Source organism: Roseobacter sp. HKCCA0434 (assembly GCF_032464675.1).
Taxonomy (GTDB): Bacteria; Pseudomonadota; Alphaproteobacteria; order Rhodobacterales; family Rhodobacteraceae; genus Pontivivens.
Genome location: NZ_JAWDKL010000002.1, coordinates 1 through 228688, shown reverse-complemented (window position 1 = coordinate 228688; position 228688 = coordinate 1). Strand labels below are relative to the sequence as shown.

Genomic DNA, 228688 nt, shown 5'->3' with positions numbered 1-228688 from the left:
ACCCGAGGCCGCCCGACGCGCCCCAGACCAGCACGTTCTGGCCGGGCTTCAGCTCATGCGGGTGGTGGCCGAACAGCATCCGGTAGGCGGTGGCCAGCGTCAGCGTGTAGCAGGCGGCCTCCTCCCAGGTCAGGTGCTGCGGACGCTCCATCAGCTGTTGCGCCTGGACGTTCGTGAATTGCGCGAAGGAGCCGTCGGGCGTCTCGTAGCCCCAGATGCGCTGGCTGGGCGACATCATCGGGTCGCCGCCATTGCACTCTTCGTCGTCGCCATCGTCCTGGTTGCAATGGATAACGACCTCGTCGCCGACCTTCCAGCGCTTCACCTTGTCACCGACGGCCCAGATGATGCCGGACGCGTCGGAGCCCGCGATGTGGTAGTCGGCACCATGCCCGTCGAAGGGCGAGATCGGCTCGCCCTTTCCGGCCCAGACGCCGTTGTAGTTCACGCCCGCCGCCATGACGAAGACCAGCACCTCGTGGCTGTCGAGCTTGGGCACGTCCACGACCTCGACCTCGAAGGCCTTGTCCGGTTCGCCATGCCGCTCACGGCGGATGGTCCAGGCGTACATCTGCTCGGGCACGTGGCCCAAGGGCGGGATCTCGCCCACTTCGTAGAGGGCTTTCTTCTCACCGGCCTGCGGGCCGGTCTCGAGCGGGGCGTCCAGCGGTGCCATTGTCATTTCCTCATACTGATGTCGCAACAATCTTGCGCAATAAAAGTTCAATGCGTGATGCATTGATGCAATCGAATTGCGCAGGAAGCAAGCCGTTTCTGTGTGCAGTGCAGCAGGAATGTCGTGAGGTCAGGCAGGTAGAAGGTGCGCTATCGACCGGGCGTAGTAGCGCAAAAGCGCGTCTTCTCCCGAATCGGCCGTGTAGAGTTCGCCCTCGCAGCGCAAGATGCGGCGACGCACCAGCCCACGCAGCCCGACTTCGACAGCATAGTCGAAATCGCCGCGCGGAATGTGCATATGTGCTCCGCTTTCCAGCAGCTTGTCGCGCAGGGCGGCCGCACGCCGCTGGATCGTCGCCCGCGCCATCGGCGCGCCATCCTCCAGCATCACCTGCGCCACCAGTGGCACCGGCAGGATAGGCACAACCGCGCCCACGGCTCCGATCAGCTCCCTCCCCAGCGCTTCGGGATCCGAGGCGCCCTCGGCCAACGCGTGCTTCAGTGAGATCGGCGCCCCGAAGCTGACACTCGCATAGCCGAACTTCGTCCACTTGCCGCGCAGCCGCAGCCACAAATGCCGCAGGAAGAACCACAGCGCCGTGGAAATCTTTGCGCGGAACCGTGGTCGGCCCTTCTCGTCCACCTCGGCGCCCACGAGGATCCGGTCCTCCAGCACGCGATCATAGTTCAAACCCACGGGGACGAAGATCACGTCGCGCGCGCCATCCGGATCGAAGCTGTGCAGGATGTAGCTCAGCAACCCCAGCTTGGGCGGTCGCAGCCCCCCGTCCCGGCTCAACCCGCCTTCCGGGAACACGGCCTGCGTGACCCCCCCTTCGGTCGCCATCTGCACGTATCGCGCCAAGACCCGACGGTAGAGGGGGTTCTCGGACTTGCGGCGGATGAAGAACGCGCCCATTGCCTTGGCCAGTTGTTCCAACGGCCAGACCCGCGCCCATTCGCCCGCTGCGTAGCTCAGCGACGTTCGCTCGCTCGCCAGATAGGTGACCAGCAGGTAATCCATATTGGACCGATGGTTCATCACGAAAATCACCGTCGCGTCCGCGTCGATTCGCGAAAGCTCGGCCTCCTCGCTCTCGCCCAGGCGGACGCGGTAAAGGGCCTGCGCGATCCAGCGGCTCAGCTTGACGCCGAACAGGAAATAGGTGGCGGCGGAAAAGCTCGGCACGATTTCCCGCGCATAGCGCGCTGCCTCCTCCGCCGCGACCTCGCGCGGGATGCCCCGCTCCTGCGCCGCGCTCTCGACCGCCTCCATGACTTCCGGGTCATAGGTCAGACGGTCCACCAGAACCTGGCGCTTTGTCAGGCTGAACGGCTTGATCGGGCGTTGCAGGCGTTCGCTCGCGCGCTTCAGCGCCGTGTTGAACCATTTGCGAAAGAACCAGCGGACCGACGGCACCAGCACCCGGTTCAACACCGCGACGGCGAGGGCGAGTCCCCCCAGCACCACGAGCCATACCGGAAGTTCGATCGTCTGCAACATCCGCTCAACTTGACCCGCCCGGCGCACGGGGTAAAGCGCCGTAGCTTTCCGCTGCGGAAATTTCAGCCTGCACGAAAATTCCCCTGCGCATTTGGATTGCGCAACAATGTATCACGTCGTATCTACGGGTGCAGTGCAGCAAACGAGGCCAACCATGACCGACGCCCCGCGTAAAGACCGCCCCTGGCTGTTCCGCACCTATGCGGGGCACTCCACGGCGACCGCATCGAATGCTCTTTACCGCTCGAACCTGGAAAAGGGGCAGACGGGTCTATCGGTCGCCTTCGACTTGCCGACACAGACGGGGTATGACAGCGATCACGTGCTTGCGCGCGGCGAGGTCGGCAAGGTCGGCGTGCCGATCAGCCATCTGGGCGACATGCGCACGTTGTTCGACCAGATCCCGCTCGACCAGATGAACACCTCGATGACGATCAACGCGACGGCGGCCTGGCTGCTGGCGCTCTACATCACCGTGGCCGAGGAGCAGGGCGTCGAGGTCTCGACCCTGAAGGGCACGGTGCAGAACGATATCATCAAGGAATACCTGTCGCGCGGTACCTACGTTTTCCCGCCCGAACCAAGCCTGCGGTTGATCGGCGACATCGCGGAATACTGCTATTCCAACGTGCCCAAGTGGAACCCGATGAACGTGTGTTCCTACCACCTGCAGGAAGCCGGCGCGACGCCCGAGCAGGAGCTGGCCTTCGCGCTCGCCACCGCCACCGCGGTGCTGGACGAGGTGCGCCCGCGCGTGGCCGAGGCGGATTTCCCCGGACTGGTCGCGCGCATCTCCTTCTTCGTCAACGCGGGCATTCGCTTCGTGACCGAGATGTGCAAGATGCGCGCCTTCGTCGACCTGTGGGACGAGATCTGCCGCGAACGCTACGGCGTCGACGATCCCAAGCTGCGGCGCTTCCGTTATGGCGTGCAGGTCAACTCCCTCGGCCTGACCGAGCAGCAGCCGGAGAACAACGTCTACCGCATCCTGATCGAGATGCTGGCCGTGACGCTCTCCAAGAACGCTCGCGCCCGCGCCGTGCAGCTGCCCGCCTGGAACGAGGCGCTCGGCCTGCCACGTCCGTGGGACCAGCAATGGTCGCTGAGGATGCAGCAGATCCTCGCCTTCGAGACGGACCTTCTGGAATATGACGACCTCTTCGACGGCAACCCCGTGGTGGATGCCAAGGTCGAGGAGCTGAAGTCCGGCGCGCGGCAGGAACTGGCACGCATCGACAAGATGGGCGGGGCGGTCGCCTCCATCGACTACATGAAATCGCGGCTGGTCGAATCGAACTCCGTCCGGCTGGGCCGCATCGAGGGGGGCGAGACAAAGGTGATCGGCGTCAATGCCTTCACCGGCGGCGAGCCCTCGCCGCTGGTGGATGAGCAGGGCGGCATCATGACCGTCGATCCCGCAGTCGAGGCCGATCAGATCGCGCGGCTGGAACAGTGGCGCGCGGCTCGCGACGACCTCGCCGTGCGGCGCGCGCTCACCGACCTGCGCGAGGCCGCGCGCGAAGGCCGCAACATCATGCCCGCGTCGATCGCCTGCGCGAAGGCCGGGGTGACGACCGGCGAGTGGGGCACGGCCATCCGTGCCGAGTTCGGCGAGTATCGCGCGCCGACGGGTGTCTCGAAATCGGTCAGCAATGCCGCGACCGGACTGGACCCGCTGCGCGAAGCCGTGGGTCGGGCCGCCGCCCGTTTGGGTCGCCCGCTGACCTTCCTCGTCGGCAAGCCCGGTCTCGACGGCCACTCCAACGGCGCGGAACAGATCGCCTGCCGTGCCCGCGACGGCGGCATGGACGTGATCTACGAGGGCATCCGCCTGACGCCCGAGCAGATCGTGGACTCTGCCCGCGACGGGCGCGCGCATGTGATCGGGCTGTCGATCCTTTCCGGCTCCCATCTGCCGCTGGTCGAGGACGTGATGACCCGGCTCAGGGACGCCGATCTCGACGTTCCGGTCATCGTCGGCGGCATCATCCCGGAGGAGGATGCAACCCGCCTGCGCGCCCAGGGCGTCGCCCGCGTCTACACGCCCAAGGATTTCGAACTGAACCGCATCATGTTCGATATCGTCGAACTGGTCGATCCCGGCGAGGGCATCGCCGCAGAGTAACGCTGGACGGCGCGTCCGCGCCGCCTAGCTGTCCCTCCCGAAACAGGAGGACTTCACATGGCGACCATCGACCCCAAGGACATCAAGCGCGAGGATCTGGACGGCCGCGGCCGGTACACCTGGGATCTCGACGGGGTGGAGGCGGAACTCGCCTACACCATCACCTCGCCCAAGCTGCGCATCGCGGATCATACGGTCGTGCCCGATCCGCTTCGTGGTTCCGGCGTTGGCCACGCGATGGTGGAGCGCTTCGTCGCGGATGCGAAGGAAGAAGGCTTCAAGATCCTGCCGCTCTGCCCCTTCGTGAACGCCGAGCGCGCCAAGCATCCCGATTGGGCGGATTATTTCGAGACCAACTGACCTCGAGCCGGGCGCGCGTCACGACGCGCGTCCACCCCGCGCGGCCCATTGCGCCGCCGCCGCACCGGCCCACCGTCCCGTCGCCATGCTCGCCGTCAGGAGGTAGCCGCCGGTCGGAGCTTCCCAATCGAGCATTTCCCCGGCCGCGAACAGTCCCGGACAGGCGCGCAGCATCAGCTGTTCGTCCAGGGCCTCGGCACGGATGCCACCGGCGACCGAGATCGCCTCATCGAGCGGCCGCGGCCCCTGCAGAGCGAGCGGACAGCTCTTTATCCGCGCAGCGAGCGCGGACGCGCCGTCAGGTAGCGGTCCCGCCTCGCGCAGCAGGGCGGCCTTCACGCCCGTGATGCCCGCCGCCTTGCGCAGATGGTTCGAGATCGATGCCTTGCCGCGCGGTCGTGCGAGGGCATCGGCAAGGGCCTCCACGCTCCGTTTCGGTGCAAGGTCGAGATGCACCCGCTCCTCGCCCCGATCGCGGAGGCAGGCGGATGCGGCATAGATCAGGCTGCCCTCGACCCCGTGGCGCGATATGACGAACTCTCCGTGCCAAAGACGTTCACCGACAATCAGCCCGACGTCCTTAACCGGTGCGCCGAACCATCTGGCCATCGGATCCGACCAGTCGCAGTCGAAGCCCATATTCGCGGGCGCGAAGGGCGCGATCTCGGCCCCCAGGGAACCGACCGGCTCGGTCCATCGCCCATCCGACCCCAGCCGCGCCCAGGATGCACCGCCGCAGGCGAGGACCACCGCGCGCGCCGCGAGGCGCACCGTGTCCTCCGGCGTTTCGAAAACCTGCTCGCCCGCCTCCGAACCCAACCAGCGCCAGCGCGTGCGGATCTCGACGTCCTGCGCCTCGAGCCGGGCGAGCCAAGCCCGCAGCAGCGGGGAGCCCTTCATCGACGTCGGAAACACCCGGCCGCTCGAACCGGTGAAGACGGGTTGGCCCAGCCCCCCCGCCCAGTTCTGCGCCGCCTCGGCATCGAAGGCGCGCAGCATCGGCGCCAGCCAGTCCGCCCCGCAAGCGTCGATCAGCCGCCCGACCGCTTCGGCCTTGGTCAGGTTCAGGCCCGACTTGCCCGCCATCAGGAACTTGCGCCCCACGCTCGGCTTCTGCTCGGCAACGAGAACCGACGCCCCGGCGGCGGAAGCGACCTCGGCCGCGGCCAGCCCGGCCGGACCGCCGCCGATGACCAGAACGTCGACCATTCAGAATCGGCGGGTCAGCGTCAGTTCCGCCCCCAGCGCGTCGAAGGACGTGATCGGCAGGTTCGAGTCGAAATTCGTGTAGGTCAGACCGACTCGCGGTGTGACCCCGCGGAAGGTGATGCGGTTCGACAAGCCGCTGATGCGCGCGCGGAAGATCTCGTCCTGCCGCTCGGTCCCGATCACCCCGTTGACCCCGCGATAATGCCGCTCGCTGTACTCCAGATCCGCATTGAGCAAAACGCCGTTCGAGAAGGACCGATACGCACCGAGCCGCACCCCCAATGCATCGTAGCTGGTGGCGGAGGTCTCGGAGTCGAGCAGCTCTCCGAACAGCCCCACGCTGATCCCCTGTCGAGAGTCCAATGCCCGCCGATACGTCACTTCCGCCTGTTGGCTGACCTGGTCGAAGGCGTTCTCGAATTCGCGGTCGATATAGCTGTACTCGGTTTCGATCCTTTGCCCGTCACCGAAGGAGCGGTTGGCCGCGAGGCGCAGCCCCAGACCGTTGTCGTTCTCGTCCTCCGCGACCCAGCGCCTGTCCCGGACCAGTTCGACGGTCGCGCGGCGCGTGACAGGCCCGAAATGGATCCCGGCGCGCACGGTGGCGATCTGGTTATCGAAATCACCGCCGGAGAACTCGTTGACCTGCGCGGCACCCGCGAAATAGAGCTGTCGCTGCTCGGCCAGCGGCACCGTGTAGACCGCCGTTCCACCGAAGGAGAGGCCGACGCCCGACTCCTCCTTGTTCGTGACCCGGAAGGGCAGGCCGTTCAGGATGATCGTGTCCGTGCTTGATCCGTTGGTGACGTTGGTCGACGGCGCGATGGTCAGAAAGCTGGAAAAGCTCAGCCTATCATCCGGTGACACCGCGTCGATCACGCGCTCGAACTGCTCCCGCTCGCCCGCCGTCTCGGAATTGTCGGCGAGGATGGTCAGGTGAAATTCCGCTCCCTCCCGCTGACCCGTCGCTATCAGGAGCTGCGCCAGTTCCAGCCGCACCAGCCGGAACTCGGGCCGCTCGTCGAGGATCTGCCGCAGCAGCGCCGCAGCGTCCTCGGTCCGGCCTTCGATCCGCCACAGGATCGCCTGAAGATAGGCCGCCTGATAGCCGTAGTCGCCCTCGTCGAAGACCGAGTTCGCCAGCAGGAACTGCGCCTCCTCGAACTGTCCGCTTTCGATCAGACCACGGATCACCCCGATCTGCTGGCGCTGGCTGAGGTCGAGATAGGGCACCGTCTCCGCTTCCTGAGCGAAGGCGGGCAGAGGTGCGAGAATCAGAAGGAGCCGCAACGCGGCTCCTCCGATCAGTCGTGTCAGACGCGTCGATATCACTGACGTTCGCCACCGTAGGTGACGGAATAAATGTAGTCCCGCGACGCGGTGCCGGTCCCGTCGTCGATATTCATGGCACCCTCGATGATTACGACCGATGCCAGTTCGTCCGCGGCGTCCCCGAAGAAACCACCGATCATCTGCGATCCGATCCGCGTGCCGACCTCGGCATCGGCTGCATTGACGAAGCGCGCATCGGTGCCGGTGAAGGTGTTGCCAGTGATCGCGCCGGTCGCGATCAGTCCGTCCACATCGGGATTGAGGACGATCTCGGCAGTGCCTGCAGCGTTCTGGCCGAGAAGCTGCAATCCGTTCAGGTCGATATTGACGGTCGATGCCGCGAAATCCGCGTCGATTTCGATAGCCGCGCCGCGGTTTGCGGGATCCGTGAGACCCATGATGCGCAGGCCCGAGCTGCTGTTGTAGCGGGTGACCCCGTTCTCGACGAACGCACGATAGGTGGCGGTGCCGGTCGTCGGCATGTTCTGGGTGTAGTTGCCGGCGAAACCGACGCCGAACACGCCTTCGTTGGTCCCGGAGTCGAAGCTTTCGACCCGCAGCGTCGTCACATCGGACAGGACGATCTGGTCCGAACCGATGGGCGCGGGGTTGAACACGCCGACGGCCTGAAGCTGGGTCTGCGCGCTGGTCGAGCTTTCGGGGTCGCCGAAGTTGCCGTTCTCGAAGTAGACGCTGCCAGCCTGGTCCGTAAGGTCGGTAAACTCGGCAGGCGTCCCACCGACGCCGGCCAGCTGGCCGGTGAAATCGACGTCGATGAAACCGTAGGCACGCGACGCCGAGCCGAAGGAGTCGGGCGTCCGGGCGGGATCCTCATCCACGCTCGCGGTGAATTCGATTGGGGAAGCGACGGAAGTACGCTGGCTCGCCTGAACCTCGGTGGCAGAGGTGTTGTAGAGGGTCTCCCCTCCCGCGCCCGACTGGGTGGTCTGCTGCGCGCCCAGCTGAACGGCTATCAATTGGCCATCCACGGGCGCAATCGGCAGCGTGCCGTTGGCGACGGTCGGCCCACCGCCCCCGCCTCCGCAGGCCGTGAGGACGAAGGGAAGGCAGGCAAGTGGGTAGAGAACAATCTTCATCGTGGTGCTCCATCATGTTGACGAGAGTCGTGATGCCCCGCCAAACAGCCCCCGCAATACACCCTACAGGGTTAGTCGCTCAAAAAAAGGCCTGAAGTCCAGTCTGTGCGCGTCCCAGGATCAGCGCATGCACGTCATGCGCGCCCTCGTAGGTGTTCACCGTCTCCAGGTTCTGCGCGTGGCGCATGACGTGGTACTCCGCCTGGATCCCGTTGCCGCCGTGCATGTCCCGGGCCAGTCGCGCGATGTCGAGTGCCTTGCCGCAGTTGTTGCGCTTGACGAGCGAGATCATCTCCGGCGCCGCGCGCCCCTCGTCCATCAGCCGCCCGACGCGCAAGGATGCCTGCAGGCCCAGCGCGATCTCGGTCTGCATGTCGGCGAGCTTCTTCTGGAACAGCTGCGTCTGCGCCAGCGGCCGCCCGAACTGGAGCCGGTCGAGGCCGTATTGCCGGGACCGATGCCAGCAATCCTCCGCCGCGCCCATCGTGCCCCAGGAAATGCCGTAGCGTGCCCGGTTGAGGCAGCCGAACGGGCCCTTGAGCCCCTCCACATTGGGCAGCAGAGCGTCTTCGCCGACCTCGACCCCGTCCATGACGATCTCGCCGGTGATCGAGGCGCGCAGGGAAAGCTTGCCGCCTATCTTCGGCGCGGAGAGCCCCTTCATGCCCTTCTCCAGCACAAATCCGCGGATCTTGCCGCCATGCGCCTCGGACTTGGCCCAGACGACGAAGACGTCGGCGATGGGCGAGTTCGAGATCCACATCTTCGCGCCGTTCAGGATATAGCCGCCATCGACCGGCTTGGCGACGGTCTTCATCCCCGCGGGGTCCGATCCCGCATCCGGCTCGGTCAGGCCGAAACAACCGATCCATTCCCCGCTCGCCAGCTTCGGCAGGTACTTGCGCCGCTGCTCCTCCGATCCGTAGGCGTGGATCGGGTACATCACCAGGCTCGACTGCACCGACATCATCGAGCGGTAGCCCGAGTCGATCCGCTCCACTTCCCGTGCGATCAGGCCGTAGCTGACATATCCCGCGCCCAGCCCACCATATTCCTCAGGCACCGTGGCGCCGAGCAGGCCCATCTCGCCCATCTCGGCGAAGATCGCGGGGTCCGTGCTCTCGGTGAGGTAGGCGTCCGTCACCCGTGGCAGCAGCTTGCCCTGCGCGAAGGCGCGGGCGCTGTCCGACAGCATCCGCTCCTCTTCCGTCAGCTGATCGTCCAGCAGGAACGGATCGTCCCACTTGAACGCGGCGAGCGAGGGGCCGTGGCCGGTCATCTGTCCGTCGGGCATGTCATGTCTCCTTTGCCGTCAGTATCGCCTGCCCCTGCGGCAGGGGCAATGCGGTCACGACTACCCCGCAGGTTTGGCAAGCCACGGCAGCACAGCCGAGAAATCCAGCCCCTCACCGTCCTGATCCACGAACCGCTCGTAGATCTCGGTCGCGCGTGCGCCCATGGGCGTGATCGCCTCCGCCGTCTCCGCCGCCTGCTGGCTCAGCCGCAGGTCCTTGAGCATCAGCGATGCGGCGAAGCCGGGCTTGTAGGCATTGTCCGCCGGGCTCTGCGGCCCCACGCCGGGGGCGGGGCAATAGGTATTCATGCTCCACGACTGCCCCGACGAGGTGCTGACCACATCGAACATCGCCTGCCGGTCCAGTCCCAGCTTGTCGGCCAGGGCGAAGGCCTCGCATGTGCCGATCATGGTGATGCCCAGAATCATGTTGTTGCAGATCTTCGCCGCCTGCCCGTTGCCCGAGCCGCCGCAATGCACCGCCTTCTGCCCCATGATGACGAAGAGCGGCTTCGCTGCGGCGAAGGCCTCGTCCGAGCCGCCGGCCATGAAGGTCAGCGTGCCCGCCGCCGCCCCGCCGATGCCGCCCGAGACCGGCGCGTCGACGGCGAGCAGGCCAGCCCTCTGCGCCATCTCCGCGACCTCCCGCGCGCTTTCCACATCGACGGTCGAGCAGTCGACGAATACCGCGCCGGTCTGTCCCGCCTCCACGATCTCGCCGTAGACGGCACGCAGGATCTCGCCATTGGGCAGCATGGTGATGACCGCGTCGCGCCCCCGCGCGGCGTCGGCCGCAGAGTTGACCGTTTCGACGCCCTCCACGGTGACGCCCGCCACGTCGAAGCCTGCGACCTCGTGGCCTGCCGCCACCAGGTTGGCCGCCATCGGCGCGCCCATGTTGCCCAGTCCGATGAATCCGATCTTCATGTCTCTCTCCCCGTTGCGCCAACCATTGCCGGTGCGGGGAACGTCAGTTCGTCCGCCCCCAACGGCATCAGCATCTGCGTGACCCTGACCTGCGGCAGGTCCTCCAGCCGCGCGACCGCCCATTGCGGATCGCGGTCCTTGTCGATAACCGCCGCTCGGACACCTTCGAGGAACTCGCCCCGCTCCATGCATCGTGCGGTGAAGCGGTATTCGAGCGCCAGCGCATCCTCCATCCGGCCTAGACTGCGCGACCGGTGGATCGTCTCGACCGCCGCCGCGACGGCCAAAGGCGCGCCCTTGCGCATCTTCGCCAGCGCCGCCTCCTCCCACGCGCCACCCTCATGGGTCAGGGAGCGGACGATATCCATCGCCGTCTCGCCGCCGAAATGCCGGTCGATCTTCTCCATATCCGCCTGCAGCGGGCCCTTCTCAGCAGGCTCCGCAAACTCCTCGATCGCATCGATCCCGTCGGTGCAAAGCGCCGTCTTCAGCGCCTCGATCCGCTCGGCGGGCACGTAGGTGTCGGCAAAGGTGGCGAAGATCGCGTCCCCCGGCCCCATGCGTGCGCCCGTGGTGCCGAGATATTCGCCCAACCGCCCCGGCGCGCAGCCCAGCATCATCGAGCCGCCCACATCCGGGATCAGCCCGATCCCGCATTCGGGCATCGCCACCTGCGTCCCGTCCGTCACGATCCGGTGCGAACCCAGAGCCGAGACCCCGACCCCGCCCCCCATGACGAAGCCGTGCATGATGGCGACATAGGGTTTCGGGTAATTCCAGATCAGCGCGTTCAGCCGGTACTCGTCCGCCCAGAATTGGCGGCCATAGGTGAAGTCACCCGCCCGCCCGGTCTCGTAGAGCTTCTGGATATCGCCCCCCGCGCAGAAGGCACGCTCGCCCGCGCCGTCGATCAGCACCAGCTCGACCGCATCGTCCTCGCGCCAGTCGAGAAGCTGCGCTTCGATCGCCAGAACCTGCTCATGCGTCAAAGCGTTCAACGCCTCTGGCCGGTTCAGGGTGATGTGGCCCGCGCGGCCCTCGATGCGGAAAAGGGTGTCGGTCATCAGATCTCCTGCAATCTGCGTTTCAGCCAGGCAATTCGGGACGGCCGGCAGTTTCTAGATGATCCGAACAATAACCCGCCCTGTGTCGAAATCATTTCCATGAAGATGGCCACACTAGTCGGCGCAAAAACAAAAAATCCCAAGATGAAGCCTATAAATTTTAAACTACCGTGAATTAGTGAAAACGCGAGCGCCACAACAAATGGTGCAACGACGGTTGGAATTATCAGTCTCAACTCTCTTAGAGGGCCCCGCTTCTCTGACGATATATGCAACTGGTGCAGCCTGAGCTCCTGCTCGTATGCGCGCCGCCAGAACGCATCGGAGCATCGACGCCACAGAAACCACGCGTGCAACATCACCCGTTCCCCCGATCGGCCAGCAGTTTGCGCGCCACGATCAGGCGCATGATCTCGTTCGTGCCTTCCAGGATCTGGTGTACGCGCAGGTCACGCACGATCTTCTCGATCCCGTAATCCTCCAGGTAGCCATAACCGCCATGCAGTTGCAGGCACTCGTTCGCCACGTCGAAGGCCGCGTCGGTCACGAACCGCTTGGCCATCGCGCAGAACTGGGTCGCGTCCGGCTCCGCCCGGTCGAGCTTCCACGCCGCCTGCCGCAGGAACACACGCGCGGCCTGCAAGGCGATCTCTGCATCGGCCACCCGGAATTGCAGCGCCTGGAACCGGTCGAGCGTCTCGCCGAAGGCCCGCCGCTCGCCCATATAGCCCAGCGTCCGCGTCAGCGCCCCCTGCGCGCCACCCAAGCTACAGGCGGAGATGTTGAGCCGCCCGCCGTCGAGCCCCTTCATCGCGATGGCGAAGCCCTGCCCCTCAGCCCCGATCAGGTAGCGCGCGGGCACCCGGCACTCGTCGAACTGGACCTGCGCGGTGGGCTGCGCCTTCCAGCCCATCTTCCGCTCCTGCCCGCCGAAGCTGAGGCCGGGCGCGTCCTTGGGCACCAGCAGGGTGGAAATGCCCTTCGGCCCGGCCGTACCCGTGCGGCACATCACGACATACCAGTCCGAGAAGTCGCCGCCCGAGATGAACGCCTTGGTCCCGTTCAGGACATAGTCGTCACCGTCCCGCCGCGCCGATGTCTTGAGCGCGGCCGCATCCGACCCCGACCCCGGCTCGGTCAGGCAATAGCTCGCCACCGTGTCGAAGGCGGCAAGGCCGGGAAGCACCTCGGCCCGCAGGTCGTCGCCCGCGAAACTGTCGATCATCCAGGCACACATGTTGTGGATCGACACGAAGGCCGCGACCGAGGGGTCGCCCAGCGACAGCCCCTCGAAGATCAGCGCGGCGTCGAGCCGCGACAGCGCCGAGCCGCCATGATCCTCGCCGCAATAGATCGCGCCCATGCCCAGGGACCCGACCTCGGCCAACAGGGAACGGTCGAGCCCCGCCTCCTCCGCCGCTGCTGCCATCGGCGCCAGCCGGTCCCGCCCGAAATCGGCGGCCATCTCCGCGATGGCGGCCTGTTCCTCGGTCAGAGAAAAGTCCATCAGCCAACCTTTCCTGCGCCGTTCCCGCGAAGGCAGGAACCTCGACCGATCAGATGTACCACGTCGAGGTTCCGGGTCTTCGCCCGGAACGGCACCGTCCTCACTTCATCGTCGGGATGACGAACTCCGCGCCGTCCTTGATCCCGCTCGGCCAGCGGGCCGTCACGGTCTTGGTCTTGGTGTAGAAGCGGAAGGCGTCCGGCCCGTGCTGGTTGAGATCGCCGAAGACCGATTTCTTCCAGCCGCCGAAGGTGTGATAGGCCAGCGGCACCGGGATCGGCACGTTGATACCCACCATGCCGACATTAATCCGCGCAGCGAAGTCGCGCGCCGCGTCGCCGTCGCGGGTAAAGATCGCGGTGCCGTTGCCGTATTCGTGGTCCATCGCCAGCGCCAGCGCTTCCTCATAGCTCTGCGCCCGCACGGTCGAAAGCACGGGGCCGAAGATCTCCTGGCGATAGATGTCCATGTCGGGTGTGACATGGTCGAACAGGCAAGCCCCGTGGAAGAAGCCATTCTCGTAGCCCTGCATCGTGAAGCCGCGCCCGTCGACGACCAGCTTCGCCCCGGCATCGACGCCGGATTGCACCAGCCCCTCGACCCGCGCCTTCGCCTCCGCCGTGACCAGCGGGCCGAAATCGGCATCCTCGGATGTATAGGGCCCGATCTTCAGCGCCTCGACCTTGGGTGCCAGCTTCTCGATCAGGCGGTCCGCCGTCTCGTCGCCCACCGGCACCGCGACCGAGATCGCCATGCACCGCTCGCCCGCCGCGCCAAAGCCCGCGCCGACCAGCGCGTCCGCCGCCTGGTCCATGTCCGCGTCGGGCATGATGATCATGTGGTTCTTCGCCCCGCCGAAGCACTGGACACGCTTCCCGTTCGCGCAGCCACGTTCGTAGATGTAGGCGGCGATGGGGGTCGACCCGACGAAGCCGATGGCGGCGATCCCTTCGTGGTCGAGGATGGCGTCCACCGCCTCCTTGTCGCCATTGACCACCTGCAGGATGCCGTCGGGCAGCCCTGCCTCCTGCATCAGCTCGGCGAGCATCAGCGGGACGGAGGGGTCGCGCTCGGAGGGCTTGAGGACGAAGGCGTTGCCCGCCGCGATGGCCGGGCAGAACTTCCACATCGGAATCATCGCCGGGAAGTTGAAGGGCGTGATCCCAGCCGCCACGCCGACCGGCTGGCGCATGGAATACATGTCGATGCCCGGCCCGGCCCCGTCGGTATACTCGCCCTTCAGCAGATGCGGCGCGCCGAGGCAGAACTCCGCTACTTCCAAGCCCCGGATCACGTCGCCCTTGGCGTCCGGGATGGTCTTGCCATGCTCTCGGCTCAGCGCCTCGGCCAGCTTGTCCATGTCCCGGTGCAGCAGGCGGATGAATTCCATGATGACGCGCGCGCGACGCTGCGGATTGGTCGCCGCCCAGGCGGGCTGTGCCGCGGTGGCGCCCGCGACCGCGCGGTCCATCTCCTCGCCATTCGCGAGCGGAACCTTCGCCTGCACCTCGCCCGTCGCGGGGTTGAAGACGTCCGCGAACCGGCCCGAGCTCCCTTCGACCCGCTTGCCGTCGATGAAATGATACAGCGTTTCCATGCGCCCTCCCCGAAGCGTCCTTTCTGAACTTGCGTTCAGTTCTAGCGCGGCGGAAACGTGGCGTCACCCCATTGCAGGAGGGGGATGATCTTGGCACCCCGCCCTGGCCGAGCCGCACAGGATGATGGCGGGTCGAGGAGGGCGAGGCGCCGGGATGCGGCGAGGCCGCGCCCGCTATCTAGAGGGCGTTCGTGAAAGATCCATGAAGGAAAGCCGGGTTTTCTAGAGGTCGTAGAGCGCCCCGAACTTCCGCTCCAGATAGGCGATCAGCGGCGCGCTCGTCACCGGGCCGCCGGTCGCCTGCTCCATCAGCTCGGGCGCATCCATAACCGAGCCATGCCGGTGCACCTTCTCGCGCAGCCAGCCGATCGCGGCCCCCGTCTCCCCCCGCGCCAGGTCGTCGTCGAGACCCGGTAGATCGCCTCGCATCCGCTCGGTCAGCGCGGCGGCGTAGATGTTGCCGAGCGCATAGGTCGGGAAATAGCCGAATAGGCCCACCGACCAGTGCACGTCCTGCAGCATCCCGTTGGCCGGGTCCGTCACCTCGCGCCCGAAATCGGTGACGAAGCGCGTGTTCCACGCCTCTTCCAGATCGACGACCTCCAGCTCGCCCTCGATCAGCTGCCGCTCGAGGTCGAAGCGCATGAGGACATGCAGGTTGTAATGCACCTCGTCGGCCTCGGTGCGGATGAAGCCGGGCTCGACCCGGTTCACGGCGGCGTAGAACGCGTCCTGGTCCAGCCCGATGCCGAAGGTCTCGACCATCCGCCCGTGCAGCCAGCCGCAGAAGGCGCGTGACCGGCCCAGCTGGTTTTCCAGCAGGCGGCTCTGGCTCTCATGCACGCCCATCGAGACATGCCCGCCCGCAGGGGTCAGCGCCAGCGCCTCGGGCAGCCCCTGCTCGTAGACGGCGTGGCCGACCTCGTGGACGGTGGAATAGAGGCAGTCGAAGGGCCGTGCCTGATCGACCCGCGTGGTGATGCGCACGTCGCCCAGCGTGCCCATGCAGAACGGGTGGGTAACGAGGTCCATCCGACCCGCTTCCCAGTCGTAGCCGAAGGTGCCGGCAAGCTCCCGTGCCAAGGCCATCTGTCCTTCGGCGGCGAAATCGCCCTCCAGCGCCTGCACCTGTCGCCCGCTGCCCGCGATGCGCTCGCGCAAATCTGACAGCGGCGCGCGCAGTGTGCCGAGGATGTCGATCAGCGCGTCCGTCTTCATCCCCGGCTCGAATCCGTCGAGCAGGGCATCGTAGCGGCTCTCGCCCTCCAGCCGCTGCGCGTCGGCCTGTTGCCGCTTCAGATTCACGATCTCGCTCAGCACAGGCAGGAAGGCGCCGACATCGCTTGCGGCGCGGGCCCTGGCCCACTGCCCCTGCCCCCGACTGGTCGCGACGGCCAGCGCCTCGGCCAGATCGGCGGGCATCTTCTGGTTGCGGAGCCAGTCGCGCCCAATGCGCGCCACGTTGGCTCGTTCGACCTCGTCCAGCGCGCTCTCGTCGATGTCAGACAGCCACTCGCCCACGCGGGGGTCGGTGGCGCGGGAATGAAGCACCGCGGCGAGTGCGCCGACCTGCTGCGCGCGCTGCTCGGCCCCTTTCGGAGGCATCATCGCCTCTTGGTCCCACTCGATCATGCCGCGCACCTGCGACAGTGCCTCGGTCTGCTTCACATGGGCGATCAAATCATCATAGGCCATGTCTCTCACTCCACCCAGCTTACGCCGGTCAGGTCGATCGCCTGGGTCGGCGCATTCTCCCACAGGCCCCGCAGCCGCGCATCGGCCACGCCGGTCTTGGGCAACTGGAACAGGAATGCGTTGACATAGGCCTCCGCGATGTGGCGCTGCGCGTCCTGCAACCTCTCCCGCCGCTCGGTCGGATCGGTGACGAGCGCCAGGTCCTGCACGATGGCGTCGAAGGCCGGGTCGGCATAGCCGAAATAGAAATCGTCTCGGGCGTAGATATCGATATCCATCGGCTCGGTATGGCTGACGATGGTCATGTCGTACTCCCGTTTGGTGTAGACCGTCTCGAGCCATTCGGGCCAGTCGAGCGTGCGGGTCTCCACCTCGATCCCCACCTCGGCCAGCTGCTGCACGACGATCTCCCCGCTTCGCTGGGCGTAGGCAGGCGGCGGCAGCGTCAGCTCCACCGAAAAGCCATCGGGGTAGCCGGCACCTGCCAGCAGCTCCCGCGCCGTATCCGGGTCGTGTGCGGACAGGTCGGTCAGGTCGACATAGGCGGGGTGATGCGGCGGGAAGTGGCTGCCGATGGGCGTGGCGTAGCCTTCCATCGCGCCTGCGATGATCGCATCGCGGTCGAGCGCCACCGCCACCGCCTTGCGCACTTGCATGTCGTTGAAGGGCTCGGCCGCGTTGTTCATGGCGAGGATCGTCTCACCCTCGGTCGTGCCGGTGATGACCTGATAGTCCGGATCGTCGTCGAAGCGGGCCAGCGCCTGCAGTGCCGGGAAGTTCGGGAAGGCATCGACCTCCCCGGCCTCCAAGGCGGCCAGCGCCGCCTCCGGGTCGGGCAGGAAGCGGAAGGTCGCGGATTCCAGCGCGGGCAAATCGCCCCAGTAGTCGGCGTAGCGTTCCAGCTCGATCCGCTCACCCGGCACCCACTCGGTCAGCCGGAAGGGACCGGTCCCGACCGGCATCCGCGCGTTGTCGCCCGCGCTTTCCTCCGCCACGATGACGGCATCGCCCCAGGCCAGTTGAAACGGCAGGTCGCCCGAGGGCGCGGCGAGCGTCAGGCGCACTTGCCTGGGGCTGAGCACCTCGACCCCGGCGATGTTCGCGAAGAGACCCGCCTGCGCGTTGGTGCTGCCCTCCGCCCGCGCGCGGTCGAGGCTGAAGGCGACATCCTTTGCGTCGAAGGGCGTGCCGTCGTGGAAGGTCGCGTCCTCGACCAGCGTGAAGGTCCATTCCAGCCCGTCCTCGCTGGTGCTCCACGCCCGTGCCAAGGCCGGCTGAATCGCGCCGTCGGGGCCGAAGCGGGTCAGCCCCTCGAAGACGTTGGCATAGACGACCTCGTCCGTCGCGCCCGCCGGACCAGTCGTTGGGTCGAGGCTCGGCGGCTCGACCTGCATCCCGACGCGGATGCTGGTGCTCTGCGCCTCGGCAGCCCCCGCCAGCAGCAGGGCGGCGAGCGTCAGGGTCATGCGGATCATCTGGACCTCCTCGAGGGGACGTGCCCCGTTCGAGGGGATAGATGGTGCACCCCGCGCGGGAGGAAAGCGACGGTCAGAGCGAGGCCGCGGCCCGGCTCGCCTGATCGTAATGGCCCGAGAGGGTGCGCAGGTTGGTCGCCATCTCCCGCAGGTTCTCGCCCGAGATGTCGAGGCGGCCCAGCCCTTCGAGAAGGCATTGCGCGCGGACCTTGCGATAGCGGTCGCACAGCGCCGCGCCTGCATCGGAGGTGGTGTAGAACACCTCCTTGCCCCGTTTCTCGGAGGAGAGCAGTTCCATCTTCATCAGCTTGCGCAGGGCGTAGTTGACGGTGTGGGTGTCCTCGATGTTCAGGAGGAAGCAGATGTCGGTCAGGCGCTTCTCGCGCGCGCGGTGGTTGACGTTGTGCAACACGAGGATCTCTAGCGGGCTGAGCTCCTTGTTGCCTGCCGCGGCCATGCAGCGGGTCATCCAGCGGCTGAAGGCGTTCTGCGCGATGATCAGGCCGTATTCGAACTCCGACGCCTCCCATCCCTGTCCGTCCGCGAGGTGGCGGGAGGAGACGATGCGGCGGCGATCGGGGGTATTTTCTTCGGTCATGTGGCGGTCTTTCGCTGACGATTTGTCAGCGAGACTAGACTGCGGCGGGCGGGCTGTCACGGCGGATCAGGACAGAAGCCCTGACCATTTCCCCGCGGGGAAACCCCCCTCGATCTCCCCACGGGGTCGGATCGCCTAGCCGGTATAAGCCGCAAGTGTCGCGGCGGTGCCGGTTTCGGTAATGTCGGTCAGTTTCTTTTCGAAACTATTGGCAAAGGTCGCATTGTCCACCAGCCCTCCGAACACCGCGCGGTAGCCGAGGAAGGCCGCGGGATCCGTCGCCGCCGCGCGCGCCCGTTCCGCCAGTTCGGCCGCGTTCGGGTCGTCGAGCGCGATCGGCGTGCCGTCATCGGCGACACCCTGCGCGTAACGGCACCAGAGCGCGACTTCGAGCGCGAGGCCCTCGATCCCCTCACCCTTCGCCAAGCGGTCCTTGATCGTGGGCAGGATGAACTTCGGCTGGCGGTTCGAGCCGTCGAGGCAGAGCCGCGCGATCGTGTCGCCGATGCGCGGGTTGGAGAAGCGGGCGACGATGGCGTCAAGATAGTCGGCATAGTCCACGCCGGGAATCGGGCCGAGGGTCGGGATCACCTCCCGCTCCACCAGTGCGCGGAGCCAGGTGGAGATGCGCGGATCGGCCATCGCCTCGTGCACGAAATGATGGCCGAGCAGCGCCGAAGGATAGGCGATGGCTGCGTGGCCGCCGTTGAGGATGCGCAGCTTCATCAACTCGTAGGAGGCGACATCTTCGGTGAAGGTCACGCCCGCCTCCTCGAAGGGCGGCCGCCCGGCGGCGAAGCTGTCCTCCATCACCCACTGGCGAAACGGCTCGCAGGTGACGGGGGCCGCGTCGGCGATGCCGAATTCGTCGCGCACGAGAGCGATCTCCCGCTCCGACGTGGCGGGGGTGATGCAGTCGACCATCGAGTTGGGGAAGGTGCATCCCGCCTCGATCCACGCGGCAAGGTCCGCGTCGATCCGGCTGGCAAGGCCCAGCACCGCCTGTTTTGCGACATGGCCGTTTTCCGGCAGGTTGTCGCAGGACAGGATCGTAACCGGGCCGTGCCCGCCATCGCGCCGGTCGCGCATCGCGGCGACGATCAGGCCGAAAACGCTGCGCGGCGCGGCGGGCGCGGCGATGTCGGCCTGCATGTCGGGGTGATCGGCGTCGAAGCCGCCGGTCAGCGCGTCGACATAGTAGCCGCCCTCTGTGATGGTCAGCGACAGGATGCGGATGGCGGGATCGGCCATCGCGGCGCGGGTCGCCTCCGGCTCCACCGCGACGAAGTCGATCATCGGGCCGATGACGCGGGCGGACAGGCCGTCGGGGTCCAGTTCGACCACCGTGCTCATCCAGTCCTGCGCGGAGAGGAGCGTGCGCATTCGCGCGTCGCCCGGCCGGACCCCTGCCCCGACCAGTGCCCAGTCCTGTGCGTGGCCCGCCTCCATCAGCCGGTCGAGATAGACGGCCATATGCGCGCGGTGGAAATTGCCGACACCGACATGCAGGATGCCGGGCGTCAGCGCAGACCGATCATAGGTGGGGCGCGCCACATCGGCGGGCAGGTCGGTCAGGGTCTCGTCGGTCAGGGTCTTTGCCATCAGCTCATCCAGTTTCCGCCATCGACGTTGAAGCATTGGGCGACGACGTAATCGGCCTCGGACGTGGCGAGGAAGATCGCCATGCCCGTCAGGTCCGCCGCCGTGCCCATGCGGCCATAGGGGACCGCCTCGCCGACTTCGCGTTTCTTCTGTCCCGGCGCCTTGCCCTCGTATTTCGCGAAGAAGGCATCCACGCCGTCCCAGTGCTCGCCATCCACCACGCCGGGCGCGATGGCGTTCACGTTGATTCCGTGTTCGATCAGGTTCAGCCCGGCGGACTGGGTGAGGGAGATCACCGCCGCCTTGGTCGCGCAGTAGGTGGCGACCAGCGCCTCGCCCCGCCGGCCGGCCTGGCTGGCCATGTTGATGATCTTGCCGCCCTGCCCCCGGTCGATCATGTGGCGCGCGACCGCCTGCATCGTGAAGAGCGTACCGCCCACGTTGACGGCGAAGAGGCGGTCATAATCGGCGCGCTCGATCTCGACGATCGGTGCTGCGGAGAAGAGCGCGGCGTTGTTGACGAGGATGTCGATGTGACCGAGCGCCTCGGCCGCCTGCGCGACACCGGCGTCGATGCTGGCCTGATCGGTGACGTCGAGCGTGACGGCGACCGCGCCCTCCCCCAGTTCGGAGGCGGCGCGGCCGGCGCCTTGTTCGTTCACGTCGGCGATGGCGACGCGCGCACCCTCCGCCAGGTAGGCTCGGGCGAATTCGTAGCCGATGCCGCGCGCGGCCCCGGTGATCAGCGCCGTCTTGCCCGCGAGCCGCATCAGGCGATCCGAAGACCGTCGGCGCCGAAGCGGTGGATGTGCTGCGGCTCGGGCGTCAGGTGGATCGCGTCACCATGCTTGAGGCTGACCTCCCCGACCGAGCGGACGGTGATCGGATCCTCCACCCCGTCGACATGGACGTGGAAGAAGGTGTCGGAGCCCAGATGCTCCGATACGCCGACGGTGCCGTTCCAGACGCCCTCGGTCGGGGAGACGGTGATGTGCTCGGGCCGGATGCCGATGGTGTGCGCGTCGTGGCTGGCGGCGAAATCGCCGGTCAGGAAGTTCATGCGCGGCGAGCCGATGAAGCCCGCGACGAAGAGGTTGCGCGGGGTGCGGTAGAGCTCCAGCGGGGAGCCGACCTGCTCGATATTGCCTGCGCGCAGAACCACGATCTTGTCGGCCATCGTCATGGCCTCGACCTGATCGTGCGTCACGTAGATCATCGTGGTCTCGAGCCGCTTGTGCAGTTCGGAGATTTCCAGCCGCATGCCCACGCGCAGCGCGGCATCGAGGTTCGACAGCGGCTCGTCGAACAGGAAGGCCGCGGGCTCACGCACGATGGAGCGGCCGATGGCGACGCGCTGGCGCTGGCCCCCCGACAGCTGCCCGGGCCGCCGGTCGAGATAGTCGGTGAGGTTCAGAACCTCCGCTGCCGCGGCGACGCGCCGGTCCTGCTCGGCCTTGTCCATCCCGGCCATGCGCAGCGGGAAGGCGATGTTCTTGCGCACGGTCATATGCGGGTAGAGCGCGTAGGACTGGAACACCATCGCGAGGCCGCGCTTGGCCGGGGGCGTGCGCGTCGCATCCTGCCCATCGATCGAAATGACGCCGGAGGTCACGTCCTCCAGCCCCGCGATCAGGCGCAGCAGCGTGGACTTGCCGCAGCCCGAGGGGCCGACGAAGACCACGAACTCGCCGTCGTTGATCTCCAGATCCAGCGGCGGGATGACTTCGACCTCGCCGAATGCCTTGGTCACTTTTTCGAGCGTGATGCGTCCCATAACCCGTTTTCCTTATTTGACCGCGCCGAAGGTGAGACCGCGCACCAGCTGCTTCTGGCTGAACCAGCCTAGGATGAGGATCGGCGCGATCGCCATCGTGGAGGCCGCGCTGAGCTTGGCGAAGAACAGGCCCTCGGGGCTGGAATAGCTGGCGATGAAGGCCGTGAGCGGGGCGGCGTTGACCGCGGTGAGGTTGAGTGTCCAGAACGCCTCGTTCCACGCGAGGATGAAGTTCAGCAGCAGCGTGGAGGCGATGCCGGGAATGGCCATCGGCGTCAGGATGTATAGAAGTTCTTCCTTCAGCGTGGCGCCGTCCATGCGCGCGGCCTCCAGGATCTCGCCCGGAATCTCGCGGAAGTAGGTGTAGAGCATCCAGACGATGATCGGCAGGTTGATGAGCATCAGCACGATGATCAGGCCGATGCGGCTGTCCAAGAGCCCCAGCTTGATGAAGATCAGGTAGATCGGGTAGAGCACGCCGACCGCCGGAAGCATCTTGGTGGAGAGCATCCACAGAAGGATGTCCTTGGTCCGCTTGGACGGCACGAAGGCCATCGACCAGGCGGCCGGGATCGCGATGACGATGCCGAGGATCGTGGACAGCCCCGCCAAGAGGACCGAGTTCCACAGGAAGCGCATGTAGTTCGAGCGTTCCTGCACCACCCCGTAATTCTCCAGCGTCCAGTCGAAGAACAGGAAGACCGGCGGATTGGCGACGGCCTGCGCCTCAGTCTTGAAGCTGGTCAGGATCGTCCAGAGGATCGGGAAGAAGATCAGGAAACCGATCGTCCAGGCGACGAGCGTGTTGATCGACTTGCGACGGGTCGTGACTGCGCGGGCCATGTCAGGTCCTTCCTTCCGTGTTCCGGGCCTGACCCGGAACCTCGACGAGGCGATGAGCGGGGGCGGGGGTCCGGCGCGGGGCCGGAACGGCGATGGGGGTCATGTCACGCATCGAGGTTCTTTCCGACGATGCGCATCAGGAAGATGGCGACGATGTTGGCGAGGATGATGGCGTAGACACCGCCTGCGGAACCAAGGCCGACGTTCTGGCTTTCCAGCACCCGCTGGAAGATCAGGTAGGTCAGCGTCCGGCTGCCGAAGGCACCGCCCGTGGTCACGAATATCTCGGCGAAGATCGACAGAAGGAAGATCGTCTGGATCAGGATGACGATGGTGATCGCGCGGCTGAGATGGGGCAACGTGATGTGCCGGAACCGGCTGAGGGGGGCTGCGCCGTCCATCTCCGCCGCTTCCAGCTGTTCGCTGTCGAGCGACTGGATCGCGGTCAGCAGGATCAGCGTGGCGAAGGGCAGCCACTGCCAGGACACGATCATGATGATCGAGGTCACGGACGCATCGGACAGCCACGAGACAGGTTCGGCCCCGAAGAAGCGCCAGAGATGCGCGAAGAGGCCATTCACCGGGTCCATGAACATGTTCTTCCACACCAGCGCGGAGACGGTCGGCATGACGAAGAAGGGCGCGATCACCATGATGCGCACGATACCCGTGCCCCACATCGGCTGATCGAGCAGAATGGCGAGCAGGATGCCCAAGAGCACCGTGATGACTAGCACGCCACCGACGATGATCAGCGTGGTCTGCACGCTGGGCCAGAAGGCGCTGGAGGACACGAAGCGGACGTAGTTGTCGAAACCGGCCCAGCTCGGCGCGCGGTCGGGGCGCAGCGGGAAGTAGTTTCGGAACGAGAAGTAGAGCGTCATCACCAGCGGCACCAGCATCCAGCCGAGCAGCAGGACCACGGCGGGCGCCATCATCAGGCGGGCTGCGGATCTGGAATGTTGGGTCGCCATGGCGCAAGACCTCTCCGTTCGGGTCCCGAGGACCCGTGGAATTCTGTTCAGTCTAACATCTGTAGATCGTCAGGGGGGATCCGGGGGCGGTCGCCCGCCCCCGAACCTCCGGGAGGATGCCTCAGTAGCCTGCGGCTTCCATTTCCTCGGTGGCGATGGCCTGCGCGTTCTCGAGCGCTTCCTCGACGGTCTGCTGACCGGCATAGGCGGCGGAGAACTCCTGGCTCACCTGGCTCCACATGCCCGCCCACTCGGGGATCGCCGCGAACTGAACGCCGACGTAAGGCACGGGGTCCACGGTCGGGTTGTTCGGGTCGGCCGACAGGATGGAGTCGAGCGTCATCTGCGCGAAGGGCACCTCGGCGTAGTTCTCGTTCTCGTAGAGCGAGGTCCGCGCACCCGGCGGCACGTTGGCCCAGCCTTCGTTCTCGGCCACCATCTCGATGTAGTCGGTGCCGGTCGCCCATTCGATGAACTGCTTGGCCGCATCTTCCTGCTGGGTGCCCGCCGGGATGGCGAGGGCCCAGGCCCACAGCCAGTTGGAGCGCTTGCCCATGCCGGTATCGGGCGCGAGGGCGAAGCCGACGCTGTCCGCGACTTCCGATTCGTCGGGGTTGGTCACGAAGGACGCCGCGACGGTCGCGTCGATCCACATGCCGCACAGGCCCTGCTGGAACAGCGAGAGGTTCTCGTTGAAGCCGTTGGTGGCGTAGCCCGCGGGGCCGCTCTCGTTCATCATCTCGGTGAAGAAGGTGAGCGTTTCGTTCCACTCCGCGCTGTCGAGCTGCGGGGTCCAGTCCTCGTCGAACACGCGCGCGCCGAAGGAGTTGGCCATCGCGGTGATGAAGGCACCGCCCTCACCCCAGCCGGCCTTGCCGCGCAGGCAGATGCCGTTCACGTCGTTCTCGCGGTCGGTCATTGCCGCCGCCGCCTCGCGGATGAACTCCCAGGTCGGGGCGTCGGGCATTTCCAGACCGGCCTCTTCCATCAGGTCGGTGCGGTACATGATCATCGACGATTCGCCGTAGAACGGTGCCGCGTAGAGCGTTCCGTCATGGCTGAGACCGCCTGCCATCGCGGGCAGGATGTCGTCCACGTTGTACTCGTCGGACAGGTCGTCGAGCGGCACCAGCCAGCCGTTCGCACCCCAGATCGGCGTCTCGTACATGCCGATGGTCATGATGTCGAACTGGCCGCCATTCGTGGTGATGTCGGTGGTCACGCGCTGACGCAGCACGTTTTCCTCGAGCGTCACCCACTCGACGGCGATGCCGGTCTCCTCGGTGAAGTCGTCGGTATAGCCCTGCATGCGGATCATGTCGCCGTTGTTCACGGTCGCGATCGTCAGGGTGGTGTCCTGTGCCTGTGCGAGGCTCGCGGCGGCGCACAGCGCGGTGGCGCCCAGAAGGGCGCGGCTCAGAGTGGTCATCTTTCCTCCCATGCCCTGTTTGGGCATTTGTTTGTTGCATGGGCAAATGACCACCAATGCGCGCACGAGTCAAGTGTCGTAACGTCGCGCAGTTACTCAGGTCAGGTGGAAAGCAGCGCTTCGGCCGTCTGTTCGCTGGTGATGAGGCCGGTGATGAGCCGGCCGTCGAGCGCCGCGCGGATCGCGGGCACCTTGCCCAGCCCCACGGCGACCGCGATGACGTGACGCTCGGCCAGGTCGGTCAGCGGGGCACTGGCCACGCGGGCAGTGATGGTGCTGTCGATCGGGCGGCCCCCGGCGTCGTAGGCCCAGCTGATGATCTCGCCGGTCGCACCCTTGTCCTGCAGCTCGTCCATCTCGGCCCGGCTGACGAACCCGTCGACGAAGATCGGGGCGCTCGCATCCATCTGGCCGATACCCACCAGGGTGAGGTCGGCGCGGGCGCACAGCTCCAGCGTGTTGCGCACGGCGTGGATCTGCATCTGCAGCGCCAGCTCCTCTGGGTTGGCGGCGAGGACGGGCAGGGGGAAGGGGTAGTGCTTCGCCCCCGTGCGATCGGCGAGCCGCACCGCGGCGTTGTAGGGCGTGGCCGAGCCATCGGCGTTCATGTTGCCCAGCAGCGAGACGATGGAATGGTGCGGCGCGTCCATGCGGCTGGTCTGCTCGACGCAGGCCTTGAGCGCGCGACCCGTGCCCAGCGCGATGATCTTCGGCTCGGCCTCGGCCAGCACCCGCTCGACCTCGGCCGCCGCCAGCGCCGCGACGCCGGTCAGCAGGTCGGGCGCGTCGGGATCGGTGGGCGCGACCTCGCAGCGTTCCAGCCCGAACCGCTCCCGCATCTGTCGGGCGAGGCTCATGCACCGGCCGATCGGATGATCGATCCGCACGCGCACCAACCCCTCGCTGTCGGCGAGCGAGATCAGGCGCTGAACCGACTGGCGCGAGATGCCGAGCTTGCGCGCGATCTCGTCCTGCCGGTTGCCCGCCACATAGTAGAGCCAGGCCGCGCGAGCGGCCTCGTCGATGCGGGACGGGGTTCCGGTGGTGTCGATCTTCATAGTCCTGCCATCTGCGCGTGAAACTGCCGCCAATCCGCAAAGCAGGGCACGCCGGGCGTGTCGAGCCCGTCCTGTCCCCGCAGATGCGATGCGCCCGTATAGCGCAGGACGGGCATGTTTGCAGCCCTCGCCGCCGCGAGGCCCGGAAGGCTGTCCTCGATCACCAAAGTCCGGGCGGGATCCGCGCCCATCTGCTCCGCCGCGAACAGGAAGAGATCGGGTGCCGGTTTGCCGTTCGCGACCTGCGAGGCGGTGAACACGTGCTCGAAATACCGGTCGAGGCCGGTGACGGACAGCGCGCGGGCCACGCGCGGCGGGCTGGAGCTGGTCGCGACGCAGCGCGGCAGGTCTAGACCCTCCAGCATTTCGGCCAGTCCGTCGGTGGGGTGCAGCCGCGTCTCGAACTCCGCCAGCAGGCGCGCGCGATACTCCTGCTCGAAATCGTGGGGCAGGGTGGTGGCGAAACTCTCCCGCATCACCTTGGCCACGGTGGGGAAGCTGCGACCGAGGAAGTCGCGATACACGTCCGCGATGGTGATCTCGATCCCGAGCCGCGCGAGCTGGGCGATCAGCACCTCGGCGGAGAGGATCTCGCTATCCACCAGCACGCCGTCGCAGTCGAAGATGATGAGGGAAGGTGTCATGCGCGATCTTCTGGCACAGGGGGGCGGGTTTGGACAGGGTGGAGCTTTCGCAGCCCAGGTCGGACGTCTATTCTCGGATGGGCAGGGCAGCCAGGCCCGCGACATGGATGGCAAGCACGCGATGGACGATACCGGACACAAGACGATCGGCGATACGGTCGCCCCCCGCGTCGGGCTGGACCGGCCCGCCGAGATCGGCATGGCGGCGGAAGAGTTCGCGACCCCGGCGCTGGTCATCGACCTCGATGCGTTCGAGCGGAACCTGGAGGTGATGCGCGGGATCGTCGCGGCCTCGGGCCTCAAGCTGCGGGCCCATGCCAAGACGCACAAGTCGGTGGATGTCGCACGTGCGCAGGTGGAGCGGGGCGGTGCCGTCGGCATCTGCTGTCAGAAGGTGGCGGAGGCGGCGGTCTTCGTCGATGGGGGCATCGCGGACGTCATGGTCTCCAACCAGGTGCGCCAGCCCCGGCAGATCGCGCTGCTGGCCGAGCTCGCCACACGGGCGAAGCTGTCGGTCTGCGTGGACGATCCGTCCGCGGTTGGGGAGCTGTCGCGCGCCTGTGCCGCGACGGGCGCGACGCTCGACGTGCTGGTGGAAATCGATGTCGGGCAGGAACGCTGCGGGGTGCGCCCCCGACGGGCGGCGGGGCTGGCCGCGACGATCGAGGCGGCGCGCGGCCTGCGCTTCGCCGGATTGCAGGCCTATAACGGCTCGGCCCAGCATCAGGAGGACGAGGGCGCGCGGCACCGGATGCTCGGCAATGTGATGGCCGCCGTTGCCGAGGCACGCGCGGGGCTCAAGCAGGCGGGCATCGCATGCCCGAAGGTGACGGGCGCGGGGTCCGGCAGCTACCCGGCGGAGATGTCGTCGGGCCTCTACAACGAGCTGCAATGCGGCTCCTACATCTTCATGGATGCGGATTACCGGCGGCGGGGCGGCCCGGCGGTGGAACCGTTCGAGCACGCGCTCTTCGTGCTGAGCCGGGTGATGAGCACCGCCGTGCCGGGACGGGCGACCTGCGATGCGGGCCTCAAGGCGATGTCGATGGAAAGCGGGCCACCGCGCGTACACGGGCGGAGCGATGTCGAATACGACCGACCGTCGGACGAGCACGGCGGCCTCGCCGATCCGGGCAACCTGCTGCGCGTCGGCGACCTGCTGGCGCTGGTACCGGGGCATTGCGACCCGACCTGCAACCTGCACGACTGGTATGTCGGCGTGCGCGGCGGCGTGGTGGAAACGCTGTGGCCCGTCTCGGCGCGCGGGCGGCTTTGGTAGCGTCTATGGGGTCAGCCCGCGCGCGGCGTGGCTGATGCCGGGCGCCAGCGGGAACAGGCAGGCCTGCAGGGCATGGTAGAGGTCGGGCTTGCCCGCGAAGATCGTGCTGGTGGGTTGGCCGTGCCTGTCGATCTCGGGGAACCAGCCGCCGCGATCGTGGTCGATGAAATGGTCGCTCGCGAAGGTCCAGAGGCGGCGATACCAGATCTCGTCCGCCGGGTCGCGATCGAGCTCGATCAGCGTGGCGAGCGCGCCGATGGCCTCCGTCACCGGCCACCAGAACCGGTTGTGCCGCGCGACGGTACCGTCGAAATCGTGCGTGTAGGCAAGGCCGCCCTCGGGCAGCCACGCATCCTCCAGCGCCTGCGCGATCAGGCGACGGGCGGCGGAAGGCCGGTCGGTGGCAGGACGGCCCGACAGATCCCAATGCTGCAAGGCGAGGCGACCCAGCTCGAAGGAGTGACCCGGCGTGGTGCCCGCCGGTCGGAACATCGGATCTCCCGCGTAGCCCCGGTCGATCTGCCAGTCGGCGGTGTAGTGCTCGGGCAGGCGCCAGTCGTTTTCCGGCGCGATGCGGTCCACGAAGAAAGCGAGGATGCTGTCGGCGCGATCGAGGAACACTCCTTCGCCCGTCGCCTCGTGGGCGGCGAGCAGCGCCTCGACGGCGTGCATGTTGGCGTTCATGCCGCGATAGGTGGAGAAGGCCCGCCAATCCAGCGTGAACTCGTCGGCGAAGAGGCCCGGCCCCTTCTCCCAGTAGCGGCCGGCCAGAACTTGCCAGATGTCGTCGAGCAGGGGCCGCGCGCGCTCATGACCGGCGATCAGCGCGGAGGCGGCGGCGAGCAGGACGAAGGCATGGCCATAGGCGAGTTTCAGCCCGTCCCCGCCAACCGTCCAGACATAGCCGCCGTGGGTCGGGTCCCGGTGATGGCTGGCGATGTAGTCGAGCCCGTGTTCGACCATCGCGGCGCTGCCCGGAAAGCCGATCCTCTCGCCCAACGCGTAGGAATGCACCAGCCGGGTGACGGTGTGCAGCTCTCGCGGCTGGTCGGGCAGGGGGTGGCCGCGGGGGTCGAGCGTGTCGAAGCCCGGACCCGCGCCCCGGCTAGCAATGAAGAAGGCCAGCTGCGCCTCGGCCTGTGCGCGCAGCCAGCGACGATGGTCGGCCTGGTCGAGCCAGAAGCCCTCGGCATCCAGCGGTCCGGGCGTGCGGTCGGTCATGGCGCGGCCCTCCGACCGCAGGTCAGAAGTCGAGGTTCTCCACGCTCAGCGCGTTCTCCTGGATGAACTGGCGGCGCGGCTCGACCACGTCGCCCATCAGCTTGGTGAAGATCTCGTCCGCACTGTCGAGATGGTCGACCTTGACCTGGAGAAGCGTGCGCGCCTCGGGGTCGAGCGTGGTTTCCCACAGCTGGTCGGGGTTCATCTCGCCCAGCCCCTTGTAGCGTTGCAGGCTAAGGCCCCGCTCGCCTTCCGCGATCACGAGGTCGAGCAGTTCGGTCGGTGCGTTCACCGTGACGTGCTTGTCGCGGCGGTGCAGTTTCGCGGGCGCGCCGTAGACCTCCTGCAAGGGCTCGGTGAGCCCCGCCAGCCGCCGCCCCTCGCCCGAGCGGAAGACGCCGCCGTCGAGGGTTCGAATCTCCTCGACCCCGCGCACGGTGCGCGAGAAGCGCAGGCCGCCATCCTGGGTCGGGCGGCCCTGCCAGCCGCGCTCGGTCTCGGGCGCGATCAGGTTCAGGCGGTCGGCGACGCGGTTCGCGGCGTCCTGCGGCGCGCCCTGGATGCTTTCGGGCAGCAAGGCGCCGGCGATCGCGGCCTGTTCCAGCACGACACGCGGCACATGAGTCGGAAAGGCGCCGAGCGTGCCACGGACCTGTCGCGCGATCCGCACGACCTCGGCCAGATCCGCGCCGGTCCGCTGCTCCCCGCTCGCCAGTTCCAGCACGGCGTCGTTCAGGCCCTGCTCGATCAGGTAGTCGTCGAGGGCGGCCTGGTCCTTCAGATACACCTCGGACTTGCCGCGCGCGACCTTGTAGAGCGGCGGCTGCGCGATGTAGAGGTGCCCGTTCTCGATCAGCTGCGGCATCTGGCGGTAGAAGAAGGTCAGCAGCAGCGTGCGGATATGCGCGCCGTCCACGTCCGCGTCCGTCATGATGATGATCTTGTGATAGCGCAGCTTGTCGATGTTGAACTCGTCGCGCCCGATCCCGGTGCCGAGCGCCATGACGAGGTTGCCGATCTCCTGACTGCCCAGCATCCGGTCGAAGCGGGCCCGCTCCACGTTCAGGATCTTGCCGCGCAGGGGGAGGACAGCCTGCGTGCCCCGGTCACGGCCCTGAGTGGCGGAGCCGCCGGCGCTGTCACCCTCGACCAGCAGCAGCTCGGTCTTGGACGGATCCTTTTCCGAGCAATCCTTGAGCTTGCCCGCCAGGTAGGTCACGTCCATCGGGTTCTTGCGGCGGGTCAGCTCGCGCGCCTTGCGTGCGGCCTCGCGGGCCTGAGCGGCCTCGACGATCTTGCCCACGACCATGCGGGCCTCGTTCGGATTCTCCTCGAACCACTCGGCCAGCTTCTCGTTCATCAGGCTTTCCACCGCCGGGCGGACCTCGGAGGAGACGAGCTTGTCCTTGGTCTGGCTGGAGAATTTCGGATCGGGCACCTTGACGCTGAGCACGCAGGTCAGCCCCTCGCGCGCGTCGTCGCCGGTCAGCGTTACCTTCTCCTTCTTCGCGATGCCGGAGGAGGCCACGTAGTTGTTGATCGTCCGCGTCAGCGCCCCGCGAAAGCCCGCCATATGCGTGCCGCCGTCGCGCTGCGGGATGTTGTTGGTGAAGGGCAGGACGTTCTCGTGATAGCTGTCGTTCCACCACATCGCGACCTCGACGCCGATATCGTCCCGCTCCCCGGTCACGAAGATCGGGTCCTCGATCATCGGCGTCTTGGACCGATCGAGATAGCGAACGAATTCGCGCACGCCACCTTCGTATTCCATCGTGATCTCGAGCGGCTCCTCCGGGCGCTCGTCGCGCAGGGTGATGCGCACGCCGGAATTGAGGAATGCGAGTTCGCGCAACCGGTGTTCCAGCGTCGCGTATTTGTAGTTCACGTCCGAGAAGGTGTCGGTGGAGGCAAGGAAGCGGACCTCGGTGCCGGTGCGGTCGGTTTGGCCCAAGACTTCCAGATGCTTGACCGTGTCGCCATGCTCGAACCGGGCGACGTGTTCGCGGCCCTCGCGCCAGATGCGCAGCTCCAGCCAGTCGGAGAGCGCGTTGACCACCGAGACGCCGACGCCGTGCAGGCCGCCCGAGACCTTGTAGGAATTGCTGTCGAATTTGCCGCCCGCGTGCAGCTGGGTCATGATGACCTCGGCCGCCGAAACCCCCTCTTCCTCATGGATTCCCACGGGAATTCCGCGACCGTTGTCGCTGACGGAAACGGAGCCGTCGTCGTGTAGGGTGACTTTGACCTCGTCGGCGTGGCCGGCGAGCGCTTCGTCGATGCCGTTGTCGACGACCTCATACACCATGTGGTGCAGGCCCGAGCCGTCATCCGTGTCGCCGATATACATGCCGGGGCGTTTGCGGACCGCTTCCAAGCCCTTGAGAACCTTGATGGAATCCGCACCGTATTCGCTGCGGTTCTCGGGAGTGTCGGCCATGCGGAAAATCCTTCATCTTGTGGCCTTCGTTCTACCCTCCGGGCGGGGGATTGTCACGCGATCGGGCGGAAAAACGCGGTCTGCGATGCGTATGCACCCCGTATGGATTGCGTATGGCGACTGAATGGCTCGGGTATACGCTTCGTTAAGGCTGACGCGACGGGGAGAATGATGCGGCAGAGGCGGTGGGGCGTCCCTTGAAAGGTGGTTCATCGGTGTCACGATCCGCGAATACCGCGGCGATTGCCCCTTGAGCTCCCGTCGCCTTCAGAAAGCTGTCGAGACGATGCCGGTCCAAAGTCCGCTTCGAGCCCGAAGTGTCAGATGCTCCATAGCGCGCTAAGGGCAGCTTCTGCCGAATATGTCCGACCGCAGCATGGTATTCCGCAAGACCAGAGACTTGCCTGCTGGTAGGTTCTGAAGAGCGGAAAAGATGCTGCCGTTATGTCGAGGAATTCCAGCCAAGCGCATCGCTGGCCTGCACCTAAGGGAAGCGCACCACTTATTGCTATTCGATCGGCGGCCGCGTGGCCGCGTGCTTGATCCAGATCGTCTGCGTCTCGTTGTCGGACGGCCTCCCGCCGCCATTGAGTAGCTCGAACGATAACGATCCAATGTTCTGCGTCGTCAAAACGTATTCCCCGTCTACGCCGGCGTTCAGGCGGACGACTCCATTGCCTACAGTGACGCGCTCCACTTTCCACCGCTGAGGCAGGAACAGTTTTTTGTTCGTCCATCCGACTTCCCCCTCCGCGAGCGTTTGGTCGAGATTTAAAAACTGTCCCAACCCACCTACCCGATCGTCGCGTAGGACCTCCGCATTGATACTCATGGTGCGCCAGAGAAAGGCTGGCAACGCGTCGGCGGCTCGCGCAAACCGCTCGATGTCCACCAGTCCTGCGACGAACTCCGCGAAGTTGTCGGCGAGATCGGTAATCCGGTAATCAGCTTCTTGATCCACATGTATCACGCGCGGCTCGCCCTCAGGGCCACAGGCGCGATAGTCGAAGCCGATCATTTCGTGGCCAGCCGAAGGACAGAGCCCGAAATAGACGCCAATCGCTGGATAGCCCCATTCCTTCATCCAGAACGCGCTGCCCAATTCTCCACAGAGAGATAGCTTCAAGGCGTCGCCAATTCCCAGAATGGCGTCGACCTCTACGTGATCGGGAGCCGACGAAGTCGACGCGCGCGTCGGGAATGCTGTTCGCTTCGGCATGCCGCCGTTCCGCTGCCGCATCAGGTCAACATAAGCGATCGGCAGAACATAGCCCAGCTCGCCTTGCACCCGCCCGATCATGTCATCCGTCGGATACGGCAGCTCGTATGTTCTGCGTGCATGGTCGGAGACCTTCCAGAACGCGTTTCGGTCGAGCGTATCGTTCATTAACCACCTTGAGCGAAGTCCATCGATCCCTCTCTTCTCGCCAAGCTAGCTCGGCGGAATTAGGCCGCACCCTTATCTCGTTCCGAATTAACTATGAAACCGTCAACGAAAGAACCCGCTTGTCGGCCCCAGTCCTCCTGATCCAGTGTTCCACCACGCCAAAGTAGATGAAAGCGGACCTCCGCGCTTCTACACCAGTTGTGGCTTTGCCCCGCAAAGCTGAATTTCGCCTTCGTCAGATCGTGCGTCGACTCTTCGATAGGTGAGATAAGCGAACCGAAAAGGCCCCCCTTACAGGAGGCCCTTCCAATCGCGACCCTGCGCCCCGCCTCAGTGCGGCACGGTCAGGGAATGCTGCGGGCCCTTCGCGTCGGCCACGAAGGCGTGGACGCTGGCCGGGCGGCGGGCCCAGGCGGCGGTCTGGGCGACCTTGGCCTTGAGGTGCAGCACGTCGAAGCCGGAGATGATGCGGTAGCCCGCGGCGAAGCGTTCGGCGGCGTCCTCCTCGGTCATGGCGATCCCGCCGAGCGGCACGCCCGCGCCGCGGGCCGCCTGCTCGACCTTGGCGCAGGCCTTCACGAATTGCGGATGGTCGAACTGGCCGGGGATGCCCATCGTGGCGCTGAGGTCGAAGGCGGCGAGGATCATGTAGTCGATGCCTTCCTCCGCCACGATGGCGTCGATATTGGCGACCGCCTCCACCGTCTCGATCAGGATGCCGCAGGTCAGCCGATCCTCGATCGTGCGGGCATAGCTCATCATGTCGGCGGGCCAGCGGGAATGGGCGATGAACGGGCCGAAGCCGCGCGTGCCCATCGAGCCGGGATAGCGCATCGAGGCGACGGCGCGGCGCACGTCCTCGGCATTGCGGACCAGCGGGAAGATGATGCCCTCGGCCCCGAGGTCGAGCACGCGTTTCACCTCCGGGTCCGCGATTTCCGACACCCGCACCACGGGGGCGCAGTCGGTGCCTTGCGTCGCGGCGATCATCGCGTGGCAGGTGCCGTAGTCCACCGCGCCGTGTTCGCGGTCGATCACCACCACGTCCGCGCCCGAGGCCGCGATGGCCTGCGTCGTCACGGCAGAGGGGATGACGTTGACATGCATGGACATGCGGATGGACGGATCGGCGAGTTTCGACTTGAAGCTGGGCATGTGATGCTCTCCCTTGAGTTGATGCAAAACGGGTAGCAACGTCGGAACGAAATGCCCAAGCGGATAGTTGTTTGTATTTTTACTAAAATCTTAACTTCCGTTTAACCGTTGACTTAGATGGTAAATCTGCCGAAGTTTAACGGAAATGAATGGCGCGTTTACGATTGCACGTTGCAAATCAATGGGTTGCGATGTGGCTTTCACCGTTGCTCTCGGTGACTTCCAGATTCAACGTGTGGTTGCCGACCTCGGAAAAAAGGTCCGGTCCGGTGCCGGTCATCCAGGCCTGCGCGCCCAGCGCCGCGATCTCGGCATAGAGGGCCGTGCGGCGATCGGCATCGAGATGGGCGGCGACCTCGTCCAGCAGCAGCACGGGGGCGGCATCGCGCGCGGCCTTGAGTGCACGGGCATTGGCGAGCACCAGGGAGATCAGCAGCGCCTTCTGCTCTCCGGTCGAGGCGGCGCGGGCGGGCACGCCCTTGGCCGCGAAGACGGCGTCGAGATCGGCGCGGTGGGGGCCGGTGAGCGATCGCCCTGCAGCGAGGTCGCGCCCGCGCCCGTCGGCGAAACGTGTGGCAAGGTCGTCCGCCGTCTCGGGCGCGCCGTCGGGATCGGTCAGGGTGAGGGTGGCTGTGGGGAAGCTGGTCGCGGCGTCGGCCTGCGCGGCGGCGAGGCGCGTGACTGTATCGAGCCGCGCGGCAATGATCTCCGCCCCCGCGCGGGCCATCTGCTCTTCCAGCGCGGCGTACCAGCCGGGGTCGCGGACCTGGTCGCGCAGCAGGCGGTTGCGTTCGCGCATCGCCTTCTCGTAGCGCAGGACGTGCTCGGCATGGTCGGGCGCGAAGCTCAGCGTCATGCGGTCGAGGAAGCGGCGGCGTTCGGACGCGCCCTCGGTCCAGAGGCGGTCCATCGCGGGGACCAGCCAGACCACGCCCATCAGGCGGGCGAGCGCGGTCTGGGGGGCGGCCTTGTCGTCGATGCGCACGGTGCGCGACGCCTCGCCCTCGGCCCCGGTGACGATGTCATGCGCGCGGGCGCCCTCGATCCGGGCCTGCACGCGCCAGCCCAGCGCCTGCGGCTGGCGGGCAAGCTCCGCCGGGGTGGCGCGGCGCAGGCCCCGGCCGGGGGAGAGGAGGGAGACCGCTTCGAGGATATTGGTCTTGCCCGCACCGTTCGGGCCCCAGATGGCGACGGAGCGGCCCTCCGTCTCGATCAGCGAGCGGGCGTGGGAGCGGAACTGGTTGAGCCGGAGCGTGGCGACATGGGGCATGGGCAGGGCGCTACCACGAAAAAGGCCCCGCGCGAAGGCGGGGCCGATGGGGCAGGGTGGCGCGGCGGGATCACACCCGCATCGGCATCACAACGTAGACCGCGCTGTCGTCATTGCCTTCGCGCATCAGGGTCGGGTCGCCGGAGGAGTTGAAGAGGAACACGGCGTTTTCGCGGTCCACCTGGCTCGCGATCTCCAGCAGGTATTTGGCGTTGAAGCCGATCTCCAGCCGTTCGTCGGCATAGGCGACGGCCAGTTCCTCGTCCGCGGCACCGCTGTCGGGGGCGTTGACGGAGAGGATCAGGCGGTCCTCGTCGAGGCTCATCTTCACGGCGCGGGAGCGCTCGGAGGAGACGGTGGAGACGCGGTCCACGGCCTTGGCGAAGTCGGCGGCGTCGACCTCCATCCGCTTCTCGTTCGCCTGCGGGATGACGCGCGTGTAGTCGGGGAAGGAGCCGTCGATGACCTTGGAGGTCAGGGTGATGTCGGCGGTGGCGAAGCGGATCTTGGTCTCGCTGACGCTGACCGCGATGTCGGCGTCGTCGTCGGCCAGAAGCTTCAGCACCTCGGTCACGGTCTTGCGGGGCACGATGACGCCGGGGATGGTGTCGGCACCGTCCGGCAGCTCGGCGTCGATGCAGGCGAGGCGGTGGCCGTCGGTGGCCACGGCGCGCAGCATCTGGCCGCCCGCCGCACTGGCCGAATGGAGGTAGATGCCGTTGAGGTAGTAACGCGTCTCCTCGGTGGAGATCGCAAATTTCGCCTTGTCGAAGAGGCGGCGCAGCAGGCCCGCCTTGGCCGAGAAGTTGGTGTCGTACTCGCTGGAGGCCATCACCGGGAAATCCTCCCGCGGGAGGGTCGCGAGCGAGAAGTGAGAGCGGCCGGCGCGGATCTCCATCCGGCCCGCGGCGCTGTCCTCGTTCAGCTCGACCATCGCGCCGTCGGGCAGCTTGCGCACGATGTCGTGCAGCAGCGCGGCGGCGACGGTGGTGGACCCGGCCTGGGAGACCATCGCGCCGGTACGGTCCACCACCTCGATATCGAGATCGGTGGCGCGGAAGGAGATGCTGTCGCCCTCCGCCTCGATCAGCACGTTGGCGAGGATCGGGATGGTGTTGCGACGCTCGACGACCGACTGGGCGCGGCTCATGGCCTTCATGAGGGCGGCGCGTTCGATGCTGACTTTCATCGGTCGTCTACTCCGTATTTCGGGATGATCGGGCGCAAACGCTACGTCGTCGCCGCGCGCTATGCAAACCCCTTTGCGCGGTTTCCCGCCGGGTGTAGCGTCGTTGCATGAGCGAGCGATATATCGACCCGACGCGCGATCAATTCGGGGCCTTCGCGGCGCTGCCGCAGGACACGCCGATCGCGATGCTGAACCTCGTGCGGCTGCGCGAACGGACGGAGATGGACGGGCAGGAGATGAGCGGGCGCGCCGCCTATGCCCGCTATTCCGAGCTGACCGCGCCGATCCTGAAGCACGTCGGTGGGTCGGTGGCATGGTCAGGTGGGTTCGAGGCGACGCTGATCGGGCCGGAGGAGGAGCGGTGGGACCTGGTGTTCTTCGTGTCCTATCCGAATGCAGCCGCCTTCATCGAGATGATCCGGGATTCAGCCTATCAGAAGGCGGTGCGTTGGCGTCAGGCGGCGGTCGAGACCTCGCGCCTGATCCGGCTGCGGCCGGGGCAGGGCGGGGGCGGCTTCGGCTGAGGGGCGCGACAGGCACCACCTGTTCCAAACAGTTGCGCTATCGCGTCGTTTCGCGTGCGGCCCTGTCCAGCAACGCATCGACCGTGAAGCGAACGGCCTCGCGCGCCTGATCGGGCGAGGCGGCGGCGACGTCGATCATCGCGATCATCGCCTCCATCCCGGTCGCGGCGCAGAGGGCGCGGACCAAGCGGTCCTGCTGTTCGTCGGCCAGATCGGACTCGTGCTCGGCAAGAGCCTGCCGAAACATGGTGATGCGCCGCGCGCCGCGAGGCGGGGCCGTGCTGTCGGGCCGCCAGCTGCGCATCGTCGCGGCGATGAACTGGCGGAAGCCCGCCTCGTTGGACAGGGCGAGATCGAGGAAATAGAGGCAAATGGCCTGCAGCTTGCCGCGCAGGTCGGGGCAGTCGCGGACGATCTGGTCATAGGGCGCGACGGCGATGTGCAGGGCCGCCTCCGTCACCAGCAGGTCGGAATCGGGGAAGTATCGGTAGCTGGTCGCCTTGGACACGCCGTTGCGGGCGGCGGCGGCGGCGACCGTGACCGGCTGCCCCTCGTCCAGAAGCTGACGCGCACCGTCCAGAATGGCCTGCCGCGTGCGCGCGCGCTGCGCGGTGCGACCGGGGGAATCCGTCATTTCGTGGTCCTGCTCATGAGACTGTTGTCTTATATTGAGACTCATGTATCAATTCGAGTCGCAAACGTCAAACCAGGAGCATCGCCATGACGCAGGATCCCCGCACCTACAATGTCCTCAACATCCTGATGAAGTTTCACGCCTTTCCCGAGGATGTCGACGGCAAGTACTGCCTGGTCGAATGCGTCGTGCCGGTCGGGGCAGGGGCGCCGCCGAACCGCCATGCGGGGGAGACGGAGGGCTTCTTCGTGCTGGAGGGGCAGGTCGCGTTTCATGTGGATGGGGAGGATCGGATAACGGGGCCGGGGGAGTTCGTCTCGATCCCCGACGGGGCAATCCATGCCTTCCAGGCGATCGGGGAGGGGCCCGCGCGGCTGCTGATCCTCAATGCGCCGGGGCACATGCACAAGGCGTTCTTCACCCGCATCGGCACGCCGCTGCCCGAGGGGCAGACCACCTTGCCCGAGCCATCGGAGCCGGATCTGCCGACCGTGATGCAGGTTGCGCAGGAGGTCGGCATGTCGATCCCGGCGCCGCGATAGCACCACCGGGCGGGGTGGAACGGCAGGGCACGGCGTACGTTGAAAGAGTGAGACGACACCTTTCAGCAGGAGCCGCCGATGTACCGTCCCTTCTTCCTCGCCCTTCTTTGTTCCACGCCGCTGGCCGCGCAGACGGTCCCGGACGGCATCACCGGCACCTTCGATCGCTCGATCGAGGCGTGCGGTCAGGCACCGAGCATGGCGCGGGTGACAGTGTCGTCGGGCCATCTCGACCTCGCCTATGGTCGGGCCGAGGTGGAGGAGGTCGAACGGCAGGGCGACGCCGTCTTCCTGCGCACCACGCTGCGCGAGGAAGGTCAGGTCGAGCCGCGCGCCATCACCGAATATTACCGGATCGATGCCGCGGATGGGGATCGCATCCTGTTCAAGCGGGCGGAGGGCGAGCCGGTTGAGCTGATCCGGTGCAACACAGGTGCGTCGGCGGGCAGCGATCCGGCGCTCCGGCTGCTCTACGGCACGCGGGCCGGGGAGACGGTGACGGTGGTGGACCGCGAAGGGCTGGGCGGAGCGGAGGCGCGCATCGCGATCCGGCACATGCGCGGCGATGCGGCAGCCTATTGCCGGGACTATGCGCGTGACGAGTCCGAGGCGTGCATCGACGAAGTGATGGCGACGGTGGACGTGCCCGACGCGATCACCGCCGACTGCACGCAAGGTCAGTGGACCGATCCGCAGGGGCGACGGCTGCGGCTGGGCGAGGGGTCCGATCCGAACGGGACGCTCAACATCGTGGACAGGGCGACGGGGCGGCCGATAGGGGACAGCTTCGCCGCAGCGTATCCGGTGGCGGAGCGGGCGTGGCGCGCCCTGTGCCAGGCAGAGAGCGCGGGGGGCGGGCGGTCGTCCTATGCGCAGCTCGACCTGGCCGATTGCACGGTGATCGAAACGCTGAGCGAAAGCGATGGTGCGACCTGGCAATGCGACGGCTGGAACGGGCCGGACGGCACGGCAGATATCTTCGTCACGCGCGGAGACGGGCGGTACGATGTCGACCTGGGAGCGCGGGATGAAGCTTTCGTACCGGGCCTGCCGTTCAATCGCCTTGGCGAGACGGTGGAGTTCCGGGCCGATGCCGATGGCGAGCTGCAGGCGCTGATCGTGCGCTATCGCTATGACGACGCATCGCGGGCGAGCGAGCTGGCCGTCATCCGACCGGCACGGGATGGGGCGGCGTCCTGCTATGTCGCGCTGGTCGAACCGGGCGGCGTGACCGGGCAGAACGAGCGCGCGCGAGAGATCGCCGACACGATCGACGGGCGGAGCTGCCTGCCCAATACGTGATGAGCGGCACCGCGGCGTCGCGGTCGTGATCCAGCGTTTCAGTAGGCGAGCTTCGACGGGATAGCGGTACCGGCTTGGCGGCCGGAGGTAGACCGGCCTTCTGCACCCGAAAAGTTTTCGTTGCCGTAATGATGACAAATTGTCATCGTTACGTCGGGGAAACGAAAGAATCGGGTCACGTCATGTTCAAACCTCTGCTCTACACGCTCAGCCTCCTCGCCCTGCCAGCCGCCGCGGAAACCTGGATCATGGCCACGCCCTATGGCGACGGACTGTTCCAGACGCAGAACGTCCGCGACTTCGCCGAAATGGTCGAGGAACGCTCTGACGGGGCGTTGGTGATCGAGGTTCATTCCAACGCCTCGCTCTACGAACACGGGGCCATCGACGACGCGGTGGCGGGCGGCGAGATCGAAGCGGGGGAGGTGCTGCTGTCGGTGCTGTCGAGCGATGCGGCGGCCTATGGCCTGGACACGCTGCCCTTCTCTGCCACGGATTACGACGGTGCCGCCGAGCTGTGGGATGCCCAGCGCCCGCTGGTCGAGGCGCTGTTGGAGGCGCGCGGGCTTATGCCGCTCTACTCTGTGCCGTGGCCGCCGCAGGGGCTCTATACCCGCGAGGAGATCACCGACCCGGCTGAACTGCGCGGGCGGGCGCTGAGGACCTACAACGCCACGATGGACGTGCTGGCCGAGGAGTTGGACATGAGCGCGGTGCGGGTCGAGGTGAAGGACATTCCCGTCGCCATCGCGGCGGGCGAGCTCGACATGATGCTGACCTCGGCCACGACGGGCGTCGGGTCGGCAAGCTGGGACTACTTCCCCTATTTCTACGACATTCAGGCGTGGCTGCCCAAGAACATGGTCTTCGTGAACCGGGCTGCCTTCGACGCGCTGTCGCCGGAGGTGCAGCGGATCGTGCTCGACGCCGCGGCGGAGGCCGAGGCGGAAGGGACGATCTCGTCCATGATCGACGCGGTGGAGGCGGTGAAGACGCTGTTCGACAACGGCACGACCATCGTGACCTCGGACGGGGAGACGATCGAGACGCGCGACGGGCGGAGCGTGCGCAGCGTCGATCCGATGCTGTTGCAGGCGCTGGAGGCGGCCTCCGCCCGCGTTGCGCAACGCTGGCTGGAGGATGCGGGGTCCGAGGCGGACCTTGCCCGCGTGCTCCAGACGATGGGGGCTGGTGGCTGAGGCGCGGGGGGCGCCGGCCATCACTTGGGGGCTCCGCGGCACTTCCCGACGCGGAGCCCCTCTTTTTTTCGTTTCTTCGGGTGCTCATCCGGGATTAGCGTGCGACGCATGACCCGCCAGATCGTCACAGCGCCCGATCCCGTTCTCCATGCCGTCGCGGCCCCCGTCACCGGGTTCGGCACGTCCTGGCTGGAGGATCTCGTCGCCGACATGGCCCGCATCCGTCGGGAGATGGGCGGCGCGGGCATCGCGGCCCCGCAGGTGGGCGAAAGCGTGCGGATCTTCCTTCTCGACGCGCGGCGAACGGACGGGACGGTCGCGCCGCGACATGCCGGTATCGTGCCGATGGTCGTGGCCAATCCGGTGATCGAGGCACGGCACGGCGATCCGGAACCGGGCGAGGAGGGGTGCCTGTCCATTCCCGCCACGTTGAACGAGGCGGGACGCATCTCGGTCCGGCGGGTGCCGGTGATCGACTGGTCGGGGCAAGACATGCAGGGCGCGCCGATCGGCGGGCGGCTCGACGGGTTCGCGGCGCGCGCCTTCCAGCACGAACTCGACCATCTCGACGGTATCCTCATCACCGATCCTGCCCGCGACGCGATGTAGCGGGAACGCGAGGCCTCCCGTTAACGTTTGTAACCCGAGGGGCAGTATTGCGCCCCGCGTAGCGTAGACAGGAGATTGAGATGAAGAATTTGAACGGACACCGCATCGCCATCCTCGCCACCGACGGTTTCGAGCAATCGGAGCTTCAGGTTCCGCTGAAACAGCTCAAGGACGCCGGTGCCGAGGTGCATGTGGTCAGCCTGGAAGCAGGAGAGATCAAGGGCTGGGACGAGGATGACTGGGGCGACAGCGTCGCCGTGGACAAGACGCTCGATCAGGCCAATTCCGGCGAGTACGACGCGCTGGTCCTGCCGGGCGGGCAGATCAACCCCGACCTCCTGCGGGTCGAGGAGAAGGCGATCAAGTTCATCCAGGCCTTCGACCAGGAGGCCAAGCCGATCGCAGCGATCTGCCATGCACCGTGGCTGCTGATCGAGGCCGGTCTTGCCGATGGGCGGATGCTGACCTCCTACCCGTCGATCCGCACGGATCTGACCAATGCCGGGGCCGAGGTCGTGGACACCGCGGTGGTGACGGATCGCAATCTGATCACCTCGCGCAATCCCGGCGACCTCGACGCGTTCTGCGATGCGATCGCCGAGGCCGTGACCAAGACGCCCGCACAAGCCGCCTGAATCAGGCCGCACCGCCGGGGCGGGGTTGATTTGCCCTGCCCCGGCGTTACCTGCCCTGCGACTTCCAAGCAGGACATTCCATGACTCCCAACCCACTTGTCGGCCCCATCCTTTTCGCCCGGAACGCGACGGCGGATGCGGTGGAGATGGCCGTCTTCCTGGTCTGCCGGGAAGGCGACGTTCCGGCCGCCCTGGAAGCGGTCGAGGGCGAGGCGGGGTCGTGGCGTCACCTGACCACGCTGTTCGAGCATGACTTCTTCGCCGCGGACCTGCGGCTGATCAATCGGCCCGGCAACGGCTACGTGCTGGGGGGCGAGCGGATCGAGGTACAGACGGACCTGACCGGCGATGTCGCAGTGGCCTATGTCTCCTGCAATGGCGAGGAGGACGAGGACAAGGACTGGCCGGTCGAGAAGCGCGACGCGCTGTGGACCCGGCTGAAGCACGACCACGAGGAGCGGCCCTTTGCCCTGTTCCTGCATGGCGGCGACCAGATCTATGCCGACGACATCATGTTCTCCCACCCGCGCATCACCGAATGGGACGAGGCGGAGCCGGAGGACAAGGACGGGTTCGAGTGGACCGAGGAGATGGCGACGACAGCGGAGCGGCACCTGATCGCGCGCTATGTCGACCTCTACACCCATCCCGACATCTCGCACATGCTGGCGCGGGTGCCCTCGGTGATGATGTGGGACGATCACGACATCTTCGACGGCTATGGCAGCCATCCCGCGCCCAAGCAGGAGAGCGCGGTGGGCGCGGGCCTGTTCGGCATCGCCCAGCGCATGTTCAACCTGTTCCAGCGGGGCGAGGCCGAGAACATGGCGCCCTTCGGAGCGGGCATCGCCTTCGACGCGCCCGATTTCAGCGTGATCGCGCCGGACCTGCGCAGCGCGCGCACGCTCAAGCGGGTGATGAACGAGGCGGGCTGGGAGTGGTTCGAGCGAGAGATGTCGAAACGGCGCGACGGCAACCATTGCATCGTCATGTCCTCGGTCCCCGCGCTCGGGCCCCGGCTGAGCTGGGTGGAGTTCGCCATCGACACGTTCTGGCCGGGCACCAACCAGTATGAGGATGACCTGCGCGACCAGTGGCAGAGCCGCGCGCATCGCGATGCGTGGCGGCGCTTCCTGTCGATCCTGGTGCGCGAGGTCGAGCAGAACCACCAGCCGGTGACGCTCGTCTCAGGTGAGATCCATGTGGCGACGCGGGCGGAGATGAAGCTGAAGGACGGGAGCGTGATCCATCAGCTCGTCTCCTCGGGGATCAGCCACACGCCGCCGGGGACGGGCTATGCCCGGACATTGGGGGCGCTGGCGATGTTCGGGGAGGACCCGCTGTCGGGCTACCCTATCACGATCCGTCCGCCGGCCGGGCAGCGCACGCGCTACGTCTCGCAGCGCAACTACATGCGGCTGATGCGCGACGACGGAAAGTGGTCGGCGACGTGGGAGTTCGAGGAGGACGGGCGCTCGCCGCCGCTGGCCTTGTAGGGGTCAGCCTCGCATCGGCGGGCCGCGGTGCGGCGATCCGACATTCGATCATGGCACTTTATGCCGGCCAAGTCCGTACGACCGACCCATGTTGCGCCTTCATCAGCCAAATCGCCGTGCCGGGGGGCGGGTCACGCCGTAGGCGTGCCTGCGGCACGACCGATGCGCGGCGGTGCTGCGCAGCTCGACTCCGCGCGCGACATGTGCGCCGGAACGATTGATAAACAGACGCTCAACTCGGGCCCGCGCTGGCTCTACCGCCGCTTCGCCAGCTGCACCGCGAGAATTCCGCCCATGATGACGGCCACGCCCGCCATGTCGCGCCAGCCGAGCGCCTCGCCCAGCAGCAGGCTGGCGATCGCGACGCCGAGGAAGGGGTTGAGGAAGTGGAAGGTCGCCGCGCGCGTCGCCCCGATGCGGCGGACCAGCGTGAACCACGTCACCGTGGCCAGCAGGCCCGGCACCAGCGTGGTATAGGTGAAGGCGGCGACCAGCCGCCAGTCCCAGTCGATCACCCAATCCTCGATCACGAGGCTGAGCGGCAGCAGCGCGGCGGAGCCGACCAGCATCTGCAGCCCCACCACCATGATGACGTTGTCCCCGCCCGACGCGCCGCGCACCAGCAGCGTGGCGGCGGTCAGCGCCAGGACGCCCAGCACCACGATAGCGACGCCCACCGGATCGGCCCCGCCGCCGAGGCGCGACCCCATGATCAGAAGCACGCCCGCAAGGCCCGCGATCAGGCCGAGCGTCGCCACGCGGCCCAGACGCTCGCCCCGCACGGCATTGGCGGCGGCGACCAGCAGGGGCAGCAGGCTCGCGATGATGACGGCGAGGGAGGCTTCGATGAACTGCGCGGCCCAGAAATTGCCGCCGAGATAGATGACGTTCTGCAGCAGGCCGAAGCCGATCACGGCCTGCCATTGCGACCGCGTCAGCCGCGCCGACTGTCCCAGCGCACGGGCGATGCCGACCGCCAGCAGGCCGGAAATGGCGAAGCGTACGCCGAGGATGGCAAAGGGCGGCGCGTATTGCACCGCGATCTTGGCGGAGGTGAAGGCCGACGACCACATGGCCGCGAAGGCCACGCCCATTCCGATGGCCTTGATATCCATGCCGCCTCCTGCTCTCGTGCCGTGATCAAGCAGGGACGACGGGGTGGGGTCAACCGCATGAATGTATCGGATACGGTCCGGGCGCGCCGCTCGGTCCGGGCGTTTCTAGACCGGGATGTCGATGCGGAGCGTTTGACCGAGCTGATCGCGCTCGCCGCACGCGCGCCCTCGGGCGGCAACCTGCAGCCTTGGCACGTGCACTTGCTGACGGGCGATGCGATGAACCGGTTCCGGGCGATGATGGAACCGCGGCTGGCGGCGGGGGAGGCCGATGCGCCGGAATACCCCGTCTATCCGCCGAAGCTGGAGGAGCCCTATCGCACCCGCCGGTTCGCCGTGGGGGAGGGGATGTATGCGCGCCTCGGCATTCCGCGGGAGGACAAGGCCGCGCGGCTCGACTGGTTCCGGCGCAACTGGCGCTTCTTCGACGCGCCCGCGGGCCTGTTCCTGTTCGCGGACCGGCGCATGGGGGCGGCGCAGTGGTCGGACATGGGCGGGTTCCTGCAGACGCTAATGCTGCTCTTGGTGGAGGAGGGGCTTGCCTCCTGTCCGCAGGAGGCCTGGGCGGTGCAGCACACGGTGGTGTCGAAGTTCTGCGGTGCACCGGACGGGCAGATGTTGTTCTGCGGGCTCGCCATCGGCTATGCCGACCCGGACCACGCGCTGGCCGGGTTCGAGACGGAGCGCGCCCCTCTGGATGACTGGTTCACGCATCATGACTGACGCGCCCAAGGCCGTGATCTTCGACATCGGCAACGTGTTGATCGAATGGCAGCCCGAGCGGCTCTATCTCCAACTGATGCCGGAGGCGGAGGTGCAGCGCTTCTTTGCCGAGATCGATCCGCACGCGATGAACGACCGGATCGACCGGGGCGCGCCGTTCCGGCAGACGATCATGGATTGGGCCGAGGCGCATCCGGACTGGGGCGACATGATCCGGCTGTGGTACGATCGCTGGATCGAGATGGCGCGGCCCGCCATCGATGACAGCATCGCGATATTGCGACAGTTGCGGGCGGACGGGGTGCCGTGCTTCGCGCTCAGCAATTTCGGGGTGGACAGCTTCGCCTATGCCGAGACGCAGTATCCGTTTCTGACGGAGTTCGACCGCCGCTACATATCGGGCCACATGCGGATGGCGAAACCGGACGCGGAGATCTATGCCGCGGTGGAGGCGGATTGCGGCCTGTCCGGCGCGGAGCTGCTCTTCATCGACGACCGGGCGGACAACATCGCGGCGGCGGATGCGCGCGGTTGGCGCACGCATCTGTTCACCACGCCCGACCGGCTGGCCCCCGCGCTGCGGGCCGAGGGGCTGCTTCAGTAGGACCAGCCATAGGTGAGGTAGGCCGCGTTACGCCCCGGATTGCGGTCGTAGATCCCGGCATTGGACAGGTGCGACACCGACAGGCCGATGCGGGACGTCTCGCTCAAGCCGACGCTGAGGCCGATGCGGCTGCGGAAGTTCACCACGCCCCCGAGGTCATAGACGTCGTCACCTTCCTCGTAGAGGCCGGGCATCAGGCTCAGCTCCATGCGCACCGCGCCGAAATCGCGCAGGATGCGGCCGCCGCCGCCGACCCAGACGCCGCCGGTGCCGTCGACCTCCGCCGCGGCGCCGAGGCCGTAGGAGAAGCCCAGCACGTTGCCCTCCGTTTTCTGCTGCCACAGCGCCTCCAACGCGATTTCCGTCTCGTCGCCATCGTCGAGCACGCCGACCGAGCCGAGGCCGAAGGTCCATTCCTGCGCGGTGGCGGGCAGGGCGAGGCAGGCGGTCAGGATGAGGGCGAGGGTCGTGCGCATGGTCGGTCTCCGTCGGGGGCGTGTGGACCGAGCTTAACCCGTCCGCGTAAGCGATCAATCGCCATCGGCGGTTTTCCGCCTGACGTGACCCTTGCGCCGCAGGGGGAATCCGCCTATGCCGCGCCGGTCCGCGCGTGGCGCGCGGCAGAGGTCATCCGCGACCCTCTATAAAAAACGGAAAGGATCACTCATGTCCCGTGGATTTCTCATCGGTGTGGCCTCTATGGCCGCCGTCGTCGTCGCTTCCAACATCCTCGTCCAGTACCTCTTGGGCGACTGGCTGACCTGGGGAGCGTTCACCTACCCGGTCGCGTTTCTCGTCACCGACCTGACCAACCGCCTGATGGGGCGGGAGGCCGCGCGCCGCGTGGTGCTGACCGGCTTTGCCGTCGGCGTCGCCTGCTCGCTGATCGGCAGCCAGATCGAGGGCGAGTTCGGGCCGCTGGTCAGCCTGCGCGTGGCGCTCGGCTCCGGCATCGCGTTCCTGACGGCGCAACTGGTCGATGTCGTGATCTTCGACCGGCTGCGCGACCGCGACTGGTGGCGTGCACCGCTCGCCTCGACGCTAGTGGGCTCGACGCTCGATACGGCGCTGTTCTTCTTCATCGCGTTCTCGGGCGCGCTGGTCTTCCTCGACCCCGCGCAGCCGAACGGATGGGCGCGCGAGGCGGTGCCGCTGCTGGGTACCGGGCCGATGCTGCCGCTGTGGGTCAGCCTCGCCATTGCCGACTGGGGCGTGAAGCTGGGGCTCGCTGCCCTCGCCCTGATCCCGTTCCGGGCGATTTCGCGACACGCGAGGGCTTGATTTACCTCTCCGATCTGCCAACCTGACAGGTGAACGAAGCAGCAGAAAGGAGGTGATCCGATGTCGAGTGAGATGTTGGAGCAGGTGGTCGGGTTCAAGCGCGAGGTTCGTCTCTGACGGGGCAGTCCCCGTGGAACGGTTCACGCTCAGGTCGATGACCTCCGGTCATTCGCCCCAGCTCACGTTACAGGAATAGGCAGGGGCCCCCATCCGGGGCCCCTGTTTTTTGGACGGGATACGATCATGCCCCTGCGCATCAACGACCGCATCACGCTGGAGGACTGGGAACTGACCGAGCAGTTCACCCGCGCCTCCGGCCCCGGCGGGCAGAACGTCAACAAGGTCTCGACCGCCGTGGAGCTGCGCTTCGAGGCGGAGCGCTCGCCGCACCTGCCGGGCGACGTGAAGGCGCGGCTGCGACGGATCGCGGGGCGCAAGTGGACCAAGGACGGCGCGCTGATCGTGACAGCGGAAAAGCACCGGTCGCAGGCGATGAATCGCGAGGAGGCGGAGCGCAAGCTGGTGGACATGATCCGCGCGGCGCTGGTGAAGCCCAAGCGGCGCATCCCGACCAAGCCCACCCGCGCCAGCCAGCGCCGCCGGATCGAGGCGAAGAAGGCGACGGGGCAGAAGAAGGCGCTGCGCGGGAAGGTCGATCCGTCCTAGCGGCCCAGCCGAAGCGCCAGCGGGACCAGCCCGGTCAGCACGAACAGCCGCAGCACGTGGTGGGCGGCGACATAGGCGGGGTCCGCGTCGAGCAGGACCGCCATGGCGGCCATCGTCTCCACACCGCCGGGCGCGAAGGCGATCAACACCTGCATGACCGGCAGGCCGGTGACGGCGGTGACGGCGAAGGCTCCGATCATGGCGAGCGCCACCGACAGCGTCGTGAGCACCAGCGCCGCCCCGGCGGCGGCCCGCAAAGTGGCGAGTTTCGCCCCATCGAAGCGGGTGCCGATCAGCGTGCCCATGACGAGGAAGGCCGGGACCGACAGCCAGAGCGGGACGCCCCCGTGGACGATCCCCGCACCATGCGCGATCGCCGACACGCCCATGCCGCCCAGCAGCAGCGCGGCGGGCACCCCGGCGCGTTGCAGCCCCCAACCGGCGAGGGCTGCGCAGAGGATGGTCGCGACGAGGGCGGGCAGCGGCAGCGGGGCCGCGACTTCACCGGCCGTGCCGGGAACGCCGCCCAGCATCACCACCACGGGCACCAGCAGCGTCAGGGCCAGCAGGCGCAGGCTCTGCACCACCGTCACGGTGCCGACATCGGCCCGGACGTCGAGCCCGAGGCCGAGCACGTAGCTCAGATGACCCGGGGAGGCGGCGAGCACGGATGTGCGCCAGTCGAAGCGGAAGATGCGCGCCACGGCGAAGGCCCCGCCGAACAGGATCGCCGTCACGACGACAGGCATGGCGAGCACGCTGAACGGCCAAGTGCGCGCGGCCTGCAAGGTCTCGGGCGTGACACCGGACCCCATGCCGATCCCGATGACGATGAAGGCGGTGTTGCGCAGGGCGACGGGCATGTGCAGTCGCACGCCCATGACGGCGGCGAGCGTCACGAGGATCGCGGGGCCCATCAGCACCGGGGCGGGAAAGCGCAGTGTCGTGGCGATCGCGGCGCCCACCGCGCCGATGGCGAGGGCCGTCAGGGTTCGGACCGTGGTGTCGCGCATGATGTCCTTTCGAGGCTGCCCGCCAGAATGTAGTACGCAACGGTATACCGCAAAGCTGACCCGAACCTGTCTCGGTAGGTTGGTCGCTCATCTCCCTGACATGTCGCATGCGTCATTGTCTGAGCGGCCGGTTTCGGTCAGCCTGCGCGCAGACATCTGACAGGGAGGCTCCCATGAAAACCCGTGCCGCACTCGCCATCGAGGCGGGCAAACCGCTCGAAGTCACCGAAGTCAATCTCGACGGTCCGCGCGAGGGCGAGGTCCTGGTCGAGATCATGGCCACCGGAATCTGCCATACGGACGAGTTCACCCGCTCGGGCGCGGATCCCGAAGGAATCTTCCCCGCGATCCTGGGCCACGAGGGTGCCGGCATCGTGCGCGAGATCGGGCCGGGCGTGACCTCGTTGAAGCCGGGGGATCACGTGATCCCTCTCTACACCCCCGAATGTCGGGAGTGTGAATACTGCCTGCATCCCAAGACCAACCTGTGCCAGTCGATCCGCAGCACGCAGGGGCAGGGGCTGATGCCGGACGGCACCTCGCGGTTCACCACGCTCGATGGCGATCCGGTGTTTCACTACATGGGCACCTCGACCTTCTCGAACTTCACCATCATGCCCGAGATCGCGGCGGCGAAGATCCGGGAGGACGCGCCCTTCGACAAGGTCTGCTATATCGGCTGCGGCGTGACCACGGGCATCGGCGCGGTCATCAACACCGCGAAGGTCGAGATCGGTAGCCGTGCCATCGTCTTCGGCCTCGGCGGGATCGGGCTGAACGTCATCCAGGGCCTGCGGCTGGCGGGTGCGGACCAGATCGTCGGCGTGGACCTCAACGACGACAAGAAGGCGATGGCCGAGCGGTTCGGCATGACCGATTTCGTCAATCCGTCCGAGGTGGAGGAGGACCTGGTGCCCTACCTCGTCAACCTGACCAAGGGCGGGGCCGACTACACGTTCGACGCGACCGGCAACGTGAAGGTGATGCGTGACGCGCTGGAGAGCGCGCACAAGGGTTGGGGCGAAAGCATCATCATCGGCGTGGCGCCGGCGGGGGCCGAGATCTCGACCCGTCCGTTCCAGCTGGTCACCGGGCGATCCTGGCGCGGTACGGCCTTCGGCGGCGCGCGGGGCCGGACGGACGTGCCCAAGATCGTGGATTGGTACATGGACGGGAAGATCGAGATCGACCCGATGATCACCCACAAGCTGAGCCTCGACGAGATCAACAAGGGATTCGATCTGATGCACGCGGGCGAGTCGATCCGCGCTGTCGTCGAGTACTGAGACGAAAATGCCCTTCCCGCCGGATCGTCTGGCGGGAAGGGCAGATACGAGACGCGACACTGGCCCTGCCGCCCCTCGGGGAGAGATTCGAGCATATGCCCAGACGTAGGGCAAATGCTACAAGATTCTTACGAGGCCGTAGTCTCGGCGGGAGGTGGTTCTGCCGCGGCGGGCTGTTCGCGCTGCCAATAGCGGGGCGCGCGCTCAATCTCTCGGTTCAAGAGTGCGCCGAACAGGATTACGAAGGAACTGACGAAGAACCACATCATCAGCGCCGCGACCGCGCCGATGGAGCCGTAGACCTCGTTGTAGTTGCCGAAATTGGACAGGTAGAACGAGAAGGCGACCGAGGCGGCCATCCACAACAGCGCCGCGACGATGCTTCCGAAGGACAGCAGCGGCAGCCGCTCCCCCCGCCGGTTCGGGCCGTAGCGGTAGAGGATCCCGATCGCGAGCGCCATCGCCCCGAGGCCCAGCGTGTAGGTCAGCAACGTCACCGTGGTCTCGATCCCCTGCCGGATCGGCAAGGCGGCGAACAGCACCGGCAGCGCGACGAGCATCAGAAGGGCGAAGATCACGATCCCCACCAGCGTCAGCGTCAGCGCGATCGCCGTGACCGTGTGGCGGAGGAAGGTGCGCCGCTCGCGTTCCATGAAGACGAGATTAAGGCCCTGGAGCATGGCGTTCGATCCCGCCCGCGCGGCCCAGAGGGTGAAGGCGATGGACATCAGGCCCCGCCAGCCGTTCTGCGTCTGCCCCTCGGACATGATACCGATGAGCTGCGTCTCGATCAGCTCGTAGGCGCTGTCGGGCAGGAACCCCTCCAGCCGGCTCATGTGGATCAGGATGACGGTGGGGTCGGAGACGTAGCCGTACATCGCGATCAGGAAGACGAGGAACGGAAAGATGGATAGCGTGGCGAAGAAGGCCATGCCGCCGGAGGCGAGGAACAGCGAGCGTTCCCCGACCCCTTCGGCGATGCGCATGAACGTAGCCCACCAGTCGCGCCAGCGCAGCCGGTAGACGGGCCGGAGCCCGAATGTCAGCCGTGGGTTCATCCCCTCGTCATGAGCTGAGGCCGTAGTAGTTCAGCAAGGTGCCCGATCCCTTGGTCGTCAGGATATCCTCGTCGAACACGTCGGGGGCGGAGCTCACCTGCTCCTGCGTGCAGTCGAGATGGCCCTTGGGTGTTTCCCAGTTGACCGAGGCGAGCTTGTCGATCGGCATCAGGACCTGGCGTTCGGGCAGGAAGGAGCCGGTCTCCACCACCAGGAAGGCGACGCGCATCGTCGTGGTGTCGATCACGATGTCGAGCACGCGCCCCGCCGGGCCGTCGTTGAGGTCGAGTTCCAGGTTCTTGAAAGTGGAGCCCGCGCGCAGGTCGCCCAGACGCTCGGGGATCGTGGTCGCGACCAGTTCCTTGACCGCTTCGACGGCCGAACCGGGCTTGTGCTCGATCCGCTCCGCCGCGCCGAGGGCCGCGCGATCCATCTCCACCGGCCAGGTGCCCGCGTCGAAATCGGGCTGGCCGAAGGCGGAGACGGGCAGCGCCACGAGACCGAGGTTCAGCAGACCGTCGAGATTGGCGGCCACTTTCTGCACGGCATACGACCCGTCGAGATAGACGCCGGCAACCTTCGCCTTGTCGCCGTCGGGCGTGGTGGTGCTGAGCGTGGTGAGATCGTGAAGTTTGACGAACATACGGTTGGGTCTCCTGTCGGTGATCCGGGTCCGGCCCTACAGCCGGTCGGTGGAAAAGGTGTCGCACGCCCCGACCGATCCGGTGCGGTAGCCCTGGTCGAACCAGCGCATGCGCTGTTCGGACGTGCCGTGGGTGAAGCTGTCGGGCACGACGTAGCCCTGCTGGCGGCGTTGCAGCGCGTCGTCGCCGATGGCGGAGGCGGCGTTCATGGCCTCCTCGATATCGCCGGGCTCGAGGCTGTCGAAGCGGGCGTCGGCATGGTGCGCCCAGACGCCGGAATAGCAGTCGGCCTGCAACTCAAGCCGCACGGTCAGCCGGTTCGCCTCGACCTGCGAGACCTGCTGGCGGCGCTGGTTCACCTGAGGCAGCGTGCCGGTGAGATTCTGCACGTGGTGCGCGACCTCGTGCGCTATCACGTAGGCCTTGGCGAAATCGCCGGTGGCGCCGAGCTGACGCTCCATCACGTCGAAGAAGTCGAGGTCGATATAGATCTGCTCGTCGCCGGGGCAGTAGAATGGCCCGACCGCAGCCGAGGCCGTGCCGCAGGCCGAGCGCACGGCGCCGGTGAACAGCACCAGCGTCGGTTCGGCATAGCTGGAACCCGACTGCGAGAAGAGCGATCCCCACACCTCCTCGGTATCGGCGAGGGTGACGGCGACGAATTCCTCGGCAGCGTCGTCGATCTCGTTCGGGCCCGAGGATTGTTGCTGCGGGGCCGGGCCGCCACCGACCAGCCCGCTATCGAGCAGGGGACGCGGGTCGAACCCGAAGATCAGACCCGCGAGCACGACGACCACGACCCCGATCCCGCCGCCCGCGACAGCCACGCCGCGACCACCGCCCCGACGATCGGAAATATTCGTGCTGGTTCTGCGGCCACGCCATTTCATCGTCGGGACATCCTTCTGCCGTCTTCTGCCGTTTCCCGCGAACACTTATCGCGCTGCCAGGTTTTGACCACGTTTCCGACATGCTTTCGTACGCCTGCGCACTATGATTGATGGATCGCTTTTGCGATAAGGACGCGAAGGCATCCATTGGGAGTGAATGACGCAGATGACGAAACAACTGATGATTTACGAGCGGGCCGTTCCGGTCTCTTCCGAAACGCATCGCGACTGGTCGATCCAGGCCGGGCGCAGCTACGGCTTCGCGAAGGAGATCAACTCCGTCCCGCTGCTGGCTGCCGAGTTCGCCGCCGCGGCCGCCGATCACACCATCGTCTTCGCCGGTGAGGGCGACGCCGTGTTCCCCTCCGTGATCCTGGGCCAGCGCGACGGGCACAATGCCTTCGTCGGCGGTGACGACGCGTGGAAGGGTGGCTACATCCCCGCCTTCCTGCGCCGCTATCCCTTCGTCTTCGCCTCCACCGAAAACAATTCGCAGTTCACGCTGTGCATCGACGAGGAATTCGACGGCTTCAACACCGACGGCAAGGGCGAGCGCCTGTTCGATGCGGAAGGCAACCGGACCGAGTATCTGGAGAAGATGCTGAAGTTCACCTCCGACTACCAGGCGCAGTTCAACCGGACGCAGCTCTTCGCCAAGCGTCTGGCCGACCTGGACCTGCTGGAGCCGGCGCAGGCGCAGTTCCGCGATGCGGACGGCAAGCAGAGCAGCCTGACCGGGTTCAAGACCATCAAGCGCGACGCGCTGCGCCAGGTCGCGGGCGACACGCTGGCCGAGATGGCGCGGACGGACGAGCTGGAGCTGTGCTACCTGCACCTGCACTCGCTGACCAACCTGCAGAAGCTGGGTCGCAGCGACGCCTGATCCCGTTTCGGTGCGCGCCGCTTGGCATTCGCGGCGCGCACCATACCTGCCTTCGTGAAGCATATTCGCGAAGGAGACCGACATGCCCACCCCCGCACAGAAAGCCCCCGCCCTCGACGTCGCGCTGACCGCCGGCGGCCGCTGGGACGCGCACGCGCAGGCGCCCGACACGTTCACCGTCATCATCTTCTACCGCGGCAAGCACTGCCCGATCTGCCGCGATTACCTGAAGGCGGCGAGCGGAATCATCGGGGACTATGCCGATTTCGGCGCGCACATGATCGCGGTCTCGATGGACAGCGAGGAGCGCGCGAAGGCGTCCTACGAAGAATGGGACCTCGGCGGCTTGCCCATCGGCTACGAGATGACCGAGGCGCAGGCCCGCGACTGGGGCCTGTTCCTGTCGTCCAAGCGCGAAGGGTCGGAGGAGCCGGACCTGTTCTCGGAGCCCGGGCTGGCGGTCCTCGATCCCGAGGGCAAGGTCGTGTTCACCCATGTGCAGAACGCGCCGTTCACCCGGCCGGACCTGGAGAAGCTGCTGAGCGGGCTGAAGTTCATCCACAAGAACGATTACCCGATCCGCGGGACGGCGGGGTAATCGGCTGGTTGGCAATAGCCGCGCATCGACAGGCCGCGGCGCGGCGATCTACCCTACGAGCATGGCACTTAATGCCAGCCACGACCGCACGACCTCCCAGCAACGCGCCTCCATCGACCAAATCGCCGTGCCGGTGGGCGGGTCACGCTGGAAGCGTGCCTGCGGCACGACCGATGCGCGGCGGCCTTCGGCCTTGATTCCGCGCTGTGGCGGTACCGACGCTGTTACCGCATCCGCCTGAGATAGACGTAATAGGCTCCCTCGCCCCCGTGCCTTCGGTGGGCGGGGGCGACCTGCAGGACCAGCGGACCGAGCGGTGGCAGGCGCAGCCAGTGCGGCACCTGGTGACGCAGCACCCCGTGGCGTTCGGGGATGATCGCGTCCTCCGCTCCGCGTTTCCCCTTGCCGGTGATCACCAGCAGCAGCCGCGCGCCGTTGGAATGGGCGCGCAGCACGAAGCCGCGCAGCCGGTCGTGGGCGGCGGCGACGGTCATGCCGTGGAGGTCGAGCCGGGCATCCGGGCGCAGGTTGCCGCGCACCATCTTCTCGAAGGCGCGACGGTCCATCGCCAAGGCCTCGCGGCCCGGTGGTGGGGCGGGATCGAAGCCCGTGCGCGGCCCCGGCCGACCCTCGGGGCGCAGGGTGATGCCCTTCGGCCGCACCTTCGGTTCGGGGATCGGAGACATTTCCTCCCGCGCATCGTCAGGCGGCGTCGGCGCGGTTTCGTTCAGGGGGGAGGTGCTGTCGGCCACGCGGGACCACAGCTCCCGCTCCTCTGCGCTGAGCTTGCGGCGACGGCGGGGCATCAGTCGCCCTCGACCAGCGCGCGCGGCATCAGCACGACCATGCGCCCGCCTGCGCGCTGTCGTCCGGCGAGCGCGTAGGCCGCCTCTCCCGAGCCGAAGAAGATGTCGGCGCGCTGAGCGCCCTTGACCGCCGCGCCGACATCCTGCGCGACCATCAGGCGCGTAAGCGGGCCTTCCGCCGTCTCCGTCTCCAGCCAGACCGGCAGGCCGAGCGGCACCGCGTCCGGGTCGACTGCGATGCTGCGCCCGGCACTGACAGGAACGCCCATCGCGCCTACAGGCCCGTGATGTGTCCCCAGCCCCTCGACCGCGCGGAAGAAGATGAAGCTGGGATTGCGGTGCAGAACCTCACGCCCGATGGCGCCGTTTTCCTGCACCCAGGCCCGGATCCCCCCGGCGGAGACGCGGTGCGCGGGCAGCAGCCCCGCCTCCGCCATGTAGCGCCCGACCGAGCGATAGGGGTGGTTGTTGCGCCCGCCGAAGCCGACGCGCAAGATCGAGCCGTCCTGCAGGAGCAGCCGCCCCGACCCCTGGACGTGCAGGAAGAACGCGTCGACCGGATCGTCGAGCCAGGCGATCTCCAGCCCCCGGCCCGCGAGCGCGCCGCGCTCGATCTCGGCCCGTGTCAGCCAAGGCTCCGACCGGCCCGCGATCTCGGGCGGTCGGCGGTAGAGCGGGTAGCGGAAACGCTCGGTCCGGCGGCGGCTGGCCTGCAATTCCGGCTCGTAATAGCCGGTGAAGAGCGGCTCCGCCCCGTCCTCGATCAGCACGGGGCGAAAGCCCGTCTCGAAGAAGATGCGCGGATCGAGGGCCGCGCGACCGGCCGCGCAGAGGCCCTGCCAGTCCTCCGCCGGGATCAGGTCGCCGGTGGCGGAGCGGTCGCAGCTTTCCAGGAAGGTATCGAGGGCGGCACGGTGATCGTCCTGCCGCCAGCCGGAAAGGTCGGAGAAATCGAGCAGGCTGCGCATCACCTCTGCCCGTGCGGGGACGAGGGCGACGAGCAAAGCCAGCGCCGCGGCGGCCGGGAGGCGGCAGCGGCGCACGGGTTCACCCTTCGGTCGCGACGAGCAGCCAGTTGGGGTTCTCGGACCCCATGACGCGGCTGAAGGTCCAGACATCCGTCTGCCGCTTGACGGCCTGCGGATCGCCCTCGACCACCTCGTTCGCGGCGTTGCGCACCACGCTCGTCAGCTCACCCACGAAACGCAGGGTGATGTCGCCGACATTGTCGATCTCGTCGAATTTCGCGTCCTTCAGCGTGACCTCGCGGACGCCGATGAACTCCGCCTCGACGCTGAGGCCCGCCTCCTCGCGCTGCTCGACAGCCTGCTCGAAGCCGCGATAGGTGTCGGGCGCGAGGAATTGCTGCAGCGTGTCGAGATCGCCTTTCTCGTAGGCCATCAGGATCATTTCGTAGGCCTGGCGCGCGCCGGCCATGAACTCGGTCAGGCTGAAATCGGGCTCGACCCGCTTCATCTGCGTGAGGGCCTGTCCGCTATCGCTGTCAGGATCGACGTGGTCGGAGATGTCGCGATCCGGCCCGCCTTCGATCACCTCGAACGGATGGTCGTCGCGGCGCGAGGGCGCGGGCGCGTTCACCTGCTGAGGGTCGGGCTCGTAGCCCTCGCGCGTGCCGAGCACGCTGCGCAGCTTGAGCACCAGGAAAGCGGCCACACCTGCCAGAACCAGTAGATACACCATCGGTCGCCGCGTCCCCCCGCTTGTCCATCTGCCCGCCATCGGTGGCAGGATCCGAATTAACGCATATCTAGGGGTCCAAAGGGGTCGAGTCCATGCGGCAGCACGGTCGCGCGCGCCCAAGGAGGCGAAATGTACATATTTCTCGCGTTGTTGATCGTCCCGATCATCGAGATCGCGCTGTTCATCCAGGTCGGCGGGCTGATCGGCCTGTGGCCGACGCTGCTCACCGTCATCCTGACCGCGATCGCGGGCACCTGGCTGTTGCGCTCGCAGGGGGGCGACGCGCTGCGGCGCCTTCAGAACATCCTGCGCGAGGGGGGTGATCCGCGTGGTCCGCTGGCGCATGGCGCGCTGATCCTGGTGGCCGGGATCGTGCTGCTGACGCCGGGATTCTTCACCGATGCGATCGGCTTCGCGCTGCTGATCCCGGCGGTGCGCGGTGTGGTGATCCGCGAACTGGCCAAGCGGGTGCGGGTCGTCGGCACCTCGCAACCGCGCGACGCGGGACGGGGCGCGCGCCCTGCGAACGAGGCGGTGATCGACGGCGAATACGAGGTCGAGCTGCCGCCCGAGGGCGCGCCGCGCGGCAATTCGGGCTGGACCCGGCCGCGCGAATAGCGTGTCGCGGCCTTGCCGTTGTGATGCGCCGCCCGCTCTGCTAGAGCCGGGGACGACAGATTTTTCTCAACAAAAGGTGCGTCATGGCAGACGAGACTCCGCAGGAAAACGGCGCGGCGGAACCGCAGGTCCAGCCCTCCGTCAAGATCCGCAACCAGTACGTGAAGGATGTCTCGTTCGAGAACATCTCGGCTCAGAAGGGCACGCCCGTCACCAGCGCGCCGCAGGTGCGGGTCGGGGTGAACCTCGACGCGAAGAAGGCCGCGGGCGAGGGCGACAACTACGAGGTCGTGCTGACGCTGAAGGTGAACGCCGAGGCCGACGGCCAGCCGGTGTTCCTGATGGAGCTCGACTATGCCGGGATCTTCGAGATCGCGAACGTGCCGCAGCAGCAGCTGCACCCGTTCCTGCTGATCCAGTGCCCGACCATGCTGTTCCCCTTCGCGCGCCGTATCGTCAGCGACATGACCCGCGATGGCGGCTTCCCGCCGGTGAACGTCGATCCGATCGATTTCATGCAGCTCTACCGGGCCGAGCTTCAGCGTCGTCAGCAGGCGCAGGACGCCTCGCCGGACACGACGGGCACCGCCTGATTTGAGATTCCGCATCGCCGGGCGGGGCTCGGCGATGCGTTTCGCACTTCAGGGTGCGAAATCGGCCCAGAACGCGGCCTCTCCCAGCTTTTCGACGAAGGCGTCATGCGCCGCCTTCTCCGCATCGCTCAGCCGCGAGGGCAGGGCGCGCGGACGCGGCGGCGGCGTCCAGTCGGCGGGGCCGCCGCTTTCCTCCCCCCCGGTTCGGACGACCGACAGGCTGAAATCGGGCTGACGTCCGCCCACGAGCTCCAGATAGACCTCGGCCAGGATCTCGGAATCGAGCAAGGCCCCGTGCTTCGTCCGCGCCGAGTTGTCGATGCCGAACCGGCGGCACAACGCATCGAGCGAATTCTGCGCGCCAGGATAGCGGCTGCGCGCGATGGCCAGCGTGTCGATGGCCTGCGCCATCGGCAGTTGCGCAGCCTTCATCCATTTCAGCTCGGCATTCAGGAACTTCATGTCGAAGGCGGCATTGTGGATGACGAGACGGCTGTCGCCGACGAAATCGAGGAACTCCTGCCCGATCTGGCGGAAGGTCGGCTTGTCGGAGAGGAACTCTTCGCTCAACCCATGCACGGCGAAGGCCTCCGCCGGCATGTCGCGTTCGGGGTTGATGTACTGGTGATAGGTGCGGCCCGTCGGCATGTGGTTGAGCAGCTCGACCCCGCCGATCTCGACGATCCGGTCGCCCTGCAGCGGGTCGAGGCCCGTGGTCTCTGTGTCGAGGACGATCTCACGCATGATGGCTGCTCCTGATCTCGGCAAGGATGGCGCGGACCTGCGCGCGCGCCGGGTCCAGCCCTCGGCTCGTGTCGATGACGTGATCCGCCTGCGCCCGTTTCTGCGCGTCCGGCACCTGCTTGGCAAGGATCGCCTCGAACGCGGCCTCGGTCATGCCGGGCCTGGCGAGGACGCGGGCGCGCTGGACCTCAGCCGGGGAGGAGACGACGACCAGCGTGTCGAAGGCGTCGGCCTGCCCGGTCTCGAATAGCAGCGGGATGTCGTAGAGCACGATATCCGCTTGCGTATCATGGGCGAAGGCGGCGCGGTTGGCGGCAACGAGGGGGTGAACGATCCTCTCGATCCGCTGCAGCAGGGTGGTGTCGGCGAGGATAGCCGTACGCAGCACAGTCCGGTCGATGCCGGTGGGCGATGCGGCCTCCGGTAGCAAAGCGCTCAACGGTTCTACCGCTGCGCCGCCTGCGGAATAGAGTTCGTGGACGGCGGCATCCGCATCCCAGACCGGTACGCCTTCCTCGGCGAACATCGCCGCAGTGGTGGACTTGCCCATGCCGATGGAGCCGGTCAGCCCGATCCGATGCGGGATCATGCCGCCTGCACGGCGCGGCGCAGCTCGGCATCGACCTCGGGATCTCGACCGAACCATTGGCGGAAACCGGGGGCGGCCTGATGCAGCAGCATTCCCAGCCCGTCCACGGTGCGCAGGTTGTTGGCCGCCGCCTCCGCCAGGAAGGGCGTGATGAGCGGACTGTAGACGATATCGGTCACGACCGCGTCGCCATGCGCGGCGGTGAAGCTAAGATTGAGCGGCGGTTGCCCGGTCATGCCGAGCGAGGTCGTGTTCACGATGGTCATCGCCCCGGCCATCGCGTCGGAGGCGCGGTTCCAGTCCACGACCGTCACACGTGCGCCGTACTGATCCTTCAGCCCATCGGCCCGCTGCCGCGTGCGGTTGGCGATGCGGATCTCGGGTGCGCCGGCATTCATCAGCGCGCAGATCACGGCCCGCGCGGCACCGCCCGCGCCGATGACCAGGCAGGGGCCCGAGCGCGCGGACCAGCCCGGTGCGTTCTGGCGCAGGTTCTCGATGAAGCCATGCCCGTCGGTATTGTCGGCGTAGATGCCGCCGCCCTCGCGGAAGCTCAGCGTGTTGGCCGCCCCGATCAGGGCCGCCCGATCGCTGATCTGGTCGGCGAGCGACATCACGGTCTGCTTGTAGGGAGTCGTGATGTTGACACCTCGAAAGCCGAGCTTGGGCAGCGCGCGGATCGCCGTCTCGAAATTGGCGGGGGCGATGCCGAGCGGGACGTAGTGGCCATCGATTCCGTAGCGTGACAGCCAGTGGCCATGCAGCGCGGGCGAGCGGGAGTGGCCGATGGGCCAGCCCACGACCCCGGCAAGTGGCGGCGATGCGTCGGTCATTCGGTCAGGTATCCCCGTGCGCGCAGAAATCCGAGCACTTCGAGCAGCGGCAGACCCAGGACGGTGAAGTAATCCCCCTGGACCCGGCTGAACAGCTGAGCGCCCTTTTCCTCCAGCTTGTAACCGCCGACGCTGTCGAGCAATCCTTCCGCGTTCTCAGACAGATATTCCTCGATGAATGTGTCCGAAAAGGAACGCATGACCAGTTGAGCGCGCCCGACATGGCGCCAGACCGGGCGGCCCGCCTCGCAGATGACCGCCGCCGACAGCAATTCGTGCGCCCGGCCGCGCAGGGTTTCGAGCTGCGCGCGAAGTTCGGTGGCGTCGCGCGGTTTGTCGTAGAGGCGACCGTCGCAGACCAGAACTTGATCGGCGGAGAGGACGAGCCGCTCACTCTGACGAGCGGAAACGCGCAGGCCTTTCAACTCCGCCAGCTTGTCGGCGATGTCGCGGGGCGGGGCGCCCTCGGCGAGCATGGCGGCCTTTACCGATACCTCGTCGATGCGGCTGACATCGATTTCATGGGAGACGCCCGCGTTGCGCAGCATGGTGGAGCGGGCGGCGGAACCCGAGGCGAGGATCAATGTCATGCGATGCCTTTGCGCAGTTCGGCCATGATCGCGGCGGCCGTCTCCTCGATGGAGCGGCGGCTGACGTCGATCACGGGGATGTCGTGGCGTTCGAAGAAAAGGCGCGCCTCGGCGACCTCAGCCCGGATCGCGTCGATGTCGCCATAGGTGCTGTCGCGCCCGCGGGTCAGCGCGGTCAGCCGATGCGCCCGGATCTGCGCCAGCCGATTGGGACTGACGACGAGGCCGATGACCGGAACGCCGCCCTCCATCGCCGCGATCAGGCTGGGGGGCGCGGCGACATCGGGTACGAGCGGGACGTTCGCCGCCTTGATCCCCTGATAGCCGAGATAGATGCAGGTCGGTGTCTTGGAACTGCGACTGACACCGACGAGGATCACGTCCGCAGAAAGCAGTCTGTCGGGGTCGAGCCCGTCATCATGCGCCATGGCGAAGTCGATGGCGGCGATCCGGTTGAGATAGTCCCGGTCCACGCGGTGCTGCTGGCCCGGCAGATCCTCCCGCGGGGGGCCCAGATGGCGCGATACCGCGCGCATGGTGCTGTCGAGCAGGCCGATCGCCTCGATGCCGCGCAGGTTGCAGGCCCGGTCGAGATGGGCGCGCAACACGGGGTCCGCGAGCGTGTGCAGGAGAAGTGCCGGCTCCTCGACCTCGGCCATGATCGCGTCGAGCTGTTCGGGCGTCCGCACGAAGACATGCTCGCGCGTCTGGAGGGCGGTCGATTCGAACCGGATCGCCGTGGCGCGCGCGGCCGCCGCCAAAGTGTTGCCCGTGGAATCGGATACGAGATGCAGGAGCAGTCGTCTTTCGTCGGTCAAGCCCAACAATCCTGTGGATGAAATCGTGGAAATCCCTGTCGAGAATAGGGGGTGAGAGCTGTGGAGGAAAGGGAGCCGGGAGACTGCCCCCCGGAGATCCCCGATCCGCCCACAAGGACAGCCAATCCACGACACGAGATTCGCCTGCCTGTGGATAAGTTCGTGGATTCTCTGCCGTCGATGCTCCGCCAAGACAGGTCAAGATGAGTCGACGAGGAAATCGCAACGTTCTGCTCGATAGAGTATGCTGTTTTTAAAGGATAAATTTTTCGGATCACTCCTTTGGTCATCCTGGCTTGGTCGATCCTAGGGAATCGTTTCGATGTGGACAAGAATGTGCGCTGAACCCGTGATCGGACTTATCCCCATAGTTCGCAGCCTCACTACAACCTCATCCTTTCTCTTTTCGTATGACTGAAAGAGGGGCCGGACCGGGCCCTTGCCTTGCTTTCCGGGACGGGCAAAGAAGAGAAAGCTCATCGGAGGATCCGTCATGTTCGAAACCGCTCTGTCGCTGGCCTATCCGTGGCTGAAAGCGGGACATGTGATCTCCGTCATCTCCTGGATGGCAGGGCTGTTCTACCTACCGCGGCTGTTCGTGCATCACGCGGAGCGGGCGGAGATCGGCAGCGAGATGTCCGAGACCTTCAAGATGATGGAGATGAAGCTCTATCGTGTCATCATGACGCCCGCGATGATGGCGACCTGGCTGTTCGGTCTGAGTCTGGTGGCGATACCGGGGGTCGTCGGCTGGTGGTTCGCGCCCAAATTCATCGCCGTCGTCGCGATGACCTGGTTCCATGTCTGGTTGAATGCAAGACGTAAGGAGTTCCTGGCCGATGCCAATTCACGCACCGGGCGTACCTATCGCTACATGAACGAGGTGCCGACGGTGCTGATGATCGTCATCGTCGTGGTGGTGTTCGTGAAGCCGTTTTGAGCCTCGGGGGTTGACTCGATCACCCCTCCCACCGATATGGTCGCTGCGTCGCGTCCGCGACCTCGTTTTTCCCAATCCGTTATAGACGCCCGCGCCCGACGGGGCCGCGTCATCATAGACTGGACCTCCTCATGGAACTGGAACGTCTCTCCCTCGCGGAACTGAAGGCGAAGAGCCCCGCCGACCTGCTGAAGATGGCGGAGGAGCTGGAGATCGAGAACGCCTCGACCATGCGCAAGGGCGAGATGATGTTCTCGATCCTCAAGGAGATGGCCGAAGAAGGTGTCGAGATCTCGGGCGATGGCGTACTGGAGGTGCTGCAGGATGGTTTCGGCTTCCTGCGCTCGCCCGAGGCGAACTACCTGCCCGGCCCCGACGATATCTACGTCTCCCCCAACCAGATCCGCAAGTTCTCGCTGCGCACCGGTGATACGGTGGACGGGGTGATCCAGGCGCCCTCCGATGGCGAGCGCTATTTCGGGATGATCAAGGTCACGAAGATCAATTTCGAGGAGCCGGAGAAGGCGAGCCGGAAGGTTCATTTCGACAACCTCACGCCGCTCTATCCCGATGAGCGTCTGTCGATGGAGATCGACGATCCGACGCTGAAGGACCGGACCCCGCGGGTCATCGATCTCGTGGCACCGATCGGGAAGGGCCAACGCTCCCTGATCGTGGCGCCGCCGCGCACCGGTAAGACCGTGATCCTGCAAAACATCGCGCATTCGATCGAGAAGAACCATCCGGAGTGCTACCTGATCGTGCTGCTGATCGACGAGCGGCCGGAAGAAGTCACGGACATGCAGCGCTCGGTGAAGGGGGAGGTCGTGTCCTCCACCTTCGACGAGCCGGCGACGCGTCATGTCGCCGTCGCCGAGATGGTCATCGAGAAGGCTAAGCGCCTGGTGGAACACAAGCGCGACGTGGTGATCCTGCTCGACTCGATCACGCGTCTCGGCCGCGCGTTCAACACCGTGGTGCCGTCTTCGGGCAAGGTTCTGACTGGCGGTGTCGATGCCAATGCGCTGCAGCGGCCCAAGCGTTTCTTCGGCGCCGCACGCAATATCGAGGAGGGCGGCTCGCTCACCATCATCGCGACCGCGCTGATCGATACGGGCAGCCGGATGGACGAGGTCATCTTCGAGGAGTTCAAGGGAACCGGTAACTCCGAACTCGTGCTGGACCGCAAGATTGCGGACAAGCGCGTGTTCCCGGCCATCGACATCATGAAGTCGGGGACGCGGAAAGAGGATCTGCTGGTGGATAAGGTCGACCTCACCAAGATGTTCGTCCTGCGCCGGATTCTCAACCCGATGGGGACGACGGATGCGATCGAGTTCCTTCTGGGCAAGTTGAAGCAGACCAAGAGTAATTCGGATTTCTTCGATTCCATGAATACCTGAGTCGATCGGCTACGGTTCGGATGTCGAAGCGCGTACCGGCGGGGTGCGCGTCGACGGCTATGGAGGCAGGGTGTTGGACACGATCTATGCACCGGCGACGGCTCCGGGACGGGCGGGGGTAGGAATCTTGCGGGTATCTGGTCCGCAAGTTACTGAAATTATTGATTACTTCTGCTCGTTTCCAGTTTCCGAAAGGGTTGCGACCCTGCGCAAGCTGACGGATGGGCCCGGTGGCGACTTCATCGATGAGGCGTTGATCCTGAGGTTTTCGGCGGGCGCGAGTTTCACTGGCGAGGATGTCGTCGAATTTCAACATCACGGATCGCTCGCTGTCTCGCAGCGTCTGCAGCAGATTCTGGCGATGCGTCCAGGTGTGCGGCTTGCCGAGCGAGGGGAATTTACGCGCCGAGCAGTCGAAAACGGGCGGCTCGATCTGATCCAGGCGGAAGGACTGCTCGACCTGATCGAGGCCGATACCGAGATGCAACGTCGCCAGGCGCTCGAGGTGTTCGGAGGCGGGCTGTCGTCGCTCGCAAAGGAATGGCGTGAGCAGCTGCTTCGCGCGATCGCATTGGTCGAAGCCACGATCGACTTTTCCGAGGAAGAGATCCCGAGCGGTCTGGAAGATCAGGTTAGCGCAATCCTGACATCTCTGATCGCTGCGATCGATAAACAGCTCGCGGGGGCGTCTGCGGCGCAGCGCGTGCGGGAGGGGTTCGAGGTGGCCATCGTCGGGCGTCCGAATGTCGGGAAATCGACTCTGCTGAACGCGCTCGGGCGGCGTGAAATTGCACTGACATCCGATATTGCCGGAACGACGCGGGATGTGATCGAGGTTCCGCTACAGATTGAGGGTCAGTTGGTCAACATACTCGACACGGCAGGTCTACGATCGGCTGAGGATCGTGTCGAGCAGATGGGTGTCGACCTGGCACGGCGGCGTGCGAATGCCGCGGATCTTCGGATCTTTTTGCTTGCGCCCGGGCAGGACCACATCGACGAGAACGCGGGAGTTATGGTCCATCAAGACGACATCGTTTTGCAGGGTCAAGATGATGACGGCAGTAGGGGAGGTGTCTCTGGACGAACCGGAGCAGGTCTCGACAGTCTGCTGAATGAGATAGGTTTGCGGGCTGCCCAGTGTCAGCGAGAAGCGAGTTTCGTTATCCGAGACAGACAGCGGATCAAATTGGAAACTGGCTTGAAGGCTTTGCACGCGGCGCAGTCGGGCCTGGGCGAGATCGATATCGAATTGGTGGCCGAAGATCTTCGGCACTGTTCGGTGGCTCTTGATGGCTTGATCGGCTATATCGGGCCCGAGTCGATCCTTGGTGAAATCTTCTCGAGTTTCTGTATCGGTAAGTGAGTGTTTCACGTGAAACAAAGCTACGATGTTGTCGTTGTCGGTGGCGGTCACGCTGGCTGTGAAGCCGCCCAAGCCGCATGGCGTATTGGTGCGCGCACTGCACTGGTCACGCTTGATCGTTCTAAAATCGGCGAGATGTCTTGCAATCCTGCGATCGGTGGGCTCGGTAAAGGCCATCTCGTGCGAGAAATAGACGCTCTGGACGGCGTCATGGGGCGCGTGGCGGATCGGTCCGGCATCCAGTTTCGCCTATTGAACCGCCGTAAGGGGCCGGCGGTGCAGGGTCCGCGGACGCAGGCCGACCGGAATCTCTACCGACAACATATGCAAGCGGAATTCGATGGCACGCCAGGACTCGACATCATTGAAGCCGAGGTCGCGGATCTGATCGTCGAGAATGGCGAAGTCCGAGGGATTGTTTTGCGTGATGAGGTCAGCATACGGGCCGGCTCCGTGATCCTTACGACAGGAACTTTCCTGAACGGCGTGATCCACATCGGCGATCGCCAGTTCAGCGGCGGCCGGATGGGAGACAAGGCATCGAAGCGGCTCTCGGAACGGCTTTACGCACTGGACTTACCACTTGGTCGATTGAAAACAGGGACTCCGCCTCGCATCTTGTCGTCGAGCATCGACTGGGCGAAGGTCGAGTTGCAACATGCAGATGAAAATCCCTACCGTTTCTCTTTCGATACGAGCCTCCCCGTTCCGCGTCAGATCGCTTGTGGAATTACCCATACCAATGAACGCACTCACGAGCTAATCCGGGAAAACCTTCATAGGTCAGCAATGTACGGCGGCCACATCTCCGGGGTTGGGCCACGCTACTGCCCTTCGATCGAAGATAAGGTCGTGAGATTCGCCGAGAAGACGTCGCATCAGGTGTTCTTGGAGCCGGAAGGGCTCGACAGTGACCTCGTCTATCCAAATGGCATCTCGACCTCTCTTCCGGAAGACGTTCAGCTGGACTACGTCCGAACGATAGTTGGCCTCGAGGAGGCCGAGATCGCGCAGCCTGGCTACGCGATCGAGTATGATTACATTGACCCGCGGGCCCTCTCGCAGACCTTGGAATTAAAGGTTCTTCCGGGATTGTACCTGGCCGGCCAGATCAACGGTACCACAGGCTATGAAGAGGCGGACGCGCAAGGTCTGGTCGCGGGGGCCAACGCGGCCGCGGCTGTGATCGGTAATCCGCCATTCATAGTTGATCGAACGAGCTCGTATATTGGTGTGATGATCGACGATCTGACCACTCACGGGGTTATGGAGCCGTATCGAATGTTTACGTCCCGTGCCGAGTTCCGCCTGTCGCTGCGGTGCGACAATGCCGATCAGCGTTTGACGCCAGTCGGGTATGAGCTCGGTCTGGTATCTGATGAACGCATGAGTCGATATACGAGAAAGATGGACCGTCTCGCCGAAGTGGAGAAGGAGTCGAAGGCGATGACGGTTTCGCCTGCCAAGGCGGCGGCTCAGGGTGTCGCGCTCAATCAGGATGGGCGGAGCCGATCCGCATACACACTATTGGGACAATCGGATCTAGATCGTGAGCAGTTGTTCGCGTTGTGGCCTGAACTCGCAAAGGTGGCCTCTGCAGATCTCGAGCAAATCGCAACGGAATCGATGTATTCGGGTTATATCGAGCGGCAGAGCAGGGATGTGGAACGGATCAGATCGGAACAAGGAATGCGATTGGGGGGCAACGTGGTTTATTCCGAGATCCCTGGTCTCTCCAACGAGTTGGTTGAAAAACTGAATTCAATCATGCCCGAAACTATCTCGAAAGCATCCCGCATTCCCGGAATGACCCCTGCTGCCCTGTCGCTGTTGATCGGCTACTGCAAGCGTGATCAGGCTACTTGATGAAATCGGACACTCGGATAGCGGATGTTTCACGTGAAACACGAGACAAGTTGGCAGTTTATGAACGTCTGCTGAAAACTTGGTCCGCAAAAATAAACTTGGTCGCGCCGAACACGCTGGCAAATCTTCAATCCCGGCATTTCGAAGATTCGGCACAACTCTTGGATCTTGCGAATGATGGCGGGCACTGGGTTGATCTTGGTTCGGGAGGTGGGTTTCCTGGGCTGATCTTGGCACTCATAGATCCGACGCGTCGATATACTCTTGTGGAAAGCGATTTGCGAAAATCCCTTTTTCTTAAAGAAGTTGCACGAGAAACCGATACGGTTGTGGAGGTCATCAACAACCGCATCGAACGGATTAAACCTCTGAATGCAGATATCCTGTCGGCGAGAGCCTTGGCGCCGCTCGATCGCCTGTTGACCTTCGCCGAGCGGCATGGAAACTCGAAGACCCAGCTGATCTTTCCCAAGGGTCGGAGTTATCGTGAGGAGCTGGCGAATGCTCAACGAAGTTGGGACTTAAGTTACGAAATCCACCCCAGCCGGACCAGCGACGATAGCGTCATAATCACCATCGACAGGGCAATCCATGTCTGAACAATCCTGCCGGATTATCGCCTTGGCCAATCAGAAGGGCGGTGTGGGCAAGACGACGACGGCCATCAATCTCGGTACCGCATTGGCTGCGATCGGGCAGCGTGTCTTGCTGATCGATCTCGATCCGCAGGGCAACGCATCGACCGGATTGGGGATCCCCTCTACACAGCGGGAGCTGTCGACCTTCGATCTCATCGCGGGCGAAGCGGATCTCTCGGCCTGCGTTCAGGACACGATCGTCCCCGGCCTGGCAATCGCCCCGGCCTCGGGTGATCTCAGTTCCTTGGACACCGAGCTGGTAGACGAAGCTGATCGATTCCGACGTCTGGACAGCGCGCTGTTTGCGGGCGGATCCATCTATGACGTTGTGCTGATAGACTGCCCACCAGCCTTGAACATCCTCACCCTGAATGCGTTGACCGCTGCGCACAGCGTCCTCGTTCCATTGCAGTGTGAGTTCTTCGCGCTCGAGGGTCTGACACAGCTTATGTCGACGATCAAGGAAGTGAAGGCTGCACTGAACAACACTTTGGCCATACAAGGTATTGTGTTGACGATGTATGATAGGCGCAACAACTTGTGCCATCAGGTCGCGGCAGATGCGAGACAAACCCTGGGGAGCCAGGTGTTCGAGACAGTGATCCCGCGCAATGTCCGCCTCTCCGAAGCCCCATCGCATGCCATGCCCGCGCTTCTTTACGATGAAACGAGCGCGGGCAGTCTGGCCTATCAGCGACTCGCGGCAGAGTTGCTGCACAGAATGAGGGATGGTTCATCATGACCCGAAAACCGGAACGCAAGGGCCTTGGCCGCGGTCTCTCGGCGCTTCTCGTCGACGTGGACCCGGCCCAGCCCCAGAACGCCTCCGCAGGTGCGACCTACGTTCCGATAGAGCGTATCGCACCGAACCCCGACCAGCCGCGGCGGCGTTTCGCGGAGGAGGATCTGGCCGATCTCGCCCGTTCGATCGCCGACAAGGGCGTGCTGCAACCGCTGATCGTCAGGGTCGATCCGGCTCGCGCGGACGGTTACCAGATCGTCGCGGGTGAGCGCCGCTGGCGGGCCGCGCAGCGCGCCAAGCTGCACGAGCTTCCCGTCCTCGTTCGGCAGCTCGACGATGTCGAGGTGCTCGAGGTCGCGATCATCGAGAACATCCAGCGCGCGGATCTCAATGCCGTCGAGGAGGCTCGCGGCTACCGTCAATTGATGGACCGCTTCGGCCACACGCAGGAGAAACTGGGCGAAGCGCTCGGCAAGTCCCGCTCGCATATCGCCAATCTCCTGCGCTTGCTGAATCTGCCGGACCCGGTCCTCGATATGGTGGAGAGCGGCGACCTGTCGGCAGGCCATGCCCGGACGCTCGTCCCGCTCGCGGACCCCTTGCCGCTGGCCCGGGAAATCGTCGACAAGGGTCTCTCCGTGCGCGAAGCGGAGCGTCGTGCGAAGCAGCCCGTCGACGTGACCGCACAGCCGCGCCGTGCCTCGGCCTCTGCCAAGGACGCGGATACCCGCGCGCTGGAAGGCGACCTTTCCGCCAGTCTCGGTCGCAAGGTCAGCATCTCCCATACCCGCAACGGGGACGGTGAAATATCTATAAAATACAAGGATTTGGAGGATCTGGATCGGCTCTGCCAGCTCCTGTCCGGCGGCTGATCAGATCAGCAGCTCGCGCAGGATCGCGTTGGTGAGGGGCCGGCCGGTCTTCGTGATGGTCAGCCGGTCCCGATCTTGCGAGACCAGCCCGTCGTCTTCCAGCCGTGCGATGGCGTCTGGGTCGAAAATTTCTGCATCGAGCGCCTCGACCCGCGACCGCGATACGCCCTCGGCGAGCCGCAGCCCCATCAACAGGCATTCGAGCGCCTGGTCGCGACGCGACAGAGCCGTTCTCTCGACCGCCCGCTCGTCGAGCCACCTTTCGGGCTGCCGCTCCGCCTCCGTCGCGAGCCGCGTGCCGTCGCCGAGCGTCAAGCGGCCATGCGCGCCAGGACCGATCCCGGCGTAATCGCCATAACGCCAATAGACAAGGTTGTGCCGGGATTGCGCGTCGGCCCGCGCATGGTTGGAGATCTCGTAGGCCGGCAGGCCTGCCCGCTCCATGCGGTCCTGCGTATCGAAATACATGTCGCTCGCCCGCGCATCGCTTGGCAGCCCCCTCAGGGCGCCGCGCGCATGCAACTCCCCGAACCGGGTCGCGGCCTCGATGGTTAACTGGTAGAGCGACAGGTGATCGAGATCGAGCGCCAGTGCCCGATCCAGTTCCGCCATCCAGTCCGCGCGCGTCTGGTCCTGGCGCGCGTAGATCAGATCGAAGCTCACCCGTTCGAACAGACCACGCGCCACATCGAAGGCCGCAAGACCCTCGGCCGCGCTGTGCAGCCGTCCCAGCCGACGCAGGTCCGCATCGTTCAGCGCCTGGATCCCCATCGAGATCCGGTTGACCCCTGCATCTCGGTAACCCGCGAAGCGCCCGGCTTCGACCGAGGTCGGGTTCGCTTCCAGGCTGATTTCGGCATCCTCGGCCAATGACCAATATCGGCCGATCGCCTGCAGCACCGTGGCGACGGTCTCGGGCTCCATCAGGCTCGGTGTGCCGCCGCCGAAGAACACCGTGTCCACCCGGCGTGGTCCGGTCAGCGCCGCCTGGGCCTCGATCTCCGAGACCAGCGCCTGTCGCCACGCGTGCTGGTCGACCTCGCGCCTAACGTGAGAATTGAAGTCGCAATAGGGGCATTTGGCCTGGCAGAACGGCCAGTGCACATAGACGCCGAACCCGCCATTCTGCCAGTCCGCCTCAGCCAAGCGCACCTGCCTTGAGCTTCGCGAACGCGTCCGCGCGGTGGCTCAGCGGCTCCTTCTGCGCGTACGCCATCTCGCCGAAGGTCAGTGTTTCGCCATCGCGCAGGAACATCGGATCGTAACCGAAGCCCTCAGTCCCCCTAGGCGGCCAGACCAATGTGCCCGCGGCCTCCCCACGGAACAGCCGATCCGTGCCGTCCGGCCAGGCGAGGCACAGCGTGCAGACGAAGCGCGCGGTATACGGGGCAGGGGCGCCACTCGCCTGCACTTCGCGCCAGGTCCGCTCCATCGCCATTGCGAAATCGCGGCCCGCGGGTGTCTCCGCCCAGTCGGCGGTGTAGACACCGGGCGCGCCGTCCAGCGCATCGACTTCGATACCGCTATCGTCGCTGAGAGCGACCAGGCCCGTCTCCTTCGCCGCGAAATGCGCCTTGATCCGCGCATTGCCCGCGAAGCTGTCCTCGGTCTCCTCCGGCTCGGCCAACCCCAGCTCACCAGCCGAAGTGACGTCGATGCCATAGGGGGCCAGCAAGGACCCGATCTCGCGCAGCTTGCCCGCATTGTGCGAGGCGAGCACCAGCCGATCGCCCGAGGACAGCCGCCGCGTCATGCCACGGCGGCCTTCTGCGCCGCGACCAATGCCGTCACGCCGGTCTGCGCGAGGTCCAGAAGCTGGTCGAGCTCCGCTCGGCTGAAGGGCGCGCCCTCCGCCGATCCTTGCACCTCGATCATGCCGCCGTCGCCGGTCATCACGAAGTTGGCATCGGTGCCTGCCGCGCTGTCCTCGGCATAGTCGAGATCCAGCACCGGCTGCCCGCCATAGATGCCGCAGCTCACTGCCGCCACATGCGCGGTCAGCGGATCGGATTTCAGGTCGCCCGCCGCCATCAGCTTGTTCACCGCCAGCCGCAGCGCGACCCAGCCCCCGGTGATCGACGCGCAGCGAGTCCCGCCATCGGCCTGGATCACGTCGCAATCGACGGTGATCTGCCGCTCTCCCAGCGCCACCCGGTCGATCCCGGCCCGCAAGGACCGCCCGATCAGCCGCTGGATTTCCTGCGTGCGGCCCGACTGCTTGCCCGCCTGCGCCTCGCGCCGATTGCGCGAGGTCGTGGCCCGCGGCAGCATCCCGTATTCCGCCGTAACCCAGCCCAGCCCGGTATTGCGCAGCCAGGGGGGCACCCGCTCCTCCAGCGAGGCGGTGCACAGCACATGCGTGTCGCCACAGCGGATCAGGCAGGAGCCTTCCGCATGCTTAGTCACGTTCGTCTCGATCGAGACGGGGCGAAGCTCGTCGGTCTTACGGCCGGAAGGGCGCATGGAATCCTCCTGATTGTCGGCCCCGTCTATAGCAGTCCGCGCGTCCACGTCCAGCGAGGCCCCGTTGACCCGCCATCCCCCGCCCCTTACCTCGGAAGGGGAAGGAGCACGCCCATGTCCCCCGCAGACCCCACCGGACCGATCAGCGAGATGACCGAACGGTCCCGCGCCGTGTTCCGTGCGCTGGTCGAGACCTATCTGGAAACCGGGGAGCCGGTCGGTTCCCGCACGCTGTCGCGCAGCCTGACGGAGCGTGTGTCGCCCGCCACCATCCGCAACACCATGCAGGATCTGGAGATCCTGGGGCTGCTCGACAGCCCGCATGTCAGCGCGGGGCGCATCCCGACGCAGCGCGGCCTGCGTCTCTTCGTCGACGGGTTCATCGAAGGCGGCAGCGTCGACTCGATGGACCGGCAGGAGATCGAGCGCGCCGTCGGTACCGATCAGGGCGACATCGCGGGCGCGCTCGACCGGGCGAGCACGGTCCTGTCGGGCTTGACCCGCGGTGCTTCTCTCGTGTTGACCCCGCAGGTCGAGGCGCCGATCCGCCATATCGAGTTCGTGTCGCTGTCCGAGGATCGCGCCCTCGTCGTCCTCGTCATGGCCGATGGCCGGGTCGAGAACCGCCTTTTTACCCCGCCGCCGGGTCTGCCGCCCTCCACGATGCGGGAGGCCGCGAATTTCCTCAACGCCGTGCTGGAAGGCCGAACCTTGGGCGAGGCGCGCCGCACCATCGAGCGGGAGATCGAGGCGCGGCGGATGGAGCTCGACGGCCTCGCCCGCTCGCTCGTAGAGTCGGGTGTCGCCCTTTGGGCCGAAGGGGCAGGGGAGGAGCGTGACCGCCTGATCGTGCGCGGCACCTCCCACCTGATCGACGGGGCGGGGGCGGAGGAGGATCTCGACCGGATCCGCCAGCTCTTCGACGATATCGAGCGTAAGCGGGACCTGACGCAGCTTCTGAGCCTGTCCGAGGACGCCGACGGTGTGCGCGTCTTCATTGGGTCGGAAAACAAGCTCTTCTCACTTTCCGGTTCCTCTCTGGTGGTATCTCCCTATATGAACGCGGATCGAAAGATCATCGGTGCGATCGGGGTCATCGGACCCACGCGACTCAACTACGGGCGCATCGTGCCGATCGTGGATTATACCGCCCAACTGGTGGGCCGCCTCCTGGAGGGCGGTCGCTAGGCGGGCGACGCAGGAAGGCTGGAGAGACCGAGATGGCCGACGAGAAAGACATGGGCGAAGAGTTCGACATCGCGACCGAGACGCCGGAGGCCGTCGAGGCCGACGCCGAAGGCTACGCCGACCCGGATGCCGAGATCGACGCCCTGCGCACCGAGAACGAGGAATTGCGCGACAAGCTGCTGCGCACCTATGCCGACATGGAAAACCTGCGCAAGCGGGCCGAGCGCGACCGCAAGGATGCCGAGACCTATGGCGGCACCCGGCTCGCGCGCGAATTGCTGCCGGTCTACGACAATCTCAAGCGCGCGGTCGAGGCCGTGACCGAGGAGCAGCGCGAAGCCGCCGCCGCCCTGATCGAGGGCGTGGAGCTGACCCAGCGCGAGCTGACCAACGCGTTCGAGAAGCACAAGATCACCCGCATCGACCCCGAGATGGGCGAGAAGTTCGATCCCAAGCTGCACCAGGCGATGTTCGAGGCCCCGCTGCCCGGCGTCGATGCCGGCAACATCATCCAAGTGATGACCGTCGGCTTCATGATCGGCGATCGCCTCCTCCGCCCCGCCCAGGTCGGCGTCGCAGCTAAAGGCTGATTCCAGATTGGAAACACATAGATTCCCGATACGACATTTAGCCTTGGCTCAATAAAGAGTATATTTGGTTGACCTAGCGAGTGACACGGTGAAATTCTGTCGGCCGTAGCATGTCCAAAGGGCAGAGCGCTATGTAGGGTTCATTGGCAGGCCCTACCTCGCTAGGTTCCATAACTTCCAAGATACTGCTGTCTTCTGATCCTACGCTCTTGCCTCGGTTTCAGTCGATGAAACGTTGAAACAAATCCTTCGCTACCATGAGCGGATGTTTTGACTACGAGTTTGTATACTTTGGAATCAAATATGTAGATACCAACTGCACAGTTGGGTTTCTCGTCTTCGAACCACTCGGAGTTCAAGATAGCATCCGGAAGCATATTTAGCTCATGCCGCTGCATGTCGGGATGTTTTTGAAGAATATGGATTGCGGTGTGTGCAGATAGATGAATGCGACCACTCGACATGCTTAAATGAGAGCAGACTTGGTCCGGCAAGTGTCCAACTTCGGCCATATCGTCTATACGAGAAATCAATCTATCAATTTTGTCTACGCCGAGCATTCCTGCATTGACCATGAAATTTCCAATTTACTCAATATGAGATCAACTCCTTCAACTCATATATAAGATCAAGCGCTTCCTTGGCGGTTAGCCCGTCCGGCATGACCTCGGCCAGGCGCGCCTCGACCTCGGACGCCTTCGTCTCGACCTTCGGAGTCGGAGCCGGAACCGCAAACAGGGGCAAGTCATCTATAAGAGTCTGAGCCTTCCCCCCTGCCTCACGCTCCCCTTCCTCCAGGATCTCCAGAACCGCCCGCGCCCGCTCGACCACCGCGGGCGGCAGCCCGGCCAGACGCCCGACCTGAACCCCGTAGGAGCGATCCGCCGCGCCAGCGCGAACCTCGTGCAGGAAGATAACGTCGCCCTCCCATTCCCGCACAGCCACGGTCGCGTTGGACACCCCGTCGAGCTTGCCCGCCAGCGCCGTCATCTCGTGATAATGCGTGGCGAAGAGCGCGCGGCAGCGGTTGACGTCGTGCAGATGCTCCATCACCGCCCACGCGATCGACAGCCCGTCATAGGTCGCCGTGCCCCGCCCGATTTCGTCGAGGATCACCATGGCGCGCGGCCCGGCGCGGTTGAGGATCGCCGCCGTCTCCACCATCTCGACCATGAAGGTCGAGCGTCCCCGTGCCAGATCGTCCGATGCCCCCACCCGGCTGAACAGCTGATCGACCAGCCCGATCTCCGCCCGCTCGGCGGGGACATAGGCGCCGATCTGTGCCAGCAGCGCGATCAGCGCGTTCTGTCGCAGCCAGGTCGATTTACCGGCCATGTTTGGCCCGGTCAGCAGCACGATCCGGGCGGCCTCGTCCTCCGCCGACAGGTCGCAATCGTTCGGGATGAACTGTGCGCTGTCCGTTCGCCGCAGCGCCTGCTCCACCACCGGGTGCCGCCCGCCCGCGATATCGAACCGGCGCGAGCCGTCGAGCCGGGGCCGCGTCCAGTCCGCCTCCACCGCCAGATGCGCCAGCCCCGCCGCGACGTCCAGTTCCGCCAGCGCGCGGGCTGCCGCGTTGATTGCGGCGCCATCCGCGACCACCGCCTCGCGCAACCGCTCGAACTGCGCCAGCTCCAGTTCCAGCGCGCGGGCGCCCGCGTTGAGGATCCGCGTCTCCATCTCCGATAGCTCGACGGTGGTGAAGCGCACGGCATTCGCCGTCGTCTGCCGGTGGATGAAGCGATCGGACAGCGGCGCGCTCATCATCCGGTCGGCATGGGTCGCGGTCGTCTCGATGAAATAGCCCAGCACGTTGTTGTGCTTGATCTTCAGCGCGGCGATCCCCGTCTCCTCGGCATAGTCCGACTGCATCCCGGCGATGACCCCGCGCCCCTCGTCGCGCAGCGTGCGCGCCTCGTCGAGGCCCACGTCCACCCCTTCGGCCACGAAGCCGCCGTCGCGTTTCAGGAGCGGCGGCTCCGCGATCAGCCCCTGTTCCAGCAACGCCAGGCACTCGGGCATCCGCGCCAGCACCTCATGTGCCGCCGCCAGGTCCTCGGGCAACTCCCCGTCCATCAGCTCCGCCACCTGTGCACCCGCAGCCAGACCGTCGCGGATCGCGGCGAGGTCGCGCGGCCCACCGCGGTCGAGCGCCAGCCGCGTCAGCGCCCGGTCCATGTCCGGCACCTGCCGCAGTGCGCTTCGCAGATCGGCGGCCAGCGTGCGGTCCTCGACGAAGCTCGTCACCGCATCCAGCCGCCCGTTGATCCGCGCCAGATCGGTCGAGGGCGCGCAGAGCCGCACCTCCAGCAGTCGCGCACCCGCGCCGGTCACCGTCCGGTCGATGGTGGACAGCAGAGCGCCCTCACGCCCGCCCGACAGCGCGTGCGTCAGCTCCAGGTTCCGCCGGGTCGCGGCGTCGATCTGCATGGCCCCGCCCTGACGTTCCTGCACCGGGGGGCGGATCAATGGCAGGCGGCCCTTCTGCGTGATCTCGACATAGTCGATCAGCGCGCCGAGCGCCGACAGCTCCGCCCGCCCGAACTGTCCGAACGCGTCGAGCGCCTTGACGCCGTAGAGCCGATGCAACCGCCCCCGCGCCGCCTCGCTATCGAAACTGGCCGCGCCCAGCGGCGTGACAGTCGTGTCGGCCTCCTCCAGCGCCTGGGCCGTGCTGCCTTCCGCCACCAGCACCTCGCGCGGACCGGTGCGCGCCAGCATCGGACCGAGCATGACGGCGGGGCAGGGAGTGACGTGCAACTCGCCCGTGGACAAGTCCAGCCACGCGAACCCGCCCTCGTCGCGCACCTCGGCATAGGCGGCGAGGTAGTTGTGCCGACGCGCGTCGAGCAGCGTGTCCTCGGTCAGCGTCCCGGGGGTGACCAGCCGCACGACCTCGCGCTTGACCACAGCCTTGTAACCCCGCTTCTTCGCCTCCGCCGGGCTCTCCATCTGCTCGCAGACCGCGACGCGGAAGCCCTTGCGGATCAGCGTCAGCAGGTAGCCCTCCGCCGCATGATGTGGCACGCCACACATCGGGATCTCCCCGCCATCGTGCTTGCCCCGCTTGGTCAGCGCGATGTCGAGCGCGGCGGCCGCCGCCACCGCGTCGTCGAAGAACATCTCGTAGAAGTCGCCCATCCGGTAGAACAGCAGCGCATCGGGATACTGCGCCTTGATCTCCAGATACTGCGCCATCATCGGCGTGGCGGCGGTGGACATGGGGCGGCTCCTGGGCGGGACGTGACCCGCCCGGAATACCGCCCCGCGCAGCCGAGGGGAACCACCCCCGCGCGGCTAGGCTCAATGATCGTGGTCGCGATCCATGCCGGCCTCGTGCTCGTCGTGATCGCCGTGGCGGTCATGCCCGCCGCCCCGTGCCTCGACGTTGAAGATGACGGGGATCTCGCCCGCCTGCTCGAAGACCAGCACGGCCTCGATCCTATCCCCGTCGCCGAACCCACCCTCGGGCAGGCCGAAGAACATGACGTGCCAGCTGCCATGTTCGAAGGTCACCGTTTCGCCCGCCGGGATGACGACTCCGCCCTCCTGCTCGACCATGCGATTGACACCATTCGCGTCCTGCTCGGTCCGGTGCAGTTCGACCCGCTCGACCGGGGCCTCGACGGCGATCAGACGGTCGGGCGTGTCGCCCGCATTGGTGATGGACAGAAAGCCCCCCGCCGTCCGCGCGGTCGAGATGGTCTCGTAACTGAACGGATGACCAATGGTAATGTTGCCGGACGTGTAGTCGTGGGCGAGCATCGCGCTCGCGAGAAGAGAGGCCGCCAGAGCGGCGGAAAGAAGGCGCATGATGCACTCCTGCTTGGAACTGATGGAAGGGATCGCGCAGCGCGCGCGTTCACATCACACCAGCGGAGGTGCGCGGCCCGGCGGCCGCATCCGCGCATCGAGAGCGGACAGGATAAAGGCAGCATCCGGTGTGACGCTGACCGCGTAGACCGCGGCCCGCACGGCATCGCCCGGTGCAGCCACCACCGGCTCGGCGAGCATCTGGCACAACGGACAATGCGCGAGCGCCGTGTCGTCCCCGCCGCAGATGTCGTCATGCGTCAGCCCGAGTGCCGCAAGCTCGGCCACGACTGCATCCTGATCGGCGCGATCCTGCAAGCCGAAGGCGCTGACCGTCGTGGTGAACACGGTCAGCAGCAGGGCAAGCATCGCGATGAGGGTGCGCGGGTTCATTCTCCCGCTTTACCTCAGTCTCTCACTAGATTGAAGCAGTTGCGAAAGCCGCGCATCGTCGGGCCGTGGGGCGGCCCGGCGATGCGCGGCGGCCTGCGGCTTTGATCCCGCGCTATGACGGAATCCGCAAAACACAACCTCACCCCTCCGCCGCGCCCTTCACGATCCGCGCGACCTCGCCCAGTTGCCGCGCCAGCGGGCTCGACCGTCGCCAGATCATGCCCACGCGGCGGGAGGGGGCAGGCTCCGGGAACCGCGCCACGTCCACCGGCACGGCCCGCGTCTCCACCCCGATCGCCATTTCGGGCACCAGCGTCACGCCCAGTCCGGCGCCCACCATCTGCACCAGCGTCGTCAGGGACGAGCCGTCCAGCCCCTCGCGCGGGATCGCGGCGGGCGGCGTGCAGAAGGCGAGTGCCTGGTCGCGAAAGCAGTGCCCCTCCTCCAGCAGCAGCAGCCGCATCTTGCGCAGCCCTTCTGCATCCGGCACCGGGCGCGCGGCGTCGGCCAGCGGGCGGACCAGAACGAAGGACTCCTCGAACAGCTCGACCTCCTCGAACGCGGCCTCGCCCAGCGGCAGCGCGACGATCGCGGCGTCGAGCCTGCCATTCTCCAGTTCTGCCAGCAGTTTCGGCGTCAGCGTCTCTCGCAGATGCAGGTCGAGCGTCGGGGCCGCCTGCGCCAGCCGCGCGCAGATCGCGGGCAGCAGATAGGGCGCGATCGTCGGGATGATCCCCAGCCTCAGCCGGGTGGGCAGATCCTCACCACCCGCGCGGGCCAGATCGGACAGCTCGTCGACCGAGGTCAGGATGCCCTGGACACGGCTCAGCACCTGCTCCCCCACCGGGGTCAGCCGCACCCGCCGCGCCGTCCGCTCGACCAGCTCGGCCCCGAGGCTCTGCTCCAACTCGCGGATTTGCACCGACAGCGCCGGTTGCGACACACCGCAGGCCTCCGCCGCATGACCGAAATGCCCATGCCGGGCGAGCGAATGGAAGTAGCGAAGCTGACGGAGAGTGAGCGCGTTCATAGGCTCAGATTATGAATTCAATCGGAAAATGCAACTTATCCTGATGGGTTGAGACTGATAGGCTCCCCCCATACGTCACATCCAACCGCATTATTCGGAGAGACCCATGGACGGCAACCAATCCAGCATGTCGGGCAAGTGCCCGGTGATCCACGCGACCAACCGCCTGCGCTCGAACCGCGACTGGTGGCCCAACCAGCTCAATATCGGCATCCTGCACCAGAACGCGCCGAAATCCTCGCCGCTCGAGGCCGATTTCGACTACGGCAAGGCGTTCGAGGAGCTCGACCTCGACGCGGTGATCGCTGACCTGCACGCGCTGATGACCGATTCGCAGGACTGGTGGCCGGCCGATTACGGCCATTACGGCCCGTTCTTCATCCGCATGGCCTGGCACTCCGCCGGGACCTACCGCACCGCCGACGGGCGCGGCGGCTCCCGCTCGGGCACGCAGCGGTTCGCGCCGCTGAATTCCTGGCCCGACAACGGCAACCTCGACAAGGCCCGTCGTCTGCTGTGGCCGATCAAGCAGAAATACGGCAATGCGCTCAGCTGGGCGGATCTGCTGGTCCTGACCGGCAACGTCGCGCTTGAATCGATGGGCTTCAAGACCTTCGGTTTCGCCGGCGGGCGCGAGGACATCTTCGAGCCGGAGGCCGACATCTACTGGGGCTCCGAGGATGTGTGGCTGGAGGAAAGCGGCGGCGAGAACAGCCGCTATTCCGGCGACCGCGAATTGGAAAACCCGCTCGCCGCCGTGCAGATGGGTCTGATCTACGTGAACCCCGAAGGTCCGGACGGCAACCCCGACCCGGCAGCCTCGGCTCGCGACATCCGCGACACCTTCGCGCGCATGGCGATGAACGACGAGGAAACCGTGGCGCTCACCGCCGGGGGGCATACCTTCGGCAAGGCGCACGGAGCGGGCGATGCCGCCCATGTCGGGGCGGAGCCCGAGGGCGGCCGCATCCAGGATCAGGGCTTCGGCTGGCTGTCGACCTTCGAAAGCGGCCACGGCGTCCATGCCATCACCTCGGGCATCGAGGGTCCGTGGACCGTCACCCCGACCAAGTGGGACATGAGCTATTTCGACGCCCTGCTCGGCAATGAGTGGGAGCTGACGAAGAGCCCTGCCGGTGCCCACCAGTGGCAGGTCGTGGGCCAGCCCGACGACATGACCGCGCCTCAGGTGGACGGAAACGGTCGCGTGCCAATCATGATGACCACCGCCGACATGGCGATGAAGGTCGATCCGATCTATCGCGAGATTTCGGAGCGGTTCCACAAGAACCCCGACCAGTTTGCCGACGCCTTCGCCCGCGCATGGTTCAAGCTGACCCACCGCGACATGGGCCCGGTCGCCTGCTATCGCGGCAAGCTCGCGCCCTCCGAGGAGCTGATCTGGCAGGATCCCATCCCCACGCCCGATCACGAGCTGATCGACGGCGCGGACCTGGCCGAGCTGAAGAAGGCGGTCCTGTCTTCGGGTCTGACCGTGGCCGAGCTGGTCTCGACCGCCTGGGCCTCCGCCTCCACCTTCCGTGGCTCGGACAATCGCGGCGGTGCCAACGGCGCGCGCATCCGTCTCGCGCCGATGAAGGACTGGGAGGTCAACGAGCCCGCGCAGCTGGCGAAGGTTCTCGAAACCCTCGAAGGCATCAAGGCCGAGTTCGATGCCAAGGGGTCCAGGAAGATCTCGATGGCCGATCTTATCGTCCTCGCGGGTGGTGCTGCGGTCGAGAAGGCCGCGGCGGATGCCGGTCACGACGTGACCGTGCCCTTCACCCCTGGTCGCGGCGACGCCACGCAGGAGCAGACGGATATCGACTCCGTCAACGTGCTGGAGCCGGTGGCCGACGGCTTCCGCAATTACCTCAAGAAGACCTACAAGGTCTCCGCCGAGGAACTGCTGGTCGACCGCGCGCAGCTTCTGGGCCTCTCTGCCCCGCAGATGACGGTGCTGGTCGGCGGTCTGCGCGTGCTGGGCGCGAACTTCCAGGGGTCGCAGCACGGCGTCTTCACCGACCGGCCCGGTCAGCTGACCAACGACTTCTTCGTCAACCTGATGTCGATGGACACCACCTGGGTCGAGATCGACGAGGACGAGCAGGAGTTCGAGGGCCGCGACCGCAAGACCGGCGCGCCCAAGTGGAACGCCAGCCGCGTCGATCTGGTCTTCGGCTCCAACTCGCAGCTGCGCGCACTGGCCGAGGTCTACGGCGCCCACGACGCGCAGGAGCGGTTCGTCGACCACTTCGTCAGCGCCTGGGTCCAGGTGATGGAGGCCGACCGCTTCGATCTGCGCTGATCCGCGCTCCAAGCTGAAACCGACGCCGTCCGGACCGATCCGGGCGGCGTTTTTCGTGGCGTATCCGTGCGCATCGACACGCAAAACGATGTTTCCACCCCGGCCAACCGTGGGATTTCGCACATACACAGGTTGTGTGGTAATCTACCCAAGGTTGCATGAAGCCGGTCCGGCAAGCTCCGTATCGGCAAAATGTCAGATGCCGGAGTATCGCGATGCGCGCCCCACTCGACGGCCACGGCCGATTGGTCCAACGCCTTTGCCTGATCCTTCTCCTTGTGGTCCTGCCTGTGGGCGTTGCCGCGCAGGACCTGACCGATCTCGCCCCGACCCGCGACCTGCCCGACGCCATCCTGCTGGACGCGGAACTTCAGCCGCTGGATGCGCCGAATACCTATCTGACCGTCGCCTACGGCGGCGAGACGCCCCACGGCATCTTCCTCTATATCAAGGCAGGCGGGCTGCGCGGCCACATCGTCACCGTGGAATTCACCGATGCGGACGGCGCGGCCATCCCCGGCCTGCCGAGTGAGCGTATCGTCCTGCGCGACACCGACCAGCTTTTGCAACTGACGCTTGAGGCACCGCCCGCCCCGCCCGCGATCGCGGCTGAGACCGCCTATATCCGCCTCATTGCCTCGTTCCGTGGGGGCGGGCGCGACATGATGCGCCTCTACTTTCCGCACCAACGCAACTGGGTCAGCGCCCCGCCTGTCATCCGGGCCGAGCCGGTGGGCGAGGCCGTCGCCCTGCTGCGCCGCCTGGCCCGGCAGCAACGCCTGCCCGCGCGCACCGTTACCGTTCCGCCCGACAGCGCGGTCACGCTCGACCCCGCCATCAATCTCTCCCCCGAGGTCGTGGAGCGTCTGCGCGTCGCCAACCCGCAGATCCGCCCGCAATTCGGCCCCTTCCTCGTCGATAGCCAAGTGGACGCCATGCGCCGAATCGAACTGCCCCAGCGCTTCGAGCGGATCGAGGCGGTCGAGCCGGTCGTGGAAATGCGATCCATCGACCTCGGCACCGCCGCCACCCGGATCGAGGCGATGCGCCGCCAGAACGAGATCGTGCTGGCCGACGTGCCCGTCGCCGACCTGAAGTTCATCGACCCGCAGGCCTTCACCTACGTGGCACCCGAGCCGGAGGAGACGCGCCCGACCTCGACAGACCCCAGCCATCAGGTCGCCCCTTCCGGCCCCGCCATCTTCTCCTTCGTCGCCACCGAGCCCGAGGCGCAGGTGGATCTGGCCGAGGTGCTGGGCATCGAGCCCGCGATCCTGCCCGACACCAACGCGGCCAGCGGCGTGTTCTACTACGTCCCCTCCCGCTACCGCCTCGCCTATGATCGCGATCTGGGTGGCAGCCGGGGCCTCGCGCTGCGCATCGACTACGACGCGGTCGAGGGCGGGGCGGATGCGCAATCCGTGCGCGTCGCGATGACGCTGCAGGCTCCGCTCGACGGCAATTCCATCGCGGTGACGCAGGCACTGCTGCAAGCCTATGCCGAGGCGCACCCGCCACTGCACTTCGCCGAACTGCGTCCCCTGCCGCTCGCCAGCGTGCCCGAATTCGCGTTCGGCGCGTCCCTTGCAGGCACCGTGGCGGAGGAGGACATCGCCGTCACCGCCTTCACCGATCTGCTCGAAGGCTTGCAGGTCACGTGGCGAACCGATCCCGTGCGGGCCGAGCGGATCCGCCGCGACCTCGCCTCCGAGGTCACGGGCATCACCGGCGCGGCCCGCTTCGCGCTGCCCTCCACCGGGCCCGCGCAACGGCTCGACGTCCCCGCCGAGGTGCGCCTGTCGAACCCCGAGCTTTTCGACGCCGTGCGCTTCACCCGCGACGGCGCGGTAGAGAACGTCTCGCCCCTGCCGGTCAAACTCACCTGGCTCAACGCGCTGGTGCTGGCCGACGAGGGCGGCCCGCGGGTCTATTCCTGGCGGCTCGACGGCACCGGCGTCGCTCCGGGCGGCGAAGCCATCCTCGACCTCGCCGAATTCCCCGAGCAGATCGACACGATCGCCGACCGGATCTGGCTCGACTACACGCTCGACCCCGCCTGTACCAACTGCCTCGCCGGGATCGTGGAGGAGGTTCTGGCCGGCGGAGTCTGGCCCGATACCGAAACCATCGAGATCGCGCCGCTCGACAGCCTCTTCGATGCCGAGACGGTGGAGGTGGAACTGGAGGTCCGCTCCCGCTTTCTCGACCCCACCGATCGGACGCTCCGAACCCTGCCGCCGCTCTACCTCGTGGCGGGCGAGGGATCGCAATTCGTCGGCCCCGTCTTCCCGCCCGCCCCCGGCACGGCGGAGGCGGAGGGCGACCCGCTGATCGAATACCGTCTGAGCGCGCTGATGCAGACCGGCGAGATGCGCGAGGGCACCGTCTGGCTGCCCTTCGACCGGACGCGTCTGCGGCCCGGTGCCTTCCAGCTCGAACAATCTCTGGCGGAGGTGGAGGAATGATCCGCGCGCTCCTCCTGTCCCTGATCGCGCTTCCCGCGCTTGCCGAACCCGACCCTGCACGCCGCACGGTCGCCGCCGGGCTGGTGGTCATGGGCGACGATGCCGATCCCGACCTGTGGCACGCCGTGCCCGCCGTCGCCCTGCGCGAGGCCGCCGATGGCGGGCCGGAGGTCACATTCACCATTGCCCGCTACACGGGAACTGCCGTCACCGGCGATCAGGGCCGCGCCGAGATCTTCTCGACTCTGCGAGCGGGCCTCGTCCTGATGCCGCCCGACCCCGCCGCGCTCGCCGCCGCCGCCGCCGCGCTTTCGACCCGCGATCCGCGCCGCACGGTGCGAGTGGTGCCCCTGCGACCCACGGCGGTGGAGGCGGCGCTGCTGCACGGTCTTGACCCGATCCCTGCCATGTCGGTCCATGACGAAGCCCCCGCCCTCTGGTCCGAACGGGACGTGGTCCTCTCCTTCGCACCCGATCAGGCCGAATTGCTGGAGGCGCTGCTGACCGGAACCGGCCCCGCCCTGTCGCTGGTCTGGTCGCTGACCGGCCCTGCGGCCCCGCTTCCCGATGCCGAGATCACCCTGACCACCACCGGCACCGGCCCGCTCGATCCGGCGCAATTGGCCGAGGCCGTCACCGCCGCCGCCGGCAACTGGCCCGAGACCGCGGGCTACGAAACCCTCGCTGCCGGGGCGCAGGCGATATCCCTGACCCCCGACCAGCAGGCCCTGCGCGTCACCCGCCACGACCTCGATGCAGGCGCGCCGCCCGACTACCCGGTGCTGACCGCGTACAACTTCGCCTTCGCCGACGGCGGGGCCGACGGCATCGTCGAGCGGCTGGTGGAGGTCGAGGCGACCGGTCTGACCGGCCTGCCCACGCGGGCGGAGGTGCTGTTCGCCGCCGACCGTCCCGACGCCTCCGCCCTGCCGATCCAGTTCACCTACGCCGTCGACCTGACGCAGCCCTATCGCTGGCGCGTCGTGGACCTCGCCGAGACGGGCGAGCTGATCGAGGGCCCCTGGACCACGCCCGATTACTGGCGCGCGGTCGTCGACGTCACCAACGCCCCCGCCCGGAGGACCGAGCCATGAAACGCCTGCTGACCGCCCTTCTGCTGACGACCGCGCCGATGCAGGCGCAGGTCGTCGACTACGACGCGGGCACCCTGACGCTGGCCGGGGTGCAGTTGATGCGCGACGCAAGCGATCCCTTCGCTTGGTACTACCTCCCGCAATTCCCGCGCCTCGCCACCAACGAGGCGGGCGAATTCGAGCTGCTTCTGATGCAGGTCGTCCGGGCCGACGAGGAATCGGATCAGGGCCTCGGCGGCATCTTGCACGCGATGGTCGAATTCTCCCTGCCCGAAGAGCTGGAGGCCGAGGTCGCGGCCCTGCTGGAGGACGCCGCCCCCGGCGGTCGTCTCGCCGGGGCGCTGCCGCTGCTCGAACCCTCCCCGACCGAGGCGGAGGCGCTGGGGTCGTTCCGCGTGATCTCCGCCACGCTCGATGCGGGCGCGGACGAGGTCAACGGCCGCGTCCTCACTTCCGGCCCCGCGCCCCTGCGCCCCGGCGCGCGCGCCGCCATCGCCGCCCGCCTCACGCCCGAGGAGGCGGTTCTGCTGATGGACAGCCTCACCGGCACCACCTCCGACCTCTCGGTCGCGGTGCGCGGCTATTACGAGGCGCGGGTGCAGGGCTACAACGCCGTGGTCGAGGCGCAGATGGACACGATCTACGCCCACAACTCGGTCGTCGACAGTTTTCAGGAAGGCTACACCCGCCGCCAGGTCCGCGACATCACCGACGAGTTGATCCAGGACGGCGCGATTTCCGTGGAGGTCTTCGATCGGTCCGAAGGGCTCGGCATCGACGCGGGCGACTTCGAGAAGATCGTGGACCTCGTCACCGACCGCCTGATCGAGACCATGTTCGATGCCACGACGGGCTGGTCGCGCACCCCCGAGGCCGAGGTCGCCGTGACCGAGGGCCAGATCGCCGACCGGCTGGAGCGGGGCTGGCTCGCCAAGGTCTTCCTCGATGACAACGACCGGCCCTACTACACCGACGACCAGTACGTGATGAAGGATCGGGAGGATATCCGCTCCAACACCTTCCGGCTCGACCTGTCGCGCAGCACCACGCTGCGCCTTCCCTTCGACAGCACCGGCAATTTCGGCGGCTTCTACGATACGCTCAGCGACGAGGACCGCGCCCGCCACTTCCGCGTCGTTGTGCCTTCGGAGGTCGCCTCGCGCGAGGTGCGCGACGTGGTGTTCCAGGTCGACGGCGCCATCGCCGAGGGGTTCGAGGGCAGCTTCAACTCCGTCGCCGTCAACATCCGCCTGCCCGAAGGCACCCCCGGCGCGGGTCGGACCGAGGTGCTGCACTTCACCCCCGAAAGTCTCGAGTCCGAGAACGGGCTGGAGGTGCTGGAGCTGTTCCGCCAAGGCGTCGAGGGCACCGACTGGACCCGCTTCGAATACCAGACGGTCTGGAGCCTGCGCGGCGGCGACACCCCGATCCGCGTGCCCGAGCGGGAGGACGACTGGCTGTCGAGCACCGACGCCCTGATCCCGCTCAACCCGCCGCTGGACCGGGTGGAGGTCACGCTCGACGTCGACACCTTCGGGTGGGAGGAGGCAGGCATCGTCGCGGCGGAGGTGCAGATCGCCACCACACTGCAAGGCGACGTGCAGTTCGTCGAGGATCGCCTCGTGCGCGCCACCGCCCCCGGCATCCCGGAACCGGCCGTGTTCTGGCGCGATCCGGGCGAGGACATCGCCTGGCGCGCCATCTGGTACACCCGCCAGGGGCGCGTGACCTCCGATTTCGAGTTGCTCGACGGCCGCTATCTCTTCGTCCTTCCGCCCGAGGCGGACTGGCTCGCGGAGCGGCTGCAATGATCCGCCTCATACTCGTCCTGATCGCCATGACCCTTCCCGCACGCGCCGACGACCTGCTCCTCGACCAAGGCCGACAGGTCGCCGGACTGTGGCTGTTCCCCTCGCTCTCCGAACCGTCCCGCTGGCGCTACGTGCCCGCCACCGCGCGGGTGGCGACGGACGGGGACGGTGCACCGCTCTTCGGTCTGACCTTCTATGTCGGCGAAGAGGAGGCCGAGGGCCCGGACTCCGCCGACCCCTCCTCGATCACCCAGGCGACGGGCGGCGGGCTGCTGCACATGGTCGTCGAATACGCCACCGATCCAGAGCAGGTGGAGGAGGCCGAGGACAGCCTGCGCGCGCTCCTGGAGGACGAGACCGCCTTCATTGCGGGACCGGTGCTCTTCGACGCGGGCAACTACTCCGTCGTGACCTCCGTGGCCGAGGATGCGCGCCTGCTCGCCAACCGGCCCGCCCCGCTGATGGAGGGCGACCGCACCGCGATCACCGCGCGCCTCAGCGCCGAGGAGGCGACGCTGCTGATCGGCACGCTCCGGACTCCGACCCCCGATTTCTCGGTCGTGTTCGACATGGCCTTTTCCGGCCTCAGCCAGGCCTATGACGCCACGATGGTCGTGGACTGGGAGAAGACGAAGGAAGCGATGACCGCGGGCGCCGGTGGCTCGGTCTACTTCATCGGCGCGGATGTCGAGCTGGCCATCGAGGAGGCGATGCAGACCGGCGGCATCACGCTGGAGGTCAACGGCGACGACGCGGACATGGAGGCGCTGGTCGCGCAGGTCCACGACCGCGCGCTCGACATGATGTTCGCCCCGATCGAGGTCGAGCAGGTGCCCGAGGATGAGCGCGGCGGCCTGCTGGACGCCATCGGCGCGCTGATCGGCGGCGACGGGCTGGCAGGCTCGTCCAACACCACCGGCTTCGGCCTCAACGCGAGCTACCGCCTGAAGGACCTGCGCTCCGAAGGCATCACGCGGCTCAGCTTCAACAAGCGCGCGACACTGCCGCGCCGCGCACTGATGACCGTCAATCTCGGACAGGTCGCGGCGCTGGATGGCGGCGCGGTGCGCACCGTGGCTGCCGTCGATCCCGCCACCCAACTGCGCCGGATCTTCGTCGCGCTCGATGGCGGGCTGGAAGCCGAGCTTGGCGGCTTCGTCAACTCCGTCGCCGTGACGATGCGCAAGGATCACCCCGGCGGGCGCGAGACGATCGAGCAGATCGTGATCCGGCCCGAGGATGCCGAGGACCCGCTCGCCGTTCACGGCCCGCTCCTCTACTCCAACGCCGAGCGCGAGGGCGCCGCCAGCTGGCTGACCTACGAGGTCGCGACGGACTGGAGCTTCCAGGGTGGCGGGCGCTACCGGACCGACGGGCGCGCGACGGATGCGGCGATGATCTCGCTCACCGCGCCTTTCCACCGGCACGAGGTCGCCATCGAGGGCGACGCCGCGACGCTGGCCGAGGCGGGCGTGCGCGCCGTGATCGTCGAGGTCGGCGCCGATTTCTTCGGCGACCGGCAGGAGGCGCGCCGCATCCTGCGCCCCGATCCCGATCACCCCGTGCTCGACGTCACACCCATTAGCCTGACCCTGCCCGAGGGCGTCTGGTCCTATGACTGGCGCATCACCTGGATGATGCGCGGCGCGCCGCCGATTACCGCATCCGGCACCGACGACCTCGGCTTCCTCTTCGTCGACGAACTCCCGCCGCCTCCCTGAGCGGAGCCGGAACTCAAGCGATCCCCCCGCTCCGGCCCCCGAGCCGGAGCCTCGACCAGACCCGAAAGGAGCCGACCCATGTTCCGCACGACCGTAACCGCCCTGGCCCTCGCCCTCGCCGCCCCGGTGAGTGCCGAGACCCTGATGGCCGACCGCCGCCTTTCCACCGTGCTCGATGACGGCACCGACGTCGTGCTCTACGGCGCGCGCGGCCGCGGGACGGTGCAGTACTACTACCTCCCGCCAGAGATCGGCGTCTCGACCGCCGAGAGCGGCAGCCCCGAATTCTTGTTCATGAAATTCGCCTCCGACGACGTATCGGGCCTGTCGGGCGCGCTTCTGCACTTCCTCGTCGAATGGGGCCTGACGCCCGAGCAGGAGGAGGAGCTGGCCACCTGGGTCGAGACCGAACATGGCGGAGAGCTTGCCGGCGCCGCCACCATGCATCCCGTCAACGCCGACGGCCCCAGCTTCTACATCGTCTCCGCCACGCTGGACGACGAAGCGACGGGCGGGGAGCTCGTCACCTCCGGCCAGGCCTCGCTGATGCCGGGCGGCAAGGCGGCGGCGGCCACGCGGCTCAACGCCGACGGCGCGCAGGTCCTCGCCGCCACCTTCGAGGAGGACGCGACCATCGCCGACGTCACGGCGGTGATGAACATGGAATACGCCGTGCAGGTCCCCGGCGTGGACGGCACCGTCACCATCGACTGGTCCCGTATCGAGAACGAGCGCGAGACCATCTTCGCCGAATACGAGCGCACGATCGCCGAGGACGCGACCACCACCCGCCGCTGTTCCTTCCTGTGGTGGGGCTGCGACGACGAGCGCGGCGACACCTACGCCTATTCCTACGAGGAGATCCACGACCAGTTCAGCTTCCTCGCCGAAAGCGAATATATCGACTTCGACTTCGTGCAGGGCGACATACCCGAGGAAGTCGCGGGCCCGATCCGCGACGCCTTCCTCCAGTACTTCATCGCCTCCGTCACCCAGGCCAGCGCCCCCGTCCCCGAGGCGCGCAGCGGCGACGACACCGACGAGGAGGCCCCCGCCGTCCCCGATATCCGTCAGGGCGCGGGCTACACCTACGACGTGACCAAGACCCGCAACGCCATCGCGCGCGGACGCCAGACGCTCAGCCTCGATATGGACCTCGTCGTCCGCTACCCGTGGCAGCTCGTGGGCAACATGAAGGACTGGTACGACGTCGCGGTGGACGACCCCTTCGCCGTGCAGGAGGTGCTGCTCGCCGATCCGTTCTTCCAGCACCGCGACATCGTCTTCATGCTCGACGGCGATATCGAGGACATGTTCGACCAGCACGTCAACGCCGTGACGGTCGAGGTGCGCCGGGTGCGCGAGGGCGCCGATTTCCACGACTCGATCCTGTTCAACGCGGCGACGCTAGCCGAGGGCGGCAATCTCGGTCACGTCACCTATGCGCGCGGCGAGGATAGCGGCAGCGACGGCTACGAATACCGCACGATGTGGAATTTCCGGGGCGGCGCCGAACTGGTGGAGCCCGCCGCCGGCTGGGCGCGCGGCTCGTGGGAGGGCGTGACCCTCTCCGCTCCGATCGAGTCGCGCCGCATCGAGATGGAGGCCGATCTCGACGAGATGGACGAGGTCGGCATCACCCGCGTCACCGCGCAGGTCCGCCATCCCGTGCTGGGCGAGGAAGTCGAGCGCAACATCCAGATGTCCGTGCGCGGCGGCGAGCCGCTGATCGAGGAGGAGATCTTCCTCGACCGCGACGCGGGCGGCTACGCCTACCGTCTGATCTTCAACCATCGCCGCTTGGGACGTCTCGCGACGGAGTGGAGCGCGCGCTCCTCCGACAACTACATCTGGGCCGCGATCCCCGAGGAACTCCTCCCCGCGCTGGAGGAGGACGACGCCGACGCGCCCGAGGTGGCCGACGCCCAGGCCGCCGTCGAGGAGGAGGACGGCGACCAGCTGTCCCGGTTCAACATCCTGGCAACGGAGTGATCCCCATGAGCATCCGATCCACAACGCTCGCAGCCCTGCTCGCAGGCACCGCCCTTCCCGCGCTCGCTCAGGAGGTCATCCTCGACCGGCAGGTCCGCGCGGGCCCGCTGACCCTGTTCCCGTCGGTCCGCGACGCGACGCAATTCTACTATGCGCCCACCGATGCCCGCCTCGCACTGCACGAGGATGGCACGCCGCAATTCTCCTTTACCCGCTACATCGCGCCGTCGCAGGGCGAGGAGGCGAGCGATCTCGCCAACGCCACCGGCGTCGTGCACGCGGTCGTTGAGCTCGGCGTCAGCGAGGAGGACGTGGAGGCCGCCCGCGACGCCATCGGCGACGTGGTGCCCGGTGCCACCATCCTCGGCCCCGTCACCTTCACCCAAGGCACCTTCGCGCTCGTCTCCTCCTATGCCGAGGAAGGGTCCGACGTGACAGAGCGCGTGGTCGGCGTCGGCAACATGCCTCTGCTCGAAGGCGACCGCGCCGCCATTTCGCTGCGGCTCACCCGGCAGGGCACGCTGGAACTGTGGGAAGGGTTCGCCCGCGCGACGCCCGACATCTCGTTTTCCTTCTCGACCGAGATCGACGGTTTCCGCGCGCCCCAGCAGGCGATCCTGACCGCCGATTTCGAACGGATCTACGCGCATGAGAGCTTCGAGGCCGGGGTGGCGACCCCCTACCTCCAGGCCGAGATCGAGGGCGCCTTCGACGATCTGCGCCGCTCGGGGGCGATCCAACTGACGCAGATCGGCGGTGACGCGCAGATGCAGGCACTGATCGACACTGCCTATGCGCGGCTGATCGACATCATCTTCGAGAATACCGAAAGTACGGGCCTCGACAGCATCAACCAGTTGCAGGCAACGGCGGGCGGGCAGAACGACACATCCATGCTCGACAAGGCTTCGGCGCTGCTGAATGCCAACCGCACCGCTACCGCGGCGGAGAACGAGGCGATCCGCGACCGCAACGCCGAACGCGCCGCCCCGCGAGCCGAGGCCGCCGCGGCGCAATCGACCCTGTCCGATACCCGCCGCCGTGCCTCCGACGCGACCGCCGCGGCCGAGGAGTTGCGTGCGCGCGCCGAGACCTCCCGCCGCGAACGCGATGCCGCCAGCACAGCCGCCGACGCGGCGGAGGCCGCGGGCGAGGACGAGACCGCCACCGCCGCCCGCGAGGTGGCCGAGCGGTTCGACGCCCAGATCACCCGCTACGAGGCGATGGCCCAGGACAAGGAGGCCGAAGCCGAGGCGCTGCAGGCCGACCTGGCCGAGCAGGAGACCACCGCCGCCGAGGCCGGCGCGCGAGCGGAGGCGGCCGGAGAGCTGGAGACCCCGCAAAGCACGCCCTCCATCGCCGTCGTCGCCTCCTACCGCATGAAGGAAGTGCGCGAGAGCGGCAGCTACGAGATCAATCTCAACAAGTATATGGCCGACAGCCTCGCCCTGCGCTTCGACGAGAATATCGGCGACATGACCGACTGGCGCGACGACGTGGACGTGTTCGCCACCGTGGACCTCGCCGATACCGCCGCGCGCCAGCGCGAGGTGCCGGTCTTCATCGACGGTCTCAACGCCACCGATTTCGGCGATTTCGTCAACTTCGCCTCGGTCGTGCTGGAAAAGGAGCGGGACGGCGCCGCCGACGCGCTCGACGAAATCCGGGTGGATCGCGAAAACTTCCAGCAGTCGGCAAACGATTTTCGCCTCGTCTACACCAAGCTGACGGATGGCGAGGACGCCGATTTCCTGGACTACCGCTACCGTGTGCACTGGAACCTGTTCGGTGGGGTCGAGGTGGAAGGCGACTGGATCGACAGCGACGCGTCGGGCATCGGCATCGCCCCGCCCTACCAGCGTCGCACGATCTACCTCGAGGCCGATCCCGACATCGTCGCGGACGAGGGCATCCGCTCCATCGAGTTCCGCCTCTACTACGACCTCGCCGGCGAGGAGCGGATGGAGCGCGTCTCCCTGCGCCCCGATGCCGAGGACGGGGAGGATCTCTCCGCCCAGCTCGACTTCATCCAGCCGCGCGGCGTCTACGACTACGCCTACGAGATCGACTGGCGCCTGCGTGGCGGCGGTCGCCGCTCGTCCGGCCGGATCGAGAGCCGGGACGGCACGATCTTCGTCGACGAAATGCCCCTCGAATGACGTATCCGGGAAAGGAGACCGACATGCCCCGCCCTTTCACCAAGCTGACAGCCAGCACCCTCGCCCTCGCCACCGTGCTTGCCCCCCTTCCCGCCCTCGCGCAGGACGACGCCGTGCCAGTTGAGGAGATCACCTTCGAGGAGCCCGAGCGCGTCGCTGCCTCCGACTGCTGGTTCGTCGAGGGCAACCTGCGCGAAGTCATCACCGAGGATGCCGACTACCGCGAGATCGCCGTCGCCCTGCGCGAGGCGGAGCCGGACGTCCGCGCCTATGTCGAGGATTCCCTCGCCATGCAGCAGGACGCAATCGGCCACGCCTTCCGTGACTTCGCCGCCTGGTACACCCACCGCGTCGAGGAGCAGAACGCCGAGCGGCTGGAACAGCAGCAGATCGCCGAGCTTGTCGGCAAGGGACTGGAGAAGGCGCTCTCCGTCGCGCTTCCCGGCTCCGGCGTCGTGGTCAGCACCCTGCGCACGGCAGGCAGCGCGGCCTATGACCAGGTCGTGCAGAACACGACCGGCGGCAGCACGGACCCACAGACCTATCTCGACCGGCTCGCGGGCGAGATCGAGGATGACGAGGCCGCGCGCAACACCATGGTCCGCGCCATGTTCAACGACCGCGCCGACCAAGCCCTGCGCGACCGGGTCGAGACCATCAAGTTCGAATACGTGATGGAACAGCGTGCCGCGATGCGCAACGCCGCCCAGGCTGCCGGAGAGCGCACCGCCGACAGCTGCTCGGGCCGGATGCTCGACGATATCGGCATCCCGCGCCCTAGCGTGGCGAACACGACACGCATCCGCCGCGAGATGCTGCAGGAAATGATGTTCGAGGCGATGTGCATGGCCGACGCCGCGAATGAAGGCACTTTGAGTGGCAACATCCACAACTACCTGGGCAACTGTCAGTCGGACGAGGCCAACACCCAACGCATTGCACGTGCCGGGGCAACCCGCCTGATCCTGGTGGGACGTGCCAATGTCGCGACCATGTGGCAGCTGACGGATGCCGCGCAGCTCTCGTCGGTATGCTGGGACGAGTACTTCTCCTCCGGCTACAATCCCGACTGCGCCCGATGGCGGGCCGACAACCTTTGACGGCCCACCGCCGCCGGGTCCCGACCCTCCCTGCGGGGCCCGGCATTCTCTCGCGCCAATGCCCCGGCTCCGATCCGGAGCCGCGTACCAAAAGCCTTCCATGCGCGGAATCAAGCCGAAGGCGCCGCGCATCGGTCGTCCTGAAAGCACGCCTCCGGCGTGACCCGCCCCCCGGCACGGCGATTTGGCCGATGGAGGCCCGACGTGAGAGCTTGGCTAGAATAAAGTGCCACTCACCGCCGTCGCATCGCCGTACCGCGGCCCAGCGATGCACGGGTGTATGTCCCGACCCTCGGCCGAAACCACCCCCTCACAACCCCTTCCGCTCCACCAGCGTTTCCGCAAGCTGCCGCATCAGGTCGCGGCCCGCGCGCTCAAGGCTCGCCGCGTCGTAGCGGCAGAAATCGTGGTTGAGCTTCAGCTCGAACTTACGCCCCGTCGCCGTGATGCGCGCGCGGCCATCGGGGTGCTGGAAGTCCACCACGATGCGCCCGCCCTCGCCGCGCTCGGGCTGGCTCATCCGGTCCTGCTCGGGCGCGAACAGCGGCACCTCCTCGCCCGCGTCCTGCGCGTAGTGGCGCAGCACGTCCAGCTCCTCCCGGACCGAGCGGTGCGGCATCCCCTTGAGCGTCTGCGCGATCGCGCCGCTCGTCCCCTCCACCTGCGCCATGCGGTTGCGCAGCTTCAGGCCCAGGCTGCGCGGGATCTCCTCGGGCCAGTTCAGCCACTTGTCGAGCCGGTCGAGCAGCTCGCAGAACGCCCGGATATAGCTGCGTTTCTGCGCGGAGGAGGAGGCATAGAGCACGCGGATCGCCTCCTCGACACCCGGCGCGCCGGTCGCGGGGTCGATGGCATAGTCACGCGCCAAGGACGCCATCTCGGCAAACGAGATGTTCTTGCGCACGAGGTTCTCGTCGACCATCCGGCGATAGAGCGTCGGGATCCCGTCGCGCACGGGCGCGATGCTGGCGGGAATGCGGGCAAAGGCCGGATCGGTCCGCGCCAGCTCGCGGTGCGCGGACAGACGCCGGAAACCTTGTATGAGTTCATAAAACCCGTCGCCCGCATCCTCCAGCTGGATCGGGTTCGACAGTCCGATCTCCCGGATCGAGCGGACGAGGTGGCGCAAGTCCATGTCCTCCGTATCCGCCCGGTCGCGCACCAGCTTGGAGCTGCGGATCGCGTCGAGCGGCACCAGTGCAATGCGGCCCGCCTCCTCGACGACTCCGGCGGATGTTGGCTGCCTGTCCTCGTCGGGACGGGCGGGCGCGTCTGCGGCATCCGCGGAAGGGCGATCCGGGTCGCCCCGCAGGTCCCGCAAGCGGCGGCGGATGTCTGCACCCCCGCGCGACGGGGCGGGGCGGCTGTCTTCGGTTCGGTGGCGAGGCGTTTCGGTCATCTGACGGGCTCCTGTCGCGCAGGGTTCCCGTCGATCGAGAACTCATGCGCTCTCGATGAAAGGGTCATGCGCGGCGGGCGCGGCACGGGGGCAATCCTGCGGTAGAATTGTTAAATTCCCGTTAACCTTTCCCCGCGGGGAAACCGCCGCGCGCGCCAAACCGGCCCGACCGGCCGATCCGCGCGAACCGCTGCCCGTTTCCCCGCGGGGAAATGGTCAGCGCTTCTGTCCTGTCGCGCCACGCGCCGATCCGCAGCCCCGACTGCCGGGATCCGCAGGACGAAAGGGCTTTGCCCCCCGCCTCCGCCTCGGTAGAAACCCTGACAAAAGAACGAGGGAGGCCCGCGCCATGAGCCGCAAGACACGCATCACCGACGAAGAGGCGCTGGCCTATCACCTCAGCCCCGCGCCGGGCAAGCTGGAGGTCCGCGCCTCCACCGCCATGACCACGCAGCGCGACCTCAGCCTCGCCTACTCCCCCGGCGTCGCCGTGCCGGTGGAGGCGATCGCCAAGGACCCCCAGCTCGCCTACGACTACACGACCAAGGGCAACATGGTCGCGGTGATCTCCAACGGCACGGCCATCCTGGGTCTCGGCAATCTCGGCGCGCTGGCCTCCAAGCCTGTGATGGAAGGGAAGGCGGTGCTGTTCAAGCGCTTCGCCGACGTGAACTCCATCGACCTGGAACTCGACACCGAGGACCCCGAGGCCTTCATCAACGCGGTCAAGCTGATGGGCCCGTCCTTCGGCGGCATCAACCTGGAGGACATCAAGGCCCCCGAATGCTTCATCATCGAGCAGCGGTTGAAGGAGGAGATGGACATCCCCGTCTTCCACGACGACCAGCACGGCACCGCAGTGATCTGCGCCGCGGGCCTCATCAACGCGCTCCACATCTCGGGCAAGCGGATCGAGGACTGCAAGATCGTCCTCAACGGCGCGGGTGCCGCCGGGATTGCCTGCATCGAACTGATCAAGGCGATGGGCGCGCGCCACGACAACTGCATCGTCTGCGACACCAAGGGCGTTATCTGGCAGGGCCGCACCGAGGGCATGAACCAGTGGAAGAGCGCGCATGCGGCCGTCACCGACGACCGCACGCTGGAGGACGCGATGAAGGGCGCCGATGTCTTCCTCGGCGTGTCAGTCAAGGGTGCGGTGACCGAAGACATGGTCGCCAGCATGGCCGACAACCCGGTGATCTTCGCGATGGCCAATCCCGATCCCGAGATCACGCCTGAGGAGGCCCATGCCGTGCGCGACGACGCCATCGTCGCGACGGGCCGGTCGGACTATCCCAACCAGGTCAACAACGTGCTGGGCTTCCCGTACCTGTTTCGGGGCGCGCTCGATATCCATGCCCGAGCGATCAACGACGAGATGAAGATCGCCTGCGCCGAGGCGCTCGCCGACCTTGCGAGGCAGGACGTGCCAGACGAGGTCGGCATGGCTTATGGACGCAAGCTGCAATTCGGGCGGGACTACATCATTCCCACCCCCTTCGACCCGCGGCTGATCCACGTGATCCCGCCCGCCGTGGCGCGGGCCGGGATGGATACCGGCGTCGCCCGGCGGCCCATCGTGGACATGGACGCCTACGAGCTGACGCTGAAGGCCCGGCTCGATCCCACGGCCTCGATCCTCGATGGGCTGTTCAACCGGGCGCGCAGCCATCAGGCGCGCATGATCTTCGCCGAAGGGGACGATCCGCGCGTGGTGCGCGCCGCGCTGACCTATCGCCGTTCGGGCCTCGGGCAGGCCATCGTGGTCGGACGGCAGGACGAGGTCGCCAAGATCCTCGCCGATGCGGGGCAGAAAGGCGCGGAGAAGGAGCTGGAGATCGTCAATGCGGGCACCGTCGACAACCTGCAGCAGATGACCGACTACCTTTACGCCCGCCTGCAGCGGAAGGGTTACGACCAGCGCGATTGCTACCGCTTTGCCAGCCGCGACCGGCATGTGTTCGCGGCGCTGATGCTGGCGCATGATATGGGTGATGGCGTGGTGACGGGGGCGACGCGCAAAGGGGCGCAGGTGCTCAGCCAGATCGGGCTGGTCTTCGACGCGACCGCCGCCGACGGGGCCGTGGGTATCTCCGCCGTGCTGCATAACGGGCGGCTGATCCTGGTGGCCGACACGTTGGTCCACGAATGGCCCGACCGCGAGGATCTCGCCAACATCGCCACCCGTGCGGCGGAGGTTGCCCGCAGCCTTGGGATGGAGCCTCGCGTCGCCTTCGCCAGCTTCTCGAACTTCGGCTACCCGGTGTCTGAGCGGGCGGAGAAGATGCACCACGCGGTCGAGGTGCTCGACGCGCGCAAGGTCGATTTCGAGTACGATGGCGAGATGACCGTGGACGTGGCGCTGAACGCCGAGGTGCTGAAGAACTATCCCTTCGTGCGCCTGTCGGGTCCGGCCAACATCCTGGTGGTACCCGCACGGCATTCCGCGTCGATCTCGGTCAAGATGATGCAGGAACTGGCGGGCGCGACGGTGATCGGCCCGATCCTGACCGGCATCGACCGACAAGTGAAGCTGACCTCCACCACCGCGACGGTGAACGACATCCTGCACATGGCGCTGATGGCGGCCTGCCGCGTGGGCTGATCCCGGTCCGGGGCGCGACCTGTTGTCGCAAGACAGGCCCGGCCCGAGCTTACAGCGATGATTTTATGATCAAATGCCCACTGACGCTGCGAAACTTCGCGGCGCCTTAAGAGACTCTTCGGAATTTCACCTTATTTGAATGGGAGGTAGTTGGAGCGTCGAATCCACAAACCCGAATCGTTTGACCGTGAGAGGAGAGGACCGTGCCGAACCTGACGCTTCGCAACGTCTACATCTTCCGCATCGATAACGGGACGACGCAGACCTACAACCTGGTCAGCCGCACGGCGACGCTGAACATCTCCGACCTGCCCAACAACGGCGTGGCGGACGATACGTTCAACAGCTCCTCCACGCAGGGCGCGGACGCGAACCAGCAGATCACCGTCACGAACTCTGCCGCCGGATCGAACACGACCGACACGGTCGAGCGGCAGGCGGGCTCCATGACGCTGTCCCAGAACGGAGAGACGCTGGGCGGCAATTTCGGCGTCTTCGCCGGGACCGATGGGAACGCCTATTTCTACTTCATCCCAGAAGAAGGCGACGCCGACTTCACCGTCGGTCAGAACGCCACGATCACCAGCCTCGATTTCGACGGCTTCGCCTATTCTGGCACCGAGAATCGTGGCAACGACACGCTGGTGCTCGACACGACAACCTCCGGAACCCTGCGCGGTGGACGTGGCGACGATACGCTGACCGGATCGACGCAGGCCGACACGCTGGCCGGCGACGAGGGTAACGACAGTGTCAGCGGCGGCGGCGGGGCCGATCTGCTCTATGGTGACGAGCTTATTCCGACACGGCTCGCCTATCGGTGGAGCGAGCTACCCGATCCGGATGACGGTGGGCAGATCGACGATGCGGATGTCATCGCGGAAGATTCGACGCCGAATGCCGGTATCCAGGATACCGGCGGCATCGTCGTGCGCTTCGACTATGTCGAGGAAAGCAGCGGCGAGCGGTTTACCTTCGAGACCGACCAGCAGTACACGACCGGCATCAACAACGGCAATCTCGCCATCAACGCCAATTCCGCCGGCCGCCTGCGCGGCAACCGCGATGGGACGGAAACGGCGGATACGTCGACGGCCACCCTGAACTTCTCGGCTTCCGACGCCGCGTTTTCAGACGAGGTGCGCGACGTCTCGTTCCGGATCAACGATATCGACACCGGGACGTTCATCGACCGCGTGGTCATCCGTGCGTTCGATGCGGATGGAAACCCGGTACCGGTCACCCTCACCGCCGGGACGACGGGTCGTCCGATCCTGAGTGATACGCCGAATAGCGGTTTCGACGGCCAACCCGATACCGCCACCGGCACGGGCGGCAACGTCGCGCCCGCGAATGCCGAGGGGTCCGTCCTCGTCGATATCGGCGGACCGGTGCAGCGCATCGAGATCGACTTCAACAACGACGGCTCCGGCGGTCAGGCGATCTTCATCACCGATGTCTTCTTCAGCCCGATCGCTGCCGACACGAACGGCGGCAACGACACGATCAGCGGCGGTGACGGGGCCGACACGATCTTCGGCCAAGGCGGTGATGACAGCATCACGGGTGGCAGCGGGGCCGACTCGATCCGCGGCGGTTCGGGCAACGATACGATCCTGGGTGGTGCTGATAGCGACACGATCTCCGGCGATGCCGGAGACGACTCCATCGACGGTGGGGCCGGTGTCGACACGCTGACGGGCGGAACCGGCTTCGACACCTTCGTCGCGGACGGCACAGCCGACCTGATCACGGACTTCAACAACGCGCCCGATCAGGTGCTGGACGACGACGACCAGACCAACAATGATTTCATCGACCTGTCCGCCTACTACAACCGCGCGACGCTCGATGCGTTCAATGCGGCCAATCCCGGCGACGGGGAGCCGAACCCGCTCGAACTGCTTCGCCGCGACGCGGCGGATGGTGTGCTCGACCTCGCGGGCGGGCTGCGGCTGCAGAACGTCGATCCGGACCAATTGTTCTTCGACAACACCAATGTGGTCTGCTTCACCCCCGGCACCGCTATCGTGACGCCCACCGGCCCACGCGCGATCGAGGATCTGATGCCGGGCGATCTGGTGGTGACGCGCGACAACGGCCTGCGCCCGATCATCTGGGCCGGACGCCGGGATCTGACGGTGGAGGAGCTTGCGTCCCATCCCCAGCTCGCCCCGATCCGCATCCGGGCCGGTGCCCTGGGTCCGGGATTGCCCGCACGTGACCTCGTGGTGTCACCGCAGCACCGTGTCCTGATCCGCAGCGCCCGCGTCGTGACCATCGGGGGTGAGGCGGAGATGCTGGCCCCTGCCATCGCCCTTCTCGGGCGCGAAGGGGTCGAGCGGGTCGTGCCGACGGCCCCGGTCTCCTATCTCCACATCATGTGCGAGGGTCATGAGGTCTTGCGCGCCGGTGGCATGTGGGCCGAGAGCCTGTTCACCGGCGACGTCGCGATGAGTGCGCTTGACCCGCAGGCGCGGGCGGAGGTCGAGGCGCTGTTCCCGGATCTTCGTGGGATGAGCCCGGCGCGCGACTTCGCCACGCGCCGGATGACGCAGATGCTGCTCGCCGGCTGAGGACCGATCCCAACCGCGATCAGTTGAACCGAGTCGGGGAGTTGCGATGAGTGGTTCGCGGCAGCCGGGGGGACGGCGTATGCATGCGTGCCAGATCGAGGCCCACCTGCTCGGCCCGGATCGCAAGCGGCAGCCAGGCATCGGGTCGCACCAGCAGCGAGGCAAGCAGAATCGCATCCTCGCGCTCTCCCATCGCGGCACAGGCGATCATGTGGCCGAAGGCGCTTTCGTCGCCCGAAATGCACGCACAGCCCAGATGACGTCGCTGCAATGGTCGCCGTGCAGTGTCGAGCATCAGGCGAACCATGTCCGCGAAACGCGCTTCCCGCTCCGGCGCGGCATCGGGGGCTAGATCGTGAAAGGCCAGCGACAGGTCTGCACGCCCGTCCGGTCCGCTGCACCACAGCCGCAGATAGCAGATCGCAGCAGCCTCGAGCCGGGGCAGTTCGGCCAGATGGCCGACCGCCGCACCCCCTCGGGGTGGGGTCATGTCGGGGGCGTGGATGCTCATCGGGTCAGGATCAGCTTGCCCTGCCGCGTGATCCGCAGGGTGTAGATCTTTCCGTCGAGCACGATATGCGCGATCCCGTCCGGCCCGGTCAGGCTGCGCGCGTCATGGGTGAGAATAGTATCGGCCAGGATGGTCATGGGCACACTCCGGTTGGAACTGACCCGGGCTGATCGAAGACTGGCTGGGGCGTGCGTGTAATCTGAGCGATTTTGTCAGACACGTCAATCCCGATAAAAACAATCGGAAATCTAGCAAGAGAAAAGGCGCTGTCGCCAGCGCCTTTCAAATGCTCAGCCCGTACCGCGCATGCCGTCCCAAAATCCTTTGACCTTGGACAGGAAATCCTCGCTGTCGGGATGGTTGCGCGCGCTCTCCTTGGCGAATTCGGCCAATAGCTCCTTCTGCCGCGCGGTCAGGTTGACGGGGGTCTCGACCGCCAGTTCGATATAGAGGTCCCCCGATCCGGCGCCGCGCAGTTGCGGCATGCCCTTGCCGCGCAGGCGCAGCTGCTTGCCTGACTGCACGCCGACCGGCACCTTCACCCGGCTGCGGCCGCCATCGAGATTGGGCGCCTCGATCTCTCCCCCGAGCGCGGCTGTCGCCATCGGTACGGGAATTCGGCAGAAGAGGTTGACGCCGTCCCGCTCGAAGATCGGGTGGCTCGCCACCTCGATGAAGATGTAGAGATCGCCCGGTGGGCCGCCGCGCAGGCCCGCTTCGCCCTCGCCGCTCAACCGGATGCGGGTGCCGGTCTCGACTCCCTTCGGGATGGTGACGTTGAGCGTCCGCTCACGCTCCACCCGGCCGGCACCACCGCAATTGCGACAGGGATTCTTGATGATCTGACCTCGTCCGTCGCAGGTCGGGCAGGTCCGTTCGATGGTGAAGAAGCCCTGTTGCGCGCGGACCTTTCCCATGCCCGAGCAGGTCGGACAGGTCGCAGGCTCCGCCCCGCCCTCCGCGCCGGTGCCGTCGCACACGTCGCAGGTGGTGGAGCCGGGAACGGTGATCTGACTCTGCTTGCCCTCGAAGGCTTCTTCGAGCGTGATGCGCATGTTGTAACGCAGGTCGGAGCCGCGCGTCGCGCGCTGGCCGCCGCGCCCGCGCGCACCGCCACCACGCTGGCCACCCATGAAATCGCCGAAGAGATCGTCGAACACGTCCGAGAAGGCGGAAGAGAAGTCCGCGCCGCCCTGCGCCCGGCGTCCACCGCCGCCGCCCATGCCACCCTCGAAGGCCGCGTGGCCGAAGCGATCATAGGCCGCGCGCTTCTCGGCGTCCTTCAGGACGTCATGCGCCTCGTTGGCTTCCTTGAACTTGGTCTCGGCCTCCGGATTGTCGGGATTCCGGTCGGGATGGTATTCCATAACCTTCTTCTTGAAGGCCTTCTTGATCTCCGCCTCCGACGCGCCTTTGGCCACGCCGAGAACATCGTAATAATCGCGTTTGCTCATTCCGGCTCTGTTCCGTGGCTTTCGCATCGGAAAGCTCTGTCTGTTGCATAGATTTGGCCGTTATGTAGGCATAAAAGGATCACTTTCCTAGACGCGACAACCCAGGGAGCACGCTGGTGCCGGAATATCTCAACGTCATTTCCACAAAACGATCCGGACACCACGCTTTTATCGCTTGGTACAGGCACCATGCGCCCGACCAGTGGATGCACCTCAACAATCGTTCGTTGGATCGATTGATCCGCAGGGATCTCGTCAAAGTGGATGCGCCGCGGATCCTGATCAATTTCGAAGGCGTGACCCCAGAAGGAATAGAGCGCGTCCGTGCACGTGAAGATGGCACCGCGAAATCACGTACGGACGTGATATTCCTGCGTCATCCGCTCAACATGCTGGCCAGTTTCGTCCATCGGGTAGAAAAGAAGTTTGCGAAGGGTCTCACGGGGCTCGCTGTCCACACGATTCTTCGACAGGTCCACGCACAGAACTACTGGAGCAGCCTCCGGACCGATCTGCCGCGCTACAGCTACGATCCTTGGGTCAGTGATGAGAGCTACCGCGCCAAGATGGCCGACGCGCTGGGGCTGACCGGTAACTCGCCACTGAAAGATATCAGCGAATACGGAGGGGGAAGTTCGTTCACCGGTGTCGATGATACGGTCGATCCATTGGATAGGTTGAATCGATGGAGCATCAAAAGCGACAGTGCCATCTTTAAAAGCATTGCGACCCATCCGGCAATCATGAGCGGCCTGCTCGATGCATTGGAAGGGCGACATCCGGCGGACAGCTTGGGCTACCGCTTCGATGACCTTCGCGCAGCAGAGTGGTTGAAAAATGCCGCTAAGGAGAGGGTCGCGGATCCGGCAGTCGACGACATAATCTCAAATACGCCGCCGGGTGGCCGTGCCATGTCCGTGATGGAGAGGCGGTCTGGCTGGCCACGCAAGCTGGGACAGATGCACGCGATATTGGAAGATCGCCTGCGGGCGTCCCGCTAAATGCAAAAGGGCCGATCTGACGATCGGCCCTAATTGTTTCTAGTACACGATCAGGACGCCTTCTTGTCGTCGTCCTCGACGTCGGTGTAGTCGGCATCGACCACATCCTCGTCCATCGCCTCGTCGGCGGCGCGGGGTTCGTCCTCGCCACCGTCTTCCTCGGCCTGCTGGGCCTGGTAGATCGCCTCGCCCAGTTTCATGGCGGATTCGGTGAGGTTCTGCATGGACGACTTGATCTTGCCCACGTCGTCACCCTCGGCCGCTTCCTTGAGTTGAGCGGTGGCCAGTTCGATCGCCTCGACGGTGGTAGAGCTGACCTTGTCCTTGTGCTCCTCCAGCGACTTCTCGGTCGAGTGGATCAGGCTTTCGGCCTGGTTCTTGGCCTCGACCAGTTCCCGACGCTCCTTGTCGGCCTCGGCATTCTCCTCGGCTTCGCGGACCATCTTCTCGATGTCGTCGTCGCTGAGGCCGCCCGACGCCTGGATGGTGATCTTCTGCTCCTTGTTCGTGCCCTTGTCCTTTGCGGACACGGAAACGATGCCGTTGGCGTCAATGTCGAAGGTCACCTCGATCTGCGGCAGGCCGCGCGGGGCGGGGGGGATGTCCTCCAGGTTGAACTGGCCGAGCATCTTGTTGTCTGCCGCCATCTCCCGCTCGCCCTGGAACACGCGGATGGTCACCGCGTTCTGGTTGTCCTCGGCGGTCGAGAAGATCTGGCTCTTCTTCGTCGGGATCGTGGTGTTGCGGTCGATCAGGCGGGTGAACACGCCGCCCAGCGTCTCGATGCCGAGCGACAGGGGCGTCACGTCGAGCAGGACCACGTCCTTCACGTCACCCTGCAGCACGCCGGCCTGGATGGCGGCGCCCATCGCGACGACCTCGTCGGGGTTCACGCCCTTGTGCGGCTCCTTGCCGAAAAGCTTGGACACTTCCTCATAGACCTTGGGCATGCGGGTCATGCCGCCGACCATCACGACCTCGTCGATATCGTCGATCGACAGGCCAGCATCCTTGATCGCGGCCTTCACCGGCTTCATCGAACGCGCGATGAGGTCCGAGACGAGGCTTTCGAGCTTGGCGCGCGTCAGCTTCATCACCAGGTGCACCGGCTGGCGCGTGTCGGGATTCATCGAAATGAACGGCTGGTTGATCTCGGTCTGAGAGGAGCTGGACAGCTCGATCTTCGCCTTCTCGGCAGCTTCCTTCAGACGCTGGAGGGCGAGCTTGTCGTTGCGCAGGTCGATGCCGTGCTCTTTCTTGAACTCGTTGGCGAGGTACTCGACGATCCGCATGTCGAAATCTTCACCGCCGAGGAAGGTGTCGCCATTGGTCGACTTCACCTCGAACAGGCCCTCGTCGATCTCGAGGATCGAGATATCGAACGTACCGCCGCCGAGGTCGTAGACCGCGATGGTCTTCGAGCCTTCCTTGTCGAGACCGTAGGCCAGCGCGGCCGCCGTCGGCTCGTTGATGATGCGCAGCACTTCGAGGCCCGCGATCTTGCCCGCGTCCTTCGTCGCCTGGCGCTGGGCGTCGTTGAAATAGGCGGGGACCGTGATGACGGCTTTTTCCACCTTCTCGCCCAGATATTGCTCGGCGGTCTCCTTCATCTTTTGCAGGATGAAGGCCGAAACCTGGCTGGGGGAGTACTTCTCGCCGCGCGCCTCGACCCAGGCGTCGCCGTTCGGGCCCTCGACGATATCGTAGGGCACCATGCCCTTGTCCTTCTCGACCATCGGGTCGTTCATGTTGCGCCCGATCAGGCGCTTCACGGCGAACAGGGTATTGGTGGGGTTGGTCACGGCCTGACGCTTGGCAGGCTGGCCGACGAGGCGCTCGTCCTCGGTGAAGCCGACCATAGAGGGCGTCGTGCGGGCCCCCTCGGAGTTCTCGATCACCTTGGCCTGGCTGCCATCCATGATGGCGACGCAGGAGTTCGTGGTGCCGAGATCGATACCGATAACTTTAGACATTAAAATCCGTCCTTCTACTGGCGATATTGGGGTCCGGGTCCTGCTCGGAGGCCCCCGCGCCCCATCCCTGCCGACCCCGCTGGCGGGGCCGACCCTTCACTGGAGCGTGATATAGGAAGCGCGCGCGGGGGTCGCAAGCGGGTCGGCAAGTTGGCCGCTGCCCCGAAGTCACGTGATGCACGCACCTACCAGAATTGGTGGTTTGGCAATCCTCCTGAGCAACATTTTGCCAAATTCTTAAGATTCGGACTCCAAATGTTCCCGATTCGGAGTCATAAAAGAAAAAGGACGCGCGGTTGCAGCCACGCGTCCTTAAATCGAAGCAGGTCTAAGACACCCGCTCAGTAACAGCCTACCGTTTATCGGTATGTGGGATGGTGTCAACGACCTGCTGCATGAGGAAGTAAGTAAGAGGTTGACATGCCTAAAGATTTTTCTCGCGCAAGCTCGCATGAGGTCACGTTTGAAGAAGCGGTGACGATCGTGTGGCCGAAATTGCATGATGGCGAACTCCAGAGCAGGATTGCCGCCGGTCTGGATTGCAACGGCGGAAGGATCAGCGAGATCAAGACCGGCAAACGGCATCCGGGATCTTATCAGGAAGCGAAACGCGGCGGGCTTATCTAAGAGATTGGGGAGCGGTGCTCATACCGCTCCCTGATACTCCTGCTCCTCGTTCAGCGCCGCGATGTGCTGGTGGACGGCCGAGACGACGACCGAGCCTTCGCCCACCGCGCTCGCCACGCGCTTGACCGAGCCTGCGCGCACGTCGCCGATGGCGAAGATGCCGGGGCAGGAGCTTTCGAACGGGGTGCGGCCGCCGACCTCGGGCCCGGTGCGGATGAAGCCTTTTTCGTCGAGCGCGCATTGATCGGCCAGCCACTCGGTATGCGGGGCCGCGCCGATCATGATGAAGAGCCCGCGGCTCTCGACCGGCCGCGTTTCGCCGGAGCGGTTATCGCGCAGGGTCAGGCTCTCCAGCGAGGTGTCGCCGTCCAGCCGGTCCACTTCGGTGAAGGGGTGGATGGTGATGCGCGGATCACTCTCCAGCCGCTGCAGCAGGTAGTTCGACATGGTGTCGCGCAGGCTGGCGCCGCGGATCACGACATGGACGTGTTTCGCGTGGCGCGACAGGAACATCGCGGCCTGCCCGGCGGAGTTGCCGCCGCCCACGACGACCACCTCGGTATTCTTGCAAAAACGCGCCTCCAGTTCGGTCGCGGCATAGTAGACGCCTGCGCCCTCGAACTCCTCCAGCCGGTCGAGCGGCAGGCGGCGGTACTGCACGCCGGTCGCGACGACGATCGCCTTGGCGCAGATGTCGTTGCCGTTGCACAGCTTGATCCGCCAGCCTGCCGCCGTCTTCTCCAGCCCGCGGACGGAGCGGGGCGCCGCGAAGCGGGCGCCGAACTTGATCGACTGGATCTGGCCGCGATAGGCAAGGTCGGAGCCGGATATGCCCGTCGGGAAGCCCATGTAGTTCTCGATCCGGCTCGACGTGCCGGCCTGTCCGCCGATGGCGGTGTTCTCGACCGTGATGGTGTCGAGCCCCTCGCTCGCCCCGTAGACCGACGCGGCGAGGCCCCCTGGCCCCGCGCCGATGACGGCGAGGTCGGCGGTGATACCGTCGTCCACCTCCAGGTTCATGCCGAGCGCCCAGGCGATGCCGGGATTGTCCGGCGTCTGCACCACCTGATCGCCGCGCAGCACGACCGAGATGTCGTCGGGGTCGAGCGACAACCGTTCGACCATGCGCGCGCCCGTCCCCGACCGGCTGTCCAGCCAGCGGTGCGGGATGCGATTGCGGGTCGCGAACTCCATCGCGCGCATGACGTTGCCGTTCCCCTCCGGCCCCAGGATCGTGAGGTTCGCCGTCGCGGCCTTCATCAGGATCTCGCGCCGGGCGGAGAAGGCGGAGACGATGACATCGCCCACCTCCGGCACCTCGTTGATGGCACGGCGCAGCTCCTGCGCATCTAGGCGCAGGACGCAGGCATCCTCGACCACGCGGCAGGTCAGGAACGGTGTCTGACCGCTGAGAAGGCCAAGCTCGCCCAGAAAGGCGTTCTCGGTGGCGATTCCGATGAGTCCGTCGCCATCCTCGCTGCCGTCGAGGATCTCGATCTTGCCCGACAGGACGACGAAGAAATCGTAGCGGTCACCTCCGGCGACGTAGAGCTCGGTTCCTGCCGCCAGCTCCTCGACCTTCGCCAGCGTGCGGAAATAGTCGATCATCTTCGTCGGCATCGGCCCGAACGCGGCCTCGCGCACGGAGGTGGCGAATTCGTCTTTGACCTGCGCGTTCCTCGTCTCAGTCATCGGGCGGTCCTCGGCGTGCTGGAGCGGTTCGCGACACTATATAGGCAACATGGACGAGAATCCTCCACCGCTCGAAATCGCCGGGTTCAAGCTCTGGAAAGGGCTGCTGGAGCGACCCGCGCAGGAACGGTTGCGCGACAGCCTGCGGGCCATCGTGGGCGACGCGCCGCTCGTGCGGCACGTGACGCCGGGCGGGCGGCCAATGCGCGTGCGGATGAGTGCCGCGGGCAGGCTCGGCTGGGTCAGCGACGCGCGTGGCTATCGCTATGCCGACCGGCACCCGAACGGATCGACATGGCCGCCGATCCCTGATCAGGTCCTGAGCCTGTGGCATGATCTGACCGGGCTGGACCGCGCGCCCGATTGCTGTCTGATCAACCACTATGATGCCGAGGCGCGGATGGGGCTTCACCAAGATAGGGACGAGGGCGATTTCTCCTATCCGGTCCTGTCGATCTCGCTCGGCGATACGGCAACCTTTCGCATGGGCGGGGTCGAGCGGCGCGCGCCCACCCGTTCGGTGCGGTTGGAGAGTGGTGACGTCGTGCTGATGGGCGGCGCGGCGCGGCTCGCCCATCACGGGGTCGACCGGATCTTTCCCGGAACCTCGACCCTCCTGTCCGGGGGCGGCCGGATCAACCTGACGCTGCGGGTCGTGGAATGAGCATCAGGGCTGCATCGAGCAGCACCCTCCCTGCACGATATGCTCGGACGGTCCGGTCAGTATGAGCGTTCCGTGAAGCGAGTGCATCCGGTCCGACATGCCGTCGGAGCATTCGCCCGGTGTAATGGCCAACGCGAAGGCGTACTCGCCTTGCTCGCCAGTGATCGCACGCGGCAGGCGGGCGCCCTCGAACAGGTCGTGCAGTTGCGGGCTTTCGAGTGCATCGCGGCGATTGGGGGTTCGGTAGATGACCGAGTTGCGCTCGATATTCACGCTCCAGAACGGCTCGGTCCCGGCGCAATTCATCGCGAAGGGCGCATCTTCCTGCGGTTCGGCGAAGCGTGCGGCGATCCATCCGGTACCCTCGTCGATATTCACGCGCAACCAGGCGCCATCGTCCGATGCTGCGGTGACCTCGATCCGGTCCGCATCGGGTTCATAGGCCGCAAGGATTTCGGACCCGGCGTCGGGTTCGGCCCGGATGTTGAGCACGTCATCGTCCTCGACACCCACCACGCGGTATATTTCCGGGAACTCCTGTGCCATCGCAGTGCCCGACATCAGCGCGAACAGCAGCGCCATCGTGATCCGGTTCATCTCAATCCTCCACGGGAAGAGGGCGCTTGGCCCCGTTGTCGTCGACGGCGACGAAGGTGAAGACCCCTTCGGTCATCCTGAGTTGTTCGCCCGAAGGCTGGCGCGTCACCCAGACCTCGGTACGGATGCGCATGGAGGTGGTTCCGGCCCGCTCCAGCTCGGCATGGATGCTGACCACGTCGCCGACATGGACGGGTTTGTGGAACGTCATCGCCTCCACCGCCACGGTCGCCACCCGGCCGCGTGCGCGGGTGCGGGCCACGACCGAAGAGCCGAGGTCCATCTGCGCCATCAGCCAGCCGCCGAAGATATCGCCATTGGCGTTCGTGTCGGCCGGCATCGCGATGGTCTGGAGGGCGAGGTCGCCGCAGGGTTTTTCGATGTGATCGGTCATGTCGAAGATCATGCGTCGAGTTGACCTTTGGTCAATGGTCAGGCCGCGTCTTCGCGCGCATCGCGGCGCGCCGCCTCCCAAGCGAGGATCGTCCGCTTGACCGGCACGCCCCAGTGATATCCCCCCAGCGCACCCGACCGGGCGATCACGCGGTGGCACGGCACGAGAAACGAAACCGGGTTGCGCCCGACCGCCGTACCGACCGCGCGCGCCGCCTTGGGCGAGCCGATCTTGGCCGCGATATCCGAATAGGTGGTGACATGGCCCGATGGGATGCGCAGCAGGGCCTCCCACACCTTGATCTGGAAGGGCGCGCCGATCAGATGCACCGGAACCTGGCCGCCGATACCGAACGCCGCGTCGACCAGCGGCCCGACGGTTTCCGGCCCCTCGACGAGCTGCGCTCGCGGCCATCGACCAGCCAGGTCGCTCCACGCGGCCTCCCGCCCGATCTCGGCCGCGAAGGCGAGACCGCACAGACCGCGATCCGTCGCCATCGCCAGCACCTCGCCGAACGGGCTATCGGCCCAAGTCCAGCGGATCGTCAGGCCCTCGCCGCCTCGCGCGTAGTCGCCGGGGCTCATCGCCTCCCACCGGACGAAGAGATCGTGCAGTCGCCCCGGTCCGGACAGGCCGGTGCCGTAGGCGGTGTCGAGCACGGTCGAACGCTCCCGCAACAGGTCGCGTGCGAGGTTCAGCTTCAGATATTGCTGGTAGCGCTTCGGGCTGACGCCGACCCATTGGCTGAAGGTTCGCTGAAAATGCGCGGGGCTCATGTCGGCGAGATCCGCCAGCTCGGCCAGCGAGCGTGGCTCCTCCGGCTGCCTTGCGATGCGTTCGAGCAGGTCGGCCATAAGCCGGTAGTGATGCGCGCCCTTGTTCATCGCGGTCTCCGATTCTCGCCTCTACGTGCAATATCGTCGGGGCGGCTGGCTGCAACCACCCGAATGATGCGCAAAGCGTCGGTTTTCGACCTTCGCGAACCGAGCCATTTCCCTTAAACTTGAGGTTGTGAAACGCATGCGACCGGAGATTAACCCGACGTAAGGGGCAAAGCCGGGAAGATAAGTCTCCGAATCGCGATTATCGGGAAATCGGGTCACTGTGATTCGCTCATACTGATCCCGTGAAAGACGGAGTTTTGGAATGCGCAGAACGATTACGACGGTGCTTGTGGGGGTAATCGCATCGTTCGCGCCGGGGCTGGTGCACGCACAGGACGTGATCCGGGTCGGTCAACCAAACTGGTTCGCCGGGGAGCTGATCGGCCAGATGCTCTCCACCATCATGGAGGAGCGGCTGGGCGTCGAGACCGAGCTGGTTTCGGGCACGAACCCCGAACTGTTCGCCGGAATCGCCGCAGGCGACGGGTCGGTGGATATCCATTCGGACATCTGGATGCCCAACCACGCCGGATGGGTCGAGCCGATGCTGGAAAGCGGCGATATCGTGCTGTCGGAGGCTCGCTATGACGGTGTCGATGCGCTGTGCGTGCCGCGCTACGTCTCCGACGAGTACGACATCAACACCGTGCAGGACCTGATCTCCGAGCGCGGGCGGGAAATCTTCGATCTCGACGATGACGGGCGTGGCGAGATCTGGATCGGGGCCGAGGGCTGGGGCTCGACCGAGGTCATGCAGGTCAAGATGCGCGATTACGGGCTGGACCAGCATCTCGACGGGATGCTGATGGGCGAGGGGGAATTCCAGGACATCCTGTTCGATCGTCAGGCCAGCCGGGAGCCCGTCGCCTTCTACTGCTACCAGCCGCATGTCTGGTTCGCGCTCGACTACATCACCGTGCTGGAGGAGCCGCCGCACGATCCGGCCAACTACATCAAGGTCTCCTCCGCCGACAGTGACACCTGGCTGGAAGACAGCCGGATCGAGACGGCGGACCTCATCAAGGATGTGCAGGTCGGGTTCTCCTCCCGCTTGCGGGACAGCCACCCTCAGGTCGCGACACTGTTGTCGAATTTCGGCCTGTCGGGGGAGGAACTGACCGAGCTGATCTTCCTCGTGCAGGTGAAGGAGATCGGGATGGATTTCGTCGTCGACGACTGGGTCGCGCTGAACGGCGACCGCATCGACGCATGGCTTTCGGGTAGCTGAGCGGGGGGCTTGGCGGCAGAGGCGCGGCGTGGCAAGAGGACTGCCATGCCGCGCCCGCTGTCATATCGGGAGATCTTCGAGGTCTTCACCCGCTTCCGCGACGATTGCGCGGAGCCCCAGGGTGAGCTCGACCATGTGAATGCCTACACGCTGGTCGTGGCCGTGGCCCTCAGCGCGCAGGCCACCGACAAGGGCGTGAACCGGGCGACGCGCGACCTGTTCGCCATCGCCGACACGCCGCAGAAGATGCTGGATCTGGGCGAGGACGGCCTGATCGAGCACATCCGCACCATCGGCCTCTACCGCAACAAGGCGAAGAACGTCATCAAGCTCAGCCGGATTCTCGTCGATGAATACGGGGGCGAGGTGCCGTCGAGCCGCGCCGCATTGGAGAGCCTGCCGGGAGTGGGCCGCAAGACGGCGAACGTCGTGCTCAACATGTGGTTCCGCCATCCCGCGCAGGCGGTGGACACGCATATCTTCCGCGTCGGCAACCGCACGGGTCTCGCCATGGGCAAGGATGTGGTCGCCGTCGAGCGCGCCATCGAGGACCGCACCCCGGTCCAGTTCCAGCAGCACGCGCATCACTGGCTGATCCTGCATGGCCGCTATACCTGCAAGGCGCGCAAGCCGGACTGCGCGCAATGCCTCATCAACGACATCTGCACATTCGAGGACAAGACCATATGACCAAGCGATATCAGGTCGTCGGCATCGGCAACGCCATCGTGGATGTGCTCGCGCAATGCGACGACAGCTTCCTCGAACACATGAATATCCAGAAGGGCATCATGCAGCTGGTCGAGCGGGAGCGGGGCGAGACGCTCTACGCCGCGATGGAGAACCGCGTGCAGGCACCGGGCGGATCGGTCGCGAACACGCTGGCGGGGTTGGGCAACATGGGCCGCTCCACCGCCTTCGTCGGACGCGTGCGCGACGATGCGCTGGGCCGTTTCTATGCCGACGCGATGATGAAGGACGGGACGGAGTTTCCCAACACCCCCATCGATGGCGGCGAGTTGCCGACCTCCCGCTCGATGATCTTCGTCAGCCCCGACGGGGAGCGATCGATGAACACCTATCTCGGCATCTCCTCCGAGGTGGGGCCCGACGACGTGGACGAAGCCGTGTTCGCCGATGCGCAGATGCTGTTCCTCGAAGGCTATCTCTACGACAAGGATCAGGGGAAGGAGGCCTTCGGCAAGGCCGCGCGCGCCATCCACGCAGGCGGCGGCAAGGCGGGCGTCGCGCTGTCCGATCCGTTCTGCGTGGACCGGCACCGCGACGATTTCCAACGGCTGATCTCGGGCGAGATGGACTACGTCATCGGCAACGAAGCCGAGTTCACGACGCTCTACCAGGCCGACCGGCTGGAGGATGCGCTGGACGCGGCCGCCGCCGCCTGCCCTCTGGTCGTGTGCACCCGCTCGGGCGACGACGTGATCGCCATCCAGGGCGACGAACGGGTGACCGTGCCCGTGCACCGCGTGACGCCGGTGGATGCGACCGGTGCGGGCGACCAGTTCGCCGCCGGGTTGCTCAACGGGCTCGTCACCGGGCGCACCCTGATGGATGCGGGCCGCATGGGGTGCATCGCGGCGGCCGAGGTGATCGGCCACATGGGCGCCCGGCCCGAGCGCGACCTCAAGGCCCTGTTCGCCGACGCGGGCCTTTGATCGCGACCCTGCCCCGGCCTGCGGGCCGGGGCTGCGCCTTCATTCCGCAGGCACAGCACCGCCTGCCGCCCGGTCCGCCTTCCGCGCGCGGCGGCGGGCCCGCCACTCGGAGACCTTGAGCCCGAGCGCCAGCATCGCGGGCGTCACAATCAGCGTCAGCACCGTGGCGAAGACCAGTCCCCCGGCGATAGCGGCGCTCAACTCGGTCCACCATTGGGTCGAGGGGGCCCCGAACTCGATCGTCCGGGTGAGGAAGTCGATATTCATCCCCAGCACCATCGGCATCAGCCCAAGCGCCGTGGTCAGCGAGGTCAGCACCACGGGGCGCAGACGCTGCGCGCCCGTCCGCAGCAACGCCTCGCGCGGGGACTGACCTTCGCGGCGCAGGTCGTTGTAGGTGTCGATCAGGACGATGTTGTTGTTCACGACGATCCCGGCCAGCGCGATCACCCCGATACCGCCCATGACGATCCCGAACGGACGTCCGGTGATCAACAGGCCCAGCAGCACCCCGGCGATGGAGAAGACGATGGCGCTCATCACCACCAGCGCCTGGTAGAGGCTGTTGAACTGCGTCACTAGGATCAGGAACATCAGCGCGATGGCCGCCCCGAACGCGCCGACGAGGAAGATCATCGCATCGGCCTGCTCCTCCGCCTCGCCACCGAACTGGGTCTCGACCGATGCGGGCAGATCCATACCGGCGATGGCCTGCTGCAAGGCTACGATCTGATCGTTGACCAAGAGGCCCGGCGCCACGTCCGCCTCGATGGTCATCACGCGGCGCTGGTCGACGCGGTGGATGGTACCCGAGCGCGGGGCAGGGACGAAGGTCACGAAATTGCGGACCGGGATCAGCCCGGCGCTGGTCGGGATGCGCAGGCCCTCTAGCTCCTCCAGCGTGCGCTCGTCAGCCGGGAAGCGCACGCGGATATCCACTTCGCCCTCGGCATCGTCTGGGCGGTACTCGGCCACCTCGATCCCGTTGGTGAGAAGCTGTACCGCCTGGCCCAGCAAGGTCACGTCCGCGCCGAAGCGCGCGGCCTCGGCCCGGTCGACGTCGAGCTGCCATTCCACACCCGGCATCGGGCGGTCGTCGGTGACATCGGTGAAGCCGCCTATCCGCTCCATCTCCGCCCGGATCGCATCGACCGCGGCCATCTGGTCAGCCCCGTTGCGCGAAAGCACGTCGAGCGCGATGGGCTTGCCGGCGCCGGGGCCGCCTTCCTGCACCGCGTATTGCACGTCGACGCCGGCGATGTCGGCCATGTTTCGACGGATATCCTCGCCGATCTGCACGGCCGGGCGTCGGGTATCCCACTCGGTGAACTCCAGCTGGATGGTCCCGATGATGTCCTCGCTCGACTGCGCGCCCTGACCGCCGATCGTGGTGCGGGCGTAGACGCTCTGGATCTCGTCATAGTCGAGCAGTCGCTCCTCGACCTGCCGGACCAGCGCGTCACGCTCGTATATCGAGAAGTTGTCGCGCGACCGGATCTGCACCTGCGCGAAATCAGGCTCTACCGACGGGAAAAAGTTCACACCGACACCGAACTGCCCATAGGCGAAGAAGGCGGAGACGAGTGCGATGATCGCGAAGATCAGCGTGCGCCCCGGTCGCAGGATCGCCCATTGCAGCGCGCGTACGTAGCGGCCCGCCCAGCCGGTCATGTCGCGCGGGTCGCCATCCTCGGCCAGGGCGAGCTGCCTGCGGGCCTTTGCGCTTTGCGGTTGGCGCTTGCCGATCAGGCCACCGAGGACGGGAATGAAGACCAGTGCCATCAGGAGCGATGCACCCAGCGTCGCGATCACTGTGATCGGCAGGAATTTCATGAATTCGCCCACCGTCCCTTCCCAGAACAGCAGCGGGAAGAACACGCTGAGCGTCGTCGCGGTCGAGGCGATGATCGGCCAGGCCATCCGCTTGGCGCTGTAGGAATAGGCCGCGCGCGCACTGTCGCCCGCTTGCAGCCGCCGGTCGGCGAGCTCGGTCGTCACGATCGCGCCGTCGACCAGCATCCCGACCACGAGGATCAGCGAAAACAGGACCACGATGTTCATGGTGAAGCCCATGAACCACAGGATTGTCACCCCGGCGAGGAAGGCGCCCGGAATAGAGAGGCCTACGAGGATCGACGTGCGGATGCCGAGCGCGAAGAGGATGACGATCATCACCAGCACCACGGCGGCGATGACGTTGTTCTCCAGATCGCTGAGCATGGTCTCCACCTGCTCGCTCTCGTCCTGCATGTATTCGATGGTCACGGTCCCCGGCCAGTCGGCGGAGGACTGCTCGATCAGCGCCTTCACCTGGGCCACCGTCTCGATGATGTTGGACCCGACGCGTTTCTTGACCTCCAGCGCGAGCGCGGGCTGCCCGTCGATGCGGGCAAAGCTCTCGGGGTCGCGATAGGTCCGGCGAACGGTGGCGATGTCGGCGAAGGTGACGACGGTCTGGCCGCGCACCTTGACCGGCATGTCCATCACGTCCTCTATATCCTCGATCAGTCCAGGCACCTTCAGCACCAGCCGTCCGGCGCCCGTGTCGATGGCCCCCGCCGCGATCAGGCGGTTGTTGCGGCTGATCTGGCTGATCAGCTCATCGAAGGTCAGGTCGTAGGTTTCGAAGACTGTTGGGTCGATCAGGACCTCCAGCAGTTCCTCGCGCGCGCCGCCGATATCGACCTCCAGCACGCCTTCAAGCGATTCCATGTCCTCCTGCAGATCCTCGGCGATGCCGATCAGGGTCCGTTCGGGCACCGGGCCAGAGAGGATCGCGGTCAGGATCGGGAAGAGCGCGGTGTTGACCTCGTTCACGCTGGGTTCGGTCGCGTTTTCAGGCAGTTCGCCCTGTGCGCGGTCCACCGCCTCGCGCACCTTGTCGAGCGCCTCCTCGCTGTCGAAGCCGGGGTCGAATTCCAGCGTGACCGAGGCATAGCCCTCCGCCGCGCTCGCCGTCATCTCCTTCAGCCCCTCGATGGAGCCGAGTTCGCTTTCGAGCGGTTCCACCAGCAGGCGCTCGCTGTCCTCGGGGCTGATCCCCTCGAGCGTCGTGACGACATAGATCGTCGGGATCGGGATCTCGGGCGAGCTTTCCTTGGGGATGGTGACATAGCCGATGGCGCCGACCGTCAGGATGAACATCAGCAGCATCAGTACGACGCGGCTGCGGGAGAAAGCGGCGTCGATCAGCCCCCTCATCGCGTGGCCTCGCCGGTGGGCAGATCGGGCAATTCGCTCGCCACCGCCTCCGCCTCGCGCTGTTCTTCCTCGCTCGCCTCGGCCTCGTCGCGCGGGTCCACCCGCTCGCCCGCGCTGACGAAGCCCTGGCCGATGGTGATGATGCGGGCCTCGGGCGCGAGGCCCGACACCCAGATGCCGTCGGTCTGCGCGCGCACGATGTCCACCGGGGTGAAGACGACCGTCGCCTCCGCATCGACCGTCTTGACCCCGAGCGTGCCGTCCGTGCCGAGCGACAGGACGGCGGGGCTGATGAAATGCGCCTCCGTCTCGGCCACGGGCACGCGGATCTGGGCGCTGACACCCGCGGGAATATCGCCATCGGGATTGTCCACGACGATTTCGGCCTGGAAGGTCCGGGTCTCGGCATCGGCGCTGCCCGACACGTAGGTGACCTCGCCCTGCCGCTCCTCGCCCGTGATGAAGGCGACGCTGGCCATCTGGCCCGCGCGGATGCCGCGCACGGCCTGCTGGGGCACCTGCACCTCGATGGTCAGCGGGTCGGTGTCGATGATGCGCGCAACCTCGCCACCGGCCTGCACGAACTCTCCCGCATCGACCATGATGTCGTCGAGCACACCGTCGAAGGGCGCGCGGATGACGGTGTCGTCCAGCCCCTGCTCGACACTGGCCAGCCCGGCCTGCGCCGCGGCCTGCGCGGACTCCGCCGCCGTCACCCGGTCCTGCGTGGCGACGCCACGCTCGAGCAACTCCCGCGCGTTGGTCAGTTCGCGTGTTGTCCGGTCCAGCTCCGCCTGCGCCTGTTCGAGCTGTGCCGTCCGGTCGGCGACGTCGATGGATGCGATCAGGTCGCCGTCGACCACGCTCGCGCCCTTGCGCAGATTGACCTCGGCGATCTCGCCCGACGTCTCCGCCCGGATGATGGTCTCGCGGTCGGGCAGGGCCTGGCCTTCGGCCACGAAGAATTGCGTGACGATCTCGGCCCGACTGTCGCGGGTGGCCACGGTGGCAAGGCGACGCTCCTGCGTCTGCTCGACGGCTTTCTCCTCGGTGGGCATGTAGTAACCGCTGCCCATCCACGCACCGAGCGCCAAGACGAAGGCGAAGGCCACCCAGCCCGACAGCCCCGCGCGTTTCTCGTCCTCGAATTCCAGGGCCTGATGTCTGTTGTCGTCGGTCACGCGAAGATCTTCCTGTCCGGTTCCGGCAGCGTCGCCGCCACGGTTTCGAGTGCGTCTGCCACCTGGCGGTGGATCTCGATGAAATGGTCCAGTCTCGCGGCGATGTCGGACGCGCCCACGGCCTGCGCGATCTCCCGCGTCTCGGTAACGATACCGCGCATTCGGCCCATCATTCCCGTCATGGACGCGCGGAACGCGTCGGGCGCGGCGCGGTAATAGTCGCGCCGGTCGCCATCCCTCTCCACCCGCTCGAGCATTCCCATCCGATCGAGCAGGCGCGCATTGGTCGAGACGCTGGCCCGGCTGACGTCGAGCTGTTCCGCAATCTCGCCGAGCGCGAGTTCGGACCCGTCGAAATAGAGCAGCGCGAAGATCCGCCCCGCGATGGGCGACAAGCCCTCGGCCGCCGTGAAGGCGGCGATCATTTCGATGAAGCGGGCGCGACAATCCTGAACCATGATCGTTCAGTTTGGATTGAACGATCGGAATTCAAGGTGCTGCAGTGCAAAAAGCTACGGATCGGGCCGGAAATCAGCCCTCGCCGATGATCCGAGCGTAACCCGCGCGCGACAGGTTCGAGCCGCAGGCAATGATCCCGACCTTCTTACCTGCCATCTCGGCCGCGAGCGGACCTGTCAGCGCGGCGAAGCTGGCGGCACAGGCCGGCTCCACCATCAGGCCCAGGGAATCGCTGAGCGCGCGCATGGCGTCGATCATCGTGCCGTCGGCAAGCGTCACCATGCGGTCTACATGCTCGGCCGCCGCGGCGAATGTCAGCGGCTCGGCCCGCGAGGCGGCGAGGCTGACGGCACAGGTGTCGACGGTGTCGAGCTGTAGAGGCTGACCCGCCTCCAGCGACCGGGTCATGGATGCGGCACCCTCCGGCTCCACCCCGATAATCTGGGTCATCGGGCAGAATTGCTTGAACGTGCGGGAGATGCCCGCGATCAGCCCGCCGCCTCCGACCGGCACGATCATCGCGTCGAGCTCGGGCAGGTTGTTCGTGATCTCGTAGCCGCAGGTCGCGGCCCCCAGGATCATGTGCGGCGTGTCGAACGGGTGCAGTTTGGTGCGCCCGGTCTCCTGCGCCAATTGGTCGAGCAGGGCGAGGTCGGTGCGCGCGCCCGGTGTCCGTCGGATCGTCGCGCCCAGATCGTCACAGCGGGCGACCGTGCGCGCGTCCGCGGCCTCGGGCATCACGATTAGTGCGTCGATCCCCTCGCGCGCACAGGCGGTGGCGACGGCGAAGGCATGGTTCCCGCCCGAGGCCGCGATCACACCGGCCCGACGTTCGGCACTGCTCATCGCATCGATGGCCAGCAGCACGCCGCGGGTCTTGAAGCTGCCCGCCTGCTGAAACAGTTCGAGCTTCATCCAGACCTGCGCGCCCTTTGGCAGCAGGTTGGCGGCGGGCCCGTGGGTCAATTCGAGCAGTGGCGTCTTCACGATCCGCCCGCGCAGGCGGCGGGATGCGCCGTCGATCTCCCTCAAGCTCGGCAAGGCCGGGTTACTTTGCGAGCCGCGCATGAACCTCATCGAGATCGATCTCCTTCACCGGAGGGTTGCGGTTCGGCTCCTTGGCGTACTTGAACAGGTTGAAGTCGCGCCGGTAGATGTCCTGCATGATGTAGTTCGACAGGTCGTCGAAATAGTCTTCGATCGGAAAGGCCTGCTTCGGCCCGTGGTCCGCGCTCTCGTTGAACCGGGGGATGCTGTCGAGGTCGACTGGATGGGCCACGTCGATATTGTCCAGCACCACCCGCATCCCATCGTTGAAGCGCTCGATCGGGAAGATATGGCTGTAGCGCCCGCCATTGCGCACCATCGTCGAGGCATGGCCCGCGCAGGCCGACCAGTGGATGTCGGGGTCCATCGGCTTGCGGAACCGAATGGTGTCGCGCACGAACAGCAAGAACCGGCGAAAGCTCTTCACCTGGTCGAAATCGCCCTCGACATCGACGCCGTAGCGCTTCGTCAGCATCGGCACGAGGTTGCCGCGATAGCGCTTGCCGTTGCGCTGGATGCCCGCGATCTTGTCGAAGAAGGAGCTCAGCACCCGCGTATAGGGGTTGCGCACGGCGGTGAAGGCGTAGATCTCGCGATCCGTGACGGCCTTTTCCAGCAAGGGCTGGCTCGCCTCCAGCGCCCATTTGTGAATGCCGTCCTTCGCGTCGTGGATGTCCCCGTCGAAGAACTCGCCGTGATCGGAATAGTACATGATCTGCCCGATGGTCGAGCAGGCGCATTTGGGCACGACCCGGTACACGACCGAGCCGCTCTGCGTCATCCAGGTGCCGGGATAGGGCATGGGTGCCTCACACGCTGTTCCCCTTGGTAAGACCCCGCGGGACGGGCGGAGTCAAGGCGGCGCCCCTTCGCCCTTGCCCCGACCCGCGCCAGTCGGCATCAAAGGGCGATGGTCCAGATCGCCTACATCCTGCTCTGCCACAAGAACGCCCCTGGCGTGATCCAGCAGGCCCAGATGCTGACGGCGCATGGCGACCGGATCGCGATCCACGTGGACCGCAATGCCGATGACGCCGTGTGGGCCGCGATCCATGCGTCCCTGAAAGACGATCAGAACGTCGTCTTCGCGAAGCGGGTACGCTGCGGCTGGGGGGAGTGGAGTCTGGTGCGCGCCACGCTCAATGCGCTGCACGCGGCGCGCGACGCCTTCCCCGATGCCACGCATTTCTACTTCATATCGGGCGACTGCATGCCCGCGAAACCGCGCGCTTGGATCGCCGACTTCCTCGAACGCAACGACCGCGATTTCGTCGAGCATCACGACTTCTACGAAAGCGACTGGATCAAGACCGGCATCAAGGAGGAGCGGCTGCACTACCGCCACTTCTTCAACGAGCGCAAGCGCAAGCCTCTGTTCTACGCGGCACTTGGCGCTCAGCAGGCGCTGGGCCTCAGCCGCCCGGTGCCGCAGGGGCTGCGGATCATGATCGGCTCGCAATGGTGCCTGATGCGGCGTCGGACGGTGGACCGCGTGCTGGACCTGATCGCCAAGCGGCGCGACATCCCGCGCTTTTTCTCCACGACCTGGATTCCTGACGAGACCTTCTTCCAGACTCTCGTCATGCACGTCACCCCGCGCGAGGAAGTCGTCAACCGGCCCATGACCTTCCTCGCCTTCTCCGATTACGGGATGCCGCTGGTTTTCCACGACGACCATTACGACCTGATCCGCGGGCAGAGCCATCTCTTCGTGCGCAAGGTGTCGGAAAACGCGAAGACCCTGCGCGAGCGTCTGCGCGTCCTCTACGCACAGCCGATGGAAGCGATCCGGACCTCCGACACGGCGTCGAGCCTCTATCGCTACGTGACTGGACGCGGGCGGGTCGGGCGCCGCTACGCGCCGCGCTTCTGGGAACGCGGCGGCCAGATCGGGCGCGGTAACGAGGTGCTGGCCGCGGTGTGCAAGAAGTACCACGTTGGCAAGCGCTTCACCTCCGCCGCCGCGCGCTCGGGCGGCCCGCCGGGACATGGCTACGTGTTCGACGAGGATTCGGGCGTCCTGCCGCCTCTGGGTGGCATCGAGGGCTCGTTGGCCAAGCGGGGGCGCCACCGGCGCGCGATGCTGCGGCTGTTGTTCGAGTATCACGGGACGAACCGCCTGATGATCTGCGTCGACCCCAACAACAGCGACGCGCTGCGCGACCTTCAGGGCGACCAATGCATCCTGCGCGTGCTGGAGATCGCGACCGAGATCGACGACGAATACCTGCTAGGCCACGCCCACCGCGTCGGCCTGCTGCCGCCCGAGGCCGGGCTTGCGGAGGCGGGGCCGCTCCTGCGCACGCTCGACCGGCAATGGCGCGACGACAGCGACGCGCTGCGCGACCTGGGCTTGGCGCATTTCTACGCGATCGGCCCGCGGGACGACGAGGACGTCGTGGCCGAACGGATCGCCCGCTTTCTCGACATTCCCACCGATCGCGCACGGAAACTGGTCCGCGACGACCTGATATTCGACTGACAGGAGTGACCGATGCCCTACGCCTATGACGATCAGAACATCTTCGCGAAAATCCTGCGGGGTGAGATTCCCAACAAGACGGTGATGGAGACCGAGCATTCGCTGGCTTTCCACGACATCGCACCTCAGGCACCCCAGCACGTCCTCGTGATCCCGAAAGGGGCCTACGTGACCTTCGACCATTTCGCCGCCGAGGCGACGGAGGCGGAGATCACCGATTACATCCGCACGATCGGCGAGGTCGCCCGCCGGATGGGCGTGACCCCGGATGCGGGGGACGGCTACCGGATGCTCAGCAACGCGGGCCAAGACGGCCATCAGGAAGTGCCGCACCTGCACGTCCACATCTTCGCCGGCAGCTTCCTGGGTCGGATGATCGACGTGCCCGGCCACGGCGACGGCTGAGGCCGGTTTTGCGGAGTGGTCCACGGCCCGGCCCCAGTGCCGGGGCCGCGCTCCTCAGCGCATCCACAACCACGCATCGCGCAGGCGGCGGCGCAGGACCGCCTCGTCGGCGACATCGCTGTCTCCGACCAGCGCCCGCACCTCCGCCCCGCCGCCGCGATAGAGCATTCGGTGAAAGGCGGGGTGCCGCTTCAGCAGCTTCTTGAGCCGGGGCCGCGCCGCCGCCGCCTCGATCCTGTCGATCACCGCCTGCGGCTCCCGCGCATAGGCCAGCGGCAGCGTCCGCCAATGGCAGGTCACGTCGCCATCGAGCCCGTCGATCCGTCGCACATCGCCTCCTGTCGCGCGGATCGCCAGCGGCAGCGCCACCTGATCGAGCCACGGGTCCAGCGATTGCCCTTCCAGCACTTCTTCCGGCGCATCGCGGATCGCGGTCGCATATCGTGCCCAGGCTTCCCCGAACCGGCGCGGACATGGACCAAATACCCAGCCGGCGTTGAAATAGGCCCAATGATCCCATCGGTCTGGCGGCACGGTTGGATCGGTCAACGGTTTCAGCCCGAACCGCGCATAAAGGTCGCGCCAGATCTCCGCCCGTGTCGGGCCTTCCGGCAAGACCTTCGGCCAACTCGGACCGCGCCGAAGACTGGCCGTCGGACGGTCGAAATCGAAGGCGACGCCATCCATCCCGCGCAGGAACACCGTATCGCTGTCGAAGAACACGAACGGCTCGGCCTCCGGCAAGGCACCCAGCGCCTCGATCTTGTTGCCATGCGGGTAGGTCGCGCCGAAATGGCGGCTCTCGAACGTGACCATCCGGTCTGATCGGTCCACCAACCAGTCACGCAATTCGCCCGCGACCTGTGGGTCCTCGGGCCAGAGCGGCCCCGGCGCCGGTTCCGCGATCCACAAGCGGAAGCCGGGTGCGGGCACCCAGGTGGCGACGGCGAGCGCGGCCTCGAACGCCACACGCCCGGCCTGTGCCACCATCACCACGTTCACCGCCATCTCGCGCCCCAAGAACCGTTTGCGTCACCCCGACGCTTACAGTAAGAGACCTGACGACGCACCCATAGCTCAGCTGGATAGAGCGCTGCCCTCCGAAGGCAGAGGTCTGAGGTTCGAATCCTCATGGGTGCGCCAGTTTCCCCTCACGCTGGACGAATCGTTCCTGTGCATATGCCGAACCCGATGCGGTAGCCTTTGCCCTGCGCGTGTCCGTGCAGCGCCAGCGTGTCGCCGTCCTCGATGAAGCGCCGCTCGGACCCGTCGGCGAGCGTCAGGGGCCGCTCTCCACCCCATGTCATCTCCAGCAGCGAGCCGCACTGGTCCCGCTCCGCCCCCGAGATGGTGCCGGAGCCGAGCAGGTCGCCCACCCGCATCGGACAGCCTGACGACGCGTGATGAGCCAGTTGCTGCGCCGGGGAATAGTAGAGCCCGCGCGCGTTGGTCCGCGCGATGATCTGCTCCTCGCCACCTTCGGGCGTCAGGCTCACGGCCAGCGCGATGTCGTGGTTCATCGGCCCCGGTTCGACCAGATGGTCGAGCAGCGGCACTTCCCGCTGCGGGCCCGTCACGCGAAACGGCTCCAACGCTGCCGCGGGCACGATCCAGGGCGAGATGCTGGTGGCGAACGCCTTGGCCTGAAAGGGGCCGAGCGGCACGTATTCCCATGCCTGGATGTCCCGCGCCGACCAGTCGTTCAGCAGCACGTAGCCGAAGATCGCGGCATCCGCCTCGCCCACGCTCAGCGGCCCGTCCGAAGGCTGGCCGACCACCGCGCCCAGTTCCAGCTCGATATCGAGCCTCGCGCTGGGCGCGAAGACCGGCATCCCCTCGCCACCGGGCCGGATCTGACCGTGCGGTCTGCGGACCGGCGTGCCCGAGACCACAACGGAGGATGCGCGGCCATTGTAGCCGATGGGCATATGCAGCCAGTTCGGCGGCAACGCGTTCTCCGGCCCCCGGAACATCGTGCCGACATTGGATGCATGCTCCCGGCTGGCGTAGAAATCTGTGTATTCGGACACCGTGAAGGGCATCAGCAGCCGAACGGCGTCCAGCGGCACCAGATTCTGCGTCAGTTCCCCCTCCCGCGCGCTGCCCTCGGCCAAAGCGGCCTGCAACTCCGTCCGGAATCGCGCCCAGACCTCCGGGCCGGCCGCCATGAAGGCGTTCCAGGACGGCGCCTCGAACAGCCCGTCCGGCAGGTCGAGCGCAATCGCCCCTACATCCAGCACGAACGCCCCGATCGCCACGCCACAGCGGGCGCCGCGCCCATCCTCGAACACACCGCAGGGCAGGTTGTTGAGCGGGAACGCACCATTGGGGTCGTTCGCGCCACCGATCCAGGAGCGCATCAGCATCAGCGCCCCTCCTTGGTGCCGTCGAACTTCTTCTCCAGCGAGGTCCAGCAGTCGATGTAGTCGTCCTGAAGCGGGGCTTCTTTCGCGGCGAAGGGGGTCAGGTGCTGCGGGAAGCGGGTCTCGAACATGAAGGACATCGTCTCCTCGAGCTTCACCGGTTTTAGCTCCGCTTCGGTCGCCTTCTCGAACGCCTCGCGATCTGGGCCGTGGGGCAGCATCATGTTGTGCAGGCTCATTCCGCCGGGGACGAAGCCCTGAGGTTTCGCGTCGTACTGGCCGTGAATGTTGCCCATCAGCTCGGACATGACGTTCTTGTGGTACCAGGGTGGGCGGAACGTGTCCTCGGCCACCATCCAGCGGTCGCGGAACAGCACGAAGTCGATATTGGCCGTCCCTTCCACCGCCGAGGGCGCGGTCAGCACGGTGAAGATCGACGGGTCGGGGTGGTCGAACAGGATCGCGCCGACCGGGCAATAGGTGTTGAGGTCGTATTTCACCGGCGCGTAGTTGCCGTGCCAGGCCACGACATCGAGCGGGCTGTGCCCAATCTCGGTCTCGTGGAACTGGCCCGCCCATTTGATCGTGACGGTCGAGGGGACCTCGCGATCCTCGAACGCGGCCACCGGCGTCTTGAAGTCGCGCCGGTTCGCCATGCAGTTCGCCCCGATCGGCCCGCGACCGGGCAGCGCGAATTTCTGGCCGTAATTCTCGCAGACGAAGCCGCGGCAGGGTCCTTCGACCACCTCCACCCGGTAGACGAGGCCCCTCGGCAGGATCGCGATCTCCTGCGGGGCGATCTCCATGACGCCGAGTTCGGTGCAGAACCGCAGGGTGCCCTCCTGCGGCACGACCAGCAGCTCGCTGTCGGCGGAGTAGAAATAGGCGTCCTCCATGCTTTGTGTGACGAGGTAGATGTGGCTCGCCATGCCGACCTGCGTGTGGACGTCGCCCGCCGTGGTCATCGTGCGCATGCCCGTCAGCCAAGTCAGCGCCTCGTCCGAGTGGGGCACTGGGTCCCAGCGATATTGGCCGAGGCTGGTGACGTCCGGATCAACCAGCGGCGCGCTCTTCCAATAGGGCAGCTCTATCCGCCGGAAGCGCCCGGTATGACGGACCGAGGGGCGGATGCGGTAGCACCATGTCCGCTCGTTCTGATGCCCCGGCGCGGTGAAGGCGGTGCCCGACAGCTGCTCACCATAGAGCCCGTAGGCCACCTTCTGCGGCGAGTTCATCCCCTGCGGCAGCGCACCGGGCAGGGCTTCCGTCTCGAAATCATTGCCGAAGCCGGGCATGTAGGAAAGGTCGCTCATCTTGTCCTCCGTCGCTGCATCCGGGATATTGGTTGGAAATGTAACCAACAAGCGGAGCGTCGAGTGGACGGGGACGATTTCGAGATCGCGGATTTCCTGCCCTACATGCTGAACCGCGCGGCGGAGGCGACGGGGCAGGGCTTTTCGCGGCACTACAAGGATCGCTACGGCATGCTGCGCACCGAATGGCGAGTGCTGTTTCATCTGGGCCGCTACGGTCCCATGACGGCCAGCGCCATATGCGCGCGTGCCGATCTGCACAAGACTAAGGTCAGCCGCGCCGTCGCCGCGCTGGAAAGCCGTCGCCACGTCGCGCGCGAGGTGCAGGAGGAAGACCGCCGCAACGCGACGCTGTGCCTTACGCGGAGCGGCGCTGCGATCTATGCCGACCTGACGGAGGAGGCCCGCCGCTACGACGACCGCCTCGCCGCCCGTTTGACGCGGGAGGAAGCGCGCATCCTGCGATCCTGCCTCGCGCGGCTGGCGGAACGGGGGACGTGACGCGAGATCCGCGCTTGGCTATCGCTGGGAGGGCAAATCGATAGCAAAAGGCGATCACTCGTGACCTTCGACCAGATCAAGACCTTCCTCTGGGTCGCCCGGCTCGGCGGCTTTCGCAAGGCGTCCGAGCGGATGCACCTGTCCCAACCCGCGATCTCCAACCGGATCGCGACGCTGGAGGACGAGTTGCGCGTCCAGCTCTTTGAGCGTGGGCCGGGCGCGCTCGTCCTGACACGGCACGGGCAACTCCTGATGTCCTATGCCGAACAGATGCTGTTCGTGGAGGAGGAGATCCGCCAGCGCGTCGCGAATCCCTCCGATACGGAAGGCCTGTTCCGCGTCGGCGCGTCGGAGACGGTGGCCCAATCCTGGCTACCCGACTTCCTGACCGCGTTCTCCGCCCGCTACCCGCGCGTCGATCTGGACCTGACGGTCGACATCTCGCTGAACCTGCGCGATGCCTTGGTTGAGCGTCGGCTCGACATCGCCTTCCTTATGGGACCGGTCTCCGAATTCTCCGTGGAGAACGCGAGCCTGCCGCCCTTTGACCTCGGCTGGTATCGCGCTGCCGGGGCAGAGCCTAAGGAACTCGGCGCCGAGCCCGTCATCTCCTACTCCTCCCGCACGCGCCCCTACCGCGAACTGATGGCTGAGCTGTCGCGCCGGGTCGGGCCGAAGGTTCGGGTCTACACCTCCGCCTCCCTGTCGGCGAGCCTGCGGATGATCGCCGCCGGCATCGGCGTCGGGCCCTATCCCAGGACGCTCGCCGCCGATGCGGTTGCGGCGGGACGGATCGTCGAATTCGACGCGGGGCTTGCCCCGATGACGCTCGATTTCACGGCGTCTTGGCTGACCGAGCCGCGCAGTTTCCTCGCGGAGACCGGGGCAGAGATCGCGCAGGATGTGGCGGCGTCTTGGATGCGAGAAACCTCCGACTGATAGAGTCATTCTATCGCATCTAATCAGAATTGATAATTTGCACGGATAGTCTCCGTCATGGAACCTTCATGTCAGACCCATGAAGGTGCCGCATATGACCACCCATTCCGAGCTCAAGGACCTGTCCGCCGCGGACGTTCGGCGCGTGATCCGCGCCGGGGACTATCGTGGTCACACGGCGGGTCTGGCGGCGGGCAAGCTCCAGTGCAATATTGCCATACTCCCTGAACGGCATGCACTGGACTTCCTGCGGTTCTGCCAGCGCAACCCCAAGCCATGCCCCGTCGTGGGCGTCGGCGACAGCGGGGATCCGCTGTTGCGTACGCTTGGGCGCGACATCGACATCCGCTCCGACGTGCCACGCTATCACGTCCACCGCGACGGCGCCCTGACCGACGAGGTCACGGATATCGGCGAGCTTTGGACCGACGACATGGTCGCGGTGGCGCTGGGTTGCTCGTTCACCTTCGAGATGGCGCTGATCCGGCACGGCATTCCCGTCCGCCACCTAGAGGCGGGGCGCAACGTGCCGATGTACCGCACATCCATCGCGCTGAGCCCGGCAGGACCGTTTCGTGGCGACATGGTCGTGACGATGCGGCCAATTCCGGCCCGCGACGTCGCGCGCGCCGCGACGATCTCCGCACGGTTCCCGCAGGCGCATGGCGCACCGATCGCGGTGGGCGATCCCGCGGCGCTGGGCATCCCGGACCTCGCCACCCCCGACTGGGGCGAGCCGGTGGAACTGCGATCCGGCGAGGTGCCCGTCTACTGGGCCTGCGGGGTGACGCCGCAGAACGTGCTGCTGAACGCGCGCCTGCCGCTCTGTATCACCCATGCCCCCGGCCACATGCTGATCTCGGATGTGGATGAAGAAGCCGAGACGACGATCCTGAAAACCGACTAGAAACGACCCGACAAGGAGACTGAGATGATGCGCAAGACCCTGACGATCCTCGCGGCCACGACCGTGCTCGCGGCCCCTGCCACCGCCGAAACCCTCGCCGTGGTGGGCAGCTGGTCGAGCCTGCCGCTCCATAACGAGTACGAAGCCCCCTTCTGGACCGAGACGCTGCCCGCCGCCTCCGACGGTGGGATCGAGGTCGAACTGACCACACACAACCAGATGGGGCTCGGCCTTGGCGACGTCTATCCGCTGCTGGGGCAGGGGGTCTACGACGTCGCGATGACGGTGGCCGATTACGCGGTCTCCGATGCGCCGGAACTGGAGGGCCTCGACGTGCCGCTGGTGGCGCTCAGTGCCGACGAGGCGCGTGCGATGGTCGACGCCGCCCGACCGATGGTCGCGGATATCTACCGTGAGCGCTTCAATTCCCACGTTCTCGCCATCGCGCCCTACCCGCCCCAGGTCGTGTTCTGCAATGCCGAGATCGATGGCCTAGACGACATGCGGGGGCTGAAGGTCCGCGCCTCGGGCCGGATGACCGCCAAGCTGCTGGAGGCGCTGGGCGCCGAGGGCGTCAACGTCTCCTTCGCCGAGGTGCCGGGGGCGCTTCAGAACGGCGTCGTGGACTGTGCCGTCACCGGCGCCGGCTCGGGCTATTCCGCCGGGTGGTGGGAGGTCTCCACGCACCTCATGCCTCTGCCCCTCGGCGGCTGGGATCCGGTCGTCACCGCGATCAACCTCGACCGTTGGAACGCGCTGTCGGCGGAGATGCAGAGCCTGATCGAGAGCGAGATCGCCACAGGCTTCGAGGATCCCGCCTGGGCCACCGCGCAGGACGCGCTGGTCAACGATATTGCCTGCCTGACCGGCAATGGCGACTGCCCGGCGGGCGACGCCCGCGACATGGTTCTGGTCGAGGCGAGCGACGCCGATTTCGAGCGCGCGCGGGAGATCCTGACCACCGAGGTGCTGCCCGACTGGGCCGAGCGCGCGGGCGCGGACTGGACCGCCCGCTGGAACGACAGCGTCGGCGCAACTGTCGGCGTGACCATCGAGTGACCGCCGCGCCGAGGGAGGAGACGAGCCAATGGAACTGAGGGTGATCGAGGCGCTGAGACGTCTCAACCGCCTCATCGCCCTCATCGTGGGGCTGGGCCTTCTGGGATGCGCGGGCTTCGTCGTGCTCGACATCGTGGCGCGCCAGCTCGGCTCCTCCTTCGGAGGCACGGACGAGATCGCGGGCTACGCCATGGCGCTCGCGACCTCCTGGGGCATGGCCTACACGTTGCTGGAACTGGGCCATGTCCGCATCGACCTGCTGCGCGGGCGCTGTGGCGATACGTTGCGCGCACTGTTCGATGTCTTTGCGATGGTTGTGATGAGCGCCGTGATCGTCGCCATCGCGGTCAAGGCGTGGCCGGTGCTCGCCCGCTCCCTCGCCAACGGGTCCACTGCCAATACACCGCTCGAAACCCCGCTCGCCTGGGTACAGCTCCCCTGGTTCGCGGGCTGGGTCTGGTTCGCGCTCATGTCCTGCGCTGTCACCCTCGCCGCGTTGTCGCTGGTGCTGCGCGGACGCGGGGTCGAGACCGAAAATTTCGTCGGCGCCTTCGCCGAGGAGGATTTGCTGTGATCGCCTACATCTCCGCCGGGCTGCTGGGCCTGCTCGCGCTGTCTATTCCCGTCGGGATCGTTCTGTTCTTGCTGGGCTTCGGCATCGATGCCTTCTTCTCGTCCTTCCCCCTCAGCCGGGGGCTGGGCAACATGGTGTGGAGCTCGTCGAACTCCGCCACGCTGATCGCCATCCCTTTCTTCGTCCTGCTGGGGGAGGTGCTGGTCCGCTCCGGCGTCGCCACCCGGACATATGCCGCGCTCGATCGCTGGGTCAGCTGGCTGCCGGGCGGGCTGGTCCATGCCAATGTGGCGACGGCGACCATGTTCTCGGCCACCTCGGGCTCTTCCGTCGCGACCGCGGCCACGGTGGCGACCGTCGCCATGCCGCAGGCGGAGAAGCTGGGCTATGACCCCAAGCTGTTCTCCGGCGCCATCGCGGCGGGCGGTACGCTCGGCATCATGATCCCGCCCTCGATCAACCTGATCGTCTACGGCTTCCTGACGCAAAGCTCGATCCCGCAGCTCTTCCTCGCCGGTCTGGTGCCGGGCATCACTCTGGCGCTCGCCTTCATGGCGGTTACGGCGGCGCTGTGCCTGTGGCGACCCGCGCTGGGCGGGCAGCGGCGGACCTTCCCTCTGTCGCAGATGCTGCGCGCGCTGATCGACCTGGTGCCAATCCTGATCCTCTTCGCCCTCATCGTCGGCTCGATATATCTGGGCTGGGCCACCCCGACCGAGGCGGCGGCGGTCGGCGTCGCGGGGGCGCTCGCCGTCGCCGCGCTGTTCGGTGGCGTATCCTTGTCCATGCTACGCGAGGCCCTGCTGGGCACCGTGCGCATCACCTCGATGATCATGCTGATCGTGATCGGCGCATCCTTCCTGAACTTCACGCTCGGCTCCGCCGGGCTGGGGCGGGAACTGACGGCCTTCATGAACGGCCTCGGCCTCGGCCCGCTCGGCCTGATTTTCGTGGTGGTCGTGCTCTACATCGTGCTCGGCTTCTTCATCGAGACGCTGAGCCTGATGGTCGTGACCATCCCGATCATCGTGCCGCTGGTTGTGGCGCAGGGGTACGACCCGATCTGGTTCGGCATCCTGATGATCGTGTTGATCGAGATGGCCCTGATCACCCCGCCGGTGGGACTGAACCTCTACGTCGTGCAGGGCGCGCGCAAGTCCGGCACGCTGGGAGAGGTCATGCTGGGCGCCGCCCCATACTGCCTGACCATGCTGGGCATGGCGTTCCTGCTGATCGCCTTCCCCGCCATCGCGATGTGGCTGCCCGAGGCGCTGCGCTAAGGCGGCCCGCTGCGCAAGTCGGCCGGTCGCCCGCTAGGCGGCGCGGCCGGATCGGCGCTCAGCATGTCCGCCGAATCCCGTCGGCACGTGTTGCGCGGCCTCTGCCGACCCCGATCAGACCGATCTGGCGTGCCGACCGCCCCAATCCGCTGGGGGCTCGCGAAAGCCGAGCCATCCGCACGGCAGGCGCGGCTCCGATCACAAGCGTCGCGCCACGATTTCTTTCGCTCCGTTCCGTAGCCAACCGCACGGACCCGGCATCGCAGCCGATTATGCTGCGCCGCGAAGCATCCCCACCAACGCAAAGGACCCCACATGCCCGTCACACTGACCCGAGGTCCCAAATCCGCCGACCAGGCACTCGAGGACGAAATGTTCGGTGGCAACCTTCTGTTCCACCGCGATGTCTTCGGAACCGCCGACGAACACACGCTGGATGAGGTCGTGGACCGGCTCGGCATCACCCACCTGCGCTATCCCGGCGGGGCGGTCACCGAACACACCTTCGATGTGAACAATCCAGACGCGACGTCCGGCATCGACAACAAGGGCAAAGAGGTGACCCTCATGCCCGTATCGGACTTCGTCGCCGAGGCGAACGCACGCGGTTTGCCGATGACGTTCGTCCTGCCCAGCAATCCCGCCTTCGTTCAGTCCGTCTCTGTCTATTATGTCGATGGCAAGGAAAAGGTGCATGTGACCGGAGAGGCCGTCGACTATGCGGGGCTCGAACAGGTGTTCGCCTATGCCAAGGACCTGATCGACGGCAAATACGGCGCGATCGGCGATGCGGTGTTCGAGCTGGGCAACGAATTCTACGACCAACACGTCAATGCGCACGACCATGTCTACGGCGAATATGCCAACGCACTGGCCATCATGATCGACGACTACGCGAGCCAGAAGGGCGTGCGCGACCAGATCACCATCGCGGTACAGGGCGGTCGAAGGTCCGGGGATACCGCGATTCAGGAGCATAACCAGGCGATCATCGACCAGTTCGAGCCCGAGGGTTTCGCCGCGATCGATGCGGTGATCCAGCACTACTATCCGAACAAACCTCATGCGCTCTCGGCTTCGAGCAACAACCAGACGCGCGCGGATTTCATGGACGATTGGGAAGCGGCCGCCGGCAAGCCGCTGCAATTCCATGTCTCCGAATGGAATGTCGGATCGCCGGGAGGTCTCGACGGCCTGCTGCAGGTCTCGATGCTCGCCGACTTCCTCGAATTCTTCCAGCGAAACGGGGTGGACCGTGCGAATGTCTGGCCACTGCAGCAGAACAACGAAAACGATCTGGCAGGCGAGCCGGGCTCGTCCGAATTGACGCTCGCGGGCGAGTTCTTCCAACTCGCCAGCCATACGCTGACCGGCAAGACCTTCTACGATAGTGCTGTTTCGGGGACGACCGCGCTGAAGGTCAAGCATTTCGAGGACGATGACGGCAACATCACGCTGATCCTGACCAACACGACAGCCGAGACATTCCAAGAGCAGATCTCGCTGACCGACATGATCGGGCCTTACGGAACGGCGGTGCTCGCCACGCTGAACGCACATAACGGCGGAACCAATGCCTTCGAGGATCACGAAGCCGAGGCGCACCTGAACCTCGCGAATATCGATCTGACGGATGGCAACGGCACCATCACCCTCGACCCCTACGCGACCACCTTCCTCACCATCGCCAAGACGGCCGGGCTCGACCTGCAATCCGATCTCGATATCGGCGAGCACAGCGGTGAGAGCGGCGACGAGATACTGACCGGCAGCGCCTTTGGCGACCGCATCGACCTCGGCGCGGGCGACGACACGGTTCATGGCGCGGGCGGCAATGACACGCTGATCGGCGGGCAGGGCAACGACGAATTGCACGGCGGCGCGGGTGACGACATTCTTCTGATGCGCGCGGGGGGCGATCCGACTGACCACACCGTGCTCTATGGCGGCGAGGGTGCCGACATCTTCCGCATCGAGGCGGGGGCCACGAATTTTCACATCGCCGATCTGAATCCGGACGAGGATCGGGTGGAGATCGTCGGCCAGCTACTCTCCGAAGGTCAGCAGGGGCAGGACTGGGTCGCATTCCCGGTTTCGACCCCGTATCCCGGACATCCCTACGAACACCTGAAGATCCACGCGCGGTCGGTCTGGTTCACCTACGAGACCCCCGTCATCGAAATCGAAGGGGTCGACTATCACGCGGGCTTCGAAATCCATCTGCTGGATGACGACGCGACCTTCTTCGTGCAGCGCGGACATCGCGGCATTCACCCTGACAGTCTATCGCCGCTTCTCGACCCGAGAATCCCCCCTGCCATGGATTACTGGCGAGAAGTCGCAGAACCGGGCCAGCTGCTGGAAGGCAGCGATCAGGACGACTACCTGCGTGGGGATACGACTTCCGACATCCTGAACGGCGGTCTGGGCTCTGACCGGCTTTATGGCGGGGACGGGAATGACCTGATCCTGGGCGGCGTCGGCGATGACATCCTGAGAGGCGAGGACGGCGACGACCTGCTGATGGGCGAGGCGGGTCACGACTGGATCTCTGGCGGGCAAGGCGACGATACGGTCTATGGCGGCGCCGAGGATGATCGGCTCTACGGTGGCGCGGGGGCTGATCTGCTGTCCGGCGATGCTGGCATCGACCGGATCTACGGCGAAGACGGCAATGACAACATCTATGGAGGAGACGGCGACGACTGGCTTTACGGTGACGGTGGCGACGACATCCTGGGCAGCGGCGCAGGCAATGACCGGCTCAAGGGCGGTCGCGGCCACGACCTGTTGCAGGGCGGACTGGGCGATGACCGGCTCTATGGCGAGGACGATGACGACCTGCTTGACGGCGGTGCCGGGACCGACTGGCTCTATGGCGGCAACGGGCGCGATACGCTGGTTGGCGGCGAGGGGAACGACCGGCTCGACGGCGAACGCGATGACGATTACCTGGCGGGCGGTTCGGGCGACGATCAACTCGATGGCGACTACGGGAACGATACGCTCCACGGCGGCGACGGGGCCGACCGCATCGAAGGCGACTACGGCAGTGATACGCTCGATGGCGGCGATGGCGACGATACGCTCGATGGCGGCTATCAAGACGACCAGCTTGCCGGCGGACGCGGCGACGACCGCCTCGAAGGCGGATACGGATGCGACACGCTCGAAGGCGGCGACGGCGCGGACCTCGTCGATGGCGGGTACGATGACGACGTTCTGTCGGGAGGCGCCGGTGCCGATACGCTGCAAGGCGATTACGGAAATGACACGCTGATCGGTGGGAGCGGAGCCGACATCCTCGACGGCGGCTACGGTACCGATACCTTCGTCTTCGCATCGGGTGACGGTAGGGACACCATCACCGGTTTCGAAGCGGGCGACGATCTCATCGATCTCGGGGCGCATGGCCTGACGGATCCCGATCGTCAGTCCGCGGCGATCGCGGAGCAGGGGATAAACATCCTCATCGACCTCGGCCCCGACACCATCCTGATCGAGGACGCGACACGCGCCGAGGTCGAGGCCGCGATCCTGTGGTAGCCATCCGGTCCGCCGGGGCATTTGCCCCCGCCAGATTGGCGGAGTAGACAGGAGGCAGATCGCGCAGACGGCAGGAGGGGGGCCGGACATGACGTTCTGGGACACTCTCGACAGGCTCTATTGCGGTCCTGCGCCGCTGCCCGATGCACTGGCCGGGGCGTGGAATCTCGACCCCGCGTTGCTTGCGGGGCTGGCGCTGCTCGCCTTCGCCCTGCGCGGATCGCGAGCAGGGCTGGTGGGCGTGGCGGTGCTCGTACTCGCCTTCGTCTCGCCGCTCTGCGCTTTGTCCTCGGCGCTCTTCTCCGCCCGCGTGGTGCATCACGTCCTGCTCGTGGCGGTGGCCGCCCCGCTTCTGGCGCAGGCCTGGCCGGGTCGGGCGGCACGCGGACCGACCGTTCCTCTCCTGGTCGCGACGGCGACGCTCTGGGCGTGGCACCTGCCCGCGGCCTATGACGCGGCGCTGTCGAACGTGGCGGTCTACTGGGGGATGCAGCTCTCCCTGCTCGTCACGTCCGTCTGGTTCTGGCGCGCGGCGCTGCACTTCGACACCCCGCCAGTGCATGCCACGCTTGCCATCCTCGGGGCGTGGATGCAGATGGGCCTGCTCGGCGCGCTCTTGACCTTCGCGCCCGACGCGCTCTACGCCGCGCACCAGTCCGCGCCGCTGGCCTGGGGGCTGAGCCCGCTGGCCGACCAGCAGCTCGGCGGCCTGCTGATGTGGGTGCCTGCGGGCCTGCCCTATGCCCTGTTCGGGGCGCGCGCAGGACTGGCCGCGTGGCGCCGGACGGCCCCCGCATGATCGAGGTCCTCGTCCCCGCCGTCCCGCATCTCAAGGCGCTGCATATCTCGATGCTGGTGATCTGGTGCGCGGGCCTTTTCGCGCTGCCAAACCTGCTGGCGCGGCACGAAGGGGTCGTGGCGCAGGACGATTACACCCGCATCCGACGGCTCACTCATTACGGCTATATCGGCATCACGACGCCTGCGGCCGTGCTCGCCATCGGGTCCGGCGGGCTGTTGATCTTCGTGCGGGAGGTGTTCGAGCTGTGGCTCTTCGCCAAGCTGGTGGGGGTTGCCGCCCTCGTCACCTTCCACGTCTGGGTCGGGCGGACCATCGTGGCGATAACGCAGGTTCCGGGCGTCCACCGCGCACCCGCCGCGCGCCTGCCGCAATGGATCCTCACGGGCATCGTGCTGATCATCCTGACGCTGGTGCTGGCCAAGCCCGAGCTCATCGAGATCCCCGTTCCCGGCTGGCTGAGCGAACCGAGGGGCGTTCAGCTGCCCTTCGATGTTCCCAGACGATAGGCGAAGACGAGAGCCCCGCCATGCCAGCCCGTCGCGATCACCAGCAGCACGTTGAACCCGGACAGAAGGATGCCGTAGGGCAGCACCGCGCTTTCCCACCCGTCGAGGCGGTAGCCCCAGTTCGCGCCCAGCATGGACAGCAGGAACACCGCGATCACGAAATGCGTCCAGACCGGCGCACGCATGCGGATGCCGCGCACGAGTGCCATCTCCGCCATGCCGGTCACGCCCGCGGCGAGGCCGAACAGGAACGCGGTGCCTGCCGCCCAGATCGCGGCCCGCGCCCAGAACGCCTCCCCCGACAACCAGTAGAGCGCATCGGCCCCGAAACAGCAGAAGGTCAGCGCGACCGGAAACGACACGCTCATCGCGTGCAGCGGATGGCCCCAGATGCCCATGCGCGACTCGGTCTCGTCATAGCCGGGAAGCTGGGTGATCGGGTTCACCAGCTCCTCCTCGGGGCGCTGCTCCATCTTTTCGGTCATCGGGGCCTCCGCACGGGGTTCGGCGTCATTCTGGCGCTTTCGCTCGCGGGATGCGAGGGCACATTCTCCACCGTCGATCCCGCCGGTCCCGCCGCGCGCACCATCGCGACGCTGTGGTGGGTGATGCTGGCGGGCGCCACGCTGATCTTCGCCTTCGTCATGGTCTTGCTGACGCTCGCGTTCCGTCGGCAGGGGGCGGCGACCCCCCGCACCTGGATCGTTGGCCTCGGCCTCGCCTTCCCGATGAGCGTGCTGGCCGCGCTGCTCGCCTACGGCCTGATCGTGGGAGAGGTGCTGCTGCCTCGTCAGGGACCGGAAGTCGTCACTGTCCGGGCCGAGGCGCGCCAATGGTCGTGGGAATTCGGCTATGCGGATCGCCCTGGAGAAACGACGCGAGAGATCCTACACATCCCCGCCGGGCGTCCCGTGGATGTGGAGATCACGACCCGCGACGTCATCCACAGCTTCTGGGTGCCGCGCCTCGCGGGCAAGCTCGATGCCATTCCCGGCCATGTGAACGTGCTGAGGATCGAAGCCGACGCCCCCGGCGAATATGGCGGCATCAGCTCGGAATACAGTGGCCCCGGCTACCGCGCCCACGGCTTCCTCGTCATCGCCCATGATGCCGAAGGCTGGGCCGCCTTCCTCGCAGGAGACCTCGAATGAAGAGCGCGATCCGCCGCCACCACGCGCTCGACCGAATCTGGGCGTCCGATCCTGGCTGGCGCGGCTGGTTCACCACCGTCAGCCATACCGACCTCGGCCGCATGTTCTTCTGCGCCGCGTTCTTCTTCTTCGCAGTGGCGGGCGTGCTCGCCATGCTGATCCGCGCGCAGCTCGCCAGTCCGCGGTCCGAGTTCCTCGGCCCCGAAGGCTACGCGCAGGTCTTCACCATGCACGGGACCATCATGATGTTCCTGTTCGCGATCCCGCTCTTCGAGGGGATGGCCGTCTACCTGCTGCCCAAGCTGCTCGGCTCGCGCGACCTCGCCTATCCGCGCCTGACCGCCTACGGCTTCTGGTGCTACATCCTCGGCGGCTCGATGCTGATCTTCGCATTGGTCGCGGGCATCGCGCCCGACAGTGGCTGGTTCATGTACCCGCCGCTCAGCGCCTCCGCCGCTTCGCCCGGCATCAACACCGATTTCTGGCTGCTCGGCATCACATTCGTCGAGATCTCGGCCATCTGCGCCGCGGTCGAGATCACGGTGACGATCCTGCGCTACCGCGCGCCGGGGATGCGGCTGTCGGACATGCCGATCTTCGCCTGGTACGCGCTGGTGACGGCGGTGATGATCCTGACGGGCTTCCCCCCGATGATCCTCGGCTCCGTCCTGCTGGAGCTGGAGCGCGCCTTCGGCCTGCCCTTCTTCCAGGTCGATGCGGGCGGCGACAGTTTGCTGTGGCAGCACCTGTTCTGGCTGTTCGGCCACCCGGAGGTCTACATCATCTTCCTGCCAGCGGCGGGCGTGGTCTCGACCATCCTGCCGGTCATGGCGCGCACGACAGTGCTCGGCTACGGGTGGATCGTGGCGGCGGCGATTGCGCTCGGGGTGCTCAGCTTCGGGCTGTGGGTCCACCACATGTTCACCACCGGCATCCCGCATATGGGGCTCGCCTTCTTCTCCGCCGCCTCGACACTCGTGGCGGTGCCGACGGCGGTGCAGATCTTCGCGTGGATCGGCACCCTGTGGAACGGCGAGCCGCGGCTGAACCTGCCGATGGGCTACATCCTCGCCTTCTTCGCCACCTTTGTCATCGGCGGGCTGACCGGTGTGATGGTTGCGGTGGTTCCCTTCGACTGGCAGGTGCACGACACGCATTTCATCGTGGCGCACCTGCATTACGTGCTGGTCGGCGGCTTCGTCTTTCCGATGCTGGCGGCGGTCTATTACTGGCTGCCGCACGTGACCGGGCGGCGTCGTTTCTTCAAGCTGGGCGAGACGGCGTTCTGGCTGGTGGTGCTCGGCTTCCACGTCACCTTCCTTGCCGTGCATTGGGTCGGACTGCTGGGAATGCGGCGGCGCACCTGGACCTATGACGAGGGGCAGGGGTGGGAGGCGATCAACCTCGTTTCCTCCATCGGCAGCTTCGTCATGGCCATCGGTTTCGTGCTGATCCTGATCGACGTGGTGGCGAACGCCATCGTCTCGGCCCGCGGCTCGCGCGACCCGTGGGGGGCGGGCACGCTCGACTGGGCCATGCCCACGCCGCCGCCGTCCTACAACTTTCTCAGCCTGCCGCGCGTCTTGGGGCGCGATCCGCTCCATGCCGACCCGGATCTGCCGAACCGCATCATGCGGGGTGAGGGCTATCTTGGCGACTGTCCGCGCGAGCGGCGCGAGACGTTGACCCTCGACCCGGCGAGCGGGGAGCCCGCCTATCTCGTCGTCTATCCCGGCAACACCGCCCTGCCGCTCAAGATGGCGGCGGTGACGGGCCTGATGTTCCTCGGCATGCTGCTCAAGCTCTACTGGCTCGTCCCGCTCGCCGCGCTGGGCGTGCTCACGATGGTGCTGCACTGGGTCTGGGGCTTGGGCCGTCGAGGGGAGGAAGGGCCGCTCGATGTCGGCCACGGCCTCGCCCTGCGCCCGGCGAGCGAGGTGCCCGATCCCCCCGGCTGGTGGGGAACGCTGTTCCTGCTGCTGGCCGACGCGACGCTGTTCGGCTCCCTGCTCTTCGGCTTCGCCTTCCTGTGGACCGTCGCGCCGAACTGGCCGCCGCCCGAATGGCTGGCGCCGGGGCTGCTCTGGCCGCTCCTGAGTGCCCTTGCCGCCACCGTCGGTCCCCTGTCGCTGCGACTGGCACTCGCCCGCCCCGGTGGCATGGTGCCGCTGGCACTGGCGGCGCTCGGCGGAATGGCGCTCGCCGCCGCCGCACTCGCCCTGTTCGTCGCGATGCCCGACCCCACGCGCCACGCCTATGACGCGACGCTCTGGGTGATCGGCGGATATGTCGCGCTGCACGCCACGATCGCCGCGATCATGGCGGGTTTCCTCGCCGTCCGGGCCATGCGCGGCTATCACGGCCCGCGAAAGGACGGGGAGGTCCGCACGGCCCTCCTCTGGACCGACTACACCTCCGGCATCGCGGTCGTCGGCCTCGGCGTCGCGTTCCTCAGCGGATGGCTGACATGAGGCAGATCCTTGCCCTCTCCCTGCCGTTGACGGTCTGGCTGGCGAGTTTCAGCGCGATCTACGGGTTGCAGGGCCTGACCTGCTCGCCCCGCTGGCCATTCGGCGAGGGTCTCGCCCGACCCGCCCTGATCCTCGCCGCGCTGGCGGCGGTTGGCCTGCAGGCGGCGCTGGTCGTCCGCGCCCCGAGGGGGGAGGGGCTGATGCCACGCACGACCCTGATGCTGAGTATTGTTTCCTTGGTTGCGATCATGTGGACGTCGCTACCGGCGGTCTTCCTTACTCGCTGTGGTTAGCGCAGCGGCGGGCCGTGGTGCGGCGATCCATCCGATGTGCATGGCACTTTATGCCAACCAAATCCGTCAAACCTACGAGCGTCGCGCCTCCACCGACAAAATCGCCGTGCCGGGGGGCGGCCCGGCGATGCGCGGCGGGCTTGCGCCCTTGATTCCGCGCAAGCCCCTCATCGCACCCACGTGTCCATCGTATCATACCGGCCGCTCACCGGCCCCCGCGGCACCGCCAGGACGATCAGCGCCAGCCCACCGACGAAGCAGGTAAGATACGCCAGCACGCTGCCCCCCGTCACCAGCGGGGCGAAGATCAGCACCGCCCCCACGATTACGTTCAGGAACCGCGCGATGCGGATCACCGTCGCCAGCGCCGACACCGCCACCGTCACCGCCAGCGCCCCGCAGATATGCAGCGCGCCCGCGACCGGGCTCTCCCAGCTCAGCCACAGCGGCGACAGCATCAGCAGCGCTCCGACCCCGATGGAGGCCGCCAGCGACCAGGGCAACGTCATGCCCCCTGTCAGCATGTCGCGCAGGATCACGCCGGGCGGACGCTCGAAATCGTCGTCCTCGCGCGCGTCCGGCCCCGCATCCGTGTCGCCGGTGAACAGGATCTTCAGCCAGGGCTGCCCCGCTTTCGCCCGCCGCCGCAGGAACTGGATCGTCGCCACCAGCTCATCGACGGCGTAGGGAATCTGCACCACCATCGCCGCCGCCGCTATCAGGGCGAGCGTCGAATAGGTGCCGATCACGATCGGCTGAATCGCGATGAAGAAGATCGAGATCGCCCCGAGCGGCACGATCATCAGCCCGAACAGAAGCGTCAGCCACGGCATCGTCCGCCAGCGCCGGGAGGAGCCGATCACCCCCACCAGGATTTCCAGCGCATAGGTCAGCCCGCCGATCCCCGCATCGGGCACCGGCCACGCCTCGGACACCTCCGACGTTATGATATCCTCCGTTCCGTTCAGCCCATCGCGCGTGCCGGGAAAGAACGGCTCCCACACTCCGTCGAGGCTTTCGAGCTGATAGCCCGTCAGGTAGCGTGACACGATCAGCCCCACTACCGCCAGCGCGATCACCGGGATCCGCTGCGCCCAGTCGGACGGGGAATAGTCCCAGCCCTTGGGCACCGTCGGCCCGGTCTGCGAGGCGACCGGCGCCACCCCCGGCACCGGCTTCAAGGCCAAGGCAAAGCCGATGGCGAGCATCCCCACCAGCGTCGCGTTCACGTAGGCCGCACCGTTCGGCGTCCAGAACAACAGTGGTGCGAACAGCACCCAGGTTCCGATCCCCGCGGCGGCGAAGCGCGCCATCGGCAGCCGCCAGCTCAGGCTCAGGAACCCCGCCACGATCAGCGCGAGGCCCGCGACCACGTCGCTCAATGCCAGCCAGCTGTCGCCGTAGCCCAGTAGCGGCGGCGAAGTCAGCAGCCACGCACCCAGCCCCATATTCGCGAAATGCGCCCACAGGTTCGCCCGGTGGTCGCGGCGGTACTCCGCTTCGTGCGCCGCGCGCAGCGCCTCGGGGTCGTCCACCCGCGCCTCCGCCGCGACCAGCCAGGCGGGCGGATGGATGCCGTTCTTCTCGTACCACCCCGCCGGGTCCGCCTTCAGCGCGGCCACGATGCTCTTTAGCCCGTCGAGGATCGAATGCTGCGCTTCCCAGCCCAGCACCTCTCGCGCCTTGGCGGTATCGAGCGCGTAGTGGTCCGAGGCAAGCTCGATCATGAAGGGCCGGATGAACGGCTTTTCGCCCTCGTCGAACGCATCCGGGATCGGCTTTTCCGCCATCACCTCCGCCTTTGCGCCCACCTTGGCGAGCGGGGCGGGCACGTTCAGCGTCTGCCAGTGGTCCTCGCCGTGCACCAACTCGCCGATCGCGTCCTGAAGGTGGTCATAGCCGACCGCCTCCTCCTCACCCGCGAGGATCACCTCGATCCCGCCCAGCCGGTCGCGCCGGTCCACCACGCGCTCGAACAGGTCCAGCATGTCGTCGAGATGGATGAAGGACTGCCCAGCGGTCGGATCGCCCGCATAGACATGCGATTTCAGGTTCCGCTCGTAGATCCGGGCGATCTGGTGGCTCAGCGTCGGCACCGCCGTCTCGTCGTCATAGAGCCCGGCGAGATGCAGCAGCACGACGCCCATCTCCGGGTTCGTGCGCGGCGCGACTTCGCGGATGACCTCCTCGGCGCGCGCCTTCGACTTCGGGTACGCCCAGCCGGGGGCGAGCGGCGTGTCCTCGTCCACCCGTTCGCCGGGCCGCACCGCCTCGTGCACCAGCATGGTGCCGGAATAGACGAACTGGCTTACGTCGAGCCGCGCCAGACCCTCCAGCAGGTTGCGCGTTCCCTCGACGTTGATCGCCTCGTATTGCGGCCGCTCCTCGCCCGAGAAGTCGAAATAGGCGGCTAGGTGGATGACAGAGGCGATCCGCCCGCCCGTCCGCTCGATCAGCTCGTCCATCGCTCCGGCGACCGAGGCGGGATCGGCGAGATCGCAGCCCACGTTGTCGTCCGGGTCGTCCTCGTCCGGCCGGTCCAGCCCGATGATGCGATAGCGCTCACCCAACCGGGCAGACAGCGCCTGCCCGATATTGCCGCCCGCGCCGGTGATGAGGATGGTCTCGCGCGTGTCGTTCATGTGGCCCCCGGTCGAACGTCCATTCGGACGTCAACGCGGGGACCGCACGGGCCGTTGCGTCGGCCCGCACGAATTGTCGGAGCGCGCGTCCCTCAAACGGCCAGCGGCGCGCCCCGGCGCTCCCACGCCAGCGGCTGTACCGGCGCGTCGAGCGGTGTTTCCGCGACGTGGTTGGTGTAGTTCGACATCACCTTCTGCGCGAGACCCAGGATCACGTCGAGCACCGCGCGGTGGTCGTAACCGGCATCGAAGAATGCCTGCATCTCCGCCTCGTTGACATGGCCGCGTCCCCGCAGCATCCGCAAGGTGAAGGTGCGCAGCGCTTCCAGCTTCGCGGTCGGCAGCGGCGTCTCGTCGCGCAGCGCCTGGGTGATCGCGTCATCGACCTTCATCATCTTCGCGATGCCAGTATGGGCGGGCACGCAGTAATGGCACTCGTGCTCCACGTTGATCGTCTGCCACACCACGGTCTTCTCCTCCGCATCGAAGGCGGTCTCGGTGAAGAGCCGGTGCAGCACCTGATAGCCTTCAAGCAATTGCGGACTTTCCGCCATCACCTTGTGCAGGCCAGGCAGGCGACCGAAGGCCTTTTGGCCGTTCTCCAGCAAAGGCTTCGAGCCTTCGGGTGCGCTGTCGAGGTCGTGGGACGGGAAATCGGTCATGGCAGGTCTCCTCTGGTTTGCCTGACCCCCGAAATGGTGTTGTTGAATGATCGTTCAAGATTATATCTGAACAAATGCTCAAGAAAGGTTTGCCATGCCCCGCCAGCCCAATCACGACCGCGACGCGTTGATCGACCGGGCGCGCGACCTGTTCTGGCGGCAAGGCTGGGCGGGCACCTCGATGAAAGATCTCGAACGCACGCTCGACATGCGCCCCGGCAGCTTCTACGCCGCCTTCGGCTCGAAGGAAGCGCTCTACGCCCTTGCCCTCGACCGCTACGCCGAGGACGGGGCCGCGCGCCTTGCGACACTGGCCGAGGAAAAAGGCCCCTTCGCCGCCCTGCGTGCCTATCCCGCCCTGGTGGTCGCCTGCGACACCGCGCCTGCCAGCGCCTGCATGCTGGCCAAGACCGTGCTGGAAACCGGCGCCGCCTCTCATGCGCTGGGCGAGAAGGCGTCGGACTACCTCGCGCGCATGGAGTCCCGGTTCCGCGACCTCTTCGCCGCCGCGCAGGACGCTGGGGACGTCGATCCGACGCTCGACCCCGCCCGCCTCGCCCGGCGCTACCAGTCCGACCTTCTGGGCCTCCGCGTCTCTGCCGAGCGTCGCGACGTGGACGCCGCCGCTCTGGCCGAGGACATCGCGCTAGGCCTCGATCTCCTGCGCCCACGCTAGAATTCTGTTACAATTCATACGGACCGACACGAAAGGGTGTAACGAATCCGCTAGGCCGAACCCGCCGCCGTCCTACCTGTCGGGCTGACGAATCAGGAGGTTCCGCCATGAGCACCGCCAAGGCCACCCGCCCCGCCGACACCGATCCCGCTCGCATCCGCAGCCTCTTCGACGCGACCCGTTCGCGGACCGATGCGCTTGCCGCACCCCTGACGCCCGAGGACATGATGCTCCAGTCGATGGAGGATGCGAGCCCCGCCAAATGGCATCTCGCCCATACGACCTGGTTCTTCGAGGAATTCATTCTCAAACCGCACCAGCCCGGCTACACCTCCCCCGACGATCGCTTCGCCTTCCTGTTCAACAGCTACTACGTGCAGGCCGGTCCCCGCCACGCGCGCGACAAGCGCGGGCTGGTCTCCCGCCCCGGCGGACAGGCCGTGCGCGACTACCGTGCCCATGTCGAGGACGCCCTGCGCGACCTGATGGACGAGGAGCGCCCGGACGTGGCCGAGCTCGTCGAGCTGGGCTGCCACCACGAGATGCAGCACCAGGAATTGCTCGTCACCGACCTGCTGCACGGTCTCAGCTTCAACCCACTGTTGCCCACCTATCGCGAGCCCGAGCCGCGCCCCACCTCCGCCGAGGTGCCGCAATCCTTCACCCGCCACGACGGCGGGCTGGTCGAGATCGGCCACGCGGGCCCCGGCTTCGCCTACGATTGCGAAGGCCCGCGCCACAAGACCTGGCTGGAGCCCTACGAGATCGCCGATCGTCCAGTGAGCAACCGCGACTGGATCGCCTTCATGGACGATGGCGGCTACGACCACGCGCCCCATTGGCTGATGGAAGGCTGGGCCGTCCGTCAGCGCGAGGGCTGGGACGCGCCCCTCTACTGGTGGCGGCAGGATGACGAATGGTGGACCTATACGCTGCGCGGCCCGCAGCCGGTGAACCTCGATGCGCCGGTCTGCCATATCAGCTATTATGAGGCCGACGCCTTCGCCCGCTGGGCCGGTGCCCGCCTGCCGACAGAGGCCGAGCACGAGATCGCCTTCGCCGCGCGGTCCATCGCGGGCAACTTCCTTGACGACCTCGCCCTGCGCCCGCTTCCCGGCGACGGGGTCTGGGGCGACGTCTGGGAATGGACCGCCTCGCCCTTCACCCCCTATCCCGGCTTCCGCCCGCCCGAAGGCGCGTTGGGGGAGTACAACGGCAAGTTCATGGTCAACCAGATGGTGCTGCGCGGCGGCTCCTGTGCCACGCCCCGCGACCAGATGCGCGCCAGCTACCGCACCTTCTTCTATCCCCACCAGCGCTGGCAGATGATGGGCCTGCGCCTCGCACGGGACGTCTGAGCATGGACAAGCTGCTGATCGACGACCCCGCGCTGCACGCCTCCGCCCTCGCCGGGCTGACCGCCAGCCCCAAGACGCTGGAGGCCAAGTGGTTCTACGACGCGGCGGGCAGCGCGCTGTTCGAGCGGATCACCGAACTGCCCGAATACTACCCAACCCGCACCGAGGCCGCGATCCTGCGCGCGGGCACTGACCGCCTCGCCGCCGCCGTGCCCGACGACGCCGCGCTGGTGGAGCTGGGCAGCGGGGCCAGCGTCAAGACGCGCATCCTGCTCGACCGGCTCGATCACCTCGCGGCGTATGTCCCGATCGACATTTCCGCCACCTTCCTGGCGCAGGTGGCCGAGGGGCTGCGCGCCGCCTATCCCGCCCTGCCGATCCTGCCCGTCACCGGCGACTTCATGTCTCCCGTGACCCTGCCGCCGCGGATCGCCGACCGGCCCAAGGTCGCTTTCTTCCCCGGCTCCACCATCGGCAATCTTGAACCGGCAGACGCGACAGCGCTCCTCGCACGCATCCGCGACTGGCCCGGCATCGCGCGCTTCATTCTCGGCGTGGACTTGGTGAAGGATCCCGCGACCCTCACTGCCGCCTATGACGATGCGGCGGGCGTCACCGCTGCCTTCAACCTCAACCTTCTGCACCGTCTCAACCGCGAGGCCGGGGCCGATTTCGACCCGGACGGCTTCGCACACGAGGCGCGCTGGAACGCCGATGCCGCGCGGATCGAGATGCACCTCGTCTCCCGCCACGCCCAGACCGTGCGCCTCGGCGACACCGAGATCGCCTTCGCGGCGGGCGAGAGCATCCACACCGAGAACAGCCACAAATACACCCGCGACAGCCTCGCCGGGCTCGCAGGCGTTGCGGGTTGGCGCATCGCCGATTGGATGACGGACCCGGACGACCTCTTCGCCGTCTCGATCCTCGAACCCGCCCCCTGATCCGGTCTTGCGTCCGCGCGCCCCCGTCATATGTGCAGGGCGCAACGAAAGGGACCGACAATGACCGACCTGACCCCGCGCGAGATCGTCTCCGAGCTCGACCGCTTCATCATCGGCCAGGCCGACGCCAAGCGGGCGGTGGCCGTGGCCCTGCGCAACCGCTGGCGCCGCCAGCATCTCGACGACGCGCTGGCCGAGGAGGTCTACCCCAAGAACATCCTGATGATCGGCCCGACCGGCGTGGGCAAGACCGAGATCTCGCGCCGCCTCGCCAAGCTCGCCCGCGCGCCGTTCATCAAGGTCGAGGCCACCAAGTTCACAGAGGTCGGCTATGTCGGCCGCGACGTCGAACAGATCGTGCGCGACCTCGTGGACGCGGCCATCGTCATGACCCGCGATTACCGGCGCGAGGAAGTGAAGGCCCGTGCCCATGACGCGGCCGAGGCCCGCGTGATCGCCGCTCTGGCGGGCGAGGGCGCGCGCGAACAGACCCGCGAGATGTTCCGCAAGAAGCTGCGCGACGGCCTGCTCGACGATACCGAGATCGAGATCGAGGTCGCCGACACTTCCAACCCGCTGGGCGGCATGGACATTCCCGGCATGCCGCCGGGTGGTGCGCAGATGATGGACCTTGGCGCGCTCTTCGGAAAGATGGGCGGGCGCAAGACGAAGAAACGCCTCCGCGTCGCCGACAGCTACGAGCTGCTGATCGCCGAGGAGGCCGACAAGCTGCTAGACGACGAGGCCCTGACGCGCGAGGCCGTGGGCGTGGTCGAACAGTCCGGCATCGTCTTCATCGACGAGATCGACAAGGTCGCCACCCGTCAGGACAATCGCGGCGGCGAGGTCAGCCGCGAGGGCGTGCAGCGCGACCTGCTGCCGCTGATCGAGGGCACGACCGTCTCGACTAAGCACGGCCCGGTGCGCACCGATCACATCCTCTTCATCGCGTCCGGCGCCTTCCACGTCGCCAAACCGTCGGACCTCCTGCCCGAGCTTCAGGGCCGCCTGCCGATCCGGGTGGAACTGCGCGCACTGACCGAGGCCGATTTCGTCCGCATCCTGACCGAGACCGACAACGCCCTGACCCGGCAATACACCGCCCTTCTGGGAACCGAGGGCGTGACCGTCACCTTCGCGGAGGACGGCATCGCCGCCCTCGCCCGCATCGCGGCGGAGGTGAACAGCAATGTCGAGAATATCGGTGCCCGCCGTCTCTACACCGTTCTGGAACGCGTGTTCGAGGAACTCAGCTTCACCGCCCCCGACCGCTCCGGCGACACGGTGACGGTGGATGCCGACTTCGTGGAGAAGCACCTCGGCGAACTCAGCCGCTCCACCGACCTCAGCCGCTACGTGCTGTGACATGGAACGCGGCGGTCCGACCTGGCCGCCGCGCGTCCTTCGGATTCGCGCAAATATCCATCCCCGTTCACGAATTTCGTGATTGCCGGTGCCATCTCGCGACTGGAACCGCGGGCCACATCCGCTATCCTCCGTCTCCATGAGCCTGCTTGCCTGCCCCACCTGCGATGCGCTGCATGACGTGCCGGATCTCGAACCGGGGCGGAAGGCGTCCTGCGTGCGCTGCGGGCATGTGCTGGTATCGGGGCAGACTGTGTCGCTCGACCGGACGCTGGCAACCTCGCTGGCCGTCGCGATCCTGATCGTGGCGGCGCTGTTCTTCCCGTTCCTGTCGATCAGCGAGATGGGCTTCGGCAACCAGATCAACCTGATCGAGGTCGCCGCCGCCTTCCTCGACGGCTGGCTGATCCCGCTGACCCTCGCCGTGACCGCCAGCATCATCGCGATCCCGCTGATCCGGGTGGCGCTGCTGCTCTACGCGCTGGTGCCGCTGCGGCTCGGCCGTCCGCGGCCTCGCCACGCCGCCCGCGCCTTTCGCTGGTCGGATGCCTTGCGCCCCTGGTCGATGGCCGAGATCTTTATCCTCGGAACCGCCGTGGCACTCGTGAAGGTGGCCGAGCTTGCCACGATCGGTTTTGGCCCCGCTTTCTGGGCCTTCTGCATCGCCGTCGGCATCATCGCGTTCGAGCGTCAGATCACCGACTCCGCCGCCATCTGGTCGATGCTGGACGACGAGGGATGAGCGTCGCCGGCCACGCCACCCCCGTGCTCACCGCCCGCGCAGCAGGGCTGATCGCTTGCCACCGCTGCGCACTGGTGCACGAGGCGGGGCGCGAGCGCTGCACCCGCTGCCATGCGCATCTCCACTCGCGAAAGCCGCTCAGCCTGCAACGCGTCTGGGCCTGGTGGATCGCCGGAATCATCGCCTTCATCCCAGCCAATCTCTACCCGATGCTCGCCACGCGACAGCTCGCCACCGTGCACGAGGATACGATCCTCGGCGGCGTGGTCACGCTGATCGACAGTGGTGCCGTGGGCATCGCGCTCATCATCTTCGTGGCCTCCATCGTCGTGCCGCTCAGCAAGTTCGCGGTGATCGGCCTGCTGGCCATCTCCGTCGCGCGGCCCTCGCGGCTCGACCGGCACGCGCGCATCCGCCTGCACGAGATCATCGAGTTCATCGGCCGCTGGTCGATGGTCGATGTCTTCGTCGTGGCCCTCCTGACGGCGCTGGTGCAGCTTGGCGCGGCGGCCAGCGTCACGCCCGGTCCCGCCGCGGCTTGCTTCGCCCTCTCGGTCGCCTTTACGATGCTGTCCGCGCAGTCCTTCGACCCCCGGATGATCTGGGATGCCGAGCTGAAACAGGAGCCGCAGACGTGAGCGACCCTTCCAGCCCCGCCTCCCCCCGGATCGAGGAGACCGACGGCCGCCCGATCTGGCAGCGCCTCTCGATCGTCTGGATCGTGCCGCTCGCTGCCCTGATCGTGGCCCTCATCGTTGCCTTCCGCACCTATTCCGAGCGCGGGCCGCTGCTGCTCGTGCGGTTCGAGAACGCTTCGGGCGTCGTCGCGGGCGAGACGCCTGTGCGCTACCGCGACGTGACCATCGGCATGGTCGAGGATGTCGGCTTCTCGGGCAATCTAAGCGAGGTGCAGGTCAGCATTCGGCTGGATCAGGACATCGCCGAGCATGTGACCGCCGACAGCCAGTTCTGGATCGTCCGCCCCGAGATCACGGCCCAGGGCATCACGGGCCTGTCCACCGTCATCGGCGGCTCCTACATCGCGGCGCAGCTTCCTGCACAGCCCGGCGAGACGGCGCGCCTGATCGACGGCCTGCCGCGCGCGCCGCTGACCCCGCTCGACGCACCCGGCCTGCGCCTGACCCTGCGGACCGAGCGCAACAGCTCCGTCGCGCTGGGCTCGCCCGTCCTCTACAAGGGGATCGAGGTCGGGCAGGTCGAAGATCTCCAACTGTCCAGCAACGGACGCACGATCATCTATACCGCCTTCGTGAGGGAGCCCTATTCCAACCTCATCACCGAAGGCACCCGGTTCTGGGATTCCTCGGGGTTCAGCTTCAACCTGGACGCGGGCGGGGCGTCGCTCGACGTGGACAGCATCACCACGCTGCTGCGCGGCGGCGTGACCTTCGACACCGTGTTCGAGGGTGGCGCGCTGGTGCAGGACGAACGCGGCTTCCGCCTCTATCCGGACGTGGCCGCGGCGCGCTCCTCGCTCTTCGACGCGCTCGAGCGCTCTCCCGTCACGGTGTCGGCGGTGTTCCCCGGCTCGGTCAGTGGCCTTCAGGTCGGCGCGCCGGTGCTCTATCGCGGCGTGCCGGTGGGCGCCGTCACCAGCCTGTCCGCGCGGTTGCAGGGCGACGTGGGCGAACGGACGGTGGAACTCGTCGCCGCGTTCGAGGTCATCCCCGGCCGCCTCGGCCTGCCGCCCGACGCGGCGCAGGACGTGACGCTGCAACTGCTCGATGAGCTGATCGCCGAGGGTGGCCTGCGCGCCCGCCTCTCCTCGCCCTCGCTACTGACCGGCGCACAGCGGATCGAGCTGGCCGAGATCGGCGAGGAGGACACTGCCCGCCTCGACCGCAACATTCAGCCCTTCCCGGGCATCCCGACGGTCGAGACCGAGCAGGGCGGCCTTGCCGAAACCGCCGAAGGCCTGATCACCCGGCTGGACGAATTGCCGATCGAGGGCGTGCTGACCGCCGCCACCTCCGCCCTGACCGCCGTCGCCTCGCTGCTGAACGACCCTGAGCTGCGGGACATCCCGACCCAGGCCAACGGCACGCTTTCGGACCTGCGCGGGCTGTTGCAATCCGACGGCGTGCAGCAGGCACCGGGCGAAGTTCTGGCGAGCCTCACCGCCCTGCGGGGCCTGCTCGAAGACGCGCGCGAGGCCGCATTGGTCGAGGCGCTGGCGACTACCCTCGCCGACATCTCCACACTCGCGGGCGAGGTTGAGGGCGCCACGGCCGAGCTGACCCCCGATCTCGACGCGCTGCTCGTCTCCGCCCGCGATCTCGCCACCGCCGGCCAGACCCTGCTGACCGATCCCGCCACGCTCGAGGTGCCCGACCGCCTCGCAGGGCTCCTGGCCGACGCCCGTGCCATCACCTCCGACCCCGCGCTGCGCGAGGTTCCGCCCGCGCTGGCGAATACGCTGCAACGGGTCGAGAGCCTGCTGGCCGACGTGCAGCAGGCGGGCCTGCCCGACCGCATCGGCACCGCCGTCGATCAGGGCGGCGCCGCCGCCGAGGGCATCGCCTCCCTCGCCCGCGACGCCGACGCCCTGCCCGAAACGCTGCAGGCCCTCGTGGCCGAGATCGATGTGCTGGTCGCCGCCGCGCAGGACATCGTCGCCGCCCCCGCCACCCAGGCCCTGCCGGAGGAGTTGAGCCGCCTCGTCACCGCCACCCGAACCCTGATGGAGGGCGAGGCGCTCCAGGCCATCCCGGCGGAGCTTCTGACGGGGCTGACCAGCCTGCGCCGCACGCTTCTCAGCATCGAGCAGGCCGACATCCCCGGCCAACTCGCCTCCGCTCTCGAAAACGCCGACCGCGCCGCCGCGTCCCTCGCCGAGTTGACCGAGGACGCCGCTCCGCTGCCCGGCCAGATCGGCACGCTCGTGGACAATGCCGACGCACTCGTCGCCGACCCCGCCCTGCAAGGCGCCGCGTCCGAGGCGCAGGCCACCCTCGCCGCACTGCGAGAGCTGCTGCAGGATCCCGAGACCACGGCCCTGCCCGGCACGATCAACCGCAGCCTGACCAGCGCGCGCGTGCTGCTGGACGATCTCGCCCAGGCCGAGCTCGGCACCGCCCTGCGCGCGGCCCTGCAGGACGCCGCCGCCGCCGCCCGCTCCGTCAGCGAGGCGAGCGAGGGCCTGCCGCCGCTCATCGACCGGCTCAACGCCGTCGCCGCACAGGCCGAGGCGGTGAACCTCGACCAGCTCGCCAAGCAGGCCGAAGCGCTGCTCGCCAGCGCCGATGTGCTCGTCTCCAGCCCCGACACGCAGGCGATCCCGGCCAATCTCAACGCCGCGCTCGATGGCGTCGCCCGCACCCTGACCGACCTGCAGGACGCCCAGGTCGCGCAAGGTCTCGGCACCAGCCTCGGCGCCGCCGAACGCGCCGCCAACGCCATCACGCTCGCCGCCACCGACGTGCCCGCGCTGATCGCCCGGCTCGACGCGCTCGTCACCCAGTCCGACCTGACCCTGCAGGCCTACGGCACCGGCTCCGAGATCAACGAGGAGGGCCTGCGCATGATCCGCGAGTTCCGCGACACCGCCCGCGCCGTCACCGCCCTCGTCCGCCAGATCGAGCGCAATCCCAACTCCCTGATCCTTGGCCGCTGAGCCCCGAAAGGACCAAGCCCATGAAGCGCCTCGCCGCCGCACTGATCCTCGCCACGCTCGCCGCCTGCACTGGCGGGCCGGAGCCGCGCATCCTGCTCGGCGCGCCCGATCTGCCCGAGCCCGCACAGCGCGAAACCGTCGTCCGCTCAATCGAACTTCGGGAGATCTCGCTGCCCTATTACGCGCAGGGCGAGGAGATCGGCGAAATCCAGGAGGACGGCTCCGTCCTCCTGCGCAACGATATCCTCTGGGCCGACCTGCCGCCGCGCGCGCTGACGCTGCAACTTGCACAGGGCCTCGCGACGCGCCTGCCCAGCACCGCCGTCGCCGCCGAGCCCTGGCCGCTTCTCAGCCAGGCCGACCTGCGCATGGAGGTGCAGGTGGCCGAGGCGCTGGGCGGCGCCCGCGGCCTCTACCGCCTCTCGGGCCAGTATTTCATCGTCGCCGCCCGCGACGGCGATTACGAGCGCGCCGCGCCGTTCGACATCCAGACCCCGATGGACGGCACCAGCCTCGCCGCCCTGTCGCGCGCGCAAGATGCCGCCTTCGCCGAACTGGCTGACCTGATGGCCGAGGATGTGGCCGCCGTCACCGCCGCCGACCTCGCCCGCTGAAAGGAGCGCCCATGACTCTCGACGGACAGACCGCAATCGTCACCGGCGCCAGCCGCGGCATCGGGGAGGCGACCGCCCGCCACCTCGCGGCACAAGGCATGAGCGTGATCCTCGCCGCCCGCAGCACCAGCGATATCGAGCGTATCGCGGCCGAGATCACGGGGCAGGGCGGCACCGCCCATGCCATCGCCTGCGACGTGGCCGACCACGCCGCCGTCGCCGCCCTGATTGTCGAGGCGAAGGACCGGACCGGCCGCATCGACCTGCTCGTGAACAATGCGGGCCTGATCGACCCGATCGCCCGCATCGCCGACAGCGACCCCGCCGCCTGGGGCCATATCGTCGACGTGAACCTCAAGGGCGTCTACTCCGCCATCCGCGAGGCGCTGCCGGTCATGCTTGCCCAAGGTGGCGGCACTATCGTCAACATCTCATCGGGTGCCGCCACCGGCGCGCTGGAGGGGTGGAGCCACTATTGCGCCACCAAGGCTGCCGTCCTCTCGCTGACCAAGTGCGTGGACAAGGAATATCGAGATCAGGGCATCCGCATGGTCGGCCTGTCGCCGGGCACCGTCGCCACAGACATGCAGCGGGAGATCAAGGCGTCCGGCATCAACCCTGTCAGCCAGCTCGACTTCGACGCGCACATCCCGCCCGAATGGGTCGCGCAGGCCATTGCCTACTTGGCGGGGGAGGGCGCGGACCGGCACCTCGGCACCGACTTCTCGCTGAAGACCGACGAAGGTCGGGCCGAGGTCGGCCTACCGGGTCTGTAAACCTGACCGGAGGGCGTCGACGTGACAACCTGCACCCATCGCGACATGATCCACCTGCCCAAGCCTGCCGAGGGCGCGAAGGCTGGAGCCGTCTGCCCCGCCTGCATCGAGGCCGGAACCGAGTGGGTCCACCTGCGACAGTGCATGACCTGCGGCGCGGTCGGCTGCTGCGACAGCTCCCCCGAACGCCACGCCCGCCACCATGCCGAAGGGGAGGATCACCCGATCGTCACGTCGATGGAACCAGGCGAGACCTGGGTCTACTGCTTCGAGGACGACACGCTGGTCCGGTTGGCCGCGCGGGGGTGAGGAGCCGAACGGCTCCCGCGCGGACTCAAGCCGAAGGCGCCGCGCATCGGTCGTGCCGAAGGCACGCCTCCGGCGTGCCCCCCCCGACACGGCGATTTGGCCGATGGAGGCGGGACGGGGCCAGATCCTGCGGACTTGGCCACCAGAAAGTGCCATGCTCCACCGTTGGATCGCCGCACCGCGGCCCGGCCCGTGCGCTCGGTCGATCTTCCGTCGCCATGGCGTAGCCGCACAACTCATCGAGGCCCCGGATCAGGTCCGCGATAGCACAATCCCCCCGCCGCTCCGGCCCCCGAGCCGGAGCCTCCCCCGGCCAGAACACAACCGCTACCCGATCACCTCGACCACCGCGTTCCCGTTCGTGTACACGCAGATATCCGCCGCGATGCCCAGCGCGCGCCGCGCGATCGCCTCGGCGTCCATGTCCTGATCCATCAGCGCCCGTGCCGCGGCCAGCGCGAAGTTCCCGCCCGAGCCCACGGCCGCGATATCGTGCTCCGGCTCCAGCACGTCGCCCGCGCCCGTCACTATGAACAGGTCGCTGCCGTCGGTCACGATCAGCATCGCCTCCAGATTGCGCAGGTATTTGTCTGTCCGCCAGTCCTTGGCGAGGTCCACACAGGCCCGCGCAAGTTGTCCCGGAGAGGCTTCCAGCTTCGCCTCCAGCCGCTCCAGCAGGGTGAACGCATCCGCCGTCGATCCGGCGAAGCCGCAGACTACGTCCGATCCGCCCGGCGACAGGCGGCGGACCTTGCGCGCCGTACCCTTCATCACCGTCTGCCCGACGCTGACCTGCCCGTCGCCCACGACCGCCACGCGGCCGCCCTTGCGCACCGCGACGATGGTGGTCCCGTGCCAGCCGGGGAAGCGATCCGTCTCGCTCATCATGCTCTCCTCATCTCGTTCGGGCATGAGGTAGGCGGGACCGCCCCGCTTGCCTAGGGGCGCGAAGGTTAACGCGCGTTAACCTTTCCCCGCGGGGAAAGCTTCCGACCCGGCCCCTGCGGCAAACCGGGCGCAAGGGCAGACCCTCACCGGGTTTCCCCGCGGGGAAATGGTAAGGCGCACTGACCCAACCGGTTCACGCTCACAGAAGGAAGTCGTCCCCGATCGTCGTCCAGATTTCGGACACGGGCTCGGGCTCCGCTGCAACGGCATCGTCCTCGCCCAGCGACGGCTCGGTCACGGTATCCGCCGACAGGTCCCCGAACGGCTCGGCCCCCGCGACGTCGCCGAAGTCGAACCCGTCCTCCTCGGGCTCCGCCAAGGCCGCGGCGACTGCCTCCGCCCCGTCGAGCACGCGCTGCCTCAACACGCTGCCCTCCCCGACTGCGCGGCTGACACCGTTGAGCAGCGCCGACAGACCATGTCCCGACGCCTCCGCCCGCGTCCCGCCCAGAACCGTCAGCGGTGTCAGCACAACCGAGCTGAGCGTCGGCATGGTCGCGGCGACGGCCTCGTCGATACCAGGCGCGTCCTTGCCGGCGATCTCTACCATCACGGTCGCATCGGCGTGGGCGCCGTCGGCATCGGTCACGGTGTAGGTGAACCCATCCTCTCCCGTCTCGCCCGAGTCGAGCAGGTCGAAGCGGCCGTCGGGATCGTAGTCGAGCGCCCCGTCCGCCCGCAGCGTCACCATCGCGCCGGAGGCGAGCTGCACCGTCGCCCCGCTTTCCAGCGCGACCCCCTCGATGGCCGTTACCGCCAGATCCGCGCTGCCGTCATTCTCGAGCACCCGGATCGTCACGCGTTCGTCCTCGGCGACCCGCGCCGCGTCGTCCTGCGGTGCGAGGATCGGTCGGCCGAACATCTCCGCCACCGTGCCATAGCCCAGGGTCACATCGGCGAAGCGCAGGCTCTCGATCGTGTCAAGCACACGGTCGATGCCCTCCCCCACGACCTCTAGCGCATCCTCCAGCACCGAGATCGTGTAGCTGGCCAGCTCGTAGGCATAGGCCGCGACGTCGAGCCCCGCCCCGCCATCGAACAGGTCGTTTCCGCCCGCGCCCACAAGGATGTCGTCGCCCGACCCGCCGCTCAACGCGTTGTCGACCGCATTGCCGATGATGAGATCATCGCCGGAACCGCCGACGGCGTTTTCGATCACCGTACCGACGGCCAGCGTCAGGTTTCCAACGCGCCCTCCGATATTGGAACTATTCTGGAAGGTGGCATCCTCGGCCTGGATCGTCAGGTCGATGCGCTGGTTCGCGCCGAAGCCGCTCACATCGATTGTGTCGATCCCGCCCGAATCCACGATGGTCGAGGCGGTCCGTCCCGCCCAGGTCGACCATTCCGCCCAGATGCGGCTGACCTCCGCCGTGACGGTAGTGTTGAACCCCCAGACCGTGTCTTCGGTGAAGGCGTTGTGCGTGCCGAAACCCCACTCGCCGTAGATGTCGTCGAGCGCGATCCAGTCGACCGCCATCGGCGTCTGCAGGAACTCGTAATCGGCGGTGATGGCCGTGTTCTCCCACTGGGAGAAATAGGACATCATCGTCGCCTGCCAGCTGTCGAGCGCGAAGCTGGCATCCTGCGAATAGCCGCCGCTGCCATTATAGTTGCCCTGGTGTCCCAGCCCCAGCGCGTGGCCGATCTCGTGCAGGATCGTCTGCAACGTGTAGTCGTCATAGGTCGAGGTGCCACCCGACCAGCTCGACGCTACGTTGATGTAGGAATAGTAGATTTCCCCATCGCTCCAGCGCGGGGAGCCTGCATAGGCGCCCGAGTTGTTGTCGGAGAAGAAGAAGTCTGTGTCCGAGGGGTCGTCGCTCCTCGTTTCGACGAATTCGATGCCCAGCACCGCCCCGTAGAGGTCGAACGCATCGCGCACCAGCTCGGCCCGCGCGGCGCTGATGCCGTCGGCATCGCTGCCGCCGCCATAGGGCAGGGATGTGAAACCGATGACGTTGTAAGTCAACACGCCGTTGTTCGGATCGCGGCCCGTCGTGCCGAGATTGTGCCGCTGGCCGACCCCGTTGCCCCAGAAGCCGGTCGTCAGGAAATCGGCCATCTGGCCCAGCGTCGCGGTGTTGCCCGTGGGCTGCGGATAGAAGTCATCGAGGTTGCCGGTGACCTCACCCGGTGCCGGTGCCGGTTCCCGTTCCGCCGCGCAGGCGGAACAGGCGCAGGCCGCGCCGTGGATCACCGGATCCGCGTCGCGCGAAGACGTAGCATCGTCTGACGTGCCGTCGTGCAAGTTCCTGCCCCCGAAGCGTGGTGGTGCGGCCACGCTAACACTCTGGAAATGATCGAAGTGTTAATATCCGATACGCCCGCCCCTGTCACCGGGATCCGCAGGACGGGTCACGCCCGCGTGAGGGTCAGCGCCGGCGGCGCGGCCCGCGCAGGACCGAAGGCGCGATGAACCAACCGGCCAGCGCGCCGAAGAGATGCCCCTCCCACGCCACGGTCCCGGCGGACAGGAAATGCATGGCGACACTCGCCGCGACGAGCGCCAATCCGAACTGCAACACCGGGCGCGTGTCGAGCCCGCGCGCCTTCAGCGCGATGTAGTCCCACCGCTTCCACGCGGCGATGAAGCCGAAGCCCGCGCCGGAGGCGCCGACCATCGGCACATAGGCCTCTCCTCCCAGCAGCGCGTAGCCGATCGCACCCGCCACCGCGGTCAGCGCGAACAGCGCGAGCATCCGGCCCGCTCCGCCCAGCATCAGCACCAGCCGCCCGACCGCCAGCAGGATCGTGCAGTTGAGAAGCGCGTGGCCGATACCGCCATGCAGGAAGGCATAGCTGAGGAACATCGCGGCGCCCTGGCCGGGATAGATCGCCCCCTCGCCGCCGAGCAGCACTGGCCAGAAGCCGCCATGCGCCAGCAGCCAGCGGCGCGACAGCCCTGGCAGGCCCGCGCCATGCGCCTGGGCCAGCAGCTCGATCGCCATGATGACGCCGACGAGCGCCCAGAGGACCCGCATGTCGGGCCCGGGACGGACCGGATCGGGTTCGGGGGCGGGCTGGGCGAGAGACATGGCACGGCAAATGGTCCACCGGGCGCACCATTTCAATGGACGACCTGCCGTCGGGGGCGGTTTCGCAGCGTTGCGAAAACTCGCGATTGCACGATCGGATCCGCGACATATTCTAAGTAACGAATGTCAGGAGCGCCGGTGAAGCAGAACGAACGACAAGTCTTGGAAAGAATGCGCGTCGGCGATCTACGTATTCGCGGGCTGCTGCTCACCATCTTCGCCGATCTGATACTGCCGCGGGGCGGAGAGCTCGGCATCGCGGAACTGCAGAAGATCGTCGTGGCCATCGGTCTGGAACCGGGCGCGGTGCGCACCGCGACCTCGCGCCTGGTCGCGGATGGCAGGCTTCGCAGGCGGCGCGAAGGGCGCCACAGCATCTACCGGATGAGCGAGCGGCAACTGACCCGCGTGACGGAACTGGTGCCGCGCGTCTATGCCGCTAGCGGACCGGGCGAGAGCGCCAATTGGCTGATGGTCTGGCTCGAGGAGGATCATTGCGCGCAAGCGCTGCGCGAAGCGGGCTTCCTGTGCCCGGCGCCCCAATTGTTCCTGTGGCCACTGTCCAAGGGCGCGCCGCCCGACATCCTGCCCTCGGATGCGATCCTGTGCCGCGGCCCGCTGACCCTGCCCGCAAGACGGCGCGCGGCGTTGTGCCGTCCCGAGGTGCTCGACGCGATCCGGGCACTCGGCGCGGATCTGCAGGCGGTGGCGGCCCTCGACGATATCTCGGAGGAGGTGGCCATCGGCATACGGGTGCTCATGATCCATCGCTGGCGCAACCTGATCCTCGACCATCCCGACCTGCCGCCCGAGGTGCAGCCGTCCGACTGGCCGGTCGAGGAGGTGCGCGGCGCCGTCGCGTCCTGCTACCGCAAGCTGATGCAGCCCAGCGAACATTGGCTGCGCCGCAACATCCCGCAATTCGCCGAGACGCCCTGGAACGACCTGCCGACGCGGTTCTAGGCGTGCCGCTCGGGGCTACCCTCAGTCCGAGACGTTGAAGTGCCCCACGTCCGGCTCGGCGCTGCGCAAGCGCAGGTAGCCAAGCACGCGGTTCTCCCGCTTGGGGTCGATCACCAGCATCTCGCCCTCGTAGACGTGGAAATCCGTCACCTCGTCGATATTGGTGAAGTGGCTGATGATGAGCAGCGGGCCGTCTTCCGACCCCTCCCATGCGCTGATCCGCTCACGCAGCGGCTCGGCGGTGCGGGCGCCCTGCAAGGACAGCAGCAGGTTGACGTTGCTGTCGATCTCGACGTCCACGGCGTCCGCGTACTCGGGATCGACGCGCTGCATCCCGATCATCAGATTGTCGAGGGTCTGGCGGTTGCGGCACCATTCGCTCGTCACGATCTCGCCGAATCGGATGTCGTTGGCGGTCAGCAGTGTGCCCAGCTCCCGCATGCGGGCCATGCCGAAGGACGTCATGATCCGCTGGTTGGAGCAATCAGTCGGGGCGACGTTCTCGATATCGCGCTTGGACCAGTCGGTCGGCCCGTGCCGCATCAGGAACACCACATCGTCGCGGAACAGGTCGTCGAGCATCTGCCACGGCTCGAACTGCAGGTTGCCGTCGGGCTCCTCGTCCTCCAGCTCCAGATAGAACGAAGCGGTCATCTGGCCCATATGGGTTGAGATCCGCCGGACTTCGCCCCGGTCCTCACCCGTTGCGTCGACACCCTGCGCGAACAGCGGCGTGGCGATCATCAGGGCGCCCAGTGCGCCGGTCATCAGGGCCTTCAACATGGGTCGCCTCCGCGGATACATTGTCCTGAAAAGCAAATGGCGGGTGCGCGACCCCTGTCAAGGCTGCGCACCCCGGCGACAAATCACCACGGCGTGACCGGCTCAACGGTCGGGGCGCGCTTCCAGCCCCGCGGAGTCGAGCACCAGCGGCGCGAAGTAGATCGGAAATTGGTAGAGTGCCACGAACAGCGCCAGCTGCGGATCGTACGGCAGCGCGGCGAGGTAGAGCGCGACCGTCCGGTTGGCGCCGGTCACCGCGAAGACGCCAGCCGTGGTGCGCGGCACCAGCCGCTCCCCGACCATCAGCACCGCGATCATCGTGGCCGAGCCGAGCAGGATCGACAGGATGCCCACGCCCGCGGCCCTCCACGGATCGGCCAGCATGGTCGCGGCCACCCCGTCGAACAGCGGGAAGGCGAAGACCACCATGATGCAGGCCGCTAAGCCATCGAAGCTGCGGCCCGAGGCGGCGATGCGTGCCTCGCCCAAAACCGCCTTCATCATCAGGGCCAGCACCACCCCGCCCGCGATCATTGCGCCGAGCTTCAGCGCCAACGCGCCGACCGCGACATCGCCCAAATCCGGCAGCAACAGCACCTGCAGAGGTGGCGAGATCAGCGGCGTCAGCAGGGTGGCGAGGATCGTGACCTCCACCGCCCGCTGCGCGTCGTAGCGCATCAGAAAGCAGATGCTGGCCGAGGATGCGATCGGCGGCGCCAGCGCGAACAGCACCGGCAGCGCGCGCCAGTCGGGTGGCAGCACCGCCCCCAGTGCCCAGAGGGCCATAGCGGCCACGGGCATCATCGCGGCGATCGTCAGCAGCCTTTCCGCCAGAACGCGCGGCTGGGCGACACGTCGCAAGACGAGGCGCAGATCAATGCGCGCCATCGCCATCGCCAGCACCAGGCTGACCAGGAACGGCAAGGCCGGGCGCAGCGCGGCCGCCGCCCCCGGCATCAGGAGGGCCGCGACGCAGCCCCCCGCCATCACCCATCGCGCCTGCCCGCCGATCGCGGCGAGAAGGCCGCTCATCCGCTACATCGCATTGGGTAGCGCCGTGACCAGCCCCGGAAACGCGACGATCAGCACCAGCCCCAGCATCAGCAGCAGGAAGAAGGGCAGCGCGGCCCGCGCGACGCGCAGGATGTCGATGCCCGTCAGCCCCTGGATGACGAAGAGATTGAAGCCGACCGGCGGTGTGATCTGGCTCATCTCAACGACGATGACGAGGTAGATGCCGAACCACAGCGGGTCGATGCCAACGGCCTGCACCATCGGCAGGATGATCGCCGTGGTCAGCACCACCACCGAAATTCCGTCGAGGAAACAGCCCAGGATCACGAAGAACACGGTCAGTGCGGCCAGCAGCGCATAGGGCGACAGGCCGAAGCCTCCGATCCAGGCGGCGAGGTTGCGCGGCAGACCCGTGTAGCCCATCGCCGTGGTCAGGAAGGCCGCCCCGATCAGGATGAACGCGATCATGCACGAGGTGCGCGTCGCACTCATCAGCGCCGCCCGGAACTCCGCCATGCCGAACCCACCCGACAGGACGGCCAGCAGCAGCGCCAGAACGACTCCGAGTGCCGCCGCATCGGTGGGCGAGGCGATGCCCGCGTAGATCGAGCCGATCACGCCCGCGATCAGCCCCAGCACCGGGATCAGGCGGCGGGAGGCGCGCAGCTTCTCGCGCAGCGCGACCCGCTCGGGCGCGGGAGGGATCAGGTCGGGGTCGAGCAGTGCTCGCACCGCGACATAGGCCGCGAACAGCACCACCAGCATCAGCCCCGGCAGGATGCCCGCCACGAACAGCCGCGCGATGGATTGCTCGGTCGCCACGCCATAGACGATCAGGATGATCGAGGGCGGGATCAGCAGCCCCAGCGTGGCGGAGCCTGCGAGCGTCCCGATGATCAGCCGCTCGGGATAGCCGCGGTCGGTCAGCTCCGGCACGCTCATCCGCCCGATCGTGGCAGCGGTGGCGGCCGAGGAGCCGGAGACGGCGGCGAAGATCGCGCAGCCCAGGATGTTGACGTGCAGCAGCCGCCCCGGAGCGCGACCCAGCCACGGTGCGAGGCCCGAGAACATGTCCTGGCTGAGGCGGGAGCGCAGCAGCACTTCCCCCATCAGGATGAACAGCGGCAGCGCGGTCAGCGCCCAGCTGTGCGAATGGCCCCAGATGACGGTGGCCAGCACGAAGCCCGGATCGGGATTGGCGAAGACGGCGATGGCGATGAAGGCGGTCATGGTCAGCGCCAGCGCCACCCAGACCCCGCCCGCCAGCAACAGGAGAAGCGCGCCCAGGAGGACGAGCGCGACGAGAGGATCGCTCATTCCGCACCCCCGGCGTCGATCATCACCGGCCCGCGGGCCATGATGCTTTCGATCAGCGTATGCACGAAGGCGATGGTCAGGATGGCGAGCCCGGCAGCCACCGGCACCTGCACGGTCCATAGCGGAATGGAGACCATGCCGGTCGAGCGGTCGCCATAGTGCAGGCTTTCGAGCACCAGCGCGCCCGTGTACCAGGTCGCGAAGGCGGTCATCGCGGCTGCGAGCGCGAGGGCCAGCATCTCCATCACCCAGCGCGCCGTCAGCGGCAGCCGGTCTGTCAGCAGCCCCACCCGGATGTGCCCGCCGCGCCGCAGCGTGTGCGCCAGCGCCAGGAACGAGGCGGAGGCCAGCATGAAGCCCGCGAACTGTGCATAGGACGGGATCGTGTAGGACAAGCCCGGTCCGCCCAGCCGTGCGAGAATGTTGAGGACGATCTGTGCCGAGACGAGCAGGCAGATCGCGAGGATGGCGAGCGCCGCGATCGCGCCCGCGAGATCATATAGACGGTCGAGGCCGCGTCGCATGTCACCGTTCTCCCTGAATTGGTGGCCGGTCCCGCGGTGACGCGCGGGACCGGCTGCGACGTCGTTACTCGGACTCGTAGGCTTCGAGGATGCCCAGCGCCTCTTCCGACGCGCCCTCGCGCAGGGTGGTCAGCATCTGGGCGCCGATCTCCTGCAGGCCCGCGACCAGTTCCTCGGACGGCTCGACGATGGTGATGCCGTTATCGGCCATGACCTGCGTCTTCTCCTCGGCTTCCGCCGCCGACATCTCCCACCCGCGGGTCTCGGCCGCCTCGGCCGCGTCCAGCACGATCTGCTGCGTTTCCTCGTCCAGCCCATCGAAGGCGCGCTGGCTGACGACGACGATGTTCTTCGGCACCCAGGCGTTGATCGGCGTGTAGTGCGTCACGAAATCCCACGCAGCCGAGTTCGCGCCGGTCGACGGCGAGGTGATCATCGCCTCGACCTGGCCGGTGGCGAAGGCCTGGGGAATGTCGGTCGCCTCGACCTGCACCGGGGCGGCGCCTGCGATCTGTGCGAATTCCTCGAGCTGGGCGTTATAGGCGCGGAAGCGCAGGCCCGACAGATCCTCGACCGTCGCGATCTCGCCATTGGTATAGAGACCCTGCGCCGGCCACGGCACGGAGAACAGCGGCATCAGCCCTTCCTCGGCCAGCAGCTCGGCGACCACCGGCTCCTGCAATTCCCACAGGCGCTGGGCATCCTCGTAGGAGGTTGCGAGGAACGGCTGGCTGTCGAGCCCGTAGGCGGCGTTCTCGTTGTTCAGTCGGGACAGGAAGAACTCCCCCGCCTGCGCGAGGCGCGAGCGCACGGCGTTCTTGATCTCCTCGTGCGGGAACAGCGACCCGCCGGAATGGACCGTGATGTCGAGCTCGCTGCCCGTCGCCTCGCGGATCTCGTCGGCGAATTCCATGATGTTGACAGTGTGGAAGGTCGCGTTGCCATAGGGCGTGGGCATGTCCCAGCTTTGCGCGGCAAGCGGCGTTGCGGTGGCGAGCACCGCGGCGGTGACGATTGCATGTTTCATGTCTGACTCCCTGTTTTGACATGTCGCTATCATTACGTTGACAAATTGTCATCGTTCAGAAATGAATGCAACACATTCTTGAGCCGACCGGGAGATGGGGCAATGACAAACCGCGCCGACGCGAAATGGGAATTCTGGATCGACCGGGGCGGCACCTTCACCGATATCGTAGGGCGCAGGCCCGACGGCACCCTCGTCACCGACAAGCTGTTGAGCGAGAACCCCGAACGTTATGCCGACGCGGCGGTCGAGGGCATCCGCCGGATGCTCGGGGTCGCCCCCGGTGAGCCGATCCCCGAGGGCCGCGTCGCCGCAGTCAAGATGGGCACGACCGTCGCCACCAACGCCCTGCTGGAGCGGAAGGGTACGCGGACCGCGCTCGTCATCACCCGGGGCTTCGCCGACCTGCCCCGCATCGGTTACCAGACGCGGCCCCGACTCTTCGACCTCGACATCCACTTGCCCGAGCTATTGCAGGAACGGACGATCGAGGCCGCCGAACGGCTCGATGCCGCGGGCGAGGTGCTGAGCGCACTCGACGAGGATACGCTGCGCCGCGACTTGCAACAGGCCCGCATGGCGGGGTGCGAGGCCGTGGCCATCGCGCTGCTGCACGCCTGGCTCAACCCGGTGCACGAACAGCGCGCCGCGGAGATCGCGCGCGACGTCGGCTTCACCCAGGTCTCCACCAGTCACGAGACCTCGCGCCTGATCCGCATCGTCCCGCGCTGCGACACCACCGTCGCGGACGCCTATCTCTCCCCCGTGCTACGCCGTTATATCGACCGGGTGGATAGCGCGTTGGGCGACGGGGCCGACCGGCTAATGTTCATGCAATCCTCCGGCGGGCTGACCGATTCCGACCTGTTTCAGGGCCGCGATTCGATCCTTTCGGGTCCCGCGGGCGGCATCGTCGGGATGGCCCGCACCGGGGCCGAGGCGGGGCGCACCCGGCTGATCGGTTTCGACATGGGCGGCACTTCGACCGATGTCAGCCACTATGCGGGCGCCTACGAGCGCAGCTTCGAGACCGAGGTCGCGGGCGTGCGGCTCTGCGCGCCGATGATGGACATCCACACGGTCGCGGCGGGTGGCGGCTCGATCCTGCAATTCCGCGACGGGCGCTATCTCGTTGGCCCCGAAAGCGCGGGGGCCGATCCCGGCCCGGCCTGCTACCGGCGCGGTGGGCCGCTGACGGTGACGGATGCGAACGTCATGCTCGGCAAGCTGTCGCCTGACCACTTCCCACCCGTCTTCGGCCCGAACGGAGATCTGCCGCTCGACCGCGACGTCGTGGCGGAGAAGTTCACCGCCCTCGCCGCCGAGATCGCCGCCGCCACCGACACCGCGCCGACGCCCGAGCAGGTGGCCGAGGGCTTCCTCGCCGTCGCGGTCGACAACATGGCCCGCGCCATCCGCCGCATCGGGACCGAGCGTGGACACGACCTGCGCGCCTACACGCTTGCCTGTTTCGGCGGCGCGGGCGGCCAGCATGCCTGCCTGGTGGCCGAGGCGCTGAACATGACCCGCGTGATGGTGCACCCCTTCGCGGGCGTGCTCTCGGCCTATGGCATGGGCCTCGCCGATATCCGTGCGCTGAACGAGCGGCAATTCGACGCCCCGCTCGACCGCGCGGCAGAGGCGGCGGAGATGCTCGATTCGATGGCTGCCCGTGCATTGCGGGAGCTGACGGGACAGGGCATCGCCCCCGATCAGGCCACGGTCACGCGCCGCGCCCGCCTGCGCTATGACGGGTCCGAGCAGGGCATCGACGTGCCCTTCGGCCGGGCCCCGGCGATGGCAGAGGCCTTCGCCGCCGCGCACAAGGCGCGATTCGGCTTCGACCTGCCGGAGCGGACGATCCTCTTCGACATGCTGATGGCGGAGGCCGTGGGCGATACCGGTGCCGAGGCCACGCCCGAAATCGGCTGCGGCGCGCTGCCCGACCCGGCGGACACCCTCTCGATCTGGCGCGGCGACGCGCATGGCGCCGTGCCGCTCTACGCGCGTGGCGATCTGCCCGCCGGTGCCGTGATCGACGGCCCCGCCGTCCTGAGCGAGCCGACCGGCACCACGGTGATCGAGTCGGGCTGGCGCGCGCAGGTGGATGAGCGGGGCACGCTCCTGCTGGAGCGGATCGCCGCCCCCGCCCAGGTCGATGGCGACACCCGCGCCGATCCGGTGCGGCTGGAACTCTACAACAACCTTTTCATGTCGGTGGCCGAGCGCATGGGTGCGACCCTCGCCCTGACCGCACAATCGGTGAACATCAAGGAGCGCTACGATTTCTCCTGCGCGGTGTTCGACTCGGAGGGCAACCTCGTCGCCAACGCGCCGCACGTGCCGGTGCATCTGGGCTCCATGTCCGATTCGGTGCGTAGCGTGATCGCGACCGCAGGGGCGGATCTGGCCGAGGGCGATGCCTGGATGCTCAACTCCCCCTATCGCGGCGGCACGCACCTGCCCGACATCACTGTCATCACGCCGGTCTTCGTCGACGGGCGGCTCAGCTTCTGGACCGCGTCGCGCGGGCACCATGCCGACGTGGGGGGGCGCACCCCCGGTTCCGCCCCACCCGATTCGACGCATATCGAGGAGGAGGGCGTGCTGATCGACCCGGTGCGCATCGTAACCCGTGGCGCGCTGGACGAGCCGGGCATCCGCACCATCCTCGGCTCGGGCCGCTACCCGTGCCGCAACCCCGACCAGAACCTCGCCGATCTCGGCGCGCAGATCGCCGCGAACGAGACCGGGCGGCAGGCGCTGGTCGAGACCTGCGCCGACCACGGTGCCGACGTGGTGCGCGCCTATGCCAGCCACGTGCAGGACAACGCGGAGAAGGCCGTGCGCGGCGTGATCGCAGAGCTTGGCGACGGCACTTGCGACTACCTCCTCGATCACGGCGCGCGAATCAGGGTCGCAGTGCGCATCGACGCGGACGGGCAGGGGGCCGAGGTCGATTTCACCGGCACCTCCCCCCAGCACGAGGGCAACTACAACGCGCCCTTCTCCATCGCCTGCGCAGTCGTGCTCTACGTCTTCCGAACGCTGGTCGGGCGCGACATGCCGATGAACGAGGGGTGCCTCAAGCCCATCCGCATCATCGCTCCGCTCGGCTCGATGGTGAACCCCGTTGAGCCAGCCGCCGTCATCTCCGGCAATACCGAGGTCAGCCAGTCCATCGCCGACGCGCTGTTCCAGGCGCTCGGCGTGATCGCGGGCAGCCAGGGCACGATGAACAACTTCGTTTGGGGGACGGAGGCTTTCCAGAATTACGAGACCATCGCGGGCGGCTGCGGCGCCGGGCCGGGCTGGAACGGTGCGAGTGCTGTGCAAAGCCACATGACCAATACCCGCATGACCGATCCGGAGGTGCTGGAACGCCGCTTCCCCGTGCGGCTGGATCATCTGAAGATCCGACGCGGCTCTGGCGGGGCGGGCGAGTGGACCGGGGGCGACGGCATGGACCGGCTGCTGACATTCCTGGAGCCGGTGACGGTGACGACCCTCAGTTCGCACCGTATCGTGCCGCCCGCCGGTGCGAAGGGCGGGGAGGATGGCGCGCTCGGCATCAACTCGGTGATCCGCCCGGATGGGGAGGAGCGGCTCGGCCCCAATGTCGAGCTGCGCCTGAAGGCCGGGGAGGCCTTCCGCATGCTGACCCCGGGCGGCGGCGGCTGGGGCTGAGCGGCACCGCACGACAAAGGCTCCACTCCCGGCAAGGGGGCGGAGCCTTCGTACACCCGGCTGGCAGGAGATCAGGCTTCGAGCGCCCGGCGCAGGATCTCCACCTCCTCGGCGATCTGGCTGTCGGTCTGTTTCAGTTCCTCGACCCGCTTGACCGCGTGCATCACGGTGGTGTGGTCGCGTCCCCCGAACTTGCGCCCGATCTCGGGCAGGCTCTTGGAGGTCAGGGTCTTGGCGAGATACATCGCGATCTGGCGCGGCCGCGCGATGGCCCGCGCGCGGCGGGCGGACATCAAGTCGGCCATGCGCAGGTTGTAGAACTCCATCACCTTGCGGATGATCTCGTCGATCGTCACCTTCCGCTCCGACGCGCGCAGCAGGTCAGCAAGCGTCTCGTGCGTCATCTCCATGTCGATCTTTCGCCCGACGAGGGACGAGAACGCGAACAGACGGTTCAGCGCGCCCTCGAGCACACGTACGTTCGTGCTGACCCGATGCGCGAGGAAATCGATGACCTTGTCGTCGATCTCGATGCTCGGATCCTTCTCCCGGTGTGCGTCCAGCTTCGATTGCAGGATGCCCAGCCGCAGCTCGAAATCCGTCGGATGCAGGTCGGCGACGAGGCCCCATTGCAGGCGCGACTTGATGCGATCCTCCAGCCCGTCGATCTCTCCCGGCGCCCGGTCGGCGGAAATGATGACCTGTTTGTTCTGGTCGATCAGCGCGTTGAACGTGTGGAAGAATTCTTCCTGCGTCGACTCCTTGCCCGCGATGAACTGCACATCGTCGACCATCAGCACGTCGACCGAGCGGAACAGCTTCTTGAACCCGATCGTGTCCTTGAACCGCAGCGCCTGGACGAAGCGGTACATGAATTGCTCCGCCGACAGATAGAGCACGCGGAAATCCGGGTTCTCCTCCTGCAGCTTCCAGGCGATCGCGTGCATCAGGTGCGTCTTGCCGAGGCCCACGCCGCCATAGAGGACCAGCGGGTTGAAAGAGACATCACGCCCCTCGGCCACGCGGCGTGCGGCGGCATGGGCCAGCTCGTTGGGCTTGCCCACGACGAAGCGATCGAAGGTGAAGCGCGGATCGAGCGGCGCGCCCGGCAGGCTCTCCGTCTCGGCGCTGTCCTGCAGGGGGGGTGAGGGCGTCCGTTCGCCCGCAGGCGTGGCCGCCTTGCGCGCGGCGGCGGGGGCTACGGCGAATTTCAGACGGTTCACCGCGTAGCCTTCGCGCGCAAAATGGGACCGGATGCGGTCGCCGTAATTACGCTCCACCCAATTGCCGATGAAGCTGGTGGGGGCGGCGAAATGCGCCGTGCCTTCGTCGATCTTGTCGAGCGACAGCGGGTCGATCCAGCTTTGATAGGCTTCCTTGCCGATCGATTGGCGCATATCCGTGCGAATGCGCCCCCAGGCGTCCAAGTCCGACATGATCTTTCCGTCCCGCTTCAAACCGTTCCGAGACCGGACCGAAGAACGGACCGGCAGGCATGTTTTCGTCCGGGGCCGCTGGTGAGGCGGGCCCCCGTTTCCGTCAGGTTTGTCGCCAAGGTAGGTCCGCGGCCTTCCAGCCGTTGAGGCGACCGCGATGCCCTTCGGCATCGACGTCGCCCTCGAACCCCTCTGCGACATTGATGCAGCGGATGGGCGTGCCTGCCTCCTCCATACGCTGCTGGACCGCTGCGGCCGCACTTTGCGATCGCGCACCGGATCGGCACAGGAACAGCACGGTTTCGGGCATCCGCCCGCCGAACTGCTCGACCAGTTCATCGACGAACGCGTCGTTGCGCGCCATGTCGGGGAACTGCTGCCATTGGACGAGCGCCATACGGTTTTCCGTTTCGCTGAGATCGGGCAGTCCGACGAAGCTCCATTCCGCCTTCGTCCGGACATCGACCAGCGCTGCCTCAGAGTCGGACCGGAGCGTCTCGTAGGCGTCCTTTGGTCCCATCTGCTCGATCTGTGGCACGCGCGTTCTCCCCGTCTCGTCGTCCTGCCGACTCTCGCGTCGGCGTAGGATCGACACTAGTCCGAGTCGGGCGCGTGCGGCAAGGGAAACCCCCTGCCTAAGCTGTTAAAAATATTAGGTTATTTTACTCAACGTCAGCAGCGACCCCGCGCGGTATCGACCGGGCGGGGTGTCGCGCTGCGAACGCTGTGCATGGGATTTTTGATGTTCGAAAAGGTGTAGGCAGGCCCCTCGATTCGAGCAACGGGACCAGAATAGGAACATCTTGCTTCACGTGCGCATCGTTGCGTCGTTGCAACCCTGACGTGTGCGACAACGAAAACGGGACGCCTCGCCGAGGCGTCCCGTACGGATTGTTCCGTGGTGCTTTGCTGCGTGTGGTCTCAGCGGGGGCCGAAGCCTCAGGCGGACATCGCCTTCACGCGGCCCGCCAGGCGGGAGATCTTGCGCGATGCGGTGTTCTTGTGCAGCACGCCCTTGGTCACGCCACGCGCGATCTCGGGCTGCGCGGCCTGAAGGGCCTCGCGTGCCTTGTCCTGGTCGCCGCCTGCGATCGCTTCCTCGACCTTGCGCAGGAAGGTGCGGATGCGCGAGCGGCGCGCCTTGTTCACTTCGGTGCGGCGCTCGATCTGGCGCACGCGCTTTTTCGCTGAAGGCGTATTTGCCATGTCTGATTCCGGTCTTTGCTTCAAAGATGAGCCGCGCAGATACACCCGCGCGGCATGTGTGTCAACGGGCGTGGGCCAGGCTCACAGATCGCGGAATTTCGGGGTCCGCTTCTCGGTGAAGGCGGCCATGCCCTCGGTCTGGTCCTCGGTCGCGAACAGCGAGTGGAACACCCGCCGCTCGAACAGCAGGCCCTCGCGCTGGGTGGTCTCGTAGGCGCGGTTGACGGATTCCTTCACGGCCATCACGGCGATCTGCGATTTCTCGGCAATCTTGCCCGCGGCCTTCAATGCCTCGTCCACCAGTTCCTTGGCGGGGACGATGCGGCTGACGAGACCGCAGCGCTCGGCCTCCTCGGCCTCCATGAAGCGGCCGGTCAGGTTCATCTCCATCGACTTGGACTTGCCCACGATGCGCGTCAGGCGCTGCGTGCCGCCGAGACCCGCCATGACGCCGAGGTTGATCTCGGGCTGGCCGAACTTCGCGGTGTCCGAGCAGATGATGAGGTCGCACATCATCGCCAATTCGCATCCACCGCCCAGCGCAAAGCCCGACACGGCCGCGATGATCGGCTTGCGCGTGCGGATGATCGCCTCGCTCTGCTCTGTGAAATAATCGGTGGAGAACATGTCGACGAAGGACTTCTCCGACATCTCCTTGATGTCCGCCCCGGCGGCGAACGCCTTTTCCGAGCCGGTCAACACGATCGCGCGGACGTTCTCGTCCTTGTCCCACGCGGCCAGCACGTCCGACAGCTCGGTCAGGAGCTGGGCGTTCAGCGCGTTCATCGCATCGGGTCGGTTCAGCCGGATCAGCCCGACATAGTCGGACACTTCGGTGATCAGCATCTCGTAGGCCATGCGAAAAATTCCTTTCCCTCGCCATCTGAGCGTGCGGGCGGGTTTGAATTGGCCGCGAGCTTATTGCAAGTGCTTTCCCCGCCTATCCCTGACATGCGGGACAGTGGAAGGACGATCGCCCGGACTGCACGATCCGCTCTACCGGGCTGGTGCATCCGAGGGTGCGGCAGGGCTCCCCCTCTCGCCCGTAAACGGCGAAACTGTGCTGGAAATAGCCCAATTCCCCGTCCGCCTGGCGGTAGTCGCGCAGGCTGGATCCTCCGGCCGCGATGGCATCCTCCAGAACCTCGCGGATCGCGCGGGTCAGCGTGTCAATCTGACGCCGCGTAATGTCGCGCGCCTGCCGCGTGGGTGCGATGCCCGACCGCCACAGCGCCTCGCAGACATAGATATTGCCCAGCCCCGCCACGATTCGTTGATCCAGCAGCGCCGCCTTGATCGGCGTCGCGCGCCCCGCCAGCCGCTCGGCCAGGTACGCCTCGGAAAAGGCATTGTCGAACGGCTCCGGCCCCAGCACCGCGATCAGCCGGTGCGTGTCGAGCGCATTCGTCGCCGCCAGATCCATCGCGCCGAAGCGCCGCGCGTCGTTGAAGGTGATCCGGGTGCCGCCCTCCATGTCGAAGACGACATGGTCGTGCTTCTCGGGCGCGGGATGGTAGTGGTGGAAATGGCCGGGCACTGCGTCGCCCTCGGGTGCCGCGATGGTCATGCGGCCCGACATTCCCAGATGCACGATAAGCGTCTCGCCCCGGTCTAGGTCCGCCAGCAGGTATTTCGATCGCCGCCCCAGCCGCGTGATGCGCGCGCCCGTCAGCCGCTCCGCCATCCGCTCGGGGAAGGGCCAGCGCAGGTCGGGGCGGCGCACGTCGGCGCGCGCGATCACCCGCCCTTCCATGTGGGGCTGCAAACCGCGGCGCACGGTCTCGACCTCGGGCAGTTCGGGCATCGGCTCCTCCGCTGGTTCGCCCGATGAGATGGCCGCGCGCTTGCGCGGGTGCAAGCCCCGCGGACGCGGCCATATCGCGCGCTTTCCAATCCTGCGCCAATCGCTAGGTTGCCACCCGAGAGACCGGACTGGAGAGGCAGGCCCATGAGCGACGATCAGACCACCCATTTCGGCTATCAGACCGTGCCCGAGGGCGAGAAGGCCGGCCGCGTGCATGGGGTCTTCACCTCCGTCGCCTCGAAATACGACGTGATGAACGACGTGATGAGCATGGGCATCCACCGCATCTGGAAGGATGCGCTGATGGACTGGCTCGCCCCGCGCCCGCACCAGCACCTGCTCGACGTGGCGGGCGGGACCGGCGACGTCGCGTTCCGGTTCCTGAAACGCGGCGGCGGGCAGGCCACGGTCTGCGACATGACCGAATCCATGCTGATCGAAGGTCAGCAACGCCCCGAGGCGCAGGGCGCGCCCATCGACTGGGTGGTGGGCGACGCGATGGACCTGCCCTTCGCGGACAACAGCTTCGACGCCTACACCATCAGTTTCGGCATCCGGAACGTGACCCGTCCGCAAAAGGCACTGGAAGAGGCGTTCCGCGTCCTGCGCCCGGGCGGGCGCTTCATGTGCTTGGAGTTCAGTCGGATCCCCAACGACATGATGCAGAAGGCCTACGATCTCTATTCCTTCAACGTCATACCCCGCATGGGCAAGGCGATCGCCAATGACGCGGACAGCTACCAGTATCTCGTCGAATCGATCCGCCGCTTCCACGATCAGGACACGTTCGCGGGCATGGTACGCGCCGCGGAGTTCGAACAGGTCGCCTACCGCAACCTGACCATGGGAATCGCCTGCCTGCATTCGGGGTGGAAGATTTGAACCCGATCTCCAACCTCTGGCGGCTGATCCGGACCGGGGCGACCTTCCAGCGGACCGGCGCGCTCGACGTCGCGATGCGGGAAATGGGCGCCCCCGACGGGCTGCGCCGCTTTGCCAAGGTGGTGATGTGGCCCGTCCAGTGGCTGGGGGAGAAGGGCGATCCGGCCCAGCCGCCGGTCGTGCGCGCGATCACCGCGCTGGGTCCATCCTACGTCAAGTTCGGGCAGATCCTCTCGACCCGGCCCGACGTGACGGGGCCGGAACTGTCGGCGCAGCTGCGCGTGTTGCAGGACAAGCTGCCGCCCTTTGACACCACGCTCGCCCGCGCCGAGGTCGCGCGGGAACTGGGTGCACCCGTCGAGACGCTGTTCTCCGAGTTCAGCGAACCGGTCGCCGCCGCCTCCATCGCGCAAGTCCACCGCGCCCGCGTCGCGGCGACGGGGCGCGAGGTTGCGGTCAAGGTGCGCCGTCCCGGCATCGCCCGCGCCTTCGCCCGCGATATCGGCGCGTTCTACTTCGTCGCCCGCGTGATCGAGGTGCTGTCGCCCAAGACGCGGCGATTGAAGCCCACGGCGGTCATCGCCCATTTCGACGGTGTCGTGCAGCAGGAGCTCGACTTCCGCCTCGAAGCCTCCGCCGGGGCGGAGTTCGCCGCCAACTCCGCCGACGATCCCGGCTTCCGCGTGCCCGAGGTGATCTGGCCGCTCTCCGCCCAGACGGTGCTGACGACCGAATGGGTGTCGGGCACCAATATGGGAGACGTCGAAGGCCTGCGCGCGCGCGGCGTGGACATGACGGCGATGGGCGCGAAGGTCATCCAGGTCTTCCTCGACCACGCGCTTCGCGACGGCTATTTCCATGCCGACATGCATCAGGGCAACCTCAAGGTCGGCCCCGACGGTGATCTCGTCGCGCTCGATTTCGGCATCATGGGTCGGATCGACGCCTATACCCGCCGGGTGTATGCCGAGATCCTGTTCGGCTTCCTGCGCAAGGATTACCAGCGCGTCGCCGAGGTCCATTTCGAGGCGGGCTACGTTCCCCCCGACCGCGACATGGAACTGTTCGCCCAGTCGCTCCGCTCGGTGGCCGAGCCGATCTTCGGGCAGGACGCCTCGCGCATCTCTATGGCGCGGCTGCTCGCCCATCTCTTCGACGTGACCGAGCGTTTCGGAATGGAGACGCGGACCGAGCTGATCCTGCTGCAACGGACCATGGTGGTGGTGGAGGGGGTGGGCCGTTCGCTCGACCCGACCATGAACATGTGGGAGGTCGCGCAGCCGGTCGTCGAGCGCTACATCCGCGACAATATCGGACCCAAGGCCGTGGTCCGCGACCTGGCGGAGACGGCGCGCGTCCTGTCCCGCTTCGGGCCCCTGTTGCCGCACATGGCCGAACGCGCGCTGATCCGCACCAACAACCCGCGCGATGTGCGGGATGATGGCCCGCGCGATCACGGCAACCGCCAACTCATCCTCGGGGTGGCGCTGGGCGCAGGCGGCGTGATCTTGGGCCTGCTGCTCGGCGCAGCGCTGTGACCTCGGCGACCAGCGCCGGGCGGTAGGCCTCTTCCCCCTGCTCGATCCGCCACTGGCAATGGCATGCGATCATCCAGTGAAGCGCGGCCGCAAGCCCCTCGTCCGGTTCCGGCTCTCCGTAGGCGGTGAAGAACGCGGCCCGGTCCTCCTCGCCCGGAGGTGCGCCGCCGTGCAGCAGATGCATCGCGGGCGACAGGAACAGTGCAAGGTCGTGCGCCGCAGGACCCACGGCGGGGCACTGCCAGTCGATCAGCACCGCCGCACCATCGCGCATAAGCATGTTGGCGGGTGTCGGGTCGCCATGCAGCAGCACCGTCGGCCCCGGTGAGGCCACCGGGGGCGGGGCGATCAGCACCAACGCCGTGTCGATGCATTCCGCGAGCACGGCCCGCCCGGCCTCCACCGGGTCGGACCCGATGCATCGCAGCCCGGCAGGCCGTGTCATCCCGTGCAGCTTTCGAAACACCGCTCCCGCCGCCGCGAAATCGCCCTGCCAGGCCTGCCCTCGCACGTAGCGGGTCACCAGCGCGCCCTCGCAGCGTTCCACCGGCTCGGGCGCCAGCTCCGTACTCTCCAGGTGCTGCAATACGGCCCACTCTCCCTCCGCGTCGCGTGGAAACAGCGGAGAAGTCGGTCCCTCCTGCGGTGCACGGATGACAACGTCGCCACCCAGCGCGGACGCGCGCCAGACGTGATGGCTCAGTCCGCCATCCAACGGCTGCCACGCGCCGGGAAAGCGGCGGTGCAGGTCGTCGAGGCTCACCGCACCAGGATCTTCAGCATGTCTCCAGGCTCCAGCGCATCACCCGCGTCGAGGTTGTTGAGCGCCTGCAACCGCTCCAACGCAAGGTCGGGCACCTGCATCTCCGCCGCGATATCCTGCTGGCGGTCCCCCGCGCGCACCGGGCGCAGCGCGATCCGCAAGGGTACCGCCGCGCGACGTTCTGCGGTCGTGGGCGCGCGCGTCGCCTGCGCCATCCGCTGCATCAACGTGATCGCGGCGCTGTCCCCCGCCTCCGCCAGCGTCAGGAACTCCACGATCTCACGCCCGACCTGGCGCGCCTGAACCTGCACGAACAGCTCGGGGCTGTCGGGCTTGTTTCCCAGGGGCAGACGGATCGTCAGGCTGCTGTAGCCGGGGCGGTCGTTCCATTCGAGGCGCGCCGCTCCGCGCGTCCGATCGATCAGGTCGGCCCAATCCCGTTCCAGATAGGCCCGCGGCCCCCCCGGCACGGCCCCGACCGCCTGGAACCCTGTCAGCGCCTCGCCCCGCGGCTCAACGAAGACCGTGTCGCCTTGCATGAAAAGCTCGGCCCCGAAATCGGGCACGGCGATGCCCCGCGCCGGATCGACCCAGGCGTCGGCCAGCAAGAACCCGTCCGTGCCATCCTCGCCCCAGATCATCCCGTCGAGCGCGGCGAGATGGCGCGCTGCTCCGCGCTCGCCCCCGCCATCGCGGATCCGCGACAGGACGATCCGCCGCCGCGTGGCGCCCGAGGGGTGCGTGGCCAGCCGGTCCGCCCGCGCTTCGGGGTCGAAGGCCCGGCCCGCGACCCGCGCGGCCAGCGCGCCGTCCGCGATCATCGCGTCGAGGAAATCGGCCATCGCCCGCGCATCGTAGCCCGCAGCCTCAAGGTAGGTCAGGCCGATCACGTCCGCCTCCGCCTCCTGCTCGCGAGAGAAGGCGGCGACGCTCCTGCGCGCCCGGTCGGCAAGCTGCGCACGCCGATCGGAATCGAGTCGGCCACCCGACTGCGCGACCCGTCCGAACTCGCGTTTCAGGTCCCTGCGCGCCGCGTCGCGCTGCCGCCGCAGGGCGGTGTTGTGATCCGCCTCCACATGCGCGATCTCATGCGCGATGACCGCGGCCAGTTCCGCCTCGTCATTGGCGAGCGCGATCAGGCCGCGCGTCAGGTAGATCAAAGGCCCGTCCTGCGCGAAGGCGTTAATCATGGGACTGTCGAGCACGAAGACGTTCCAGTCGCTGCCGCGCTGCGGCGTGGCCTCGATGACCCGCGCGGTCACCCCTTCAACATAGGCCTGCAGCGCGGCATCCTGCAGCAGTCCGCCTTGGCTCGCCACGAGGGCGAGATGCGTTCCCGCCCGCTCCCGCCCGGTGATCGCGCCGTCCCCCGCGCATCCCAGTAGGGCGACGAGCGACAGGAGGGCGATGAGTCGACGTAGCAGCATGGGCAGATCCTTTGACGAGCGGAAACGATGCGCGAGTGCGTCCACCCTGCCGCAGCCCTCGTCGAGGCAAAACCCCGAAAGGCCGCCCTCGCCCCGAATTGACGATTTCCCGTCGCTGGGGCAGTGTCCGCCCCGGCGGTCCCGTGGCTCAACTGGATAGAGCAGCCCCCTCCTAAGGGGCAGGTTGCAGGTTCGAACCCTGCCGGGATCACCACTCTACAGTGGTGCTGGAATCGTCGGAAGATGAACCGCGGGCCGGCGCGATGTCTGCGCGAGGGCAATACCGAGGCGTCGATCACGGTAATGCTGCGCTGCGGTGCGAAGGCGGCGTGTCCCGGCCTGAGTTAGCCGATATGGGCAGCGACTTCACAGGTCGAGGGTGTGGCCCGACGCTGGAAAGACGCTTGGGCATTAAGAGAAGTTAAGATCGGGCGTCCTTCGACGTCGCTTTGTGCAATTCTTTTGTGCAAGGCGCGGTTCACACGCTCAACACGAAGGCAAATTTAGGTGCGGTGCACAAAAATCGCTCGAAAGACTTGGCATTGCGGGTCTGGGCGGTGCTAGCGTCCGTGGTGCCGATACCGGCCTAGTACGAACGGTCACCGACGGGAAATCCTTTGCACGAGACACCCGCCGGCGACCTCAACACGCGAAACGTGCTGTCATTCTGACCTATTGCGCGCCCCGCCTCGCGGCAAGGGGCCGGGTCCGGCTGGCTGCACCGACAGGAGGAGCCTCCGCTCATGCACACGACCCGTCTTCTCGGCAGCGTATCCGCCGCCGCCCTCGCCCTCACCACATTCGCCGCGCACGCGCAGGACTGCGCCGATCCGATCAAGGTCGGCGTGCTGCACTCGCTGTCGGGGACGATGGCGATTTCCGAGACCACGCTGAAGGACACGATGGAGATGCTGATCGAGCAGCAGAACGAGGCCGGTGGGCTTCTGGGCTGCGAGATCGAGGCGGTCGTCGTCGACCCGGCCTCCGACTGGCCGCTGTTTGCGGAAAAGGCGCGGGAGCTGCTGACCGTGCATGAGGTCGACGTGATCTTCGGTAACTGGACCTCTGTCAGCCGCAAATCCGTGCTGCCGGTGATCGAGGAGTTGAACGGCCTCCTGTTCTACCCGGTGCAGTACGAGGGCGAGGAAAGCTCGCGCAACGTGTTCTACACCGGTGCCGCGCCGAACCAGCAGGCGATCCCGGCGACGGATTACTTCCTGGAGGAGCTGGGCGTCGAAGTCTTTGCGCTGCTGGGCACCGACTACGTCTACCCGCGCACCACGAACAACATCCTGGAGGCCTATCTGCAGGAGAACGGGATCGCGGAAGATGACATCTTCGTCAACTACACGCCCTTCGGTCACTCGGACTGGGCCACCATCGTCGCGGACGTGATTGCGCTGGGTGAGGACGGGCGGCAGGTCGGCGTGATCTCCACCATCAACGGCGACGCGAATATCGGCTTCTATAAGGAGCTGGCCGCCGCGGGCGTGAGCGCGGACGACATTCCCGTCGTCGCCTTCTCGGTCGGGGAGGAGGAGCTGTCGGGCCTCGATACCTCGGACCTCGTCGGGCATCTCGCGGCATGGAACTACTTCCAGTCGGCCGAGAGCGACGCGAACGAGGAATGGGTCGCCGCGTGGAAGGAGCGCATGGGCGAGGATCGCGTCACCAACGACCCGATGGAGGCGCATTACATCGGCTTCAACATGTGGGTGAACGCGGTCGAGGAGGAGGGCACCACGGATGTGGATGCGGTCCGCTCGGCCATGTACGGGCAGGAATTCCCGAACCTGACCGGCGGCACGGCGACCATGCTGCCCAACCATCACCTGTCCAAGCCCGTGCTGATCGGCGAGATCCAGGCCGACGGCCAGTTCGACATCATCTCGCAGACGGAAGAAGTGCCGGGCGATGCCTGGACCGATTTCCTGCCCGAATCGGCGGTGCTGACCTCCGACTGGCAGGAGCTTGAGTGCGGCATGTACAACACCGAGACCGAGACCTGCGTGCAGATCGAGAGCAACTACTGATCGCTCGATCGCAGCGGCGCGCGCCCCCGGTCGCGGGGTGCGCGCCACATCTTGAAATTCCCCACCCCGGATGAGTCCCATGATGCGCGCCCTGTTCGCCGCCTTCCTGTCCTGCCTGATCGCGATGCCAGCCGTGGCCCAAGGGTTGCAGGCGCTGTTGCAGGCGGAGGCCGAGGAGGTGCTGAGCCCCGGCAGGCGGACGGTCGGTCCGGTGCTGGGCGGACTGGTGGACGCGGCGCCCGATGGGTTGGAGTCGTTTCTGGAGGCCTGGCGCGACAAGCGGGTCTGGCGGCGGGCGGACGGTATGTTCTTCGTCGCGGATGAGGCGGAGGACGACAGGCTCGACCTGATCGACGTGGAGACCGGCGCGCCTGCGGGGCAGGGGGCCGAGGACGAATTCGAGCAGTCGAAGCCGAATGGCGGCGTGCGGCGGGAAATCGCATCGGCGCTGGTGGCGTTCCAGCTCTCTTCCCCCGACCGGGCGCGGCGGGTCGCGGCACTCGACGCTGTGGCGCGGGACATGGAGGCGGAGCAGCTCGCGCCGCTGATGGCGTCCATCGATGGCGAGGAGGATGGCGCGCTGCGCGCGCGCAAGGCGCGGCTGGCGAATATGCTCGTCGCCTCGCATGGCGAGACGACGCAAGCCCGGATCGAGGCCATTGCGCGGCTGGGCGGGGAGACCGACCTGCAGGCGCGCGCGGTGCTGAACCGCATCCTGACCGTCGAGGAGGGCGTGGCGGTGGCGCTGCCAGAGGGAGAGAACATCGCCCGCGTGCTGGTGCCGGGCGAGGACATGAGCGTGACGGACGCCTATGCCCAGCTGGTCGATGCCGGGCTGGCGCAGGCGCGGATCGGTCGGGACGACATCGTCGCGGCGCTGGTCGAGAACATGGAAGGCGACCGCGTGGGCGGCGTCGCGCGGGCGGAGCTGGATGACGAGTACATGCGCCGCCGCGCCTACGAGGCGCTGGCCGCGCGCGGTGTCGTGCCGCCTTTCGTCAGCGAGATCGAGATGGGCCGGGCTGTGGCGAGCCACGCCTTCTACACCGTCTATGACGAGGCGGATGCGGAGGTCACGGCGGCGGCGGAGGCGGCGCTGGCGGAGTCCGAGAGCGCGGTCGCGATCAGCCAGGGAATCGACCTCGGCCTCGACGCGCTATCGCTGGCCTCGATCTTCTTCCTCGCGGCCATCGGACTCGCCATCACCTTCGGCGTCATGGGGGTCATCAACATGGCACATGGCGAGTTCATCATGATGGGGGCCTATACCGGCTATGTCGTGCAGCAGATCGTGCCCGACTACACGCTGTCGATCCTGATCGCGTTGCCGCTCGCCTTCGCCGTGACCTTCGCCGCGGGGGTGGCGATGGAGCGGCTGGTGATCCGGTGGCTGTATCATCGACCGCTGGAGACGCTGCTCGCGACCTTCGGCATCTCCATTGCCCTGCAGCAGATTGCCAAGAACGTCTTCGGCACGCAGGCGCGGCCCTTGACCTCGCCCGGATGGCTGGACGGGGCCTGGGTGGTGAACGACGTGATCGCCATCAGCTATATCCGCATCGCGATCTTCGTGTTGGCGCTGGTGTTCCTGGGCCTGACTCTGCTGATCCTCAACCGCACGCGGCTGGGGCTGGAGGTGCGGGCGGTGACGCAGAACCCCGGCATGGCGGCGTCGATGGGGATCGACCCCGACCGGATCAACATGCTGACCTTCGGGCTCGGCTCCGGAATCGCGGGGATCGCGGGGGTGGCGATCGGGCTTTACGCCAAGGTCACGTCGGAGATGGGGGCGGACTACATCGTGCAGAGCTTCATGACAGTGGTGGTCGGGGGTGTGGGCAATGTGTGGGGCACGCTCGCGGGCGCGACGCTGATCGGCGGGATGCAAAAGGGCATCGAGTGGCTGAACCCGTCCAACACGCTGGCCGCACAGACCTACATGATCCTGTTCATCATCCTGTTCATCCAGTTCCGGCCGCGCGGCATCGTCGCGCCGAAGGGCCGGGCCGCCGGGGACTGACACCATGCGCATCGAGATCCTGACCGAACCGACCCCCGCCTTTGCCGCGTTGGTGGACCGGCACGTCGCCTTCTGCGACGGCACGGCCCCGGCCGAGAGCTGTCACCGCCTGCCGGTCGAGGCTCTGTTCGGACCGGACCTGACCGTCTGGGTCGCCGAGGACGAAGGCGCGCTGATGGGCATGGGCGGGCTGAAGGCGCTGCCCTCGGGCGGGGGCGAGATCAAGTCGATGCACACGGTGGCCGAGGCGCGCGGGAAGGGCTTCGCACGCGCGCTCTTGGGCGCGATCCTGGCGGAGGCGGAGCGGCGGGGCTACGGCGCGCTGTGGCTGGAGACGGGATCGCACGCCGATTTCGCGGCGGCGCGCGGGCTCTACGCCGCGCACGGGTTCACCGAGACCGGGCCGTTCGGCGATTACGTGACCGACCCTCACAGCGTGTTCATGATCAAGGATATGGAGGCCGCGCGATGACACGGACCCTGTTCGCCGAGCGGCGCTCGACGCTGATCTTCCTGATCTGCCTGACCGTCTTCACCATGGGCGCGCTGGGGATGGCAGAGGCGGGCCTGATCTCCACCAGTTTCGTCAAGACGCTGGGCAAGACGCTGTGCCTTTGCCTCGTCGCCGTGGCGATGGACGTGGTCTGGGGCTATTGCGGGATTTTGAGCCTGGGGCACATGGCATTTTTCGGCATCGGCGGCTACGCCATCGGGATGTGGCTGATGTATGCGCGGACCGAGCGGGTGGTCGAGGCGTCGCTGGCCGCGCAGCCGCTGCCGCCCACGCCGCAGGAGGTGTCGGACGGGATCGCCGGCCAGATCTTCGGCGTGGTCGGCTCGGACGAGTTGCCGACGATCTGGGCCTTCGCTCATTCACTGCCGCTGCAATTGATGGCGGCGGTGCTGGTGCCGGGGCTGATCGCGCTGGTCTTCGGCTGGCTGGCGTTCCGCAGCCGCGTCGCGGGGGTGTACCTGTCGATCCTGACGCAGGCGATGACGCTGGCCCTGTCGCTGTGGCTGTTCCAGAACGACAGCGGACTGCGCGGCAATAACGGCCTGTCGGGATTGCAGAACATCCCCGGATACGAGCGGGTGTCGCAGGACGTGATTTCCAGCGTGTTCCTCGCCGCCTCGGCCGTGGCGCTGGGGGTCGGGTACTTGATCTGCGCGCGGATCGTGTCGGGCAAGATGGGCAGCGTCATCCGCGCCATCCGCGACAACGAGAGCCGAACCCGCTTCTTCGGCTACGGGGTGGAGCGGTACAAGCTGTTCGTCTTCGTAGTGACGGCGATGATCTCGGGTGCTGCGGGAGCGCTCTACTACCCGCAGGCGGGGATCGTGAACCCGGCGGAGCTGGCCCCGATCGCGTCGATCTACCTCGCCGTGTGGGTGGCGATCGGCGGGCGCGGGCGGCTCTACGGCGCGGTGATCGGAGCGGCCTTCGTGTCGCTTTTGTCGAGCTGGTTCACCGGGGGCGGCGCGCCGTCGATCCCGCTGGGCTTCTACACGATCCAGTGGACGGACTGGTGGCTGGTGCTGCTGGGCTTCTCCTTCGTCGCGGTGACGCTGTTCATGCCGCGCGGCATCGCCGGGATCTTCGACCGCAGGGGGCCGGGGGCATGAGCACCTTGATGGAAGTGCAGGGGATCAGCGTGTCCTTCGACGGGTTCCGGGCGATCAACGATCTGAGCTTCGCCATCGGCCCGGCCGAGCTGCGGGCGATCATCGGGCCGAACGGCGCGGGCAAGACCACGTTCATGGACATCGTGACCGGCAAGACGAAACCCGATGCGGGGGCCGTGATCTGGGGCGACCGGAACATCGACCTGATCGGCATGGACGAGGCGCGCATCGCGCGCGAAGGCATCGGGCGCAAGTTCCAGAAACCCACCGTGTTCGAGGATCAGAGCGTGGCGGAGAACTTCATGCTCGCGCTCGCCAAGCCGCGGGATTGGTGGTCGGTCCTGCGCTTCGCGCCGTCGCAGGACGATCACGCGCGGGTGGCGGAACTGGCCGAGGAGACGGGGCTGACGGATGTGCTGGACGCCCGCGCGGGATCGCTGAGCCACGGGCAGAAACAGTGGCTGGAGATCGGGATGCTGCTGGCGCAGGACCCGCAGCTGTTGCTGGTGGACGAACCGGCGGCAGGCATGACGGTGGAGGAGCGGGCGCATACCACCGATTTGCTCAAGCGCGCGGCTCGCACCCGTGCGGTGGTGGTGGTCGAGCACGACATGGACTTCGTACGCCGCCTCGATTGCCGCGTGACCGTGTTGCACGAGGGCGCGGTGCTGGCGGAGGGAAGCCTCGACCACGTGGTCAAGGACCCGCAGGTCGTCGCGGTCTATCTGGGGAGGGGTCATGCTTGAGGTTCGGGACCTGTCGCTCGCCTACGGGCAGAGCCGCATCCTGCACGGGGTGGGGCTGACCGCCGCACCGGGGCGCGTCACCTGCCTGATGGGCAATAACGGGATGGGCAAGACTTCGCTGCTGAAGGCGATCGCGGGGCGGCATCCCTATTCGGGCGGGACCATCACGCTCGACGGCGCGGAGCTGCGCCATCCGACGGCTGCGAAGGCGGCGCGGGCCGGGATCGCCTATGTGCCGCAGGGGCGTGAGATCTTCCCGATGATGAGCGTGGCGGAGAACCTGGAAACCGGGCTCGCCGTGTTGCCGAAGGACCGGCGTCAGGTGGGCGAAGAGGTGTTCGAGCTGTTCCCGGTGCTCGCACAGATGCGCGCACGACGCGGGGGCGATCTTTCGGGCGGGCAGCAACAGCAGCTGGCCATCGCGCGGGCACTTGTGATGCGCCCCCGTGTCCTGCTGCTCGACGAGCCGACGGAGGGCATCCAGCCCAATGTGATCGACCTGATCGGCGACGTCATCGCCCGGCTGCGCGACGCGGGCGAGATCTGCATCGTGCTGGTGGAGCAGAATTTCGACTTCGCCCGGAGGCTCGCCGATCACTACGTCACGCTGCGGCGCGGGGTGGTGGAGGTCGATGCCCCGGCGGAGGAGATGCCGCCGGAGCGGCTGCTGGAGGCGCTGTCGCTCTAGGCTTACGGCACCGCTGGACACACCCGCGCATCCTGAACGGCTGTGGACGGGCCACGATAGCCGATCTCGATGCTTCGCAAGACATACAGCTTCGACCGGCCGATGCGGCACGAACAATGGTGGCGGATGTGGCGGGTAGCATCGCTTGGAAACTGGGTCAGCGATTTCACAGCCCGGTGAACCGCATCCATAGGCGGCGGCGCGGACTGCCGAGAACGGGGCATGCGACATCGCGTCGATGCTGTCCGAGGTGCCCCGCACGGATCGCCTCGATGTGGGAGCAGCTGCAGGTTTCATCGCCTTCCTGCCCGAAGTCGCTGCACGTCCGCGAACCCAACGGGCGGTGTCTCGCGTGGCTTTTGCCGCCTGGCGCGATATGACGGGTCGACACCGCGAGATATCCGAAGGAGCGTGCCATCCCCTTTGCCCCGACCATCGTTCTGATCCTGGTGCTGTCGGCGCTGGGGCTGACCTACGAGATCGCGGCGGGCCGTGTGCTCGCGCCATTCTTCGGAACGTCGCTCGTGACCTGGACGAGCGTGATTGCCACGGTGCTGGGCGGGTTCTCGCTCGGCAGTGCGCTCGGCGGGTTCGTGGCGGAGCGGCCGCGCGCGGCGGCGCTGCGGGCGGTTCGGCTGTCGCTGGTCGCGACGGCTGCGTTGATGGCGGTGTCGCCGATCCTGCTGGGCCTCGTCTACGGGATAGGCGCGCGGGGGACGGGCGGGATGGTATTCAGCGTGATCGTCGTTTTCTTTCCGGCATCGGTCTTCGTGACGATCCCGTCCCCGCTGCTGGCCAAGCTCGCCATCGAGGCGCGGCCGGGACGCGAGGGGTCGTCGCTGGGGATCGTACTGGCGGCGGGCTCGGTCGGGGCGATCTTCGGCGCGGTGCTGGCGGGGTTCGTGACGCTGCCCGCCATCGGCTCGACCGCGACCTTCGCGGCCTGCGGGGCGGTGGCGATCCTGTGCCTGATCTTCCTGCGCGGCGGAGACGACCTGCCACCGGGGGCGACGCTGGGGGCGGCGGGGCTGGTGGTGCTGGTCGGGATCGCGGGGCCGCGGGTCTGCGCTTTCGAATCGGGGCTGTCCTGTCTGCACGTGATCGAGCGGGGACGGGAGGTGCGGCTGATTTCGGACGGCACGACGCAAGCGGCGGAGCGGCGCGCGCTGCCGGGCAGTGCGGAGGAGCTGGCCTTGCCCTATGTCCGCTGGATCTGGGCGCGGATGGACCGCGATCTGGGCGACGCGCCGGAGGTGCTGTTCGTCGGCGGCGGCGGCTACACCCTGCCGACGCGGCTACTGGAGAGCCGCGAGGCCGCGCGGGCCGACGTGGTCGAGATCGACCCGCTGGTGACGCAGGTAGTGCGGGCGCATCTTCCACGCGCGGCTGAGACGATCGCGCGGGAGGGGAACGGGCGGCTCGGCATAGTCCATGCGGACGGACGGGTACATCTCAACGAGACCACGCGGCGCTACGACGCGGCGGTGATGGATGCGTTCTCCTCCAGCTCGGTCCCGGCGCATCTGGTCACACGGGAGGCCTTCGCGCGGCTGCGGGCGCTGGTGGACGGTCCGGTCTACGTGAACCTGATCGACGAGACCAATGGACGGTTGGCGCGCGGGGTCGCCGCTATCCTGCGGGAGATCTGGCCCGAAGTGATCGCGGTGCGTGGGCCGGTCAGCGGGCGGGGGCTGCGCAACGTGTTGTTCGCCGCGTCGGACCGGGTACTGCTGCCGCTCGACGATCTGCCACCGGGCTACGGACCAGCGCGGCTGTCGGAGGGGCGCGCCTTCACCGACGATCGCGGCTGGATCGGTCACAGGTGAGGGTCAGGGCAGGGCGAGGTCGATCAGGTAAGGGTAGTGATCGGTTGGCCATTCGCCCAAGAACCGCTGCCGGATCACCGTCGGTTCGCTGACCGGGCGCACGCCCTCGGACCAGCCGATATGGTCGATCGCGCCGAAGAGGTTGAGCCCGCGGTTGAAATGATAGGTCGCGCCCTCGACGGGCGCGAAGGTGATGCCGACCTCTTCGACACGTTCCAGCGTCGGGGCACCGAGGCGGGCGTTGAAGTCGCCGAGCACCAGCACGGTTTCCCCCGCCGCAATCCACGGCGCGATGCGCTCGGCCACGAGCGCGGTGGATTGCAGGCGGTTGTCGGCGCTCGCGTAATCGGTGTGCAGGTTGACCGCCCGGAACGCCGCCCCCGTGGCGCGATCGGTGAAGGCCGCCCAGCTGGCGAAGGCTGGGTAGGAGCCATCGAAGGTGCGCGAATAGATTATGTCGGGCGTGGTGGAGAAGAAGAACCAGCCCTGATCCGTCATCTGCAGCCGCTCGGTGCGGTAGAGGATCGGCTGCGTGCTGGGAAACTCCACCGGATCGCCAGCCGCGGCGGCGGCGTAGCCGGGATTTCGGGTCAGCAGGAAATCGAGGGTGAGATTGTCCTGATCGGCCTCCCGGCCCGAATGGCTCTCCATCTCCTGGAAGGCGACGAGATCGGCGGCGATGTGCTTGAAGGCGGCATCGAGCGGGTCGCGGCGACGCTCCCAATCGGCGAGCGACCAGGCGCCGGTCTGCCGCCGGGCGGAAATGTAGTGGACATTGTAGGTGGCGACGCGCAACGCCCCGTCCCGCGCCGGGGGCAGCGGATCGGTGCCCGAGTTGCGGTACATCTGCGCGCAGGCGACGAGGACGAGCAGGAGCAGCAGCACGCCGACGACTTTCAAGCCGGTCTTAAAGGCGGCGATCATCCCGCGGCCTCTACATCGTGGGGGCGTGTGTAAAGGCCGTGGCGCGGCGCCGGGGCGGGCGCGCGCAGTTTCAGCCGGGCGGTGTCGGCCCCGGCGGAGGCGATAAGGGCGAGTTTGCGCGCGGTGGGGGTGGAGATGCGGCTGTCCCATGCGGCGGGGCCTTCGGCGCGCAGGCGCTCGCCGATCTCGCGGTAGATGCGGCGCGCGGCGGCGATGGCGAGCGCGGGGCGGGCAGGCAGTTCGGCAATGCCGTGTAACGCGCTGTCATAGTAGCGATCGGCGTCGTCGAGCAGGCGAAGGACCACGCGGTGCAGGCCCGCGCTCTGGCCCCGATCGTCCGGGTCGACCTGGCCGATCCCTTCTGCGGCCAGCAGGTCCGTCGGCAGGTAGACCCGCCCCGCGCGGGCATCGTCTATCACGTCGCGGCAGATATTCGTCAGCTGGAAGGCGAGGCCTAGGTCGCAGGCCCGGTCGAGCGTGGCCGGATCGCGCGCGCCCATGATGCGCGCCATCATCACGCCGACGACGCCCGCGACATGGTAGCAATAGTCGTGAAGTGCGCCGAGCGTCGGATAGCTGCGCCGGTCCGCATCCATCGCGAAGCCGTCGAGCAGCGCGTGCGGATGGGCGGCCGGAATGGCGTGGCGGCGCGCGACGCGGCGCAGCGCCTCGAACGGGGCGGAGACGGGCGTGTCTGTGTGCAGGGCGACGTCGGTCTCCTCCCGCAGGGCGTCGAGGCGGGCGGACTGCCCCTCGCGGTAGCGGGGATCCTGACCGTGGCCCGCGACCTGCCCGTCGATCACGTCGTCCGTATGGCGGCACCAGGCGTATAGCATGACGCAATCCTCGCGCATCCGCGGCGCGAAGAGCCGGGCGGCGAGCGCGAAGCTCTGCGATCCCTTGGCGATGCTGTCATGGCTGAGCTTGGCGACGCGGTCGATCATGCGGCATCGCCGATCATCAGGCCCGCCGTCGCCTCGGCCGAGCCGACCACGCCGGGAATGCCCGCGCCCGGATGGGTGCCAGCCCCGACGATGTAGAGGTTCTCGATCCGGTCGTCGCGGTTGTGCGGGCGGAACCACGCGCTCTGCGTCAGGATCGGTTCAATTGAGAAGGCGCTGCCGACATGGGCATTCAGCTCGTCGCGGAAATCGAACGGGGTGAAATGGCGGCAGGTCACGAGGTCGCGCTTCAGCCCCGGAATGTAGCGGTCGTCGAGATAGTCGAGGATACGGTCGCGATAGGCGGGGCCGGCGGTCTCCCAGTCGATATCGGCGGTACCCAGATGCGGTACGGGCGAGAGCACGTAATAGGCGGAATGCCCCGGCGGCGCGAGGCTGGGGTCGGTCACGGAGGGGGCGTGGAGATAGAGCGAGAAATCATCCGCCAGCTCCGGTGCGTTGAAGATGTCCGCAATCAGTTCGCGATAGCGCGGCCCGAACAGGACCATGTGATGCGCGAGGTCGGGACGCTCCCCCTTCAGGCCGAAATAGATGACGAAAAGCGACATGGAGTGGCGTTTGGCCCCCAGCGCGTCGGCGCGCGGACGGTCGCCCAGAAGCTCGCCATAGGTGTGCACCACATCGGCATTGCTGGCCACCATGTCGACCGGGTGACGGGCGTCGCGCGCGTGGATGGCGGTAACGCGGCGGCCCTCCTTCTCGATTTGCTCGACCGGCGAGGAGAGATGGATGGTGCCGCCCAGTTCCTCGAAGAGCTGGACCATCCCCGCGACCAGCGCGCCGGTGCCGCCGCGGGCGAACCAGACGCCGCCCTTGCGCTCCAGCGCGTGGATCAGCGTGTAGATGGCCGAGGTGGCGAAGGGATTGCCGCCCACCAGCAGCGAGTGGAAGCTGAACGCCTGCCGCAGCCGCTCGTCCTCGATATAATCCGAGACCTTGCCATAGACCGAGCGCCAGCTTTGCAGCCGCGCCAGCTGCGGTGCCGCCTTGATCATCGAGGAGAAGGAGAGGAAGGGCACGGTGCCGAGCTTCTCGTACCCCTCGCGGTATACATCCTGCGAATAGGCGAGAAAGCGGCGATAGCCCGCGACGTCACGCGGCGACAGCGCCGCGATCTGACGGTCGATGGCGTCCTGGTCGTCAGCATAGTCGAAGACGGTGCCGTCCTCCCAGCACAGCCGGTAGAAGGGAGAGATAGGGATCAGGTCCACATGCTCCTCGATCCGGCGACCGGAAAGCTGCCACAGCCGCATCAGGCAATCGGGATCGGTGATGACGGTGGGGCCCGCGTCGAAGGTGAAGCCGTCCTGCTCGTAGACGTAGGCGCGGCCGCCGGGCTTGTCCCGCTTCTCGAAAACGGTCGTCTGGATACCCGCGCTTTGCAGCCGGATGGCGAGGGCGAGCCCGCCGAGGCCCGCGCCGATCACGGCGGCTGTGCGGGGGGCGGAAATGTCAGGCGTCATGGGCGACGGCCTCCTGTCGGGCGGGTTGGCGAGGTTCGGTCAGGCAGGCCAGCGCGCGGTGCACCGGCACCGGCGGCTTGCCCACGAGGATACGCGCGCGGTCGGGCCAGGTGCTCGTTCCTGCGTAGAACCGTTCGATCAGCGGGCGGGGCAGGCGGTAGAACCGCTCCAGCACCTGCCAGCGGGCGTCGGGTTCGGCGGCGCGGAACAGCATCCGAGTGAGCAGGCGGTAGAAACCCTGCCCCTCGGCCGCCGCGATCGCCGCGTCGCGCAATTGACGGTCGAGCGTCGAGGCCCCGTCCCGCCAGTGCCGCGCGACGATCCCGGCGGTGCGCACGGCGTCGGGCAGGGAATAGCCGGTCAGCGGATGGAAGCGGCCCGCGCGCATGCCGATGGTTGGCTGGCCCTGCGGGATGCGCGACCAGAAGGCGCGGGCGTCGTGGCCAAGAGCGATGGGCAGGACGCCGCGCTCCTCCTCCAGCACGGTGGCAGACCAGCCACGCGCGGCGAAGTCCTCGTGCAACGCGGCGCGCAGGTCGGCGTCGGAGAGGGCCGGGCCATCGGAATAGCGGGTGTCCTCGACCAACAGCTGCGTCTCGGTCAACGGCAGCAGGTAGAGAAAGCGGTAGCCGTCGAGCTGCGGCACGGTCGCGTCCATGATGACGGGGCGGGCGATGCCGTGCGGGACGTCGGTCTCGATCGTCAGCCCGAGGAATTTCTGGAAGCCGAGGTCCAGTGCCGGATCACGGACGAAGCCGCGCGCGTCGATGGTCAGCCCCGCCTCGATCCGCGTGCCGTCGTCTAGTGTGACGTGGTCGGGCGCGAGCGTGGCGACGCGGCCCTGGCGGCGGGTCGCGGTGGTGGGCAGCGCGGCGGACAGGCTCTCGGGCGTGACGCGGGCATAGGGGGTCTCGATCCGCCGGGTGTACGCGGGGAAGCGCACCTCCTGATCCGGCCAGGACTGCGCGATGGCGGGGGCGAGCCAGTCGCGATCCTCCGCTTCCACATCCGTTTTGTGGAAACACCAAGTATGCCCGGCCAGCGGATCGAGCGCGGGATCGACCATCAGCACACGGGCGCTCTCTCCCAGCCGCAGGGCCACCAACGAAGCGGCGAGGCCCCCGCCCGCGATCAGGATGTCGGGGCGGTCGCTCACGGCTCGGACCGCTTGCGGGCGAGTGCGCCGCCCTGCTTATCCCGCAGCTCCGCGCGCAGGCGGGCGACGGGCGGCACGATTACGAAGCCGAAGGAGACGCAGCCCTCCCGCCCTTCGACGGCATGGTGCATCCGGTGCGCCTGATAGATGCGGCGCAGGTAGCCCGACTTCGGCACGTAGCGGAACGGCCAGCGCTGGTGCACCAGACCGTCATGGAAGATGTAGTAAATGACCCCGTAGACGCAGAACCCGATGCCGATCCACCACAGCGGCTGCCACCACAGCGATCCCGCGACGAAGAACGCCATCGAGATGCCCGCGAACACCACTGAATAAAGGTCGTTGCGCTCCACATGCCCCTCGGTCGGTTCATGATGCGATCGGTGCCAGCCCCAGCCGAGGCGGCCATGCATCACGTGTTCATGGATCCATGCGGCGGCGAGTTCCATGAAGATCACGGTGCCGAGGACGATCAGGACGGGGACGAGAATGCTCACGATCTGTCTCCTTCGAGGGCGGCGGCGCGGGGCAGGCGCCACCACGGCACGCCGGGGCGTGCGTGATGGGTGTGGTGATGCCCAAAATGGAAGCAGGTCAGCAGCGACAGCAGCCACGGCATCTCCAGGCTGCGGGCGTTGTGCTGGTCGGCGAAGCCGTGATCCTCGTGCCGGTGGGGCAGGTAGGTGCCGAAATAGAACAGTTGCAGCGAGGACAGGATCGAGGGCAGCGCCCAAAAGGTCAGCAACCGCCACAGCGGCAGGCCGGTCAGCGACAGCAGGACCGAGGCGAGGGCGAGGACGGCCACCTGGCCCAAGCCGAAATAGGTCGCGAAGAACTCCCGATACCACGGCCAGAACGCGATCGGATGATCGGCGGAGAAGTCGGGATCCTCCGCCGTGCCGGAATGGCGGTGGTGGGCGTGGTGCTTCTCGGCCAGCCGGTCGAATGAGAACCCGGCATAGAGGAGGGCCAGCACGCGACCCGCCACGCGGTTGGCGCGGGGGTGGCCGGGAACCAGCGTGCCGTGGATCGCGTCGTGCACGATGATGAAGATGCCGACATAGAGCCAGCATTGCACCGCGATCACCAAAGGCGCGAGCGGCCAGAGGCGCGACCAGTCGAGACCCGCCAGGCCCAGCCACAGCGTTGCGGCCCAGGCGGCGACGACCAGCGCCGCCAGCAGCGGGCCGAATATGAGGTCGCGCGCGTTCACAGCAGCATCCTCCGCCGTGTCAGCAGCACCGCCACCCCGGTGCCGATCAGGGCGAGCGCGGCGAGGGCCGCGATCTGGCCGGGGAAGTCGCCGAGGCCCTGCCCGCGATAGAGCAGCCCCTGGTAGAGCTCGACCGCCCAGGCGTTCGGGCTGATCGCGCCGATCTGGCGCAGCCAGTCGGGCATCAGGAAGCGGGGCACCATCGACCCGCCGATGGCCGACAGCACCAGGATCAGGAAGTTGGAGACCGCGACGCTCTGCGCCCGGCTGCGGCAGGCGGCGGCGACGAGCAGGCCGAAACCCGCGGCGGCTGCGGCGACCAGCACGGACGCAATCAGCCAGTGCAGCGGCGCGGCGAAGAGCGGAACCCCATGCGCGAGCGCAGCGACGGAGAAGACGATCAGCGCCTGTGCGGTGCCGAGGCCGGTCAGGAACAGCGCCTTGCCCGTCACCGCCGGGTCGATCCCCGCCGGACCGGCGGCGAAGCGGTCGAGCACGCCGCTTTCGCGTTCGTCGATCAAGGTGGTGGCGGCGCTCGACGCGCTGAACAGCAGGAACATCACGGTGATCGCGCCCGCGTAGTAGCTGACATCGGGATCGACGGCGGCGGCGCTGCCCACCAGTTCGCGCCGGGTCAGGCCGGTGGGGCGGCTCTCGGGCGGTGCGGACAGCCGCGTGATCTGCGCGGGCGTCAGCGGCCCCGCCATCGCGGCGAACTCGGCCGCCTGCCGCCGGGCCATGACCTGCGGCAGCGCTTCGGCCACGGCCTGCACCAGCCGCCCTTCCAGCACCGCGCCGGCGACGGTCTTGCCCGGATCGACGAAGATCGTGACGGGGGCCGCGTCCGTGCGGTCGAGCGGGCCGGTCACGAAGACGCCTGCGTCGATCGCGCCTTCGGCCACCGCGCGGCGCAGAGCCTCCGCGTCGGCATATGTGCGCGGCGCGCCTAGGGCGGCGACCAGCTCGGGTGGCGCGCCCGCGATGCCAGTGGCGAGGTCCAGTTCCGCATCGCCCGTGTCGGCGAAGATCGCGGCGAACACGAGGAACATCGCGGGCGGCAGCAGGAACGACATGGCGAGCGCGCCGCGGTCGCGCATGAGCGAGAGGGTCATCACGCGGGCGACGGTCAGGATCATGCCGCCTCCGCCGGTTGCAGCGTCGCGTGGCGCAGGCGGTCGAGTCCGGGGCGCTCCAGCTCGATCCCCTCGACCGGCAGGCCCTCCTCGCGCAGGGCGCGTACCTCGGCAAGGCCCGCCGCCTCGTCGGCGACCAGCTTGACCGGCCGGCCGGAGCCAAGGTCGAAGCCCCGGGCACGCAGGGCGAGCGGGTCCGCCGTGCTGCGCAAGGTCAGAGCCTGCGCGCTGCCGAAGCGCGCCGCGATAAGCTCCTCGATGCGCCCCGACAGGGCGACGCGGCCTTCGGAGAGGAGGATCGCATGATCGCACAGCGCCTCCGCTTCGGCGATGTCATGGGTGGTGATCAGCAGGGCCAGTCCGTCCGTCACCAGCGTGCGCAGAAGGGCGTGAAGTGCTACGCGCGCCTCCGCATCGACGCCCACCGTCGGCTCATCGAGGATCAGAAGGGCAGGCCGGTGCAACAGCGCCGCGGCGATGTTGACCCGCCGCCGCCAGCCGCCCGAAAGGCGGCGCACCTGCGTGGCCATGCGGGGGTCGAGGCCGGTCTGGGTCGCCACTTCGTCCACCCTTGCGCGGATCCCGGCGCGGGGCACCCCGGCGATGGCGGCGAAGGCGGTGAGGTTCTCGTCCACGGTCAGCGGCTCGTAAAGCGCCACGTCCTGCGGGACGAGGCCGATGCGGTCGACCTTCACCGTGCCTGCGGCGGGACGCACGCGGCCCAGGATTGCGCGGATCAGCGTGCTCTTGCCCGCGCCGTTCGCGCCCAGCAGGCAATGCGCCTCCCCCGGTCGGATGCGAAGGCTGACGCCCTGCAGCACCGGGCGGCCGCCATATCCTGCCGAGAGGCCGGTAATATCCAGCGCCACGCTCATGTCAGCGCATCGCGGAACGGGCGCAGGAAGGACGAGAGCGCGGCGGGGTCGATCCCGGCTTGCGCCAGTGCGCGGTCGGCGGCGTCGAGATGTCGGCCCCGCAGCTCGCGCGCCGCGACCGCCCCGCCGGTGGCAAGGATCGTAGGCTTGCCCGCGTCGGCGCCGACATCCTTGCCGGTGCGGGCGGGGTCGGGCGCGAGGTCGAGCGCGTCGTCCGCGATCTGGAAGGCCATACCGAACTCGGTCGCGAAGGCCTCGACATGCGCGCGCGCGTCCGTGTCGAGGGCCGAGAGGATGCCACCCATCCGCGCGGCGGCGGTGAAGAGCACCGCGGTCTTGAGCCGGTTGACCGTCTCGACCTCCTCCAGCGTGCTCGCCTGCCCGGCCACGTCGCGATCCTGGCCCGCAGCCATCCCCTCCGCCCCGATCGCATTGGAGAGCGCGGCACTCAACTCCGCCCGGCTGTCGGCATCGATGTCGAGCCGGGCAATCACCTCGAAGGCTCGGGCGATCAGCGCGACCGCCCCCAGGATCGTGCTCGCCTCGCCGTGGCGCAGATGGGCGGTCGCACGGCCCCGTCGCAGCCGCGCGTCGTCCATGCACGGCAGGTCGTCGAGCATCAGGGAGGCCGCGTGCACCATCTCCACCGCGCAGGCGGCGTCGAGCGCCTGCCGCCCCTCGCCCGCGATCAGCAGTACCAGCAGCGGGCGCACCCGCTTGCCCGGAGCGACGAGCGCGTAGCGCATCGCCTCGTGCAGAGGCTCGCCGGTGCCGCAGAGCGCGTCGAGCCGCACCCCGATCCGGGCGCGCAGCGTATCGAGATCCGGGACCGCGGGCCCGGCGGGGACGGGGGTGGGCCGGGCGCCCGAGAGAGAGGTCATGATCGGAGCGTGTTCCTCATCTGGAACCATCCTTGTTGCTTTCCGGAAGGTTAACAGGCTTTGCCCCGCGTCACCAACGGCAGGGCGCCGCCGCGCGACATCAGGTCACCCCGACAACCATCTCGCGATGGCGCGACAGGTAGATCGACAGCCAGGGGGTGAAGCGGGCGGGATCCTGCGCGATCTCCCGCTCCAGCGCGTCCCAGCCGGTCCAGCGGACCTCGGCCACCTCGTCGGGATTTGGGGCGGGCAGCGCGCGCCGGGGCAGTTCGACCGCGAACATGGCGACCTCCTCGTCCTCGGTCAGGCCGCTGCCGACATCGGCGCGGTAGCGGACGGAGCCCAGCCGCTGCAGGCCCACCACCTCGATATTCAGTTCCTCGCGCATGCGGCGGCGGGCGCAATGCTCGGCATCCTCGTTCCAGGCGGGGTGGGTGCAGCAGGCATTCGACCACAGCCCCCCAGAATGGTATTTCGACAGGGCCCGGCGCTGGAGCAACGTCTCGCCGCGATGCATGGCGAAGACGGAGACCGCCAGGTGCCGCAGCCCGCGCCGGTGCACGTCCAGCTTGGGCAGGGCGCGCAACTCCCCCTCCTCCCAGGCCGGGATAAGTATGTCGGTATCCTTCATCGTCGCGGTCCGTCCCCCAGTCGGACCCCGAGCCTAGCAAGCGCCGCCGGGGATGCCAGCCCGATCTGCCCGCGCGGGATCAAGGTTTCGTCAGGAGCGAGGGACCGGGACCGGCGGCCCGGTCCCGGCGATGGGCACTCAGAACGCGACGCTGGCCGTCAGCTTGACCGTGCGACCGGGCGCGGGGCGGCTGGGGGAGGCGAGATGGCCGACGTAGAATTCGTCGAACAGGTTCTCCACCCCCAACCGGAATTCGGTCCCCGCCAGGCGACCACCCTCTGGCCGCCAGGTGCCGCGCAGGTTGTGGATCGTCTCGTCCGGCAGTTCCGCCCCGTTGGAGTCGCGGCGGTCGGCGGTGTGCACCACTTCCCAGCCCAGATCGTACTGCTCCCCCTCGCCAAAGCGTCGGCCCAGCGTCACCTGCAGCCGGTCGGCGGGCAGGTTGCGCCATTCTCTGCTCGCCCCGCCCGGATCGGTCTCCCGCCCCGAGGCCATCGCGAAGGCGAGGTCGGTGTAGACGCCGTTGGCCAAACCGTAGGAGGCCTCCAGCTCCAGCCCGTTGATCTCGACCCGGTCGAGCGTCTGGGTGGTGCTGCCGGGCACGGTGTAGCTGGTGATGTCGCTGAGCTCGGTCGTGTAGAGGTTCCCGCGGATCGCCAGCCGGTCTCCGGTCAGGATCGCGCCATCCGCCGCGTATTCCGCGCCCAACTCGTAGGTGCGCCCCTGCTCGGCGGTGTTTATCCGCGTCGGGTCGCCCAGGTCGTCGATGATCGGCAGGCCCGCGGTCTGCGCGGCACTCGCGAAGACGGCGAACCCGTTGCCGAAATCATAGCCGAGCGCGAGGCCCCCCATCAGGGCCGCGTCGTCGAAGGTGCCGAGGCCGGTGGCCGAACGGATCGTGGAATTCTCGTAGCGCAGCGCGGGCGTGACGGAGAATCCGCCGAAACTCATTTCGTCCACCAGGAACAGCGCGTAGCGGTCGTCCCGCCCGCCGGGGGCCGAGGTCGCGTCCGCCCGCTCCTTGCGCAGCCGCTCCGCCCCGATCAGCAGGTCGTGCGCCAGCGGCCCGGTTGCGAGCGCGGCGCGGTTGGAGATGGTCAGCTTCGTCGTCTCGTAGCGCTGGTCGGCGTCGAGCAACGGATTGAACCCGGCTACGGGGGCTGAGGTGATCTCCTGATCGGCATAGGAAAGCGTGGCGCGCAGGTCCACGAGGTCGCTGACCGGATCGTAGCGGTAATCGAGCGCGACCTGCCGCGTCTCGGTCGTGCGGTCGACATTTCCGAAGGGCAGCCCGGCGAACTGGTCGTAGGGCACGTCGTTCTCGTCGGTCGTGGTCTGGGTGTAGGACAGCGCGACCTCATGCTCGAAATCGTCGCCGAGCACACCCGTCGCCTTCAAAAGCAGCGACGGCGCGTCGAAATCGGAATTGGGGATCGTGTCGCCATCGCCGTCCTCCAGCTCGTCCTGCGTACGGTGGGTGTAGTTGGCGAGCAGCCCGATGCGGTCGGTCGCCTGCCAGGCGAGCGTGGTGGAGGAGGTCAGCCCCTCGCCATTGTCCGACAGCTCCAGCACCTGCCGCCCGGCAACGCCCGGCTGGCCGTTCGTGAAATCCTCGGGATCCTTCGTCTCCAGCCGGATCACGCCGCCGACGATGCCCGCCCCGTAGGCGAAGCTGCCGATGGTGCCGCGCAGGACCTCGACCTCGCGGTAGAGCTGCGGGTCGGTGAAGAGCTGGGTTCCGACACGGTAGATCTCCTCCGACCCGACGGAGGCGCCGTCGATCTGGATGGCGATCTTCTGATCGCTGCCGAAGGTGGTGTTGGCGCCAAAGCCGCGGATCTGTACGCCCGATCCCTGCGGCGAGGTGCCGTTGATCAACTGTACGCTGGGCACGCTGTCGACCAGCTGGCCGACCGTCCCGGCCTGACGGTCGGCGATCTCCTCCTCGTCGATCACGGTGCGCGAGACGGGTGAACCGAAGGACAGGTCGCGCCGTCCCGGCGTCAGCACGATGGTGCCGAGGAAGGCCTCGTCGTCCAAGGTCAGGGTGGTGTCGTCCTGAGCGGCGAGCGGTGTCGCCAGCGACAGGCAGACGAGCGCGGTCGTCCCGCGCATCGAGCGGATGGTCATGGTAAGCCCCTTTGCAACGCTCTGCTGGCGAGGGGCTGGCAGCGTGGGTGGTGTCCTGTGAGACCGTCCCGATGCGGGACGGCTTGCGTGTCCTATTTAACCAGACTAAAAGCGTCAAGAATTGAATCGCAGCCAGCTTCACCCGGCCAGCCAGCGCACCCTCAAGCAAGCGGAGTGTGAACATGGCCGATGGCCCGATGGACGAGGTGGCGCGCCTGCGCGCCGTGATGGAAGAACACGAGGGCAAGAGGCCGCGCGACCTGGCCGACATGCTCGACGTACCCGAGGCCGCCCTGCTGGCGGCACGCGTGGGGCAGGACGCGACGCGGATCGCCGCGCATCCCGACATGCTGATCCCCCGGCTCGACGCGCTCGGCGAGGTGATGGCGCTGACCCGCGTGGATGCCTGCGTGCATGAGAAGGTCGGGACCTACAACAACTATCAGTCCGGCCCGCATGCCGCGATGGTGCTGAACGGGGCGATCGACCTGCGCATCTTCCCCCGGCACTGGGTCCACGCCTACGCGGTCGAGGCGGAGGGCGCGACGGGGCCGAAACGCTCGATCCAGATATTCGACGCTGCGGGCGACGCGGTGCACAAGGTGCATCTGCGGACCGGCTCCGATCACGCGGCGTGGGATGGGGTGATCGCTTCGCTGCGGTCGGACGACCAGGCACCGGGGCAGGAGTTCGCCCCGCGCGAGCCCGCCGAGCCTCCGAAATCGGTGCCGGAGAAGCTGGACATCCTGCGCATTGAATGGGCGAAGCTGACCGACACGCACCAGTTCCTGCGGCTTTGCGCCAAACTGAAGATGAACCGGCTGGGCGCCTATCGCATCGCGGGCGCACCCTTCGTCCGGCAGCTTGACCCGGCGGCGGTCGATACCGCGCTGGAGGCGGTGCGCGACGCGGGACTGGAGGTCATGATCTTCGTCGGCAATCGCGGCTGCATCCAGATCCATGGCGGGCCGATCGGGACGCTCAAGGCCACGGGGCCGTGGCAGAACGTGCTCGACCCCGGCTTTAACCTGCATCTGCGGCGCGACCGGGTGGCGGAACTGTGGTCGGTGGAGAAGCCGACGCAACGCGGCCCCGCCGTGTCGATCGAGGGCTTCGCCGCCGACGGCTCGATCATCTTCCAGATCTTCGGCCTCAATAAGGAAGGGCAGGACAGCCGCCCGGCCTGGAACGCGCTCGTGGCAAATCTGCCCGGTCTCGCGGGGGAGGTCTGAGATGCGGATGATGGCCAGCTTCGCGATGCTCTTTGCAACAGCCCTGCCCGTGCAGGCGCAGGTGCAGGACGGCAAGGTCCTGTCGCTGGGCGGCGCGGTGACCGAGATCGTGGTCGCCCTGGGGCAGGGGGACCGGCTCGTGGCCCGCGACTCCACCTCCACCTTCCCGCCGGAGGTGCTAGACCTTCCGGATGTGGGCTATGTCCGCGCGCTGTCGCCCGAAGGGGTGCTGTCGGTCGAGGCCGACTTGATCCTGGCCGAGGAAGGCGCGGGCCCGCCCGAGGTGATCGATGTGATCCAGTCGGCGGATGTCGTCTTCGTCGAGGTGCCCGACGGATTCGACGGGCCGGGGATCGCTCGCAAGATCGAGACGGTGGGCGCGGCGCTCGGCCTGTCCGAGCGGGCGCAGGTGCTGGCGGGCGAGGTCGCGGACGCGCTGGAGGCTGCGTCGGTGCCCCCCGGCGACGCGGCGCCGCGGGTGCTCTTCGTACTGTCGGCCAGTGGCGGGCGGATCATGGCGTCGGGACGCGGGACGGCGGCGGATGCCATGATCGCGCTGGCGGGTGGCGTGAACGCTATCGACGCGTTCGAGGGCTACCGGCAGCTCGGCGACGAGGCGGTGACGCGCGCCGCCCCCGACGTGATCCTGATGATGGACCGGGAGGGCGACCACGCGCCGGGCGACGACGCGCTGTTCGCGCTGCCCGCCATCGCGCCGACCCCGGCGGCTCAGGCGCGCGCGGTAATCCGCATGGACGGCCTGCGGCTGCTCGGCTTCGGCCCGCGCACGCCCGAGGCGGTGGCGGACCTGGCGCGCGCGCTGCATGGCGCGGGGGGCTGAGCGATGGTCGCAATCCCGATGGAGCATCCGCGCCCCGTGAGCGACCGACGTGCGGGCGCGCGACGGCTGACGGGCATGCTGGCGGCAACTCTCGTCACCGCCGCGGCATTGAGCCTGGAACTGGGGCCAACCGACGTGCGGTTGAGCGGCGTGCTCGACAGCCTCGCCTCGGGACAGGCGCTGTCGCGGCTGGAGCGGGTGGTGATGGTCGATATCCGCCTGCCCCGCACCGTGCTTGCGATGCTGGTCGGCGCGGCGCTGGCCGTGTCGGGCGCGGTGATGCAGGGGCTGTTCCGCAATCCGCTGGCCGATCCGGGCATCGTCGGCGTTGGCGCGGGCGCCGGGCTGGGCGCGGTCACGGCCATCGTGCTGGGCGGGCTGGCCCCCGCGGGGCTGGCCGCGCTCGCTGGGCCGTGGCTGGTGCCACTCGCCGCCTTCGTAGGGGCCTGGGGGGCGACGCTTCTGCTCTACCGCGTGGCGACGCGGGCCGGGCGCACCTCGGTCGCCACGATGCTGTTGGCGGGGATCGCGCTCGGCGCGCTGGCGGGCGCGGTCTCGGGCATCCTGATCTTCCGCGCGGACGACGCGCAGCTGCGTGACCTGACCTTCTGGTCGCTCGGCTCGTTGGCGGGCGCGACCTGGGGCAAGGTGCTGGTCGCCGGGCCGATGATTGCGCTGGCGGCACTGGCGGCCCCGCTCCTGTCACGCGGGCTGAACGCGCTGGCACTGGGGGAGGCCCCGGCCCATCACCTCGGCATCGACGTGCAGGCGCTCAAGAACCGCGCCGTGCTGCTCGTTGCCGTCGCCACCGGGGCGGCGGTGGCGGTGTCGGGGGGCATCGGTTTCGTCGGGATCGTGGTGCCGCATCTGCTCCGCATGTCCGGAGGGCCGGATCATGGGCGGCTGTTGCCGAACGCGGCGCTGGCAGGGGCGGCGCTGCTGCTGCTCGCCGATCTGGCGAGCCGCACGGTCGTCGCCCCGGCGGAACTGCCCATCGGAATCGTGACCGCGCTCTTGGGCACGCCGGTCTTCCTGTGGATCCTCCTGCGCAGCCGCGGCGTGGTGGACCTGTGAGCGTCCTGTGCGAGCGCATCGCCGTATCGCTGGGCCGCAACCCGGTGCTGCACGGCGTGGACATGGTCGCGCGACCGGGAGAGGTCACGGCCATCGTGGGGCCGAATGGCTCGGGCAAGACCACGCTGTTGCGCGCGATCACGGGCGAGGTCGCGTTCTCGGGATCGGTGCGCATCGGCGGACTCGACCCCGCCCGCGCCAAACCGTGGGAGCTGTCGGCCCGCCGCGCGGTGCTGCCACAGGCGGCGGCGCTCGCCTTTCCGTTCACGGTGATCGAGGTGGTGCGGCTGGGCCTCGCTCAGGCGGCGGAGCGGCACGGCCCCGACCTCGCCGAACGCGCGCTCGCCCGCGTCGGGCTGGGCGGGCAAGGCGACCGGCTGTTTCAGGAGCTGTCGGGCGGTCAGCAGCAGCGGGCGCAACTGGCCCGCGTGCTGGTGCAGGTTTGGCAACCGGTCGGGGAGGACGGCGCGCGGTGGCTGCTGCTGGACGAGCCGGTGGCGGCCCTCGACATCGCGCACCAGCTGGAGGTGATGCAGGTCATCCGCGACTATGCCGACCGGGGCGGCGGCGTGATCGCGGTGATGCACGACCTGAACCTGACGTCGTTGACTGCCGACCGCGTGGTGCTGATGGCGGGCGGTCGCGTGCGCGCGGCGGGCGCGCCGGGCGAGGTGATGACCGATGCGACCCTGTCCGAGGTCTATGGCTGCCGCCTGCGGGTCGGGGTGGCCCCGGCGGACGGGTCACCCTTCGTCCTGCCCCATAGCGCGGCGTGATGATGGGCGCGGCACACATGTATGCCGATGCTGGAAAGGTATCGCTGCGGCTAGAACGCGGCTACTGCGCCCGCCAGCTGGTCGCGCGGCGTTCGAGCGTTGCGATCAGCAGGTATTCGACCGCCAGCATCACCGCGATGAAGCTGACCGCGTAGGCGAGAACCGTCGCGATGTCGAAAAGCTGGAAATGCAGGTGAATCTTGAAACCGACGCCCGAGCCGCGGCCCAGGAACTCCACCACCAGGACGATCTTCCAGATGATGGCGAGCCCGTTGCGCATGGATGCGGCGAGATAGGGCCAGAGCTGGGGCAGCGTGATGTGCCGCGTGCGCGCGAGCCAGCCCATGCCGAAGACCTGCGCCATGTCGGCCAGCGCGGGATCGCGGGCGCGGATCCCCTCGCGAAGCGTGACGGCGACCATCGCCGTCTTGTTGAGCGCGACCGCCGTGATCGCCGCCGTCTCGTTCAGGCCGATCCACAGATAGCACAGCACGATGACCACCAGCGCGGGGATGTTGAGGAAGATCACCAGCCACGGCCCCAGCCAGCGATCCGCCCTTCCGAAAGTGCCGAGCGTCGCGCCGATGATGAGCCCTAGCGACATCGCCAGGGCGAAGGCCGCAGCGACGCGGGCGAGGGTCGCGCCCATGTGCAACGCCAGCGCGCCCGATTGCCATTCCGCATGTGCGATCCTTGCAACGACAAGTGGGCCGGGCAGAACGTCCGCGTCGGCCTTGGCCCAGGACAGGGCCTGCCAGAACAGCACGAAGCCCGCGAGGGAGAGGATCGTCACCAGGATGGATCGGGCGGCCATGCCGTCAGCCTGTCATGGCGCGGGGCGTATCGGTAGCCGAAACCGGCGGGCTGCGACCTTGGTCGGATAGGGCAGGGCGCGGGGCGGTCCTAGGCTGCCCGCATGTGGCGGCTGGCGATCATCCTCGGCGCGGTGTTCTGGGCGACGGTCTGCGGCGCGCAGACCCTGCCGCGCGACGAGATCGCCCCCCGCATCGCCCCGCCGATGGAACTGGGCGCGGCGCTGAACGACGAGGGCGTGTGGGAGCTGCTCAATTCCGGCGATGCCCATGCGGGCTATGTCTTCGAAACGCTGCCGATGGCGCCGCTGCCGGGATTTTCCGGCGCGCCGGTGAATGTGCTGGTGGTGCTCGACCTCGACGGGCGATTCATCGACGTGCAACTGATCTCGCATAACGAGCCGATCTTCGTGTCGGGACTGGGCCCGGCGCCGTTCCATGCGTTCTTCGAGCAGTATCGGGGGCACTCGATTTCGGACACGCTGGTCGTGGGCACGCCCTATGGCGCGGGTGCCGATGGGTCGGCGCTGGTCTATCTCGACGGCGTGACCAAGGCCACCGCGTCGATCCGCATCGCGCATGAAAGCGTGATGGCAGCCGCCCTCAAGGTCGCGCGGGAGCGGATGGAGGGCCTGGCGAGCGGACCGCCCGCGCATCCGATCCCCGATCACGACGAGTCGCTGGACTGGCAGGCGCTGCTCGATCAGGGCATCGCGCGGCGGCTGGTGGTCACGAATGGCGAGGTCGATGCGGCCTTCGCAGGCACCCGCTGGTCGCGCGCGGACCCGGAAGCGACGGCGCGGCCCGACGCGCCGTTCCTCGACCTGTGGGCCCTCGATATCGGCCCGCCCGCCATCGCCCGCGCGGTCCTGGCGGAGCAGACCCTGGCGGAGCTGGAGATCTTGTCGCGGCTGTCCCCGCACGACGAGCCGGTGCTGCTGATCGAGACGGGGCGGCATGGCCTCGTGACCGAGGATTTCGTGCGCAACACGTCGCCCGACCTTATCAGTGCCGAGCAGGCGGGGTTCCCGATCGCGCTGCGCGATGCGGACCTGACGGTGCGACTGGCGGACGGGGTGCCCGATGCGCTGCGGGACGGAACCGCGATGATCCTGCGCACCGATCGGCGGCTCGGCTTCGATCCGGGCGCGGATTGGCTGCTGCGCATCAAGGCGCTGCGCGAGCGGGGCATGTTCCAGCCAGAGATCGGGTCGGTCGAGCTGGAGCTGGCGATGGCGACCCCCGACCGGTTCTTCGCCCGGCCCGTCGTGCCGCGCCCGGTGCCGCCCTGGCTGGGCGCGCTGCGCGAGCGGGCAGGTGACATGGTCGTGCTGGCCGTGGGCTTGGCGACTTTGCTATGGGCGCTGGGGCCGCGTCTGAACCGGCTGGCCGATCACCGCCACTATACCCCGATCCGGCTCGGCATCCTCGCCGCGATAATCGGTTTCGTGGGCTGGTGGGGACAGGGGCAGCTGTCCATCGCGACGCCGCTCGCCGTACTGCGGACGGCGCTGGAGGGGGGCAGCTTCGCCTTCCTGCTCTACGATCCCTTCTCGCTGCTGCTTTGGGTGGCGACGATCGCGGGGTTCGTCCTGTGGGGCCGGGGCCTCTTCTGCGGCTGGCTGTGCCCGTTCGGGGCGATACAGGAATTCGCACATCATCTGGGCCGCGCACTGCGCCTGCCGGTGTGGGAGCCGTCGCCCGCCTGGGACCGGCGGCTGAAATGGTTGAAATACGGCGTGCTCGCCTCGTTGGTGGGTATCCTCGTCACAGTGCCCGCGCAGCTCGATGCCGCGATCGAGGTGGAGCCGTTCAAGACCGCGATCACCACCTTCTTCGTGCGCGAATGGTACTACGTGGCCTATGCGGTCGGGCTGCTCATCCTGTCGATGGTGCTTTTTAAGGGATTCTGCCGCTATCTGTGCCCGCTGGGCGCGGTCATGGCGCTCGGCGGGCTGATCCGGGGGCGTGACTGGATCGAAAGGCGGGCCGAATGCGGCAGCCCGTGTCAGCTGTGCCGTGTGAAATGCAATTATGGCGCGATCCGCCGCGACGGCAGCATCCATTACGACGAGTGCTTCGCCTGCCTCGACTGCGTGTCGATCCATGACGATCCCGACAGGTGCGTGCCGCTGGTGCTGGCCAGGAAGGGCAGGAGGTTGGCGGCATGACGCACTTTGGCAGACGCCGGTTCATCGCGATCTGCGCGGCGGCGGCCTGCCTGCCGCGCGGTTCAGTCGCCGCGACCTGGCGCGGGCAGGCCTTGGGGGCGGAGGTGTCGCTGACCCTTCACGGCGCGCCCGAGGGCACGATCGAGGCGGCGCGCGATCTGCTGGGGCAGGTGGAACGGCGGTTCAGTCTTTACGATCCGGGGTCGGAGCTGTCGCGGCTGAACCGGGCCGGGGTGCTGCACAGGCCCTCGACGATGTTCCGGGAGCTTTTGTATTTCGTGGACGAGGCCTACCGGCTGACCGAGGGGCGATTCGACCCCACGGTCGGCGGGCTGTGGACGGCGCTTGCGCAAGGCGGCGATATCGCGGCGGCAGCGCGGGCGGTCGGCTGGGCGCGCGTGGAGCGGGCGGCGGATGGCGCGATCCGCCTCGCCCCCGGTCAGGCCTTGAGCTTCAACGGGATCGCCCAGGGCTTCGCCACCGATCTGGTGGCGGACGCGCTGCGACGACGTGGGCTGACCCGCGCGCTGGTCGATATCGGCGAGTTCGCGGCCATCGGCGGGCCGTTCCGTCTGGGCCTCGCCGACCCGGTGCACGGAATGCTGGGCCGCGCGACGCTGCACGATGGCGCAATCGCCACATCGAGCCCGCAGGCACTGCGCCTCGGTCGTGATGACTCGCGCGGGCATATCCTGCACCCGCGCTTCGCGGCGGAGTGGTCAACCGTCTCGGTCGAGGCGGATCGGGCGGTGATGGCCGATGCGCTGTCGACCGGGCTGTGCCTGGGCGATGCGGATCTGGCGCGGCGGACGCGCGCGGCGGCAGGCATCGGCCGGGTCCGGCTGGTGGACACGGCCGGCGACCTCGTCACCATTTGAAACGTGAAGCCCCCGGTGCCGAGAGGCGCCGGGGGCTTCGTCCTGCGCGGGGGGCGGGGCAGGATCAGTTCGCGGCAGCGACCGCGCGCTGGGTCAGCACCTTCACCAGATGGGCGCGGTAGTCCGGGCTGCCATGCAGGTCCGAGATCAGGTCGCTCGCATCGACGCGCAGCCCCTCGACCGCGTCGGCGGAGAAGGTCGAGCCAAGCGCCGACTCCGCCTCAACCCAGCGGAACACGCCGCCATTGGAGGCACCCGTCACGCCCACGCCCACGCGGTCCGCATAGCGCGCGACGAACACGCCGACGAGCGGGAAGCGGGAGGCGGGCTGCTCGAACTTCTGGTAGTTCGACGCCTGCGGGATGGGGACGCGCACGCCAGTCACGATCTCCCCTTCCTCCAGCGCGGTTGTGAACATGCCCTGGAAGAAGTCGTTTGCCGCGATTTCACGGCGATCTGTAAGGACGGTGCCCTGTGTGGCCATCAGCATGGACGGATAGCAGGCGGCCGGGTCGTTATTGGCGACCGAGCCGCCGATGGTGCCGCGATTGCGCACGGCCGGATCGCCGATCTTGGACGCCTGCCCGGACAGACCGGGGAAGGACGACGCCGTACCCTCGGCAATCTCGCCATGCGTGGTGCCGCCGCCGATGCGCAGGTAATCGCCCTCTTGCGCAATGCCCTTCAACTCCTCGATGCCGGTCAGGCTGACGAGGGTGGACGGCATGGCGAGCCGCGCCTTGAGCGAGGGGATCAGCGTCTGCCCACCCGAGAGGGGTTGCGCGTCCTCCCGCCCGAGGGCCGACTGCGCGTCGGCCAGGGTGCGGGGGCGTTCGATGTCGAATGCGTACATGGTATCGCTCCTTCGCTCAGGCGGTGTGGATCGCCGACCAGACCCTGTAGGGACTGACAGGCATGTCGATATGCGTGACATCGTGGCCGCCAGATTGCAGCGCGTCGATGACCGCGTTGACCACAGTGGGAGGGGAGCCGATGGCCCCCGCCTCGCCGCAGCCCTTCACCCCCAAGGGGTTGTGGGTACACGGCGTGCCCTGCGAGTGATCCACGCCGAACATCGGCATGTCGTCGGCGCGCGGCATGGCGTAGTCCATGTAGGTGGCCGACAGCAGCTGGCCGTCCTCGTCATAGGCGGTGTTTTCCATCAGCGCCTGACCGATGCCCTGCGCGAGACCACCGTGGACCTGACCCTCGACGATCATCGGGTTCACCACGTTGCCGAAATCGTCCACCGCCGTGACGCGGTCGATGCGGACCTTTCCGGTCTTCGGATCCACCTCGACCTCGCAGGCATAGGCGCCGGAGGGGTAGGTGAAGTTGGCCGGGTCGTAGAAGGCGGTTTCCTCCAGCCCCGGCTCGATCTCCTCCAGCGGGAACTCGTGGGGAATGTAGGCCTTGAGCGCGACCTCGCCGAAACTGACGGACTTGTCCGTCCCCGCGACCGAGAAATTGCCGTCGGCGAACTCTATGTCGGTTTCGGAGGTCTCCATCATGTGCGCGGCGATCTTCTTGGCCTTGGCAATGACCTTTTCGGTCGCGCGCACGACCGCCGAGCCGCAAACGGCCAACGAGCGGGAGCCGTAGGTGCCCATGCCGAAGGGGATCTTGGACGTGTCGCCGTGCACGATCTCGATCGAGGCGGGGTCGATGCCCAGCATCTCCCCTACCACCTGCGGGAACACCGTCTCATGCCCCTGGCCGTGGCTATGTGCGCCGACCATGACGGCGAGGTTGCCGGTGGCGTTCACGCGCACCGTCGCCGCATCGTAGAGGCCCACGCGGCTGCCAAGCTGACCCACGAGATTCGAGGGTGCAATACCGCACGCCTCGATATAGGCGTTGACGCCGAAGCCGCGCAGCAGACCCTTGGCCTCGCTCTCGGTCCGGCGGGCGGCGAAGCCCGCCATGTCGGCGACCTCCTGCATCCGGTCCATCAGCGCGTCGTAATTGCCGCTGTCATATTCGAGACCGGCGGCGGAGGCGAACGGGTACTGGTCGGGCTTGACGAAATTCTGGCGGCGCAGCGCGATCGGATCTACGCCCAGTTCGCGCGCGGCCTTGTCGATGACACGCTCCAGCGAGTAGGTCGCCTCGGGCCGGCCGGCGCCACGATAGGCGTCCACCGGTGCCGTGTTGGTAAAGACCGCCTTCACGTTCACGTAGACATTGGGCACCGTGTAGTTGCCCGCCATCAGCGTGCCGTGCAGGAAGGTCGGCGTCGCGGTCGAGAAGTTCGACAGATACGCGCCGACATTGGCATAGGTCTCGGTGCGGAAGGCGAGGAAGTTGTTGTCCGCGTCGAGCGCCAGTTCGATCTTCGTCACGTGGTCGCGACCATGCGCATCGGTCAGGAACGCCTCAGTCCGGTCCGAGGTCCACTTGACCGGGCGGCCCAGACGCTTCGTTGCGGCGAGGACCAGCGCCTCCTCCCCGTAATGATAGATCTTGGAGCCGAAGCCGCCGCCCACGTCGGGCGCGATAACGGTCAGCTTGTTTTCCCGGATGCCCATGACGAAGGCGGAGATCAGCAGCCGCGTCAGATGCGGGTTCTGGCTGGTGGTATGCAGCGTGTAGTCGCCGGTCGCCGGATTGTAGTCGCCGATCGAACAGCGCGGCTCCATCGGATTGGGGACCAGCCGGTTGTTGACCAGCTCCAGCGTGGTGACATGGGCTGCGCCGCGGATCGCCTCGTCCGTGGCCTGGCGGTTGTCCTCGATCCAACCCCAGTCGAAGCACTGGTTGGTGCCGATCTCGTCATGAACGAAATTGTCGCCCTGAAGCGCAGCCTTCATGTCCATGACGGCGGGCAGTTCCTCGATATCGGCCTCGATCGCCTCGACCGCGTCGCGGGCCTGATCGGGCGTTTCCGCGATGACGGCGGCATAGGCGTCGCCGACATGACGGACCTTGCCGTGGGCCAGCACCGGGCGCTTGGGCTCCTTCATCGGCTCGCCGTCGCGGCTGTTGATGAGCCATCCGGCCGGGTTGCCGCCGACCTCGGCGAAGTCCTCGCCGGTGAAGATGGCGAGCACGCCGGGCATGTCCCTTGCCGCGCTCACGTCGATCGAATTGATGCGGCCGTTGGCCACGGTCGACCGGGCGAAGACCGCGACCGCCTGGTTCTGTAGCTGGATGTCGTCGCTGTACCGGCCCCTGCCGGTAAGAAAGCGGACGTCCTCGCGGCGCCGTGTGGCCGCGCCGATGCCGGTATCCTTGGGCATGATGTCCTCCCTGATTGTCTGTTCTTATTCGGCCGCGATGGCGTCGGTGTTCTGACCCGAGGCCGCCATGATCGCGCGCACGATGTTGTGGTAGCCGGTGCAGCGGCAGAGGTTGCCCTGCAGGTGATTGCGGATCTCCGCCTCGGTGGGCTGGGGATTGTCCTTCAGGAGCGCCGCCGCCGACATCACCATGCCCGGCGTGCAGAAGCCGCATTGCAGCCCGTGATAGTCCTGGAACGCCTGCTGGATCGTATTGAGCGAGCCGTCGGGGTTGGCCTGACCCTCGATGGTGGCGACCTCGGCCCCGTCGGCCTCGACCGCGAACATGGTGCAGGCCTTCACGGCCTTGCCGTTCACGTGGACCTGGCAGGCGCCGCATTGCGAGGTGTCGCAGCCAACATGGGTGCCGGTCAGGCGCAGATCCTCGCGCAGGAACTGGACGAGAAGCGTGCGGTCCTCGCAGCTGCGGGTGACGGTCTTGCCGTTCACGGTGACGGTGATTTCTGTCATCTTCGGTAGTCTCCCTTTCTCTGGTGCCGGTTCAGCCGCGAAGGCGTGCGAACCACCCTTTCTTCTGTTCGGTATCCGTTGCGACAGCGGCATCGAGCGCCGGGCTCGGCGCTTCCGAGTCCGTGGGCTCCGGCGTCGTGGGGGCGACAGTGTCCTGGAAGTTCTGGAAGAACTGGTCGGCCATCTTCTTGGCGAAGCCGTCGATGATGCGGCTGCCGAGCTGGGCGAGCTTGCCCCCGACCTTCGCCTCGACATCGTAGTGCAGCACGGTGGTCGCGGGCCCCTGTTCCTCCAGCCGGACCTTGGCGCCGCCGCGGGCGAAGCCGGCCGGGCCGCCCTTGCCCTCGCCGGCGATCGTCAGGCTCTCGGGAGGGTTCATGTCCTCCAGCGTGACATGACCCTTGAAGGTCGCCTTTACCGGGCCGACCTTCTGGACCACCGTGGCCTCGAACCCCTCCTCGGGAGATCCGGTCATCTCCTGACATCCGGGTACGCAGGCGCGCAGCACATCGGGGTCCAGCAGGGCGCGCCAGACGGTCTGGATGTCGGCGTCGATGGTGCGGCTGTCGGTCAGGTTCATCGGGGTGTCCTCGTGTGGTTCGGAAAAGCTATCGGGCAGGGCCGACAGCGGATATGCAACCAAGGTCGTCTCATCGCTCTGGCGGCTGGAAGCTGATCCCGTATTCGGCATGGATTGCCGCGATCCGGCCATCGGCGAGGGCCGCCGCGATCGCGTCGTCGACCGAATAGGCCAGCGGGCGGTAGGCGAAGTGGATGGCGACCCCCAGCGTCCATTTGCTGACGGCAAACCCGGCCAGTGGCGGCTGATGCACCGCGATCCCGTCGCCCGCGCCCCATTCGAGCTGTCCCAGCGGACCCATGGCGGCGGGCACCTCGCCCGCGTTCAAGGCTGCCATCGCGCCGGTCATGCGCGGAAAGCGGCGGATATGGGCGGAGAGCTGCCCGCCCGCGAAGGAGGACAGATAGAAATCGGTGATCGAGTCGTTCTGCACCGCCACCGGCTCGAAGCGGAAATAGGCGGGCACCGGCCCGCCGTCGGGATAGCTTTCCGCATCATAGGCGATGGCGATGGATTCGCCCGTATACTGGCCGGTGAAGCCTACCTGCTCCACCCGGCAGGCGAAGCGGGCGTCGTAGGGCACGCGCATCATCACGTTGACCACCGCGCCGCCCACGACCGGCCCGCGCCAGATCCAGTTGCGCAGGTCGTCCTCCAACCGGTCGCCGGGCGTAACGAAGGTAAAGCGCGGCTCCACGCCTAGATCGTCGGCGACGATCCGGGCGATCTCCACATCGACACCGCGCGGGGTCGCGCCGTCCTCCCAGCTATAGGGCGGAAAGTTCTCGTAGAGCGCGAAGGTGATGAAGCCGCGCTCCCGGATCGTGTCGATGTCCTGACCGACGATGTCGCGGTCGGTGTTCTGCGGTTTGGGCTGAGGCGGCCAGTAGGCGCAGGGGTCCTGCGCCCATGCTGCGTCGCCCGTCGCGAGACCGGCGAGCAGGCAGCAGATGGCGAGGCCCCGGCGGATCATTGCGCGGCGCTCAGCCCGATGGTCAGCGTCTCGGCCGCGGTCTCGTAGCCTTCGGCGGTGCCGTCGATCTGCACCGCGGCGCGGCTGGCGATGGAATCGGCGACCGGCGCGCCGGACATGGTCGGGATCGCGGCGCCGATCTCGGTCAGACGCGCGGTGATCGCGTCGGCGTCGAGCGCATCGGGCGTGGTGCCGTTGGCGGCCAGATCGTCGCGGATCGCGGCCAGCTCATCGGTATATTCTGCCATCGCGTCGGGGTCGGGGCGCGTCTCGACATAGGTGCGGATCGCCCAGCCGGCCTCCTGACCCAGCAGTTCCCCGAAGGCGGGCATCTTGGTGGTGCCGTTCTGGGTGTAGCCGTGGCGATAGCGTTCCATGTACCATTCGTCGCCGAATTCCTCGGCTTCCAGGAACCTCAGGTCGGGGGCGAGCCCTCCCGACACGCCTTCGAGCCCGTGGCAGCGCGCGCAGTTCTGGTTGTAGCCGGACGCGCCGATGCGGATCGCCTCGTGCCAGACTTCCTCTCCGGCCGTCTCGGCCCGGTAGGGGTTCTCGAACAGCCAGTCCTCGCCCACCTCGGGCAGGCTGTCGGTGTTCACGGCCTGCGGGGCCACGTCCCCATGAGCGAAGGCAAGCGACGCGACGGACAGGGCCCCTGCCGTCAGGGTGATGTAGAGACGCATGGTCATTCCTTCCCGTTGGGATTCATTCGGTTCGGGTCCGTTTTAGGATGCGAGGCCGGGCGGCGTGTATTCGACCTTGGTTGCAACCGTGCGCCCATCGCGACCAAAGTCTGATCGCAGCCGGTTTCGAGGGTCGGTAGCGTGTCGGCATGAACCTGAAAGGCCTCGCCCTCTGCCTGACCCTTTGCGCCACGAACGCCGTGGCGGAGGTCACGATCGATGTCGGCTATCTGCATGTCATCGTGCCGCCGCCACCGACGCTCAGCAATCTCGACCCCGTGCCCGACGATATCGGGCTGGCGGGCGCGCGCACCGGCTTGTCGGACAACGCGACGACGGGGACGTTCCTGGGCCATTCCTACGCGCTGATCGACCGCAGCGTGGAGGCCGAGGGCGATCCGCGCGCCGCCGCGCGGGACTTGCTGGCGCAGACGCCCTTCCTGATCCTCGACGCCCCGGCGGACGTGCTGACGGCGATCGCCGACATGCCCGAAGCGGCGGAGGCGCTGATCTTCAACACCGGAGCCTCGGACATGGCGCTGCGGGCGGCGGAGTGTCGGGGCAACGTCCTGCATACCGGTCTGTCGGACGCGATGCGCACCGATGCGCTGGCGCAGTTCCTGGTCTGGCGGCGCTGGCAGGATTTGGCGATGATCGTCGGTCCGCGAGAGGAGGACCGCGCCTTTGCCGAGGTGATGCGCGCTTCGCTGACCAAGTTCGGGTTGCGGCTGGAGGCGGAGAAGGAGTGGCGCAACGACAGCGACATCCGACGCGCCGCGGCGCAGGAGGTGCCGCTGTTCACGCAGGATCTGGGCGATTACGACGCGCTGATCGTCGCCGACATGGCCGAGGATTTCGGCCGCTATCTGGAATACAACACCTGGCGTCCCCGCCCCGTGACCGGCACCGACGGGCTGGTCCCACTGGGCTGGGCGCCGGTGGTCGAGCAATGGGGCGCGGCCCAGCTTCAGTCCCGCTTCGAGGAAGCGCATGGCCGCGACATGCTGGCGCGCGACTATGCCGCCTGGGCCGCGATGCGCACGCTGGGCGAGGCGGTCACGCGCACCGACAGCGGCGATCTGGCCACGTTGCGCGGCTATATCCTGTCCGATGCGTTCGAACTGGCCGGCTTCAAGGGCCGTCCGCTGACCTATCGCGACTGGAACGGCCAGCTGCGTCAGCCCGTGGCGCTTGCCCATGCGCGCGCGCTGGTCGCGACCGCGCCGTTGGAGGGGTTCCTCCACCAGACCAACGAACTCGACACCCTCGGCCTCGACCGGCCGGAGAGTACCTGCGAGGCATTCGAATGATCCGGTTCCTGACCTGTCTCGCGCTCGCCGCCACCCCTGCCGCCGCCGACGAGATCTGGGTGACGAACGAGAAGGACGACACCGTTTCGGTCATCGACATCGACACGCTGGAGGTCGTGCGCACCTACGAGACGGGGGAGCGGCCGCGGGGGATCACCTTCTCCCACGACTATACGCGGCTCTATATCTGCGCGTCCGATTCCGATGCGGTGCAGGTGATGGACCCCGAAACGGGGGAGATTCTGCACGATTTGCCGTCGGGAGAGGATCCCGAGCAATTCGCGCTGCACCCTGACAACCGGCACCTCTACATCGCCAACGAGGATGACGCGATCACCACCGTCGTCGATGTCGAGAGCCGCAGCGTGGTCGCGCAGATCAACGTGGGCGTGGAGCCGGAGGGCATGGCCGTCTCCCCCGACGGGCGGGTGGCCATCACCACCTCCGAGACCACCAACATGGCGCACTGGATCGACACGGAAACGCACGAGCTGCTCGCCAATTCGCTGGTCGACAGCCGCCCGCGCCACGCGGAATTCACCGCCGACGGCACGCAGATGTGGGTCAGTTCCGAGATCGGCGGCACCGTGACCGTCTTCGACACCTCCGACTTCGGCGAGATCGCGAAGATCGAGTTCGAGGTGCAGGGCGTCCATCCCGACCGGGTGCAGCCCGTGGGGTTCGAGTTCGCGGGCGGCGACGAGGTCGTGTTCGTGGCGCTTGGCCCGTCCAACCATGTCGCCGTCGTCAACGCGCAGACCTTCGAGGTTGAGGAATACATCCTCGTCGGGCGGCGGGTCTGGCACATGGCCTTCAACGCCGATCGCAGCCTGTTGTTCACCACCAACGGCGTCTCGGGCGACGTGACCGTCATCGACGTGGCCGCGCGCGAGGCGATCAAGACCATCGCGGTCGGTCGCTTCCCCTGGGGCGCCGCCTTCCGCCCGACCGGAGAGAACTGATGAAAAAGATCATCCTGGCATTCGCGCTGATGACCGGCTTCACCGCGCATGCCCATGAATACGGCGCAGCCGGGCTGCTGGGCGGCAACAACAAGGAAGACCTGCCGCCCCTGACGCTGAGTGCCGGCATGCCGTTGGCCGACGAAGGCTGGACGCTGAAATCGGGCACCTATTACGAGTTCGAGATCGAGGCGGATGGCAGCCAGGAGCTGGCACTCGAAGGGGCCGCCTTCTTCCGCGCGATCTGGATCGACGAGATCGTCATAGAAGGGCTGGAGATCCGCCCGCTGGGTCTCGACAGCGTCGAGTTCGACGAGGCCGGTACGATGGAGATCGGCTTCGTCGCCATCAAGCCGGGCCGCTACACCCTGTCCGTGCCGGGCAGCACCGGGGACATGCAGCGTCTCGACATCACGATCGAATGACGGGGCTGGCGGTTTCGGGAGTAAGTCACGCCTACGGTCCGAAACCGGCGCTGACCGACGTGTCCTTCGATCTGGCGCGCGGCGGGTTCTGCGCGCTCTTGGGGCCGAACGGCGCGGGCAAGTCAACGCTGTTCGCGCTGCTGACCCGGCTGATCGTCGCGGATGCGGGCCACATCGCGGTGGCCGGGCACGACATGGCGCGCGCCCCTCTTGCGGCGCTGGCGCGTCTGGGCGTGGTGTTCCAGCAACCGACGCTCGACCTCGACCTTACGGTCCGGCAGAACCTGCGCTATTTCGCGGCGCTGCACGGCCTGTCGGGCACGGAGCGGGAGCAGCGGATCGACGCCGCGCTCGACCGGCTCGCCATGCGCGAGAGGGCAGGGGAGAAGGCGCGCGCGCTCAATGGCGGGCACCGGCGCCGGACCGAGATCGCCCGCGCGCTGCTGCACCAACCGGACGTCATGCTGCTCGACGAGCCGACGGTCGGCCTGGATGCGGAGAGCCGCGCGGCCATCGCCGGGCATTTGCACGACCTGGCCGACGAAGGCGAGACCGTGCTGTGGGCCACCCATCTGGCCGACGAGGTGCGCGATTCCGACCGGCTGGTGATCCTGCATCACGGTCGGGTGCTGGTCGACGGGATCGCGGGCGAGGTCCGGGGCGACCAGCCGCTGACCCGCGCCTTTCTGCAGATGGTCGCGTCGTGAACCGCTGGCTGACGGCGCTGACGGCCATCGTGGCGCGCGAGGGGCTGCGGTTCCTGCATCAGCGCGAGCGGTTCGTCGCCGCCCTGGTGCGCCCGCTGGTCTGGCTGCTGGTCTTCGCCGCCGGGTTCCGCGCGGCGCTTGGGCTCAGCATCATTCCGCCCTATCAGACCTACATCACCTACGAGACCTACATCGTCCCGGGTCTGTGCGGGATGATCCTGCTGTTCAACGGGATGCAGTCGTCGCTGAGCCTGGTCATCGACCGGGAGCTGGGCTCGATGAAACTGCTGCTGATCGCGCCATTGCCGCGCTGGTGGCTGCTGTTCGCCAAGCTGGTGGGCGCGACCGCGATCTCGATCGTTCAGGTCTATGTCTTCCTCGCCATCGCCGCCGCATTCGGCATCGCGATGCCGTGGTACGGCTATCTCGCCGTGCTGCCCGCGCTGGTGGTGGCGGGGCTGATGCTGGGCGCGCTGGGGCTGCTGCTGTCGAGCTTCGTTCGGCAGTTGGAGAATTTCGCCGGCGTGATGAACTTCGTGATCTTCCCGATGTTCTTCCTGTCCTCGGCGCTCTATCCGCTGTGGAAGATGGCCGAAAGCTCGGAATGGCTCTACGGAATATGTCGCCTGAACCCCTTTACCTATGTGGTGGAGCTGATCCGCTTCGCGCTTTACGGCGAGGTGAACCTGCCCGCGCTCGGCTGGGTCGTGCTGGCTGCGGTGGTCTTCGGGACGGCGGCGTTGTGGGGATACGATCCGGGCCGCCGGCTGATGCGGCGTAAGACCAAGGGATAGTTGCGCCGATCGCGCAGCGGTCTACCCTGAACGATCAATCGCAACCCCGGACGAAAGGATACCCCATGCGATCCACTCTCATAGTTGCGACGATGCTGGCAACCGTGTCGCCGGTGCTGGCAGATGACGATCCCTACGGGCAGCTCAACCCCGACGAGATGACGTGGCAGTCCTTTCGCGACCGCGCCGAACGGGGCGAGACGGGCATGGTGCTGTGCTCGATGGGCTATGCGATGACGAAGTCGGGCGATCACGATACGGCGCGGCTGCTGTTTCGCAACTGCGCGGATGCTGGATATACCGGCGCCATGAACTGGATGGGCCAGCTCGACAATAACGGGCTGGGCGGACCCTACGATCCCGACGCGGCCGCCGAATGGGACCGTCGCGCGGCGGAGGCGGGCGATCCGGTCGGGCAGTTCAATTATGGCATCGCGCTGATGCGTGGGCATGGCGTGGCGCGCGACGAGGCGGCGGGACGCGCGCTGGTCGATCGGGCCGCCGGCAACGGGCTCGACATCGCCGAACGACTGCGCGGCGCGGATTACGACCTCGACGCCGTGACCCCCGATGCGGATGACTGGCGCTACGCCCCGCTGTTCTGAGGCGGCCGCGCATTCGGCCTGTCCTCGACGATGCCGGCGGGGCTGCCGCCAAGGGTGACGATCCGGTCGGCCAGTGCCTCCGCCTCCTCGCGCGCATGTGTGACCAGAAGGGTCGCAACGCCGTGCGCGTCCCGCAGCCGCGCGAAGAGGTCCATCATCTCCGCCGCCAGCGTCTCGTCCAGCGAGACGAAGGGTTCGTCCATCAGCAGCAGTTTGGGCCGCACGGCGAAGGCGCGGGCCAGCGCCAGCCGCCGTCTTTGACCCAGGGAGAGGCGGCCGGGAAACTCCCCCTCGCGCCCCGCGAGGCCCACCTGCGTCAAAAGGTCTGCCGCCATGCGCGCATCGACACCGGTGGGGATGGTGATATTGGCGGCGACGTCGCGCCAGGACATCAGTGCCGGTTCCTGAAAGACCATCGCGACCGGACCGGCAACACGAAGGCGCCCGCGATGGCGCGTCTCCAACCCCGCGACGATCCGCAGAAGCGTGGACTTGCCGATCCCGGAGGGGCCGGTCAGCGCCACGGTCTCGCCCGGCGCGAGGTGGAGGCGGACGGGTCCGAGGATCTCCGCCTCCCCCAGACGCAGGGCGTCGAGGTCTAGATCGAGGACCGTGTCCGGCACTCAGCTTCCGGTCGGGGCGAACACGCCGTCAGGCAGGCTCGATGCCTCGCCCAGCAGTTCCGCACCGCCCAGTTCGTACATCAGATCGAGCATCCGGGCCGCGGCCGCCTCGTCCACCGGGCCGGGGGCGGGGATGCCCGCGCGAAAGCCCGCCACCAGCGCGTCGTATTCCGCATCGTCCGCCGCGTTCATGCGCGGGCGCAGCCGCTGCCATGCCGCATCGTCCGTGGCGAGCAGATCCTTTGCCGCGCGCGAGGCGGCCGCAAGGCCATTCACCAGATCGGGATCGTCGCGCAGCATGTCGCCCTCGACGACATAGCCCAGGAGTGGTGTATCGGGATCGAGGCCGAGATCGGTCGCCGCCTCCTCGACGGATAGCAGCGTGCGCATTCCCGCCGCCTCCATCTTCGCGCCGAAATGCCAGAAATTGATCGCGGCGGCGACCTCGCCCCCGCGCGCGGCACCGAAGATCAGCGGCGGCGCGCCGAAGACCTGCTCGGTCTCGGCCAACAAATCCATGTCGTGATTTCGGGCGGCATAGGCGCGCAGGATCAGCCAGCTCTTGTCGAGCGGTCCGCCCGCGATGCCGATCTTCTCCCCCGCCAGGTCGGGAAGGGTGGTAACGTCACTGTCGGCGGGCACCATGATGCCGCCCACGGCGCGCGAGTATGGGATGAAGACATAATCCGCCCCCGCCGCCCGCTGCCGCGCGACCCACAGCCAGTCGGATACGATCACGTCGGCCTCGCCCGCCTGGAACGCGACCTGGGCGGCCGCGCTGCCCGCGACGCCCTGCACTTCCAGATCGAAGCCATGCTCGGCATCGAGGCCGTAATGCTCGATCGTGTCGAGTTCCCAGTTCACAGTGCCGTATTGCAGCACCGCCGCGCGCAGGACCGGGCGATCCTGCGCATCGGCCTCCCGCGCGCCGACCGAGGTGGCGACCAGCAGCGCGACCGCGGCGCCCGCCCATCTGACGAATAGAGACATGTCACGTTCCTTTCGCGTGTGTTCTCCAAGTCTACGCACGAGGGCAGGTCGCCCAATAAGACCAAAGCCGCATGGGCAAGGGCGCCGAGGTCGTAAGACCAAGGTGGAATGGCAGGGCCACCGTTTCGATCGCAAACTGCGCCATCGACACGTCCGACCTGTTCAAAGGCCGGCGCAGATCAGGGAGGTACGACATGAAATGGTACGGGATCGCGGCGGGAGCCGCGCTGATGATGAGCACCACGCTCGCGCATGGCCAGGTGACCGAGGAGATGCTCGCCAACGATCAGGCCAGCACCGGGGACGTCCTGACCAACGGGATGGGCCGCGATCTTCAGCGGTATTCGCCGCTCGACATCCTCAACCGGGACAACGTGCAGAACCTCGTCCCCGCATGGGCCTTCTCGCTGGGCGGGGAGAAGCAGCGCGGTCAGGAGACGCAGCCGCTGGTCTATGACGGTGTGATGTACATCACGGGATCCTATTCCCGCCTCTACGCCATCGACCTGGAGACGGGCGCCGAGATCTGGCAATACGATGCCCGCCTGCCCGAGGGCATCCTGCCCTGCTGCGACGTCGTCAATCGCGGGGCCGCGATCTACGGCGACAACATCTATTTCGGCACGCTCGACGCGCGGCTGGTCGCGCTCGACCGGCGCACGGGCGACGTGGTGTGGAACAAGCGGATCGCCGATTACCGCGCGGGCTATTCCTATACCGCAGCGCCGCTGATCGTGGACGGGATGATCGTGACGGGTAATTCCGGCGGCGAGTTCGGCATCGTCGGCGAGGTGCAGGCCCGCGACGCGGAGACGGGCGACCTGATCTGGACCCGCCCCGTGATCGAGGGCCACATGGGCACGCTCAACGGCGAAGAGAGCACGATGACCGGCACGCTCAACGCCACCTGGCCGGGCGACATGTGGCAGACCGGCGGCGGCGCTACATGGCTTGGCGGCTCCTATGACGCGGATACCGACACGCTGGTCTTCGGCACGGGCAACCCCGCGCCCTGGAACAGCCACCTGCGCAACGCGGGCGAGCCGACGGAGGACAATTCCGGCGACAACCTCTACGCCGCATCGCGCCTCGGGATCGACCCGGCGACGGGCGAGATCAAGTGGCATTTCCAGACCACCCCGCGCGAGGGCTGGGACTATGACGGCGTGAACGAGGTCGTGTCCTTCGTCGATGCGGAAGGCAACATGCGCTACGCCACCGCCGACCGGAACGGCTTTTTCTACGTCCTCAACCGCGAGGACGGGGCCTTCGTGTCGGCCACGCCGTTCGTGAAGGACATCACCTGGGCCGAGGGTATCGACGAGAACGGGCGGCCGATCTTCAACGAGGAGAACCGTCCCGGCAATCCCGCCGAAAGCGCCGATGGAGAGCGGGGCGAGGTCGTCTTCTCCTCCCCGTCCTTCCTGGGCGGCAAGAACTGGATGCCGATGGCGCATTCGCCCTCGACCGGCCTGTTCTACGTGCCGTCGAACGAGTGGGGCATGGATATCTGGAACGAGCCGATCACCTATCGCGAGGGTGCCGCCTATCTCGGTTCGGGCTTCACGATCAAGCCGAACTACGAGGACCATATCGGCAGTCTCAAGGCCATCGACCCCAATACCGGCGAAATCGTGTGGGAGTTCCAGAACGAGGCTCCGCTCTGGGGCGGCGTGATGGCCACGGCCGGTGGACTGGTCTTCACCGGAACGCCCGAGGGCCGCTTCATCGCCTTCGACGACCAGACGGGTGAGGAGCTGTGGTCCTTCCAGACCGGCTCTGGCATCGTCGGTCAGCCGATCACCTGGGAAATGGACGGGGAGCAGTATGTCTCCGTCATCTCGGGCTGGGGCGGGGCGGTTCCGCTGTGGGGTGGCGAGGTCGCACAGACCGTCAACTACCTCAATCAGGGCGGGATGCTCTGGACCTTCCGTCTTCCCCAGCAGCTCGCGGAAAACTGAACGCGACGGTGCTGAAACCTGGCGCGCCCCCATCGCGGGGCGCGCCTTTTTCTGGTGCGGATCCGTCCAGGGGCGGTCACGACTTAGACCTTTGGCTTAGTGCGCCGCGCGGTCGTGCCGCGCTAGGTTAGGACCATGCACACGGACTCGCAGATGACCTCGACTGCCTCGACCTCGTCGCCGACGACACCTTCGGGCTGGGCCCTGGTCATCGACGACCACCCGCTGTTTTGCGACGCGCTGGAACTGACGCTGCGCACGTTCGAAAACTTCACCGGGGTGGCGACGGCAGCGAGCCTGGGGGCCGCGCTCGACCTTCTGGAAGACGAAACGCCGCCCGCGCTGATCCTGCTCGATCTCAACCTCCCCGACGTCAGTGGGCTGGACGGGCTGATCCGGTTGCGACGCGCGGCGGAGACCGTGCCGATCATCATCGTCTCCTCCATGACCGAGGACAAGATCGTCTCGGGCGCGATCACGGCGGGCGCGGCCGGTTTCGTGCCCAAGCATTCGCCGCGCTCGACCTTCCGCGAGGCGCTCGGCCTGATCGCGCGAGGCGAGATTTATACCCCGCCCGGCTACGTCGCCGAGGCGGTGCAGGAAGATGCCGTTCAGGACGTGGTCGAGCGACTGGCCAAGCTGACGCGCCAGCAGGCCCGCATCCTCAACCTGATCTGCCAGGGCAAGCTGAACAAGCAGATCGCCTTCGAGCTGTCGATCGCCGAGGCGACAGTCAAGGCGCATGTGACCGCGATCATGCGCAAGCTGGATGTGCACAGCCGCACGCAGGCGGCGCTGGCGGTCCAGCAGGCGCAGTTCTCAAATGTCTTGAATGCCGCGTCGGAGAGTCCCTAAGCTGGTCGCCAGGGAAACGGTTTCACGAGAAAAGACAAGGCGATGCCGTTGGGGAGGCGCAGGCTGACATGACGGACCTGCTCCAGACCGCGCAGGTCCGCTGGACGCATACCGATCCGGTGCGCGAGATCCGCGCCCAGATCGGCGACGTCCCCCTGGGCCTGCTGATGCTGTTCGTGACGCCGCTGGCCGATTTCGAGGCGGTCAGCGCCGCCGCGCATGCCACCTGGCCCGAGGCGGACGTCGTCAGCTGCACGACAGCGGGCGAGATAGGGGCCGACGGCTATGACGAGGGGTTGATCGTCGCGATCGGGTTCGAGCGGGGAGAGTTCGCCTCCACCTCGATCCTGATCGAGGACCTCGACCGGTTCGTGGCAGAGCCGGTGATGGACCGGATCGTGCAGGAACGCATCGCGCTGCAGGAGCTCAACCCGCGGATGGAAAGCGGTTGCGCATTCCTGGTGATCGACGGCCTGTCGCTGCGTGAGGACACCCTGACCGCGACGATCAGCCCGACGCTGCGCGACATGCCGCTCTGCGGTGCGTCGGCCGGGGACGGGATCGACTTTCGCGAAACGCAGGTTTCGCTGAACGGGCACGTGGCGCGCGGTGCCGCCGTGCTGACGATGGTCCGCTCCCGCCACGAATTGCGCGTGTTCAGCCACGATCACCTCCTGCCCACCGGAACCCGTATGGTCGTCACCGAGGCCGACCCGGAACGGCGGATCGTGAAGTCGATCAACGCCGAACCGGCCGCGCGCGAATATGCGCGCATCGTCGGGCGCGATCCCGAACAGCTCGACCGGTTCACCTTCGCGGCCCATCCCGTCGTCGTCCGTATCGGCGGACAGCACCATGTCCGCGCCATCCAGCAGGTCAACGATGCGGGGGAGCTGGTCTTCTTCTCCGCCATCGACGAGGGCATGGTGCTGACCGTCGCGCGGCCGCAGAACATGGTCGAGCACCTGTCGTTGCAGATGGAGGAGCTGAGCGTGGGCGGCGCGCCCGACCACATCATCGGCTGCGACTGCATCCTGCGCCGCATCGAGGCGGAGCAGAAGCAGCTCGGCCCCGAACTGTCGCGGATCATGGCGAAATACCGCGTTACCGGCTTCTCCACCTATGGCGAGCAGATCGGCCCGTTGCACGTCAATCACACGATGACGGGCGTAGCGGTCTATCGCCACGCGGACGATGCGCCATGACGATCGTCAATCCATTCGACAGCCTTGAGCGGCAGAACGAAAAGCTCCTGCGCATCGCGCAGTCGCTGATGCGCCGGGTGGAGCAGAAGAGCGAGGATACCGGGCTCGCCTATCAGCAGTTCGAGCGGGCGGCACTGCTCGAAACCCAGGTCCGCGGCCGCACGCGGGAGCTGGAGAGGGCGCTCGACCTGTTGCAGGAATCGAATGCCCGGCTGGAGGATGCGAACCGCGAGATCGAGGCGGCCCGCGCCAACCTGGCCGAGGCGATCGAGACGATCAACGAGGGGTTCGCGCTGTTCGACCCCGAGGAACGGCTGGTGCTGTTCAACAGCCGCTTCTGCCGCGACATGGCCGATATCTCCGACGAGCTGGAAAGCGGGATGCAGTTCGCCGACTACATCGCGCTGATCTCGCGCAGCCGGTATCTGTCGCTGCCCGATCATCAAAGCCCGGAGGACTGGGTATCGGCGCGGCTGGCGTTGCACTCGGACGACTATGTCGTGTTCAACGTCCCGCTCAAGACGAACCGCTGGATCCAGGTCAGCGAGCATCGCACCGCGCGGGGCGGGACGGTCATCCTTCAGACGGATGTGACGCAGATCATGCGGCTGGAACGGCTGGAGCGTGACAAGCTGCGCGACCAGCAGACGCGGACGCTTCAGGCCACGCTGGACCATCTCAACCAGGGTGTATGCATCTTCGACGCCGATCTGCGGCTGATCGGCTGGAACAAGAACATGGACGGGCTGCTGGCGCTGCCGCCCGCGCGCGCCATGCACGGGTTGCCGTTCTCCGAACTGCTCGACCTGCTGCAGAACGAGCTGACGTTCCATGACGGGTTCGATCAGCGCAAGCTGCTGCGCTGGAGCCGAACGCGGCGGCGGCCCGCGATCAGTTTCGAGCTGACGCGCAACGAGGTGCAGACCTTCCGCGTCTTCGCGCAGCAGATGCCCGATCGCGGCTTCGTCATCAGCTTCACCGACGTCACCGCGGAACATGCCGCCGCCGCCGCGCTGTCTGAGATGAACCAGCGGCTCGAACAGGGCGTGCGCGACCGGACCGCCGAGCTGAAGGTCGCGCTGTCCGAGGCGGAGCGTGCGAACGCCTCCAAGTCCCGCTTCGTCGCCGCCGCCAGTCACGACCTGATGCAGCCGCTCTCGGCGGCCAAGCTGTTCATGGCGTCGCTGTCGGACCACATGCCCGATGCCGCCTCGCTGGCGACGCTGCGCCGGGCGGAAAGCGCGCTCGACGGTGTCGAGAAGATCATCGAGGCGCTGCTGGACATCTCTCGCCTCGATGCGGGCAAGGCGGTGTTCAGCGTGCAGCCGGTTGCGCTATCCGCCGTGCTGGGGCCGCTGCGCGATCAGATCACCCCGCTGGCCGAGGCCAAGGGCCTGTCGCTGAGCATCCCGGACGCCGACCCCTTCGTGCTGAGCGATCCGTCCTATCTGCGGCGCATCCTGCAGAACCTCATCTCGAACGCGGTCAAGTACACCGCGACCGGCCGGGTCGATGTCGGCGTCGAGGTCGCGAACGATCTGGTGACGGTCTCGGTCGCCGATACCGGGCCGGGCATCGCGATGGAGGACCGCGACCTGATCTTCCGAGAGTTCGCGCGCAAGGATCAGGACGCGGAAACGCCGGGTCTGGGTCTGGGGCTGGCCATCGTCGAGCGGGCCTGCAAGGGGTTGCAGCACAGCCTGGCTCTGAGGTCGGAGGTCGGGCAGGGCAGCCGGTTCGAGATCGGCCTGCAGCGCGCCCGGATCACCCACGAACCGCAGCGGGACAAGACGGCGCGCCGGTCGGAGCAACTGGACGGAATCATCATCCTGCTTGTCGAGAACGACGAGGCGCTGGCCGCGGCGATGTCCCAGCTTCTGGAGGAGAACGGGGCCGAGGTCCTCATGGCGCATGACGGCGAGACCGCGGTGGCGTTGCTGCGCGAGATCGACATCGCTCCGGATTTCGTGCTGCTGGACTACCAGCTGGGGTCCGGTCAGACCGGACTTGAGCTGCGCGAAACGCTGGCCGCGCAGTTCGGCCCTGCACCGGCGATCATCGTGTCCGCGAACAGGTCCGAGGATCTGCGCACGATCTGCACCGCGGCGGGGGTCGCGCTGATGTCCAAGCCCGTGGACAGAGAGATGCTGATCGCGGCCATCCGACGGGAATTGTCGCTGTTCGGACCTCGCAGCGGTCAGGAGCGCGCGGACTAGGATGCGAGCCGAACGTCTCGCGCTCGGTCCCGGCGGGGCTCATCCCATGCGTGATACGCCGATGCCTCCGTGCCGCGTGGTCCGGTCGGCCCCGGCAGACAGGCAACCCCTCGCCCGATCCGGTAGCACGGCGCGCTCAGTCGGCCTGCTCCGCCCGCCATTGCTCGGCCCCCTCGCGCACCGCTTCATAGGTGGCGCGGCCGATCGCCTCTCCGATTGCGGTGTGCAGCCCTGCGTAATCGGTCGCACCGGGCGGCGCGGCCAGCGCGATGCAGTCGGTGCCCGTCCCGGTGGCGAGGCCGCCCGCCAGCGGGATCGCCGCATCGACGATGGCGGCGGTACGGGCCTGCACCGCGATGGACAGCGCTTCGATCAGCCCCGTCTCGCCGAGCCCCGTATCGAGCGTTACCGCGATGTTGATCGTACCGAACGGTCCACGCGGGGCGGTCTGGCGCAGGCCCACCCGCTCCGCATTCGACAGGCCCACCGTGGCGACCGCGCGTGCGGTGATGCCCTCGATACGCGCGGCGCGGTCGTGCACCCGGTCGATCCGGCGCGAGGTCAGGAAGGCGACGCTCTCCGCCTCCCCCCGCGCAACCAGCTCCTCCTCCAGCCAGCGATGCACGTCCAGGCCCTCGGGCAGGTCGGCATTGCGCACCTCGCGCCACAGGATCCGCCGCGCGGTGACGAAACCGGGCCGGTTGATCGCCCAGCTCAGCACCCGCATCTCCCGCCCCAGATCGAGCGTCAGCCACGGCCGGGCGAGCGTCAGGCCCGCCCCGCTCACGCGATCACGTCGAGCGGCTGGAAGACCGGGCCGTCCTCGGTCTGCCGGTAATGGGCGCGGATCTGGAACACCTCTGCCAGCCGATCGAGGGTCAGCACCGCCTCGGGCGGGCCGTCGGCGACCACGCGGCCCCGGTCGAGCAGGACCAGCCGCGTGCAATGCCGCGCGGCGAGGCCCAGATCGTGCAGCGACACCACCACGCTGCGTCCAGCGCGCGCAAGGTCGGCGAAGGTCTGCATCGTGGCGATCTGGTGGCGCGGGTCGAGGCCGGCCACCGGCTCGTCGGCGATGACGAGCGGCGTGTCCTGCGCCAGCGCGCGCGCGATCAGCACGCGGGCCTGCTCGCCGCCCGAAAGGTTGGTCGCCGTGCGCGCGCGAAACGCATCGAGGTCCATCCGCGCCAGCGCGGCGTCGATCTTCGCGCGATCCTCCGCCGTCGGACGCCGCCCCGCCGCCATGTGCGGGATGCGGCCGAGAGTCACCAGCGTCTCGACGCTGACGGGCCACGCGATCTCCCGCGCCTGGGGCATCCAGGCGGCGCGCCGCGCCCGCTCGGCATGCGGCAGGGCGGAGAGGGAGCTTTCCCCCTCATGCGCGATCAACCCGAGGGCGGCGCGCATCAGTGTGGACTTGCCCGCACCGTTCGGCCCGATCAGCCCCACGCACTCCCCGGCGCCGACCTCCAGCGAGACGTCGCGCAGCACGGGGCGCCCGCGCAAGTCGACGGACAGGTTTTCGAGGCGCAGCAGGTTCATGCCAGACGCCTCCGCGTCTTGTAGATCAGGTGCAGGAACAGCGGCGCGCCGACCAGCGCCGTCACCACGCCCAGCTTCAGGTCGCGATCGGGCAGGATGAGCCGCACCGCGATATCGGCCGCCAGCACCATGATTGCACCCCCCAGCGCCGAGGACCACAACAGCCTAGAAGGCCGCGCCCCCACCAGCGGGCGCAGGATATGCGGCACCACCAGCCCGACGAAGCCGATGGCCCCGGCGACCGCCGTCCCGGCCCCCACCACCGCCGCCGTGCCCACGACCAGCACCAGCCGCATCCGCGACAGCCGGATGCCCATCGCGCCCGCCGCGTCCTCGCCCAGCGTCAACGCGTCGAGCCCGCGGCCCAGCGTGGCGAGCATCGCCCAGCCCACGGCCATGAAGGGCAGTGCGATCCACACATGGGTCATCGAGCGGTCGGCCAGCGACCCCATCATCCAGAACACGATCTCGTTCGCGGCGAAGGGGTTGGGTGACAGGTTCAGCACCAGCGAGGTCAGCGCCGCCACCATCGCGGAGATGGCGATCCCAGCGAGGATCAGCGTCAGCGACGAGCCGCGGGGCCCCGCCAGCGCCATGACGAGCATCACACCCACCGCCGCCCCGCCGAGCGCCATCGCGGGCAGCGCCAGCGCCACCGCCGCGGCGAGGCCGGTCTGGATCGCAATCACCGCCCCCAGCGCCGCCGAGCCCGACACGCCGATCAGCCCCGGCTCGGCCAGCGGGTTGCGCAGATAGCCCTGCATCGCCGCCCCCGACAGGCCGAGGCTCGCCCCCACCATCACGGCGAGGATCGCGCGCGGCAGCCGGATCTCCCGCATCACCAGTGTCAGCGGGCCGCCATCGCCCGCGACCAGCGCGCGCAGGCTCTCCCCCGGCCCGATCCCGGCGGGGCCGAGCGTCAGGGCGGCCAGAAACAGCGCGATCAGCAAGACGGTCAGGAGAACGGCAAGGCGGCTCATCTCACTCCTCCCCCATCACGGTACGCGTCCCGGCCAGATCGGCGATGGCGCGCAGTACGTAGGGCGTGCCGCAGACCCAGTCGCGATCGGCGATCGTGGCGCGGGCGCGATGTTCCCTCAGCGTTTCGACGACCGGGTGATCGAGGATCTCCTCCGAACGCGAGGCCGCCGGGTAGCGGCGCCCGGTGATCAGCGCATCCGGTTCCAGCATCGCCAGGACCTCCAGCGGCAAGATCCCGCCCGAGGCGAAGCCCGCCTCGACCGCCGCGTTCTCGAACCCCGCGGCGATCAGGATCTGCCCGGCCAGCGTCCGGTCGCCCGAGGTGTAGCCGTTCGCGTAATAGAGCGCCGCGCGCGGACGCGCCGCCAGCTCCACCCGCAGCGCGGCGAGGCGGGCGTCGTAATCGGCCGCCAGCGCCAGCGCCGTCTCCTCTCGCCCCAGCACATCGCCCATCTGCGCGAGCCTGTCGCGCACCTCGTCGAGCCCGTAGGCCGGGTCGAATACCGCGACAGGAATGTCGAGGCGGCGCAGCATGTCCACCGTCGCACGGCTGGAGAACGTGCCCGCGATCACCAGATCGGGCCGCATCAGGTAGATCTCCTCGGCCAGCCCGTGATTGGTGGGATAGGCCGCCGCCGCCTCCGCCATGGCCGAGCCGCGCGGATCGGCGGCGAGGTGGGAGACCGACAGAAGCTGCCCCGGTGCCGCGACCAGCATGGCCAGCTGGTCGGTGCACAGGTTCATCGACACCACGCGGCGCGGTGCCTCGGCCAACGCGGCGCTGCCCGCGAAGAGCAGCGCCGCGCCGAGCGCTATGACCTCAGAACGCCGCACGGGCACCGATATAGGCCGCGCGGCCCGGCTGGTTGTAACCGCCCGCCGTCTCGTAATCCTCGTCGAACAGGTTCTCGACCCGAACATAGAGCTCAACATCCGGCGTCACGCCATAGGACGCGCCGACACCCACCAGCGTGTAGTCGCCCACCAGATTGCCTGCCGGGGCGAAGGGCGACGCCTCGATATCCGCGACGTGCCGCACGTCGACATGGCCCGACAGCGCCTGCGTGAACTCGGCGTCGAGACCGACGACCAGGTCGTGGCGCGGCGTCCGGGTCAGGCGGCCACCCTCCGTCTCCGCATCCGTGTAGGTATAGGCACCGTAGAGCGCCACGCGCTCGGTCAGCACCGCCTCCCCCGACAGCTCGACGCCCCGCGAGGTGGTGGTGCCGGGCACCTGGTTGTAGCAGCCGAAACCCGACCCGCAGGCGGTGGCCGCGCCGTCGAAGTCGATCAGATCCTCGATCTCGGTGTAGAACGCGGTCGCCTTGACGAAGCCCGCAGCCCCGAATTGCCGCTCCACCCCGATCTCGGCGCTGCGGCTGGTCTCGGGCTGCAGGGCCGGGTCGCCATAGGCGCTGAACCGCTCGAACAGCGACGGCGCGCGGTAGCCCGTGCCGAGCGACGCGCGCAGGGTCCAGTCGTCCACCGGACGCCAGGCAGCGGCCAGACGGCTGGTCGCCTCGCCGCCGAAATCTGAATTGTCGTCGTAGCGGACGGCGGCGGAGAGGTCGATCCGGTCGGTCAGCGCGTGCAGCGCCTCGGCGAAGACCGACGCATTCTCCTCCGACCCGGTGGTGCTGTCGGTTTCCGTTTCCTCCTCGGTGTAATCGAGGCCGACATTCAGCGTCGACGCGGGGTCGAGCGCGACGCTCCCCAGATAGGCGATCGTCCGCCGCTGCCCCTCGAAGTTCTGCACGAAGCCGGTCGGGAATCTGCGGTCGATCTCGTAGGCGGACAGGCTCAGCTCATGCGAGACGATCCCGGTGTCGAGCTGCGCATAGACCCGCCCACCGATCTGGTCGGAGAAGCTCTCCCCCGTCGAGACGGTGCGGCTGTCGTCCAGCTCCAGCTCGCTGTCGCTGTAGAGAAGTGCGCCCCCGACGGTCAGAACACCGCTCAGGTCATGCGCGACCGTGAAGGACAGCGAGGATTGCTCGAACCCGTCCTTTTCGTTGTCCGAACTGCGGGCGGAGATGCCCTCGCTCTTCACCTGGCCATAGGTCAGCGCGACCTCGCTGCGATCGGTCAGGTAACCCAGGCTCAGCGAGCCCGAGTAGGTCTCGAAGCTGCCCGCCTCGCCCCGGACCTCGCCCGAAAAGCCCAGCCGCTCTGGGCGGAAGCTGGTGATGTCGACCACCCCGCCGATCGCCTCGGAGCCGTAGAGCGCGGATTGCGAGCCCTTCAGCACCTCGATCCGGTCGACGCCCGCGCCGAGGAAATTGCCGAAGTTGAAATCGATCTGCGTGCCCGACGGGTCGGACACGTCGATCCCGTCGATGCGCGTGGCCACGTAGCGCGCGGGCAGGCCGCGCAGCTGGAGCGATCCCAGCGTGCCCAGCCCGCCATTCGAGGTCGCGTTGACGCCCGGCAGCCGGACCAGCGTGTCGAGGACGCGGCCGTCGCGCTCCTCCACCACGTCGCCGTCGACGATCTCGACCGAGGCGCCCGTGCGCCCCTCGGCGACGGGGCTGAGGCTGCCCGACAGCACCAGCGTGCCCAGATCGACGGGCGCGTCCTGGGCCTGGGCTGCGGTTGCGAGAATGGCGGCGGTGGTCGCCAGCAGAAGCGTTCGGGTCATGTCCTGTCCCTTCGAAGCCCGGTCGGTCGGACCGGGGGTCGTGATGCCGATGTCTTCGAAGGAAAGTCCCCCCGCAGACGATGAATGGGTGTCATCGCTACGGATTGCCCGTCGCCCGTGGCACGCCCCGTGCCCGGACAGGATGATCGCTTCGGCAGGTCTCCTGGCTCGCGGGTCGATGCTCGGCCGGGCCTTCCCATCACGCGGGCTGCGCGTGTCAGTGGCAATTCCGGCTTCGCTCACCGCTTACAGTTGCGGGGGCAGCCGCGGAGTTGGCCGGATGGCCGCACCGCGTTCCCTTTTCATCCGATACGCACGGGGGCGCAGCGGAACCGAAGTGACTTTTCCTGACCCCCCATGCCACCCGTGTCAAGGAGTCGTGCGGGGTCCGTGCGAAAACCTGCACCATCTCACCGCGTGGGGTCGGAGGCGCGACGCCTCAGCCGCCCTCGATCCGAATGGTGAAGCGAGTCTGCGCCCCGGCGGGCGGCGGCGGGAAGGGGGCCGCGCGCGCGATCAGCCGCTGCGCCTCACGGTCGAGTTCGGCCGAGCCGGAGCTCTGCGCGATCCCGACCGAGGCCAGCGCCCCCGACGGCCCGATCGCAAAGGTGACAACGGCAGGCGCACGCGCCGGGCGGCGCAGGCGGGGGCGGGGCACGCGCTGCACGCGCGCCATCACCTCGCCGGGATAGTTGCTGGCGGCGGCATTGCCCGCCTGGGCGGCGTTGCCCGCCTGCCCGCTGCCCTGCGACGGCGTCGCGGCTTCCCCTCCATCGGTTCCAGTGCGCGCATCCCGATCGGCATTGCCGACAGTCTGCTGTGGAGCTGCATGCGGCGCGGGTGCAGGTTCGGGACGCGGATCGGCCCGCTGCACCGGCTCGGGCTCCGGTCGGGGCTGTCGTTCCGGTTCCGGCGCGACCGGGCGCGGTTCGGCCCGCTCGGGCCGTGCCATCGGGCGCGCGCTGGTCAGGGGCGCAGTGTCGGGCACAGGCTCCGCCTCGGCGGCGATGGTTGTCTCGGGCGCATCCGGCTCCACCGGGATCGTTTCGGTCGGGCCGGTCACAGTCGGCACGGTCTCGACCGGAGCGGCCTCGGCGGAAACCGGCGCCATCGGCTCGGGCAGGTCCGCCTCTGTCGTCTCTACCGAGCCGCCTGATTCGGCCTGCACCGCGACGCTCGGCGCAGTCCCCCCTCCCTGGGCACGCGCGACCTCCGCCGCCGGGGCCCGAACCGGCTCTGCCACCGATGGCCCTTCGCCGCGGGGCACGGTCACGCGGCCCGGCTCGGGC

At 67.2% G+C, this 228688-nt stretch carries 205 protein-coding genes, 2 tRNA genes and 1 riboswitch (1 of these 208 cut by a window edge); of the genes, 97 read left to right on the top strand and 110 right to left on the bottom strand.

What is annotated here, in order from left to right; translation table 11 throughout:
* On the bottom strand, positions 1–676 hold the 5' portion of the coding sequence (gene ccrA / locus RX333_RS02995; protein WP_316013431.1) for a crotonyl-CoA carboxylase/reductase. It extends 617 nt beyond the left edge of the window; 676 of the gene's 1293 nt are visible here — the first part of the coding sequence; the start codon lies at positions 674–676; its stop codon lies beyond the left edge, outside the window.
* A gap of 129 nt (positions 677–805) precedes the next feature.
* On the bottom strand, positions 806–2179 hold the full coding sequence (locus tag RX333_RS02990; protein ID WP_316013430.1) for a 1-acyl-sn-glycerol-3-phosphate acyltransferase: 1374 nt from the start codon (positions 2177–2179) through the stop codon (positions 806–808).
* Positions 2180–2333: 154 nt separating this feature from the next.
* Here RX333_RS02990 and RX333_RS02985 point away from each other — a divergent pair, with 154 nt between their 5' ends.
* Positions 2334–4304 (top strand): protein meaA, encoded by a 1971-nt coding sequence (locus tag RX333_RS02985; protein WP_316013429.1) that lies wholly within the window; start codon positions 2334–2336, stop codon positions 4302–4304.
* A gap of 57 nt (positions 4305–4361) precedes the next feature.
* Complete coding sequence (locus RX333_RS02980; RefSeq protein ID WP_316013428.1) at positions 4362–4664, top strand: GNAT family N-acetyltransferase; 303 nt, start codon at positions 4362–4364, stop codon at positions 4662–4664.
* A gap of 18 nt (positions 4665–4682) precedes the next feature.
* Here RX333_RS02980 and RX333_RS02975 read toward each other — a convergent pair whose 3' ends face one another.
* The 19 genes from RX333_RS02975 to RX333_RS02885 form a co-directional block, all read right to left on the bottom strand.
* Positions 4683–5873 carry a TIGR03862 family flavoprotein gene (locus tag RX333_RS02975; protein ID WP_316013427.1) on the bottom strand — a complete coding sequence of 397 codons (1191 nt, stop codon included), beginning with the start codon at positions 5871–5873 and terminating at the stop codon, positions 4683–4685.
* Positions 5874–7163 (bottom strand): porin family protein, encoded by a 1290-nt coding sequence (locus RX333_RS02970; RefSeq protein WP_316013426.1) that lies wholly within the window; start codon positions 7161–7163, stop codon positions 5874–5876.
* Positions 7164–7201: 38 nt separating this feature from the next.
* Entirely contained in the window at positions 7202–8302 is a 1101-nt protein-coding gene (locus tag RX333_RS02965; protein WP_316013425.1) for a transferrin-binding protein-like solute binding protein, read from the bottom strand.
* Positions 8303–8381: 79 nt separating this feature from the next.
* On the bottom strand, positions 8382–9596 hold the full coding sequence (locus RX333_RS02960; RefSeq protein ID WP_316013424.1) for an acyl-CoA dehydrogenase: 1215 nt from the start codon (positions 9594–9596) through the stop codon (positions 8382–8384).
* 60 nt (positions 9597–9656) lie between these two features.
* The gene (mmsB, locus tag RX333_RS02955) at positions 9657–10523 is read right to left on the bottom strand and encodes a 3-hydroxyisobutyrate dehydrogenase (protein ID WP_316013423.1); all 867 of its coding nucleotides are present in this window, start codon (positions 10521–10523) and stop codon (positions 9657–9659) included.
* A complete protein-coding gene (locus RX333_RS02950) occupies positions 10520–11587 on the bottom strand; it encodes an enoyl-CoA hydratase/isomerase family protein (protein WP_316013422.1) in 1068 nt (355 codons plus the stop codon). The genes mmsB and RX333_RS02950 overlap by 4 nt, the downstream gene beginning before the upstream one ends.
* A gap of 358 nt (positions 11588–11945) precedes the next feature.
* The gene (locus tag RX333_RS02945) at positions 11946–13094 is read right to left on the bottom strand and encodes an acyl-CoA dehydrogenase family protein (RefSeq protein WP_316013421.1); all 1149 of its coding nucleotides are present in this window, start codon (positions 13092–13094) and stop codon (positions 11946–11948) included.
* A 100-nt stretch (positions 13095–13194) separates the two neighbouring features.
* Entirely contained in the window at positions 13195–14691 is a 1497-nt protein-coding gene (locus RX333_RS02940; RefSeq protein WP_316013420.1) for a CoA-acylating methylmalonate-semialdehyde dehydrogenase, read from the bottom strand.
* Between the two features lie 222 nt (positions 14692–14913).
* Complete coding sequence (locus tag RX333_RS02935) at positions 14914–16386, bottom strand: carboxypeptidase M32 (protein ID WP_316013419.1); 1473 nt, start codon at positions 16384–16386, stop codon at positions 14914–14916.
* A 5-nt stretch (positions 16387–16391) separates the two neighbouring features.
* On the bottom strand, positions 16392–17861 hold the full coding sequence (locus tag RX333_RS02930) for an ABC transporter substrate-binding protein (protein WP_316013418.1): 1470 nt from the start codon (positions 17859–17861) through the stop codon (positions 16392–16394).
* A 73-nt stretch (positions 17862–17934) separates the two neighbouring features.
* Positions 17935–18459 (bottom strand): winged helix DNA-binding protein, encoded by a 525-nt coding sequence (locus tag RX333_RS02925; RefSeq protein WP_316013417.1) that lies wholly within the window; start codon positions 18457–18459, stop codon positions 17935–17937.
* A gap of 135 nt (positions 18460–18594) precedes the next feature.
* A complete protein-coding gene (locus RX333_RS02920; protein WP_316013416.1) occupies positions 18595–20061 on the bottom strand; it encodes a mannitol dehydrogenase family protein in 1467 nt (488 codons plus the stop codon).
* Positions 20061–20834 (bottom strand): L-iditol 2-dehydrogenase, encoded by a 774-nt coding sequence (locus tag RX333_RS02915; protein ID WP_316013466.1) that lies wholly within the window; start codon positions 20832–20834, stop codon positions 20061–20063. Before RX333_RS02915 ends, RX333_RS02920 begins: the two co-directional genes overlap by 1 nt.
* On the bottom strand, positions 20831–21835 hold the full coding sequence (locus RX333_RS02910) for an ABC transporter ATP-binding protein (RefSeq protein ID WP_316013415.1): 1005 nt from the start codon (positions 21833–21835) through the stop codon (positions 20831–20833). The genes RX333_RS02915 and RX333_RS02910 overlap by 4 nt, the downstream gene beginning before the upstream one ends.
* Before the next feature lie 12 nt (positions 21836–21847).
* Entirely contained in the window at positions 21848–22678 is an 831-nt protein-coding gene (locus RX333_RS02905) for a carbohydrate ABC transporter permease (RefSeq protein ID WP_316013414.1), read from the bottom strand.
* 104 nt (positions 22679–22782) lie between these two features.
* The gene (locus RX333_RS02900) at positions 22783–23652 is read right to left on the bottom strand and encodes a sugar ABC transporter permease (protein WP_316013413.1); all 870 of its coding nucleotides are present in this window, start codon (positions 23650–23652) and stop codon (positions 22783–22785) included.
* A 121-nt stretch (positions 23653–23773) separates the two neighbouring features.
* Positions 23774–25081, bottom strand: a complete 1308-nt coding sequence (locus RX333_RS02895) for a sugar ABC transporter substrate-binding protein (RefSeq protein WP_316013412.1) — start codon at positions 25079–25081, stop codon at positions 23774–23776.
* 101 nt (positions 25082–25182) lie between these two features.
* Positions 25183–26139 carry a sugar-binding transcriptional regulator gene (locus RX333_RS02890; RefSeq protein ID WP_316013411.1) on the bottom strand — a complete coding sequence of 319 codons (957 nt, stop codon included), beginning with the start codon at positions 26137–26139 and terminating at the stop codon, positions 25183–25185.
* Positions 26136–26783, bottom strand: coding sequence for an HAD family hydrolase (locus RX333_RS02885; RefSeq protein ID WP_316013410.1), 648 nt, complete (start codon positions 26781–26783; stop codon positions 26136–26138). Before RX333_RS02885 ends, RX333_RS02890 begins: the two co-directional genes overlap by 4 nt.
* Between RX333_RS02885 and RX333_RS02880 the strand changes: the two genes are divergently transcribed.
* Complete coding sequence (locus tag RX333_RS02880) at positions 26782–28062, top strand: DSD1 family PLP-dependent enzyme (protein ID WP_316013409.1); 1281 nt, start codon at positions 26782–26784, stop codon at positions 28060–28062. The genes RX333_RS02885 and RX333_RS02880 overlap by 2 nt on opposite strands.
* Positions 28063–28065: 3 nt before the next feature.
* On the opposite strand, the gene RX333_RS02875 is transcribed toward RX333_RS02880, so the two are convergent.
* From RX333_RS02875 to dnaN, 6 genes are all read right to left on the bottom strand, one after another.
* On the bottom strand, positions 28066–29283 hold the full coding sequence (locus RX333_RS02875) for an AGE family epimerase/isomerase (RefSeq protein ID WP_316013408.1): 1218 nt from the start codon (positions 29281–29283) through the stop codon (positions 28066–28068).
* A gap of 22 nt (positions 29284–29305) precedes the next feature.
* Positions 29306–31720 carry a DNA topoisomerase (ATP-hydrolyzing) subunit B gene (gene gyrB, locus RX333_RS02870; protein WP_316013407.1) on the bottom strand — a complete coding sequence of 805 codons (2415 nt, stop codon included), beginning with the start codon at positions 31718–31720 and terminating at the stop codon, positions 29306–29308.
* 508 nt (positions 31721–32228) lie between these two features.
* Positions 32229–33107, bottom strand: a complete 879-nt coding sequence (locus tag RX333_RS02865; RefSeq protein WP_316013406.1) for an SMI1/KNR4 family protein — start codon at positions 33105–33107, stop codon at positions 32229–32231.
* A gap of 330 nt (positions 33108–33437) precedes the next feature.
* Positions 33438–34262 (bottom strand): HpcH/HpaI aldolase family protein, encoded by an 825-nt coding sequence (locus RX333_RS02860; RefSeq protein ID WP_316013405.1) that lies wholly within the window; start codon positions 34260–34262, stop codon positions 33438–33440.
* Between the two features lie 178 nt (positions 34263–34440).
* Entirely contained in the window at positions 34441–35532 is a 1092-nt protein-coding gene (gene recF / locus RX333_RS02855; RefSeq protein WP_316013404.1) for a DNA replication/repair protein RecF, read from the bottom strand.
* A 70-nt stretch (positions 35533–35602) separates the two neighbouring features.
* Entirely contained in the window at positions 35603–36721 is a 1119-nt protein-coding gene (gene dnaN / locus RX333_RS02850) for a DNA polymerase III subunit beta (protein ID WP_316013403.1), read from the bottom strand.
* A gap of 107 nt (positions 36722–36828) precedes the next feature.
* Between dnaN and RX333_RS02845 the strand changes: the two genes are divergently transcribed.
* Positions 36829–37245 (top strand): DUF1330 domain-containing protein, encoded by a 417-nt coding sequence (locus RX333_RS02845; RefSeq protein WP_316013402.1) that lies wholly within the window; start codon positions 36829–36831, stop codon positions 37243–37245.
* A gap of 37 nt (positions 37246–37282) precedes the next feature.
* Here the strand turns inward: RX333_RS02845 and RX333_RS02840 are convergent, their stop codons facing one another.
* Positions 37283–37879, bottom strand: coding sequence for a TetR/AcrR family transcriptional regulator (locus tag RX333_RS02840; protein ID WP_316013401.1), 597 nt, complete (start codon positions 37877–37879; stop codon positions 37283–37285).
* Between the two features lie 86 nt (positions 37880–37965).
* On the opposite strand from RX333_RS02840, the gene RX333_RS02835 reads away from it, so the two are divergent.
* From RX333_RS02835 to RX333_RS02810, 6 genes are all read left to right on the top strand, one after another.
* Positions 37966–38421: a cupin domain-containing protein gene (locus RX333_RS02835; protein WP_316013400.1), complete on the top strand. Its 456-nt coding sequence runs from the start codon at positions 37966–37968 to the stop codon at positions 38419–38421.
* 78 nt (positions 38422–38499) lie between these two features.
* Positions 38500–39723, top strand: coding sequence for a hypothetical protein (locus RX333_RS02830; protein WP_316013399.1), 1224 nt, complete (start codon positions 38500–38502; stop codon positions 39721–39723).
* Positions 39724–39905: 182 nt separating this feature from the next.
* A complete protein-coding gene (locus tag RX333_RS02825; RefSeq protein ID WP_316013398.1) occupies positions 39906–40922 on the top strand; it encodes a TRAP transporter substrate-binding protein in 1017 nt (338 codons plus the stop codon).
* Between the two features lie 108 nt (positions 40923–41030).
* The gene (locus tag RX333_RS02820; RefSeq protein ID WP_316013397.1) at positions 41031–41531 is read left to right on the top strand and encodes a peptide deformylase; all 501 of its coding nucleotides are present in this window, start codon (positions 41031–41033) and stop codon (positions 41529–41531) included.
* Positions 41532–41611: 80 nt separating this feature from the next.
* The gene (locus tag RX333_RS02815) at positions 41612–42166 is read left to right on the top strand and encodes a type 1 glutamine amidotransferase domain-containing protein (protein WP_316013396.1); all 555 of its coding nucleotides are present in this window, start codon (positions 41612–41614) and stop codon (positions 42164–42166) included.
* A gap of 80 nt (positions 42167–42246) precedes the next feature.
* Positions 42247–43662: an alkaline phosphatase D family protein gene (locus RX333_RS02810; RefSeq protein ID WP_316013395.1), complete on the top strand. Its 1416-nt coding sequence runs from the start codon at positions 42247–42249 to the stop codon at positions 43660–43662.
* Between the two features lie 254 nt (positions 43663–43916).
* Here the strand turns inward: RX333_RS02810 and RX333_RS02805 are convergent, their stop codons facing one another.
* Positions 43917–44777: a DMT family transporter gene (locus RX333_RS02805; RefSeq protein WP_316013394.1), complete on the bottom strand. Its 861-nt coding sequence runs from the start codon at positions 44775–44777 to the stop codon at positions 43917–43919.
* Between the two features lie 57 nt (positions 44778–44834).
* Between RX333_RS02805 and RX333_RS02800 the strand changes: the two genes are divergently transcribed.
* Positions 44835–45500, top strand: a complete 666-nt coding sequence (locus RX333_RS02800) for a nitroreductase (RefSeq protein ID WP_316013393.1) — start codon at positions 44835–44837, stop codon at positions 45498–45500.
* Positions 45493–46104, top strand: coding sequence for an HAD family phosphatase (locus tag RX333_RS02795; protein WP_316013392.1), 612 nt, complete (start codon positions 45493–45495; stop codon positions 46102–46104). Before RX333_RS02800 ends, RX333_RS02795 begins: the two co-directional genes overlap by 8 nt.
* Here the strand turns inward: RX333_RS02795 and RX333_RS02790 are convergent.
* Positions 46098–46580, bottom strand: a complete 483-nt coding sequence (locus RX333_RS02790; RefSeq protein ID WP_316013391.1) for an acyloxyacyl hydrolase — start codon at positions 46578–46580, stop codon at positions 46098–46100. The genes RX333_RS02795 and RX333_RS02790 overlap by 7 nt on opposite strands.
* Positions 46581–46770: 190 nt before the next feature.
* On the opposite strand from RX333_RS02790, the gene RX333_RS02785 reads away from it, so the two are divergent.
* Entirely contained in the window at positions 46771–47385 is a 615-nt protein-coding gene (locus tag RX333_RS02785) for a queuosine precursor transporter (RefSeq protein WP_316013390.1), read from the top strand.
* Between the two features lie 243 nt (positions 47386–47628).
* Positions 47629–48051: an alternative ribosome rescue aminoacyl-tRNA hydrolase ArfB gene (gene arfB, locus RX333_RS02780; protein ID WP_316013389.1), complete on the top strand. Its 423-nt coding sequence runs from the start codon at positions 47629–47631 to the stop codon at positions 48049–48051.
* Here the strand turns inward: arfB and RX333_RS02775 are convergent.
* On the bottom strand, positions 48048–49064 hold the full coding sequence (locus RX333_RS02775) for an AbrB family transcriptional regulator (RefSeq protein ID WP_316013388.1): 1017 nt from the start codon (positions 49062–49064) through the stop codon (positions 48048–48050). The genes arfB and RX333_RS02775 overlap by 4 nt on opposite strands.
* Before the next feature lie 173 nt (positions 49065–49237).
* Here RX333_RS02775 and RX333_RS02770 point away from each other — a divergent pair, with 173 nt between their 5' ends.
* On the top strand, positions 49238–50350 hold the full coding sequence (locus tag RX333_RS02770) for an S-(hydroxymethyl)glutathione dehydrogenase/class III alcohol dehydrogenase (RefSeq protein WP_316013387.1): 1113 nt from the start codon (positions 49238–49240) through the stop codon (positions 50348–50350).
* Between the two features lie 128 nt (positions 50351–50478).
* Here the strand turns inward: RX333_RS02770 and RX333_RS02765 are convergent, their stop codons facing one another.
* The 3 genes from RX333_RS02765 to RX333_RS02755 are packed head-to-tail and all read right to left on the bottom strand — an operon-like array spanning position 50479 to position 52942.
* The gene (locus RX333_RS02765; protein ID WP_316013386.1) at positions 50479–51408 is read right to left on the bottom strand and encodes a YihY/virulence factor BrkB family protein; all 930 of its coding nucleotides are present in this window, start codon (positions 51406–51408) and stop codon (positions 50479–50481) included.
* 7 nt (positions 51409–51415) lie between these two features.
* The gene (locus RX333_RS02760; protein WP_316013385.1) at positions 51416–52051 is read right to left on the bottom strand and encodes a PRC-barrel domain-containing protein; all 636 of its coding nucleotides are present in this window, start codon (positions 52049–52051) and stop codon (positions 51416–51418) included.
* A gap of 36 nt (positions 52052–52087) precedes the next feature.
* Positions 52088–52942 carry a neutral zinc metallopeptidase gene (locus RX333_RS02755; RefSeq protein ID WP_316013384.1) on the bottom strand — a complete coding sequence of 285 codons (855 nt, stop codon included), beginning with the start codon at positions 52940–52942 and terminating at the stop codon, positions 52088–52090.
* Positions 52943–53099: 157 nt separating this feature from the next.
* Here RX333_RS02755 and RX333_RS02750 point away from each other — a divergent pair, with 157 nt between their 5' ends.
* Both RX333_RS02750 and RX333_RS02745 read left to right on the top strand, forming a co-directional pair.
* The gene (locus RX333_RS02750; protein ID WP_316013383.1) at positions 53100–53825 is read left to right on the top strand and encodes a SapC family protein; all 726 of its coding nucleotides are present in this window, start codon (positions 53100–53102) and stop codon (positions 53823–53825) included.
* 82 nt (positions 53826–53907) lie between these two features.
* Positions 53908–54423 carry a peroxiredoxin-like family protein gene (locus tag RX333_RS02745; protein WP_316013382.1) on the top strand — a complete coding sequence of 172 codons (516 nt, stop codon included), beginning with the start codon at positions 53908–53910 and terminating at the stop codon, positions 54421–54423.
* Between the two features lie 224 nt (positions 54424–54647).
* Here RX333_RS02745 and RX333_RS02740 read toward each other — a convergent pair whose 3' ends face one another.
* From RX333_RS02740 to RX333_RS02730, 3 genes are all read right to left on the bottom strand, one after another.
* Positions 54648–55229, bottom strand: coding sequence for a Smr/MutS family protein (locus tag RX333_RS02740; protein WP_316013381.1), 582 nt, complete (start codon positions 55227–55229; stop codon positions 54648–54650).
* On the bottom strand, positions 55229–56197 hold the full coding sequence (locus tag RX333_RS02735) for a murein transglycosylase A (RefSeq protein WP_316013380.1): 969 nt from the start codon (positions 56195–56197) through the stop codon (positions 55229–55231). Before RX333_RS02735 ends, RX333_RS02740 begins: the two co-directional genes overlap by 1 nt.
* A 79-nt stretch (positions 56198–56276) precedes the next feature.
* The gene (locus RX333_RS02730; RefSeq protein ID WP_316013379.1) at positions 56277–56930 is read right to left on the bottom strand and encodes a Tim44/TimA family putative adaptor protein; all 654 of its coding nucleotides are present in this window, start codon (positions 56928–56930) and stop codon (positions 56277–56279) included.
* A 129-nt stretch (positions 56931–57059) separates the two neighbouring features.
* Here RX333_RS02730 and RX333_RS02725 point away from each other — a divergent pair, with 129 nt between their 5' ends.
* A complete protein-coding gene (locus RX333_RS02725; protein WP_316013378.1) occupies positions 57060–57548 on the top strand; it encodes an FxsA family protein in 489 nt (162 codons plus the stop codon).
* A gap of 83 nt (positions 57549–57631) precedes the next feature.
* Positions 57632–58141, top strand: coding sequence for a protein-export chaperone SecB (gene secB, locus RX333_RS02720; protein WP_316013377.1), 510 nt, complete (start codon positions 57632–57634; stop codon positions 58139–58141).
* 48 nt (positions 58142–58189) lie between these two features.
* Here the strand turns inward: secB and dnaQ are convergent, their stop codons facing one another.
* Genes dnaQ through RX333_RS02695 form a run of 5 tightly spaced genes read right to left on the bottom strand, consistent with a single transcriptional unit; the run spans position 58190 to position 61715 of the window.
* Entirely contained in the window at positions 58190–58885 is a 696-nt protein-coding gene (dnaQ, locus tag RX333_RS02715) for a DNA polymerase III subunit epsilon (RefSeq protein WP_316013376.1), read from the bottom strand.
* The gene (coaE, locus tag RX333_RS02710) at positions 58878–59474 is read right to left on the bottom strand and encodes a dephospho-CoA kinase (protein ID WP_316013375.1); all 597 of its coding nucleotides are present in this window, start codon (positions 59472–59474) and stop codon (positions 58878–58880) included. The genes dnaQ and coaE overlap by 8 nt, the downstream gene beginning before the upstream one ends.
* The gene (locus RX333_RS02705; RefSeq protein WP_316013374.1) at positions 59471–60307 is read right to left on the bottom strand and encodes a shikimate dehydrogenase; all 837 of its coding nucleotides are present in this window, start codon (positions 60305–60307) and stop codon (positions 59471–59473) included. Before RX333_RS02705 ends, coaE begins: the two co-directional genes overlap by 4 nt.
* Positions 60304–60897: a nucleoside triphosphate pyrophosphatase gene (locus tag RX333_RS02700; RefSeq protein WP_316013373.1), complete on the bottom strand. Its 594-nt coding sequence runs from the start codon at positions 60895–60897 to the stop codon at positions 60304–60306. Before RX333_RS02700 ends, RX333_RS02705 begins: the two co-directional genes overlap by 4 nt.
* A complete protein-coding gene (locus tag RX333_RS02695; protein WP_316013372.1) occupies positions 60894–61715 on the bottom strand; it encodes a pyruvate, water dikinase regulatory protein in 822 nt (273 codons plus the stop codon). Before RX333_RS02695 ends, RX333_RS02700 begins: the two co-directional genes overlap by 4 nt.
* Positions 61716–62208: 493 nt before the next feature.
* Here RX333_RS02695 and hemJ point away from each other — a divergent pair, with 493 nt between their 5' ends.
* The 7 genes from hemJ to RX333_RS02660 all read left to right on the top strand — a co-directional run bounded on the left by hemJ (position 62209) and on the right by RX333_RS02660 (position 69542).
* Complete coding sequence (hemJ, locus tag RX333_RS02690; RefSeq protein WP_316013371.1) at positions 62209–62655, top strand: protoporphyrinogen oxidase HemJ; 447 nt, start codon at positions 62209–62211, stop codon at positions 62653–62655.
* Positions 62656–62786: 131 nt separating this feature from the next.
* The gene (rho, locus tag RX333_RS02685; protein WP_316013370.1) at positions 62787–64058 is read left to right on the top strand and encodes a transcription termination factor Rho; all 1272 of its coding nucleotides are present in this window, start codon (positions 62787–62789) and stop codon (positions 64056–64058) included.
* Between the two features lie 73 nt (positions 64059–64131).
* Positions 64132–65424 carry a tRNA uridine-5-carboxymethylaminomethyl(34) synthesis GTPase MnmE gene (gene mnmE / locus RX333_RS02680; protein ID WP_316013369.1) on the top strand — a complete coding sequence of 431 codons (1293 nt, stop codon included), beginning with the start codon at positions 64132–64134 and terminating at the stop codon, positions 65422–65424.
* Positions 65425–67290, top strand: coding sequence for a tRNA uridine-5-carboxymethylaminomethyl(34) synthesis enzyme MnmG (gene mnmG, locus RX333_RS02675; protein WP_316013368.1), 1866 nt, complete (start codon positions 65425–65427; stop codon positions 67288–67290).
* Positions 67290–67889, top strand: a complete 600-nt coding sequence (rsmG, locus tag RX333_RS02670; RefSeq protein ID WP_316013367.1) for a 16S rRNA (guanine(527)-N(7))-methyltransferase RsmG — start codon at positions 67290–67292, stop codon at positions 67887–67889. Before mnmG ends, rsmG begins: the two co-directional genes overlap by 1 nt.
* Complete coding sequence (locus tag RX333_RS02665) at positions 67882–68670, top strand: ParA family protein (protein WP_316013366.1); 789 nt, start codon at positions 67882–67884, stop codon at positions 68668–68670. Before rsmG ends, RX333_RS02665 begins: the two co-directional genes overlap by 8 nt.
* Positions 68667–69542 (top strand): ParB/RepB/Spo0J family partition protein, encoded by an 876-nt coding sequence (locus tag RX333_RS02660; RefSeq protein ID WP_316013365.1) that lies wholly within the window; start codon positions 68667–68669, stop codon positions 69540–69542. The genes RX333_RS02665 and RX333_RS02660 overlap by 4 nt, the downstream gene beginning before the upstream one ends.
* Here the strand turns inward: RX333_RS02660 and hemW are convergent, their stop codons facing one another.
* From hemW to rph, 3 genes are read right to left on the bottom strand one after another with little or no spacing between them, the layout of a single operon-like run.
* Positions 69543–70688 carry a radical SAM family heme chaperone HemW gene (gene hemW, locus RX333_RS02655; protein WP_316013364.1) on the bottom strand — a complete coding sequence of 382 codons (1146 nt, stop codon included), beginning with the start codon at positions 70686–70688 and terminating at the stop codon, positions 69543–69545. It abuts the gene before it with no gap.
* Positions 70681–71295 (bottom strand): non-canonical purine NTP pyrophosphatase, encoded by a 615-nt coding sequence (locus tag RX333_RS02650; RefSeq protein ID WP_316013363.1) that lies wholly within the window; start codon positions 71293–71295, stop codon positions 70681–70683. Before RX333_RS02650 ends, hemW begins: the two co-directional genes overlap by 8 nt.
* Positions 71292–72005 carry a ribonuclease PH gene (rph, locus tag RX333_RS02645; protein ID WP_316013362.1) on the bottom strand — a complete coding sequence of 238 codons (714 nt, stop codon included), beginning with the start codon at positions 72003–72005 and terminating at the stop codon, positions 71292–71294. Before rph ends, RX333_RS02650 begins: the two co-directional genes overlap by 4 nt.
* Positions 72006–72119: 114 nt before the next feature.
* Here rph and hrcA point away from each other — a divergent pair, with 114 nt between their 5' ends.
* Together hrcA and grpE are read left to right on the top strand one after the other, a co-directional pair.
* Positions 72120–73193 carry a heat-inducible transcriptional repressor HrcA gene (gene hrcA / locus RX333_RS02640; RefSeq protein ID WP_316013361.1) on the top strand — a complete coding sequence of 358 codons (1074 nt, stop codon included), beginning with the start codon at positions 72120–72122 and terminating at the stop codon, positions 73191–73193.
* A 32-nt stretch (positions 73194–73225) separates the two neighbouring features.
* Positions 73226–73783: a nucleotide exchange factor GrpE gene (gene grpE, locus RX333_RS02635; RefSeq protein ID WP_316013360.1), complete on the top strand. Its 558-nt coding sequence runs from the start codon at positions 73226–73228 to the stop codon at positions 73781–73783.
* 591 nt (positions 73784–74374) lie between these two features.
* Here the strand turns inward: grpE and mutS are convergent.
* The 4 genes from mutS to RX333_RS02615 all read right to left on the bottom strand — a co-directional run bounded on the left by mutS (position 74375) and on the right by RX333_RS02615 (position 79019).
* Positions 74375–77005 (bottom strand): DNA mismatch repair protein MutS, encoded by a 2631-nt coding sequence (mutS, locus tag RX333_RS02630; protein ID WP_316013359.1) that lies wholly within the window; start codon positions 77003–77005, stop codon positions 74375–74377.
* Between the two features lie 81 nt (positions 77006–77086).
* Positions 77087–77596, bottom strand: coding sequence for a copper chaperone PCu(A)C (locus RX333_RS02625; RefSeq protein WP_316013358.1), 510 nt, complete (start codon positions 77594–77596; stop codon positions 77087–77089).
* A 54-nt stretch (positions 77597–77650) separates the two neighbouring features.
* Complete coding sequence (locus RX333_RS02620) at positions 77651–77989, bottom strand: DUF2946 family protein (protein ID WP_316013357.1); 339 nt, start codon at positions 77987–77989, stop codon at positions 77651–77653.
* Positions 77990–78128: 139 nt separating this feature from the next.
* On the bottom strand, positions 78129–79019 hold the full coding sequence (locus RX333_RS02615) for a hydrogen peroxide-inducible genes activator (RefSeq protein ID WP_316013356.1): 891 nt from the start codon (positions 79017–79019) through the stop codon (positions 78129–78131).
* A gap of 106 nt (positions 79020–79125) precedes the next feature.
* On the opposite strand from RX333_RS02615, the gene katG reads away from it, so the two are divergent.
* From katG to RX333_RS02575, 8 genes are all read left to right on the top strand, one after another.
* On the top strand, positions 79126–81327 hold the full coding sequence (katG, locus tag RX333_RS02610; RefSeq protein WP_316013355.1) for a catalase/peroxidase HPI: 2202 nt from the start codon (positions 79126–79128) through the stop codon (positions 81325–81327).
* Positions 81328–81572: 245 nt separating this feature from the next.
* Positions 81573–83792: a hypothetical protein gene (locus tag RX333_RS02605; protein WP_316013354.1), complete on the top strand. Its 2220-nt coding sequence runs from the start codon at positions 81573–81575 to the stop codon at positions 83790–83792.
* On the top strand, positions 83789–84886 hold the full coding sequence (locus RX333_RS02600) for a hypothetical protein (protein WP_316013353.1): 1098 nt from the start codon (positions 83789–83791) through the stop codon (positions 84884–84886). The genes RX333_RS02605 and RX333_RS02600 overlap by 4 nt, the downstream gene beginning before the upstream one ends.
* Positions 84883–86697, top strand: coding sequence for a hypothetical protein (locus RX333_RS02595; RefSeq protein WP_316013352.1), 1815 nt, complete (start codon positions 84883–84885; stop codon positions 86695–86697). The genes RX333_RS02600 and RX333_RS02595 overlap by 4 nt, the downstream gene beginning before the upstream one ends.
* Complete coding sequence (locus RX333_RS02590; protein WP_316013351.1) at positions 86694–88418, top strand: hypothetical protein; 1725 nt, start codon at positions 86694–86696, stop codon at positions 88416–88418. Before RX333_RS02595 ends, RX333_RS02590 begins: the two co-directional genes overlap by 4 nt.
* Before the next feature lie 78 nt (positions 88419–88496).
* Positions 88497–90410, top strand: a complete 1914-nt coding sequence (locus RX333_RS02585) for a hypothetical protein (RefSeq protein WP_316013350.1) — start codon at positions 88497–88499, stop codon at positions 90408–90410.
* Between the two features lie 5 nt (positions 90411–90415).
* On the top strand, positions 90416–92569 hold the full coding sequence (locus RX333_RS02580) for a hypothetical protein (protein WP_316013349.1): 2154 nt from the start codon (positions 90416–90418) through the stop codon (positions 92567–92569).
* A gap of 23 nt (positions 92570–92592) precedes the next feature.
* Positions 92593–93669 (top strand): hypothetical protein, encoded by a 1077-nt coding sequence (locus RX333_RS02575; protein WP_316013348.1) that lies wholly within the window; start codon positions 92593–92595, stop codon positions 93667–93669.
* A gap of 310 nt (positions 93670–93979) precedes the next feature.
* Here RX333_RS02575 and RX333_RS02570 read toward each other — a convergent pair whose 3' ends face one another.
* A complete protein-coding gene (locus tag RX333_RS02570) occupies positions 93980–95068 on the bottom strand; it encodes a ParB/RepB/Spo0J family partition protein (protein WP_316013347.1) in 1089 nt (362 codons plus the stop codon).
* A gap of 349 nt (positions 95069–95417) precedes the next feature.
* Between RX333_RS02570 and RX333_RS02565 the strand changes: the two genes are divergently transcribed.
* Together RX333_RS02565 and RX333_RS02560 are read left to right on the top strand one after the other, a co-directional pair.
* Entirely contained in the window at positions 95418–97676 is a 2259-nt protein-coding gene (locus tag RX333_RS02565; protein WP_316013346.1) for an NADP-dependent malic enzyme, read from the top strand.
* A gap of 203 nt (positions 97677–97879) precedes the next feature.
* Positions 97880–100252 carry a Hint domain-containing protein gene (locus RX333_RS02560; protein ID WP_316013345.1) on the top strand — a complete coding sequence of 791 codons (2373 nt, stop codon included), beginning with the start codon at positions 97880–97882 and terminating at the stop codon, positions 100250–100252.
* Positions 100253–100271: 19 nt separating this feature from the next.
* Here RX333_RS02560 and RX333_RS02555 read toward each other — a convergent pair whose 3' ends face one another.
* The 3 genes from RX333_RS02555 to dnaJ all read right to left on the bottom strand — a co-directional run bounded on the left by RX333_RS02555 (position 100272) and on the right by dnaJ (position 102217).
* Complete coding sequence (locus RX333_RS02555; RefSeq protein WP_316013344.1) at positions 100272–100742, bottom strand: hypothetical protein; 471 nt, start codon at positions 100740–100742, stop codon at positions 100272–100274.
* Positions 100743–100759: 17 nt separating this feature from the next.
* The gene (gene hemP / locus RX333_RS02550) at positions 100760–100900 is read right to left on the bottom strand and encodes a hemin uptake protein HemP (RefSeq protein WP_316013343.1); all 141 of its coding nucleotides are present in this window, start codon (positions 100898–100900) and stop codon (positions 100760–100762) included.
* A 153-nt stretch (positions 100901–101053) separates the two neighbouring features.
* Positions 101054–102217 (bottom strand): molecular chaperone DnaJ, encoded by a 1164-nt coding sequence (gene dnaJ / locus RX333_RS02545; protein ID WP_316013342.1) that lies wholly within the window; start codon positions 102215–102217, stop codon positions 101054–101056.
* 116 nt (positions 102218–102333) lie between these two features.
* Between dnaJ and RX333_RS02540 the strand changes: the two genes are divergently transcribed.
* Entirely contained in the window at positions 102334–103218 is an 885-nt protein-coding gene (locus tag RX333_RS02540) for a hypothetical protein (protein WP_316013341.1), read from the top strand.
* 50 nt (positions 103219–103268) lie between these two features.
* On the opposite strand, the gene dnaK is transcribed toward RX333_RS02540, so the two are convergent.
* Positions 103269–105191: a molecular chaperone DnaK gene (gene dnaK / locus RX333_RS02535; protein ID WP_316013340.1), complete on the bottom strand. Its 1923-nt coding sequence runs from the start codon at positions 105189–105191 to the stop codon at positions 103269–103271.
* Between the two features lie 420 nt (positions 105192–105611).
* Here dnaK and RX333_RS02530 point away from each other — a divergent pair, with 420 nt between their 5' ends.
* On the top strand, positions 105612–105818 hold the full coding sequence (locus RX333_RS02530; RefSeq protein WP_316013339.1) for a hypothetical protein: 207 nt from the start codon (positions 105612–105614) through the stop codon (positions 105816–105818).
* An 18-nt stretch (positions 105819–105836) separates the two neighbouring features.
* Here RX333_RS02530 and RX333_RS02525 read toward each other — a convergent pair whose 3' ends face one another.
* A complete protein-coding gene (locus RX333_RS02525) occupies positions 105837–107510 on the bottom strand; it encodes an FAD-dependent oxidoreductase (protein ID WP_316013338.1) in 1674 nt (557 codons plus the stop codon).
* Positions 107511–107559: 49 nt separating this feature from the next.
* On the opposite strand from RX333_RS02525, the gene RX333_RS02520 reads away from it, so the two are divergent.
* Complete coding sequence (locus RX333_RS02520; RefSeq protein ID WP_316013337.1) at positions 107560–108174, top strand: alpha-ketoglutarate-dependent dioxygenase AlkB family protein; 615 nt, start codon at positions 107560–107562, stop codon at positions 108172–108174.
* Positions 108175–108177: 3 nt separating this feature from the next.
* On the opposite strand, the gene RX333_RS02515 is transcribed toward RX333_RS02520, so the two are convergent.
* From RX333_RS02515 to RX333_RS02505, 3 genes are read right to left on the bottom strand one after another with little or no spacing between them, the layout of a single operon-like run.
* On the bottom strand, positions 108178–108771 hold the full coding sequence (locus RX333_RS02515; RefSeq protein ID WP_316013336.1) for an SH3 domain-containing protein: 594 nt from the start codon (positions 108769–108771) through the stop codon (positions 108178–108180).
* 1 nt (position 108772) lies between these two features.
* A complete protein-coding gene (locus tag RX333_RS02510; RefSeq protein WP_316013335.1) occupies positions 108773–109165 on the bottom strand; it encodes an acyl-CoA thioesterase in 393 nt (130 codons plus the stop codon).
* A 38-nt stretch (positions 109166–109203) separates the two neighbouring features.
* The gene (locus tag RX333_RS02505) at positions 109204–110049 is read right to left on the bottom strand and encodes a bifunctional helix-turn-helix domain-containing protein/methylated-DNA--[protein]-cysteine S-methyltransferase (RefSeq protein WP_410056037.1); all 846 of its coding nucleotides are present in this window, start codon (positions 110047–110049) and stop codon (positions 109204–109206) included.
* Between the two features lie 262 nt (positions 110050–110311).
* On the opposite strand from RX333_RS02505, the gene RX333_RS02500 reads away from it, so the two are divergent.
* The 3 genes from RX333_RS02500 to RX333_RS02490 are packed head-to-tail and all read left to right on the top strand — an operon-like array spanning position 110312 to position 112953.
* Positions 110312–111277 (top strand): glycine betaine ABC transporter substrate-binding protein, encoded by a 966-nt coding sequence (locus tag RX333_RS02500; RefSeq protein WP_316013334.1) that lies wholly within the window; start codon positions 110312–110314, stop codon positions 111275–111277.
* A 45-nt stretch (positions 111278–111322) separates the two neighbouring features.
* Positions 111323–111967, top strand: coding sequence for an endonuclease III (nth, locus tag RX333_RS02495; RefSeq protein ID WP_316013333.1), 645 nt, complete (start codon positions 111323–111325; stop codon positions 111965–111967).
* Positions 111964–112953, top strand: coding sequence for an adenosine kinase (locus RX333_RS02490; protein ID WP_316013332.1), 990 nt, complete (start codon positions 111964–111966; stop codon positions 112951–112953). Before nth ends, RX333_RS02490 begins: the two co-directional genes overlap by 4 nt.
* 39 nt (positions 112954–112992) lie before the next feature.
* On the opposite strand, the gene RX333_RS02485 is transcribed toward RX333_RS02490, so the two are convergent.
* The 5 genes from RX333_RS02485 to RX333_RS02465 form a co-directional block, all read right to left on the bottom strand.
* Positions 112993–116154 carry an efflux RND transporter permease subunit gene (locus tag RX333_RS02485; RefSeq protein ID WP_316013331.1) on the bottom strand — a complete coding sequence of 1054 codons (3162 nt, stop codon included), beginning with the start codon at positions 116152–116154 and terminating at the stop codon, positions 112993–112995.
* Entirely contained in the window at positions 116151–117335 is a 1185-nt protein-coding gene (locus RX333_RS02480) for an efflux RND transporter periplasmic adaptor subunit (RefSeq protein WP_316013330.1), read from the bottom strand. Before RX333_RS02480 ends, RX333_RS02485 begins: the two co-directional genes overlap by 4 nt.
* Positions 117332–117793, bottom strand: coding sequence for a GbsR/MarR family transcriptional regulator (locus RX333_RS02475; RefSeq protein ID WP_316013329.1), 462 nt, complete (start codon positions 117791–117793; stop codon positions 117332–117334). The genes RX333_RS02480 and RX333_RS02475 overlap by 4 nt, the downstream gene beginning before the upstream one ends.
* Positions 117794–117866: 73 nt before the next feature.
* Positions 117867–118781, bottom strand: a complete 915-nt coding sequence (locus RX333_RS02470; RefSeq protein WP_316013328.1) for a threonine/serine dehydratase — start codon at positions 118779–118781, stop codon at positions 117867–117869.
* Between the two features lie 61 nt (positions 118782–118842).
* On the bottom strand, positions 118843–119643 hold the full coding sequence (locus tag RX333_RS02465) for a sulfotransferase family protein (RefSeq protein WP_316013327.1): 801 nt from the start codon (positions 119641–119643) through the stop codon (positions 118843–118845).
* Between the two features lie 108 nt (positions 119644–119751).
* Here RX333_RS02465 and RX333_RS02460 point away from each other — a divergent pair, with 108 nt between their 5' ends.
* Entirely contained in the window at positions 119752–121323 is a 1572-nt protein-coding gene (locus RX333_RS02460; RefSeq protein WP_316013326.1) for a DUF5928 domain-containing protein, read from the top strand.
* 12 nt (positions 121324–121335) lie between these two features.
* Entirely contained in the window at positions 121336–121728 is a 393-nt protein-coding gene (locus tag RX333_RS02455) for an HIT domain-containing protein (RefSeq protein ID WP_316013325.1), read from the top strand.
* Positions 121729–121782: 54 nt separating this feature from the next.
* Here the strand turns inward: RX333_RS02455 and RX333_RS02450 are convergent, their stop codons facing one another.
* Positions 121783–122736 carry a hypothetical protein gene (locus RX333_RS02450; protein ID WP_316013324.1) on the bottom strand — a complete coding sequence of 318 codons (954 nt, stop codon included), beginning with the start codon at positions 122734–122736 and terminating at the stop codon, positions 121783–121785.
* A gap of 58 nt (positions 122737–122794) precedes the next feature.
* Here RX333_RS02450 and RX333_RS02445 point away from each other — a divergent pair.
* A tRNA-Arg gene (locus RX333_RS02445) sits at positions 122795–122871 on the top strand.
* 8 nt (positions 122872–122879) lie between these two features.
* Here the strand turns inward: RX333_RS02445 and fahA are convergent.
* On the bottom strand, positions 122880–124097 hold the full coding sequence (gene fahA / locus RX333_RS02440; protein WP_316013464.1) for a fumarylacetoacetase: 1218 nt from the start codon (positions 124095–124097) through the stop codon (positions 122880–122882).
* A complete protein-coding gene (hmgA, locus tag RX333_RS02435; protein ID WP_316013323.1) occupies positions 124094–125404 on the bottom strand; it encodes a homogentisate 1,2-dioxygenase in 1311 nt (436 codons plus the stop codon). Before hmgA ends, fahA begins: the two co-directional genes overlap by 4 nt.
* A 63-nt stretch (positions 125405–125467) precedes the next feature.
* On the opposite strand from hmgA, the gene RX333_RS02430 reads away from it, so the two are divergent.
* The 9 genes from RX333_RS02430 (at position 125468) to RX333_RS02390 (ending at position 135518) form a co-directional block, all read left to right on the top strand.
* Positions 125468–125905: a MarR family winged helix-turn-helix transcriptional regulator gene (locus RX333_RS02430; RefSeq protein ID WP_316013322.1), complete on the top strand. Its 438-nt coding sequence runs from the start codon at positions 125468–125470 to the stop codon at positions 125903–125905.
* A gap of 60 nt (positions 125906–125965) precedes the next feature.
* Positions 125966–126844 (top strand): LysR family transcriptional regulator, encoded by an 879-nt coding sequence (locus tag RX333_RS02425; protein ID WP_316013321.1) that lies wholly within the window; start codon positions 125966–125968, stop codon positions 126842–126844.
* A 94-nt stretch (positions 126845–126938) separates the two neighbouring features.
* Entirely contained in the window at positions 126939–127751 is an 813-nt protein-coding gene (locus RX333_RS02420; RefSeq protein ID WP_316013320.1) for a putative hydro-lyase, read from the top strand.
* Between the two features lie 27 nt (positions 127752–127778).
* Positions 127779–128810, top strand: a complete 1032-nt coding sequence (locus tag RX333_RS02415) for a TRAP transporter substrate-binding protein (RefSeq protein WP_316013463.1) — start codon at positions 127779–127781, stop codon at positions 128808–128810.
* 28 nt (positions 128811–128838) lie between these two features.
* Positions 128839–129384 carry a TRAP transporter small permease gene (locus RX333_RS02410; RefSeq protein ID WP_316013319.1) on the top strand — a complete coding sequence of 182 codons (546 nt, stop codon included), beginning with the start codon at positions 128839–128841 and terminating at the stop codon, positions 129382–129384.
* On the top strand, positions 129381–130664 hold the full coding sequence (locus RX333_RS02405; protein WP_316013318.1) for a TRAP transporter large permease: 1284 nt from the start codon (positions 129381–129383) through the stop codon (positions 130662–130664). Before RX333_RS02410 ends, RX333_RS02405 begins: the two co-directional genes overlap by 4 nt.
* Positions 130665–130979: 315 nt before the next feature.
* Positions 130980–134210 carry a hypothetical protein gene (locus tag RX333_RS02400; protein WP_316013317.1) on the top strand — a complete coding sequence of 1077 codons (3231 nt, stop codon included), beginning with the start codon at positions 130980–130982 and terminating at the stop codon, positions 134208–134210.
* Positions 134211–134298: 88 nt separating this feature from the next.
* Positions 134299–135009, top strand: coding sequence for a cytochrome c oxidase assembly protein (locus tag RX333_RS02395; protein WP_316013316.1), 711 nt, complete (start codon positions 134299–134301; stop codon positions 135007–135009).
* Positions 135006–135518: a CopD family protein gene (locus RX333_RS02390; protein WP_316013315.1), complete on the top strand. Its 513-nt coding sequence runs from the start codon at positions 135006–135008 to the stop codon at positions 135516–135518. The genes RX333_RS02395 and RX333_RS02390 overlap by 4 nt, the downstream gene beginning before the upstream one ends.
* Here the strand turns inward: RX333_RS02390 and RX333_RS02385 are convergent.
* Entirely contained in the window at positions 135488–136003 is a 516-nt protein-coding gene (locus tag RX333_RS02385) for a DUF2231 domain-containing protein (protein WP_316013314.1), read from the bottom strand. The genes RX333_RS02390 and RX333_RS02385 overlap by 31 nt on opposite strands.
* A 123-nt stretch (positions 136004–136126) precedes the next feature.
* Between RX333_RS02385 and RX333_RS02380 the strand changes: the two genes are divergently transcribed.
* Genes RX333_RS02380 through RX333_RS02370 form a run of 3 tightly spaced genes read left to right on the top strand, consistent with a single transcriptional unit; the run spans position 136127 to position 139433 of the window.
* Positions 136127–136669 carry a cytochrome B gene (locus RX333_RS02380; RefSeq protein WP_316013313.1) on the top strand — a complete coding sequence of 181 codons (543 nt, stop codon included), beginning with the start codon at positions 136127–136129 and terminating at the stop codon, positions 136667–136669.
* Positions 136666–139140: a cytochrome c oxidase subunit I gene (ctaD, locus tag RX333_RS02375; protein WP_316013312.1), complete on the top strand. Its 2475-nt coding sequence runs from the start codon at positions 136666–136668 to the stop codon at positions 139138–139140. Before RX333_RS02380 ends, ctaD begins: the two co-directional genes overlap by 4 nt.
* Positions 139137–139433 (top strand): hypothetical protein, encoded by a 297-nt coding sequence (locus tag RX333_RS02370; RefSeq protein ID WP_316013311.1) that lies wholly within the window; start codon positions 139137–139139, stop codon positions 139431–139433. The genes ctaD and RX333_RS02370 overlap by 4 nt, the downstream gene beginning before the upstream one ends.
* 167 nt (positions 139434–139600) lie before the next feature.
* Here RX333_RS02370 and RX333_RS02365 read toward each other — a convergent pair whose 3' ends face one another.
* Positions 139601–142075 (bottom strand): NAD-dependent epimerase/dehydratase family protein, encoded by a 2475-nt coding sequence (locus RX333_RS02365; protein ID WP_316013310.1) that lies wholly within the window; start codon positions 142073–142075, stop codon positions 139601–139603.
* A gap of 92 nt (positions 142076–142167) precedes the next feature.
* Positions 142168–142737 (bottom strand): carboxymuconolactone decarboxylase family protein, encoded by a 570-nt coding sequence (locus RX333_RS02360; protein ID WP_316013309.1) that lies wholly within the window; start codon positions 142735–142737, stop codon positions 142168–142170.
* Between the two features lie 94 nt (positions 142738–142831).
* On the opposite strand from RX333_RS02360, the gene RX333_RS02355 reads away from it, so the two are divergent.
* The 10 genes from RX333_RS02355 to RX333_RS02310 all read left to right on the top strand — a co-directional run bounded on the left by RX333_RS02355 (position 142832) and on the right by RX333_RS02310 (position 153155).
* The gene (locus tag RX333_RS02355) at positions 142832–143413 is read left to right on the top strand and encodes a helix-turn-helix domain-containing protein (RefSeq protein ID WP_316013308.1); all 582 of its coding nucleotides are present in this window, start codon (positions 142832–142834) and stop codon (positions 143411–143413) included.
* 107 nt (positions 143414–143520) lie between these two features.
* Positions 143521–144771, top strand: a complete 1251-nt coding sequence (gene egtB, locus RX333_RS02350) for an ergothioneine biosynthesis protein EgtB (protein ID WP_316013307.1) — start codon at positions 143521–143523, stop codon at positions 144769–144771.
* A gap of 2 nt (positions 144772–144773) precedes the next feature.
* Complete coding sequence (egtD, locus tag RX333_RS02345) at positions 144774–145715, top strand: L-histidine N(alpha)-methyltransferase (protein WP_316013306.1); 942 nt, start codon at positions 144774–144776, stop codon at positions 145713–145715.
* A 60-nt stretch (positions 145716–145775) separates the two neighbouring features.
* Positions 145776–147080, top strand: a complete 1305-nt coding sequence (gene hslU / locus RX333_RS02340; RefSeq protein ID WP_316013305.1) for an ATP-dependent protease ATPase subunit HslU — start codon at positions 145776–145778, stop codon at positions 147078–147080.
* Positions 147081–147219: 139 nt separating this feature from the next.
* Positions 147220–147822 (top strand): paraquat-inducible protein A, encoded by a 603-nt coding sequence (locus tag RX333_RS02335; protein WP_316013304.1) that lies wholly within the window; start codon positions 147220–147222, stop codon positions 147820–147822.
* Positions 147819–148460 carry a paraquat-inducible protein A gene (locus RX333_RS02330; protein ID WP_316013303.1) on the top strand — a complete coding sequence of 214 codons (642 nt, stop codon included), beginning with the start codon at positions 147819–147821 and terminating at the stop codon, positions 148458–148460. Before RX333_RS02335 ends, RX333_RS02330 begins: the two co-directional genes overlap by 4 nt.
* Positions 148457–151456, top strand: coding sequence for an MlaD family protein (locus RX333_RS02325; protein ID WP_316013302.1), 3000 nt, complete (start codon positions 148457–148459; stop codon positions 151454–151456). The genes RX333_RS02330 and RX333_RS02325 overlap by 4 nt, the downstream gene beginning before the upstream one ends.
* A gap of 20 nt (positions 151457–151476) precedes the next feature.
* A complete protein-coding gene (locus tag RX333_RS02320; RefSeq protein WP_316013301.1) occupies positions 151477–152070 on the top strand; it encodes a PqiC family protein in 594 nt (197 codons plus the stop codon).
* 11 nt (positions 152071–152081) lie between these two features.
* On the top strand, positions 152082–152846 hold the full coding sequence (locus RX333_RS02315; protein ID WP_316013300.1) for an SDR family oxidoreductase: 765 nt from the start codon (positions 152082–152084) through the stop codon (positions 152844–152846).
* 21 nt (positions 152847–152867) lie between these two features.
* Positions 152868–153155, top strand: coding sequence for a UBP-type zinc finger domain-containing protein (locus RX333_RS02310; protein WP_316013299.1), 288 nt, complete (start codon positions 152868–152870; stop codon positions 153153–153155).
* 327 nt (positions 153156–153482) lie between these two features.
* On the opposite strand, the gene hslV is transcribed toward RX333_RS02310, so the two are convergent.
* The 3 genes from hslV to RX333_RS02295 form a co-directional block, all read right to left on the bottom strand.
* The gene (hslV, locus tag RX333_RS02305) at positions 153483–154040 is read right to left on the bottom strand and encodes an ATP-dependent protease subunit HslV (protein WP_316013298.1); all 558 of its coding nucleotides are present in this window, start codon (positions 154038–154040) and stop codon (positions 153483–153485) included.
* Positions 154041–154242: 202 nt separating this feature from the next.
* Entirely contained in the window at positions 154243–156303 is a 2061-nt protein-coding gene (locus RX333_RS02300; RefSeq protein WP_316013297.1) for a M10 family metallopeptidase C-terminal domain-containing protein, read from the bottom strand.
* 175 nt (positions 156304–156478) lie between these two features.
* A complete protein-coding gene (locus RX333_RS02295; protein WP_316013296.1) occupies positions 156479–157141 on the bottom strand; it encodes a rhomboid family intramembrane serine protease in 663 nt (220 codons plus the stop codon).
* A 171-nt stretch (positions 157142–157312) separates the two neighbouring features.
* Between RX333_RS02295 and RX333_RS02290 the strand changes: the two genes are divergently transcribed.
* Positions 157313–158104 carry a PaaX family transcriptional regulator C-terminal domain-containing protein gene (locus tag RX333_RS02290; RefSeq protein WP_316013295.1) on the top strand — a complete coding sequence of 264 codons (792 nt, stop codon included), beginning with the start codon at positions 157313–157315 and terminating at the stop codon, positions 158102–158104.
* A 21-nt stretch (positions 158105–158125) separates the two neighbouring features.
* Here RX333_RS02290 and RX333_RS02285 read toward each other — a convergent pair whose 3' ends face one another.
* The 5 genes from RX333_RS02285 to RX333_RS02265 all read right to left on the bottom strand — a co-directional run bounded on the left by RX333_RS02285 (position 158126) and on the right by RX333_RS02265 (position 162769).
* Positions 158126–158887 carry a histidine phosphatase family protein gene (locus RX333_RS02285; protein ID WP_316013294.1) on the bottom strand — a complete coding sequence of 254 codons (762 nt, stop codon included), beginning with the start codon at positions 158885–158887 and terminating at the stop codon, positions 158126–158128.
* Positions 158888–158989: 102 nt separating this feature from the next.
* Positions 158990–159919 (bottom strand): hypothetical protein, encoded by a 930-nt coding sequence (locus RX333_RS02280; protein WP_316013293.1) that lies wholly within the window; start codon positions 159917–159919, stop codon positions 158990–158992.
* A 3-nt stretch (positions 159920–159922) separates the two neighbouring features.
* Positions 159923–161218, bottom strand: coding sequence for a TRAP transporter large permease subunit (locus tag RX333_RS02275; protein WP_316013292.1), 1296 nt, complete (start codon positions 161216–161218; stop codon positions 159923–159925).
* Positions 161215–161742, bottom strand: a complete 528-nt coding sequence (locus tag RX333_RS02270; RefSeq protein ID WP_316013291.1) for a TRAP transporter small permease — start codon at positions 161740–161742, stop codon at positions 161215–161217. The genes RX333_RS02275 and RX333_RS02270 overlap by 4 nt, the downstream gene beginning before the upstream one ends.
* Before the next feature lie 64 nt (positions 161743–161806).
* Entirely contained in the window at positions 161807–162769 is a 963-nt protein-coding gene (locus tag RX333_RS02265; RefSeq protein ID WP_316013290.1) for a TRAP transporter substrate-binding protein, read from the bottom strand.
* Positions 162770–162871: 102 nt separating this feature from the next.
* Between RX333_RS02265 and RX333_RS02260 the strand changes: the two genes are divergently transcribed.
* Positions 162872–166456, top strand: a complete 3585-nt coding sequence (locus RX333_RS02260; protein WP_316013289.1) for a hydantoinase B/oxoprolinase family protein — start codon at positions 162872–162874, stop codon at positions 166454–166456.
* 71 nt (positions 166457–166527) lie between these two features.
* Here RX333_RS02260 and dnaA read toward each other — a convergent pair whose 3' ends face one another.
* From dnaA to mutM, 5 genes are all read right to left on the bottom strand, one after another.
* Complete coding sequence (gene dnaA, locus RX333_RS02255; RefSeq protein WP_316013288.1) at positions 166528–167892, bottom strand: chromosomal replication initiator protein DnaA; 1365 nt, start codon at positions 167890–167892, stop codon at positions 166528–166530.
* A gap of 103 nt (positions 167893–167995) precedes the next feature.
* Positions 167996–168430: a rhodanese-like domain-containing protein gene (locus RX333_RS02250; protein ID WP_316013287.1), complete on the bottom strand. Its 435-nt coding sequence runs from the start codon at positions 168428–168430 to the stop codon at positions 167996–167998.
* A gap of 401 nt (positions 168431–168831) precedes the next feature.
* Entirely contained in the window at positions 168832–169098 is a 267-nt protein-coding gene (gene rpsT / locus RX333_RS02245; RefSeq protein ID WP_316013462.1) for a 30S ribosomal protein S20, read from the bottom strand.
* Positions 169099–169179: 81 nt separating this feature from the next.
* Positions 169180–169956 (bottom strand): enoyl-CoA hydratase, encoded by a 777-nt coding sequence (locus RX333_RS02240; RefSeq protein WP_316013286.1) that lies wholly within the window; start codon positions 169954–169956, stop codon positions 169180–169182.
* Between the two features lie 82 nt (positions 169957–170038).
* Positions 170039–170902, bottom strand: coding sequence for a bifunctional DNA-formamidopyrimidine glycosylase/DNA-(apurinic or apyrimidinic site) lyase (gene mutM / locus RX333_RS02235; protein ID WP_316013285.1), 864 nt, complete (start codon positions 170900–170902; stop codon positions 170039–170041).
* Positions 170903–171046: 144 nt separating this feature from the next.
* On the opposite strand from mutM, the gene ubiE reads away from it, so the two are divergent.
* Together ubiE and ubiB are read left to right on the top strand one after the other, a co-directional pair.
* Positions 171047–171784 (top strand): bifunctional demethylmenaquinone methyltransferase/2-methoxy-6-polyprenyl-1,4-benzoquinol methylase UbiE, encoded by a 738-nt coding sequence (gene ubiE, locus RX333_RS02230; protein ID WP_316013284.1) that lies wholly within the window; start codon positions 171047–171049, stop codon positions 171782–171784.
* Positions 171781–173322, top strand: a complete 1542-nt coding sequence (gene ubiB / locus RX333_RS02225; RefSeq protein ID WP_410056040.1) for a 2-polyprenylphenol 6-hydroxylase — start codon at positions 171781–171783, stop codon at positions 173320–173322. The genes ubiE and ubiB overlap by 4 nt, the downstream gene beginning before the upstream one ends.
* Here the strand turns inward: ubiB and RX333_RS02220 are convergent.
* Both RX333_RS02220 and RX333_RS02215 read right to left on the bottom strand, forming a co-directional pair.
* Positions 173255–174085: a phosphotransferase gene (locus tag RX333_RS02220; protein WP_316013282.1), complete on the bottom strand. Its 831-nt coding sequence runs from the start codon at positions 174083–174085 to the stop codon at positions 173255–173257. The two genes, ubiB and RX333_RS02220, sit on opposite strands and share 68 nt — an antisense overlap.
* Entirely contained in the window at positions 174082–175512 is a 1431-nt protein-coding gene (locus RX333_RS02215) for a M48 family metalloprotease (protein ID WP_316013281.1), read from the bottom strand. The genes RX333_RS02220 and RX333_RS02215 overlap by 4 nt, the downstream gene beginning before the upstream one ends.
* Positions 175513–175649: 137 nt before the next feature.
* Here RX333_RS02215 and RX333_RS02210 point away from each other — a divergent pair.
* The 8 genes from RX333_RS02210 (at position 175650) to RX333_RS02175 (ending at position 184448) form a co-directional block, all read left to right on the top strand.
* Positions 175650–175726, top strand: a tRNA-Arg gene (locus tag RX333_RS02210).
* 529 nt (positions 175727–176255) lie between these two features.
* Positions 176256–177545: an urea ABC transporter substrate-binding protein gene (gene urtA / locus RX333_RS02205; protein WP_316013280.1), complete on the top strand. Its 1290-nt coding sequence runs from the start codon at positions 176256–176258 to the stop codon at positions 177543–177545.
* Positions 177546–177624: 79 nt separating this feature from the next.
* The gene (urtB, locus tag RX333_RS02200; protein WP_316013279.1) at positions 177625–179565 is read left to right on the top strand and encodes an urea ABC transporter permease subunit UrtB; all 1941 of its coding nucleotides are present in this window, start codon (positions 177625–177627) and stop codon (positions 179563–179565) included.
* A 4-nt stretch (positions 179566–179569) separates the two neighbouring features.
* Entirely contained in the window at positions 179570–180037 is a 468-nt protein-coding gene (locus tag RX333_RS02195; protein WP_316013278.1) for a GNAT family N-acetyltransferase, read from the top strand.
* Positions 180034–181188: an urea ABC transporter permease subunit UrtC gene (urtC, locus tag RX333_RS02190; protein ID WP_316013277.1), complete on the top strand. Its 1155-nt coding sequence runs from the start codon at positions 180034–180036 to the stop codon at positions 181186–181188. The genes RX333_RS02195 and urtC overlap by 4 nt, the downstream gene beginning before the upstream one ends.
* Positions 181185–181934, top strand: coding sequence for an urea ABC transporter ATP-binding protein UrtD (gene urtD, locus RX333_RS02185; protein WP_316013276.1), 750 nt, complete (start codon positions 181185–181187; stop codon positions 181932–181934). The genes urtC and urtD overlap by 4 nt, the downstream gene beginning before the upstream one ends.
* Complete coding sequence (gene urtE / locus RX333_RS02180) at positions 181927–182622, top strand: urea ABC transporter ATP-binding subunit UrtE (RefSeq protein WP_316013275.1); 696 nt, start codon at positions 181927–181929, stop codon at positions 182620–182622. Before urtD ends, urtE begins: the two co-directional genes overlap by 8 nt.
* 449 nt (positions 182623–183071) lie before the next feature.
* Positions 183072–184448, top strand: a complete 1377-nt coding sequence (locus RX333_RS02175) for a fused MFS/spermidine synthase (protein ID WP_316013274.1) — start codon at positions 183072–183074, stop codon at positions 184446–184448.
* A gap of 3 nt (positions 184449–184451) precedes the next feature.
* On the opposite strand, the gene RX333_RS02170 is transcribed toward RX333_RS02175, so the two are convergent.
* The 11 genes from RX333_RS02170 to RX333_RS02120 all read right to left on the bottom strand — a co-directional run bounded on the left by RX333_RS02170 (position 184452) and on the right by RX333_RS02120 (position 195816).
* Positions 184452–185372 (bottom strand): endonuclease/exonuclease/phosphatase family protein, encoded by a 921-nt coding sequence (locus RX333_RS02170; protein WP_316013273.1) that lies wholly within the window; start codon positions 185370–185372, stop codon positions 184452–184454.
* Positions 185369–186316: a phytoene/squalene synthase family protein gene (locus tag RX333_RS02165; protein WP_316013272.1), complete on the bottom strand. Its 948-nt coding sequence runs from the start codon at positions 186314–186316 to the stop codon at positions 185369–185371. Before RX333_RS02165 ends, RX333_RS02170 begins: the two co-directional genes overlap by 4 nt.
* Complete coding sequence (locus tag RX333_RS02160; protein ID WP_316013271.1) at positions 186313–187797, bottom strand: phytoene desaturase; 1485 nt, start codon at positions 187795–187797, stop codon at positions 186313–186315. Before RX333_RS02160 ends, RX333_RS02165 begins: the two co-directional genes overlap by 4 nt.
* Positions 187787–188953, bottom strand: a complete 1167-nt coding sequence (gene crtY, locus RX333_RS02155) for a lycopene beta-cyclase CrtY (protein ID WP_316013270.1) — start codon at positions 188951–188953, stop codon at positions 187787–187789. The genes RX333_RS02160 and crtY overlap by 11 nt, the downstream gene beginning before the upstream one ends.
* Positions 188950–189450, bottom strand: a complete 501-nt coding sequence (locus RX333_RS02150; RefSeq protein ID WP_316013269.1) for a sterol desaturase family protein — start codon at positions 189448–189450, stop codon at positions 188950–188952. The genes crtY and RX333_RS02150 overlap by 4 nt, the downstream gene beginning before the upstream one ends.
* Positions 189447–190166, bottom strand: coding sequence for a fatty acid desaturase (locus RX333_RS02145; protein WP_316013268.1), 720 nt, complete (start codon positions 190164–190166; stop codon positions 189447–189449). The genes RX333_RS02150 and RX333_RS02145 overlap by 4 nt, the downstream gene beginning before the upstream one ends.
* A complete protein-coding gene (locus RX333_RS02140) occupies positions 190163–191302 on the bottom strand; it encodes an ABC transporter permease (RefSeq protein ID WP_316013267.1) in 1140 nt (379 codons plus the stop codon). The genes RX333_RS02145 and RX333_RS02140 overlap by 4 nt, the downstream gene beginning before the upstream one ends.
* Positions 191299–192174, bottom strand: a complete 876-nt coding sequence (locus RX333_RS02135) for an ABC transporter ATP-binding protein (protein ID WP_316013266.1) — start codon at positions 192172–192174, stop codon at positions 191299–191301. The genes RX333_RS02140 and RX333_RS02135 overlap by 4 nt, the downstream gene beginning before the upstream one ends.
* Positions 192171–193055 carry a polyprenyl synthetase family protein gene (locus RX333_RS02130; protein WP_316013265.1) on the bottom strand — a complete coding sequence of 295 codons (885 nt, stop codon included), beginning with the start codon at positions 193053–193055 and terminating at the stop codon, positions 192171–192173. Before RX333_RS02130 ends, RX333_RS02135 begins: the two co-directional genes overlap by 4 nt.
* 100 nt (positions 193056–193155) lie before the next feature.
* Entirely contained in the window at positions 193156–193686 is a 531-nt protein-coding gene (locus tag RX333_RS02125) for an isopentenyl-diphosphate Delta-isomerase (RefSeq protein WP_316013264.1), read from the bottom strand.
* Between the two features lie 138 nt (positions 193687–193824).
* Positions 193825–195816, bottom strand: a complete 1992-nt coding sequence (locus tag RX333_RS02120; protein WP_316013263.1) for a TonB-dependent receptor domain-containing protein — start codon at positions 195814–195816, stop codon at positions 193825–193827.
* A 182-nt stretch (positions 195817–195998) separates the two neighbouring features.
* Here RX333_RS02120 and RX333_RS02115 point away from each other — a divergent pair, with 182 nt between their 5' ends.
* Genes RX333_RS02115 through RX333_RS02100 form a run of 4 tightly spaced genes read left to right on the top strand, consistent with a single transcriptional unit; the run spans position 195999 to position 199739 of the window.
* Positions 195999–197048, top strand: coding sequence for a hemin-degrading factor (locus RX333_RS02115; RefSeq protein ID WP_410056036.1), 1050 nt, complete (start codon positions 195999–196001; stop codon positions 197046–197048).
* A gap of 1 nt (position 197049) precedes the next feature.
* Complete coding sequence (locus RX333_RS02110) at positions 197050–197889, top strand: hemin ABC transporter substrate-binding protein (protein WP_410056035.1); 840 nt, start codon at positions 197050–197052, stop codon at positions 197887–197889.
* A 3-nt stretch (positions 197890–197892) separates the two neighbouring features.
* On the top strand, positions 197893–198963 hold the full coding sequence (locus RX333_RS02105; RefSeq protein WP_316013262.1) for an iron ABC transporter permease: 1071 nt from the start codon (positions 197893–197895) through the stop codon (positions 198961–198963).
* Positions 198924–199739 (top strand): heme ABC transporter ATP-binding protein, encoded by an 816-nt coding sequence (locus RX333_RS02100; RefSeq protein ID WP_410056034.1) that lies wholly within the window; start codon positions 198924–198926, stop codon positions 199737–199739. Before RX333_RS02105 ends, RX333_RS02100 begins: the two co-directional genes overlap by 40 nt.
* Before the next feature lie 61 nt (positions 199740–199800).
* Here the strand turns inward: RX333_RS02100 and RX333_RS02095 are convergent, their stop codons facing one another.
* Positions 199801–200553, bottom strand: a complete 753-nt coding sequence (locus RX333_RS02095; protein ID WP_316013260.1) for an ABC transporter permease — start codon at positions 200551–200553, stop codon at positions 199801–199803.
* A gap of 102 nt (positions 200554–200655) precedes the next feature.
* Here RX333_RS02095 and RX333_RS02090 point away from each other — a divergent pair, with 102 nt between their 5' ends.
* The gene (locus tag RX333_RS02090) at positions 200656–202722 is read left to right on the top strand and encodes a 4Fe-4S binding protein (protein WP_316013259.1); all 2067 of its coding nucleotides are present in this window, start codon (positions 200656–200658) and stop codon (positions 202720–202722) included.
* Positions 202719–203600, top strand: a complete 882-nt coding sequence (locus RX333_RS02085; RefSeq protein WP_316013258.1) for an FAD:protein FMN transferase — start codon at positions 202719–202721, stop codon at positions 203598–203600. The genes RX333_RS02090 and RX333_RS02085 overlap by 4 nt, the downstream gene beginning before the upstream one ends.
* Positions 203601–203664: 64 nt before the next feature.
* Here the strand turns inward: RX333_RS02085 and RX333_RS02080 are convergent, their stop codons facing one another.
* The 6 genes from RX333_RS02080 to pedF all read right to left on the bottom strand — a co-directional run bounded on the left by RX333_RS02080 (position 203665) and on the right by pedF (position 209585).
* Positions 203665–204453 (bottom strand): xanthine dehydrogenase family protein subunit M, encoded by a 789-nt coding sequence (locus tag RX333_RS02080; RefSeq protein WP_316013257.1) that lies wholly within the window; start codon positions 204451–204453, stop codon positions 203665–203667.
* 16 nt (positions 204454–204469) lie between these two features.
* Complete coding sequence (locus RX333_RS02075; RefSeq protein ID WP_316013256.1) at positions 204470–206839, bottom strand: xanthine dehydrogenase family protein molybdopterin-binding subunit; 2370 nt, start codon at positions 206837–206839, stop codon at positions 204470–204472.
* 24 nt (positions 206840–206863) lie between these two features.
* Positions 206864–207349: a (2Fe-2S)-binding protein gene (locus tag RX333_RS02070; protein ID WP_316013255.1), complete on the bottom strand. Its 486-nt coding sequence runs from the start codon at positions 207347–207349 to the stop codon at positions 206864–206866.
* Between the two features lie 31 nt (positions 207350–207380).
* Positions 207381–207929 carry a carbon monoxide dehydrogenase subunit G gene (locus tag RX333_RS02065; protein WP_316013254.1) on the bottom strand — a complete coding sequence of 183 codons (549 nt, stop codon included), beginning with the start codon at positions 207927–207929 and terminating at the stop codon, positions 207381–207383.
* A gap of 70 nt (positions 207930–207999) precedes the next feature.
* Complete coding sequence (locus RX333_RS02060; protein ID WP_316013253.1) at positions 208000–208902, bottom strand: transporter substrate-binding domain-containing protein; 903 nt, start codon at positions 208900–208902, stop codon at positions 208000–208002.
* Positions 208899–209585, bottom strand: a complete 687-nt coding sequence (gene pedF / locus RX333_RS02055) for a cytochrome c-550 PedF (protein ID WP_316013252.1) — start codon at positions 209583–209585, stop codon at positions 208899–208901. The genes RX333_RS02060 and pedF overlap by 4 nt, the downstream gene beginning before the upstream one ends.
* Positions 209586–209734: 149 nt before the next feature.
* On the opposite strand from pedF, the gene RX333_RS02050 reads away from it, so the two are divergent.
* The 6 genes from RX333_RS02050 (at position 209735) to RX333_RS02025 (ending at position 214388) form a co-directional block, all read left to right on the top strand.
* On the top strand, positions 209735–210895 hold the full coding sequence (locus RX333_RS02050) for an ABC transporter substrate-binding protein (protein WP_316013251.1): 1161 nt from the start codon (positions 209735–209737) through the stop codon (positions 210893–210895).
* Positions 210892–211857, top strand: a complete 966-nt coding sequence (locus tag RX333_RS02045; RefSeq protein ID WP_316013250.1) for a YVTN family beta-propeller repeat protein — start codon at positions 210892–210894, stop codon at positions 211855–211857. The genes RX333_RS02050 and RX333_RS02045 overlap by 4 nt, the downstream gene beginning before the upstream one ends.
* Positions 211857–212282: a hypothetical protein gene (locus RX333_RS02040; RefSeq protein WP_316013249.1), complete on the top strand. Its 426-nt coding sequence runs from the start codon at positions 211857–211859 to the stop codon at positions 212280–212282. The genes RX333_RS02045 and RX333_RS02040 overlap by 1 nt, the downstream gene beginning before the upstream one ends.
* Positions 212279–212989 (top strand): ABC transporter ATP-binding protein, encoded by a 711-nt coding sequence (locus RX333_RS02035; protein WP_316013248.1) that lies wholly within the window; start codon positions 212279–212281, stop codon positions 212987–212989. The genes RX333_RS02040 and RX333_RS02035 overlap by 4 nt, the downstream gene beginning before the upstream one ends.
* Complete coding sequence (locus RX333_RS02030) at positions 212986–213783, top strand: ABC transporter permease (RefSeq protein WP_316013247.1); 798 nt, start codon at positions 212986–212988, stop codon at positions 213781–213783. Before RX333_RS02035 ends, RX333_RS02030 begins: the two co-directional genes overlap by 4 nt.
* Before the next feature lie 65 nt (positions 213784–213848).
* Entirely contained in the window at positions 213849–214388 is a 540-nt protein-coding gene (locus RX333_RS02025; protein WP_316013246.1) for a sel1 repeat family protein, read from the top strand.
* Here RX333_RS02025 and RX333_RS02020 read toward each other — a convergent pair.
* Complete coding sequence (locus RX333_RS02020; RefSeq protein WP_316013245.1) at positions 214370–215011, bottom strand: ABC transporter ATP-binding protein; 642 nt, start codon at positions 215009–215011, stop codon at positions 214370–214372. The two genes, RX333_RS02025 and RX333_RS02020, sit on opposite strands and share 19 nt — an antisense overlap.
* Positions 215012–216001: an ABC transporter substrate-binding protein gene (locus RX333_RS02015; protein ID WP_316013244.1), complete on the bottom strand. Its 990-nt coding sequence runs from the start codon at positions 215999–216001 to the stop codon at positions 215012–215014.
* A gap of 194 nt (positions 216002–216195) precedes the next feature.
* Here RX333_RS02015 and RX333_RS02010 point away from each other — a divergent pair, with 194 nt between their 5' ends.
* The 4 genes from RX333_RS02010 (at position 216196) to RX333_RS01995 (ending at position 222238) form a co-directional block, all read left to right on the top strand.
* Positions 216196–217962, top strand: a complete 1767-nt coding sequence (locus RX333_RS02010) for a PQQ-dependent methanol/ethanol family dehydrogenase (protein WP_316013243.1) — start codon at positions 216196–216198, stop codon at positions 217960–217962.
* A gap of 153 nt (positions 217963–218115) precedes the next feature.
* A complete protein-coding gene (locus RX333_RS02005; protein ID WP_316013242.1) occupies positions 218116–218817 on the top strand; it encodes a response regulator transcription factor in 702 nt (233 codons plus the stop codon).
* A gap of 68 nt (positions 218818–218885) precedes the next feature.
* Positions 218886–220022 carry an FIST N-terminal domain-containing protein gene (locus RX333_RS02000; protein ID WP_316013241.1) on the top strand — a complete coding sequence of 379 codons (1137 nt, stop codon included), beginning with the start codon at positions 218886–218888 and terminating at the stop codon, positions 220020–220022.
* On the top strand, positions 220019–222238 hold the full coding sequence (locus RX333_RS01995) for a PAS-domain containing protein (RefSeq protein WP_316013240.1): 2220 nt from the start codon (positions 220019–220021) through the stop codon (positions 222236–222238). Before RX333_RS02000 ends, RX333_RS01995 begins: the two co-directional genes overlap by 4 nt.
* A gap of 136 nt (positions 222239–222374) precedes the next feature.
* On the opposite strand, the gene RX333_RS01990 is transcribed toward RX333_RS01995, so the two are convergent.
* The 6 genes from RX333_RS01990 to RX333_RS01965 all read right to left on the bottom strand — a co-directional run.
* A complete protein-coding gene (locus RX333_RS01990; RefSeq protein WP_410056039.1) occupies positions 222375–222965 on the bottom strand; it encodes an adenosylcobinamide amidohydrolase in 591 nt (196 codons plus the stop codon).
* Positions 222966–223021: 56 nt separating this feature from the next.
* Positions 223022–223780 (bottom strand): ABC transporter ATP-binding protein, encoded by a 759-nt coding sequence (locus RX333_RS01985; RefSeq protein WP_316013238.1) that lies wholly within the window; start codon positions 223778–223780, stop codon positions 223022–223024.
* Positions 223777–224760, bottom strand: a complete 984-nt coding sequence (locus RX333_RS01980) for an iron ABC transporter permease (protein WP_316013237.1) — start codon at positions 224758–224760, stop codon at positions 223777–223779. Before RX333_RS01980 ends, RX333_RS01985 begins: the two co-directional genes overlap by 4 nt.
* A gap of 1 nt (position 224761) precedes the next feature.
* Entirely contained in the window at positions 224762–225595 is an 834-nt protein-coding gene (locus RX333_RS01975; RefSeq protein WP_316013236.1) for an ABC transporter substrate-binding protein, read from the bottom strand.
* Positions 225582–227399, bottom strand: a complete 1818-nt coding sequence (locus RX333_RS01970) for a TonB-dependent receptor plug domain-containing protein (protein WP_316013235.1) — start codon at positions 227397–227399, stop codon at positions 225582–225584. Before RX333_RS01970 ends, RX333_RS01975 begins: the two co-directional genes overlap by 14 nt.
* Positions 227400–227534: 135 nt before the next feature.
* Positions 227535–227751: riboswitch (cobalamin riboswitch) on the bottom strand.
* A gap of 87 nt (positions 227752–227838) precedes the next feature.
* On the bottom strand, positions 227839–228688 hold an 850-nt coding region (locus RX333_RS01965; RefSeq protein WP_316013234.1), incomplete at its 5' end, for a TonB family protein.

Excerpts from the sequence above, each read along its gene's own strand:
- RX333_RS02990 (WP_316013430.1), bottom strand. The coding sequence starts at position 2,179 with ATGTTGCAGACGATCGAACTTCCGGTATGGCTCGTGGTGCTGGGGGGA.
- RX333_RS02985 (WP_316013429.1), top strand. The coding sequence starts at position 2,334 with ATGACCGACGCCCCGCGTAAAGACCGCCCCTGGCTGTTCCGCACCTAT.
- RX333_RS02980 (WP_316013428.1), top strand. The coding sequence starts at position 4,362 with ATGGCGACCATCGACCCCAAGGACATCAAGCGCGAGGATCTGGACGGC.
- RX333_RS02975 (WP_316013427.1), bottom strand. The coding sequence starts at position 5,873 with ATGGTCGACGTTCTGGTCATCGGCGGCGGTCCGGCCGGGCTGGCCGCG.
- RX333_RS02965 (WP_316013425.1), bottom strand. The coding sequence starts at position 8,302 with ATGAAGATTGTTCTCTACCCACTTGCCTGCCTTCCCTTCGTCCTCACG.
- RX333_RS02960 (WP_316013424.1), bottom strand. The coding sequence starts at position 9,596 with ATGCCCGACGGACAGATGACCGGCCACGGCCCCTCGCTCGCCGCGTTC.
- mmsB (WP_316013423.1), bottom strand. The coding sequence starts at position 10,523 with ATGAAGATCGGATTCATCGGACTGGGCAACATGGGCGCGCCGATGGCG.
- RX333_RS02950 (WP_316013422.1), bottom strand. The coding sequence starts at position 11,587 with ATGACCGACACCCTTTTCCGCATCGAGGGCCGCGCGGGCCACATCACC.
- RX333_RS02945 (WP_316013421.1), bottom strand. The coding sequence starts at position 13,094 with ATGGACTTTTCTCTGACCGAGGAACAGGCCGCCATCGCGGAGATGGCC.
- RX333_RS02940 (WP_316013420.1), bottom strand. The coding sequence starts at position 14,691 with ATGGAAACGCTGTATCATTTCATCGACGGCAAGCGGGTCGAAGGGAGC.
- RX333_RS02935 (WP_316013419.1), bottom strand. The coding sequence starts at position 16,386 with ATGGCCTATGATGATTTGATCGCCCATGTGAAGCAGACCGAGGCACTG.
- RX333_RS02930 (WP_316013418.1), bottom strand. The coding sequence starts at position 17,861 with ATGATCCGCATGACCCTGACGCTCGCCGCCCTGCTGCTGGCGGGGGCT.
- RX333_RS02925 (WP_316013417.1), bottom strand. The coding sequence starts at position 18,459 with ATGACCGAAGAAAATACCCCCGATCGCCGCCGCATCGTCTCCTCCCGC.
- RX333_RS02920 (WP_316013416.1), bottom strand. The coding sequence starts at position 20,061 with ATGGCAAAGACCCTGACCGACGAGACCCTGACCGACCTGCCCGCCGAT.
- RX333_RS02910 (WP_316013415.1), bottom strand. The coding sequence starts at position 21,835 with ATGGGACGCATCACGCTCGAAAAAGTGACCAAGGCATTCGGCGAGGTC.
- RX333_RS02905 (WP_316013414.1), bottom strand. The coding sequence starts at position 22,678 with ATGGCCCGCGCAGTCACGACCCGTCGCAAGTCGATCAACACGCTCGTC.
- RX333_RS02900 (WP_316013413.1), bottom strand. The coding sequence starts at position 23,652 with ATGGCGACCCAACATTCCAGATCCGCAGCCCGCCTGATGATGGCGCCC.
- RX333_RS02895 (WP_316013412.1), bottom strand. The coding sequence starts at position 25,081 with ATGACCACTCTGAGCCGCGCCCTTCTGGGCGCCACCGCGCTGTGCGCC.
- RX333_RS02890 (WP_316013411.1), bottom strand. The coding sequence starts at position 26,139 with ATGAAGATCGACACCACCGGAACCCCGTCCCGCATCGACGAGGCCGCT.
- RX333_RS02880 (WP_316013409.1), top strand. The coding sequence starts at position 26,782 with ATGCGCGATCTTCTGGCACAGGGGGGCGGGTTTGGACAGGGTGGAGCT.
- RX333_RS02885 (WP_316013410.1), bottom strand. The coding sequence starts at position 26,783 with ATGACACCTTCCCTCATCATCTTCGACTGCGACGGCGTGCTGGTGGAT.
- RX333_RS02875 (WP_316013408.1), bottom strand. The coding sequence starts at position 29,283 with ATGACCGACCGCACGCCCGGACCGCTGGATGCCGAGGGCTTCTGGCTC.
- gyrB (WP_316013407.1), bottom strand. The coding sequence starts at position 31,720 with ATGGCCGACACTCCCGAGAACCGCAGCGAATACGGTGCGGATTCCATC.
- RX333_RS02865 (WP_316013406.1), bottom strand. The coding sequence starts at position 33,107 with ATGAACGATACGCTCGACCGAAACGCGTTCTGGAAGGTCTCCGACCAT.
- RX333_RS02860 (WP_316013405.1), bottom strand. The coding sequence starts at position 34,262 with ATGCCCAGCTTCAAGTCGAAACTCGCCGATCCGTCCATCCGCATGTCC.
- recF (WP_316013404.1), bottom strand. The coding sequence starts at position 35,532 with ATGCCCCATGTCGCCACGCTCCGGCTCAACCAGTTCCGCTCCCACGCC.
- dnaN (WP_316013403.1), bottom strand. The coding sequence starts at position 36,721 with ATGAAAGTCAGCATCGAACGCGCCGCCCTCATGAAGGCCATGAGCCGC.
- RX333_RS02845 (WP_316013402.1), top strand. The coding sequence starts at position 36,829 with ATGAGCGAGCGATATATCGACCCGACGCGCGATCAATTCGGGGCCTTC.
- RX333_RS02840 (WP_316013401.1), bottom strand. The coding sequence starts at position 37,879 with ATGACGGATTCCCCCGGTCGCACCGCGCAGCGCGCGCGCACGCGGCAG.
- RX333_RS02835 (WP_316013400.1), top strand. The coding sequence starts at position 37,966 with ATGACGCAGGATCCCCGCACCTACAATGTCCTCAACATCCTGATGAAG.
- RX333_RS02830 (WP_316013399.1), top strand. The coding sequence starts at position 38,500 with ATGTACCGTCCCTTCTTCCTCGCCCTTCTTTGTTCCACGCCGCTGGCC.
- RX333_RS02825 (WP_316013398.1), top strand. The coding sequence starts at position 39,906 with ATGTTCAAACCTCTGCTCTACACGCTCAGCCTCCTCGCCCTGCCAGCC.
- RX333_RS02820 (WP_316013397.1), top strand. The coding sequence starts at position 41,031 with ATGACCCGCCAGATCGTCACAGCGCCCGATCCCGTTCTCCATGCCGTC.
- RX333_RS02815 (WP_316013396.1), top strand. The coding sequence starts at position 41,612 with ATGAAGAATTTGAACGGACACCGCATCGCCATCCTCGCCACCGACGGT.
- RX333_RS02810 (WP_316013395.1), top strand. The coding sequence starts at position 42,247 with ATGACTCCCAACCCACTTGTCGGCCCCATCCTTTTCGCCCGGAACGCG.
- RX333_RS02805 (WP_316013394.1), bottom strand. The coding sequence starts at position 44,777 with ATGGATATCAAGGCCATCGGAATGGGCGTGGCCTTCGCGGCCATGTGG.
- RX333_RS02800 (WP_316013393.1), top strand. The coding sequence starts at position 44,835 with ATGAATGTATCGGATACGGTCCGGGCGCGCCGCTCGGTCCGGGCGTTT.
- RX333_RS02795 (WP_316013392.1), top strand. The coding sequence starts at position 45,493 with ATGACTGACGCGCCCAAGGCCGTGATCTTCGACATCGGCAACGTGTTG.
- RX333_RS02790 (WP_316013391.1), bottom strand. The coding sequence starts at position 46,580 with ATGCGCACGACCCTCGCCCTCATCCTGACCGCCTGCCTCGCCCTGCCC.
- RX333_RS02785 (WP_316013390.1), top strand. The coding sequence starts at position 46,771 with ATGTCCCGTGGATTTCTCATCGGTGTGGCCTCTATGGCCGCCGTCGTC.
- arfB (WP_316013389.1), top strand. The coding sequence starts at position 47,629 with ATGCCCCTGCGCATCAACGACCGCATCACGCTGGAGGACTGGGAACTG.
- RX333_RS02775 (WP_316013388.1), bottom strand. The coding sequence starts at position 49,064 with ATGCGCGACACCACGGTCCGAACCCTGACGGCCCTCGCCATCGGCGCG.
- RX333_RS02770 (WP_316013387.1), top strand. The coding sequence starts at position 49,238 with ATGAAAACCCGTGCCGCACTCGCCATCGAGGCGGGCAAACCGCTCGAA.
- RX333_RS02765 (WP_316013386.1), bottom strand. The coding sequence starts at position 51,408 with ATGAACCCACGGCTGACATTCGGGCTCCGGCCCGTCTACCGGCTGCGC.
- RX333_RS02760 (WP_316013385.1), bottom strand. The coding sequence starts at position 52,051 with ATGTTCGTCAAACTTCACGATCTCACCACGCTCAGCACCACCACGCCC.
- RX333_RS02755 (WP_316013384.1), bottom strand. The coding sequence starts at position 52,942 with ATGAAATGGCGTGGCCGCAGAACCAGCACGAATATTTCCGATCGTCGG.
- RX333_RS02750 (WP_316013383.1), top strand. The coding sequence starts at position 53,100 with ATGACGCAGATGACGAAACAACTGATGATTTACGAGCGGGCCGTTCCG.
- RX333_RS02745 (WP_316013382.1), top strand. The coding sequence starts at position 53,908 with ATGCCCACCCCCGCACAGAAAGCCCCCGCCCTCGACGTCGCGCTGACC.
- RX333_RS02740 (WP_316013381.1), bottom strand. The coding sequence starts at position 55,229 with ATGCCCCGCCGTCGCCGCAAGCTCAGCGCAGAGGAGCGGGAGCTGTGG.
- RX333_RS02735 (WP_316013380.1), bottom strand. The coding sequence starts at position 56,197 with ATGCGCAGCCTGCTCGATTTCTCCGACCTTTCCGGCTGGCGGCAGGAC.
- RX333_RS02730 (WP_316013379.1), bottom strand. The coding sequence starts at position 56,930 with ATGGTGTATCTACTGGTTCTGGCAGGTGTGGCCGCTTTCCTGGTGCTC.
- RX333_RS02725 (WP_316013378.1), top strand. The coding sequence starts at position 57,060 with ATGTACATATTTCTCGCGTTGTTGATCGTCCCGATCATCGAGATCGCG.
- secB (WP_316013377.1), top strand. The coding sequence starts at position 57,632 with ATGGCAGACGAGACTCCGCAGGAAAACGGCGCGGCGGAACCGCAGGTC.
- dnaQ (WP_316013376.1), bottom strand. The coding sequence starts at position 58,885 with ATGCGTGAGATCGTCCTCGACACAGAGACCACGGGCCTCGACCCGCTG.
- coaE (WP_316013375.1), bottom strand. The coding sequence starts at position 59,474 with ATGATCCCGCATCGGATCGGGCTGACCGGCTCCATCGGCATGGGCAAG.
- RX333_RS02705 (WP_316013374.1), bottom strand. The coding sequence starts at position 60,307 with ATGACCGACGCATCGCCGCCACTTGCCGGGGTCGTGGGCTGGCCCATC.
- RX333_RS02700 (WP_316013373.1), bottom strand. The coding sequence starts at position 60,897 with ATGACATTGATCCTCGCCTCGGGTTCCGCCGCCCGCTCCACCATGCTG.
- hemJ (WP_316013371.1), top strand. The coding sequence starts at position 62,209 with ATGTTCGAAACCGCTCTGTCGCTGGCCTATCCGTGGCTGAAAGCGGGA.
- rho (WP_316013370.1), top strand. The coding sequence starts at position 62,787 with ATGGAACTGGAACGTCTCTCCCTCGCGGAACTGAAGGCGAAGAGCCCC.
- rsmG (WP_316013367.1), top strand. The coding sequence starts at position 67,290 with ATGAAATCGGACACTCGGATAGCGGATGTTTCACGTGAAACACGAGAC.
- RX333_RS02665 (WP_316013366.1), top strand. The coding sequence starts at position 67,882 with ATGTCTGAACAATCCTGCCGGATTATCGCCTTGGCCAATCAGAAGGGC.
- RX333_RS02660 (WP_316013365.1), top strand. The coding sequence starts at position 68,667 with ATGACCCGAAAACCGGAACGCAAGGGCCTTGGCCGCGGTCTCTCGGCG.
- RX333_RS02650 (WP_316013363.1), bottom strand. The coding sequence starts at position 71,295 with ATGACGCGGCGGCTGTCCTCGGGCGATCGGCTGGTGCTCGCCTCGCAC.
- rph (WP_316013362.1), bottom strand. The coding sequence starts at position 72,005 with ATGCGCCCTTCCGGCCGTAAGACCGACGAGCTTCGCCCCGTCTCGATC.
- hrcA (WP_316013361.1), top strand. The coding sequence starts at position 72,120 with ATGTCCCCCGCAGACCCCACCGGACCGATCAGCGAGATGACCGAACGG.
- grpE (WP_316013360.1), top strand. The coding sequence starts at position 73,226 with ATGGCCGACGAGAAAGACATGGGCGAAGAGTTCGACATCGCGACCGAG.
- mutS (WP_316013359.1), bottom strand. The coding sequence starts at position 77,005 with ATGTCCACCGCCGCCACGCCGATGATGGCGCAGTATCTGGAGATCAAG.
- RX333_RS02625 (WP_316013358.1), bottom strand. The coding sequence starts at position 77,596 with ATGCGCCTTCTTTCCGCCGCTCTGGCGGCCTCTCTTCTCGCGAGCGCG.
- RX333_RS02620 (WP_316013357.1), bottom strand. The coding sequence starts at position 77,989 with ATGAACCCGCGCACCCTCATCGCGATGCTTGCCCTGCTGCTGACCGTG.
- RX333_RS02615 (WP_316013356.1), bottom strand. The coding sequence starts at position 79,019 with ATGAACGCGCTCACTCTCCGTCAGCTTCGCTACTTCCATTCGCTCGCC.
- katG (WP_316013355.1), top strand. The coding sequence starts at position 79,126 with ATGGACGGCAACCAATCCAGCATGTCGGGCAAGTGCCCGGTGATCCAC.
- RX333_RS02600 (WP_316013353.1), top strand. The coding sequence starts at position 83,789 with ATGATCCGCGCGCTCCTCCTGTCCCTGATCGCGCTTCCCGCGCTTGCC.
- RX333_RS02595 (WP_316013352.1), top strand. The coding sequence starts at position 84,883 with ATGAAACGCCTGCTGACCGCCCTTCTGCTGACGACCGCGCCGATGCAG.
- RX333_RS02590 (WP_316013351.1), top strand. The coding sequence starts at position 86,694 with ATGATCCGCCTCATACTCGTCCTGATCGCCATGACCCTTCCCGCACGC.
- RX333_RS02585 (WP_316013350.1), top strand. The coding sequence starts at position 88,497 with ATGTTCCGCACGACCGTAACCGCCCTGGCCCTCGCCCTCGCCGCCCCG.
- RX333_RS02580 (WP_316013349.1), top strand. The coding sequence starts at position 90,416 with ATGAGCATCCGATCCACAACGCTCGCAGCCCTGCTCGCAGGCACCGCC.
- RX333_RS02575 (WP_316013348.1), top strand. The coding sequence starts at position 92,593 with ATGCCCCGCCCTTTCACCAAGCTGACAGCCAGCACCCTCGCCCTCGCC.
- RX333_RS02570 (WP_316013347.1), bottom strand. The coding sequence starts at position 95,068 with ATGACCGAAACGCCTCGCCACCGAACCGAAGACAGCCGCCCCGCCCCG.
- RX333_RS02565 (WP_316013346.1), top strand. The coding sequence starts at position 95,418 with ATGAGCCGCAAGACACGCATCACCGACGAAGAGGCGCTGGCCTATCAC.
- RX333_RS02555 (WP_316013344.1), bottom strand. The coding sequence starts at position 100,742 with ATGACCCCACCCCGAGGGGGTGCGGCGGTCGGCCATCTGGCCGAACTG.
- hemP (WP_316013343.1), bottom strand. The coding sequence starts at position 100,900 with ATGACCATCCTGGCCGATACTATTCTCACCCATGACGCGCGCAGCCTG.
- dnaJ (WP_316013342.1), bottom strand. The coding sequence starts at position 102,217 with ATGAGCAAACGCGATTATTACGATGTTCTCGGCGTGGCCAAAGGCGCG.
- dnaK (WP_316013340.1), bottom strand. The coding sequence starts at position 105,191 with ATGTCTAAAGTTATCGGTATCGATCTCGGCACCACGAACTCCTGCGTC.
- RX333_RS02530 (WP_316013339.1), top strand. The coding sequence starts at position 105,612 with ATGCCTAAAGATTTTTCTCGCGCAAGCTCGCATGAGGTCACGTTTGAA.
- RX333_RS02525 (WP_316013338.1), bottom strand. The coding sequence starts at position 107,510 with ATGACTGAGACGAGGAACGCGCAGGTCAAAGACGAATTCGCCACCTCC.
- RX333_RS02520 (WP_316013337.1), top strand. The coding sequence starts at position 107,560 with ATGGACGAGAATCCTCCACCGCTCGAAATCGCCGGGTTCAAGCTCTGG.
- RX333_RS02515 (WP_316013336.1), bottom strand. The coding sequence starts at position 108,771 with ATGAACCGGATCACGATGGCGCTGCTGTTCGCGCTGATGTCGGGCACT.
- RX333_RS02510 (WP_316013335.1), bottom strand. The coding sequence starts at position 109,165 with ATGACCGATCACATCGAAAAACCCTGCGGCGACCTCGCCCTCCAGACC.
- RX333_RS02505 (WP_410056037.1), bottom strand. The coding sequence starts at position 110,049 with ATGAACAAGGGCGCGCATCACTACCGGCTTATGGCCGACCTGCTCGAA.
- RX333_RS02500 (WP_316013334.1), top strand. The coding sequence starts at position 110,312 with ATGCGCAGAACGATTACGACGGTGCTTGTGGGGGTAATCGCATCGTTC.
- nth (WP_316013333.1), top strand. The coding sequence starts at position 111,323 with ATGCCGCGCCCGCTGTCATATCGGGAGATCTTCGAGGTCTTCACCCGC.
- RX333_RS02490 (WP_316013332.1), top strand. The coding sequence starts at position 111,964 with ATGACCAAGCGATATCAGGTCGTCGGCATCGGCAACGCCATCGTGGAT.
- RX333_RS02485 (WP_316013331.1), bottom strand. The coding sequence starts at position 116,154 with ATGAGGGGGCTGATCGACGCCGCTTTCTCCCGCAGCCGCGTCGTACTG.
- RX333_RS02475 (WP_316013329.1), bottom strand. The coding sequence starts at position 117,793 with ATGGTTCAGGATTGTCGCGCCCGCTTCATCGAAATGATCGCCGCCTTC.
- RX333_RS02465 (WP_316013327.1), bottom strand. The coding sequence starts at position 119,643 with ATGCCCTATCCCGGCACCTGGATGACGCAGAGCGGCTCGGTCGTGTAC.
- RX333_RS02460 (WP_316013326.1), top strand. The coding sequence starts at position 119,752 with ATGGTCCAGATCGCCTACATCCTGCTCTGCCACAAGAACGCCCCTGGC.
- RX333_RS02455 (WP_316013325.1), top strand. The coding sequence starts at position 121,336 with ATGCCCTACGCCTATGACGATCAGAACATCTTCGCGAAAATCCTGCGG.
- RX333_RS02450 (WP_316013324.1), bottom strand. The coding sequence starts at position 122,736 with ATGGCGGTGAACGTGGTGATGGTGGCACAGGCCGGGCGTGTGGCGTTC.
- hmgA (WP_316013323.1), bottom strand. The coding sequence starts at position 125,404 with ATGAGCGACCTTTCCTACATGCCCGGCTTCGGCAATGATTTCGAGACG.
- RX333_RS02420 (WP_316013320.1), top strand. The coding sequence starts at position 126,939 with ATGACCACCCATTCCGAGCTCAAGGACCTGTCCGCCGCGGACGTTCGG.
- RX333_RS02415 (WP_316013463.1), top strand. The coding sequence starts at position 127,779 with ATGCGCAAGACCCTGACGATCCTCGCGGCCACGACCGTGCTCGCGGCC.
- RX333_RS02410 (WP_316013319.1), top strand. The coding sequence starts at position 128,839 with ATGGAACTGAGGGTGATCGAGGCGCTGAGACGTCTCAACCGCCTCATC.
- RX333_RS02400 (WP_316013317.1), top strand. The coding sequence starts at position 130,980 with ATGCCCGTCACACTGACCCGAGGTCCCAAATCCGCCGACCAGGCACTC.
- RX333_RS02395 (WP_316013316.1), top strand. The coding sequence starts at position 134,299 with ATGACGTTCTGGGACACTCTCGACAGGCTCTATTGCGGTCCTGCGCCG.
- RX333_RS02390 (WP_316013315.1), top strand. The coding sequence starts at position 135,006 with ATGATCGAGGTCCTCGTCCCCGCCGTCCCGCATCTCAAGGCGCTGCAT.
- RX333_RS02385 (WP_316013314.1), bottom strand. The coding sequence starts at position 136,003 with ATGACCGAAAAGATGGAGCAGCGCCCCGAGGAGGAGCTGGTGAACCCG.
- RX333_RS02380 (WP_316013313.1), top strand. The coding sequence starts at position 136,127 with ATGCTGGCGGGCGCCACGCTGATCTTCGCCTTCGTCATGGTCTTGCTG.
- ctaD (WP_316013312.1), top strand. The coding sequence starts at position 136,666 with ATGAAGAGCGCGATCCGCCGCCACCACGCGCTCGACCGAATCTGGGCG.
- RX333_RS02370 (WP_316013311.1), top strand. The coding sequence starts at position 139,137 with ATGAGGCAGATCCTTGCCCTCTCCCTGCCGTTGACGGTCTGGCTGGCG.
- RX333_RS02365 (WP_316013310.1), bottom strand. The coding sequence starts at position 142,075 with ATGAACGACACGCGCGAGACCATCCTCATCACCGGCGCGGGCGGCAAT.
- RX333_RS02360 (WP_316013309.1), bottom strand. The coding sequence starts at position 142,737 with ATGACCGATTTCCCGTCCCACGACCTCGACAGCGCACCCGAAGGCTCG.
- RX333_RS02355 (WP_316013308.1), top strand. The coding sequence starts at position 142,832 with ATGCCCCGCCAGCCCAATCACGACCGCGACGCGTTGATCGACCGGGCG.
- egtB (WP_316013307.1), top strand. The coding sequence starts at position 143,521 with ATGAGCACCGCCAAGGCCACCCGCCCCGCCGACACCGATCCCGCTCGC.
- egtD (WP_316013306.1), top strand. The coding sequence starts at position 144,774 with ATGGACAAGCTGCTGATCGACGACCCCGCGCTGCACGCCTCCGCCCTC.
- hslU (WP_316013305.1), top strand. The coding sequence starts at position 145,776 with ATGACCGACCTGACCCCGCGCGAGATCGTCTCCGAGCTCGACCGCTTC.
- RX333_RS02335 (WP_316013304.1), top strand. The coding sequence starts at position 147,220 with ATGAGCCTGCTTGCCTGCCCCACCTGCGATGCGCTGCATGACGTGCCG.
- RX333_RS02330 (WP_316013303.1), top strand. The coding sequence starts at position 147,819 with ATGAGCGTCGCCGGCCACGCCACCCCCGTGCTCACCGCCCGCGCAGCA.
- RX333_RS02320 (WP_316013301.1), top strand. The coding sequence starts at position 151,477 with ATGAAGCGCCTCGCCGCCGCACTGATCCTCGCCACGCTCGCCGCCTGC.
- RX333_RS02315 (WP_316013300.1), top strand. The coding sequence starts at position 152,082 with ATGACTCTCGACGGACAGACCGCAATCGTCACCGGCGCCAGCCGCGGC.
- hslV (WP_316013298.1), bottom strand. The coding sequence starts at position 154,040 with ATGAGCGAGACGGATCGCTTCCCCGGCTGGCACGGGACCACCATCGTC.
- RX333_RS02295 (WP_316013296.1), bottom strand. The coding sequence starts at position 157,141 with ATGTCTCTCGCCCAGCCCGCCCCCGAACCCGATCCGGTCCGTCCCGGG.
- RX333_RS02290 (WP_316013295.1), top strand. The coding sequence starts at position 157,313 with ATGCGCGTCGGCGATCTACGTATTCGCGGGCTGCTGCTCACCATCTTC.
- RX333_RS02285 (WP_316013294.1), bottom strand. The coding sequence starts at position 158,887 with ATGTTGAAGGCCCTGATGACCGGCGCACTGGGCGCCCTGATGATCGCC.
- RX333_RS02280 (WP_316013293.1), bottom strand. The coding sequence starts at position 159,919 with ATGAGCGGCCTTCTCGCCGCGATCGGCGGGCAGGCGCGATGGGTGATG.
- RX333_RS02275 (WP_316013292.1), bottom strand. The coding sequence starts at position 161,218 with ATGAGCGATCCTCTCGTCGCGCTCGTCCTCCTGGGCGCGCTTCTCCTG.
- RX333_RS02270 (WP_316013291.1), bottom strand. The coding sequence starts at position 161,742 with ATGCGACGCGGCCTCGACCGTCTATATGATCTCGCGGGCGCGATCGCG.
- RX333_RS02265 (WP_316013290.1), bottom strand. The coding sequence starts at position 162,769 with ATGAAACATGCAATCGTCACCGCCGCGGTGCTCGCCACCGCAACGCCG.
- RX333_RS02260 (WP_316013289.1), top strand. The coding sequence starts at position 162,872 with ATGACAAACCGCGCCGACGCGAAATGGGAATTCTGGATCGACCGGGGC.
- dnaA (WP_316013288.1), bottom strand. The coding sequence starts at position 167,892 with ATGTCGGACTTGGACGCCTGGGGGCGCATTCGCACGGATATGCGCCAA.
- rpsT (WP_316013462.1), bottom strand. The coding sequence starts at position 169,098 with ATGGCAAATACGCCTTCAGCGAAAAAGCGCGTGCGCCAGATCGAGCGC.
- RX333_RS02240 (WP_316013286.1), bottom strand. The coding sequence starts at position 169,956 with ATGGCCTACGAGATGCTGATCACCGAAGTGTCCGACTATGTCGGGCTG.
- mutM (WP_316013285.1), bottom strand. The coding sequence starts at position 170,902 with ATGCCCGAACTGCCCGAGGTCGAGACCGTGCGCCGCGGTTTGCAGCCC.
- ubiE (WP_316013284.1), top strand. The coding sequence starts at position 171,047 with ATGAGCGACGATCAGACCACCCATTTCGGCTATCAGACCGTGCCCGAG.
- RX333_RS02215 (WP_316013281.1), bottom strand. The coding sequence starts at position 175,512 with ATGCTGCTACGTCGACTCATCGCCCTCCTGTCGCTCGTCGCCCTACTG.
- urtA (WP_316013280.1), top strand. The coding sequence starts at position 176,256 with ATGCACACGACCCGTCTTCTCGGCAGCGTATCCGCCGCCGCCCTCGCC.
- urtB (WP_316013279.1), top strand. The coding sequence starts at position 177,625 with ATGATGCGCGCCCTGTTCGCCGCCTTCCTGTCCTGCCTGATCGCGATG.
- RX333_RS02195 (WP_316013278.1), top strand. The coding sequence starts at position 179,570 with ATGCGCATCGAGATCCTGACCGAACCGACCCCCGCCTTTGCCGCGTTG.
- urtC (WP_316013277.1), top strand. The coding sequence starts at position 180,034 with ATGACACGGACCCTGTTCGCCGAGCGGCGCTCGACGCTGATCTTCCTG.
- urtD (WP_316013276.1), top strand. The coding sequence starts at position 181,185 with ATGAGCACCTTGATGGAAGTGCAGGGGATCAGCGTGTCCTTCGACGGG.
- urtE (WP_316013275.1), top strand. The coding sequence starts at position 181,927 with ATGCTTGAGGTTCGGGACCTGTCGCTCGCCTACGGGCAGAGCCGCATC.
- RX333_RS02170 (WP_316013273.1), bottom strand. The coding sequence starts at position 185,372 with ATGATCGCCGCCTTTAAGACCGGCTTGAAAGTCGTCGGCGTGCTGCTG.
- RX333_RS02165 (WP_316013272.1), bottom strand. The coding sequence starts at position 186,316 with ATGATCGACCGCGTCGCCAAGCTCAGCCATGACAGCATCGCCAAGGGA.
- RX333_RS02160 (WP_316013271.1), bottom strand. The coding sequence starts at position 187,797 with ATGACGCCTGACATTTCCGCCCCCCGCACAGCCGCCGTGATCGGCGCG.
- RX333_RS02140 (WP_316013267.1), bottom strand. The coding sequence starts at position 191,302 with ATGATCCTGACCGTCGCCCGCGTGATGACCCTCTCGCTCATGCGCGAC.
- RX333_RS02135 (WP_316013266.1), bottom strand. The coding sequence starts at position 192,174 with ATGAGCGTGGCGCTGGATATTACCGGCCTCTCGGCAGGATATGGCGGC.
- RX333_RS02130 (WP_316013265.1), bottom strand. The coding sequence starts at position 193,055 with ATGACCTCTCTCTCGGGCGCCCGGCCCACCCCCGTCCCCGCCGGGCCC.
- RX333_RS02125 (WP_316013264.1), bottom strand. The coding sequence starts at position 193,686 with ATGAAGGATACCGACATACTTATCCCGGCCTGGGAGGAGGGGGAGTTG.
- RX333_RS02120 (WP_316013263.1), bottom strand. The coding sequence starts at position 195,816 with ATGACCATCCGCTCGATGCGCGGGACGACCGCGCTCGTCTGCCTGTCG.
- RX333_RS02115 (WP_410056036.1), top strand. The coding sequence starts at position 195,999 with ATGGCCGATGGCCCGATGGACGAGGTGGCGCGCCTGCGCGCCGTGATG.
- RX333_RS02110 (WP_410056035.1), top strand. The coding sequence starts at position 197,050 with ATGCGGATGATGGCCAGCTTCGCGATGCTCTTTGCAACAGCCCTGCCC.
- RX333_RS02105 (WP_316013262.1), top strand. The coding sequence starts at position 197,893 with ATGGTCGCAATCCCGATGGAGCATCCGCGCCCCGTGAGCGACCGACGT.
- RX333_RS02095 (WP_316013260.1), bottom strand. The coding sequence starts at position 200,553 with ATGGCCGCCCGATCCATCCTGGTGACGATCCTCTCCCTCGCGGGCTTC.
- RX333_RS02090 (WP_316013259.1), top strand. The coding sequence starts at position 200,656 with ATGTGGCGGCTGGCGATCATCCTCGGCGCGGTGTTCTGGGCGACGGTC.
- RX333_RS02085 (WP_316013258.1), top strand. The coding sequence starts at position 202,719 with ATGACGCACTTTGGCAGACGCCGGTTCATCGCGATCTGCGCGGCGGCG.
- RX333_RS02080 (WP_316013257.1), bottom strand. The coding sequence starts at position 204,453 with ATGTACGCATTCGACATCGAACGCCCCCGCACCCTGGCCGACGCGCAG.
- RX333_RS02075 (WP_316013256.1), bottom strand. The coding sequence starts at position 206,839 with ATGCCCAAGGATACCGGCATCGGCGCGGCCACACGGCGCCGCGAGGAC.
- RX333_RS02070 (WP_316013255.1), bottom strand. The coding sequence starts at position 207,349 with ATGACAGAAATCACCGTCACCGTGAACGGCAAGACCGTCACCCGCAGC.
- RX333_RS02065 (WP_316013254.1), bottom strand. The coding sequence starts at position 207,929 with ATGAACCTGACCGACAGCCGCACCATCGACGCCGACATCCAGACCGTC.
- RX333_RS02060 (WP_316013253.1), bottom strand. The coding sequence starts at position 208,902 with ATGATCCGCCGGGGCCTCGCCATCTGCTGCCTGCTCGCCGGTCTCGCG.
- pedF (WP_316013252.1), bottom strand. The coding sequence starts at position 209,585 with ATGCGTCTCTACATCACCCTGACGGCAGGGGCCCTGTCCGTCGCGTCG.
- RX333_RS02050 (WP_316013251.1), top strand. The coding sequence starts at position 209,735 with ATGAACCTGAAAGGCCTCGCCCTCTGCCTGACCCTTTGCGCCACGAAC.
- RX333_RS02045 (WP_316013250.1), top strand. The coding sequence starts at position 210,892 with ATGATCCGGTTCCTGACCTGTCTCGCGCTCGCCGCCACCCCTGCCGCC.
- RX333_RS02040 (WP_316013249.1), top strand. The coding sequence starts at position 211,857 with ATGAAAAAGATCATCCTGGCATTCGCGCTGATGACCGGCTTCACCGCG.
- RX333_RS02035 (WP_316013248.1), top strand. The coding sequence starts at position 212,279 with ATGACGGGGCTGGCGGTTTCGGGAGTAAGTCACGCCTACGGTCCGAAA.
- RX333_RS02025 (WP_316013246.1), top strand. The coding sequence starts at position 213,849 with ATGCGATCCACTCTCATAGTTGCGACGATGCTGGCAACCGTGTCGCCG.
- RX333_RS02015 (WP_316013244.1), bottom strand. The coding sequence starts at position 216,001 with ATGTCTCTATTCGTCAGATGGGCGGGCGCCGCGGTCGCGCTGCTGGTC.
- RX333_RS02010 (WP_316013243.1), top strand. The coding sequence starts at position 216,196 with ATGAAATGGTACGGGATCGCGGCGGGAGCCGCGCTGATGATGAGCACC.
- RX333_RS02005 (WP_316013242.1), top strand. The coding sequence starts at position 218,116 with ATGACCTCGACTGCCTCGACCTCGTCGCCGACGACACCTTCGGGCTGG.
- RX333_RS02000 (WP_316013241.1), top strand. The coding sequence starts at position 218,886 with ATGACGGACCTGCTCCAGACCGCGCAGGTCCGCTGGACGCATACCGAT.
- RX333_RS01995 (WP_316013240.1), top strand. The coding sequence starts at position 220,019 with ATGACGATCGTCAATCCATTCGACAGCCTTGAGCGGCAGAACGAAAAG.
- RX333_RS01990 (WP_410056039.1), bottom strand. The coding sequence starts at position 222,965 with ATGCGGGTGCTGAGCTGGGCGATCAACCGGCCCGGTTTCGTCACCGCG.
- RX333_RS01985 (WP_316013238.1), bottom strand. The coding sequence starts at position 223,780 with ATGAACCTGCTGCGCCTCGAAAACCTGTCCGTCGACTTGCGCGGGCGC.
- RX333_RS01980 (WP_316013237.1), bottom strand. The coding sequence starts at position 224,760 with ATGAGCCGCCTTGCCGTTCTCCTGACCGTCTTGCTGATCGCGCTGTTT.
- RX333_RS01970 (WP_316013235.1), bottom strand. The coding sequence starts at position 227,399 with ATGACCCGAACGCTTCTGCTGGCGACCACCGCCGCCATTCTCGCAACC.